This window comes from Polaromonas vacuolata (assembly GCF_012584515.1).
In the GTDB taxonomy this organism is placed as follows: domain Bacteria; phylum Pseudomonadota; class Gammaproteobacteria; order Burkholderiales; family Burkholderiaceae_C; genus Polaromonas; species Polaromonas vacuolata.
Genome location: NZ_CP051461.1, coordinates 3,045,418 through 3,276,103 on the forward strand (window position 1 = coordinate 3,045,418; position 230,686 = coordinate 3,276,103).

At 52.9% G+C, this 230,686-nt stretch carries 200 protein-coding genes, 1 tRNA gene, 1 other RNA gene and 1 pseudogene (2 of these 203 running past the window's edge); 70 read left to right on the forward strand and 133 right to left on the reverse strand.

All coding sequences use genetic code 11. The annotated features are described in order from the left end of the window. From HC248_RS13890 to HC248_RS13965, 16 genes are all read right to left on the reverse strand, one after another. On the reverse strand, positions 1-490 hold the 5' portion of the coding sequence (locus tag HC248_RS13890; RefSeq protein WP_168922990.1) for a D-alanine--D-alanine ligase. The gene continues 482 nt to the left of window position 1, outside the view; only the first 490 of its 972 coding nucleotides appear in the window; its start codon is at positions 488-490; the stop codon falls past the left edge of the window. After that, positions 487-1,920, reverse strand: coding sequence for a UDP-N-acetylmuramate--L-alanine ligase (gene murC / locus HC248_RS13895; RefSeq protein ID WP_168922991.1), 1,434 nt, complete (start codon positions 1,918-1,920; stop codon positions 487-489). The genes HC248_RS13890 and murC overlap by 4 nt, the downstream gene beginning before the upstream one ends. After that, positions 1,917-3,011 (reverse strand): undecaprenyldiphospho-muramoylpentapeptide beta-N-acetylglucosaminyltransferase, encoded by a 1,095-nt coding sequence (gene murG, locus HC248_RS13900; RefSeq protein ID WP_168922992.1) that lies wholly within the window; start codon positions 3,009-3,011, stop codon positions 1,917-1,919. The genes murC and murG overlap by 4 nt, the downstream gene beginning before the upstream one ends. Continuing rightward, positions 3,008-4,261 carry a putative lipid II flippase FtsW gene (ftsW, locus tag HC248_RS13905; protein WP_168922993.1) on the reverse strand — a complete coding sequence of 418 codons (1,254 nt, stop codon included), beginning with the start codon at positions 4,259-4,261 and terminating at the stop codon, positions 3,008-3,010. Before ftsW ends, murG begins: the two co-directional genes overlap by 4 nt. After that, positions 4,258-6,162, reverse strand: a complete 1,905-nt coding sequence (gene murD, locus HC248_RS13910; RefSeq protein WP_168922994.1) for a UDP-N-acetylmuramoyl-L-alanine--D-glutamate ligase — start codon at positions 6,160-6,162, stop codon at positions 4,258-4,260. The genes ftsW and murD overlap by 4 nt, the downstream gene beginning before the upstream one ends. Beyond that, positions 6,159-7,337 (reverse strand): phospho-N-acetylmuramoyl-pentapeptide-transferase, encoded by a 1,179-nt coding sequence (mraY, locus tag HC248_RS13915; protein ID WP_168922995.1) that lies wholly within the window; start codon positions 7,335-7,337, stop codon positions 6,159-6,161. Before mraY ends, murD begins: the two co-directional genes overlap by 4 nt. Continuing rightward, a complete protein-coding gene (locus HC248_RS13920; RefSeq protein ID WP_420372024.1) occupies positions 7,327-8,757 on the reverse strand; it encodes a UDP-N-acetylmuramoyl-tripeptide--D-alanyl-D-alanine ligase in 1,431 nt (476 codons plus the stop codon). Before HC248_RS13920 ends, mraY begins: the two co-directional genes overlap by 11 nt. Positions 8,758-8,759: 2 nt before the next feature. Further along, positions 8,760-10,250, reverse strand: coding sequence for a UDP-N-acetylmuramoyl-L-alanyl-D-glutamate--2,6-diaminopimelate ligase (locus HC248_RS13925; protein ID WP_168923862.1), 1,491 nt, complete (start codon positions 10,248-10,250; stop codon positions 8,760-8,762). Beyond that, the gene (locus HC248_RS13930) at positions 10,250-11,983 is read right to left on the reverse strand and encodes a peptidoglycan D,D-transpeptidase FtsI family protein (RefSeq protein ID WP_168922997.1); all 1,734 of its coding nucleotides are present in this window, start codon (positions 11,981-11,983) and stop codon (positions 10,250-10,252) included. The genes HC248_RS13925 and HC248_RS13930 overlap by 1 nt, the downstream gene beginning before the upstream one ends. After that, a complete protein-coding gene (gene ftsL, locus HC248_RS13935; RefSeq protein WP_168922998.1) occupies positions 11,980-12,267 on the reverse strand; it encodes a cell division protein FtsL in 288 nt (95 codons plus the stop codon). Before ftsL ends, HC248_RS13930 begins: the two co-directional genes overlap by 4 nt. Then, positions 12,264-13,181: a 16S rRNA (cytosine(1402)-N(4))-methyltransferase RsmH gene (gene rsmH, locus HC248_RS13940; protein ID WP_168922999.1), complete on the reverse strand. Its 918-nt coding sequence runs from the start codon at positions 13,179-13,181 to the stop codon at positions 12,264-12,266. Before rsmH ends, ftsL begins: the two co-directional genes overlap by 4 nt. Before the next feature lie 9 nt (positions 13,182-13,190). Beyond that, the gene (mraZ, locus tag HC248_RS13945; protein WP_168923000.1) at positions 13,191-13,619 is read right to left on the reverse strand and encodes a division/cell wall cluster transcriptional repressor MraZ; all 429 of its coding nucleotides are present in this window, start codon (positions 13,617-13,619) and stop codon (positions 13,191-13,193) included. A 389-nt stretch (positions 13,620-14,008) separates the two neighbouring features. Further along, the gene (locus HC248_RS13950; protein WP_168923001.1) at positions 14,009-15,802 is read right to left on the reverse strand and encodes a tetratricopeptide repeat protein; all 1,794 of its coding nucleotides are present in this window, start codon (positions 15,800-15,802) and stop codon (positions 14,009-14,011) included. 39 nt (positions 15,803-15,841) lie between these two features. Continuing rightward, positions 15,842-16,849: an RNA polymerase-binding protein DksA gene (gene dksA / locus HC248_RS13955; protein WP_238342639.1), complete on the reverse strand. Its 1,008-nt coding sequence runs from the start codon at positions 16,847-16,849 to the stop codon at positions 15,842-15,844. Positions 16,850-17,214: 365 nt separating this feature from the next. Next, positions 17,215-18,258: a CobW family GTP-binding protein gene (locus tag HC248_RS13960; RefSeq protein WP_168923002.1), complete on the reverse strand. Its 1,044-nt coding sequence runs from the start codon at positions 18,256-18,258 to the stop codon at positions 17,215-17,217. Positions 18,259-18,433: 175 nt separating this feature from the next. Beyond that, on the reverse strand, positions 18,434-19,615 hold the full coding sequence (locus HC248_RS13965; protein WP_168923003.1) for a class I SAM-dependent rRNA methyltransferase: 1,182 nt from the start codon (positions 19,613-19,615) through the stop codon (positions 18,434-18,436). A 175-nt stretch (positions 19,616-19,790) separates the two neighbouring features. On the opposite strand from HC248_RS13965, the gene HC248_RS13970 reads away from it, so the two are divergent. Continuing rightward, positions 19,791-21,698, forward strand: a complete 1,908-nt coding sequence (locus HC248_RS13970; RefSeq protein ID WP_168923004.1) for a sensor domain-containing diguanylate cyclase — start codon at positions 19,791-19,793, stop codon at positions 21,696-21,698. Between the two features lie 24 nt (positions 21,699-21,722). On the opposite strand, the gene HC248_RS13975 is transcribed toward HC248_RS13970, so the two are convergent. The 3 genes from HC248_RS13975 to dapF all read right to left on the reverse strand — a co-directional run bounded on the left by HC248_RS13975 (position 21,723) and on the right by dapF (position 24,445). Next, positions 21,723-22,808, reverse strand: a complete 1,086-nt coding sequence (locus HC248_RS13975; protein ID WP_168923005.1) for a tyrosine recombinase XerC — start codon at positions 22,806-22,808, stop codon at positions 21,723-21,725. An 8-nt stretch (positions 22,809-22,816) separates the two neighbouring features. Beyond that, positions 22,817-23,503, reverse strand: a complete 687-nt coding sequence (locus HC248_RS13980) for a DUF484 family protein (protein WP_168923006.1) — start codon at positions 23,501-23,503, stop codon at positions 22,817-22,819. 63 nt (positions 23,504-23,566) lie between these two features. After that, positions 23,567-24,445, reverse strand: a complete 879-nt coding sequence (gene dapF, locus HC248_RS13985) for a diaminopimelate epimerase (protein WP_168923007.1) — start codon at positions 24,443-24,445, stop codon at positions 23,567-23,569. Between the two features lie 73 nt (positions 24,446-24,518). Here dapF and HC248_RS13990 point away from each other — a divergent pair, with 73 nt between their 5' ends. Next, positions 24,519-25,061, forward strand: a complete 543-nt coding sequence (locus tag HC248_RS13990) for a carboxymuconolactone decarboxylase family protein (RefSeq protein ID WP_168923008.1) — start codon at positions 24,519-24,521, stop codon at positions 25,059-25,061. A gap of 41 nt (positions 25,062-25,102) precedes the next feature. Here HC248_RS13990 and HC248_RS13995 read toward each other — a convergent pair whose 3' ends face one another. Beyond that, a complete protein-coding gene (locus HC248_RS13995) occupies positions 25,103-26,077 on the reverse strand; it encodes a tripartite tricarboxylate transporter substrate binding protein (RefSeq protein ID WP_168923009.1) in 975 nt (324 codons plus the stop codon). Positions 26,078-26,103: 26 nt separating this feature from the next. On the opposite strand from HC248_RS13995, the gene HC248_RS14000 reads away from it, so the two are divergent. The 3 genes from HC248_RS14000 (at position 26,104) to HC248_RS14010 (ending at position 29,551) form a co-directional block, all read left to right on the forward strand. Beyond that, complete coding sequence (locus tag HC248_RS14000; RefSeq protein WP_168923010.1) at positions 26,104-27,783, forward strand: MBL fold metallo-hydrolase; 1,680 nt, start codon at positions 26,104-26,106, stop codon at positions 27,781-27,783. Between the two features lie 139 nt (positions 27,784-27,922). Then, positions 27,923-28,786 carry a basic amino acid ABC transporter substrate-binding protein gene (locus tag HC248_RS14005; protein WP_168923011.1) on the forward strand — a complete coding sequence of 288 codons (864 nt, stop codon included), beginning with the start codon at positions 27,923-27,925 and terminating at the stop codon, positions 28,784-28,786. 12 nt (positions 28,787-28,798) lie between these two features. Beyond that, the gene (locus HC248_RS14010) at positions 28,799-29,551 is read left to right on the forward strand and encodes an amino acid ABC transporter permease (RefSeq protein WP_168923012.1); all 753 of its coding nucleotides are present in this window, start codon (positions 28,799-28,801) and stop codon (positions 29,549-29,551) included. Positions 29,552-29,653: 102 nt separating this feature from the next. Here the strand turns inward: HC248_RS14010 and rnpB are convergent. Continuing rightward, positions 29,654-30,056, reverse strand: an RNA gene (gene rnpB / locus HC248_RS14015) — RNase P RNA component class A. Between the two features lie 153 nt (positions 30,057-30,209). On the opposite strand from rnpB, the gene HC248_RS14020 reads away from it, so the two are divergent. The 6 genes from HC248_RS14020 to HC248_RS14045 all read left to right on the forward strand — a co-directional run bounded on the left by HC248_RS14020 (position 30,210) and on the right by HC248_RS14045 (position 36,609). Next, positions 30,210-31,844, forward strand: coding sequence for an NAD(P)/FAD-dependent oxidoreductase (locus HC248_RS14020; RefSeq protein WP_168923013.1), 1,635 nt, complete (start codon positions 30,210-30,212; stop codon positions 31,842-31,844). Beyond that, positions 31,841-32,461, forward strand: coding sequence for a flavin reductase family protein (locus HC248_RS14025; protein WP_168923014.1), 621 nt, complete (start codon positions 31,841-31,843; stop codon positions 32,459-32,461). Before HC248_RS14020 ends, HC248_RS14025 begins: the two co-directional genes overlap by 4 nt. A gap of 48 nt (positions 32,462-32,509) precedes the next feature. Then, a complete protein-coding gene (locus HC248_RS14030; RefSeq protein WP_238342640.1) occupies positions 32,510-33,490 on the forward strand; it encodes a ProQ/FINO family protein in 981 nt (326 codons plus the stop codon). Positions 33,491-33,777: 287 nt separating this feature from the next. Continuing rightward, positions 33,778-34,749: a TRAP transporter substrate-binding protein gene (locus HC248_RS14035; protein WP_168923015.1), complete on the forward strand. Its 972-nt coding sequence runs from the start codon at positions 33,778-33,780 to the stop codon at positions 34,747-34,749. Between the two features lie 91 nt (positions 34,750-34,840). Beyond that, entirely contained in the window at positions 34,841-35,335 is a 495-nt protein-coding gene (locus HC248_RS14040; RefSeq protein WP_168923016.1) for a TRAP transporter small permease, read from the forward strand. Beyond that, positions 35,332-36,609 carry a TRAP transporter large permease gene (locus tag HC248_RS14045; RefSeq protein WP_168923017.1) on the forward strand — a complete coding sequence of 426 codons (1,278 nt, stop codon included), beginning with the start codon at positions 35,332-35,334 and terminating at the stop codon, positions 36,607-36,609. The genes HC248_RS14040 and HC248_RS14045 overlap by 4 nt, the downstream gene beginning before the upstream one ends. Before the next feature lie 103 nt (positions 36,610-36,712). Here HC248_RS14045 and htpX read toward each other — a convergent pair whose 3' ends face one another. From htpX to HC248_RS14090, 9 genes are all read right to left on the reverse strand, one after another. Beyond that, the gene (htpX, locus tag HC248_RS14050; RefSeq protein WP_168923018.1) at positions 36,713-37,597 is read right to left on the reverse strand and encodes a protease HtpX; all 885 of its coding nucleotides are present in this window, start codon (positions 37,595-37,597) and stop codon (positions 36,713-36,715) included. A gap of 227 nt (positions 37,598-37,824) precedes the next feature. Continuing rightward, on the reverse strand, positions 37,825-38,625 hold the full coding sequence (locus tag HC248_RS14055; RefSeq protein ID WP_420371988.1) for a DUF3025 domain-containing protein: 801 nt from the start codon (positions 38,623-38,625) through the stop codon (positions 37,825-37,827). Further along, positions 38,622-39,665, reverse strand: coding sequence for a dihydroorotase (gene pyrC / locus HC248_RS14060; protein ID WP_168923019.1), 1,044 nt, complete (start codon positions 39,663-39,665; stop codon positions 38,622-38,624). Before pyrC ends, HC248_RS14055 begins: the two co-directional genes overlap by 4 nt. Positions 39,666-39,831: 166 nt before the next feature. Beyond that, positions 39,832-40,569 (reverse strand): amino acid ABC transporter ATP-binding protein, encoded by a 738-nt coding sequence (locus tag HC248_RS14065; RefSeq protein WP_168923020.1) that lies wholly within the window; start codon positions 40,567-40,569, stop codon positions 39,832-39,834. A gap of 71 nt (positions 40,570-40,640) precedes the next feature. Continuing rightward, positions 40,641-41,327, reverse strand: coding sequence for an amino acid ABC transporter permease (locus tag HC248_RS14070; protein WP_168923021.1), 687 nt, complete (start codon positions 41,325-41,327; stop codon positions 40,641-40,643). A gap of 1 nt (position 41,328) precedes the next feature. Continuing rightward, a complete protein-coding gene (locus HC248_RS14075) occupies positions 41,329-42,051 on the reverse strand; it encodes an amino acid ABC transporter permease (RefSeq protein WP_168923022.1) in 723 nt (240 codons plus the stop codon). Between the two features lie 147 nt (positions 42,052-42,198). Next, positions 42,199-43,089, reverse strand: coding sequence for a transporter substrate-binding domain-containing protein (locus tag HC248_RS14080; protein WP_168923023.1), 891 nt, complete (start codon positions 43,087-43,089; stop codon positions 42,199-42,201). Positions 43,090-43,397: 308 nt separating this feature from the next. Further along, on the reverse strand, positions 43,398-44,369 hold the full coding sequence (locus tag HC248_RS14085) for a LysR substrate-binding domain-containing protein (protein ID WP_168923024.1): 972 nt from the start codon (positions 44,367-44,369) through the stop codon (positions 43,398-43,400). Positions 44,370-44,436: 67 nt separating this feature from the next. Beyond that, a complete protein-coding gene (locus HC248_RS14090) occupies positions 44,437-46,308 on the reverse strand; it encodes an ABCB family ABC transporter ATP-binding protein/permease (RefSeq protein ID WP_168923025.1) in 1,872 nt (623 codons plus the stop codon). A 37-nt stretch (positions 46,309-46,345) separates the two neighbouring features. On the opposite strand from HC248_RS14090, the gene HC248_RS14095 reads away from it, so the two are divergent. Beyond that, complete coding sequence (locus tag HC248_RS14095) at positions 46,346-46,789, forward strand: acyl-CoA thioesterase (protein WP_168923866.1); 444 nt, start codon at positions 46,346-46,348, stop codon at positions 46,787-46,789. On the opposite strand, the gene HC248_RS14100 is transcribed toward HC248_RS14095, so the two are convergent. From HC248_RS14100 to HC248_RS14125, 6 genes are all read right to left on the reverse strand, one after another. Continuing rightward, positions 46,770-47,690, reverse strand: coding sequence for a MerR family transcriptional regulator (locus tag HC248_RS14100; protein WP_168923026.1), 921 nt, complete (start codon positions 47,688-47,690; stop codon positions 46,770-46,772). The two genes, HC248_RS14095 and HC248_RS14100, sit on opposite strands and share 20 nt — an antisense overlap. 182 nt (positions 47,691-47,872) lie before the next feature. Next, positions 47,873-49,216: a dicarboxylate/amino acid:cation symporter gene (locus HC248_RS14105; protein ID WP_168923027.1), complete on the reverse strand. Its 1,344-nt coding sequence runs from the start codon at positions 49,214-49,216 to the stop codon at positions 47,873-47,875. Between the two features lie 149 nt (positions 49,217-49,365). Then, positions 49,366-51,213, reverse strand: coding sequence for a TRAP transporter large permease (locus tag HC248_RS14110; protein WP_168923867.1), 1,848 nt, complete (start codon positions 51,211-51,213; stop codon positions 49,366-49,368). A 17-nt stretch (positions 51,214-51,230) separates the two neighbouring features. Next, positions 51,231-52,247: a TRAP transporter substrate-binding protein gene (locus HC248_RS14115; RefSeq protein WP_168923028.1), complete on the reverse strand. Its 1,017-nt coding sequence runs from the start codon at positions 52,245-52,247 to the stop codon at positions 51,231-51,233. Positions 52,248-52,455: 208 nt separating this feature from the next. After that, positions 52,456-54,027 (reverse strand): AMP-binding protein, encoded by a 1,572-nt coding sequence (locus tag HC248_RS14120; RefSeq protein WP_238342641.1) that lies wholly within the window; start codon positions 54,025-54,027, stop codon positions 52,456-52,458. 11 nt (positions 54,028-54,038) lie between these two features. Continuing rightward, positions 54,039-55,226 carry an acetyl-CoA acetyltransferase gene (locus HC248_RS14125; RefSeq protein ID WP_168923029.1) on the reverse strand — a complete coding sequence of 396 codons (1,188 nt, stop codon included), beginning with the start codon at positions 55,224-55,226 and terminating at the stop codon, positions 54,039-54,041. A 156-nt stretch (positions 55,227-55,382) separates the two neighbouring features. Here HC248_RS14125 and HC248_RS14130 point away from each other — a divergent pair, with 156 nt between their 5' ends. From HC248_RS14130 to HC248_RS14155, 6 genes are all read left to right on the forward strand, one after another. Beyond that, positions 55,383-56,174, forward strand: a complete 792-nt coding sequence (locus HC248_RS14130; RefSeq protein ID WP_168923030.1) for an SDR family NAD(P)-dependent oxidoreductase — start codon at positions 55,383-55,385, stop codon at positions 56,172-56,174. 292 nt (positions 56,175-56,466) lie between these two features. Continuing rightward, positions 56,467-57,789: an adenosylmethionine--8-amino-7-oxononanoate transaminase gene (gene bioA, locus HC248_RS14135; RefSeq protein WP_168923031.1), complete on the forward strand. Its 1,323-nt coding sequence runs from the start codon at positions 56,467-56,469 to the stop codon at positions 57,787-57,789. Then, on the forward strand, positions 57,786-58,490 hold the full coding sequence (gene bioD / locus HC248_RS14140) for a dethiobiotin synthase (RefSeq protein ID WP_168923032.1): 705 nt from the start codon (positions 57,786-57,788) through the stop codon (positions 58,488-58,490). The genes bioA and bioD overlap by 4 nt, the downstream gene beginning before the upstream one ends. Positions 58,491-58,535: 45 nt before the next feature. Then, positions 58,536-59,726 carry an 8-amino-7-oxononanoate synthase gene (gene bioF / locus HC248_RS14145; protein ID WP_168923033.1) on the forward strand — a complete coding sequence of 397 codons (1,191 nt, stop codon included), beginning with the start codon at positions 58,536-58,538 and terminating at the stop codon, positions 59,724-59,726. 115 nt (positions 59,727-59,841) lie between these two features. Continuing rightward, a complete protein-coding gene (gene bioB, locus HC248_RS14150) occupies positions 59,842-60,879 on the forward strand; it encodes a biotin synthase BioB (RefSeq protein ID WP_168923034.1) in 1,038 nt (345 codons plus the stop codon). Between the two features lie 21 nt (positions 60,880-60,900). Next, positions 60,901-62,817: a chorismate-binding protein gene (locus tag HC248_RS14155; RefSeq protein WP_238342642.1), complete on the forward strand. Its 1,917-nt coding sequence runs from the start codon at positions 60,901-60,903 to the stop codon at positions 62,815-62,817. Positions 62,818-63,352: 535 nt separating this feature from the next. On the opposite strand, the gene HC248_RS14160 is transcribed toward HC248_RS14155, so the two are convergent. Then, the gene (locus tag HC248_RS14160; RefSeq protein WP_168923035.1) at positions 63,353-64,300 is read right to left on the reverse strand and encodes a hypothetical protein; all 948 of its coding nucleotides are present in this window, start codon (positions 64,298-64,300) and stop codon (positions 63,353-63,355) included. 91 nt (positions 64,301-64,391) lie between these two features. Between HC248_RS14160 and HC248_RS17860 the strand changes: the two genes are divergently transcribed. The 3 genes from HC248_RS17860 to HC248_RS14170 all read left to right on the forward strand — a co-directional run bounded on the left by HC248_RS17860 (position 64,392) and on the right by HC248_RS14170 (position 68,519). Further along, positions 64,392-64,517 carry a hypothetical protein gene (locus HC248_RS17860; protein WP_272953621.1) on the forward strand — a complete coding sequence of 42 codons (126 nt, stop codon included), beginning with the start codon at positions 64,392-64,394 and terminating at the stop codon, positions 64,515-64,517. An 872-nt stretch (positions 64,518-65,389) separates the two neighbouring features. Further along, complete coding sequence (locus HC248_RS14165; RefSeq protein ID WP_168921001.1) at positions 65,390-66,346, forward strand: IS30 family transposase; 957 nt, start codon at positions 65,390-65,392, stop codon at positions 66,344-66,346. 94 nt (positions 66,347-66,440) lie between these two features. Next, entirely contained in the window at positions 66,441-68,519 is a 2,079-nt protein-coding gene (locus HC248_RS14170) for a hypothetical protein (protein WP_168923036.1), read from the forward strand. Between the two features lie 92 nt (positions 68,520-68,611). Here the strand turns inward: HC248_RS14170 and HC248_RS14175 are convergent, their stop codons facing one another. From HC248_RS14175 to HC248_RS14215, 9 genes are all read right to left on the reverse strand, one after another. After that, the gene (locus HC248_RS14175) at positions 68,612-69,403 is read right to left on the reverse strand and encodes an enoyl-CoA hydratase (RefSeq protein ID WP_168923037.1); all 792 of its coding nucleotides are present in this window, start codon (positions 69,401-69,403) and stop codon (positions 68,612-68,614) included. An 83-nt stretch (positions 69,404-69,486) separates the two neighbouring features. Then, positions 69,487-70,686, reverse strand: a complete 1,200-nt coding sequence (locus HC248_RS14180; protein ID WP_168923038.1) for an acetyl-CoA C-acyltransferase — start codon at positions 70,684-70,686, stop codon at positions 69,487-69,489. 31 nt (positions 70,687-70,717) lie between these two features. After that, complete coding sequence (locus tag HC248_RS14185; protein WP_238342643.1) at positions 70,718-71,218, reverse strand: DUF4442 domain-containing protein; 501 nt, start codon at positions 71,216-71,218, stop codon at positions 70,718-70,720. Positions 71,219-71,238: 20 nt separating this feature from the next. Then, on the reverse strand, positions 71,239-73,674 hold the full coding sequence (locus tag HC248_RS14190; protein WP_168923040.1) for a 3-hydroxyacyl-CoA dehydrogenase/enoyl-CoA hydratase family protein: 2,436 nt from the start codon (positions 73,672-73,674) through the stop codon (positions 71,239-71,241). 137 nt (positions 73,675-73,811) lie between these two features. Beyond that, positions 73,812-75,608: an acyl-CoA dehydrogenase C-terminal domain-containing protein gene (locus HC248_RS14195; RefSeq protein ID WP_168923041.1), complete on the reverse strand. Its 1,797-nt coding sequence runs from the start codon at positions 75,606-75,608 to the stop codon at positions 73,812-73,814. 3 nt (positions 75,609-75,611) lie between these two features. Beyond that, a complete protein-coding gene (locus HC248_RS14200; protein ID WP_168923042.1) occupies positions 75,612-76,370 on the reverse strand; it encodes a TetR/AcrR family transcriptional regulator in 759 nt (252 codons plus the stop codon). A 305-nt stretch (positions 76,371-76,675) separates the two neighbouring features. Then, the gene (locus tag HC248_RS14205) at positions 76,676-79,066 is read right to left on the reverse strand and encodes a hybrid sensor histidine kinase/response regulator (RefSeq protein WP_168923043.1); all 2,391 of its coding nucleotides are present in this window, start codon (positions 79,064-79,066) and stop codon (positions 76,676-76,678) included. A 102-nt stretch (positions 79,067-79,168) separates the two neighbouring features. Continuing rightward, positions 79,169-80,017, reverse strand: a complete 849-nt coding sequence (locus HC248_RS14210) for a fumarylacetoacetate hydrolase family protein (protein ID WP_168923044.1) — start codon at positions 80,015-80,017, stop codon at positions 79,169-79,171. Between the two features lie 59 nt (positions 80,018-80,076). Then, entirely contained in the window at positions 80,077-80,811 is a 735-nt protein-coding gene (locus HC248_RS14215) for an SDR family oxidoreductase (protein ID WP_168923045.1), read from the reverse strand. A 221-nt stretch (positions 80,812-81,032) separates the two neighbouring features. Here HC248_RS14215 and HC248_RS14220 point away from each other — a divergent pair, with 221 nt between their 5' ends. From HC248_RS14220 to HC248_RS14250, 7 genes are all read left to right on the forward strand, one after another. Beyond that, positions 81,033-81,761 (forward strand): FadR/GntR family transcriptional regulator, encoded by a 729-nt coding sequence (locus HC248_RS14220; protein WP_168923046.1) that lies wholly within the window; start codon positions 81,033-81,035, stop codon positions 81,759-81,761. Between the two features lie 25 nt (positions 81,762-81,786). Further along, complete coding sequence (locus HC248_RS14225; protein ID WP_168923047.1) at positions 81,787-83,313, forward strand: UxaA family hydrolase; 1,527 nt, start codon at positions 81,787-81,789, stop codon at positions 83,311-83,313. A 20-nt stretch (positions 83,314-83,333) separates the two neighbouring features. Beyond that, positions 83,334-84,443, forward strand: coding sequence for a malate/lactate/ureidoglycolate dehydrogenase (locus tag HC248_RS14230; RefSeq protein WP_168923048.1), 1,110 nt, complete (start codon positions 83,334-83,336; stop codon positions 84,441-84,443). 319 nt (positions 84,444-84,762) lie between these two features. Further along, the gene (locus HC248_RS14235; protein WP_168923870.1) at positions 84,763-86,001 is read left to right on the forward strand and encodes a CaiB/BaiF CoA transferase family protein; all 1,239 of its coding nucleotides are present in this window, start codon (positions 84,763-84,765) and stop codon (positions 85,999-86,001) included. A 79-nt stretch (positions 86,002-86,080) separates the two neighbouring features. After that, a complete protein-coding gene (locus tag HC248_RS14240; RefSeq protein ID WP_168923049.1) occupies positions 86,081-86,473 on the forward strand; it encodes a VOC family protein in 393 nt (130 codons plus the stop codon). A gap of 110 nt (positions 86,474-86,583) precedes the next feature. Then, complete coding sequence (locus HC248_RS14245) at positions 86,584-88,158, forward strand: tetratricopeptide repeat protein (protein ID WP_168923050.1); 1,575 nt, start codon at positions 86,584-86,586, stop codon at positions 88,156-88,158. Next, positions 88,158-90,443 (forward strand): glycosyltransferase family 2 protein, encoded by a 2,286-nt coding sequence (locus HC248_RS14250; protein WP_168923051.1) that lies wholly within the window; start codon positions 88,158-88,160, stop codon positions 90,441-90,443. The genes HC248_RS14245 and HC248_RS14250 overlap by 1 nt, the downstream gene beginning before the upstream one ends. A 3-nt stretch (positions 90,444-90,446) precedes the next feature. Here the strand turns inward: HC248_RS14250 and HC248_RS14255 are convergent, their stop codons facing one another. From HC248_RS14255 to petA, 8 genes are all read right to left on the reverse strand, one after another. Next, complete coding sequence (locus tag HC248_RS14255) at positions 90,447-91,265, reverse strand: response regulator transcription factor (protein ID WP_168923052.1); 819 nt, start codon at positions 91,263-91,265, stop codon at positions 90,447-90,449. Continuing rightward, complete coding sequence (locus HC248_RS14260) at positions 91,262-92,851, reverse strand: GAF domain-containing sensor histidine kinase (RefSeq protein WP_168923053.1); 1,590 nt, start codon at positions 92,849-92,851, stop codon at positions 91,262-91,264. The genes HC248_RS14255 and HC248_RS14260 overlap by 4 nt, the downstream gene beginning before the upstream one ends. Before the next feature lie 384 nt (positions 92,852-93,235). After that, positions 93,236-93,311 (reverse strand) — tRNA-Thr (locus HC248_RS14265). Positions 93,312-93,353: 42 nt separating this feature from the next. Continuing rightward, positions 93,354-93,935, reverse strand: coding sequence for a ClpXP protease specificity-enhancing factor (locus HC248_RS14270; RefSeq protein ID WP_168923871.1), 582 nt, complete (start codon positions 93,933-93,935; stop codon positions 93,354-93,356). A 53-nt stretch (positions 93,936-93,988) separates the two neighbouring features. Then, positions 93,989-94,600: a glutathione S-transferase N-terminal domain-containing protein gene (locus HC248_RS14275; protein WP_168923054.1), complete on the reverse strand. Its 612-nt coding sequence runs from the start codon at positions 94,598-94,600 to the stop codon at positions 93,989-93,991. A gap of 125 nt (positions 94,601-94,725) precedes the next feature. Continuing rightward, complete coding sequence (locus tag HC248_RS14280) at positions 94,726-95,481, reverse strand: cytochrome c1 (RefSeq protein WP_168923055.1); 756 nt, start codon at positions 95,479-95,481, stop codon at positions 94,726-94,728. Positions 95,482-95,498: 17 nt separating this feature from the next. Then, positions 95,499-96,935 (reverse strand): cytochrome b, encoded by a 1,437-nt coding sequence (locus HC248_RS14285; RefSeq protein ID WP_168923056.1) that lies wholly within the window; start codon positions 96,933-96,935, stop codon positions 95,499-95,501. A 131-nt stretch (positions 96,936-97,066) separates the two neighbouring features. Next, a complete protein-coding gene (gene petA, locus HC248_RS14290) occupies positions 97,067-97,672 on the reverse strand; it encodes a ubiquinol-cytochrome c reductase iron-sulfur subunit (RefSeq protein WP_168923057.1) in 606 nt (201 codons plus the stop codon). Between the two features lie 258 nt (positions 97,673-97,930). Between petA and mscL the strand changes: the two genes are divergently transcribed. Next, positions 97,931-98,395 carry a large conductance mechanosensitive channel protein MscL gene (mscL, locus tag HC248_RS14295; RefSeq protein ID WP_168923058.1) on the forward strand — a complete coding sequence of 155 codons (465 nt, stop codon included), beginning with the start codon at positions 97,931-97,933 and terminating at the stop codon, positions 98,393-98,395. Here mscL and pdxA read toward each other — a convergent pair. Genes pdxA through cysK form a run of 3 tightly spaced genes read right to left on the reverse strand, consistent with a single transcriptional unit; the run spans position 98,392 to position 101,173 of the window. Then, entirely contained in the window at positions 98,392-99,432 is a 1,041-nt protein-coding gene (gene pdxA, locus HC248_RS14300; protein ID WP_168923059.1) for a 4-hydroxythreonine-4-phosphate dehydrogenase PdxA, read from the reverse strand. The genes mscL and pdxA overlap by 4 nt on opposite strands. Positions 99,433-99,467: 35 nt before the next feature. Further along, positions 99,468-100,253 (reverse strand): Nif3-like dinuclear metal center hexameric protein, encoded by a 786-nt coding sequence (locus tag HC248_RS14305; protein ID WP_272953622.1) that lies wholly within the window; start codon positions 100,251-100,253, stop codon positions 99,468-99,470. Beyond that, positions 100,250-101,173, reverse strand: a complete 924-nt coding sequence (cysK, locus tag HC248_RS14310) for a cysteine synthase A (RefSeq protein WP_168923060.1) — start codon at positions 101,171-101,173, stop codon at positions 100,250-100,252. The genes HC248_RS14305 and cysK overlap by 4 nt, the downstream gene beginning before the upstream one ends. A gap of 190 nt (positions 101,174-101,363) precedes the next feature. On the opposite strand from cysK, the gene HC248_RS14315 reads away from it, so the two are divergent. After that, complete coding sequence (locus HC248_RS14315) at positions 101,364-102,509, forward strand: S1C family serine protease (protein WP_168923061.1); 1,146 nt, start codon at positions 101,364-101,366, stop codon at positions 102,507-102,509. 79 nt (positions 102,510-102,588) lie between these two features. Here the strand turns inward: HC248_RS14315 and tatC are convergent, their stop codons facing one another. The 35 genes from tatC to HC248_RS14490 all read right to left on the reverse strand — a co-directional run bounded on the left by tatC (position 102,589) and on the right by HC248_RS14490 (position 135,325). Beyond that, positions 102,589-103,377, reverse strand: coding sequence for a twin-arginine translocase subunit TatC (tatC, locus tag HC248_RS14320; RefSeq protein WP_168923062.1), 789 nt, complete (start codon positions 103,375-103,377; stop codon positions 102,589-102,591). A 55-nt stretch (positions 103,378-103,432) separates the two neighbouring features. Further along, complete coding sequence (tatB, locus tag HC248_RS14325; RefSeq protein ID WP_168923063.1) at positions 103,433-103,903, reverse strand: Sec-independent protein translocase protein TatB; 471 nt, start codon at positions 103,901-103,903, stop codon at positions 103,433-103,435. 44 nt (positions 103,904-103,947) lie between these two features. Further along, positions 103,948-104,208, reverse strand: coding sequence for a Sec-independent protein translocase subunit TatA (tatA, locus tag HC248_RS14330; RefSeq protein WP_168923064.1), 261 nt, complete (start codon positions 104,206-104,208; stop codon positions 103,948-103,950). 151 nt (positions 104,209-104,359) lie between these two features. After that, a complete protein-coding gene (locus HC248_RS14335; protein WP_168923065.1) occupies positions 104,360-104,719 on the reverse strand; it encodes a histidine triad nucleotide-binding protein in 360 nt (119 codons plus the stop codon). A 24-nt stretch (positions 104,720-104,743) separates the two neighbouring features. Further along, positions 104,744-105,097, reverse strand: coding sequence for a DUF4870 family protein (locus HC248_RS14340; protein ID WP_168923066.1), 354 nt, complete (start codon positions 105,095-105,097; stop codon positions 104,744-104,746). A gap of 58 nt (positions 105,098-105,155) precedes the next feature. Further along, complete coding sequence (locus tag HC248_RS14345; protein ID WP_168923067.1) at positions 105,156-105,509, reverse strand: phosphoribosyl-ATP diphosphatase; 354 nt, start codon at positions 105,507-105,509, stop codon at positions 105,156-105,158. Next, complete coding sequence (hisI, locus tag HC248_RS14350; protein WP_168923068.1) at positions 105,506-105,910, reverse strand: phosphoribosyl-AMP cyclohydrolase; 405 nt, start codon at positions 105,908-105,910, stop codon at positions 105,506-105,508. Before hisI ends, HC248_RS14345 begins: the two co-directional genes overlap by 4 nt. Continuing rightward, entirely contained in the window at positions 105,907-106,695 is a 789-nt protein-coding gene (gene hisF, locus HC248_RS14355) for an imidazole glycerol phosphate synthase subunit HisF (RefSeq protein WP_168923069.1), read from the reverse strand. The genes hisI and hisF overlap by 4 nt, the downstream gene beginning before the upstream one ends. 207 nt (positions 106,696-106,902) lie before the next feature. Next, complete coding sequence (gene hisA / locus HC248_RS14360; RefSeq protein ID WP_168923070.1) at positions 106,903-107,643, reverse strand: 1-(5-phosphoribosyl)-5-[(5-phosphoribosylamino)methylideneamino]imidazole-4-carboxamide isomerase; 741 nt, start codon at positions 107,641-107,643, stop codon at positions 106,903-106,905. 122 nt (positions 107,644-107,765) lie between these two features. Continuing rightward, the gene (gene hisH / locus HC248_RS14365) at positions 107,766-108,455 is read right to left on the reverse strand and encodes an imidazole glycerol phosphate synthase subunit HisH (protein WP_168923071.1); all 690 of its coding nucleotides are present in this window, start codon (positions 108,453-108,455) and stop codon (positions 107,766-107,768) included. Then, complete coding sequence (gene hisB / locus HC248_RS14370; protein WP_168923072.1) at positions 108,455-109,069, reverse strand: imidazoleglycerol-phosphate dehydratase HisB; 615 nt, start codon at positions 109,067-109,069, stop codon at positions 108,455-108,457. Before hisB ends, hisH begins: the two co-directional genes overlap by 1 nt. Beyond that, positions 109,066-110,148 (reverse strand): histidinol-phosphate transaminase, encoded by a 1,083-nt coding sequence (hisC, locus tag HC248_RS14375; protein ID WP_168923073.1) that lies wholly within the window; start codon positions 110,146-110,148, stop codon positions 109,066-109,068. The genes hisB and hisC overlap by 4 nt, the downstream gene beginning before the upstream one ends. A gap of 19 nt (positions 110,149-110,167) precedes the next feature. Beyond that, positions 110,168-111,487: a histidinol dehydrogenase gene (gene hisD / locus HC248_RS14380; RefSeq protein WP_168923074.1), complete on the reverse strand. Its 1,320-nt coding sequence runs from the start codon at positions 111,485-111,487 to the stop codon at positions 110,168-110,170. A 15-nt stretch (positions 111,488-111,502) separates the two neighbouring features. Further along, a complete protein-coding gene (gene hisG, locus HC248_RS14385; protein WP_168923075.1) occupies positions 111,503-112,141 on the reverse strand; it encodes an ATP phosphoribosyltransferase in 639 nt (212 codons plus the stop codon). Continuing rightward, on the reverse strand, positions 112,138-113,421 hold the full coding sequence (gene murA, locus HC248_RS14390; protein WP_168923076.1) for a UDP-N-acetylglucosamine 1-carboxyvinyltransferase: 1,284 nt from the start codon (positions 113,419-113,421) through the stop codon (positions 112,138-112,140). The genes hisG and murA overlap by 4 nt, the downstream gene beginning before the upstream one ends. Before the next feature lie 38 nt (positions 113,422-113,459). Next, positions 113,460-113,699, reverse strand: coding sequence for a BolA family protein (locus tag HC248_RS14395; RefSeq protein ID WP_168923077.1), 240 nt, complete (start codon positions 113,697-113,699; stop codon positions 113,460-113,462). A gap of 106 nt (positions 113,700-113,805) precedes the next feature. Further along, positions 113,806-114,561, reverse strand: a complete 756-nt coding sequence (locus tag HC248_RS14400) for an ABC transporter permease (protein WP_168923078.1) — start codon at positions 114,559-114,561, stop codon at positions 113,806-113,808. Further along, a complete protein-coding gene (locus HC248_RS14405) occupies positions 114,558-115,496 on the reverse strand; it encodes an ABC transporter ATP-binding protein (protein WP_168923079.1) in 939 nt (312 codons plus the stop codon). Before HC248_RS14405 ends, HC248_RS14400 begins: the two co-directional genes overlap by 4 nt. A 117-nt stretch (positions 115,497-115,613) precedes the next feature. Further along, positions 115,614-115,883, reverse strand: a complete 270-nt coding sequence (locus tag HC248_RS14410; protein WP_168923080.1) for an STAS domain-containing protein — start codon at positions 115,881-115,883, stop codon at positions 115,614-115,616. A gap of 19 nt (positions 115,884-115,902) precedes the next feature. After that, positions 115,903-116,529, reverse strand: a complete 627-nt coding sequence (locus HC248_RS14415) for an MlaC/ttg2D family ABC transporter substrate-binding protein (RefSeq protein WP_168923081.1) — start codon at positions 116,527-116,529, stop codon at positions 115,903-115,905. A gap of 168 nt (positions 116,530-116,697) precedes the next feature. Further along, the gene (locus tag HC248_RS14420; protein ID WP_168923082.1) at positions 116,698-117,474 is read right to left on the reverse strand and encodes an MlaA family lipoprotein; all 777 of its coding nucleotides are present in this window, start codon (positions 117,472-117,474) and stop codon (positions 116,698-116,700) included. Then, complete coding sequence (mlaD, locus tag HC248_RS14425) at positions 117,471-117,977, reverse strand: outer membrane lipid asymmetry maintenance protein MlaD (protein WP_168923083.1); 507 nt, start codon at positions 117,975-117,977, stop codon at positions 117,471-117,473. Before mlaD ends, HC248_RS14420 begins: the two co-directional genes overlap by 4 nt. A 14-nt stretch (positions 117,978-117,991) precedes the next feature. Further along, entirely contained in the window at positions 117,992-118,798 is an 807-nt protein-coding gene (gene mlaE, locus HC248_RS14430; RefSeq protein WP_168923084.1) for a lipid asymmetry maintenance ABC transporter permease subunit MlaE, read from the reverse strand. Next, on the reverse strand, positions 118,795-119,634 hold the full coding sequence (locus tag HC248_RS14435; protein WP_168923085.1) for an ABC transporter ATP-binding protein: 840 nt from the start codon (positions 119,632-119,634) through the stop codon (positions 118,795-118,797). The genes mlaE and HC248_RS14435 overlap by 4 nt, the downstream gene beginning before the upstream one ends. Before the next feature lie 362 nt (positions 119,635-119,996). Further along, positions 119,997-121,463, reverse strand: coding sequence for a glutamate synthase subunit beta (locus HC248_RS14440; protein WP_168923086.1), 1,467 nt, complete (start codon positions 121,461-121,463; stop codon positions 119,997-119,999). Between the two features lie 73 nt (positions 121,464-121,536). Next, on the reverse strand, positions 121,537-126,294 hold the full coding sequence (locus tag HC248_RS14445) for a glutamate synthase-related protein (RefSeq protein WP_168923087.1): 4,758 nt from the start codon (positions 126,292-126,294) through the stop codon (positions 121,537-121,539). Between the two features lie 195 nt (positions 126,295-126,489). After that, positions 126,490-127,188 carry a transposase gene (locus tag HC248_RS14450; protein ID WP_168923088.1) on the reverse strand — a complete coding sequence of 233 codons (699 nt, stop codon included), beginning with the start codon at positions 127,186-127,188 and terminating at the stop codon, positions 126,490-126,492. 54 nt (positions 127,189-127,242) lie between these two features. Continuing rightward, the gene (locus HC248_RS14455; RefSeq protein WP_168923089.1) at positions 127,243-128,418 is read right to left on the reverse strand and encodes a deoxyguanosinetriphosphate triphosphohydrolase; all 1,176 of its coding nucleotides are present in this window, start codon (positions 128,416-128,418) and stop codon (positions 127,243-127,245) included. A 64-nt stretch (positions 128,419-128,482) separates the two neighbouring features. Next, the gene (aroB, locus tag HC248_RS14460; protein ID WP_168923090.1) at positions 128,483-129,598 is read right to left on the reverse strand and encodes a 3-dehydroquinate synthase; all 1,116 of its coding nucleotides are present in this window, start codon (positions 129,596-129,598) and stop codon (positions 128,483-128,485) included. A 34-nt stretch (positions 129,599-129,632) separates the two neighbouring features. Continuing rightward, positions 129,633-130,154, reverse strand: coding sequence for a shikimate kinase (locus tag HC248_RS14465; protein WP_238342644.1), 522 nt, complete (start codon positions 130,152-130,154; stop codon positions 129,633-129,635). A gap of 64 nt (positions 130,155-130,218) precedes the next feature. Continuing rightward, positions 130,219-132,387 (reverse strand): type IV pilus secretin PilQ, encoded by a 2,169-nt coding sequence (locus HC248_RS14470; RefSeq protein WP_168923091.1) that lies wholly within the window; start codon positions 132,385-132,387, stop codon positions 130,219-130,221. Further along, positions 132,384-132,935 carry a pilus assembly protein PilP gene (locus tag HC248_RS14475; RefSeq protein ID WP_168923092.1) on the reverse strand — a complete coding sequence of 184 codons (552 nt, stop codon included), beginning with the start codon at positions 132,933-132,935 and terminating at the stop codon, positions 132,384-132,386. The genes HC248_RS14470 and HC248_RS14475 overlap by 4 nt, the downstream gene beginning before the upstream one ends. Continuing rightward, complete coding sequence (locus tag HC248_RS14480) at positions 132,932-133,603, reverse strand: type IV pilus inner membrane component PilO (protein ID WP_168923874.1); 672 nt, start codon at positions 133,601-133,603, stop codon at positions 132,932-132,934. Before HC248_RS14480 ends, HC248_RS14475 begins: the two co-directional genes overlap by 4 nt. 13 nt (positions 133,604-133,616) lie before the next feature. Next, on the reverse strand, positions 133,617-134,249 hold the full coding sequence (locus HC248_RS14485) for a PilN domain-containing protein (protein ID WP_168923093.1): 633 nt from the start codon (positions 134,247-134,249) through the stop codon (positions 133,617-133,619). Next, a complete protein-coding gene (locus HC248_RS14490; protein ID WP_168923094.1) occupies positions 134,246-135,325 on the reverse strand; it encodes a pilus assembly protein PilM in 1,080 nt (359 codons plus the stop codon). The genes HC248_RS14485 and HC248_RS14490 overlap by 4 nt, the downstream gene beginning before the upstream one ends. A 336-nt stretch (positions 135,326-135,661) precedes the next feature. On the opposite strand from HC248_RS14490, the gene HC248_RS14495 reads away from it, so the two are divergent. Further along, positions 135,662-138,088: a penicillin-binding protein 1A gene (locus HC248_RS14495; RefSeq protein ID WP_168923095.1), complete on the forward strand. Its 2,427-nt coding sequence runs from the start codon at positions 135,662-135,664 to the stop codon at positions 138,086-138,088. A gap of 27 nt (positions 138,089-138,115) precedes the next feature. Here the strand turns inward: HC248_RS14495 and cyaY are convergent, their stop codons facing one another. Continuing rightward, entirely contained in the window at positions 138,116-138,445 is a 330-nt protein-coding gene (cyaY, locus tag HC248_RS14500) for an iron donor protein CyaY (RefSeq protein ID WP_168923096.1), read from the reverse strand. 254 nt (positions 138,446-138,699) lie between these two features. On the opposite strand from cyaY, the gene lysA reads away from it, so the two are divergent. Beyond that, entirely contained in the window at positions 138,700-140,010 is a 1,311-nt protein-coding gene (gene lysA / locus HC248_RS14505; RefSeq protein WP_168923097.1) for a diaminopimelate decarboxylase, read from the forward strand. Positions 140,011-140,096: 86 nt separating this feature from the next. On the opposite strand, the gene HC248_RS14510 is transcribed toward lysA, so the two are convergent. From HC248_RS14510 to HC248_RS14530, 5 genes are all read right to left on the reverse strand, one after another. Further along, a complete protein-coding gene (locus HC248_RS14510; RefSeq protein WP_168923098.1) occupies positions 140,097-140,744 on the reverse strand; it encodes a protein-methionine-sulfoxide reductase heme-binding subunit MsrQ in 648 nt (215 codons plus the stop codon). Further along, entirely contained in the window at positions 140,744-141,742 is a 999-nt protein-coding gene (gene msrP, locus HC248_RS14515) for a protein-methionine-sulfoxide reductase catalytic subunit MsrP (RefSeq protein WP_168923099.1), read from the reverse strand. The genes HC248_RS14510 and msrP overlap by 1 nt, the downstream gene beginning before the upstream one ends. Positions 141,743-141,827: 85 nt before the next feature. After that, on the reverse strand, positions 141,828-143,219 hold the full coding sequence (gene ccsB, locus HC248_RS14520) for a c-type cytochrome biogenesis protein CcsB (protein WP_168923100.1): 1,392 nt from the start codon (positions 143,217-143,219) through the stop codon (positions 141,828-141,830). Then, on the reverse strand, positions 143,216-145,414 hold the full coding sequence (locus HC248_RS14525; protein WP_168923101.1) for a cytochrome c biogenesis protein ResB: 2,199 nt from the start codon (positions 145,412-145,414) through the stop codon (positions 143,216-143,218). The genes ccsB and HC248_RS14525 overlap by 4 nt, the downstream gene beginning before the upstream one ends. Before the next feature lie 146 nt (positions 145,415-145,560). Continuing rightward, positions 145,561-146,223, reverse strand: a complete 663-nt coding sequence (locus HC248_RS14530) for a c-type cytochrome (RefSeq protein ID WP_168923102.1) — start codon at positions 146,221-146,223, stop codon at positions 145,561-145,563. Between the two features lie 216 nt (positions 146,224-146,439). On the opposite strand from HC248_RS14530, the gene yihA reads away from it, so the two are divergent. Together yihA and HC248_RS14540 are read left to right on the forward strand one after the other, a co-directional pair. Beyond that, positions 146,440-147,297: a ribosome biogenesis GTP-binding protein YihA/YsxC gene (gene yihA, locus HC248_RS14535; protein ID WP_238342645.1), complete on the forward strand. Its 858-nt coding sequence runs from the start codon at positions 146,440-146,442 to the stop codon at positions 147,295-147,297. A 46-nt stretch (positions 147,298-147,343) separates the two neighbouring features. Further along, on the forward strand, positions 147,344-148,267 hold the full coding sequence (locus tag HC248_RS14540; RefSeq protein ID WP_168923103.1) for an alpha/beta fold hydrolase: 924 nt from the start codon (positions 147,344-147,346) through the stop codon (positions 148,265-148,267). On the opposite strand, the gene HC248_RS14545 is transcribed toward HC248_RS14540, so the two are convergent. Next, a complete protein-coding gene (locus tag HC248_RS14545) occupies positions 148,261-149,157 on the reverse strand; it encodes a lysophospholipid acyltransferase family protein (RefSeq protein ID WP_272953623.1) in 897 nt (298 codons plus the stop codon). The two genes, HC248_RS14540 and HC248_RS14545, sit on opposite strands and share 7 nt — an antisense overlap. Then, on the reverse strand, positions 149,154-150,002 hold the full coding sequence (locus HC248_RS14550) for a lysophospholipid acyltransferase family protein (protein WP_168923104.1): 849 nt from the start codon (positions 150,000-150,002) through the stop codon (positions 149,154-149,156). Before HC248_RS14550 ends, HC248_RS14545 begins: the two co-directional genes overlap by 4 nt. Positions 150,003-150,173: 171 nt before the next feature. Here HC248_RS14550 and metK point away from each other — a divergent pair, with 171 nt between their 5' ends. Beyond that, positions 150,174-151,355, forward strand: a complete 1,182-nt coding sequence (gene metK, locus HC248_RS14555; RefSeq protein WP_168923105.1) for a methionine adenosyltransferase — start codon at positions 150,174-150,176, stop codon at positions 151,353-151,355. A gap of 268 nt (positions 151,356-151,623) precedes the next feature. Here the strand turns inward: metK and HC248_RS14560 are convergent, their stop codons facing one another. Together HC248_RS14560 and HC248_RS14565 are read right to left on the reverse strand one after the other, a co-directional pair. Then, positions 151,624-152,064: an RNA recognition motif domain-containing protein gene (locus tag HC248_RS14560; protein ID WP_168923106.1), complete on the reverse strand. Its 441-nt coding sequence runs from the start codon at positions 152,062-152,064 to the stop codon at positions 151,624-151,626. Positions 152,065-152,287: 223 nt separating this feature from the next. Continuing rightward, complete coding sequence (locus tag HC248_RS14565) at positions 152,288-152,695, reverse strand: DUF2177 family protein (protein ID WP_168923107.1); 408 nt, start codon at positions 152,693-152,695, stop codon at positions 152,288-152,290. Positions 152,696-152,980: 285 nt separating this feature from the next. Between HC248_RS14565 and HC248_RS14570 the strand changes: the two genes are divergently transcribed. Next, positions 152,981-153,271, forward strand: a complete 291-nt coding sequence (locus HC248_RS14570; RefSeq protein WP_168923108.1) for a co-chaperone GroES — start codon at positions 152,981-152,983, stop codon at positions 153,269-153,271. A gap of 59 nt (positions 153,272-153,330) precedes the next feature. Beyond that, positions 153,331-154,980: a chaperonin GroEL gene (gene groL, locus HC248_RS14575; RefSeq protein WP_168923109.1), complete on the forward strand. Its 1,650-nt coding sequence runs from the start codon at positions 153,331-153,333 to the stop codon at positions 154,978-154,980. 127 nt (positions 154,981-155,107) lie between these two features. Here groL and HC248_RS14580 read toward each other — a convergent pair whose 3' ends face one another. The 3 genes from HC248_RS14580 to tal all read right to left on the reverse strand — a co-directional run bounded on the left by HC248_RS14580 (position 155,108) and on the right by tal (position 158,064). After that, on the reverse strand, positions 155,108-155,416 hold the full coding sequence (locus HC248_RS14580; protein ID WP_168923110.1) for a DUF805 domain-containing protein: 309 nt from the start codon (positions 155,414-155,416) through the stop codon (positions 155,108-155,110). 138 nt (positions 155,417-155,554) lie between these two features. Next, positions 155,555-157,117 carry a glucose-6-phosphate isomerase gene (gene pgi, locus HC248_RS14585; RefSeq protein WP_168923111.1) on the reverse strand — a complete coding sequence of 521 codons (1,563 nt, stop codon included), beginning with the start codon at positions 157,115-157,117 and terminating at the stop codon, positions 155,555-155,557. Beyond that, positions 157,114-158,064, reverse strand: a complete 951-nt coding sequence (gene tal, locus HC248_RS14590; RefSeq protein ID WP_168923112.1) for a transaldolase — start codon at positions 158,062-158,064, stop codon at positions 157,114-157,116. The genes pgi and tal overlap by 4 nt, the downstream gene beginning before the upstream one ends. Positions 158,065-158,219: 155 nt before the next feature. Between tal and zwf the strand changes: the two genes are divergently transcribed. Then, positions 158,220-159,695: a glucose-6-phosphate dehydrogenase gene (zwf, locus tag HC248_RS14595; RefSeq protein ID WP_168923113.1), complete on the forward strand. Its 1,476-nt coding sequence runs from the start codon at positions 158,220-158,222 to the stop codon at positions 159,693-159,695. A 73-nt stretch (positions 159,696-159,768) separates the two neighbouring features. Continuing rightward, a complete protein-coding gene (locus HC248_RS14600) occupies positions 159,769-160,614 on the forward strand; it encodes a MurR/RpiR family transcriptional regulator (protein ID WP_168923114.1) in 846 nt (281 codons plus the stop codon). A 16-nt stretch (positions 160,615-160,630) separates the two neighbouring features. Here the strand turns inward: HC248_RS14600 and HC248_RS14605 are convergent, their stop codons facing one another. The 3 genes from HC248_RS14605 to HC248_RS14615 all read right to left on the reverse strand — a co-directional run bounded on the left by HC248_RS14605 (position 160,631) and on the right by HC248_RS14615 (position 163,928). Further along, positions 160,631-161,908, reverse strand: a complete 1,278-nt coding sequence (locus HC248_RS14605; RefSeq protein WP_168923115.1) for a M20 aminoacylase family protein — start codon at positions 161,906-161,908, stop codon at positions 160,631-160,633. Positions 161,909-161,997: 89 nt separating this feature from the next. Beyond that, positions 161,998-162,801, reverse strand: a complete 804-nt coding sequence (locus HC248_RS14610; protein WP_168923116.1) for a DUF3047 domain-containing protein — start codon at positions 162,799-162,801, stop codon at positions 161,998-162,000. 119 nt (positions 162,802-162,920) lie between these two features. After that, on the reverse strand, positions 162,921-163,928 hold the full coding sequence (locus HC248_RS14615) for a porin (RefSeq protein WP_168923117.1): 1,008 nt from the start codon (positions 163,926-163,928) through the stop codon (positions 162,921-162,923). A gap of 658 nt (positions 163,929-164,586) precedes the next feature. On the opposite strand from HC248_RS14615, the gene HC248_RS14620 reads away from it, so the two are divergent. Together HC248_RS14620 and coq7 are read left to right on the forward strand one after the other, a co-directional pair. Then, positions 164,587-165,804 carry a porin gene (locus HC248_RS14620; protein WP_168923118.1) on the forward strand — a complete coding sequence of 406 codons (1,218 nt, stop codon included), beginning with the start codon at positions 164,587-164,589 and terminating at the stop codon, positions 165,802-165,804. A 166-nt stretch (positions 165,805-165,970) separates the two neighbouring features. After that, positions 165,971-166,600, forward strand: a complete 630-nt coding sequence (gene coq7 / locus HC248_RS14625) for a 2-polyprenyl-3-methyl-6-methoxy-1,4-benzoquinone monooxygenase (RefSeq protein ID WP_168923119.1) — start codon at positions 165,971-165,973, stop codon at positions 166,598-166,600. A 13-nt stretch (positions 166,601-166,613) separates the two neighbouring features. Here coq7 and HC248_RS14630 read toward each other — a convergent pair whose 3' ends face one another. Then, positions 166,614-167,072, reverse strand: coding sequence for an OsmC family protein (locus HC248_RS14630; RefSeq protein ID WP_168923120.1), 459 nt, complete (start codon positions 167,070-167,072; stop codon positions 166,614-166,616). A gap of 278 nt (positions 167,073-167,350) precedes the next feature. Between HC248_RS14630 and ilvA the strand changes: the two genes are divergently transcribed. From ilvA to HC248_RS14660, 6 genes are all read left to right on the forward strand, one after another. Further along, entirely contained in the window at positions 167,351-169,006 is a 1,656-nt protein-coding gene (ilvA, locus tag HC248_RS14635) for a threonine ammonia-lyase, biosynthetic (protein ID WP_168923121.1), read from the forward strand. A 5-nt stretch (positions 169,007-169,011) separates the two neighbouring features. Further along, the gene (locus tag HC248_RS14640) at positions 169,012-169,245 is read left to right on the forward strand and encodes a cysteine-rich CWC family protein (RefSeq protein ID WP_168923122.1); all 234 of its coding nucleotides are present in this window, start codon (positions 169,012-169,014) and stop codon (positions 169,243-169,245) included. 24 nt (positions 169,246-169,269) lie between these two features. Next, positions 169,270-170,166, forward strand: coding sequence for a 5'-nucleotidase (locus HC248_RS14645; RefSeq protein ID WP_168923123.1), 897 nt, complete (start codon positions 169,270-169,272; stop codon positions 170,164-170,166). Between the two features lie 216 nt (positions 170,167-170,382). Continuing rightward, entirely contained in the window at positions 170,383-172,221 is a 1,839-nt protein-coding gene (locus HC248_RS14650) for an ABC transporter ATP-binding protein/permease (RefSeq protein ID WP_168923124.1), read from the forward strand. A 128-nt stretch (positions 172,222-172,349) separates the two neighbouring features. Then, complete coding sequence (locus tag HC248_RS14655) at positions 172,350-173,966, forward strand: MFS transporter (protein WP_168923125.1); 1,617 nt, start codon at positions 172,350-172,352, stop codon at positions 173,964-173,966. A gap of 222 nt (positions 173,967-174,188) precedes the next feature. After that, positions 174,189-175,151, forward strand: coding sequence for a virulence RhuM family protein/type II toxin-antitoxin system death-on-curing family toxin (locus HC248_RS14660; RefSeq protein WP_168923126.1), 963 nt, complete (start codon positions 174,189-174,191; stop codon positions 175,149-175,151). Positions 175,152-175,281: 130 nt separating this feature from the next. On the opposite strand, the gene HC248_RS14665 is transcribed toward HC248_RS14660, so the two are convergent. Then, on the reverse strand, positions 175,282-176,286 hold the full coding sequence (locus tag HC248_RS14665) for a tripartite tricarboxylate transporter substrate binding protein (protein WP_168923127.1): 1,005 nt from the start codon (positions 176,284-176,286) through the stop codon (positions 175,282-175,284). Positions 176,287-176,430: 144 nt separating this feature from the next. On the opposite strand from HC248_RS14665, the gene HC248_RS14670 reads away from it, so the two are divergent. Then, entirely contained in the window at positions 176,431-178,203 is a 1,773-nt protein-coding gene (locus tag HC248_RS14670) for an IlvD/Edd family dehydratase (protein ID WP_168923128.1), read from the forward strand. Between the two features lie 34 nt (positions 178,204-178,237). Beyond that, a complete protein-coding gene (locus HC248_RS14675; RefSeq protein ID WP_337778950.1) occupies positions 178,238-178,987 on the forward strand; it encodes a GntR family transcriptional regulator in 750 nt (249 codons plus the stop codon). A 36-nt stretch (positions 178,988-179,023) separates the two neighbouring features. Here the strand turns inward: HC248_RS14675 and queC are convergent, their stop codons facing one another. The 8 genes from queC to chrA all read right to left on the reverse strand — a co-directional run bounded on the left by queC (position 179,024) and on the right by chrA (position 188,385). After that, a complete protein-coding gene (queC, locus tag HC248_RS14680) occupies positions 179,024-179,722 on the reverse strand; it encodes a 7-cyano-7-deazaguanine synthase QueC (RefSeq protein WP_168923877.1) in 699 nt (232 codons plus the stop codon). Positions 179,723-179,761: 39 nt separating this feature from the next. Next, positions 179,762-180,946 (reverse strand): fumarylacetoacetate hydrolase family protein, encoded by a 1,185-nt coding sequence (locus tag HC248_RS14685; RefSeq protein ID WP_168923129.1) that lies wholly within the window; start codon positions 180,944-180,946, stop codon positions 179,762-179,764. 80 nt (positions 180,947-181,026) lie between these two features. Then, a complete protein-coding gene (locus tag HC248_RS14690; RefSeq protein ID WP_168923130.1) occupies positions 181,027-181,377 on the reverse strand; it encodes a nucleotide pyrophosphohydrolase in 351 nt (116 codons plus the stop codon). Beyond that, the gene (locus HC248_RS14695; protein WP_168923131.1) at positions 181,377-182,315 is read right to left on the reverse strand and encodes a ketopantoate reductase family protein; all 939 of its coding nucleotides are present in this window, start codon (positions 182,313-182,315) and stop codon (positions 181,377-181,379) included. The genes HC248_RS14690 and HC248_RS14695 overlap by 1 nt, the downstream gene beginning before the upstream one ends. Before the next feature lie 70 nt (positions 182,316-182,385). After that, positions 182,386-184,365, reverse strand: a complete 1,980-nt coding sequence (locus HC248_RS14700) for a methyl-accepting chemotaxis protein (RefSeq protein ID WP_238342646.1) — start codon at positions 184,363-184,365, stop codon at positions 182,386-182,388. Positions 184,366-185,054: 689 nt separating this feature from the next. Continuing rightward, complete coding sequence (locus HC248_RS14705; RefSeq protein WP_168923132.1) at positions 185,055-185,816, reverse strand: SDR family NAD(P)-dependent oxidoreductase; 762 nt, start codon at positions 185,814-185,816, stop codon at positions 185,055-185,057. A 26-nt stretch (positions 185,817-185,842) separates the two neighbouring features. Continuing rightward, on the reverse strand, positions 185,843-186,841 hold the full coding sequence (locus HC248_RS14710) for an acetamidase/formamidase family protein (RefSeq protein ID WP_168923133.1): 999 nt from the start codon (positions 186,839-186,841) through the stop codon (positions 185,843-185,845). A gap of 164 nt (positions 186,842-187,005) precedes the next feature. Beyond that, positions 187,006-188,385, reverse strand: coding sequence for a chromate efflux transporter (gene chrA / locus HC248_RS14715; RefSeq protein ID WP_168923134.1), 1,380 nt, complete (start codon positions 188,383-188,385; stop codon positions 187,006-187,008). Between the two features lie 40 nt (positions 188,386-188,425). Here chrA and HC248_RS14720 point away from each other — a divergent pair, with 40 nt between their 5' ends. Continuing rightward, on the forward strand, positions 188,426-188,707 hold the full coding sequence (locus tag HC248_RS14720; RefSeq protein WP_168923135.1) for a BrnT family toxin: 282 nt from the start codon (positions 188,426-188,428) through the stop codon (positions 188,705-188,707). Next, positions 188,670-188,987, forward strand: coding sequence for a BrnA antitoxin family protein (locus HC248_RS14725; RefSeq protein ID WP_168923136.1), 318 nt, complete (start codon positions 188,670-188,672; stop codon positions 188,985-188,987). Before HC248_RS14720 ends, HC248_RS14725 begins: the two co-directional genes overlap by 38 nt. Before the next feature lie 316 nt (positions 188,988-189,303). On the opposite strand, the gene HC248_RS14730 is transcribed toward HC248_RS14725, so the two are convergent. Together HC248_RS14730 and HC248_RS14735 are read right to left on the reverse strand one after the other, a co-directional pair. Further along, the gene (locus tag HC248_RS14730; protein ID WP_420372025.1) at positions 189,304-191,529 is read right to left on the reverse strand and encodes a xanthine dehydrogenase family protein molybdopterin-binding subunit; all 2,226 of its coding nucleotides are present in this window, start codon (positions 191,527-191,529) and stop codon (positions 189,304-189,306) included. Between the two features lie 74 nt (positions 191,530-191,603). After that, the gene (locus tag HC248_RS14735) at positions 191,604-192,062 is read right to left on the reverse strand and encodes a (2Fe-2S)-binding protein (RefSeq protein ID WP_168923138.1); all 459 of its coding nucleotides are present in this window, start codon (positions 192,060-192,062) and stop codon (positions 191,604-191,606) included. Positions 192,063-192,402: 340 nt separating this feature from the next. Between HC248_RS14735 and HC248_RS14740 the strand changes: the two genes are divergently transcribed. Continuing rightward, complete coding sequence (locus tag HC248_RS14740; protein WP_168923139.1) at positions 192,403-193,371, forward strand: alpha/beta hydrolase family protein; 969 nt, start codon at positions 192,403-192,405, stop codon at positions 193,369-193,371. Positions 193,372-193,410: 39 nt separating this feature from the next. Here the strand turns inward: HC248_RS14740 and HC248_RS14745 are convergent, their stop codons facing one another. After that, positions 193,411-193,869, reverse strand: coding sequence for a DUF411 domain-containing protein (locus HC248_RS14745; RefSeq protein WP_168923140.1), 459 nt, complete (start codon positions 193,867-193,869; stop codon positions 193,411-193,413). A gap of 314 nt (positions 193,870-194,183) precedes the next feature. On the opposite strand from HC248_RS14745, the gene HC248_RS14750 reads away from it, so the two are divergent. The 8 genes from HC248_RS14750 to HC248_RS14785 all read left to right on the forward strand — a co-directional run bounded on the left by HC248_RS14750 (position 194,184) and on the right by HC248_RS14785 (position 203,788). Beyond that, positions 194,184-195,185, forward strand: coding sequence for an AI-2E family transporter (locus HC248_RS14750; protein WP_420371990.1), 1,002 nt, complete (start codon positions 194,184-194,186; stop codon positions 195,183-195,185). A 282-nt stretch (positions 195,186-195,467) separates the two neighbouring features. Next, a complete protein-coding gene (locus tag HC248_RS14755; protein WP_168923142.1) occupies positions 195,468-195,812 on the forward strand; it encodes a hypothetical protein in 345 nt (114 codons plus the stop codon). A gap of 110 nt (positions 195,813-195,922) precedes the next feature. After that, entirely contained in the window at positions 195,923-197,296 is a 1,374-nt protein-coding gene (locus HC248_RS14760) for a TolC family protein (RefSeq protein ID WP_168923143.1), read from the forward strand. Beyond that, entirely contained in the window at positions 197,293-198,963 is a 1,671-nt protein-coding gene (locus HC248_RS14765) for an efflux RND transporter periplasmic adaptor subunit (protein WP_168923144.1), read from the forward strand. Before HC248_RS14760 ends, HC248_RS14765 begins: the two co-directional genes overlap by 4 nt. Continuing rightward, on the forward strand, positions 198,960-202,133 hold the full coding sequence (locus HC248_RS14770; RefSeq protein WP_168923145.1) for an efflux RND transporter permease subunit: 3,174 nt from the start codon (positions 198,960-198,962) through the stop codon (positions 202,131-202,133). The genes HC248_RS14765 and HC248_RS14770 overlap by 4 nt, the downstream gene beginning before the upstream one ends. Positions 202,134-202,338: 205 nt before the next feature. Further along, the gene (locus HC248_RS14775) at positions 202,339-202,536 is read left to right on the forward strand and encodes a hypothetical protein (RefSeq protein WP_168920682.1); all 198 of its coding nucleotides are present in this window, start codon (positions 202,339-202,341) and stop codon (positions 202,534-202,536) included. 381 nt (positions 202,537-202,917) lie between these two features. Beyond that, the gene (locus tag HC248_RS14780; protein WP_168923146.1) at positions 202,918-203,487 is read left to right on the forward strand and encodes an SOUL family heme-binding protein; all 570 of its coding nucleotides are present in this window, start codon (positions 202,918-202,920) and stop codon (positions 203,485-203,487) included. A 154-nt stretch (positions 203,488-203,641) separates the two neighbouring features. Beyond that, a complete protein-coding gene (locus HC248_RS14785; protein ID WP_168923147.1) occupies positions 203,642-203,788 on the forward strand; it encodes a hypothetical protein in 147 nt (48 codons plus the stop codon). A 41-nt stretch (positions 203,789-203,829) separates the two neighbouring features. On the opposite strand, the gene HC248_RS14790 is transcribed toward HC248_RS14785, so the two are convergent. The 5 genes from HC248_RS14790 to glmS all read right to left on the reverse strand — a co-directional run bounded on the left by HC248_RS14790 (position 203,830) and on the right by glmS (position 209,145). Continuing rightward, the gene (locus tag HC248_RS14790; protein WP_168923148.1) at positions 203,830-204,684 is read right to left on the reverse strand and encodes a hypothetical protein; all 855 of its coding nucleotides are present in this window, start codon (positions 204,682-204,684) and stop codon (positions 203,830-203,832) included. A 9-nt stretch (positions 204,685-204,693) separates the two neighbouring features. After that, entirely contained in the window at positions 204,694-205,320 is a 627-nt protein-coding gene (locus tag HC248_RS14795) for a hypothetical protein (protein WP_202882388.1), read from the reverse strand. Between the two features lie 16 nt (positions 205,321-205,336). Beyond that, entirely contained in the window at positions 205,337-206,125 is a 789-nt protein-coding gene (locus HC248_RS14800; protein WP_168923880.1) for a TIGR04255 family protein, read from the reverse strand. Between the two features lie 92 nt (positions 206,126-206,217). Then, the gene (locus HC248_RS17865; RefSeq protein WP_272953624.1) at positions 206,218-206,346 is read right to left on the reverse strand and encodes a hypothetical protein; all 129 of its coding nucleotides are present in this window, start codon (positions 206,344-206,346) and stop codon (positions 206,218-206,220) included. Positions 206,347-207,267: 921 nt separating this feature from the next. Next, a complete protein-coding gene (gene glmS, locus HC248_RS14805; RefSeq protein ID WP_168923149.1) occupies positions 207,268-209,145 on the reverse strand; it encodes a glutamine--fructose-6-phosphate transaminase (isomerizing) in 1,878 nt (625 codons plus the stop codon). Between the two features lie 141 nt (positions 209,146-209,286). On the opposite strand from glmS, the gene HC248_RS14810 reads away from it, so the two are divergent. Next, positions 209,287-209,802, forward strand: coding sequence for an Lrp/AsnC family transcriptional regulator (locus tag HC248_RS14810; RefSeq protein WP_168923150.1), 516 nt, complete (start codon positions 209,287-209,289; stop codon positions 209,800-209,802). 17 nt (positions 209,803-209,819) lie between these two features. On the opposite strand, the gene glmU is transcribed toward HC248_RS14810, so the two are convergent. Next, positions 209,820-211,256: a bifunctional UDP-N-acetylglucosamine diphosphorylase/glucosamine-1-phosphate N-acetyltransferase GlmU gene (gene glmU / locus HC248_RS14815; RefSeq protein ID WP_168923151.1), complete on the reverse strand. Its 1,437-nt coding sequence runs from the start codon at positions 211,254-211,256 to the stop codon at positions 209,820-209,822. Here glmU and HC248_RS14820 point away from each other — a divergent pair. After that, entirely contained in the window at positions 211,255-212,211 is a 957-nt protein-coding gene (locus tag HC248_RS14820) for a DUF6279 family lipoprotein (protein ID WP_168923152.1), read from the forward strand. The genes glmU and HC248_RS14820 overlap by 2 nt on opposite strands. Positions 212,212-212,325: 114 nt before the next feature. On the opposite strand, the gene HC248_RS14825 is transcribed toward HC248_RS14820, so the two are convergent. Together HC248_RS14825 and HC248_RS14830 are read right to left on the reverse strand one after the other, a co-directional pair. Beyond that, positions 212,326-212,901: a gluconokinase gene (locus HC248_RS14825; protein WP_168923153.1), complete on the reverse strand. Its 576-nt coding sequence runs from the start codon at positions 212,899-212,901 to the stop codon at positions 212,326-212,328. A 151-nt stretch (positions 212,902-213,052) separates the two neighbouring features. Further along, entirely contained in the window at positions 213,053-213,688 is a 636-nt protein-coding gene (locus tag HC248_RS14830) for a 5-formyltetrahydrofolate cyclo-ligase (RefSeq protein ID WP_168923154.1), read from the reverse strand. Between the two features lie 39 nt (positions 213,689-213,727). Between HC248_RS14830 and HC248_RS14835 the strand changes: the two genes are divergently transcribed. Next, complete coding sequence (locus HC248_RS14835; RefSeq protein ID WP_168923155.1) at positions 213,728-215,773, forward strand: lytic transglycosylase domain-containing protein; 2,046 nt, start codon at positions 213,728-213,730, stop codon at positions 215,771-215,773. A 77-nt stretch (positions 215,774-215,850) separates the two neighbouring features. After that, the gene (locus HC248_RS14840; RefSeq protein ID WP_168923156.1) at positions 215,851-216,816 is read left to right on the forward strand and encodes a complex I NDUFA9 subunit family protein; all 966 of its coding nucleotides are present in this window, start codon (positions 215,851-215,853) and stop codon (positions 216,814-216,816) included. Between the two features lie 87 nt (positions 216,817-216,903). Here the strand turns inward: HC248_RS14840 and cueR are convergent, their stop codons facing one another. Then, complete coding sequence (gene cueR, locus HC248_RS14845; RefSeq protein ID WP_168923157.1) at positions 216,904-217,341, reverse strand: Cu(I)-responsive transcriptional regulator; 438 nt, start codon at positions 217,339-217,341, stop codon at positions 216,904-216,906. Then, positions 217,338-219,761 (reverse strand): heavy metal translocating P-type ATPase, encoded by a 2,424-nt coding sequence (locus HC248_RS14850; RefSeq protein ID WP_168923158.1) that lies wholly within the window; start codon positions 219,759-219,761, stop codon positions 217,338-217,340. The genes cueR and HC248_RS14850 overlap by 4 nt, the downstream gene beginning before the upstream one ends. Before the next feature lie 184 nt (positions 219,762-219,945). Between HC248_RS14850 and HC248_RS14855 the strand changes: the two genes are divergently transcribed. The 6 genes from HC248_RS14855 (at position 219,946) to HC248_RS14885 (ending at position 228,551) form a co-directional block, all read left to right on the forward strand. Further along, positions 219,946-220,137 (forward strand): heavy-metal-associated domain-containing protein, encoded by a 192-nt coding sequence (locus HC248_RS14855; RefSeq protein ID WP_168923159.1) that lies wholly within the window; start codon positions 219,946-219,948, stop codon positions 220,135-220,137. A 52-nt stretch (positions 220,138-220,189) separates the two neighbouring features. Further along, positions 220,190-220,609, forward strand: coding sequence for a DUF305 domain-containing protein (locus tag HC248_RS14860; RefSeq protein WP_238342647.1), 420 nt, complete (start codon positions 220,190-220,192; stop codon positions 220,607-220,609). A gap of 29 nt (positions 220,610-220,638) precedes the next feature. Next, positions 220,639-221,325 (forward strand): glutathione S-transferase family protein, encoded by a 687-nt coding sequence (locus HC248_RS14865; RefSeq protein WP_168923160.1) that lies wholly within the window; start codon positions 220,639-220,641, stop codon positions 221,323-221,325. Further along, positions 221,325-222,587 carry a multifunctional CCA addition/repair protein gene (locus HC248_RS14870; RefSeq protein WP_168923161.1) on the forward strand — a complete coding sequence of 421 codons (1,263 nt, stop codon included), beginning with the start codon at positions 221,325-221,327 and terminating at the stop codon, positions 222,585-222,587. The genes HC248_RS14865 and HC248_RS14870 overlap by 1 nt, the downstream gene beginning before the upstream one ends. Positions 222,588-223,472: 885 nt before the next feature. Continuing rightward, positions 223,473-225,710 carry a hypothetical protein gene (locus HC248_RS14880; RefSeq protein ID WP_168920683.1) on the forward strand — a complete coding sequence of 746 codons (2,238 nt, stop codon included), beginning with the start codon at positions 223,473-223,475 and terminating at the stop codon, positions 225,708-225,710. A 480-nt stretch (positions 225,711-226,190) separates the two neighbouring features. Then, positions 226,191-228,551, forward strand: coding sequence for a hypothetical protein (locus HC248_RS14885; RefSeq protein ID WP_168923162.1), 2,361 nt, complete (start codon positions 226,191-226,193; stop codon positions 228,549-228,551). Positions 228,552-228,618: 67 nt separating this feature from the next. On the opposite strand, the pseudogene HC248_RS14890 reads toward HC248_RS14885, so the two are convergent. Next, positions 228,619-229,852 (reverse strand): annotated as a pseudogene (locus HC248_RS14890) (ISL3 family transposase). Between the two features lie 322 nt (positions 229,853-230,174). Continuing rightward, a protein-coding gene (locus HC248_RS14895) for a catalase family peroxidase (protein WP_168923163.1) crosses the window boundary here: on the reverse strand, positions 230,175-230,686 show its 3' portion. 493 nt of this gene lie beyond the right edge of the window; 512 of the gene's 1,005 nt are visible here — the last part of the coding sequence; the start codon falls outside the window, past its right edge; it ends in the stop codon at positions 230,175-230,177.

The following is a 230,686-nucleotide window of genomic DNA, read 5'->3' on the forward strand; positions in this document are numbered from 1 at the left end:
CGCTGAGTTGGCTGACTTTGGTCAAACCAATAGATGAGCCTTCGCGTGCCGGTTTAACGATCAGCGGCAGCTCTAAGGTGTTGGCTGCTTGCGCCACATCAGCAGCGCTGTACTGACCTTTGCGCAACAACACATAACGCGGTGTCGGCAGATTTTCTGCCAGCAGCACACGTTTAGTCATGACCTTGTCTATCGACAAACTAGACGACATCACGCCGGAGCCGGTGTAGGGCAGGCCGAGTAATTCCAGCGCACCTTGCACTGTGCCGTCTTCGCCAAAGCGGCCGTGCAGTGCGATAAAGCAGCGCGCAAAGCCGTCGCGTTTGAGTTCACTCAAATCGCGCTCAGCCGGGTCAAACGCATGTGCATCGACACCGCTGTCGCGCAAGGCTTTGAGTACGCCATTGCCGGACATCAAAGAGATTTCACGCTCGGCCGAATGTCCACCCATGAGGACTGCGACCTTACCGAAATTTTGTGCGTTGCTCATGCGGCAACTCCTGGCGCCAGCGCTGGCTGCGCGGCCAGCAAAGCAATGATGTTGGCCGGCACTTGGCCGATAGAGCCAGCGCCCATACACAGCACCACATCGCCATCGAGCGCGTTGTCCAGTACGGCCTGCGGCATGTCCTCTATCGCATCAACAAATATCGGTTCGACCTTGCCGCCCAAGCGCAGCGCACGCGCCAGCGCACGGCCATCTGCCGCCACTATCGGGGCTTCGCCAGCGGCATAAACCTCGGACAACAACACCATGTCGGCGTGCAAGCCTATGACCCGTACAAAGTCTTCAAAACAGTCGCGCGTGCGGGTGTAGCGGTGTGGCTGAAAAGCCAGCACTATGCGCTGGCCGGGGAAAGCCCCGCGCGCAGCAGACAAGGTGGCGGCGAGCTCGACCGGGTGATGACCGTAGTCTTCAATCACTGTGAATTGACCGCCGTCCCGCGCCGCGACTTCGCCGTAGCTTTGAAAACGTCGACCCACACCTTTGAACTCAGCCAAGGCTTTTTGCACGGCGGCATCGGGCACATTAAGCTCGGCCGCCACCGCAATCGCCGACAAAGCATTGAGCACGTTGTGCTCGCCAGCCAAATTGAGCACGACATCCATATCCGGCAGCGTCACGCCATTGCGCCGCAACGCTGTGAAATGCATTTGCGCGCCGTGTGGCCGCACATTGATGGCGCGTACTTGAGCGTCTTGATTAAAGCCGTAACTGGTGATGGGGCAAGTTACTTGCGGCACGATTTCACAAACCGCGGCGTCATCGGTGCACAAAATCGCCGTGCCGTAGAACGGCATGCGGTGCAAAAAGTCGACAAAAGCTTTCTTAAGATTGCCAAAGTCATGGCCATAAGTTTCCATATGGTCAGCATCAATATTCGTGACGACTGCCATGACGGGCAGCAAATTAAGAAAAGACGCATCCGACTCATCGGCCTCAACCACAATGTGCACGCCTGCGCCAAGCTTGGCATTGGCGCCTGCACTATTGAGCTTGCCGCCAATCACAAAGGTTGGGTCCAGCCCAGCCTCAGCAAGTATGCAGGCGACCAAACTGGTGGTGGTGGTTTTGCCGTGGGTGCCGGCAATAGCAATGCCTTGCTTAAGGCGCATTAGCTCGGCCAACATCATGGCGCGTGGCACCACAGGTATGCGCTTTTCACGCGCCACCAACACCTCGGGATTATCAGCCTGCACAGCGGTTGAGGTCACGACTGCATCGGCAGTGCACAAATTCTCGCGCGCATGGCCGACGTAAGTTTTGATGCCTAAGCTAGCAAGCCGGCGCAGCGTTGGACTGTCCGCTAAGTCAGAACCGGAAATCACATAACCTAAGTTGTGCAATATCTCAGCGATACCAGACATACCTGCGCCGCCTATGCCTATAAAGTGAATGTTTTTAACCGCGTGTTTCATGTTGTCAATTCCTCGCAGGCATTGACCACAGATTGGGTTGCCTCTGTCTTTTGAAGTGTCTTAGCCTGTACGGCATGGGCCAGCAGCACGCGACGGTCCATGCCTTGCAGCATGGCGGCGAGCTTTGCCGGACTGAAATCTTTTTGCGGCTCCAACCAGCCCGCGCCCTGTTCAACCAAAAAGCGTGCATTACTGCTTTGATGGTCGTCAACCGCGGCGGGAAAAGGCACGAAAACTGCCGCTACGCCAATCGCGGCGAGTTCTGTCACGGTGCTGGCACCGGAGCGGCAAATCACCAAATCGGCTTGGGCAAAAGCGCTGGCCGTGTCTTCGATAAAGGGCGTGAGTTCGGCCGTTACACCGGCGGCGAGGTAGTTGGCGCGCAACTCTTTAATCTGTGCTGCGCCGCTTTGATGTGTGACCACGGGGCGCTGATCTAGTGGCAGCAAGGCCAGCGCCTGCGGCACCAAGCTATTGAGCGCTCTGGCGCCAAGACTGCCACCAACCACGAGTAAGCGCAGCGGACCGCTGCGGCCCGCAAAACGCACTGCTGGCGCAGGTTGTGCGATAAAGGCCGGACGCAATGGGTTGCCGACCCACTCGGCTTTATCAAACACATTCGGAAAAGCGGTAAAGACTCGGTCAGCCAGTTTTGCCAACACCTTGTTAACCATGCCAGCGACTGAATTTTGCTCATGCAACACCAATGGTTTACCGAGCAGAACACCCATCATGCCGGCCGGAAAACTGATGTAGCCGCCCAAGCCCACGATGACGTCGGGTTTGACTCGGCGCAGCACTACTATGCTTTGCCAAAAGGCTTTGAGTAAACGCAGCGGCAGCAAGGCCAGCGTCATCACGCCTTTGCCGCGCACGCCCGAAAATTCAATGCTCTCGAAAGCAAAGCCGCGCGGAGGCACTAGCTGACTCTCCATGCTGGGGTGGCTGGGCTGACCCAAGCTGCCCAGCCAATGCACTTGCCAGCCGCGCTGACGCAGGGCTTCAGCGACAGCCAGTCCGGGGAAAATATGACCGCCTGTGCCGCCCGCCATGATGAGAGCGATTTTTGGTTTTTTCAGCAACTCGCTCATGACCGACCTCCACGCATCATCAAACGGTTTTCATAATCAATGCGCAACACCACAGCCAGCGAAACAATATTCATCAAAATAGCTGAGCCGCCATAACTCATGAGCGGCAAGGTCAGCCCCTTGGTCGGCAGCGCGCCAAGATTAACGCCAATATTGATAAAGGTCTGAAAACCTATCCAAACACCCACGCCTTGTGCCACCAGGCCGGCAAACAATCGGTCTAGCGCAATCGATTGACGGCCTATGTGCATGATGCGGCGTATCAGCCACATGAAAAGACCAATCACGGCCAGCACACCGACAAAGCCCAGCTCTTCGCCAATCACGGCCATCAAAAAGTCGGTATGGGCCTCAGGCAACCAGTGCAGTTTTTCAATACTGCCGCCCAAGCCAACGCCAAAAATCTCACCCCGACCAAACGCAATCAATGAGTGCGAGAGCTGGTAGCCCTTGCCGAGTGAGTATTTATCGCCCCAAGGATCGAGATAAGCAAAGATGCGCTCGCGCCGCCAATCACTGAGCATGACCATCAAACCAAAAGCGATCACGACGACGGCCGCAATCAAAAAGAACATGCGCGCATTCACGCCGCCAAGAAACAATATGCCCATGGCGATGACAGAAATCACCATGAAAGCACCCATATCAGGCTCGGCCAGTAACAGCAGTCCAACTACAGCAACTGCAATCGCCATCGGCATGACGGCGCGGAAAAAGCGCTCCTTGACATCCATCTTGCGCACCATGTAGTCGGCGGCGTAAATCAGCACTGCAAACTTAGCCAACTCTGAGGGCTGAAAATTCATAAAGCCCAGAGAGATCCAGCGCCGCGCACCATTCACGCCCTTGCCGATAAAAGGCAGTAATACCAAGCCCAGTAAGACCAGTGAAAACACGAACAGCCAAGGCGCGTATTTCTCCCACACAGCGATGGGAAGCTGGAACACCACCAGGCCGGCAATCAGGGCCACCGTGAGCGAGAGCACATGGCGCATCACAAAATGGGTGTGGGCGTAGTTAGCAAACTTAGGGTTGTCCGGCATGGCCACGGTTGCCGAATACACCATTACTAAACCGAGTAATAGCAAGGCCGTACAGACCCAGACCAGTGTTTGATCAAAAGCGGCAATCCGCACTGGCGCAGCCGGTGTGCGCGACAGCGTTTGCTGGCCAAGACGTACCGGCAATACCATTGATGCGGCTTTGCCCAGCCCAGTAAACCAGTTTGAGAGTTGTGTAGCCAAACTCATAGCAGCACGCCCAAGTCAGCAGCCATGGACTGCACTGCATCGCAAAACACATGGGCGCGGTGCTCGTAGTTGTCAAACATGTCAAAGCTGGCGCAAGCCGGAGACAGCAACACGGCGTCGCCGCTTTGGGCTTGCTCGGCGGCTATTTGCACCGCTGCTTGCATGTTTTCAGCGTCCAACAAGCGCACTTGTGTGCCGCCTAGTGCAGAGCGAATCAGGCCGGCATCACGGCCAATTAACACCACGGCGCGGGCATAACGTGTGATCGGCTCTAACAATGGCGAGAAGTCTTGACCCTTGCCTTCGCCGCCCAAGATCAAAACCAATTGACGGGTCGCGCCCAGCCCGGCCAAAGCCGCAACCGTAGCGCCTACGTTGGTGCCCTTGCTGTCGTCAAAATATTCGACATCAGCCAGCACAGCGACTGACTGCATGCGATGCGGCTCGCCGCGGTAATCGCGCAAACCGTGCAGCATAGCGGCCAAGCCGCAACCGGCAGCACCGGCCAGACCTAGTGCGGCTAGTGCATTGGTGGCGTTATGACGGCCTTGAATGCGCAGTGCGTCCAGCGGCATTAAGCGCTGCACGTAAAGCACTACTTCATCGGCAATCTTGCGCCGCTTAATCGTCTCGTCGGCTTCTGCTGCGCGCACCAGCCACGCCATACCGCCTACCGTTTCAATGCCGTAGTCACCGGGGCGCTGCGGCACGTCGCTGCCGAAGGTGAAATAACTGCGCAACTGCTTGCCTTTGACGAGTGCCGGTAAAGCGCGCATGACACGCTCGTCGTTGCGGTTAAGCAGCATCAGGCTGTTGGGTCCGTAGACATTGGCTTTGGCGGCGCAGTAAGCCTGCATGCTGCCATGCCAGTCGAGGTGATCTTGGCTGATATTGAGAACGGCAGCTGTTGTGGGCTCGAAATTACGCACGCCATCGAGCTGAAAACTAGAAAGTTCTAGCACCCAGACATCTGGCAAGAACTGACTGACCAGCGGCTCAGCCTCGGGGACTTGCAAAACCACCGGTGTTATTTCATCGTCGGTAGTTTCATCCAGTGCTTGGTCAGCACAATCGTCGGCTAACTCATCGACTACCGCGTCAATTTTTTCGTCATCAATTTCGTCGCTTGATTCTTCGCTGGCTGAATCTTTTTCAGGAGCAGCCTGTGTTTCTGTCGCTTGAGCCTCTTTCACAACAGAACTTGCTTGGCTGTCAGCAGCTGCTACGTCGGTAACTATTTCCACTTGGACACTTGCACTGGAGACAACACCGCTCTGCGCTGCGTGCGAGCCTAGTGATGCCGCTTGTGCTTGTGCATCTTGTTGCTGCTCGTCGATTAAAGCCCGCTCAATTTCTTGCTCGGCGGCCTGCTCAGCCAATCGCAACGCTTGTACGGCTAATTTTTGCGTCAATGTGTCGAGCAACGAAGGACCAATATTGCCGGCCACGGCTACGCTTTTTCCAGCTCGGGCGACTAACTGACCGGTCAGCGATGTGACAGTGGTTTTACCGTTGGTACCCGTAATCGCAATGACTTTTGGCGCATAGCCTTGGGTCTGTTTGAGGTCGGCCAGCGCTTGTGCAAACAGACTCAACTCATTGCCGCAAGCCGTGCCGCGCGCTTGTGCGGCGTCTATCACGCCAGCTATCGCAGTCGGGGATAGGCCGGGGCTTTTAAGCACCAAATCAAACACCGCTGAGCCGAATAAATTCGCATCAAACGCGCCCGCTACAAACTGAACGGCGGGCAACTCGGCCTTGAGTGCTGCCAGTTGCGGTGGCTGCGCCCGCGTATCGGCAACTGTGACCTGCGCGCCGCAGCGCACACACCAGCGTGCCAGCGCGAGGCCGGAAATACCCAGCCCCAGCACCAAGATGTTTTGACCAGCCAGATGTTTCATCGCAGCTTTAGGGTGGACAGACCGACTAAGCACAGCAGCATGGTGATGATCCAAAAACGCACCACGACTTGGGTCTCTTTCCAGCCACTTTTCTCAAAGTGGTGATGCAGCGGTGCCATCTTCAAAATGCGTCTACCTTGGCCATACCGCGCACGGGTGTACTTGAAGTAAAGCACTTGCAGCATGACCGAGAGCGCTTCTGCGACAAAGATGCCGCCCATGATGGCCAGCACAACTTCTTGGCGCACGATGACAGCAATCGTGCCCAGCGCAGCGCCTAGCGCCAGCGCACCCACATCGCCCATAAAGAGTTGCGCAGGATGGGTGTTAAACCACAGAAACGCCAAACCAGAACCGGCTAGCGCGGCGCAGAAAATTAGCAGCTCACCAGAGCCTTGTATGTGCGGGAAAAACAGGTATTTAGAGTAAACCGCACTGCCAGTCACATAGGCAAAAACGCCTAAAGCAGAACCCACCATCACCACCGGCATGATGGCTAAACCATCCAGACCGTCAGTCAAATTCACCGCGTTACTCGAACCCACTATGACTAAGTAAGTCATGACAACAAAGCCCAAAATGCCCAGCGGATAACTGACTTCTTTCATAAACGGCAGCATCAAGCCAGCCTTGGTCGGCAAACTCATGTCAAAGCCAGAACTGACCCAGCTGATGAACAAATCAAAAGCGCGTGAATTAGAACTCTCGGAAATACTAAAAACCAAGCACAGCGCAGCGACCAAACCGACCGCTGATTGCCATAGATACTTTTCCCGCGAAGGCATGCCTTCGGGATCTTTGTGAACCACTTTGCGCCAGTCATCAGCCCAGCCGATAGCGCCAAAGCCCAAGGTCACCAGCAACACAATCCAGACAAAGCGATTAGACAAGTCGGCCCAAAGCAGTGTGGAAATAGCAATTGACAGCAAAATCAACACCCCGCCCATAGTCGGCGTGCCGCTTTTACTCAGGTGAGTTTGCATGGCGTAGTCGCGGATAGGTTGGCCAATTTTGAGCGCGATCAGCCGGCGTATCACGAAGGGGCCAGCGCTCAAGCCAATTAGCAAGCCGGTTAAGGCCGCCATCACGGCTCTGAAAGTCAGGTATTGAAAGACGCGCAGAAAACTAAATTCTGGGGACGTGGTTTGAAGCCATTGGGCCAGGCTAAGCAGCATGGGGCGTTTCCTTTGCGAGTAATGCGTTGTCTTGTAATTTGTTGTCTTGGGCTGCCTGAACAGCCTGCACTACTTGCTCCATCTTCATGGAGCGCGAGCCCTTCACCAGCAAGCTGCGCACAGACGGCAGCTCAGCCAACACGGCGCTGATAAGCATGCCCATGTCAGTAAAATGCCGACCTTGGCCAAAGCGTTGGCTGGTCAATGCCGACTGCTGGCCTAAGCAAAATAATTGTTCAATGCCGCTAGCGTGCGCATGGGCACCGGCTTCGGCATGAAACTCTGGGCCTTGATCACCTACCTCGGCCATATCACCCACCACCAACAGGCGTGGACCGGGTAGTTCAGCCAGTACCTCTATGGCAGCGTGCATTGAATCAGGATTGGCGTTATAGCTGTCGTCGACCAAGCTTAGGACTTGATCGCCAATCTTTAATGCAATAGAGCGCGAACGACCCTTGACGGGCTCGAAATCCTGCAAGCCCTTGGCAATCAGCGCTAGCGGCACACCAGCGGCCAGCGCACACGCAGCAGCGGCCAGTGCATTTTTAACATTGTGGCGGCCAGCCACAAACAGCTCAAAATCAAGCGAGCCGATCGGCGTCTTGGCGGCGACTTGCCAGCTATTGCCCTGCCATTGGGCGCTTGCGCTGACATCCGCCGCAATATTCTCGTTCAGCGAAAAAGTGCTTATCTGCCGATTGCCCGCTAGCTCGCGCCACAGCGGCGTGTAGTCATCATCGGCGGGGAAAACCGCTACACCGCTTGGCGGCAAAGCACTTATGACAGCACCGTTTTCCTGCGCCACTGCGGCTACCGTCTGCATGAATTCCAGATGCTCGCGCTGAGCGTTATTGACCAGCGCAATAGTTGGTTTGGCGATAGCCGCCAATGCAGCGATTTCGCCGGGATGGTTCATGCCCAGTTCGACCACGCCGATCTGATGATTGGCGGCTAAGCGTAGCAGCGTCATGGGTACGCCAATGTCGTTGTTTAAATTGCCTTGCGTGGCAAATGCGCAATCGGCTTTCCAGGCACTCAAAATTGAAGCAATCATTTGCGTGACAGTGGTTTTACCGTTGCTACCGGTCACGGCAATTAGCGGCAAGTCAAACTGTGCGCGCCAGCCAGCGGCTAAGCAGCCCAAGGCCAGGCGGGTATCGGCCACTTGCAGACCACTCAGGCCAGCAGCCAGCAAACCAGAGTGAGCCAGCGCAGCGGATGCGCCTTGCGCTTTGGCTTGGCCGAGAAAACTATTCGCATCGAAATGCTCGCCCTTGAGTGCGACAAACAAGTCGCCAGCACGTAGCGTACGGCTGTCGGTGTGGACACGGCTAATGCTGAGCGCAGTGTCCCCAATCAACTGCACCGGCAAGTTGGGCGCTTCAATCCAAGACTTTGCTTGAGCTAGGGTCATCATGCTCATGCTGACCCCTTTGCGCTGCGGATATGAAAGGCGGCTTGAGTTTGGGCTAAATCGGTAAACGGTATTTTTTTACCCGCCACTTCTTGATATGTCTCATGGCCCTTGCCAGCGAGCAGCACTACGTCTTGGGGCTGCGCATGCAAAATGGTGTCAGTAATCGCCTGCGCGCGGTCAGACTGCACATCGACGGCATCGCAATGCGTCAAACCCAGCAAAATTTGGCTGATGATGGCACTAGGGCTTTCGCTGCGTGGGTTGTCGCTGGTGACGACAACATAATCGGCATTTTTTTGTGCCACTGCGGCCATTAATGGGCGCTTACTGGCATCACGCTCGCCGCCGCAGCCGAACACGCACCAAAGCCGACCAGCGCGGTTAGTGGCCAAAGGCCGCAAAGCCGTTAATACTTTTTCTAATGCATCGGGCGTGTGTGCGTAGTCGATCACAACCAATGGTGCATCTGGGTGAGACACGGTGTTGAGCCTGCCTGGTACCGGCGTTAAGCCGCAGCAGGCCTGAGCAGCATCCAGCAGACTCACGCCCATGGCCCGCATTGCGCCTATAACGCCAAGCAAATTAGAGACGTTGTAAAGGCCGACACTGCTGGTGCTAACGACAAAGCGCTGATCGCCCTCAACGACATCAAAAGCCATTGATTGCGAATTTTGCGTCATATTTTGCGCTTGCAATCGGGCACTGCGGCAGACAGAAACACTCCAAATATCCAGCGGCTCTGTGCTGCGCGCCGACAACTCGGACTCGAGGTTGGCGCCGTGTTCGTCGTCGATATTGATCACTGCGGCGGTCAAGCCTGGGCGGCTGAACAAAGCTTTTTTGGCCGCCCAATAAGCCGGCATTGAGGCGTGATAGTCGAGGTGATCTTGGCTGAAATTAGTGAACACCGCGACTGGAATGCGAACCGCGTCTAAGCGCTGCTCGGCCAGACCAATCGAGGACGCCTCGACGGCACAAGCGGCAAAACCTTGGTCGGCAAAGCGCCGAAGTTGTTGCTGTAGCAAGACCGGGTCTGGCGTAGTCAGGCCGTTATGGACCATGGCGTTGGGCTCACCAATTCCCAATGTGCCCACCAAGCCGCAACGTCGATTTAACTTGGACAAGGCTTGTGCCAGCCACCAAGCAGTCGAGGTCTTGCCATTGGTGCCGGTCACAGCAGTAATTTGCAGCTGCTCACTGGGATGGCCAAAAAAAGCGGCTGCGATGGCGGCGGTGCTAATTTTCAATCCGCTATAGCAAGCAATGCGCGCGTCAGAAAAGCCAAAAGACGCCAGCTGATCAGCGTCCACCAAACAAGCGGTGACACCAGCGTCCAGCGCTGCCTGAACGAATTGGCGTGCATCAACACTAGCGCCAGGCCAAGCCACAAAGCCATCACCGGCATTGAGCTGGCGGCTGTCCGTCGACAAGCTACCCGTCACGCGTGCGCGCAGCCAGGCTGCAGCTTCATCAGGACTGTTCAGACTGGTAATCAAAACGATTCCTTCACCGTCTGGGCAACTATGTTGGGCTCGACCGTGAGATCAGGCTGCACCCCCATCATGCGTAGCGTTTGCTGCACGACTTCACTAAACACTGGTGCGGCCACCAGGCCGCCGTAGTACTGGCCATCGCTGGGCTCATCAATCATGACCGCCACAATAATGCGCGGCGATTCAATCGGTGCAATACCGGTAAACCAGGCGCGGTATTTGTTGCTGGCGTAACCTTTGCCCACTTGCTTGTGGGCAGTACCGGACTTGCCGCCGACTGAATAGCCGACAGTCTGCGCTAACGGGCCAGTGCCGCCTGGGGCAGCTGCCATTTGCAACATTTGGCGCACGGCTTTGGCGTTTTTGGCAGAGAACACGGGTATGCCAATGGCGGGTTCGGCACTTTTAAGCATAGTCACTGGAATGATGCTGCCATCGTGCGCAAACGAGGTGTACGAGCGAGCCATTTGAAACAGCGAAGCCGACAAGCCATAACCGTAAGCCATGGTGGCTTGTTCGACCGGACGCCATGTCTTCCAAGGCCGTACCCGGCCAGCGACCGCGCCCGGAAACTGAATCTGCGGTTTTTGACCGTAACCCAGTGCGGCGTAGGTATCCCACATTTCACGCGGGCTCATTTTTTGAGCAATCTTGAGCGCGCCCACATTGCTGGACTTCTGTATCACGCCTTCTACCGTCAGCGTGCCGTAGTCGTGCGTGTCGTTGATGGTGAAGCCGCCTATATTGAAGCGACCAGGACCGGTTTCTATCAACGTTTGCGGAGTGACACGACCAGCTTCTAATGCCATCGCGATGGTGATGGGCTTCATCGTCGAGCCGGGCTCAAAAGTGTCGGTCAATGCCCGGTTACGCAACTGCTCACCACTAAGATTTTGCCTATCGTTAGGGTCAAAACTAGGGTAGTTAGCCAGCGCCAGTACTTCGCCAGTGATGCTATCGAGCACCACCACGCTACCGGCTTTAGCTTTGTGTTTAGTCACAGCATCACGTAGCTTTTGGTAGGCGAAAAACTGCACTTTACTGTCTATGCTTAACTGAATATCTTTGCCATCCATGGGCCGCATTTGGTCGCCTATGTCTTCGACCACACGACCCATACGGTCCTTAAGCACGCGGCGTGAGCCGGCTCGACCTGACAATTCTTTGTCAAAACTCAGCTCTATGCCTTCTTGGCCGTGGTCACCAATATTGGTAAAACCGACGACATGGGCAACCGTCTTGCCTTCCGGATATTTACGTGTGTATTCCTTGCGCTGATGTATGCCTTTGATGGCCAGTGCACGAATTTTCTGGGCCACTGGGTCATCGACTTGACGCTTTATCCAGACAAAGTTTTTATCCTCGTCGGCCAGCTTTTGATTGAGCTCGGCCAGCGGCATCTCTAGCAACACGGCGAGTTCGCGCAACTGCTCAGGTGTAGCGTCTACGTCTCCGGGCGAGGCCCAAATACTGGCGGCCGGTACGCTTGAGGCAAGAATCAGGCCGTTACGGTCCAGAATACGGCCGCGATTGGCTGGTAGATCTAGCGTTCTGGCAAACCGCACTTCACCTTGGCGCAGAAAAAAATCATTGCCTATCACCTGCACATAGGCGGCACGACCGGACAGCCCGACAAACGACAGAGCAATCGCGGCCACAATAAATTTACTCCGCCAGACCGGCGTTTTGCTAGCCAGCAAGGGGCTTGAGCTGTAGCGCACACTTTTACTCATGGCTGGCTGGTAGCAATCGCTACGCCATGGTTGACATATTGCGTTACGGCCGGTGTGGTGGTGCGCATCTGCAACTTATCTTGGGCCAATTGCTCGACGCGCAGCGGCGTGGCCTGGGCGCGCCGGTCAACCTGCAAGCGCTCTTTTTCTGTTTCAATCCTCAAGCCTAAGGCGTTGGCCTTTTCTAGCTCCATGTACAAGTGGCGCGAAGCGTACTGGGTGTTAACCACCAACAGCGCACTGCCCAGTGAAACCAGGAGCAAAACGAAAGAAAATCGCATCACAGCGAAACCTCGGTCCGCTCTGCTGTGCGCATCACGGCGCTGCGCGAACGTGGATTGCCGGTGACCTCTTCTTCGCTCGGCTTGATGCGACCCAGAGCCTTCAAGCGCATAGGCTTGGGTTCGGCAAATGGCGCACGCCGGTCGAACACCTCGCGCGAGTGCTCGGCGATAAATTGCTTGACGATACGGTCTTCTAGCGAATGAAAGCTGATCACCACTAGACGACCTTCTGGTTTTAGCACCGCCAGTGAGGCGACCAGCGCCTGCTGTAGCTCTTCCAGTTCGGCATTGATGAAAATGCGCAGGGCTTGGAAGGTACGGGTCGCCGGGTCTTTACCCGGCTCGCGGGTTTTGACAGCACTGGCCACAACAGCAGCTAACTCAGCAGTGGTTTTGAGTGGCCCGTGCGCCAGACGATAACGCTCTATCGCCTTAGCCACTAGGCCAGCAAAACGCTCCTCTCCATAGTCGCGAATCACCTCGGTCATGCTCTCGACCGACGCATCGGCCAACCACTGAGCGACGCTTTGACCGCGCGTGGTGTCCATACGCATGTCTAGCGGGCCATCGCCACGAAAGGAAAAGCCACGCGCAGGATTATCAACTTGAGGTGAGCTGATACCCAAATCCATCAAAATGCCGTCAGCACTGTTGCTGGCCATGGTGTGGAGTTGGTTAAAGCCTTCGTGGCGGATTGAAAAGCGCGTGTCAGCAATGGTTTGTGCTTCGCTGATAGCTTCAAGATCCTTGTCGAACGCGGTGAGCTGACCGACAGGGCCAAGCGCCGACAGAATTAAACGTGAGTGTCCGCCGCGGCCGAAGGTCGCGTCGATATAGTGTCCGTCCGGCTTGATGCGAAGCGCTGTTACAGCTTCGTCTAACAAGACGGTTCGGTGTGTCCAAATGGCCTGCACCGTTATCTTTCAAAAAGAAAAGTCTTTAAATACATCGGGCATCTCAGCTTTCATTTGCTCGGCTTCTTGAGCCGCATAAATATCTGCGTCCCAGAGCTCGAAATAGCTGCCCATGCCGAGCAAAACCGTCTCCTTGCTAATGCCAGAGGTCTTGCGCAATTCAGGAGAAACCAACACGCGGCCGGTAGCGTCCATATCGACGTCCATTGCGTTTCCTAAAAATATGCGCTTCCACCACTGGGCTTGCATGGGCAAGGAGGCGATACGATCGCGAAATTTCTCCCACTCATTGCGCGGAAAAATCATGATGCAGCCGTGGGGGTGTTTAGTCATGGTGAGCCGGCCTGATGCATTGGCGTTGAGCACGTCTCTATGCCGGGTCGGCACTGACAGCCGTCCCTTCACATCGAGAGCCACAAAAGATGCACCTTGAAACACCGTTAAAACCTTTAATAAAGCACTTTTCACCACCAAACTGCACTTATTACCACTTTATCAGGAAAGTCATAGAGCACAAGTAGTTTGAAACAATTTTTTTCAATGAAATCAACAACTTAGGCCGTATAGCAAAGTTGCAAGTACAAAAATTGTGTTGTAAATTAAGAACTTAGGTTAAAAAGTGTATGTGTTGTCTCAAGCCACCAACGTCAAATCAAGACATAAGTATTCGTTAAAAAACGTAATGGTTGATATCGCAATCGCCAAAAGCGCGACGTGGCGAGAAAGATTGTAGGAGTCTGATTGCGGCTAAACGCTTGTGAGCACTCAGCTAAAAGGCGCATTGCACGCCAAGAATATTTAAAAAGGGATTAAGTCAAGCAGCGTACTCAATCATTTCGAGTTTCAACCTCTGCATGCTCTGAAATTCCAATGACCTTGAAAAATACAGCCACCAGCCGATTGACCTCGGTGAACTTCACTCTGCGGTTTTCCAATACTTTAGTCGTCACCCAGTTGAGCAATGTGCCTGCAGCCGCAAAATCAACGCGAATCAATTTCGCACAAGAAATTTCCATCACCTCTATGCCCATCATTTGGCACTCCAACGCATCGAAAACAGCAATAGCATCGCCGAGTATCTGGCCAGACAACTCAACGGACACTAAACGGCTAAGTTGTGAGGCTAAGCCACTCATTTGGGTATCACCGTCATTCACACTGACTACAGTGTTGGGTAACGAATCACTATAAACATCTTGGATAAAGGCGGTATTGTCTAATTTAAACGCTTCGTCACTCAAGGGCTTGTATCGGCATACAGCAGTAATCCAAGAGGGCGGTGACACCTCATAGGTAACGCAGTAATCGATTGCAACTGATTCAAACTCTTCTGGCTGACAGGTCACGCGCAAAGCATCAAGGCGTAGCAACCACCAGCCAGCGTCAACCCCGTCATCACCCGACACAGTGGCGGCCTGCAAAACATTTTGCAACTGCTCGTTTCCAAAAAAATGCAGTTGTACGTTTTGTTGCGCCCAAGTGGCAAAGATTTTGCTCAAGGACACGAGTGCTGCAGCTTCTATCAACTTAAGATTTCGCCAATCTAGACGCCAAGGCATTGGAAATTTATCTAATGCAGCGCGCAAAGTGGCCACCGTTTGTATGCCAACAACCGAAGGGCAGACCCAGTCTGCAGATGGGCCATTACCGAGCGAGCGCGTATCGGTCTTAGTCAATTGCTTAACCATCGCAGGAATGGAAAACCACTGCGGCGCCGAGCGCTCAAAACGCTCAACAAACTCCAGTGCTGCGGATTCAAATTTTTCCTGCTGGTCACTCGCCCTGTAAAGGTCGAAAAGTGCCATCCAACTTTCAATATGCTGAGAACATAAGTCTGTCGGAGACAGCACTTCAAGCAATCCAGCCTCAGCACCGTCGACGTCACCATTAGCAAAAAGAATAGCGGCTTCCTCAAGACAAGCGCCAACTTGAGCTTCTTCAACTTCAATAGCCTGCAGCTTAGATTCGTTAAAACTACTCATTTCGCTACCCTGGTGCGCACTAGCACTGGGGGCGCGCGCCGTTACAGATATTTGCGCATTAAGCCAGTTACCCGCGGTTGGCAATGTATTCGGGAACGTTGGCGCAGGTTGGTCTTCTGGAGATTTGGCTTGCAACTCCTGCTGAGAACGTAGAAAAGCGTCTTCTTCAATCTCGGTAATTTCGTAATCGTTAAGCTGAGTGGGCGTGTCGATAGGTCTATCGGGCCGAGTATCACTGGGTGGTTGGGCTGAAGTGCTGGCCGAATCGCGCGAATTATGCGCGTTCGTTTTCCACCACTGCATAGACATTTGAGCTTCTATCTCATCAATTTTTTTAAGCGTTTTGGCTCTGTCGTCATGCTTGGACGGCATGCTACTTTGGAAAAAAGACGGCCTAGCATTGAGGTTTTGACCGACCTTGGCTTCGCGTTTTCGCAATTTACGAAGCATATCGAACTCGCGCCTGCGAACGAAATCATTACGACGCTTACGCTCAATTAATTCCTTGAGCAATTGTTTGCTGGCCGCTTCCTCACCTGTGCGACTGCCCGGATCTGAACCGGACCAGCTCGCGGCAGGGTTGCGCACGAACTTCGCCATCTTGGAGAGCAAGCTAGGGTGAGAGTCTTCTTTTGACATAGCCAACGCCAAACTTGAAGTTATAACCGTTAGGCAGCTTTAGTCACCAAACATTTTTTGCTTGAGTTCTCGCCGCTGCTGAGCTTCTAACGAGAGGTTGGCAGTAGGCCTAGCGATCAACCGACCGACGCCTATGGGCTCACCCGTCTCGTCACAGTAACCATAGTCACCGGTATCTATACGAGTGATGGATTGCTCGATTTTCTTAAGCAGCTTGCGCTCGCGGTCGCGTGTGCGAAGCTCCAGAGCGTGCTCTTCTTCAATGGTTGCACGATCGGCTGGATCAGGCACTACAACAGTGTCTTCACGCAGGTGCTCGGTGGTTTTCCCTGCGCTGTTGTGTATATCTTGCTTGAGCAGCGAGAGTTTATGGCGGAAAAAAGCGAGCTGTTTTTCGTTCATGTACTCGTCGTCCGGCATAGCTTTGACTTCATCATCCGTCAACTCTTGAGCCGTCTTGGTCTTCCAGTTATTGGCAAGTTTTGGATCTTTTTGAGCGGCAACATGCGGCGGCGGTGCAATCACTCGTTCAACTACGGTCGAATAAGTGGCTTTTGCAGCATCCGGTGCGTGGGTTGGCAGCATGGGCGCTGGCGGCGGCAGCTGTGAGGCTGCACGAACCGAGCTTCGGCGGCCCGGTTTGAGTGCTGGAGCAGCCACAACTGGCGCGACTTTTTCAGCCACGGCAACCACAGGTCGGGCAGATTTAAGACCCGCATCTGCGACCCCAGCTGGACTGGCTTTGACCCGAAACACCTTTGCCACAGGCTTTGGCGCAACCACTTCAGGCACGGCAAGTTCCGGCACCGGTGCTTTGACAGCTACTGATACTTTGACCGGTGCCGTCGCTTTGGGTGCGGACTTAATTGCTACTTTGGGGGGCAGCTTTAGCATTAACTTTTTATCCGACACTTTTTTCTCCGCAACTTTTATTTTGACAGCAGCATCAACAGACTTATTGGCTGCGGGTTTGGGCGCGGATTTGGTTTTCACGATGGATTCGGCTTTAGCGTTAGATGTACTGGACTTCTTGGCAATTGCTGTCACTGTCTGTCTCCTCAGGAATCTGCGCCCGGGTGAGGCGGCTTGTCTTCGCATTTAGCGCTGACAACCCGTCGTCCCGGCTTCTCACCGATGACTTTCTAGGCTTAATTCTTAGCTTTTTTCTCATTACATGCACAAGGTGCGCCAATAAAAGTCATGCAACTATTGGTATTCGCACCGTAACAATTAGTAACGACATTTTATTTGGTAGTTTTTAACACCACCAGACATTTTTGCACATCAATTTTGTTCGGCGGCCGATTGTATCGGCTCATTTGCTAGCAAGAGAAAAATCGGGGTAAACCGTTGTCGAATCGATACAAGCCTAAAACCACATCGCACTTTACACAAGTTGCAAGGAGCCTAACTCAAACTAGGCATTGTTCAAGCCCCTGACTAAAAATATCTTTGGGTAAATCTATGCCAATGAAGACCATTTTGCTGATTTTCTCTTCGCCTGCAGCCCAAGCTGGGCCTAAATCACTGCCCATCAACTGGTGCACACCTTGGAAAATCACCTTTCGGTCAGTGCCTTCCATATTCAAAACGCCCTTGTAGCGCAGCATGCGCGGACCGTAAATATTCACAATAGCGCCTAAAAAGTCTTCTAACTTAGCCGGGCTAAAGGGCTTGGCTGAACGAAACACAAAACTTTTGACGTCATCGTCATGCGCGTGGTGGTGACCCGACTCGGCCGCGTGTGAGGCATGGTCGCAATCAGCGGTGTGCACATGATCATGGCCAGCGTGATCATCTTCTTTAAGAAAATCCGGATCTATATCGAGTTTGGCGTTAAGGTTAAAGCCGCGCAAATCAAACACGTCTTTGATCGCGACTTCGCCAAAATGCACGACTTTTTGCGGCGCACGTGGGTTCATGTGCTTAATACGCTGCATTAAGGTCTGAACTTCATCCGCATCGACTAAATCCGTCTTACTGATAAAAATCTGATCTGCAAAGCCAATTTGACGACGCGCTTCTTGACGGCCATTGAGCTGGGTTTGCGCATGCTTGGCGTCAACCAAAGTCAAGATGGAGTCAAGCAGGTACTGCTCGGCAATTTCTTCATCCATGAAAAAAGTCTGTGCCACCGGACCTGGATCGGCAAGACCGGTGGTTTCTATGACCACACGGTCAAAGTCCAGTAGACCCTTGCGTTTTTTGGCTGCTAATAGTTGCAACGTATCGCGTAAATCCTCGCGAATCGTGCAGCAAATGCAGCCGTTATTCATTTGGATGATGTTTTCTTGTGTGTCGTTGACCAAAATCTCGTTGTCAATGTTTTCTTCACCAAACTCGTTTTCAATGACGGCAATTTTCTGACCATGGGTCTCGGTCAATATGCGCTTTAGCAAGGTGGTTTTGCCCGAGCCTAAAAAGCCGGTGAGTATCGTGACAGGAATCAAGCTCATGGTGTTTTCTACCTAACAAATCTAATTAAAAAAAGAACTAAGCCTGAAGAATACTTATATCCTTAAACTTCAAACTCTTTAAGTTGGGGGCTTAAGTGCCAACACAAGTGCAACACCAAACCGAAACGCTAATTACCAAGCAGCTCTTAGCGTTCATCACAACCACAATGGCTGGCTATTTACGCACCAGCACCAAGCCTTTGAGGTATTCACCTTCAGGAAAATTAACCGTCATAGGGTGATCCGGCGCGCCGCCCATGCGCTCGCTGATAAAGGCATCGATACCTGCATCGATGCCTGCCGAAGCGACTATCTTATGGAACAAGTCTGCACTGATACCGCCCGAACATGAGTAGGTAAACAACACGCCGCCGGGCGCTAGCAGACTTAAGGCCAAACGGTTAATGTCTTTATACGCACGTGCGGCGCGCTCCGCATGCGCAGCGGTAGGCGCGAACTTGGGCGGATCAAGCACTATGGCGTCAAAACTCAAGCCATCCTTAATGAACTGACGCAAGCTGGCGTTGACATCCGCATCCATCAATGTGCTGCGCTCAACAGCAAATCCGTTCAGCGCCACATTCGCAGCCGCCCGGTCTATGGCAGGGCCTGAGGAGTCAATCGACGTCACATGCGCAGCACCACCAGCCAGCGCAGCGACGGTAAAGCCACCGGTATAGCAGTAGCAGTTAAGCACGCGCTGAAAATTAAGCCGGCGTGCATATTGGGCAAACTTTTGTCGGCTATCGCGCTGATCTAAATAAAAACCGGTTTTATGGCCTTCGGCGATATCTAAGCTAAGCGTCCAGTCGTGTTCTTTTAGCAGCATGGCAGTGTCGCCCGAGCCGGCCAGCCAGCCAGTCGCTTCAGGCAAGCCTTCCAGACTACGTACGCTGGCGTCTGACCGCTCATAAAGGCGTTGCAAGCCGGTCTGAGCCAGTAGCTCTTGGGTGATAACCGCTTTCCAATATTCACTGCCGCAGCTTGAGAACTGCACCACCAAAGTGTCACCATAACGGTCAACCACCAGCCCCGGCAAGCCATCGGACTCACCATGCACCAACCGCATGCCGTCACTTTGGATATCAAAGCGGCTTCTCGCTGCAATTGCAGCTTGGATACGAGCGGCAAAAAAAGCCGCGTCAATCGTCTCGTTGACATCAAAACTCCAGACCCGAGCGCGGATTTTTGAGCGCGGGCTAAAAGCCGCCCATCCCAAAAACTGACCTTGGTGGCTCTCGACCCGCACGGTCTCGCCGGCGTCAGCCTCGCCAGTGGCGATGGCGCCGTCAAAGATCCAAGGGTGACGCCTCAGCAGTGAGCGTTCTTTACCGGGCAGAAGTTGTATTGATTTCATGCGCGTATTGTCGCGGCTCAAACGAATCCCAAACATTTTCACGTCACTGCCAATATGTTTCTTTTGCTTACAGCTTTTTATACAAATTGTTGATTGTCAGAATCTCAAAGAGACGAGACAATTCGCCTCTTTTAGTAACACTTTATGGACAGCGTTTCTTTGCTTGAATCAACTCATGAAACTAGCGCAACATTTTCATAGCCTTTATCGCCTCAGTAGATTGCGGCACGCCTCACGCGCTTGTCAACACTGGCTAAAAACGATTTTTAGTAGCCTGTTACTTACTATCGCACTACTCACAAGTCAGAACGTCTGGCCACGCAGCATTCTTGATCTAGACACGCAAGCCCAGCCGATTGCACTGAGTGATTGGGGCGATTACTGGGTCAGCACTGACGTTGGGAGAACGCCAGAAAATCTCAGCACCGACGCTGCCGTCTCTTGGCAGCCGAGCAGCAGCACTAAGCTTTACCCACTGAATGAAGACAAAATACTGTGGCTGCGTTTTACCGTACCGCCAGCGCCAGACGCAGAGCGCTGGTATCTGCAAATGCCGAGCACACAAGTCGAAAAAATTACTGTTTTCACACTCAACTCTGTCGGCCTTTGGGAGGCGCAAAGTGCTGGCGACTTGGTAGCCGTCGATAACTGGCCTCTACCCAGCCGTTATCCCATAATGCCGATTACAGTCTCGGCCGAGATACAACATCGCTTTTTGGTACGTATCGAAAACAGTCGGCCAATTATTGCGCCGCTGGAGTTCATCAGCGAAGCCTACCTAAGCCGCACCGAGCAGCGCAATTCGCTGCTACTTGGAATTTTCTTTGGACTGGCTGGACTAGCCGTTGCTATCTCGCTGCTCAGTGCAGTCTCGCTGCGCGACTCAGCTTATGGTGTTTATGCCCTGAGCGTTGCGGTGTCCGGCTTAGCACAGGCCAGACGCACAGGTACAGCAGGGCTTCACCTCTGGCCGAATCAGCCTTGGTGGAATGACGTCTCAACCACTTTACTGCCCACGCTGGAAATGTCAGCTGCACTGCTTTTTATCTCTGTAGTAGTAGCCCTTCCCGAGCGTTCTAGGCGGCTAAACCTATCGCTTGTGCTGATGACCGTCTTAGGCCTATTAATCGCCCTTGCGATGATGAAGATGCCGACCGAGCAGCGCATTGATATCTTTCATGCCTACATTTTTTTGCCACAGCTATTAGGCGCTTATGCGCTGTTCTGGGCCTGGCGACGTGGCGACCGTTTCGCCCCCTGGCTGATACTGGGCTTTACGCCCATGGTGCTGGCCGAAATGAGTCTGCTGGCAAAGAACGCTGGTCTGCTAGAGCCTAGCGGTCTTGTCGTTTACAGCTCGCAAATCGGCCTAGCATTGCAACTACCCATCATCATGGTGGTGCAGATGCTGCGCAGCGCACAGCGGCGCGAAAACATACGCCGCATCAGCGGACTAGACCGAGTTGATCCAGAAACTGGCTTGATTAATGGCTATGTGCTGGTCGAACGCTTAAAGCGCATGATTGGTCGGTCCACCCGCCTCAAGCACTCCAGTGCAGTGCTGTTGATAGACATCGTCAACACAGAGCAGATTTACCGGGAATTTGGTCGTCAAGCCGCAGACGAGTTACCGCTGCGAGTTGCCGAGCGCTTACTTTCGACCGCCCGTGAAATTGACAGTGCAGCACGTCTGTCAACACGGCGATTTGGCATGTTGGTCGAAGGGCCGATTAGCAGCGAAGAAGCGGCCTCACTAAGGCCGCGCATAGTCGCCCGCTGCCTGATGCCCTACAAGGGACTGCAAGAGAACTGCGTCGCCAGCGTTCACATCGCCTATGCATTGGTGCCGCAGCAAGGTTTGGACGCGCAAGTGCTGATGGCGCGATTAGAAGCTCGCCTAGCGGCAGCCCTGCCGAGTGACAAGCGTGCGGTATTTCCGCTTATTGAGGGTCTGCCAGAGCTAAAAAAACCGCGTTGGAAAAAAATAGACTTATCTAACTCAAGCCCGGCGCCAGAGTCCAAAAAATCAGTTGTCTTAGGTGAGGAGTTTGGCGTTAATAGTTTTGGTCAAGCGCGCACCTAAGGCCGTCAAAGCGTCTTAAAACAATCAGTTGTCTTCCGGCTTGGCGAGCGGGTCTTTTCGCTGGCCTAGATTGTTTTGCGTCTCGGGTGCAGTCCGAAGGACTGGCGCGGCAGCTTTAGTAGCCCGCGGATGGGCCGCATCGTAGATTTTCGCCAGATGCTGAAAATCGAGCCGGGTATAGCTTTGAGTCGTGGTGATGCTGGCGTGTCCTAGCAGCTCTTGCACCGCACGCAAGTCCCCGCTGGATTGCAACAAATGGCTGGCAAAAGAGTGACGCAACATATGCGGATGAACCGGTGTTGCCAGCCCCGCCAGTCGCGATCGCTGCTTGAGGCGTACGCGAATATGTTGAGGCGTTAGTCGACCGCCACTGGCGTTGATAAACAAAGCCGCATCAAGCCCAGCCCAACCCGGGCGCAGCGCCAACCAAGACTTGAGCGCCAGCAGCGCGGGTCCGCCCACGGGTACGCTGCGACGCTTCTCGCCCTTGCCCAACACAAAGGCTTGGGCATCATCCAGATCAATCCAGCCACGCGACTTGGCGCTGGCCTGAATATCTAAACCAACCAACTCGCCGATGCGAAAACCACAGCCGTACAACAGCTCGGTAATGCAGCGGTCGCGCGCTTCTAAGAATGGGCTTTGAGAATCTATTTCTAACGGGGCGGCAAAATTAGCCAATTGCACCGCCTCATCCACGCCCAGTGCTTTAGGCAGCGGTCTGGCCGCTCTGGGCGCCCGCACATCCTGCACCGGATTACTCGCAATCATGCCTTCACGGCCTAACCAGCGATAAAAGCCGCGCCAACCCGAGAGAATCAGCGCAATGCCGCGCGCGCTGCGTCCGCCTGAATGCATTTGCCCGACCCAGCGCCGCACATGACTGCCTTGCACCGCCGTCAACTCCAGGCCAGCGAGCAAAACGTAGTTTTCAAGTTTTTCTAAGTCTAGGCAATACAGCTCGACAGTCCGCTGGGCCAGACGTTTTTCTACCCTAACGTGTTCAAGATAGCGCTCGACCAACGCATGACCCTGACCCGGCGGCACCAACACAGCGGCAACAGGGAGAGGGTTAGGAGGCGCGTAACGATTGGGCCGAGGACCTTGCATAGTGAAAGTTAAACGCGCACCGACAACAGGCGGGTTAGCGCGGCGCCGGACAAGTCGCCAATCTGAGCCAAAAAGTCAGTCGCCATTTCGCTATGAAAGCGCGCCACATCTGGTGATGCCAGTACCAACATACCAAAGGCATCAAGGCCAGTGGCAGCGCGCAGCGGAATCAACGCCACCGATTGAGCTAATGCTGGCTCGGGCAGCCAAGCGGCGGCCTCGAAGTCAACATTTAAACCGCAATAAGGCGTACTTAAAGAAGAGGCAAAAGCTCGCGCATCAGCGCTAACCCCAGCATAAAAGTCTTGATCGAGCTGGTCGTCGTTAACACCCCAAACTTTAATGGCCGCCTGCGGAACGTCGAAAACAGATTTAATCTCCGCCACTATCGTGGCCGGCAAATCGTAAGCATGGGCGGTGAGAAGCAAGTGGCGCGTGCAGCTCTGCAGTTTGGCGGCAATCGTGACGTTCTCTTGACCGTTACGAATCATCTCCACCATTTTCGCTTCGAGTGCTTTGATCTTGTCGCGCAGCAACAAGGCTTGACGCTCCTGCAGGCTAATCGCCCGATTGCCGTGGCCACTGGAGAGCTGGACATTGGCAAGCAGCGCGGCATGGCGCTCAAAAAAATCCGGCGTGTTGACCAAAAAGCTGGCAATGTCGTCTTCGGTGATGGCGTTATTAATTGGATTCATGAAGTCATTGTCACTAATTTAAGTAGTTTTGAAAAACTGGCGAATAGTGGCGACTAGTGCCGACTAAAGATCATCCGGCACGTCGATCTCGGACTCGAACACGGTGGTCGCCGGGCCAGTGAGCAGAACTGGCGCATTGGCTTGGCCACTCCACGCCACCGTCAACTCACCGCCGCGCATTTGCACATCGACTTGTGGCTCGAGCAAACCCAAGCGTATACCCGCCACGACAGCGGCGCAGGCGCCTGTGCCACAGGCCAGCGTCTCACCGGCGCCGCGCTCATAAACTCGCAAACGGATCTGGCTAGGCGAGACAATTTGCATATAACCGGCATTCACACGGCGTGCAAAGCGCGGGTGGTTTTCGATCAAGGGTCCGCTGCCGGCCACGGCTGCGCTGTCCACGTCAGCAACCACTTGCACCGCATGCGGATTACCCATTGAAACCAGCGCGACCGCCATGGCAGCCTCAGATTCGCGGCCTTCGAGCGCCAGCGGCCACTGCTCCCACTGGCCCACCAGCATGGGCGACAAGCCACTGCCATCAAACGGCAGCTGCGCCAGCTCGAAGACTGGCGCGCCCATGTTCACCGTCACACGGCCGTCTGGTTGCATACAAGGCTCTATCACGCCGCTTAAAGTCTTTACACGCACTAGTAACTTATTAGTTAACCCTTGCTCGCGTACAAAGCGCACAAAGCAGCGCGCACCATTGCCGCACTGCTCGACCTCACCGCCATCGCAGTTATGAATCACATATTCAAAGTCTATGCCGGGGCTAGGCGAGGGCCGCACCGACAATATTTGGTCAGCACCGACACCAAAGTGTCTATCAGCTAGAAAGCGATATTGAGCGCTGGACAAGCCATATTGACCACGAGTTTCGTCGAGCATGACAAAGTCATTGCCGGCACCTTGCATTTTTGTAAACTTGATTCGCATAAACCTATTATCCCGCCCGGATAGCGCTACTCTAGCTAGCTTGGTACAACAACTAACCCGAGGCTTGAAAAATATGCGTATTCCTGACTGGACTCCCGCGCTCAAAGAACAACCCAAAGAACTGGTTAACGCCATCTTGGCTAGGCGCGGCGGCGAGCTAATTAACCTAGACCGCGCTTTGCTGTGGAGCGAACCCTTGGCACGCGGCTGGAACGTTTATCTCAAAGCCGTACGCAGCGAACTGCCCACTAGCCCCAAGCTGCGCGAACTCGGAATTTGCACAGTCGCCTTGCTGACCGGCGCGCATTACGAATACAAACACCACGCACCAGACTTTTTAACCGCTGGCGGCACGCAGCTAGAGCTTGACGAGCTAGGCGCTGTGCTGGGCCGCTCACCGCGCAATGTAACGGTCAGCAGTTTAGGTGAAGTTGAAAAACTAGTGGTTGAATATGCAGCGCAAATGACGCTAGACGTAAAGGTCAGTGACGCGGTTTTCGAGGCGCTTAGGCAGCACTTTGACACCACGCAAATCGTCGAGCTCACCAGTGCAATTGCCACTTACAACATGGTGGCGCGCTTTTTAGTGGCTTTGGGCGTGACACCCGAGCAGTAAAAAAAAAGCAGGCTGCAAAGCCTGCTTCTTTTACTAAGTTGTTAATCGGCTTTGATGTTGTTGTCCTTGACGACTTTGGCCCAAACATCAATTTGCTTATTGATAAACAGCTGCGCTGAATCTGAGGAACCACCCACAATGCCAATACCTTGGGCGGTAAGTTTTTTGGCAATCTCAGGATTTTTTAAAATTTTATTGATCTCTGTGTTCATGCGCTGCATGACAGCCGGCGGTGTTTTGGCGGGCGCTAACACGGCCCACCAAGCGGGCGCATCAAAGCCAGCAAAACCGCTCTCGGCGACAGTCGGCACATTCGGCAAATCCGGCGAGCGCTTGCTAGTGGTGACCGCCAGCGGCCGCAAGCGACCACTGTCAATATGCGGCTTAGTCAAGAACACCGAACCGATAGACAGCGGCACATGGCCGGCAATCGCATCCGTCATCAACGGGCCACCGCCTTTGTAAGGCACATGCTGCCAATCTAAGGCGGCGCTTTTCCCCAGCAATTCCATGGCCAGATGACCCAAGCTGCCCGAACCAATACTGCCGTAGCTGACATTCTTTTTAGCCTTGGCCGCGGCCAACACATCGGCAAAAGTCTTGTACTCAGAACCGACAGCAGTGGCCAACACCATGGCGCCCGTACCCACCAAAGTAATCGGCACCAAGTCTTTGCGCGTGTCGTAAGGCAAATTGGGCAACAAACTAGGATTTACACCGTGGGTATCAAACACCACGGCAAAGGTGTAGCCATCGGCTGGCGACGCCGCCACTGCGGCCGTACCGATTGAGCCAGCCGCACCACCGCGGTTCTCAACAATCACCGCTTGGCCCAACGCCAAGGCCAAGGGCTGGGACAAAATCCGCGCCACTTGATCGACCGAGCCACCTGGCGGGAACACAGCGATCAGCCGTATCGGCCCCTTGGTTGGCCAGGCTGGACCGCTTTGGGCGGTCGCAAAAGTAGTTAAAGACAATGCAAATAAAGCCAACAATCCGCGTCGTAAATTCAGCATCCCAGTCTCCATGATGTAATTGTTTAATGGTTAGAAATACTCAATTACTTTACCCCCAGCGTGAACCCGCCGCATTGCGCCCGGCAGCCACCGTTTTACTGTTGCGCGACAGCGAACAAGGCTTACAAGTATTGATGACCCGGCGCTCTGCCACGGCCAGCTTTGTGCCCAACGCCTTTGTCTTTCCCGGCGGTGGGATAGACCCCGCCGACGCGCTGGCGCACAGTCAATCCACGCGCCGCGCCAGCCAAAGCGATCTTCGCCTGACCCAAGCGATTGCAGCCATCCGGGAAAGCTTTGAAGAGTTAGGTGTACTGCTGGCGCACCGCCCAGACGGCAGTCACGCCAGTAGCGCAGACATCGCCGCCATGGACCGCAAAGCGCCGTTTGCTGAACAATGCAGTCAGCGCGGCCTGACACTGGCCGGGCAAGATGTGTTTGTGCTGGCCCACTGGGTCACCAACTTAGATAACCCCCGCCGCTTTGATGTGCCGTTTTTAGTCGCCCGCATGCCAGAAGGACAAGAGCCGGTTGCCGACGAATCCGAGCAGTTCGAGCCCGTCTGGGTCAGCGCTAGCCAAGCCCTGACTAGACATGCAGCCGGCAGCTTCATGATGATTTTTCCGACGCTGCGCACACTCGAATGGTTACAGACCTACAGCACAGTCGATCAGGTATTAGCCGCTTGCGCCAGCGAGCAGCCGCTCTGGAATTCATGCCCACGCGGCGGCTGGCTAAAAGGCCAGCAAGAGCGCTTTATGGAGCACGACAGTGCTTACGGCGAATTAATGCTGACCTGCCCCGATGGCCAAATGTTGCATACGCTGGACTGGCAGAGCCAGCAAGCCGTGCCGCTGCTCAAAAACCTAATGCGCCTGACAGCGCCCAACCCCGGCTTTATGACCGGGCCGGGCACCAACAGTTATTTGGTGGGAGACAGCAGCACCGGCTTTATCGCGATTGACCCGGGTCCTGCCGACATGGATCACTTGCAGCGCCTGTATGCGGCAGCCGGCGGCGATATTCGCATGATTATCTGCACCCACTCTCACCCCGACCACTCGCCCGGTGCGCGGCCGCTGCAAGCACTGGCTCAAGCAAAAAGCCAAACACCGGTGCCGATATTAGGATTGCCGTCAACCGACACGGCGCGCGCCGACAGCCAGTTCACGCCGGATCGAACACTAGCAGACGCCGAAATACTGACGCTGTGCGGTCCCAAAAACACAGACCCGTTTTGCCACAGCCTGCAAGTGATCTACACCCCCGGCCACGCGGCCAACCATTTATGCCTGCTGCTGCTAGAAGATGGCTTGCTGTTTAGCGGCGACCACATTCTTAACGGCAGCACCACGGTGATTAATCCGCCAGACGGTGAAATGAATGCCTATCTGGATTCGCTGGATCGCTTGGGTGCAGCCTGCGAGCAACACCGCATTGAATTCATACTGCCAGCACACGGCCACGTGCTGGCCGAAGCGACAAAAGTCATCGCAAAACTCAAAGCGCACCGCCTTCAACGCGAGGCCAAAATCCTCGCAGTAATGCAAGCTCAGCCCGAGGGATCACTGGACGACTGGGTAGCGCTGGCTTATGACGATGTGCCCGAGCGCATCTGGCCAGTGGCTAAGCGTTCTCTGCAAGCACATGTGGACCGGATAAACGGTTTATACTTTTTAGAGACAAAAAAGGCCTGTCAAACCTGATATGCCTGAAAAAAGTCTGCGATTAGCACTTCAGCGCTACATACCGCAGTCACTCGATAAGCGCCAAACGAACGCGGCCCCTGCGTTTTTTTTCTGCCAACCTGTCTATTGCCCTTCCCCCCTTTTTTTCAAGGCCTACATGTCAACACTTTCCACACGCCACTTTCTCAACACGTCTTCCCGTCTGGGTTTGGGTTTGGTTCTGGGCCTGATGCTTGGCGCCTGCGGCAAAACCGAAGCGCCGGTGGCAGCAAGTGTCACCGCGCCAGTAGAAAGCCGGGTCTATGTGGTTGGTACAGATGCAGCTTACGCACCGTTTGAGTCACAAAACGCCAGCGGCGAAATTGTTGGCTTTGACATAGATGTGGTCAAGGCTGTGGCCGCTAAGGCTGGGATTCAGGTACGTTTTGTCAACACACCTTGGGAAGGCATATTTAACGCATTAAACCAAGGCGACCGCGACTTACTGGTTTCTGCCGTCACCATCACCACAGAGCGACGCGAAAGCATGGACTTTTCAGCCCCCTACTTTGATGCACGCCAATTGATCGCCATACGCGGCGCAACTGAAATCAGCAAATTCACAGACCTTAAAACCCTCAAAGTTGGCGTTCAAAACGGCACTACCGGCGACGAAGCCATCAGCAAGCTGCAAGGAAAAACCAGTACCAACATCAAGCGTTTTGAATCCACACCACTGGCGCTAAAAGAGCTAGAAGCTGGCGGCGTAGACGCCGTCGTGGCCGACAACGGCGTAGTGGTTCACTACGTCAACAACAACGCAGGCGCGAAATTTCGCACCGTGGCCGACAACAGCTTTGCCGCTGAGCAATACGGTATTGCGGTCAAAAAAGGCAATACCGAATTGCTAGCAAAACTGAACCAAGGTCTGGCCGGCATTAAGGCCGACGGCAGCTACGCAAAAATCTACACCAGCTATTTCGGCGCAGAAACAGTTGCACCGGCAGCAGCCGCGTCGGCAGCGGCCTCAGCAGCCAAGTAAGCTAGAAAATTTATGGATTTGCGCTGGGATATTCTGGTCGATTACATGCCGCTGTTCGTCAGTGGCCTGTTCATGACACTCAAGTTGGCCTTGGTTTCCATCAGCGCGGGTCTGGTGTTGGGAATCTTTTTTGGACTGGTTAGCAGCTCACGCGAAGCGCCCAAGCCGCGCCATTTGGCTTGGCAAATTGGCCTGCGCTTGCTGCGCGCACTGACCACTCTATACGTTACATTTTTTCGCGGCACACCACTGTTTGTGCAGATACTGCTGGTGCACTTTGCGCTCATGCCACTGCTGGTTCATCCGGACACCGGGCTACTGCTCAGCGGCGAAGCGGCACGAGAGTTTCGCCAAAACAATGGTGCTTTCTTCTCAGGCGCATTGGCTTTGACACTCAACGCCGGCGCTTACATCTCAGAAATATTTCGCGCCGGTATTCAAAGCATTCACAACGGCCAGACCCAAGCCGCTTACAGCGTGGGACTGACGCATGTGCAAGCCATGCGGCATGTAGTTTTACCGCAAGCCTTCAGGCGCATGGTGCCGGCCTTGGTTAACGAAGGCGTGACTTTAATTAAGGATTCGTCTTTGGTGTCAGCCATCGGACTGGCCGAGCTGGCGCTGGCGGCACGCACAGTAGCCGGCGCTTATTCGCGTTACTGGGAGCCTTATCTGGCCATCTCGGTGGTGTATTTGGTGCTTACCCTGTCACTGACCGTGCTGGCAAGTCGGTTTGAAACGCCTAGCCATTTGCGTGGGCGCTAGTTCTGCAAGGCACGGAACAAGGCACGGATATAACCGTGCTTGCAAGTGCGTCCATGACGAATTGGAGTGCTAAGCCAAGCACTCCAAGCCGGTTTGAAATAAGTGTGAAGCTCGCCGATAAGCCGGATTCTGTGCGCCAAGCTGTTCGTGTAACAAGTTACAAAAACAGCCCGGTGTGACCGCCATTAATCTGGGCCGGGGGTCGCCCACCCGGCTCGGTGCTACCTACCCGCCAGCGATTCTTGCGGACCACAAAATGCATTGCTGCGCGCTGGCCTACTTGGTATTGCTGCGCATAGAGATTGCCCGTTTCACCCGACCCTGGGTTGCCCCGGGGCCGACTCGTCTCTGTTGCTCTAATCCTCACCTCACGGTGGAGAGGGGTTACCTCCTATGCTGTCCTATGCAGTCCGGACGTTCCTCCAGTGCGGTCTTTCGACCCGTTACCCCGGTTTCCCGAAGTCTCGGCCTTGCGGCTAGCACCAGCGGCGGTCTGGCGTGCTTCACAGGTCAGGATTATCCGCGCTTTTTGAGCCCTTTCTGAGCCGAATACCAAGACACTTACAAACCTCGCCAAGCGAGGCGCGCAAACCGGGTGATCAGACGGCTTAAAATACACGCTCGATCCGAAAAACAGATCCACGAAAGTTCCTCGCCAATGATTCGCATAAACGAGCTCAAGCTCTCTTTAGACCACGGGCCTGACGCCCTGCCCCAGCTAATTGCCCAGACCCTGGCTTTAGACCCAACAGACATTTTTAGCCACACCATCTACAAGCGCAGCTACGACGCGCGTAAGCAAAACTTGCTACTGGTCTACATCGCCGATGTATGCCTAGCCTCTAACGAGCGCCAAGCCCAACTACTGCAGCAGTTTGAAGGCCACCCCCACATCCGCATCACGCCCGACCAAGACTACTACCCGGTCGCCCAACTCAACGCCGCCCCAGCGCTGCGACCCGTCGTTGTTGGCTTTGGTCCTTGCGGTATTTTTGCAGCGCTGCTGCTGGCACAAATGGGCTTTTGTCCTATCGTGCTGGAGCGCGGCAAAAAAGTGCGCGAACGCACCAAGGACACTTGGGGGCTGTGGCGCAAAAATATTTTGCATCCCGAATCCAACGTGCAGTTTGGCGAAGGCGGCGCCGGCACTTTTTCTGACGGCAAGCTCTGGAGCCAGATCAAAGACCCGCGCCATCTAGGCCGCAAGGTGATGCACGAATTCGTCAAAGCTGGCGCGCCGGCCGAAATTTTATTGGTCAGCAAACCCCATATAGGCACTTTCAAACTGGTCAAAGTTGTGGAGCATATGCGCGAACAAATCATCGCGCTAGGCGGCGAGGTGCGTTTTGAACAACGCGTCAGCGATGTACAAATTGAAGCCGGCCAAATTCGCGGCCTGACAGTACAAAACCTAGCCGACAACAGCAGCTACGACTTGCGCGCCGACCATGTCGTGCTAGCCCTTGGCCACAGCTCACGCGACACCGTTGCCATGCTGCATGCGCGCGGCGTGTTCATGGAGGCCAAGCCCTTCTCGATAGGTTTTCGCATAGAGCACCCACAAGGCCTGATAGACAGCGCACGGCTCGGTCAGCATGCCGGCCATCCACTGCTAGGCGCTGCCGACTACAAGTTGGTTCACCATGCTGACAACGGCCGCTCGGTCTACAGCTTTTGCATGTGCCCAGGCGGCACAGTGGTGGCAGCAACATCTGAGCCCAACCGCGTGGTGACCAACGGCATGAGTCAGTATTCACGCAATGAGCGCAACGCCAATGCCGGCATAGTCGTGGGCATCACACCAGCGGACTATCCCGGCGGGCCACTGGCGGGTATTGAGTTTCAACGCCAACTCGAATCCCACGCCTTTGTGCTGGGCGGCAGCAATTACGCAGCGCCTGCGCAATTGGTGGGTGACTTTATCAACCGTCGGCCCTCGACCGAATTAGGCAGTGTCGAGCCGTCTTATAAACCCGGCGTCAAGCTGACCGATTTATCCAGCGCCCTACCAAGCTACGCGATACAAGCCATGCGCGAGGCGCTGCCGGTATTTGGCAAAAAAATTCGCGGCTTTGACATGCATGACGCGGTGTTAACCGGTGTCGAAACGCGCACCTCTTCACCGCTAAAAATTACCCGTGGCGAGAATTTTCAAAGCCTAAACGTCATCGGTCTATACCCGGCTGGCGAAGGCGCATCCTACGCGGGCGGCATACTCTCAGCCGGCGTAGACGGTATAGAAGTGGCCGAAGCCGTGGCCCGCAGCATCACTCACACAAAGGCAGTCGCATGAACGATTCAATGCATTTTTACCAGCCAGCACAAGGCCATGGTCTGCCGCACGATCCGTTTAACGCCATCGTCGGACCACGCCCGATTGGCTGGATCTCAACCCAAAATGCGCAAGGCCAACTCAACTTAGCGCCATATAGTTTTTTCAACGCCTTTAACTACACCCCGCCCATCATTGGTTTTTGCAGCGTTGGCGCAAAAGACAGTCTGCGCAATGTTCAAGAAACCGGAGAATTCGTCTGGAATTTGGTCACCGTGCCGCTAGCCGAGAAAATGAACCTATCTTGCGCAGCAGTGCCGCCAGAAATTAACGAATTTGAACTAGCCGGCCTTGAAACCGCCGCCTCAATCTGCGTCAAACCACCCAGAGTCGCTCTCAGCCAAGTCGCTTTCGAGTGCCGCGTGAGCCAAATCGTGCAACTCCAAAGTGCCAACGGCCTAGCCGTACCAAGCTGGCTGGTGCTGGGCGAAGTCGTTGGCGTGCACATACAGCGTGCGTTACTAAAAAATGGCGTCTACGATACGGCCTCGGCGCAACATGTGCTGCGCGGCGGCGGTCCAGGAGACTACTTTACCGTCACACCAGAAAATTTATTCACCATGCTCAGGCCGCGATAATAGCGGCAGGTTTTTTTCAGCCCGGACAACTTCACTTCGATAGAGACGATGACAGACACTACTCAAGACAACCGTACAACCCACGTAACGGGCGACAAAAGCAGCGCTGAAAACACCATGCACGCGGTCAATCCAGCGGCGCAACCGGCGTCAGAACAGCAAGAACAAAGCCAAGAGCCGCAGCACAGCGACCAAGTCAGCGAGCCTGGGCAGCAGCCATCGCGCGGCCGCGGTCGCCGCCGACCCAACAGTGGTGGCGGACGAAATGATGATCAAAGCCGTGCTCAAAACAATAATCAAGCGGCCGGTCAGCGCCAGCCGCCAGCCGCAGCGCGCCAGCCGCATGCGCTCAAGCGCCAGGCCAGCCCTGCACTTGAGCGCTTGTTTGAACTCTATCCAGGATTATTTGGCGCGCAATTCTTGCCGCTCAAACTGGGTGTTTACCAAGAATTGCTGGCACGCCATCCTGACGACTTCAAGCGCGATGAACTAAAACTCGCCATGGGCCAGCATGCGCGCTCAACGCGATATCTCGAATGCGTAGCCGATGGCCATCCACGTCACGACCTAGACGGCCAGCCAGTCGAAGCCGTCTCACCCGAGCATGTGCATCACGCCATCATCGAGTTATTCCGGCGCCGTCAAGCGCGCTCCCGCGAGGACTTAAAACCAAAGCTCACGCTGCGTTTAATCCACGCGATAGAAGCATCCGGTCTAAGTCGGGAAGACTATATGGACCGCGTCAGAGTTCAGAACGAGAGCCAAAACGCACTGCTCGACGATGCTTTTGCAGAACTTCGCATGCAAGCGGCTCGCCGCGAAGCGCTGGTACGCACCTTCGAAGCCAGTGGTCACAGCGTGGCTGAATTTGCCTCTATGTACGGCATGAACCCGGCCGAAGTCAGCCGCGTTCTGGCAATGATGCAGCCAGCGCCAATTGCTGCGGAATCAATAGCGGTAGCCAAGCCAACGACACAAGCAGCGGCCGAACCAACAGCACAATCAGCTGAGCCAGATCTGGACAAATAAAGTCAGCGTTAAAGCGCAGGCCAGCACAGCCTGATACTTTGACAAAAGCCCCGCCATGCGGGGCTTTTTTTTTGCTCGCTTGACGCGACTGATTCAACGCAAACAAAGCCTGAAACTCTGAAGGTGAGAGAGAACTGCGCTCGATTATCAGCACACGTCTTCAAATTTTGAACGGATGCGTTAGGGAATATCCCGATGCAAGCAAGCTTTCAATTGGCCCACAATAAGTTGTATGACAAATTATCGTTCTGATCGATTACAAGCATTACAAACTGAGGAAGCCTCTTATGAAATTGAATAAATTAGCTGTCGGCCTGTTTTTTGCCATGGGTTTAGCCGGCGCTGCGTCTGCTCAGACCATCATGAAGATCAATATTTCTATCGCTCAGAACTCGCACCAAGGTATTGCGATTGATACTTTTGCGAAAGAAGTTGCTGCAAAAACTAATGGCCGTTACAAAATTGAGACTTTCTATAACGCCTCACTAGGCAGCGAGCGCGAATCGATTGAGTCAGTACAACTAGGCACGCAGGCCCTGACCTTCACCTCATCTGGCCCAGTGCCGAACTTCGTGCCCGAAACCAAGATTTTAGATATTCCGTTTTTGTTTCGCGACAAAGCACATGCCCGCGCGGTGCTCGATGGCCCTATCGGTCAAGACCTGTTGGCCAAGTTCGACTCCAAGGGTTTCAAAGCCTTGGCTTGGGGCGAAAACGGCATGCGCAATATGACCAACAGCAAGCACACTGTGAATGGTCCGGATGATCTCAAAGGCCTGAAACTTCGCACCATGGAAAATCCAGTGCACGTGGCAGCCTACAAAGGCTTGGGCATTGTCACAACACCTATGGCCATGGCCGAAGTATTCACTGCCTTGCAGCAAGGCACGGTTGATGGTCAGGAAAATCCACTGTCAGTCATCATGGCGGCAAAACTTGACCAAGTACAAAAATTCGTCTCCCTCACTGGCCACGTTTATTCGCCCGCCATCTTTTTGATGAATAAGCAAATGTTCGACAAGATGCCCACCGCTGATCAAAAAGTGTTTGTGGAAGCGGCCAAAGTTTCCGTCGTCGCCAATCGGGCCCGGGTTGATGCAGATGACGCCATGGGCGTGACTTACCTGCGCGGCAAAGGCGTTGAAGTGACAGAGAACATAGACAAGTCTAAGTTCGTGGCCAAGTTGGCACCTGTGTATGCTGATTTTGAGAAGCAATTCGGCAAAGCCAACATGGACAAAATCCGCAACTACAAGTAATTCCTGTTGTTTTAGCAGCCCTTAACACCCGAAGCTTTAAAGCTTTCGGGTGTTTCTTTTTGTCAATCACTTTTTTCAGGCCATGACTGCGATGAAAGAAAATTTTCTCCGCTTAGAACGCTGGACCAGCCAGATTGCCTTGCTCATCGCTTGCGCAATGATGATGGTGGCGGCGTGTTTGGGCATGCTGCAAATCATCACCCGATTTGTTCTTGAAATGCCTATCGATTGGACTGAGGTCTTGACCCGTTTTAGCCTGATCTGGATGGTCTTTATGGCTGTCCCAATCGCCTTTCGCCAAGGCGCCATGGTCTCGGTAGATGTGCTTTACCGCTGGAGTCCGCCGCGCATGCGTCGTTTCCTAGAGTGGGTCGTGTGCTTGGCAGCTGCTGCTTTGATGTGCGTCATCGTCTGGTGGGGCTGGGACTATGCCTTGCGCGGCCGCGTGCAGACTATGGCGGGGCTGGAAAGTATTTCCATGTTTTGGGCCTACTTAGCCATGCCAGTCGGCGGCATATTTAGCTTGATCAGCATCTTTGCCAACCTGCTGGACCCCCAGCGCCTTGAATTGGAGACCGCGATATGAGCGCTGTGATGTTAAGCACCATGATGCTGTGCTTTGCCCTGACTGTTTCAGTCGCCGTCTCCATAGGACTGGCTTCGATTGTGGGCATTCAAATCGAAAATATAAATATGTTGATCTCGGTCAAGGAGATGTTTAATGCGATAAACAAATTCCCACTGGCCGCAATTCCGTTCTTCATACTGGCCGGCAACATCATGGAGTCGGGTGGCATTTCTCGCCGTTTGGTGGAGTTTGCCAAGTCTTTGGTCGGCGGTGTTCAGGGTGGTCTACCCATGACTTGCGTGTTGACTTGCATGATTTTTGCATCCGTCTCAGGCTCCTCAGTGGCGACCACATTTGCGATTGGCGCCATCTTGATTCCGGCGCTGATTAAACATGGCTACCCAGTGACTTGGGCGGCATCGCTGCAGGCAACCAGTGCTGAGCTAGGCGTGATCATTCCCCCATCGATTCCGCTGATTTTGTACGGCGTGAGCGCTGAAGTGTCTATCGGCGAGTTGTTTGTCGCCGGTATTGGACCGGGCATTTTGATCAGTTGCGCCCTGATGCTGTTTGTCTGGATTTATTGCCGCATCAAAGGCTGGGGTAAGACCGATGGTGATGGTCGTCTTTCCGTGGGCCAAGCCACTTGGAAAGCCGGTTGGGCGCTGCTCATGCCAGTGATTATTTTGGGTGGCATTTACGGCGGTGTATTCACCCCGACTGAAGCGGCAGCGGTAGCGGTGTTTTATTCTTTGGTCGTTGGTATTGTGATTTACCGCGAAATCAAGCTCCCTGATCTGTACCGCATTCTGCGTAAATCGGTCATCTCATCAGCCGTGATCATGTTCATCATTGCAAATGCAGGCTTATTTGCGTTTTTGATCACCCGCGCTGGCGTGCCAGAAGCCATTGGTCTGTGGCTGCAAGATGTTTTGCAATCGCCGTTTTACTTTTTGATCGGTGTTAATGCGACGCTATTTTTGATTGGTATGTTCATAGAAACCGGTGCGGCGATTATTGTGTTGGCACCCATTCTTGCACCGGTAGCCATGCACTTTGGGATTGATCCTGTGCACTTTGGCATGATCATGGTGGTCAACCTTGCACTGGGCATGATCACGCCGCCGTTTGGTGTGAATCTATTTGCGGCCTGTACGGTGGCAAAGATATCGTTAGACCGAATGATCAAGGACTTAATCCCATTTGTGCTGGTGATAATAGTTTGCCTAATGATCATCTCCTATGTGCCCATCATCTCTCTGGGACTGCGCGATCTGGTTTATGCCAAATAGCGATGGATCGCAGCGCTTTATGAGTCTTAGCACTCATTTTTAGCGCCCACAAAAAAGCCGCTGCAAAAACTGCAGCGGCTTTTTTTATGTTTTATTGACGGGATTAAACTTGGCCGGGCTGAGCGTTTTGCAAAGCAGCAATACGCTCTTCAATCGGTGGATGGGTAGAAAACAATTTACCAATACCGCCAGCAATGCCCATGGCTTGAATGGTTTTAGGCAACTCGCCGGGCACCATGCCGCCCAAACGGGCTAACGCATTAACCATCGGTTGTTTGCGACCTAGTAGGCGCACCGAGCCTGCATCGGCGCGGAATTCGCGCTGGCGTGAAAACCACGCCACCACTATCGCGGCAGCAAAACCCAAGGCAATGTCCAGCACTATGGTGCTGATGTAGTAAGCCATGCCGGGGCCGGAATTGTTGTCGCTACCTCTGCGGAAAAAGCTGTCAACCGCGTAAGCAATCACGCGGCTGAGAAACACCACAAAGGTGTTCATGACGCCTTGTATCAAAGCCATGGTGACCATATCGCCGTTAGCAATATGGGCGATTTCGTGACCAATGACGGCCTCGATTTCGTCGCGCGTCATGCCTTGCAGCAAACCGGTAGACACGGCAACCAAGGCTGAGTTCTTGAAAGCGCCGGTGGCAAAGGCATTTGGATCACCCTCAAAAATACCGACTTCAGGCATGCCAATATTCGCAGCGACAGAGAGCTTACGTACGGTCTCGACAATCCAAGCCTCGTCAGCGTTTTGGGCTTCTTTGATGATGTGCACACCGGCGCTCCATTTAGCAATCGGTTTGCTGATCAAAAGCGAGATGATCGCGCCGCCAAAACCTATGACTAAAGCAAAGCCCAGCAGCATGCCCAAATTAAGGCCGTTAGGCGTTAGAAAACGGTTGACGCCCAGCAAGCTAGCGACAACACCCAGCACCAGCACCACTGCAAGGTTGGTCATCACAAACAATAAAATGCGTTTCATATTTTTTCCAGTTGGGGGATCAGTTAGCAAAGTGTATGGAAGACAGCCGATGGCCGCTAACAAAAAAATTCTCGATGATTAGGTATGGCCTTAGTGCTCAGATTCAAGACAAAAAATTGAAAGCTTTTTGACAGTATTCAAATATTCGGACTTTATCGTTCAATCAGCAGGCAATTTGCAAGCAATGGCTGGGCGAACTATTAAGTCACAGCTTTAGGCCTGTCGATTTATCGTCGCGGCCGAAAAACCAGAGCATCTTCGTAAAAGGAAAAGTCAGCATTGTCCTGCCACCAAAGTGGCACGCCTAGCACCGGCAGCGGCAAAAAAGGTTTGCTTTTGAGCTGCTCAGCACTCAGCGACTCCGCCACGCATTTATCCCACTCAGACACATCGCCCAACGCCAGCGGCAACCGGTAGACATGGGCAGTCATCGCCTTGCGCGGAATGACTAGTTTTTCTAGCAAGGCGTGACCAAACAGCACCAATTTAGCCTGCGCCCAAAGCGGTCGCAGATCAACGAACAAGCGCTGCCAGTCACGCGCTTCAAGCGCGTCCCACAGCGGCGCTGGCGCGCTTAGAAAAGCCGCGTTTTCATCTAACACTGTCAATGCATCACGCACCGGACCGCGCAGATTTTGCACGCCAGAGGCAGCTATTTCTGCGGCTTGGAGTTGGTTGAGTTTTTTCTTCGTTTGAGGAAATGCTAGCCAGCAAAGCCCGTTGAAAAAATCATGCAAATTCTCACGCGTCGGCACAGTGCCAGTGGCAAAAATAAACTGCTCATAGGCCTGGCCTTGGGGCAACGCAGTCTGCGGAACAAAGTGCACTGGCGCAGAGCCGACCTGATTTAAAAAGTCGGCAACACTCGCACAATGTCCAGCTTGGCTAGGATTAAAACCAGCCAGATGGTCAAGCCAAGGCCGCTGCCAGTCTATGCAATCTGTGACGGTGTTGATGGAGCTGGCAAAAGAATCAGATGTTAAAGCCGGTGCCGAAGTCGAAATCGCCGACATGCCGCGCAGACTCACACCAACCGCCAGCCCAAACTCTCACCTGAGCGCAGTGGTTTAAGTTCTGCCTCGCCCAGCGCAAAGCTGGTAGGCGGCAACCAATTTTCTCGGCGCAATGTAATGCTGCCAAGATTGCGCGGCAAGCCGTAAAAGTCGGCACCGTTAAAGCTTGCGAAAGCCTCTAATTGGTCAAGCGCACCCGCTGCATCAAATGCTTCGGCATATAGCTCCATGGCCGCATGCGCGGTATAGCAACCGGCGCAGCCTGTCGCATGTTCTTTGAGGTGAGCCGGGTGCGGCGCGCTGTCGGTGCCGAGGAAAAAGCGGGCGTTATCACGCGTTGCTGCATCCACCAACGCTAGCCTGTGCTTTTCACGTTTGAGCACCGGCAGGCAGTAATAGTGAGGGCGTATGCCGCCAGTAAAAATCGCGTTGCGGTTGTAGAGCAAGTGGTGCGCGGTAATGCTGGCCGCTGTATAAATGCCGGCGTCGCGCACATATTGCGCGGCCTCTAACGTAGTGATGTGCTCAAAGACAATTTTGAGTTCGGGAAAATCGCGCCGCAGCGGAATTAACTGCTGGTCAATAAAAACCGCCTCGCGGTCAAATAAATCGATCTCGGGCGAGGTCACTTCGCCGTGCAGTAGCAGCAGCAAGCCGTGGCGCTGCATGGCCTCCAAGGTCTTATAAGTTTTACGTAAATCCGTCACACCGGCGTCGCTATTGGTGGTCGCGCCTGCTGGGTAAAGCTTTAGGGCGACAACGCCGGCATCCTTGGCGCGCGCGATTTCATCAGGCGGCAGATTGTCGGTCAGATATAGCGTCATCAGCGGCTCAAAAGACACACCTTCAGGCACTGCAGCCTGTATCCGTGCTTTGTAAGCCAAGGCCTGCGCAGCGGTGGTGACCGGTGGGCGCAAATTCGGCATGATGATGGCGCGACCGAATTGCGCCGCCGTATGCGGCACAACAGTCTTGAGTGCCTCCCCGTCGCGCACATGTAAGTGCCAGTCGTCGGGGCGGGTGATGGTGAGTTGCTGGGGGGTTGTGGTTGGCATGCGCGGATTGTCGCATTGGCTAGCCCTGAAATCTAAAACCACAAACTCAATATCAGGGAAATGATCAGCCGCCCAACTAGGTTTGTAGACTAAGCGGTTTGAACTTTATGGCAACTGAGAACGGCGCCAACGTGAGGCTTGGCCCAGCGCCAGTCAGCACAAAAAATCAATGCGAGAGTATTTTGTTCAAAAACTCTTTTGTCCGGGCTTGGCGATTTTCAGGATGACTGAAGAACTCCTCGGTTGAGCAGTCTTCCAAAATTTTGCCGCCTACGTCCATAAAGATCACTCGGCTGCCGACTTTTTTCGCAAAACCCATTTCGTGCGTCACCACCATCATGGTCATGCCGTCCTGTGCCAAACTGGTCATGCAGTCGAGTACTTCGCCGACCATTTCAGGATCGAGCGCAGAAGTTGGCTCGTCGAACAACATAGCAATCGGGTCCATGCTGAGCGCACGCGCAATCGCAACACGTTGCTGTTGACCGCCCGAGAGTTGACCAGGAAACTTGTCTTTGTGCGCCATCAAACCGACGCGGTCTAGGTACTTCAGGCCATGGGTACGGGCTTCATCTTTATTGCGACCCAAGACCCGGAGCTGAGCCAGCGTCAGGTTTTCAGTCACGCTCAAATGCGGAAACAGTTCGAAATTTTGAAACACCATGCCGACGCGGCTGCGCAGCTTGGGCAAATCGGTTTTGGGATCATGCACGGCTTGACCGTCGACAAATATCTCGCCTTTTTGAAACGGTTCGAGTGCATTAATGGTTTTAATCAGCGTTGACTTGCCCGAGCCAGAAGGGCCGCAAACCACCACCACTTCACCTTTTTTAATACTCGTGGTGCAGCCATTGAGAACCTGCACATCGCCGTACCATTTGGACACTTGCTTCATTTCAATCATCGTATTCTCCAGTGTACTTTTCGTCTGTATTGCTTGTTTATGGCTTGTCTATGAGAGAGCTTCAAACTAGCTCAGCGGATGATGGCAATTTTGTTTTGCAGGCGTTTAACCGCCCAAGACAAACTAAAACACATCACAAAATAAACCACAGCAGCGAGCAGGTAAGCCTCTTCGGGGCGGCCGTAAATCTTGCCTGCGGTGCTAAAACCCTTGAGCATGTCGTAAGCACCGATGGCATAAACCAAGGAGGTGTCTTGAAACAAAATGATGGTTTGCGTGAGCAAAATCGGCACCATGTTGCGAAACGCCTGCGGCAAAATCACCAGCCGCATGTTCTGCGCGTAAGTCATACCTAGCGCGCGACCAGCGTTGACTTGACCACCCGAAATGGACTGAATACCGGCGCGCATGATCTCACTGAAATACGCCGCCTCAAAAGCGATAAAGGTGACGATGGCCGAGATCTCTGCGCGGTGATTGCTGCCGCCAGGAATGATGTTGTAAAAGCCTGCTGGCACCAAAAGAAAAAACCACAAAATCACCATCACCAGCGGCACCGAACGCATACCGTTGACGTAGATAGTCGCCGGCACGGTCAAGAAGGCCTTGCCTGACAGACGCATCAAGGCCAGTAAAGTGCCCAGCACTATGCCGCCAATCGTGGCGATCACGGTCAGCTGTAGGCTGAAGTAAAAACCTTGGAGAACAAACTTCGAGATGATTTCCCAGCTTAAAAAACTCAGGTCTAGTCCGAACATATCAATGTCCTCCGCCGTTAGAGCCAGCCACTACGTAGCCGGGTATGCGCAGGCTTTTCTCGACCAATGCCATGATGCGATTGACGGCAAAAGCAGACACGGCATAGAGAGCTGTCACAGCGATATAAATTTCTATGCCGCGCGAGGTTTCTTCTTGCGCTTGCATGGCAAACATAGTGAGCTCGGCAATCGAGACCGCAAAAGCCACGGAAGAGTTTTTCAGTAAGTTCATGGATTCGCTAGTGAGCGGCGGCATGATGATGCGCAGCGCCATGGGCAGCAGCACATAGCGATAAGTCTGCGCCGTCGTCAAACCCAGCGCCATACCGGCCATGCGTTGACCACGCGGCAAAGACTGCACGCCAGCTCTGACCTGCTCGGCAATCCGCGCAGAGGTGAAAAAACCGAGCGCAAAAACCACCAAGACAAAACTAGACAGCTCTTTCATGGAGGGGAAAATTTTGGGTATAACGAAATACCAAATAAAAATCTGCACCAACAGCGGAATGTTTCGAAACAGCTCTACCCAAGCATTGGCCAGTTTCACCAGCACCGGGCTGTTGGGCAAGGTTCGCACCGTGCCAATCAAAGCACCCAAAACCATTGCCACCACCCAAGAGGCACCGGCAACAGCCAAGGTCCAGCCCCAAGCGTGAATCATCCACTCAAGGTAAGTGCGCCCGCTGCCATCGTCGGCTAAAAATACAGTCCAGTCCCAGCTCATGGTCACTCCCGCTTACGGTTATAGATGTTGTTATTGTTGCCCATAACGCACAGAGCGTGGGCTAGATTGGAAGATAAGCAAATAGACAGATAAAACAAACCCCGCCAAGATGAACCGGACGGGGTTTGTTAGAGATGACGCGCCGAATTACTTCTGCACGTAAGCTTCCATAGGCTTGTCGTTAGGCGCTTGCCAAGCAGCTTTGGTGCTTGCGCTCAGTGCCAGACCAACCATGGTGTTACGGGGTGGGATTGGCTGCAAGAACCACTTGGTCCAGAGCTTGTTCATTTCGCCAGACTTGATCAATGTATTGACCGTGTCGTCAGCGATACGCTTTAACAGTGGATCGTCCTTGCGGATCATGATGGCGATAGGCTCGGTGCTGAGCACGTCACCCACGATTTTGAAGTCAGCTGGCTTTTTAGCGTTGGCAATGTTGCCGGCCAAGATTGAGCCGTCCATGACGAAAGCATCAGCGCGATCGGTCTCTAACAGCAAGAAACTGTCCGAGTGGTCTTTGCCGAAAACTTCTTTGAAGTCCACGCCATTCGCACGCTTATTTTTACGCAGTGTTTGCACCGAGGTAGTACCGGTGGTGGTCGCTATGGTCTTGCCATTGAGCTGTTCAATATTGGTAATGCCAGAGTTGGCTTTGACTGCAATACGCACTTCCTCAACGAAAGTGGTGTTAACAAAAGCGACGTCTTTTTGACGTGCTGCGTTGTTGGTGGTGGAGCCGCACTCAATATCAACCGTGCCGTTTTGCACCAACGGAATACGGTTTTGCGAGGTGACGGGTTGGTATTTAATTTCGAGCTTGCGCTCAGCCGCTTTTTCAATGTTTGCAATGATGCGCTGGCAAATTTCAACGTGGTAGCCGGTGTACTTGCCGTCACCCAAGGTGTAGGACAGTGCGCCTGAAGAGTCGCGAACACCCATAGTAATGATGCCGGAGGCCTTAACTTTGGCCAGCGTATCGGCCTGTGCGCCTACGGCGGCAAACAAGGCTATCGACAAAGCGATGAGTTTGAAATTCATGGTGGCTCCTGTGTGGGGACTAAAAAAAAATGAATTCTATCGGAAGACTAAGCAATCGCTACTAAGGAAAGGGCAATCACAGCAGAATTTACTTGCGTTGTGCCGTTACACGTCAAATCATTCGCGGACGGCTATCAAAGACAGTAAAACTAGTGCCGAAATATCGACGCAGCATTCATGCCAGCTTGAAACACCGTGCATGACTGTGGCAATTAACAAGCCGAAACTGTAAAACCGATCACATCAAAAAGCCAATGCCGTTTTTAAAGCGGTCTATGCAACTGCATCATAACTAGCAAGGGTTTCTACTAGGGTGACACTGCTTTGTCCGCGATTTTTGGTCGTCTCGATCGTGTCACCGTTTGTGACCTGGCAAGAGATTCTAGATAAGTCCAAAGCGCCTGAGCTGAGCCTTTGACGGCGTCTCTAGACGCTGGCCGTTCACGATAAACGCGAATATCCATGGTCACTTCCATACCGCTGCCGGCGCTGACCAATTTTTTGGCACGCAAGTCTTTTTTCACCGCACTAAAAGGCAAAAAAGCTAGGCCATGGCCTTCAAGCGCCATGACCTTAAGGCCCTCTGCCATATCGGTTTCATAAACTCTGTCCAGATGCACGGGTGATGCGGTTTGCCTGAGTATTTGGTCAACCATGCGGCCCAGATAAGCACCGGGCGCATACCCCAAATAAGGCAGTGGCTGACCTGGCAGCCCAGGCAATTTGAATTCAGGTTCGCCATCGGCGTTAGGCCTGGCATAGGGGGCGAGCAGCTCTTGGCCCAAGCTAACCATTTCGTAGCGCGCGGGATCTAATTGAAAAGGCTGGGACTCATGATGGTAAGTAATCATCAAATCGCAACTGCCTTCGACCAAGCGCAACACTGCATCGTGCACATTGAGCGCGATCAACCGACTCTTAATGGGGCCGAACTTTTCACGCAACCCGCCGACCCACGCCGGGAAAAAGGTAAATGCCAGCGTATGCGGCAGCGCAAACTCAATCACGTCTTGGCCAACTGAGGCATAGGTTCTGAGCATGGCACGGGTTGACTGCACCACTTGCAGTATTTCCATCGCTTGGATTCGCAAAGTCTCGCCCGCAGCGGTCAAGCGCGCCGGGTAAGTCGTGCGGTCAACCAAATCAGCGCCGGCCCATACTTCAAGCGCCCGTATACGGCGAGAAAAAGCGGGCTGAGTGACATGGCGTAGTTGCGCTGCACGGCTGAAATTATGCGTTTCAGCCAAGCAGATAAAGTCTTCTAACCATTTGGAATCCATGGCCGAGATTATGCTTTGCGCAAGCGCAGTAAACGTGGCCGATTTAGGCCAAAATTTGTATACGACTTCACTCTGCGCCTTGTTCGAGTTCTTGTTCTGCGCTTTGCTGCAACAGCCACATCCTGGCGTATTTTTGGTTTAGCGCCAGCAACTGGTAATGCGTGCCGCGCTCAACAATGCAGCCAACTTCCATGACCAAAATTTCATGCGCATCGACCACCGTCGACAGTCGGTGGGCGATGACCAGAGTGGTCTTGTTTTGCGCCGTGGTGCGTAGTTCGGCCTGTATGGCGCGTTCATTGGCTGAGTCCAGCGCCGAGGTAGCCTCATCAAAAATCACCACTGGCGGATTTTTCAGCAAGGTGCGGGCAATTGCAACGCGCTGTTTTTCGCCGCCCGAGAGTTTTAATCCGCGCTCACCGACCATGGTCTCGTAGCCGCGCGGTGTAGAGGCGATAAAGTCATGAATGCGTGCCGCTCTGGCGGCAGATATAACCTGCTCACGACTGGCGCCGGTCTGACCGTAAGCGATGTTGTATTCCACCGTATCGTTAAACAAAACCGTATCTTGCGGCACTATGCCTATGGCTTGGCGCACGCTCGATTGAGTCACTTGCTTGATGTCCTGTCCGGCAATCGTGATGCGGCCTTGCTGTACGTCGTAGAAGCGATAAAGCAAGCGCGCCAAGGTCGATTTGCCAGCGCCCGATGAGCCCACCACCGCAACCGTCTTGCCGGGCGGTATCTCAAAACTCACACCTTTAAGAATTGGCCGCGAACTCTCATAGGCAAAACTCACATTCTCAAACCGAACCGTGGGCTCGCCGTCAATTTGCAGGGGTAGCGCACCGGGTTGATCGGCAATCTCACGCTCTTTTTCAAGCAGGTTAAACATCTTGTCCAGATCGGTCAGGCTTTGCTTGATCTCGCGGTAAATCACGCCTAAAAAACCCAACGGAATGTAGAGTTGAATCATGAAAGCGTTCACCATGACCAAGTCACCCAGCGTCATACGCCCATCGACTACGCCCTGCGTCGCACGCCAAAGCATGGCGACCAAGCCCACCGCGATGATGAGTTGTTGGCCGGTGTTGAGCAGACTCAGCGTGGTCTGACTTTTGACCGCAGCGCGGCGGTAGCGGTTGAGGTTTTCGTCGTAACGTTTGGCCTCAAAGTCTTCGTTATTAAAGTATTTGACGGTCTCGTAATTGAGCAGCGAGTCAATCGCGCGGCTGTGAGCCGAGGAATCTAGCTCGTTCATCTCCTTGCGAAACTTAGTGCGCCACTCGGTCACCGTCACAGTAAAGGTGACGTAGAAAGCCAGTGCAGTGAGCGTAATCCAGGCATACATGGCGTCGAACTTGACCGCCAGCAGCGTCAGCACCAGTGCGACTTCAAAGATAGTCGGAAAGATGCTGTAGAGCGAATATGAAATCAGCGAATGCACGCCGCGCGTGCCGCGCTCAATGTCGCGCGTCATGCCGCCGGTTTGGCGCTCAAGGTGAAACCGCAAACTCAGCGCATGCAGGTGGCGAAACACCTCTAGCGATATCTTGCGTGAAGCGCCCTCGGTGGCTTTGGCAAACACCAATTCGCGTAGTTCGCTAAACAGCGAAGTTGACAATCGCAGCAAACCATAACCCAGCAGCAAGGCCGCCGGAACGACTAGCACCGCTTGCACATTGCCAGGTTTGATGCTCATTGAGTCGACCAAATCTTTAAGCAGCAGCGGCACGCCCACATTGCCAAGTTTGGCGGCGAGCACAAAACTCAGCGCTGCAATGACCCGCCACTTATAGTCCCAGAGATAGGGGAAAAGGCGTTTGAGCGTCTCCCAGTCGCCGCGCCCAGCAGCTGGCACTGGTGCTGCGGCAGAGCCAGTAACAATTTGGGAAGAAGTAATTTCCTGAGAAGAAGGGGTGCTTTGATAGCCGCGCATGATAATTGCTCTTTTTAATTTCTTCGCAGATTGTCCTATGTCCAACCCATTGAGTGCCGACCCCATAGCTAAACCCGCACCAGGCGCAGCCGTACCGCTTCCCACCGACAAGGAGCTAGTGCTTAAAGTCATTCCCATGCCAGCGGACTGCAACGCCAATGGCGATATTTTTGGTGGCTGGGTGATGGCTCAAGTAGATCTAGCTGGCTCTGTGATCCCGGCGCGCTACGTCGAAGGCCGCATGGCTACCGTGGCGGTGAACCAGTTCATTTTTAAGCAGCCAGTGCGGGTGGGCGACATCTTGTCGTTTTTCTCCAGCGTCACCAAAGTGGGTAATACCTCTATCACGGTGCAGGTTGAAGTCTTTGCCGAGCACTTCAGCAAGCAGCGCCAATACGTCAAAGTCACCGAAGCGAGCTTGACGTATGTGGCCATAGACGATTTTGGCCGACCACGAAAAATCACAAAAACCGAGGACTGAAATCCACGCAAGCAGCTTGCACAGCATCCATGCTGGAAAAAGTCTGAACCCCGACTGGCAAGTTCTTGAGCCGCTGCGCACCGGCGCCACCAGCCCAGATACGAGTCGGGCATTCCAAACGCTGCGCCAAGTCATGCAAGAAAGGCCGGACTTGGCGGGCAGGAAAGGAAATACTAAAAGACAGCGCCACGACATCGGCGCCATAGTGCTTGGCCGCAGCAGCGATTTCTGCGGCCGGTGTTTGCGTGCCCAACGCAACGCAGCGGCAACCGGTTTGAGCCATTAACACCTGCAACGACAACAAGCCAAGGTAATGCGCTTCGCCAGGCGGTGTGGTCAGCACTATGCAGGGACGATTAGGTTGCGGCTTTAAGGTCAGCAAGACCTCCCGCAAAAAGCTCGCCATGGTCTCGGTATAAAAATGTTCTTGGAAAACGGACACCAGACCAGCGCTCCAAGCTGCGCCCACCGCATTGTTCAAGGTACGCAGCGTAGTGACTACAAACACTTTCAAGCCCTGTGCCTGAAGCGCGTTTGTCAAAGTACGTTTAAGACGGCTGGTATCCGGGCTGCGGATATTGAGTAGCGCTTCAATCACCCAAGCGTGCGCGGCTTCTTCGTTCGCATCAACCACAGGCGCGGGATGCGCTATCTCCAACGCCATCAATTCTTCAAGACTGAGCCCAACCACAGCGCTAGGGCGTAAGTTGCGTTCTAGCAAACGTTTAATGAGTTGTAAACGCGGCAAGTCTTGCGGTGCATACATGCGATCCCCATTGGCCGCACGTACGGGGCAGGGATAACCGTAGATTGCTTCCCAGCGGCGCAAGGTAGAGCGATTTAAACCGGTTTCGCGCTCAACCAATCCGATCGAAACTAGCGGCAAATGGAATGGGGTCATGGTCGTCGAGTCAGAGATAAGTGGGCATGTAAAACATCACGAATGTTAATCATACTTACTAAATACTGAATCGAAGCTCTACTCAAGTAGAGCTATGTAACAAACCCATTATGAAAGTTCACTAAAAGTCGATGTTGCGCTAGCGGTTACGCCCGCTATTGAGCGCACGACTGGGTCAGTTATTACTCAGATTTTTTCACATGCATATGCTCGACTTTTTTGTCCAGCAACACTTCCGGCTCTTGAGCCTCTATCCAAGTCTCATTATTCAAACCCGCATGCATGCGTTTGGTGTCCAAGTCGCCCGTCCATTTAGCCACTACCAGTGTTGCCACGCCGTTGCCGACCAAATTGGTCAAGGCGCGGGCTTCAGACATAAAGCGGTCAATACCCAAAATCAAGGCTAGGCCGGCAACCGGCACCGTACCAACAGCTGACAAGGTTGCGGCCAACACGATAAAGCCGCTGCCCGTAATACCTGCTGCGCCTTTAGAGGTGAGCAACAACACGGCAAGCAACGTGATTTCCTGAATCAGTGTCATGGGCGTGTTGGTGGCTTGGGCAATAAACACCGCAGCCATGGTCAGGTAGATGGACGTGCCGTCGAGGTTAAATGAGTAACCAGTAGGAATCACCAAGCCAACCACGGTCTTGCGTGCGCCCAAGTTTTCCATCTTCTGCATCATGCGCGGCAGTACCGACTCAGACGACGAAGTGCCCAACACAATGAGCAATTCTTCTTTGATGTATTTGACAAATTTCCAAATACTAAAGCCGTGCACCCTGGCAATCACACCCAACACACCGAAGACAAAGATCAAGCAAGTACCGTAGAAGGTAGCCATCAACATGCCCAAGGAAATCAGTGAGCCGACGCCGTATTTACCAATCGTGAAAGCCATGGCACCGAAAGCGCCGATAGGAGCGACCTTCATGATGATGCCGACAATGTCAAACAACACATGAGAAGTTTTCTCAATAAAGTCAAACACCATAGTGCCGCGACCACCAAATTTGTGCAGCGCAAAACCAAACAAGATGGAGAACAGCAAAACCTGCAAAATCTCGCCCTTGGCAAACGCATCTACTACCGAAGTAGGAATAATGGCCAACAAGAAGTCGACTGTGCCTTGCATTTTTCCTGGCGCGGTGTAAGCGGCAATGCTTTTGACGTCTAGTGTGGTCGGGTCAATATTCATGCCAACGCCGGGCTTGATCACATTGACCATGACCAAACCAATGATCAAAGCCAAAGTGCTGACGATCTCAAAGTAAAGCAGCGCCAAGCCGCCGGTCTTGCCGACCTTCTTCATATCCTCCATGCCCGCAATGCCGACCACCACAGTGCAGAAAATAATCGGCGCGATGATCATCTTTATCAGCTTGATGAAACCATCGCCTAGCGGCTTCATGTCCGCACCAATCTGCGGATAGAAATGACCTAAGAGTATGCCCACTACAACGGCGAACAGCACCTGCAGGTACAGAGATTTATAAAATGCGGGTTTTTTTGTGGCTGTCGCCATGAGGAGCTACCTAGTTATATCTCTTCCGCCAAACAGATTCGGCGCTTGTTGGAGAGTGAATAAGAAATTGCGCATTATGCGTCAAAGCCTAGGTAGTGCTTCAAATAATTTTAAGCATTACATCAAGCAAAGACTTGTCGCGCAAAAACTCAAAGAAAGCCAATTGAAAGCCAAGGTACAAAGGCCACCACAATCGTGCCAATCAGTAAGGCCACCAAATAACCAACGATAGGCCCAATGCCCTCATCCGGACTGACGCGCCCAATCGCACACGCCGCGTAATAACCCACACCCAGCGGCGGCGCGAACAAACCCAGACCCATTGACAAGACCACCACCATGGCGTAATGCACATCATGAATGCCTAAAGCGCGCGCTATAGGAAACAGCAAGGGGCCGAACAACACAATGGCGGGAATGCCTTCCAGCACCGAGCCCAAAATCACAAACGCCAAAATAGACACGGCCATAAACATAGCACTGCCGCCCGGCAAACCGGCCATGGTTTGGGCCAGCAAATGCGAAAAGCCCGACTGCGTCAAACCCCAGGCCATGGCAGTAGCGGTCCCAATAATCAGCAAAATTGCACCCGAGAGCGAAGCCGTATCTAACAACATGGGATAAATACGGCGCCAATCAAACTGCCGATAAATCAACAACCCAGCGATCACAGAGTAAGCAATACCAATCGTCGACACCTCAGTAGCCGTCGCCACGCCTTCTATCACCGCAGCGCGAATCACAAACGGCAAAGCCAGTGATGGCAGTGCAATCAGAAAAAGCTTGCCCACCAGCGGCCAAGGCGAGCGCTGCACTTGACTTAAATCCTCATGGCGATAACGAAACCAAACCACCGCGCAAAGCATCAAGCCCAGCACAACAGCGGGCAATAAGCCGCCGGTGAATAAGGCTGCAATTGAAATGCCGGTCACTGAACCTATGGTGATCAACACCAAACTAGGCGGCACGGTTTCGGTCTGCGCGCCAGTCGCCGCCAGCAACGCAACCAACTCACCCGGTTTTGCGCCGCGCTTTTTCATCTCCGGAAAAAGCGCCGGCGCAATCGCCGCCATGTCAGCCGCTTTAGAGCCCGAAATACCCGAGACTAAATACATCGCACCTATCAGCACATAAGATAGGCCGCCGCGTACATGGCCCAGCAAACTCGCCAGAAACGCAATCATGGCCCGCGCCATGCCAGTCATCTCAATTAACAGGCCAAGAAAAACAAACAGCGGCACGGCCAGCAAAATCAAATGCGACATGCCCTCGTCCATGCGGCCGACTATCGCCGGCAAAGGTGTGCCGGTGCTCAGCGCTAAATAAGCAAAAGTCGCCAGTCCAAACGCAAACGCAATCGGTATGCCAACAAAGACGCAAGCGCCCCCTAAACCGACAAAAAAAATCAATAAATTAAGCCGACCCAAATCGGCAAACAAAGGACTGGCCAACCAAAAGACCAAAGCAATAACTGTGACCAACACCACCGCTTGCAGCGACTGCGAAAAGTTACTCACACGCAATAGCCGCAGCGCGGCAAACACCGCCATCAGTGCAATACCCACCGGCAAAGCCGCTGCGCGCCAAAGATTGGAAATCCCCAATGAAGGCGTCGTGATGGCGCGCTCATCGGCCGCGTATTCCCAAGCCGGCCAAGCCACCATCAAAAGAAAAGACAGGCACGCGGCGACAGCGACCAGTTCCAGCAGCGCGCGTCGCTGCGGACCCGCCTTAGCGACTAAGGCCGTCATGCGCATGTGCTCGCCGCGCCGCAAGGCGACAACAGAGCCCAGCATGGCCAGCCACAAAAACATAATCGAGGCCAACTCGTCCGACCACAGCAGCGGACTATGCAACCAATAACGCGAAACGACGCCAGCGAACAGCACGCCTATGTCGGCCAGCACCAATAACGCAACAGGTATTTCAACCAATCGGCCTAGCACCGCATCGAAGCCCCTTACCCAAGCCGGACCGACCGACCCAGTCAAGCCCATCCCATGCGGTGCGCCGCTCACGCGAGTTTGCCGGTGTATTTCTCCAGCAGCGCCCAAGGCGCTTCACCGAATTTTTTATTCCAGTCAGCATAAAACCCAGCGCTGCGCAGCTTGCTGCGAAACAGCGCTGCGTCAGTGTTGTTAAACAGCATGCCCTTGGCTTTAAGACTCGCTTGCAGTCCGTCATTTAAGGCCAGCACATCGGCACGCTCTAACAAGCCCGCTGCATTGACGTTGCGGGTGACGATTTCTTGTAAGTCAGGCGGTAGTTTTTCAAACGATTTTTTATTGCCTAAAAACCAAAACCCATCCCACATGTGGTTGGTCACAGAGCAGTATTTTTGTACTTCATTAAGTTTGGCGGTTGAAATAATAGCCAGTGGATTTTCTTGCGCATCGACGACTTTGGTTTGCAGCGATGAGTAAACCTCAGCAAAATTAATCGTCGCTGGTGAGGACTCAAAAGCCTTAAACATGGAGACCCAAAACGGACTAGGCGGAATACGAATTTTCATTCCCTTGAGGTCTTCCGGCGTATTGATTGGCTTGGTGCTGGTAGTGATTTGGCGGTAACCGTTATCCCAAATTTTTTCAAACGCAAACACCGAAGACGTAGCGGAAATTTCCTTGCGCACATGGGCGCCTAAGTCACCATCCATTGCCGCCCACACTTGGCTGTAATCTTTAAAAGCAAAACCCACGCCGCTAATTTGCGCAGCCGGCACCAAGGTGCCCAAAATCAGCGGTGAGAGGGTGAAAAAATCCATGGCGCCAGAGCGCACTTGGGACAGCATATCGGTGTCATTACCAAGCTGATTATTCGGGTAGACCTGAAAATCAATTCGGCCCTTGGACTCGGCGTTGATCTTGGCGGCCATCTCAGCGGCGCGCGTATTCATGGGATGGGTGACTGGCAAGTTGTTGCCATACTTTAAGGTGAACTGTGCTTTTTGCGCAAAGGCAGAATGCATGGCCAAAGTCGGCAAGCTAAGAGCAGAAGCGCTAGCGAGTAATTGACGGCGAGAAATTGTCATATGAAGTCTCCTGATTTTGTCTACGGTTGAATTACAAAACACCTCACTCAACTAAAAGCGTTTTTTAAAGCCGCCCTTAAGTCAATGTATTTATTTTTATTACGCTGCTAAGAAATTGTTTTTTTAAAAGTGAAGTGTGCTCTAAAAATCAGTTTTTTCATTCCGAAAAATCAATAAAGAAACTTTTTTTATCTTTTTAAAGACACTGCTAAATGGCTGATACATCGCGCAAATACAAAGCGCGAATATCTTTTTTAACTAATTTTCCGTAAGCACTTTTGGGTAACTCATCCCAAAATACAATGTGACGCGGCAACTTGTAGCGCGCTAAACAGGTTTGCAAATGTGCCAGCACGGCGGCGCTGTTTGGTGCTGTGCCGCGCGCCACCAATACCGCCACACCGACCTCACCCCACTGTGCATCAGCAAGGCCAAAAACCGCAGCTTCTGCGATGCTGGGCAACTGCAACAAAGCGTCTTCAATCTCCAGCGGATAGACGTTGGAGCCGCCTGAGATATACATGTCTGAGCTGCGCCCAGTAATACTTATAAAACCGCGCGCATCCATCACACCCAAGTCACTGGTGTGAAACCAGCCACCACGAAACGCCGCTGCGGTGGCTTCAGGATTGTCCCAGTAGCCCGCAAAAACGGCCGGCCCACGGGTGCAGATTTCACCTTCTACGCCGACGGCTTGCGGCTGGCATTGCGCATCGAGAATCGCCACTTCCATGCCAGTTCGCGCGGTACCGCAACTGCCTACTGGCGCCTCGCCCGCATGCTCATCAGCGCGCAACACGGTGATGTTTCCGGTGACTTCACCGAGGCCAAAATACTGCACCAACACCGGCCCAAAAGTCGCTAACGCGCGCTGTCTATCGGCTTGATACATGGGCGCTCCGGCATAGATCACATGTTTCAAACTGCTGTGATCAAAGTCATGCGCAGCCGGGTCTTGCGCCAAGCGTTTGAGTATGGTGGGCACGGTAAACATATTGCCCACGCGGTGTTTTTCAATCGCCGCAAATGCGGCTGCGCAATTGAGGCTCTCCGTTTCTAGCAGCACACTGGCCGCGCCGCGCGCCACATTAAGCAGCGCATGAATACCCGCCCCGTGGGACAGCGGCGCCAACACCAGCGAGCAATCATTTTGAGTCAAACCCGGCAGTAAATCGGCCAAATGATTAGTCACCACAAAAGCCAATTGCCCGTGCGTGAGGACGGCAGCTTTGGGCCTGCCAGTAGTGCCAGAAGTAAAAAAGAACCACAGCGGATGCTGCGACGTCACCTCAGCGGCAACAAAGCTTTCCCCGGCTTTTGACGCAATGACGGCATAGTCGTTTTGATCCGCCCACAACACTTCACGCAGTTGTGGCGCCTCAAGCTGTGCCAGCTCAACATGAGCGGCAAATATCGATTGCGAAAGCATCAATACTGCGCCGCTTGAGCGCGCAATAAAAGCCACTTCCGGCGGCGTCAAGCGGTAGTTCACCGGCACCCAAACTGCACCCAATTTAAACGCGACCCAAGCCGATTCAAACAGCGCCAAACCGTTAACCAACTGCACCAAAATACGGTCGCCGGGCTGCACGCCAAGGGTTTGAAAATGCCTTGCTAAGGCATCGACACGCGCATTAATTTGCGCCCATGTGTGACTGATTTCTCCCCGAATCAAGCCCGGCCGTGACGGATATTTGCGCGCTGTTTGGGTGAGTAAATTCCCCAGATTCATGACCCGATCCAAGCCTTGCGGCATACCGGCGAGCGTGAGTCCGGACATAAGCGTTGACATTAACGCGAGCGTTCCAAAATACTGGTGTAGTTGGCCACCGCTACGCCGCCCATATTAAAAACGCCAGCCAGTTGTGCATTCGCCAGCTGCATGTCGCCAGCCTCACCAACCAGTTGCATCGCCGCCATCACATGCTGGGACACACCCGTCGCGCCAATCGGGTGACCTTTGGCTTTTAACCCGCCAGACAAATTAATCGGCAAGCGGCCACCGCGCTCGGTTTGGCCTTCGCGAATTAAGGCCGGCGCTTGACCGGGACCGGCCAGCCCCATGGCCTCGACTTCAAGTAACTCAGCAATGGTGAAACAGTCATGGGTCTCGACCAGCGATAAATCATCTAAGCTGCAACCGGCTTGAGCCAGCGCTTTTTTCCAAGCTAGTTGCGCGCCTTCCAACTTTAAAATATCGCGCCGCGAAACGGGTAAAAAATCATTGACTTGTTGGGCTGCGCGAAAGCGCACAGCGCGTTTGAAACTGCCGGCCAAAAGCGCGCTGTCGCTGCACAAAATCATGGCGCTAGCACCATCGGTAATCATGGAGCAATCCGTGCGGCGCAAGGGGCCGGCAACTAACGGATTTTTCTCGCTCACGGTATTGCAAAAATCAAAGCCCAAGTCACGCCGCACATGGGCGTAAGGGTTGGCCATGGCATTGTGATGATTCTTGGCCGAGAGCCGGGCGAGCGCGTCACTGGCGTCGCCATAGACATCAAAATACTGCTGTGCAATATTGCCAAAAACGCCAGCAAAACCGGCGCTTGAAGTTTCTTCTTTAACGTATGAACACTTGAGCAGCACGTCTCCCACTTCGGCAGTGGGCAAACCATTCATGCGCTCAAAGCCAATTACCAACACCAGCTTAGACGCCCCAGAACGTATCGATTGCATGCCGGTATAAATCGCCGCTGAGCCGGTAGCGCAAGCGTTTTCTACGCGCAGCGAAGGCTTAAAGCGTAGACCGGGTTGGGCGTTAATCGCCAGCGATGAGGGAAAGTCTTGATTTACAAAGCCGCCGTTAAAAGTACCTACTACGACCGAGTCGATCTGCTCTGCGTCTAAGCCAGCATCGGCCAGTGCGGCGGCGACTGCCTCTGCCACCAAAGTCTCGCTATCAATCGCGTCGTATTTACCAAACTTTGAATGTGACCAGCCGACGATGTGAACCGGTGGTAGTTGAAAAGCGGACATCTGGATTCCTGAACATCAAAAAAAATGTAATGAAAAATACAATGTATACATACTAATTCACGTTCAATCGTCAAACCATAGTGCAAAACCCCTGCTCCCGCGCAGTGCGCTATCAGTTATAAATAACGCACATTTTTTATTTTCAGGAGTCATGGTTTGACAACACACTCTTCAAAGCCAGTCGCCGTCATTACCGGTGGCGCGCGCGGCATAGGTTTGGCAATCGGCAAATGGTTTCTGGCCAACGGTTACTGTATTGCGCTGCTAGACATAGACCAGCAGACACTGAGTAAAACCGAGGCAGCACTCGCACTTAAAGAAGAAGTTTTGTGTCTTCACTGCGACGTCTCTAAGCCCGAACAAGTCGATGCCGCCGTCGCACAGATTGACGCAAAATACGGCCGCATTGATGCGCTGATTAACAACGCTGGCGTGGCCGTGTTCAAACCGATTGGTCAGACCACTTTTGCCGAATGGCGTCACGTGCTCTCAACCAATCTCGATGGTACTTTTTTATGCAGCCAAGCCTGCGTGCCGCTGATGCTAAAAGGCAAAGGCGGCAGCATTGTCAATATTGCCTCGATCTCCGGTTTGCGCGCCAGCACGCTGCGCGTGGCCTATGGCACAAGCAAGGCAGCTTTGATTCAACTGACCAAGCAGCAGGCAGTGGAATTAGGCTCAGTAGGCATTCGGGTAAACGTGATTGCGCCCGGCCCAGTCGACACCGACATGGCAAAACTAGTGCATAGCGTGGCGATACGCTCGGACTACTACGACACGATTCCTCTGAACCGCTACGGCACGACCGAAGAGATCGCTCAGGTCGCGGGCTTTTTGTGCAGCGCAGCAGCCAGCTATGTGAATGGCCAAGTGCTGGCGGTTGATGGCGGATTTGAAGCGACAGGCGTGGGCCTGCCGACGTTGCGCCGGGATGCTAATGCGGCTTGAGTTGTGCTTTTGCCAAGCTTGCACACCGCTAGCCAGACGACCAAGTCCAGCATAAGAGCGCGAACACACCCGTAGCCGCCAACGCCAATGCGGCTAAAAACTACGCTTTTCTTGTTAACGCTTGTTAGCGCTAATAGCCTCGGCTTTTCTGGATTTGGATTTTTGCGCTACAAAAGCAAGTGTGGGCGCTAAGCTGTGCGCCATAATCGCCTGCTTGACGACTTAACGTCTCAAAAATATCCACTTCCCTGTCAGCGCTCTTGTTTTGCGAGGCTGACCATCAAAAGCTAGCATGAAGTCCTCCCTCTCAGCACGCAGCGTGCAAAGCGTCTGGCACCCCTGCACCCAGATGAAACGCCACGAAGACGCCGCGCCAATAGCGATTGCCCGCGCCAACGGCCCTTGGCTTTACGCAGATGACGGCCAACGCTATCTCGATGGTGTGAGTTCTTGGTGGGTCAATTTGTTTGGCCATTGCCACCCCCACATCACGGCCGCATTGACGGATCAACTCTCGCGCCTAGACCATGTGATGCTGGCCGGCTTCACCCATGCACCGGTGGTTGAATTGTCTGAGCGCTTGGCCAAACTCACCGGTTTAGGTCATGCGTTTTATGCCAGCGACGGTGCTTCAGCGACCGAAATTGCACTGAAAATGAGTGCGCATTTTTGGCGCAATAGCGGACGGCCAGAAAAATCGCATTTCGTCGGCTTGGCTGGCGGCTATCACGGCGAGACGGTGGGTGCGTTAGCGGTCACCGATGTGCCGCTGTTTCGCCAAGCCTATGCACCGCTGGTGCGACTAGCCGCTACCGTGCCCAACCCAGACGCTAGGCAAGCACTGGGCGGCGAGACGGGCAAAGATGTCGCCATTCGCAGCGCGGCGCAACTTGAAGTCTGGCTGGCCGAGCACCACGCGCAAACTGCTGCATTAATTCTTGAGCCCTTGGTGCAGTGCGCCGCCGGCATGGCGATGCACGACCCCGAATATTTGCGCCTAGCACGCGCACTCTGCACGCGCTATGAAGTGCATTTAATCGTCGATGAAATCGCTACCGGCTTTGGCCGCACGGGCAGCATGTTTGCGCACCAGCAAGCCGGCATATTGCCAGACTTTATCTGTCTGTCCAAAGGTTTGACCGGCGGCACCTTGCCGCTGTCGGCGGTACTGACAACCGACACCGTCTACCAAGCTTTTTATGACGACGAGATGGCGCGTGGATTTTTGCATTCGCATTCCTACACCGGTAACCCACTGGCCTGCCGTGCGGCGCTGGCCACGCTGGAGTTGTTTGATCTGCAAGACACGCTGACACAAAACCTGACACTGGCTAAAAATATTAGCCAAGCTTTTGCGCCACTGACGGCTCACTCCAGTGTGCGCAATGCAAGGCAGAGCGGCATGATTTGGGCTTGGGACATAGACAGCGAAAGGCAGGATTTCTCGCGCCGCTTTCACGCCCACGCATTGGCCAACGGCGTACTGCTAAGGCCCATCGGCAAAACGCTTTACGCCATGCCGCCGTACTTACTCGATGAAGAAGCCATCGATTGCTTAGCCAACGGCGCATTAGCAGCGCTAAACACCACCTTAACGGAAGAGGCAAAAACATGATCGCCTGCTTTGTCACCGGCACCGATACCGGTGTCGGCAAAACCTTGGTCAGCACCGCCTTGCTGCACGCGTTAGCCCAACATCACAGCCGCGTAGTGGGCATGAAACCAATTGCCGCTGGTGGCGAGGAAATCGACGGTTGCTGGACTAACCAAGACTCGGTTTTGCTACGCAGCGCAGCAACCATAAAAGTGCCGCCCGAGTTAGACAACCCCTATCTTTTGCCCGAACCGCTGTCGCCGCATATCGCCGCCGCGCGCGCCGGCGTGGTCATTAGCATCACGCATTTGCTGGACTGTTTCTTAGCGCTAACTGAGCGCGCTGACGCCGTGGTGGTAGAAGGCGCTGGCGGCTTTCATGTGCCGCTGTCAACAGAACTGACCGGTGCCGATTTAGCGCAAGCCTTGGGTCTGCCGGTGGTGTTAGTCGTTGGCTTGCGGCTAGGCTGCTTGAACCACGCAGCTTTGACCGCAGAGGCGATTCATGCGGCCGGTTTAAAACTCGCAGGCTGGGTCGTTAACCGAATAGATCCACACATGCCCGCTCAAGAAGAAAACATCGCCTGGCTGCAAGGCCGACTGAAAGCGCCCATGCTGGCAGACATTGCCTATCAAACAACGCTGGACGCCAAGCAAGTGCGGTTTAACTTACCGCCGGCTTGGACGCTAGGCGGCGCAAATCCGGCCGCCACGGCGATTTAGTCTGGTGCAACAAATTAGCGCAGAAAAACCTCTCAAAGGCAAAAAATGAAGGCTTCATGGCTAGATGAATTTCCCGCGCGTATAAAAGATCTAGACGCCCAGCACTTGCGCAGAAAGCGCCGCATAGTCAGCCCCTTGGTAGCGGCGCGCATGCAGGTCGATGGCCGCGAAATGCTGGCTTTTTGCAGCAATGATTACTTGGGACTTGCCAGTCATGAAGCGATTATTCAGGCCGCTTGCGAAGGCGCCAAAAAATTCGGTGCCGGCTCTGGTGCATCACCGCTGGTGAGTGGCCACAGCCTAGCGAATGAGACGCTGGAACACGAACTCGCGGCCTTTGTCGGTCTGCCCAAAGCGCTTTATTTTTATGCCGGTTACGCCGCCAACATTGGCATTATTCCGGCCTTGGTGGGGCGCGGCGATGCGGTGTTTTCAGACGCGTTAAATCACGCTTGCTTGATCGATGGCGCACGCTTGTCGCGTGCCGACATAGTGCCTTACGAACACGCCAACTTAAGTGCATTGAGCGCCGCTTTATGCGCCAGCACAGCGCAACGCAAATTAGTCATTAGCGATGCGGTCTTTAGTATGGATGGCGACATCGCCAATATCCCCGCCTTGCTGGCGCTATGCGAGCAGCACGATGCGCTGCTGCTGTTGGACGATGCGCACGGCTTTGGCGTGCTCGGCCCGCAAGGTCGCGGTGCGCTGGCGCAGTTTGGGCTTAGCGGCGCTAACGCCTCAGCGCGGGTTCTTTACATGGCCACACTGGGTAAGGCAGCCGGCGTGGCCGGTGCTTTTGTAGCGGGTAGCGAGGCACTGATTGAATGGCTGCTGCAAAAAACCCGGAGCTATATTTTTGCTACCGCCGCACCGCCCATGCTGGCCAGCGCGCTAAGCGCCAGCCTCAAACTGATAGCGCAGGACGACTGGCGCCGCAGCGATTTAGCGCTGCGGATTGCGCAATTGCGTCTGGGTTTGCAAGCCGGGCTAAAAAATTCCAACTGGCGCTTGGGCGAGTCCAGCACCGCCATACAAGCCTTGGTGATTGGCAGTAATGAGGACGCATTAAGAGTCATGCAAGGCCTGGCCGAGCGCGGCATTTGGGTGCCTGCGATACGCCCGCCCACAGTGCCGCAGGGCACGGCACGGCTGCGTATTGCCCTGTCGGCGGCGCACACTCAGGAAGACGTTGCGCTGCTGGTTCAGGCGTTGACAGAGCTGTCCATCGCCTAGTGCGCCAGCTCAAACAAAAAAACACGATAACCCTTAGTTACGTACAGGCATGAATACAGACAATGCCATGACTTACACTGCCCTCCTCTTATCCAGACATCAGGAAACCGCCCGAATGACCGTCATCGCCGAGCAATCGCTGAAATTTCATCCCCGCGCCGCAAGCGCTGACAGTGCAGCACCAACTGCGGAGCGCTGGAGCGTAGCCGCCATTGAGGCTTTGCTGGACTTGCCGCTCTCGGAGCTGATGTTCCAAGCCCAAAGCCTGCACCGCAAACATTTTGACCCGACCTTGGTCGAATTCGCCACGCTGCTGTCCATCAAAACCGGCGGCTGTCCAGAAGACTGCGGCTACTGCCCGCAAGCGGCGCGTTACGACACCGGTGTGACCGCCTCCAAAATGCTGGAGCCCGAAGAAGTCCTAAAAGCTGCGAAATTAGCCCAAGCCGCAGGTGCGACACGCTTTTGCATGGGCGCTGCCTGGCGCTCGCCGAAAGACCGTGACATCGCTAACGTAGCCGAATTGGTACGCACTGTTAAAGCCCTAGGTCTAGAGACCTGCGCCACCCTAGGCATGCTAGAAGAAGGCCATGCCGAAGTGCTGCGCGATGCAGGCCTGGACTACTACAACCACAACCTAGACAGTGCGCCCGACTTTTACGGCGACATCATCACCACCCGCGACTACCAAGACCGGCTAGACACCTTAGGCCGCGTGCGCGGCGCTGGCGTCAAGCTGTGCTGCGGCGGCATCGTTGGTTTGGGCGAATCACGCAAGCAGCGCGCCGGACTAATTGCCCAACTCGCCAACATGACGCCTTACCCGGAGTCAGTGCCAATTAACAACTTAGTCAAAGTCGAAGGCACGCCGCTGGCCGACCAAGAACCGCTTGACCCGTTTGAGTTTGTGCGCACTATCGCCGCAGCCCGCATCACCATGCCATTGGCGCGCGTTCGGCTATCGGCTGGTCGCCAGCAAATGGGCGACGCAGTACAGGCCTTGTGCTTTATGGCCGGTGCTAACTCCATCTTCTACGGCGACAAATTGCTCACTACCGGTAACCCAGATACCGATGCCGATATCGAGCTACTCAAACGCCTAGGCCTGCGCGCCGGTCAACCGCAGCCACTCAACGCCGACTTGCAAGACTGATCCCCAGCCGAGGCACTTTATTTGACCCACGCCAGCGCCGCGCAGCAGGTGCGCGCCTTTATAGACTTTCCGCCAGACAATGCCAAAGGCCAACGCCTTAGGGCAAGGTTTGAGTCACCGCTGGCGCTACTGACCGCTTGGCTACCCGAGCAAGTTTTGCCGCTGTTAGCCGAGTTGGAAAATCACGCGGCGCAAGGCCACTGGTGCCTTGGCGCGCTGGCCTATGAAGCGGCCAGCGCCTTTGACGCAAAACTGATTAGTCACCCAGCCCGGCCGGGCTGGCCACTGGCACAGTTTGCCGTCTTTGACACGGCACTGCCTTGGCCAGCAGGCGACGCCAGCAGTCAAAGCATGGACGCAGAAGCAAATCCGGCGTGGCAGTTTTCCATGACAGAGCGAGATTACGCCAGCAAAGTGGAAAGCGCGCGTCAAGCCATGGCGGCTGGAGACTGTTATCAAATCAATCTCACAGGCCGGCTAGAAGCCGATTTTTCTGGCGATGTAGCCGACTGGATGGCACGTTTGCAAGCGGCTCAGCCAGACGGCTACGCACTCTGGCTAGACTGGGGCGATAGACAATTTCTAAGCGCCTCACCCGAGCTATTTTTTGATTGGCGACCAGACACGTCAAGCAACGCAGCTAAAACCGCTGCCGCTGGTTATCTCAGTTGCAAGCCCATGAAGGGCACAGCGCCGCGCAATGCCGACCCGGTGCAAGATGCGGCGGCCAAACAAACGCTGGCGGACAGCGACAAAGAGCGCGCAGAAAACGTCATGATCGTCGACTTACTGCGCAGCGACATGGGCCGCATTGCAGTGGCCGGCAGCGTGCAGGTTGAGCAATTGTTTGAAATCCAAGCCCTGCCCACCGTCTGGCAAATGACCTCGACCATCACCGCCCGCACGCGGCCTGCCACCACGCTGGTGGATATTTTTAGCGCCCTGTTTCCTTGCGGCTCCATCACAGGCGCGCCAAAAGCCAGTGCAATGCAGTGGATAACGCGTTTAGAAGACGGCGCACGCGGCGTTTACTGCGGTGCGGCAGGCGTGATTAAACCCGGCGGCGCGGCGACTTTTAATGTGCCGATTCGCAGTGTCATGCTGGAGAAAAACCCGCATCAATTGCAGAGCGAACAACAAAATTCGCTAAAAAATTCACCTCAAAAATCAGCTCAAGACACAGCAAAAAGCAGCGAATTAAACACTGCCTGGCAAGCCGTCTATGGGGTTGGTAGCGGCATTACCTTTTACGCCAATGCCAAGGATGAATGGATAGAGCTGGCCCACAAATCAAGATTATTAGAGCGCTCAACGCAAGCCTTTGATGTGTTGGAAACCTTGCGACTTGAGGAGGGTAATTACTGGCTGCTAGAACTTCACCAAGCACGCATGGCGCAAAGCGCCAGCTATTTTGGCTATCGCTGGGACAAGCTAGAAGTAACCGCCGCCCTGCAAGCGCTGGCACAAAAACACAACGCAGGCTGCTGGCGCGTGCGGCTTTGTACATCCCGCAGCGGTGCGATAAGCCTTGCGGCTTTTGCGCTTGAAGTCACACCAGAGCCGGTGTTTTTTAAAATCAATTTAGATGCGCTAGACACCCGCAGCAGCAACGCAGAATTTGTGCAGCATAAAACTACGCGCAGACAGCACTATGACCAGCGTTTGCTACCTGACTGTTTTGACACGCTACTACTCAATGAGCGCGGTGAATTCACCGAATTTACCCGCGGCTGTTTAGCACTGCGCATAGACGGTGAGTGGCTCACGCCCGCACTGCAAAGCGGCCTACTGCCAAGCACTTACCGTACTTATTTAATCGCCGAAAAGCGTATCAGCCAAGCCGTGCTAACGCCTGCTGATTTGCAGCGCGCCGATGGCGTGGCTTTTTTTAATAGTGTGCGCGGATGGTTGGCAGCAAAAATTGCACCGGGCACTTAAAGTAAATAGTCAAACCCTGTGATAAAAAACACAACAGAATTCACAGCAAGCAAAAAATCAAGACTCGTCAAACCAAATTTCTATGGTGTGAAAGTTAAATTTCAAAAAAATATCACAATGCACACTTAGCGTTTTTGCACGCAACTCGGGGCAGATAAATACCGCTTGCTCAGAGCCCGAATCCGGACAAATACTGCTAGCACCGTCATGAGTCAGGAGATTGTAAAAAAAAGCGCAGCAGCCCTGACTGAATTCGTATTCATCTCCAAATAGTGATGAAATACAAAAACAATCGCGCAATGGTTTTGTTTCACTGCGGCCTGACACAACATTAAGCTGGGCGAGAAGTGCAGATGCATATTGCCAAACATCAAGCCGTTAATCTGCACAACCAACAATCTAAAATCTGGCGAGAAACTCAATTCTGGCGCTGTGAAAAACCAATTAGCACTGTCGTTTTGTATAGCGATTAAGCACACCTCTGGATCAAGCTGCCAAGCAGCAGGAATATCAAAATAAGCTGAAAAATTAAGCCCTAAACCTCATCGTCTTGAAGTCTTGCATCAGTTAGCCAACTCTCAGTAGAAACATCTAATACTGAAAAAATATCCGCTTGCATGCTGAGAATTTGTGCGCGTTGCTGTTTTGAAATTAGTGGGTCTCTCACCTGACTTGTGTTTAGATTACGGTTGTTTGGAGCAGAAGAATCGCCGATTTGAATGTGATACTGATGCGCAGCTATTCTGAGTAAACCTTCGTGACGGTGAAGATAAATAGGCGGTACAAAATCAATCGCTAAATTGTTTTGCGATACGGCGGCGCAGCACAAGTCCAGACTGGGGAAAAAGCTCTCCACCATTCTTCTCAGCACCAGACCGTTTGCCATAACAGCAGAAAAAACGAACGTCGAATTGTCTTTTATAGACTGCGGTGTTCGGCACCATTCTTCAGGATTATTTTTTATTGCCATCAGGCAAAGTGCGCTGTCCTTGTGAATGTGTGACGGAACATACGCTAAACCGAAACCGGCTAGAACTGCTTTTTGGCATATCTCTAAACTGCGCTCAGCCAGTGGGATTATTTGAAAATAGCGTTTATCAAAGGGCAGTATTTGCCGAGCAAGTAGAGCATTTGAGATCTGCGAAGCGTCATATCCCGCAGCACTCAAAAAATCTCTAACTTCAGACAAACTAGGAATATTGCTGTGATAAGACGTCAGCGTAAATACTGGATTCTTTGACGGAAGATAAGCACAAATAAGAGATAGCACAGACAAAGGTAGCGCGTTCAAACCATGAGTTTTAGCTGAACTATTGCAGAGGGGAAAAGACAGATCTGCCGGCGTGCTAGGCCGCATATCTGAGTTTTTTTTCCCGTCCTGAAGCAGATAATTTCTAGCCACAATTTCAAATGACTGTCTGCCCATCCTAGGTAATTCAGACCGTACTGAGATAACGTTACGCGACTGAGAGCTGGTTTTCAACCCACAAACGCCTTGCTCGGATACACGCGGACTCAACGCCGTTAGTTGGCGGACATGACTAACGCTAAAAGCCACCGACGTTGACAAACCAATGTGTGCAAAAGAAGTAGAGGCATCGGTCACAGCCGACGAAGTCGATGAGGCCGACAAGGACAATGAAATAGGTAAAACCGCCGATCCGGCTTTAGGGATTGAATTCATACTTGGCCCGATTTAAAAAATCTACCTACAAGGATTGTTGTCAAAAACAAGTTTTAAAACTTAAGTCACTATTTTTATGGATCGAAAAATCTTGAACAACTGGATCAAGTGTTCAGCCTCAAAAGAGACGCTAGAAACAATACTTAGACAGTAAAAGACTACAAAAAAATACTGAGTAAAAAATTTAATCTAGATCAAGATGCGACACAGCTTAATCAAAAATCCAAAAAACCAGGTCAGCAAAAACCCGGTTAATCGTTCTTGTTAATATTTTCATACTAAGTAATACATCTTGTTTTCGGCCTACAGCATCGAGTAAACGCGACAGAATAAAACTTAGTGAAATTAGATAAAAAATAAGAAAATTATTGTTTAGTAAATAGTCAAATTCACAGGTAATTAGAAAGATTTTTTAGAAACGAAAATCTTAAAACCTATAACTTCATACTTTAAAAATGAAGTTTTTAAGGGTTGTTACCAATAATCACCACAGTCTATTGCGAAATACTTAACACGTTTTATATCGACTCATTTCGAGTATTTTTTTGCATCCGAAATTATTAATTAGTCATTTGCTTTTGCTTTTGCTTTTATCACGACAACTGATGTACAGCTCCTATGCCAACTGCAATCGCACAGCCTGATTAACATAAATTAAAGTCGCATTAAAAGTCCAGCATCAATATCAAATGAAAAGATGAAAAGATGAAAAGATGGAAAGATGGAAAAATGGAAAACCGTTGTGGCAGAAAAATAAAAAAATAGTAACTACGAATCTTTTATAGCGCGCGGATTCAAGTCTGAAGTGCAACTTTGAAACTAACCGGACGGGTGGGTGAGATGTGAGAGCATCCAAGCTTCCCGACCACCAAGTCAAAGTTGCCCAGAATGATTTACACACACCTCACCCGTGACGAACGTTACCAGATTGCAATCCTCGCCAAAGCAAACTTCAATCAAAGTGAAATTGCAAAAATGATGGACCGTGATAAATCGAGCATCAGCCGTGAGTTGCGTCGTAACCGCGGTCTACGAGGCTATCGCCCTAAGCAGGCAAATGACAAAGCCCAAGAACGTAGACTTGCCTGCGCCAACAGTCCTAGAGTTGCTGACTCGACATGGGCTGTAGTGGAGGAAAAGTTGGCTGAGGCTTGGAGCCCCGAACAAATCAGCGGCCACCTCGAAGCTCGATGCCAACCCGGTGTTAGCTATGAGAGCATTTACCAGTACATCTACGCTGACAAACGCGCGGGCGGCAGCTTGCATAAAACACTGCGTTGCCAGAAGACGCGAAAAAAACGCAGCAGTGGCCGTGAACGGCGCGGCACCATCTCTCGCCAGGTCTCAATAGAACTGCGACCCGCCATCGTGCTTGAGCGTGCGCGCTTTGGCGACTGGGAGGCTGATCTGGTGATTGGTGCCGGGCAGAAGCAAGCCCTAGTGACGATTAACGAGCGTGTCTCTCGGTATTCAATAATTTTCCACGTGCCATTCAAAACAGCGCAAGCCGTAGGGGACGCGTTAATCACTTTACTTAAACCATTCGCTCATTGCGTGCACACACTCACGACAGATAACGGCAAGGAATTTTCTCAGCATGAACGAATAGCTTCTGCGCTGAGTGCAGATTTCTTTTTCGCCCATCCATACGCCTCGTGGGAGCGTGGGGCAAACGAGAATATGAACGGTTTGATTCGCCAGTTTTTCCCAAAGGGGATGCGCTTTAATTGCATCACCGACGATGACATTGCTTTAGCGATGCACAGGCTCAATCATCGTCCTAGAAAATGTTTGGGGTATCGAACACCGCATCAGGTTTTTATGGAAGAGTTAAAGTCCAACTAACACGCTGTTGCACTTCAAGCTTGAATCCGCCGCGGAAGAAGTTTTCAATACTTGTTTATATTTTTCTCTTTACCAAACCAGAAAGAGCAATCAAATGAATCCTGTTCACATCTCCAAAAAAATTCGCTTAACGACCAATCAAGAGTCTTGCGTCAACAGTATTCATACTGCGCTGCCAAGCGAGTCTGCGAGAACTCAAGATCAAGCGACAACCAGCTTACACAGCACGCCAAAATTAGAAGAACTCACGGTAACGCTACTGAGCGCTCAAACACCAAGAAGCTATGCGCCATCCTCAGTTCCCATAGACACTAAACACCTAGGATTTAAAGATCTCCCAGAAGAGTTGTTACCCCTGATTGCAAGCTTCAGCAGCAAGCCATTTCAAACGCTAAATGCAGCATGGCTTGCGCGAATCGACAAGCAAGAAAAACTTTTATCACTCAGGATGCCAGAGGATCTGGTCTTTGATTTAGTTCGGCGAAACGGACTGCTACTGGCGGAACTGCCGATGGCCAAGCGCACACCCACCATATGCAAAGCCGCATTGCAGCAAAACGGAGAAGCGTGGACGCATGTACCAAGACAGCAACGCGAAAACCCCCATTTAAATTTGGCAATCACGGCTGTAAAAAGCAATGGTCTAGCACTGGGCCTAATACCTTTGCATATCCGTACCCCTGTCATGAAAGAGCTGGCCGTTAAAAATAATGCAACGGTTATAAGCCTGCTACAGCCCAGCGATATCACACCCAATATTTACAAGGAAGTGTTGAGTCAAGCCGCACACAACGGCCGCTTACTGCACTATTTAAACGAGGATGACAAGACGCAAGAAATGTATGCAATAGCGATAAAGCAAAAAGTTATGGCACTTAAAGATGTGCCGGAAACTATGCGAAACCAAGAAATGTATAGAGATGCAGTTTTGAATGACGTAAGAAATATTACCTTGGTACCACAAGCGTTAAGGGATAAAAATTTATACCTATTGGCATTTAAGAACGGCGCATTTGAAAGCTGTGAACCTATACCAGAAGACATGAGAAATAGTGTTGAATTTTGGATGGAAGCGATTGATCAAAGTGCAGCTTTACTACATATGATTCCATCTGAAATTCGCGCTAAAAGTGATATTGATAAATATTCGCTGAACAGAAATGGTCTGAACTTAGGTTTTATTTATATGGAAAATCGCACTGAAGAATACTGCGCGCTGGCAATTTCACAGTGCGGATCAGCCTTACAGTTTGTGCCAGATTCACTGCAACTAAAATTTTTAGAAGCTGCGATCACACAAGATAATTCTATGATTCGATGGGTGATTGATAGTGAATTTTCACCGCAGCAAATATCAGAGGAGCGCTATCAAAATCTCTTTGACTTAGCTGCGAGCGGCAAAACAAATGGGCTGTCAGCGTTGCCCATTAAAGAGCGAACCGTGAACCGCTGCATCAAGGCAGTCACCGCTAGTTTAGACGCGATACAAGAGGTGCCTGCTGCGCATCTACTCGCTAATAGTTACCTACAACAAGCAGCGTACGCAGCCTACCAAAAAGACTGCGAATACCTTTTGCAGTCTGTCGACACGCCTATCAGCCAGACATCGCAAGACCTCTTTCATACGCCAGCTGAGAGCAAAGCAGGCGTTCACACCAACTATGCGCCGCCCATCATGATTGAGCATATGTTGAGGTTGTCGTACAAAATTCGCGGTCATACGATAAGCAATACCCACCCACTATTCCAAGGCATACCTGAGGAATGGCTTACCCAAACGCAAGTTTGTAGCGATTTGTTAGCAGGTTTTAATTTCCAAAGCTATACAAAAAGCGATATAAAAAATAGCACTTTGAGTTTTGCGCAATATCGCAAAAGATTCTCGGAACAAAATCTCCCATACCTTCATAGAGAAAATTTCATTTATGGAAATACTCTTCCCGATGCAATATTCATGGCGGCTATAAATCGAAGACCGTACGTACTAAAGCGCGTTCCACTAAGCGCTAGAACGCCAGCGCTATGCCTGCTCGCCGTCAAAAAATCTGGAATAGCGATTGCACATGTACCGCCGCAGCTGCGGGACGAGGCCATGTGCTTAGCGGCATTTGCCAGCGCTGGACGCCAAGTTTTTCCATACATCAGCCCAAGCTTGGTCGATCAACTTTCCTGAGTCTTAAGCAAAACGCGCTAGGGCAAAAATTTGTGACTAGCCACGGCAAGCAAGGTGTAGTTGCTCGCCATAGCGAAGTGATTTAAATCGAATTAAAGCGCAGAGAAATCCGGTTTACGTTTTTCCATAAACGCCGCAAAAGCCTCGCGTGCAGCGGGTTGCTCTAGCATGCGGCCAAAGCTTTCAAACTCAAGCGTCATGCGTTCAGCGACCAGTGTGTCGTTGCCATGCTTGAGCAAACGCTTGCTTTCAAGCAGCGCAGTCAGTGGTTTTGCGGCTAGTTTTTGCGCTTGGCGTTGAGCCAGTGCATTGACTTCTGAAGGCGGCACTATGCGGTTAATCAAACCCATCTCTAGTGCTGATTCAGCCATAAATGGCTCACCCAACAGCAAGGCCTCGGCCGCGCGTACATGGCCTACGCGCTGCGGCAGCAGCAAGCTAGCACCGGCTTCTGGGCACAAACCTAAGTTAACGAAAGGCATAGAAAATGCCGCGTTATCGCCCGCATAAACCAAGTCGCAATGCAGCAGCATAGTCGTGCCAATGCCAACGGCTGGGCCGCATACGGCGGCAATAATCGGTTTGCTAAAACGGCTGATAGCGCCCAAAAAGCGAAACACGGGTGCTTCTGTTGTGGCTGGTGGACGGTTGATAAAGTCGCCAATATCGTTACCCGCCGAAAAAATAGTTTCGTGGCCTTGAATCACCAACACGCGCACAGCGCTGTCTTGTTCGGCCGCTTGCAAGGCATCAGCCATTGCCGCATACATAGCCGAGGTAATCGAATTTTTACGCGCTACGCGGTTAATCGTTAACGTCATCACGCCGGCATCGACGTGGCTCAGGATGTCGGACGCGACAGGGGTAGTTGAGGGAGTAGTCATGCTGCATTATTCCTTGAAAAAAGTTGAACTAGCCTTGACGCTTAAAAGTGTAAAGACGCACTGACTGGTTCAGTGATAAAAAATTAAACCCGTTCAAAAATTCCCGCTGCGCCCTGCCCCATGCCTACGCACATAGTCAGCATGCCGTACTTGAGCTGGTTGCGCTGCAGTGCATGAATCAGCGTTGCAGCGCGCGCCGCACCGGTAGCGCCTAGCGGGTGGCCAAGTGCGATAGCGCCGCCCATGGGGTTGACCTTGCTCGGATTCAAACCCAAGGTATTCATGACCGCTAAGGATTGAGCTGCGAAGGCTTCGTTGAGCTCAAACCAATCGATATCGTCTTGGGCAATGCCGGCGTATCCAAGTGCCGCAGGAATCGCCTCAATCGGGCCAATGCCCATTAAATGCGGCGGCACACCGCGGGCGGCATAACTGACAAAACGCGCGAGTGGTTTTAAGCCAAACTTTTTAACCGCATTTTCGCTGGCTAAGATTAATGCGCCGGCACCGTCAGAGGTTTGCGAGCTATTGCCCGCCGTCACCGAGCCGCGTGCGGCAAACACGGTTTTGAGTTTTGCCAGCCCCTCGATTGAAGTGTCTGGGCGTGGACCTTCGTCTAGGCTCACAATGCGGCTTTTAGTAATCACCTCACCAGTGTCTAAATTGGCTGAGCGGTCGGTGACTTCAACTGGCGTGATCTCAGCTGCAAACGCACCGGCTTGCTGCGCGGCGATGGCTTTTTGATGCGAAGCCAGCGCAAACTGGTCTTGCGCATCACGCGAGACTTTCCATTGCTGGGCCACTTTTTCTGCCGTCAATCCCATGCCGTAAGCGATGCCAATATTTTCATCATTCACAAACATAGACGGCGACAGTGAAGGCGAGTTGCCAGACATAGGCACCATGCTCATGCTTTCAACGCCAGCGGCAATCATCACCTCGGCTTCGCCAACCCGAATGCGGTCAGCCGCCATTTGAATCGCTGACAAACCAGAGGCACAAAAACGGTTTACTGTGATGCCGCCCACGCTGGTTGGCAAACCGGCTAACACCGCACCGATGCGGGCAATGTTCAAGCCTTGCGGGCCTTCGGGAATGGCGCAGCCGCAGATGATGTCTTCGATTGCTTTGGGGTCTAAGCTTGGTACTTGCGCGAGTGCAGCTTGCAGCGCTTTGACCAGCAAGTCGTCAGGCCGCATATTGCGAAAAAAACCTCGGTGCGATCTACCTATCGGTGTGCGCGTGGCGGCGACGATATAGGCTTCTTGAATTTGTTTGGCCATGATTTATCCTTTTATTTCTTCGCTATTAGTTTTAAGCAGATTGATTTTTGCCAGGGCTATGCGCTGTCCAAGCCCAAATAAATTCGCAGTTAACTGGCGTGACGCCGGCTTGATCTGTGACGCTAACGGCGAGGCGCACTTCGCCCGAATTGCTGGCCTGCATGAAAGCGCGTTGCTCAGGCGTGAGACTGGCGGTGGCGCGCAAGTTGCCGCTGGCGGGTTGCAGAAAATTCAAACTCAGTGCTTTTAAGCGCAGCTGGCAATCGTCGCGCACGTTCATGCCAAGCAATGTGCTGGACGCCGTTTCAACCAGCAAATTAAGCGCTGCAGCAGGCAAGTGCTGGGCTAAATCAGATTGACCAGATTGCCCTGATTGCCGTTTCATACCGATCTCAACCGCGCTGCTACTGACCTGCAAAAAATTCAGACTGTCAGCGCCGTAATGCGTCAAAGCCCGACGCATCACCACGTTGCGAAACCAGCCACGCGCAAACGCCGGCACTTCGCAAAGCCTATCTAACTGGCGTGCCATGCGATTCGGTAAGGCCTGCATTAATTGCGCACCGGCTTGCCCGTGCTCATCATGCCCATGATGCGTGCTTGCGTTTTGGGGTTCTCTAGCAGCGCGCAAAAAGCCCAGCGCTCAAGTGTCATTACATATTCTTCGCTGACTAAGCTACCCGCATCGACATCGCCGCCGCAGACCACGCCGGCGATTAAGCTGGCAATGTGAAAGTCATGCGCGCTGATAAAACCACCATCACGCATATTCACCAGTTGGCCTTTGATAGTCGCCAAACCACTGCGACCAGCGACTGGAAATAAGCGTTTATGCGGCGCGCGGTAACCGGCGTCGAACATAGAGCGGGCTTGGTTAAGGGCGACAAACAAAAGCTCGTCTTTATTCGCCACGACAACATCGCTGTCCAACAAATAACCCAGCTTGCGGCTATCGAGTGCGCCGGTACCCACCTTGGCCATGGCCGCTGCGCTAAAGCCTTCGGTGAGAAACGGCAGCAAATCTTTAGCCGTAGAAGCCGCTGCATTTTCTGCTGCGCGGCGCGCAATATAAGTCAGGCCGCCAGCGCCTGGCACCAAGCCAACGCCGACTTCAACTAGGCCGATATAGCTTTCCATAGCAGCTACTCGCTTGGCCGAATAGACCGCAATTTCACAACCACCACCGAGTGCGAGACCGCGAATCGCACTGACGACTGGCACAGCCGCATAACGCAGTTTGAGCATGGTTTGCTGCAACTCTGCCTCGGCGCCATCAATCACTGCCACGCCGCCCATCACAAAGCCGGGCAACATGGCTTGCAGGTCGGCACCGACAGAGAACAAGTCGTGATTAGACCAAATCATCAAGCCTTTAAAACTTTTCTCAGCCAGTTCTACGCCGCGTGCCAAGCCTTCGGCGACGTCGGGGCTAATCGCATGCATTTTGGTTTTAATGCTGGCGATTAAGACATCTGAATTGTCACCGTCCAAGGTCCACAAACGAATCGCATCGTCTTCAAACTGCGTATTACCGGCTGTCTCAAAAGAAGCAGCTTGGCTGCCCAAAACATTTTCAGGAAAAAACTGGCGTGCATAAACTGGTAAATCACGTTTTGCGATAAAGGATTTTGAGGCCGCGCTCCAAGAGCCTTGCGGTGTATGCACGCCGCCGGCGTCGGCCACAGGGCCGTTGAAAACCCAGTCTGGCAATGGCGCGTTGCAGAGTGCTTTACCGGCGTCTATGTCTTCTTTTATCCAGTTAGCCACTTGCAACCAACCGGCTTCTTGCCACAACTCAAACGGGCCTTGCTTGGCACCAAAACCCCAGCGCATGGCAAAGTCTATGTCGCGTGCGGTCTCGGCAATGGCTTCTAAATGAATCGCGGCGTAATGAAACTGATCGCGAAAAATAGCCCACAGAAAACGCGGCTCTGCCCCTTCAGCATTGCGCAAAAGCTTTAAGCGTTCAGCCGCCGGTTTTTTAAGCATGCGGCCGACCACGTCGTTGGACTTGGCGCCGCCGACAACATATTCCATGCTCTCGGGATCAAGCCGCAAAATATCCCGGCCTTGTTTTTTATAAAAACCCGCACCCGTTTTTTGGCCCAGTTGTTTGGCCTCTAGTAAGCGTGCGAGCACTGGCGGTGTGCCGTAGGTGGGCGCAAAAGGGTCGACAAACGGGTCGGTATCTTTGCCTTCACCCAAGTTGTCTTGCAGTGTTTTAATCACATGCGCCATGGTGTCTAAACCGACCACATCAGCGGTGCGAAAAGTCCCTGAGCTGGCGCGGCCTAGTTTTTTACCGGTCAAGTCATCGACCACGTCATAAGTCAAACCAAACGCCTCGGCCTCATGCATAGTCGCCAATATGCCGGCAATGCCGATGCGGTTGGCGATGAAGTTAGGCGTGTCGTTAGCGCGTATCACGCCCTTGCCCAGAGTGCTGGTGACAAAAGTTTCAAGGTCGTCTAAAACCTTGGGCTCAGTCGTCGGTGTGTTGATCAATTCAACCAGCGCCATATAGCGCGGTGGGTTGAAAAAATGAATACCACAAAAACGTGGTTTGACCGATTGAGGCAATGCGCTGCTGAGCGCAGTAATGCTCAAGCCCGAGGTGTTGCTCGCGACGATTGCGCCTTCTCTTATAAAGGGGGCAATTTTTTCATACAGCGCGGTTTTCCAATCCATGCGTTCGGCAATGGCTTCGATCACCAGATCACAGTCGCGCAGCCAATCGAGATTTTCTTCGTAGTTTGCCGGCACTATTAATGCAGCGTCTTCGACCACGCCTAGCGGCGCGGGCTTGAGCTTTTTCAAGCCTTCTATAGCCTTGAGAACGATGGCGTTTTTTGGGCCTTCTTTGGCCGGCAGGTCGAACAATAAAACCGGGACCTTGAGGTTGACCAGATGGGCTGCGATTTGTGCGCCCATCACACCAGCGCCTAGGACGGCGACTTTTTTAACCTGAAAACGGTCTTGGCTTGACATGGGTAAAAGCTTTCTTGCGAAAAAAGTTTAAGAAGTTTTGGCACCGGCCTGTCGGTTCTGCAAAGAACAAAACAGGCCAGGCTAAATTAGCCGTTGCCGGCCGTCATAGCGCCTAGCTTGGCGCGTGTTGACGCCTTTCAGGCGAGTGCAGCTTCGGTATCCATCAGCGCGCTGCTGCCGCTGCGTGCGGTGCGCATCAGCATGGCGGTTTCTGGAAACAATTTGGCAAAGTAAAAGCGACCGGTTTGCAGTTTGGCGGTGTAGAAGGGATCGGTGTTGCCGTTGGCGATTTCGCGCAGTGCGACTTGCGCCATACGGGCCCAGAAATAAGCAAACATCAGGTGACCGGCGACGCGCAAATAGTCCACCGCAGCAGAGCCAACTTCGTCTGGGTTTTGCATTCCTTTAAAACCAATTTCGGTGGTGAATTTACTCATCTGCTCGGCCAGAATGGCGAGCGGATTAATAAACTCCGCCATCTTTTCATTCACGCCTTCTTCGGCAATCAAGGCGGCAATTAATTTGCCGAATTTTTTCAGCGTTGCGCCGTTGTTGCCGAGTATTTTGCGTCCGAGTAAATCCAGTGATTGAATCGTGTTCGTGCCTTCGTAAATCATGTTGATGCGGTTGTCGCGTGCAAACTGCTCCATGCCCCATTCCTTGATGTAGCCGTGGCCACCGAACACCTGCAAGCAGGCGTTGGTAGAAATATGGCCGTTGTCGGTCAAAAAGGCTTTCACGATAGGGGTTAACAAAGCGACGATTTCGCCCGCGTCTTTGCGGGTTTTTTCGTCCGGGTGGTAGAGCTCGCGATCTAACAACAAAGTGCAGTAAATCGACATGGCGCGGCCGCCTTCGGCATAGGCTTTGGCGGTCAGCAGCATCTTGCGCACATCGGCGTGAACAATAATCGGATCGGCCGGTTTGTCCTTGGCCTTGGTGCCGGTCAAAGAGCGCATTTGCGTGCGGTCTTTGGCGTAAGCCAGCGCATTTTGAAACGCCACTTCAGTCAAACCCAACGACTGATTACCGACACCCAAACGCGCGGCATTCATCATCACAAACATAGCTGCCAAGCCCTTGTTGGGCGCGCCCACCATGGAGCCGACAGCCTCGTCCAACACCATCTGGCAAGTGGCGTTGCCGTGTATGCCCATTTTGTGTTCTAGGCCGCCACAGTAAATACCGTTGCGCGAACCCATTGCGCCGTCTTCGCTGACATTGAACTTTGGCACCACAAACAAGCTAATACCTTTGCTGCCCTTGGGCGCATCCGGCAGGCGGGCTAGCACTAGGTGAACGATATTGGCGGCTAAGTCATGCTCGCCAGCGCTAATGAAAATCTTGTTACCGGTGAGCTTGTAGCTGCCGTCAGCTTGGGGTTCTGCACGCGTGCGCAGCATGCCTAAGTCGGTGCCGCAATGCGATTCGGTCAAGCACATGGTGCCGGTCCACTCGCCGCTGGTGAGTTTGGGCAGATAGAGTTTTTTCTGTGCATCGGTGCCGTGCGCATAAAGTGACTCATACGCGCCGTGCGATAAGCCGGGATACATAGTCCAAGCTTGATTCGCCGAATTAAGCATTTCATACAAGCACTGATTGACCACAAAAGGCAGGCCTTGGCCGCCATAAGCCGGATCGCAACTTAGCGCTGCCCAGCCGCCTTCAACAAACTGTGCATAAGCTTGCTTAAAGCCTTTTGGCGGTGTGACTTCGTGGGTTTTTATATCCAAGGTGCAGCCTTCGGTGTCGCCGCTGACGTTCAGCGGCAAGGCCACTTCGACCGCGAACTTGCCCGCCTCTTCTAGGACTGCATTAATGGTTTCTGCATCGACGTCTTCGTACTTGGGTATGGCTTTGAATTCATCGGTAACAGAGAAAACTTCATGCATCAAAAATTGCATGTCACGCAGAGGTGGGTTGTAGACGGGCATGGTTTATTCCTTAGAGACTTTGCGGGGCTTGGTGGAGGGAGTCGAACTTGAAAATAGAGTGACGTTGGGTCGGGTGGTGTCGGTGTCGGCTATGCCAAAGCGTTCAAGAATGTGCTTAAAGCCAGTGTGGGCGCGTTGGGTAGATTCTGGGGATTGCAGAAAACGTGCTTCGTAATGCAGGGCCAAAATCAAGCCGTGAATTTCAAATGCCATTTGTTGCTCATCGGCCTCGGGCTGCAAGTGACCGGCTTGTTTGGCCTGCACCACAGCGCGGTGCATGGCCGCTAACCAGATCTTGACTGAGTCAGCCAAGGCGTCGCGTACCGGGCCGGGAATGTCGTCGAACTCGACGGCGCCGCTGATGTAAAGGCAACCCGAATCAATCTCGACCGAGGTACGGCTCATCCAGTTTTCAAACAAGGCGCGTAAGCGCGGCAGACCGCGCTCTTGGGTCATGGCGGCGGCAAAAACCTCTTGCTCAAAGCGAGCATGGTATTCACGAATGACGGAAATTTGCAGCTCCTCGCGGGAGCCAAAATGCGAAAAAACGCCAGATTTACTCATGCGCATGACCTCGGCCAACACACCTATGCTCAGGCCTTGCAAACCAAGTTGCGTGGCCAGCCCAAGCGCTGCGTCAATAATGGCGGCCTTGGTTTGCTGGCCTTTGTGGCCTGGCAATGCAACCTGCTCAGCCGCACGGCTGTTACTGCGCTGCGCGCTGCGCGCGGGTTTACTGGGTAATGGGGGGAAGGCGGACATACGGAAAAACCAAACGAATCAAGTTAATCAATTAAAAAAGAACGATCGTTCTATTTTGCATTAAATCGACGCAGAACAAAAGCCCCAACAAAATAAAACATTACACGATGTCTGTCTGCGTGTGTCATTTAGTCACAAATGCGTGCCTACCCAGTCTGGGTTAACCCTCGGAAGTATTTAGTTTTAAAGCCGTTATGTTGCGTCGCTGTGACGCAGTTAGCGGCCTACGCAGCAGTGGCGTAGTCAGAATTTTTTTGTGCGCTGCCAGCACTTTCGTCAAGCGCTAAGACCTCACCGACAAGCCCTCAGACTGGCTTGTGCGCGGCTATCAAGTCAGCTAATTCCAAAGGATCAAAGGGCTTAGTTAAGTGCAGATCAAAACCAGCAGCCAACGCTTTTTGCCGGTCTCCTTCTTGGCCCCAGCCTGTCGCCGCAACCAATAGCGGGCGCAAACCCCAGGGCTGAGCACGAATGTGTTGCGCTAATTCATAGCCGTTTAGGCCTGGCATACCAATGTCTAGCACCAGCACATCGGGCTTGACTTGGGCAGCCAACTCGGCAGCGCTCAGACCGTCGTTAGCGGTGTGGACAACATGACCATCCATGCGCAGCAACTCTGCCAACACGTCAACCGCATCGTGGTTGTCGTCGGCCAAGAGTATTGTCTTAATAGCTGACACGGCAGAAATTAGCGGCGCGGCGGCGGCGGCGGATTTATCGCCCAACGTCAAATTGGTTTCCAAGTTAGACACCAAATCATTGGCCAACTTTGGAATACGCACCACAAAACGGCTGCCATGACCTGGCCCAACACTGGCCGCAGAGACGGCGCCACCGTGCAACTCGACCAAGCCCTTAGCCAGCGCCAAGCCAATGCCTAAGCCGCCCTCAGAGCGATCAAGCGCTGACTGCTCTTGCGAAAACATATTAAAAATAGTCTTGATCGCATCGGTACTCAAGCCAATGCCGCTGTCTGTGACGCTAAAAACAAAAGAGTCGGCATCGGTTTGAACATCGAGCACAATCTGGCCGCCAACGTCGGTGTATTTGGTGGCGTTGTTCAAAAGGTTGGCCAAAACTTGCGTCAGACGCACCGGGTCGGCCATCAGTTCAGCCTCTGGCTCGGCAATGTTGGCACTAAGAACATGCTGCTTGCTCAGAGCCAGTGGCCTAGCGGTCTCCATGGCGGTCTCGACGATGGCGGCAAGTCGCACACGTTCGAGTTTGAGAGTCATGCGGCCGCGGGTGATGCGCGAGACGTCAATCAGGTCATCGACCAGCCGCGCCATATGCCCGACCTGCCGACTGACCACTTCTAGCGCCAGCTTGCGTGAGGCCACGCTGCTAGCTTGAGTTGCCAGCAGCAATACCGCACTGCGAATAGGCGCGAGTGGGTTGCGCAACTCATGCGCCAAAGTAGCCAGAAATTCGTCTTTTTGTTTATCCGCATCGCGTAGCGCTTGGGCGATTTGGCGTGATCCCTCAATGTCACTAGAAGTGCCAAACCAGTTCAGCACACAACCATTTGCATCGAGCTGCGGCACAGCGCGGGCCAAAAACCAGCGGTAGCTGCCGTCATGGCGGCGCAGGCGGTATTCGGACTGCCAAGCTTTGGCATCGAGCTTTCCGGCCTCCCAAGCAGCACGCATTGACGCTCTGTCTTCGGGGTGTGCGAACTCAAGCCAGCCATTTCCCAGTGCCGCCTCAACCTGCTGGCCGGTATGAGCCGACCACTGATAATTGCAGCGCAGCAGCAAACCGTCAGCACCCGCGACCCAAGCAATCGCTGGAATACTGTCAGAAAAAGCCAGTAAAGCTTGTTGCGCGCGGTGTTGTTCGGTGACCTCGTGGCCTTGCACGAAGATGCCATTGACCAGTCCGTCGGCACCTAGCAGCGGCTGAAAAACAAAGTCTAAGTAGACCTCGACCTGCGGGCTATCGGGCTTGCGACTAATCATGGTGCGCATAGATCGGCCCACAAAGGGTTGACCATCCGCCAGAACATCATCGAGCAATTTAAAAAAGCCTTGCCCCACCATCTCAGGTAAGGCTTGAGCGCTTGGCTTACCGATTAAATCGCGAAAACCCATGAGCTGTATGAAGGCTTGATTAGCAGTTTCAAACACATGCTCAGGACCGCGCAAAACGGCGACAAAACCGGGTGACTGGCTAAACAGCGTTTGCAGGCGCTGGCGTTCAGCTTCTGAGTGACGCTCTGCCAACACCATTGCTGTGGTCTCGGTGCAGACACAATAAACGCCGGCAACAGCGCCGCTCTCGGTGCGTGCAGGCGAGTATGAAAAAGTAAACCAAGTGTCTTCTTCATGGCTGCTACGCTGCATGCGCAGCTGCATATTTTTAACAAAGAAAGACTCACCAGCAAGTGCGCGCTGCAACAAGGGATAAAGACCGTCTATTAACTCATGCCAGACGTCCGCAAAAGGCTGGCCTAGGCCTGCCGGATGCTTGGAGCCCATGATTTCAGAGTAGGCATCGTTGTACAGCATGGACTGCGCAGGACCCCAAGTTAAAAACATGGGGAAGGCAGAACCAAGCATGAGGTTAATCACAGAGCGCAAGGACTGCGGCCAGTCAGCGGGCTGGCCTAAAGGCGACATCGACCAATCCTTCTCTTTGATCTGGCGAGCCATGCGAGAGTCGCCAGTAAGAAAGGAAAGATTGGGGGTGGCGCTCATCAATCGAGTGTAGCGCCACCTTAATAGATGGCGCGAGGAAAGCCGACTAAAAATTAAACGAAAGAATTAATAAGTAAACTTATTAACTAGAGTCAAAAAAATTTATAGTTTGAACGGCACCACCAGCTGACGCTGCTCGCCCAAGCCTTCAATACCCAGCGTGACAACGTCGCCTTTTTTAAGATAACTAGGCGGTTTCATACCCATGCCTACGCCGGGAGGCGTGCCAGTGGTGATCACATCACCTGGCATCAAAGTCATGAACTGGCTCACGTAACTGATGATTTTGGCGACGCTAAAAATCATAGTTTTGGTGTTACCCGTTTGCATACGCTGGCCATTGACGTCCAGCCACATATCTAACTTTTGCGGGTTCTCGATTTCATCACGGGTCACCAGCCAAGGACCGATGGGGCCAAAGGTATCGCAACCCTTGCCCTTGTCCCATGTGCCGCCGCGCTCGATCTGAAACTCGCGTTCACTCAAGTCGTTGATGGTGCAGTAACCGGCCACATAGTTGAGCGCATCTTTTTGCGAGACGTGACGCGCGACCGCGCCAATAACGACGCCGAGCTCGACTTCCCAATCGGTTTTAACCGAACCCTTAGGGATCATCACATCATCATTCGGGCCTTGCATTGAGCTATTGGCTTTCATGAAAACAATCGGCTCTTTGGGAATTGGCATGCCAGCCTCAGCGGCGTGGTCCGCATAATTCAAACCAATGGCGATGAACTTGGGCGTACCGGGAATTGGGCAACCTAAACGCGGCTTGCCTTTAACCAAGGGCAACTTATCGGTTTTGATTTTGCGCAGCTTAGTCAGTGCGGCATCGCAGAGTTGATAAGGGATGAAGTCTTCGATGACATCGCTGAGATCACGCAGCTTGCCATCCGCATCAATAAGGCCGGGTTTTTCTTTGCCGGGTTTGCCATAGCGAACCAATTTCATGAGATTTCCTTTTTTACTATCAGGTAAGAGATGACTGAGATTGACCAATCATCATACGTTTAAATGCTAATGCCGCCGTCTATGTTATAGGCTTGACCGGTTACGAAAGCCGACTCGTCGCTAGCGAGAAACACCACCAAGGGCGCGATCTCGTGGGCTTGCGCCAAGCGTCCTAGCGGCTGGCGCGCGATAAAAATTTTACGTGCTTCTACCGGGTCAGCAAAAGCGTCAATGCGCTGCTGCAGTGAAGGCGTATCCACCGTGCCTGGGCACACCGCGTTGCAGCGCACGCCTTGGCTGGCGTAATCGGCAGCAACGCTTTTACTCAGACCAATCACGGCTGCCTTGGTTGTGCCGTAGACAAAGCGATTCGGCAGTCCCTTGATGCTGCTGCACACGCTGGCCATGTTGATAATACTGCCGCTTTTTTGTGCCAGCATGCCTGGCAACACCGCTTGCAACATCCAAAACTGGGCCCGCACATTAAGCGCAAAAGCAAAATCCAATTCGTCGTCAACGGCTTCAAGCGCGGTGCCGCCGTGTACGACACCGGCGCAGTTAAACAAGACGTCAATCACTGGCAAGCCGGCGACTAAGCTTTGTATAGCAGCCTTGTCCAGCACGTCTAATTTAAGCGCCGTGATGTTGGCCACACCGGCATAAGTCTTGAGCAACTCTGCATTGATATCAGTAGCCCAAACCTGCGCGCCTTCTGCCGCCATGGCCAGCGCGCTGGCGCGGCCTATACCTTGACCGGCGGCGGTCACGAGTACGCATTTGCCTTGGAGTCTCATAGCAGTCCCATCTTGATAAAAAAATTAGCAAAACAAATTAGCGAGCGTGTTGGGCGTAAAAAAATCTCGCCAAGCGAAGTCGGAAAGTATTTACAGGGTTTAGCCCGATGCCTTGTGCTTAGCTTTCATGGGATTATTAATTGGCCTGACCAATTGTCACATTCTGGCTTACCCTTAATCGTCATCAAAGCCACTCGCGCTAACCGATAACTTCAGCTTACATGCCTATCAACACCGTTACGCCGCAGCGCCTTTACCGCCAAATTGCAGACCAACTTCGCCGCTTAATCAGCGCCGGCGAGTGGGCGTTAGGCGAGCGTTTGCCGGCCGAGCGCGACTTGGCGCGCCAGCTTGGTGTGAGTCGGCCATCGGTGCGCGAAGCGCTGATTGCTTTAGAGGTTGAAGCTTGGGTTGAAGTGCGTGTCGGCTCTGGCGTTTATGTATTAGCGCGTTCCGCCAAAACCATTGAGTTGAAAATCGCCGCTGAGGAATGGGGCCCGTTAGAGCTCATACGCGCACGCCGCATGCTTGAAGGCGAGACCGCCGCGATGGCCGCAACTTGCGCCAGCCCCAAACAACTCGCCGCCATGCGCAAGGCCATCAAAAGCATGCAGGCCGATAGCCAGCGCGGCTTAGCGCCATTAGACGGTGACAGGGCTTTTCACAGCGCCATCACTTCTGCCTGCGGCAATGCAGTGCTGCAAGACACGATTGAACGCTTTTGGGATTCACGCCATAGCCCACTGTTTGAACGACTCGGTCAGCATTTTGAAACCCAAGACGCCTGGCAATCAGCGATTGAGGAACACCAAGCAATTTTGGACGCGATTGCGCGCCAAGACGCCAGCGCTGCAAGGCTGGCCATGCAAGCTCACATGGACAAATCACACGCCCGCTTTAGTGCCAGTTGGCGCGGTTCAAAAGCGCGCAGCAAACGCGGCAATATTTAAGTTAATTTCAACTCAAGGAAATTCAATGACTAGTTTCATACGTTTGCATGCCGACGACGATGTGGTGATTGCAAGAGCTCAATTACTCAGCGGCGCAAAAGTTGAAAACACAACCGTCAAGGGTTTGATTCCAGCGGGCCACAAAGTCGCTACGCGAGCGCTCAAAGCTGGCGACGCAGTGCGGCGCTACAACCAAATCATAGGTTTTGCCAGCCGCGCCATTACGCCGGGTGAGCATGTGCACACGCAAAATTTAGACATGGGCCCGGACAAAGGTGACTTCGCCAGAGACTATGCAATTGGCGCAGATGTCAAACCCGCAGCCAAGCGCCAACACGCCAGTTTTATGGGCATTAAACGCGAGGACGGCCGGGTTGCCACGCGCAACTACATTGGTATTTTGTCCAGTGTGAATTGCTCAGCCACTGCTGTGCACGCGATTGCAGAGCACTTTTCAAAACGCAGCAATCCGGCTGCGCTGAAAGACTTCCCCAACGTCGACGGCGTGATTGCGCTAACCCACGGCACGGGCTGCGGCATGGACTCGGAAGGCTTGGGTTTGCAACTATTGCAACGCACACTGACTGGCTACGCCACGCATGTGAATTTTGCCGCGGTGTTGGTAGTTGGCTTAGGTTGCGAGTCCAATCAGATCAGCGCTTGGCTGGCGCGCGGCAGTTTGCGTGAAGGAGAAACGCTGCGCGTTTTCAATATTCAAGACAGCGGCGGCACTGCCAAGGCTGTGGCCAAGGGCATAGCGATGGTCGAGCAAATGTTGGTGCCAGCCAACGCCGTTAAGCGCCAAGCTTGCGACGCTTCCCACATCACCGTGGGCTTGCAATGCGGCGGCTCGGACGGCTACTCAGGCATTAGCGCCAACCCGGCATTAGGTGCGGCGGTGGACTTGTTAGTAGCCCATGGCGGCACGGCGATTTTAAGCGAGACGCCAGAAATTTATGGTGCTGAACACTTGCTCACGCGGCGCGCAGTGAAACCTGAAATTGCAGAAAAATTAATTGCCCGCATCAAATGGTGGGAACACTACACCGCGATTAACGGCGGCGAAATGAACAACAACCCATCCCCCGGAAACAAGGCCGGCGGGCTGACCACAATTTTAGAAAAGTCATTAGGTGCAGTCGCTAAAGGCGGCACCAGCAACTTAGAAGCGGTGTATGAATATGCAGAAAATGTCGCCGCCCACGGTTTTGTTTATATGGACACACCGGGCTACGACCCAGTCAGCGCAACCGGCCAAGTCGCCGGCGGTGCGAACTTAATTTGCTTTACGACAGGACGCGGCTCTGCCTACGGCTGCGCACCGTCGCCTAGCATTAAGTTGGCGACTAACTCAGCGCTATGGCAGCGCCAAGAAGATGACATGGACATCAACTGCGGCGAAATCATTGACGGCGGCGTAACCGTGCAGCAAATGGGTCAACGCATTTTTGAACAAATACTGGCCACCGCATCGGGCTCAGCCAGCAAGAGCGAACAACACGGCTACGGCCAAAACGAATTCGTGCCTTGGCAAGTCGGCGCAGTGATGTAAATTTAAGAAAGAAAAAATCGATGCAAAAACTCATTCAAGCCGATTACCTTCGCCAGCAACTTAGCGCCGTTCTTATCGCGGCCTCTAGCAGTTCTCAAGAAGCTGAAACCGTAGCTAACAATTTAGTCATGGCCAATTTGAGCGGCCACGACTCGCACGGTGTGGGCATGTTGCCGCGCTATATAGACGCAGTGCTTGAAGGCGGTTTGACGCCTAACGCGACGCTTAAGACGCTACTAGACACCGGCTCATTACTCACGCTAAACGCACAGCACGGCTATGGCCAAGTCATGGGCGAGCAAGCTATGCAGCTGGGCATTGAACGAGCCAAAGTACACGGCAGTTGCATCATGACGCTAGCGGACTCACACCACCTGGGGCGGATTGGGCATTTCGCTGAAATGGCAGTAGCCCAAGGATTGGTGTCGATTCATTTTGTCAACGTCATCTCACGTCCAGTGGTAGCGCCGTGGGGCGGCACGGATGGCCGCTTTGGCACCAACCCTTGCTGTATTGGCATTCCACTTAATCGCCAAGGACAGTCGAATGCAGCGCATCAAAATCATTTCATTTTGGACTTTGCTACCAGTAAAGTAGCGCAAGGAAAAATGCGCGTTGCCCACAACCAAGGCAAAACGGTTGCGCCCGGGTTGCTGATAGACGAGCGCGGACTGCCCACAACCAATCCCGGCGTAGTGGTCGTGCCGCAAAGCACAGGCGAAGAAGGCGCGCCCGGTATTTTTGGCGCGCTAATGCCTTTTGGTGAGCACAAGGGTTACGGCTTGGCAGTTGCCTGCGAGTTGCTAGGCGGCGCGCTCACCGGCGGCGGAACCTGGCATAAAACTATGGATGCAGCCGGCGCAAAAGTGCGCGCTGTGACAAACAGCATGCTGACGATTTTGATAGACCCGGCAAAATTAGGCACCCAAGCAGCGCTAGAGAACGACTCCGTAGCTTTCATAGATTGGCTGCGTAAGAGCCCAGCGGCTCAGGGTTTTGATGCCGTACAAATCGCTGGTGAGCCGGAACGCAAAGCCAGGCTTAAGCGCGCACAAGACGGGATTGAAATCGATGCCCAAACTTGGGACGAAATTGTCCACGCAGCGAAAAAGTTTGGTGTCACTTTATAAGTTCACACAAGCGAAAGGCTTACAACTCTTAGACTTAATAAGGTTTTTACGCACCGCTTACCAGCATTGATTTTGATGCCAAGCGATGAGTCGTCATGCACGCGTAGACCGGCAGCTTGACGGCTGCCGCACTGGCCTGCGCCTTAATACCAGCAGCGGCAAAATTATTCAAAAAATAGCGCTTGGCCCAAATATCGCTAGCGAACGAAAAACCCTTCGCCACTTTCTCTGCCAGCCTTCGCGAAACGCTAAGGCTTACAAAGGCTTAATTAGTTCGCCAAGAATAAACAATGCTGGCCTCCTACCGGATACTCATGACATGGAAAAAATTCTTCACAATACCGAGACAAAAAATAACCCCCGCTCAGGCCCGCTGTCGGGCTTAAAAGTACTCGAACTCGGGCAACTTATCGCCGGGCCATTTGCCGGTAAAACTCTGGCCGATTTCGGTGCTGATGTGGTGAAAATTGAGCAACCCGGCACCGGCGATCCATTGCGTCAATGGCGCTTGCTAAAAGACGGAACTTCAGTCTGGTGGCAAGTTCAGTCACGCAACAAAAGGTCGCTGGCCTTAGACCTGCGCAGTGGAGAAGGACAAGACATAGTGCGTAAATTAGTCGCCGAAACCGACGTGATGATAGAAAACTTTCGTCCTGGCGCAATGGAAGGCTGGGGGCTTGGACCTGAGCAACTGCAGACCATTAATCCCAAATTAATCATGCTGCGCATCAGCGGTTACGGACAAACTGGGCCTTATAAAGACCGACCTGGTTTTGGCGTAGTTGCTGAAGCCATGGGCGGCATGCGGCATTTGTCTGGCGAGCCTGGACGTACGCCGGTACGGGTGGGAATTAGTCTGGGCGATACCTTGGCGGCCTTGCACGGCGTGATTGGCATTCTTCTGGCTTTGCAGCATCGCAACGCGACTGGCTTAGGCCAAGTCATTGATGTGGCCCTTTATGAAGCCGTGTTCAATTGCATGGAAAGCTTGTTGCCCGAGTACAGCGCGTTTGCTGCCGTGCGCGGGCCAGCCGGGTCCGCACTGCCGGGCATAGCGCCATCGAATGCCTACCTCTGCAAAGATGGAAGTTACGCCTTAATCGCCGGCAATGGCGACAGTATTTTTAAGCGCCTTATGCAACTCATAGGCAGAGACGATTTAGCCCAAGATGCAGCACTGGCCAATAACACCGGCCGGGTCGCTAGAGTAGAAGAGCTTGACCGCGTGATTGGTGAGTGGACGGCGCAACTTAGCGTAGAAGATGTGTTGACGGCCCTGGATGCGGCATCGGTTCCAGCCGGACGTATTTACACCGTCGCAGACATTGCCAACGACCCCCACTACGCGGCCCGCGGCATGTTGGATACGGTTGAGATGCACGACGGCACGCAATTGAGTGTTCCCGGCATAGTGCCAAAGCTCTCGCTCACGCCTGGCTCTCGCGTCAGAAACGCACCCGATCTGGGACAAGACAGCCAAGCGGTGCTCAAAGAAATCGGTTTAACAGATACGCAAATTAGCCAACTAATTGCGCGCGGGATTGTGGCGGGAGTTTGATACGCAGACCACAGCAGCGCACATTTTTTGCACTCTAGCCTGAGTCCATATTTACCCACCCGATTAGGCGTAAATTTGAATGATTGATCACCTCGACCACTTAGTACTGACCACCGCCCGAGAAGCCGCCTGCATAGATTTCTACACCCGCGTTTTAGGTATGCAACTTGAGTCATTCATCGGCGGTACTCCACCGGTCGAACGCAAAGCGTTTAAATTTGGCGCGCAAAAAATCAACCTGCATATTCAAGGCGCAGAGTTTGAACCCAAGGCCTATTTGCCGGTGCCGGGCTCACTCGACTTGTGCTTTATCACCCGTATTTCGTTGGCGGCCGTTATCGCAAATTTGCAGGCGGCGAACTGGCCGATTATTGAAGGGCCAGTATTGAGAACCGGCGCGACGGGAAAAATTCACTCTGTCTATCTGCGCGACCCTGACCTGAACTTGATTGAGCTGTCGGTTCAGGCTTGAGAAAAATAAGCTGTGTTGCACTAAAGCAAAAAAGACTTCGCGCAAAAAATTATTCAACCAAGCATAGTAAAGTATTACAAATATTGGATAACTGCACTGAGGTTTAAAGAATGATTTTTCTAAACTACTGGGTACTGGCTTGCTGCGTTACGGCAACTGTTTACCCACTCGCAGCGCAGTCAAACCAATCAGCGCCAACATCATCAGAAGTGCCAAGCACCGCTGCATCCAACACACAGTTAACTCAGTCAGTAGATGACTTAGTAGAGGCCGCTAGAGCCGCTTCCCGCGCAGATCAGAACTACGCATCAACGGCACTGTTTGCCCAAGCCATCAATCAAGCCCCGGAGCGTAGGCGTGAGTGGCTGCCAGAATATGCCGACCAGTTGCTTTATTCGAACCAATCAACCCAAGCCATACCGCTGTATCAAGAAGTGCTGGACGCGCCCCGCTCGCAAGACGAGAAGCGGCGCAGCCTCAATGGTCTAGGCAACGCTTACCTGTGGACAGACCGGCCAAGTCAGGCCAGAGAATTTTTCGAAGCCTTGTTGCGAGAAGATCCTAACAACCAAGAGGTACAGCGCAGCTTGGGGCGCGCCCTGAGCTGGAGTGGTCGCCAGCGCGAAGCCATTACCCATCTGCAGCAGTATTTGCGCGACCACCCCGAGGACCAAGAAGCCCGCGTACAGCTAGCCCAGTCGCAGGCATGGATGGGACGCCAAGACTTTGCGGTCAAGACACTGGAAGACATTAGCGCAGACCGCGCAGGCGCTCGCAAACTGCACGCCGAACTGGAACGAGCCATTGCGCCGCGCACAGTAGTCGATGCGCGGCAGTCTAGCCAATCAGATCAAGTCAATATTCGCAGCCTGCGGCTAGGTCATTGGCTGAATTTCTCTAATGCACGAGGTGCAGTCGGCTTGCAGCTAGAGCAAACCGAATACGAGCGCGAAGACCACAGCGATTCGATACAAGTAAGCCGACCTATGCTGAGTGGACGCTACCGCTTGAGCGACGGATTCGAGATCAATACAGAAATCGGCCGCGAGCGCATTAGCCCGCGCGGCAGTGCGGTGCAGGAAGCCAACGTATATTCAAGCTGGCTGACTTGGTGGCCCAACGATATAGTGCGTTTTGATTTGAGCAGCAGCCGCAGTAGCTTTGACAACTTACAGTCGCTACGCCTAGGAGTCACCGCCAACCAAAATGCGCTGTCAATCGACTTCACGCCCAGTGAACGGCAGCGCTACAACGCCAAGATAGAAAGTGCAAACTACAGCGACGGCAACGCCAGACTGGGTAATCAGTTGCAAGCCGAGTACCGATTTTTCTCTCGCCCTGAGGTCTGGGTTGGCGTTAAACACACACGCTTTGCGTTCGACCAACAAACCAATAACGGTTACTTTAACCCGCTGAGCTTTCATGCAACGCAGCTCACACTGCGTAGTAATTGGCACCCCGACGGACCGGACGGTCGCTGGGACTTGGCCAGTAATTTGGCTATTGGGAGCGAACATGTACAGCCCGATGGCAACAAACCGACCTCGGACTTAAGCCTGCGCGCAGCTTACAAACTGGACGCAGAAACACGGTTAGAACTGCGCTTGCAACGCTTTAGCTCGCGCACACAAACCCTAGGTTTCTCACGTAGAGCCTTAGAACTGACGCTTGCGCGGACCTGGTGATGACGGCGTTAGTTGACCAAGAGCCACTACTCATCATAGGTTTAGCGAGCAACGTCGTAGCCGACGTGATTGCTCCTTTAATCGCAGCAGGTTACCAAATCAAGCTGGGAAACGTGTCAGACCTGCAACGGTGTCGCTGGCAGTTGGTGTTGAGCGCGCCTCACGTACCGGGACTGGGCAGCTTGGAATTACTGGCTGCCCTGCGTGAAGGACATAACCCGCCGCCCGAGTTGCTGCTAATTGGTCCAGCGCAGTCACTACCTAAAAACAAAGCCAATCAATCTGGCACGCAATGTCTGGCGTGGCCGTTCGAGCCGCAGCAACTCGTGGCTCGTGTGCGGCGCATGCTGCGTGATGAGTTGACAACAGCGCGGTCAACAACGCTGCCTGATCAACGCACGCTGGCCAGTATTCCCATTGCCGACGAAGAGCGCTTTCTGAAAACCCTTGGCAAAGAACGCGATTGTTTACGCGCTGCTCGCTCGCCTAGCGAGAGTTTTGTGGTGGCGTTACGCCTAGACGAGCTGGATCAGTATCGCCACCGGCTGGGCGCACAAGCCGAAGAGAGCTTGTGGCGCCAGGTCGCAGAGCTAGCCGGCTTAGACGCGCTTGCCAACGAAAAACTGGGACGGGGTGTAGCGGGGGACTTGCTCTTATTGCTGCCCGCAACGTCGCGCCAAAAAGCGGAGAAAAGGCTGCAAGCGCTGAGCCGCCGTATGGCCAATCATCACTTTGAATTGGGCGCACAAACATCACGCTTCTCCTCGGCGATAGGCTTTAGCGGGCTGCGCCGCAGCCGTAGCGCCAGCGATACGCTGAACGAGGCACGTGAAGCGGCCAAACAGTCGGCGAGGCACCTTGACCTACAGCCAATATTCTGGAGGCGGCCTAAAGCCAAACAAATGCGTCTAGCCGGGCCGCTACAACTTTGGTGGTCGCGCGTTTGCAGCGCGAATGCGCTGATCTTTCAATACCTCATCACCATGCTGGTCGGTCTGGTGCTGCCTTTCTTGATCTACTGGAGTTTGGGCAGCCATGGCTACGACATCAGTGGCGGTGTGTATATTTTTGTCGTCATCACGCTGGCACTGACCGCCGCGTCCATCTGGGTCGAAGGCTGGCTAGCGCTCAAACGCATAGACCCTCCTGCAGAGCCGGCTTCGCCCTACCCGCCAGCCTCGGCCATCATCGCCGCCTATCTGCCCAATGAAGCCTCCATCATCGAGGACACAGTGATGGCTTTTTTACGGGTGCAATACCCTTCGCCACTGCAAATTATCCTTGCCTACAACACACCCCATGACATGCGGGACGTCGAGGAAAGATTACGGGAAATTGCACGTCTGAATCCACGCTTTGTGCCAATACGCGTGCATACAAGTACATCTAAAGCGCAAAACGTCAATGCCGCACTGTCTTACGTCAGCGGCACATTCACCGCCATTTTCGATGCAGACCACCAGCCCGATCCAGATAGTTTTCGCCGCGCCTGGCGCTGGATTTCTCACGGTGCCGACGTAGTGCAAGGGCACTGCGTCATCCGCAACGGCGCGGCTTCTTGGGTGGCCAAAATGGTGGCGATTGAGTTTGAACAAATCTATGCGGTGAGCCATCCAGGGCGGTCGCGCATGCACGGATTTGGCATCTTCGGCGGCAGCAACGGTTACTGGCGTACCGCCTTGTTGCGCGAGATGCGCATGCACGGCTTCATGCTGACGGAGGATATTGATTCGTCCATGCGCGCCTTGGTGGCCGGTCAACGCATAGTCTCGGACCCCTACTTGTTATCGCGTGAGCTAGCGCCCGAGCGTTTGTCAGCACTCACTAAGCAGCGGCTAAGGTGGGCGCAAGGATGGTTGCAGATATCCATGAAATGGCTGCTGCCGGCGCTTCGCTCGCGCCATCTCACCGTGCGCCAAAAGCTAGGTGTGTTTCAGTTGTTGGGCTGGCGCGAAATCTATCCTTGGGTCTCTTTGCAAATCCTGCCACTTATCGCTTGGTGGGCAGTAGAGGCCGGCTCGCTGTTAGATATTGAATGGCAGGTGCCGCTCTTTGTTGTGACATCGCTGTTCACACTGGGAACCGGACCAGGACAGATTATCTTTATCTACATACTCGCCGATCGACAGTTAAAAAGAAATGCAACTTGGTTCTGGTTTTATCTAGTCACATCAACTTTTTTTTACGCCGGTCTGAAAAACGCTTGGAATCGGATTGCCCACTTTAAGCAGTGGCGCGGTGAAACTACTTGGGTAGTGACATCAAGAGTCAAGGTAAAAAAGTAAAGTCTAGTGCGCACTGGACGATAGGCCGTGCATACGACTAAGACGCGCGATCAGGTCATCTGGATCGAAAGGCTTAGCTAAGTAGTCGTTAGCACCTGACACGAGTGCACGTTTGACCGACGGCTCATCTCCACTTGCACTAAGCATCATCACCGGCACGTCTTTCCAGCGGCGCTGGCTGCGCAAGATGTCGAGTAATTGCAAACCGTCGATCTCTGGCAGCATGATGTCTAGTAGCACCGCATCAACGACTGGGCCACCCAGAATTGCGGCTTTGCCCTGTAATCCATCGTGAGCTTCAAGCATGGCCCAGCCTTGCTGAGCTAGGATGAAGCCGAGCAGATAGCGAATACTGGGATCGTCTTCGACCACCAGCGCCACTCTGGCTTGATCGGTTCTGGCCTGATCGGTATTAGCGGGTGCAGATACTGACGTTGTCGCCGTCGCGGTTTTCGCCAGTATTGCGCGGATACGTTCACACAGCTGATGCGGATCGAAGGGCTTGGCAATCACATCTACCGCATTGAGCGCACGGTATTGCGACACCTGTTTGGCCGCCGTGTGTGCGGTCAAGAAGGCCACAGGCACCAAAGCCAATGCGCTTTGCTGACGTAGTGCGGCCAACGTTTCGAGGCCATCCATGTCGGGCATAGAGACGTCGAGCAACAGCAGATCAGGACGGAAGTTGGCCGCCTCTGCGAGCGCTTGTGCGCCGCAAGCGCAGGCCAGCACTTGGTAGCCACCCAAATGCTCAAGCGCTAGCTGGACAATCGAGCGTATGTCTTTGTCGTCCTCCACCAGCAAGATACGTTGAGCGCTCATGCTTGGGCACTAGGCAAGATGACTTCGAAGGTTGTGCAGCCAGGCTGCGAGCGGTAGCTAATCGAGCCGTACATGTGTTCAATCATTTGTTTAGCCATAAAAAGTCCTAGCCCCGAGCCGCCTTTTTGGCGGTTAGTTTGCATATTTGCTTGCGCAAAACGCTGGAAAATATTTTGACGAAAATGCTCTGGGATGCCAGGTCCGCAATCGGTAACCTGTAAGCATACGGTCGCGGCGAGCGGGTCAGACACATCGCCGCCAAGAGATGGGATGAACAAAGCCGATTTGCAAGCAGCAAAAGCGGACAGACACACATTGCTGCCTCGAGGAGCGAATGCAATGGCGTTGGAGACTAAATTAGCCAGCACCTGATTGAGCCGCTGTACATCAGCCGACAGACACAAGTTAGGTGTTGCCTGCACTTGAAGCTGAACGCCAGCGACGCCGGCCACAGCTGCATAGGCTTGGACTACTCGCTCAAGTACGGCGCTTACCAGCAGCGGCTGCAAGACAAACTGCATTTTCCCCGAGGCTAATTTTTCCAAGTCCAAAATGTCGTCTACCATTTTGCACAGGCGGTCGGTGTTTAGCGCGGCTAGAGAAATCAGCTTAGTAGCCGCATCGGGCAAGATTCCAGCAACGCCTTTATCCAGCAGTTTGACCGCACCGTGAATAGCGGTGAGCGGGGTTCGCAACTCATGGCTGACGAGCGAGATAAATTCGCTTTTCATGTTGCTCACTCGCTTGCGTTCAGTGATGTCGTGGACGATAGACAAGATGACCGGCTTACCAAAATTAGTCAGCAATTGCCACCTCATCTCGACCGGAACAAGCACACCATCTTGACGCAGTCTGACGCTTTCAAACTGCAACTGCTGCGCGCCGTTTTGCAACTGTTGCAGATAAGCCATGAGAGAGTCGCGCTCGGTATCCGGCGTGACGTCTAGCGGCGTCATGCGGCACATCTCCTCCAGTGAATAACCCAGACTTTTCAACGCCACGGCGTTGGCATACAGGAAGTGCAAAGACAGGCTGTCAAAAACCATAACCTCATCTGTCACAGCATCAATCAAGGTACCCAGCCAATTGAGCATGCGGCTTTGGCGTGCCGCCTCTAGCGAGGCCATCAGCACACCCGCTAACTGCGTCAGCGACTGCTTTTGGCTGGTATTGAGGCTACGCGGCTCTGAATCCATGACGCACAGCATGCCGATTGAGTTGCCGCGAGAACTATTGAGCTGGCTGCCGCTGTAAAAACGCACCTTAGCATCATTGAGTTTTGTATTCCCCGAAAAGCAAGGGTTGTCCCAAGTGTCGGCCACTTCAAACAATTCCTGCGCCAAGATGGCGTGGCCGCAAATGCTGTCATTACGTGAACTTTCTCCAAACACAGAGCCATATTCAGTTTTAAACCAGTGTCGGTCGCCATCAATAAATGTGACTGCGGCATAGCGCGTACCGCAAATGGTGGCGGCGAGCTCAGCAATTTCATCAAAGATTTTCTCGGGCGCTGTGTCCAAAACGCCATACGCATACAGGTCTTCTAGTCGATCGGCTTCATTGAGTGGAATAGCAGGTGTAATCATGGACTGAAGAATTTGTAACAGATCTTATCTGTGAGACTTCTTTCTAGCGCTGCAAAAACGATGATTTAACGCTTAAGTCATAAACCAAATCAGGCTAGCGTCAAGCATATCAAGCCTATAGGTTTTTAGCGTTGGCCAAGCGCGCGATATACAGCGGTTTATCACTGAAGAGCCGACATGGCCGGATGAGAAAATACATGCGGCAAAAAAGACTCCTTTGTTCTGTGAATCCAATCATGGCCGCAACTTCAATCGAAGTTGTCCGCAAAATCTCAAAAATAAAATCCAGCAACCAGCATTTACTTTTTTAAGACAAGAAAAAACCCGCTAAGCGCAAGGCTTAACGGGTTTGAAACTTTATTGATTTGTCTTAAAACAATCAAATGGTGCCGATTATCGGAGTCGAACTGATGACCTACCGCTTACAAGGCGGTTGCTCTACCAACTGAGCTAAATCGGCTTGAAAACAAGTTCCTGATTCTACTTGATCTTTAGGCCTGTTTTACTTGATTCGCGTAAGAGATGGGCGAGAACCTGATTTAGGTTTGGGTGGAACCGGCGGTTCGCCGTCGCTATCTGGCGGGGCGGACGCACTTCCCTCACCTGTCACCAGATGCATGCCCTTGTGATCCGCCGCCGTCAAAGTTTGGGCAGGGCTATCCAGCACATCATCAAACGTCTCCGCAGCTGGGCGCGGACTCAATGCCAAGCTCGGTGATTTGGCCGTCGATTTAACCGGCGACTTTGGCTGTGAAGAGGCAGGGTTGGGCATAGGAAACGCCATGCCTTGACCATTTTCACGTGCATAAATCGCGGTTACTCGTTCGATAGGAACCATGATTTCACGCGAACTGCCCGCGAACCTGGCTTTAAATTCAATGAACTCATTACCAAGCTGAAGCGAAGACGTTGCGTCAAAACTAATATTCAGAACAATCTCATTGTTCTTAACGTACTCACGCGGTACATGGACGCTGTCGTCCACGGCCACGGCAACATAGGGCGTAAATCCATTGTCAGTACACCACTCATAAAGCGCCCGAATCAGATAAGGGCGGGTGGAGCTTGACTCCTGCAGGTTCATTAAATCAGACAAAGTAAAACTATTCCCAATGTTGACGTTAGCTATTTATTTACTTACTTACGCATCACTTTTTCAGACGGAGTCAGCGCTTCAATATAGGCTGGGCGCGAAAAAATTCGTTCAGCATACTTGAGCAATGGCGCTGCATTTTTCGACAGTTCAATGTCGTAATAATCCAGGCGCCAAAGCAATGGCGCGATCGCCACGTCGAGCATAGAAAAACTGTCACCCAGCATGTATTTATTTTTCAAGAAAATAGGTGCGAGTTGAGTCAGACGATCGCGTATATGGGCGCGAGCTTTCTCCAGCACCTTGTCGTTACCTTTGGCGGCGCGCGACTCAAGCATGTTGACATGCACAAACAACTCTTTTTCAAAGTTAAGCAAGAACAAGCGCACGCGGGCGCGGTCAACCGGATCGCCGGGCATGAGTTGTGGATGCGGGAAACGCTCGTCAATGTATTCGTTGATGATGTTTGACTCGTACAAAATTAAATCGCGTTCGACCAAGATAGGAACTTGGCCGTAGGGATTCATGACATTGATGTCTTCAGGCTTGTTGTACAAATCAACATCGCGGATTTCAAAGTCCATGCCTTTTTCAAACAATACAAAGCGGCAGCGGTGAGAAAAAGGGCAGGTCGTGCCTGAATAAAGGACCATCATGATTCGGAACTCCTGAAAGCAAAAGAGCAGCGGAGGACTTTTCAGCCCATACCGCTACTTCGATGATGCCGACACGCCTGAAAAGCGTGAACGGCGAAAAAGCAAAAAAGCTTACGAATTTAAAATTACTTGACGTCTTTCCAGAACGCTGCATTGAGGCGCCAGGCGGCAAAAGTCAATAGCATCAAGAACATCAACACCCAAACACCGGTACGAACGCGGGTGTTTCGAGCCGGTTCTGCCATCCATTGTAGATAACCCACTAAATCACCCATGGATTGATCGTATTTCAAAGGCGTCATCGTACCTGGGGTGACTTGTTCCCAACCTTTGAACAGCGCCACTTTATGGCCATGCTCTTCACGCTCTTCGTAGACCGGCTTGCGCTCGCCTTGCAATTGCCACAAAACATGCGGCATGGCGGCATTCGGGTAAGCCAGGTTATTCCAACCCGTGGCCTTGGAAGAATCGCGATAGTAAGTGCGCAAATAGGTGTAGATATAGTCGGAACCACTACCGCCAGCGCCCGAACGTGAACGCGCAATCACGCTCAAATCGGGCGGATTGACACCATACAGTATCTTGCCTTGGTCGGCGGTAATCGCAACATTCATGGTGTCGCCCACTTTATCAGTGGCGAACATCAAGTTGTCTTTGATCTGCTGCGCCGTTAAACCTATGTCGGTTAAACGGTTGTAGCGCATGTAGGCCGCTGCGTGGCAGTTAAGGCAATAGTTAACGAAAAGTTTGGCGCCGTGCTGTAAGGCCACTAAATCATTGGATTTGTTCGGCGCTTTATCCCAAGAAATGCCTGCTTCGTTAGCCTGAGCACCGGCCACAAAGCCAAGCGCTGCGATCAAAGTGAGTAGAAATTTTTTCATGCTTTTTATTCTCCAGCTCAATGGGCGGTAAAGGTCACGCGGTCAGGCACTGGCTTGAACGTGCCGAGCTTGCTCCACCATGGCATCAAGAGGAAAAATCCGAAGTAAAACAATGTGCCAATCTGTGAAATCGTTTGCGCAAGATCCAACTGGACAAAACCTAGATTGAGCGCACCCCACACGCCTGGTGGCTGTATACCGAGGTAGCCCAAAACCAAGAAGAAAAACACAAAAGCAGCATAAACATACTTGTGCCAGTCTGGACGGTAGCGAATCGACTTGACCTTGCTGTAATCGAGCCAAGGCAGGAAGAACAAGATGATGACCGAGCCACCCATCACAACGACGCCCCAGAATTTTGCATCAAAAGTCTTGAGCAAAACCATCGCCACCAGTGCGGCAACTGCAATACCAATTTTGACCATCAGGCTCAAACGAGTCTTGATGAAGGTAAACACTGGAATCGCAGCGAGAATCACGATCGTCACATTAATCAAATCATCGGTTGTGGCGCGCAACATCGAGTAGAACGGCGTGAAATACCAGACCGGTGCAATGTGCAAGGGGGTCTTGAGTGGATCAGCCGGTATGAAGTTGTTGTACTCCAAGAAGTAACCACCACCTTCAGGTGCGAAAAAGATGACGGCAGTAAAAGCCATCAAGAACACGCTCACCGCAAAGATATCGTGCACCGTGTAGTAAGGGTGAAAAGGAATGCCGTCAAGCGGATGACCATCTGCGCCTTTAGTGGCTTTGATCTCAACGCCATCGGGGTTGTTTGAGCCAACTTCATGCAACGCAATAATGTGCGCGACCACTAAGCCCAGCAGCACCAACGGCACAGCAATCACGTGGAAGGCGAAAAAGCGGTTCAAAGTAGCGTCACCGACCACGTAGTCACCGCGAATGAGCAGCGCCAAATCAGGGCCAATAAAGGGAATGGCGGCAAACAAATTAACAATAACCTGAGCACCCCAGTAACTCATCTGGCCCCATGGCAGCAGGTAACCCATAAAGGCTTCTGCCATCAAGCAGAGAAAAATCGCGCAGCCGAACACCCAAATCAGCTCACGAGGCTTGCGATAGCTACCGTAAAGCAGGCCGCGGAACATGTGCAGATAAATCACGATGAAAAATGCCGACGCGCCGGTCGAGTGCATGTAACGAATCAACCAGCCCCAGGGCACGTCACGCATGATGTACTCAACCGAGGCGAAAGCCTTGGCAGCATCAGGCTTGTAATTCATGGTCAGGAATATGCCAGTGACGATCTGAATGACCAACACCAACATCGCCAGAGCACCAAAAACGTAGAAGAAATTAAAGTTTTTCGGTGCGTAATACTCGCTCAAATGCTCTTTGTAGAGCTTGCTCGCCGGAAAACGGTTGTCGACCCAGTTGATCGCTTTTGCAGCGAGGGGCGCATCGGAGGAAACTTCTTTGAATTCAGCCATAACTGATCCTGGTTCGGTTGGGTATGGTGCAAGAGCCTGGAAATTGTGTCGGTGACAAAATTTCCAGGCGCTCTGCGCAAGGTCTTGGAGTAGACGTCTCGTTTATTGTGATTATTGTTCGCGCCAAGGCATCAAGCCTTTTTGTCTTCACCGATCAAAATTTTGTTGTCCGTCATGTACATGTGTGGTGGCACTTCGAGATTGTCCGGAGCCGGCTTGTTTTTGTAGACGCGACCAGCCAAATCAAATGTGGAGCCGTGGCATGCGCACAAAAAGCCGCCGTGCCAAGTATCGGGCAATGACGCTTGAGGGCCGGGCTGGAAGCGGTCTGATGGCGAGCAACCCAAATGGGTGCAAATACCGACGGCGACAAACACTTCTGGCTTGATCGAACGGACCTCATTACGCGCGTAGACGGGCGTGAGCTCTGAAGGCTTGCGCTTAGACATCGGATCAGCCAACTCTGGGTCGTTGAGCTTGAGGCTAGCGAGTTGCTCGGGCGTGCGCCTAACAATCCAGACCGGCTTGCCGCGCCATTCAACGGTGAGTTTTTCACCTGGTTTAATATTTGATATATCAACTTCAACAGCAGCGCCAGCGGCCTTGGCTCGCTCGGAAGGTTGAAACGTACTGATGAAAGGAACTGCCACTGTGGCAACGCCGGCAGCGCCAACCACGGACGTAGCGACTATCCAGTTTCTTTTATCTTTATCGACTGACGGACTTGCTTGGGTCATGTGAATCCTGTGAATCCTGTGAATCCTGTGTTTTCCGCATGCATTGGCTTGGAAAATGGCTTAAAAAAGTCCTATACGGACAAAGGGGATTGTAGCGGAGCGAAGACTGGGGTTTTTATGTATGAACCGGATTTGCGGGCCCACTCTGGTTTAAAAAGTCCTAAAAGTGACAGAAAAAAATGGTCGGATAAAAAGTATCAACGTGTATATTGAGTATTTTTTGACCACGCACTTAGCAGCGTAATAGGAAACAATTCAATGGGATTAATCACGGAATTCAAGGCTTTTGCAATCAAAGGCAATGTAATAGACCTCGCAGTCGGCGTAATCATAGGAGCGGCCTTTAGCAAGATTGTGGCGTCGCTGGTGTCAGACCTCATCATGCCGGCGTTCGGCGTGTTGTTTGGCAAACTTGATTTCTCCAACCTATTTATTGCGCTGGGCAAGATACCAGAAGGTACGGTAATGACCTTAGATGCCGTCAAACAAGCTGGCGTGCCGGTTCTGGCTTATGGCAACTTCATCACGGTAGCGTTGAACTTTGCCATCTTGGCTTTCATCATCTTCATCTTGGTCAAGCAAATAAACCGCCTACGCAATCAAACACCAGCACCTGCACCGGAGGCTGTAGCCACGCCTGAAGACGTGCTGCTGCTGCGCGAAATTCGCGACAGCCTCAAGGCCAAGCTGTCGGGTAATCTAACGGAAGAAAAAACCAGTTAAATTCCGGCCAAGCTGCGCGCCATGCGAATGGCCGCTATCAGGCTAGCGGGGTCAGCTTTACCGGTGCCGGCAATGTCAAAAGCCGTACCGTGGTCTGGACTGGTACGCACTAAAGGCAATCCCAGAGTGACATTCACACCCTGCTCCACGCCCAAATATTTGACGGGAATCAAACCCTGATCGTGATACATGGCTATCACCACATCGAACTCACCGGGATGAGCGGTTGTACTTCTTGCACGCATAAAAACAGTGTCTGGTGCAATCGGTCCGCTCAAGTGCAAACCAAGCGCCCTACCCGCCGCAATCGCTGGCAGGATGATGGATTGCTCCTCAGTGCCAAACAAACCACCTTCACCGGCATGCGGATTAAGCCCAGCAACGGCGATATGCGGCTGACGTCCCAAACTAGCACTGAGCGTTTTGTGGGTGATCTTGAGCGTCTCCAACAAGCTGTCAAAGGTCAACGCCTCTATGGCGTTGCGCAAAGACAAATGAATACTCACCAACACGGTTTTTAGCTCTTGATTAGCCAGCATCATGCGCACTGGCAGTTGCGCGACTGGCAGGCCTAAAAAGCGCGCTGCCTCGGCTTGTAGCATCTCGGTATGACCGGGATAGCTAGCCGCCCAACCGCCAGCGGCAGACAGCGCTTCTTTGTGAATCGGTGCCGTCACCATAGCCGCAGCCTGACCACTAAGCACAGCGCGTGCGGCTCGCACTATGCAGTCGGCGGCAGCTTGGCCGGCCAATGCACTTACTTTGCCATAAACAACAGGTGTATCTAAGGTGCCGGTTTGCAGCACCGGGATGGCATTTGGCGGCAACTCGTCAGTCGAGCCAACTAGCGAATCTAGCGCGATAACAGGCAAGGCCAGTTGCCCGGGGCACAACGCAGCAGCACGGCGCATGCTGGCCACATCACCCACCACCATGCAACCAGCGAGCAACTCGGGCTGATCCCTAAAAGCCATGGCGATGATTTCTGGACCTATGCCGGCGCCATCGCCCATAGTTATTAGCAGGCGTGAACTCATAGCGAATTTATTTCAGGTTGAATCAAACGAAAAGTTTAGGCGGGGTTATCAATATCAACAAACACATGCTCAAGACCGAACTGCGCCGCCACATAGCCGGCGACTGCCGGTGCACCATAGCGCTCAGACGCATGGTGGCCGCAAGCAATGAAAGGCACCTTAAGTTCACGCGCGATGTGGGCTTGGGGCTCGGAGATCTCACCAGTGATGAAGGCTTGAGCACCTGCCGCAATCGCGGCTTCAAAATAGCTTTGCGCACCACCGGTACACCAAGCCACATTACGAATCTCACCGTTGGCATTGCCCACTAAAGTCACGGAGCGCTTAAGCCCCGCAGCGACTGTGTCAGCCAAAGCCTGTGCATTTAAGAAGCTTGCGCCATCGATTCGACTGCCGAGAAAACCCAGTTGCTGCTCGCCAAAGCGGCCAGCGTCGGCCGCATGTGCGGCTAAACCGAGCAGCTGACCCAGTTGGGCGTTGTTGCCCAGTTCCGAATGCGCGTCGAGTGGCAAATGATAGGCAAACAAATTGATGTCATGCGCCAGCAGCAAAGCCAGGCGTTGCTTCATCCAGCTGGTGATACGTCCGTCTTGGCCACGCCAAAACAGGCCGTGGTGCACAAAAATCGCGTCAGCACCCGCCTCTACTGCGGCTTCTATCAACGCTAGGCTGGCCGTCACACCCGAGACAATTTTGCGCACCTGAGGCTTACCCTCAACCTGCAAACCGTTGGGCCCGTAATCTTTAAAGCGTTCGGGCTGGAGCAATTTGTCAAAGCTAGCTAGCAGCTGGTCGCGCGCTACGCCCGAGTCCAAGCTCACGGCAAAAAACCATCCACTGAAAGATAGCGCTCGCCGGTGTCGTAATTAAAGCCCAGTACCGTACTGCCAGCTGGAATTTCTGCCAGTTTTTGCGCAATAGCGGCCAAAGTTGCACCCGATGAAATACCGACCAACTGACCTTCTTCCGTTGCGCTGCGACGCGCATATTCCTTGGCCGCTTCACCGTCAACCAAAATCACGCCGTCTAGTAGCGCAGGGTGCAAATTAGCCGGAATGAAACCCGCGCCAATACCCTGAATCGGATGTGGCGATGGCTTACCGCCGCTAATGACTGGCGAAGCAGCAGGTTCAACAGCGTAGACCCGGGTATTGGGAAATTTCGACTTGAGCACTTGAGCCACACCGGTTAGATGGCCGCCTGTGCCGACGCCGGTGATTAGATAGTCCACACCGTTGGGGAAATCAGCCAAAATTTCAGCGGCTGTAGTACGTACGTGCACGTCGATATTGGCGGGATTTTCAAACTGTTGCGGCATCCAAGCACCTGGATTTTCAGCGACCAATTCTTTCGCCCGTGCAATCGCGCCGTTCATGCCTTTTTCACGCGGCGTGAGATCAAAGTTTGCACCATAGGCGAGCATTAAGCGGCGCCGCTCTATGCTCATGCTGTCGGGCATAACCAAGGTGATTTTGTAGCCTTTGACTGCAGCGACCATGGCCAGACCAACGCCGGTGTTCCCAGAAGTCGGCTCAATAATCATACCGCCCGGCTTAAGAACACCCGATTTCTCGGCCGCCTCAACCATTGCCAGCGCAATCCTGTCCTTGATCGAGCCACCCGGATTAGCGCGTTCAGACTTAATGTAGATATGGTGCGTCTGTGAGGCCGCGCCAAACAAGCGGTTGATACGTATGTGCGGTGTATTGCCAATGGTGGCCAGTACGTTGGGTGCTTTCATGGGTTGCTCCTTAAATGGTTTTAAATTTCAATCATTATGGCGTTAGCCCGCGGCCATGATTTTTGACCCTGACTCGCACATGGCCGCACACTAAGCGAGAATCAAGCAGCAGTAACCCGATTAGGCGACTATCTGCTTCAAACCCACATCATTACTTCGCTTAGAAACTCCCGACACACTCAATCCGATCATGCGCAAACTTTGGCTTTTGTTCTCCCAAACCATCACGGTCTTTCTGGCCGCCTATTTTGTAATCGCCACGCTAAAACCAATATGGCTACAGCGACAGCCCAGCATTGTCAGCATAGGCCTTCTACAAGCACCGGCCAGCAGCACAACACAACGCAACACCACAACAGTCGGCAGCTTTAGTTCTGCCGCAAAAATAGCCTCGGCGGCGGTGGTGAGCATCAGCACTAGCAAGGCCGCAGTAAAAAATCCTCACAGCGAAGACCCTTGGTTTAAATTTTTCTATGGTGACCAGCAGGGCAATGAGCCAGCGCAAGGCGGTTTGGGCAGCGGCGTAATTTTTAGCAGCACAGGCTACATACTGACCAACAACCATGTGGTCGAGGGTGCAGACGAGATTGACGTAGCGCTAAACGACGGCCGCAAGGCCAAGGGCAAAGTCATAGGCACTGACCCAGACACTGACTTGGCGATTTTAAAAATTGAACTAGACAATCTACCAGTCATCGTTTTAGGCAACTCCGAAGCCCTGCAAATTGGTGACCCTGTGCTTGCAATTGGCAACCCCTTTGGCGTGGGACAGACAGTGACTGGCGGCATTGTCAGCGCGCTAGGCCGCAACAAACTGGGCATTAATACTTTTGAGAACTTCATCCAAACCGACGCTGCCATCAATCCGGGTAATTCGGGTGGCGCGCTGGTTGACGTCAACGGCAATTTAATGGGTATAAACACCGCGATTTACTCGCGCTCTGGCGGCTCTATGGGCATTGGTTTTGCCATTCCGGTGTCTACCGCCAAGCTGGTGCTGGAAAGCATAGTCAGAGACGGCAAGGTCACACGCGGCTGGATTGGTGTTGAGCCACAAGACCTCAATGCAGAGCTGGTTCAAACCTTTGGCATCAAGTCTAAAAGCGGAGTAATTATCACCGGCGTGCTGCAAAACGGCCCGGCAGCGAAGGCTGGTATTGTGCCTGGCGATGTGATCACGGCAGTCGCGGGAAAGCCCGTCACCAACACTATGGAATTACTCGGCGCAGTTGCCAGCCTCAAGCCGGCAGTGGCGGCGCCCATGACGGTTGAACGCAAAGAAGGCAAGTCCGAAATACAAATCACACCTGGCACACGGCCAAGACCGCAGCGCTAAACCCCAGTTAATCGGTTGAAACAAAAAAAGCCAAGTCACTCAGCGACTTGGCTTTTTTTTATGTCTAAGAAAAACCAGCTTACTCTGTCAAGTCAGAACTTTCAGGCTTTTTAGTGTGTTTGACGAACATTTGAGCCGCCAAAATACCCACTTCATACAAGCCGCCAACGACAGCTAGCAGCATCAACATAGAGCCGGCATCCGGCGGCGTTACCAATGCCGTGCCAACCGCGGCAATGACCCAAAAGTAACCACGGTATTGACGCAGCTGAGCGACAGTCAAAACGCCCATGCGAACCAGCAATATCACCGCAATCGGCACCTCAAAGGCCAGCCCAAACGCTAAAAACATGCCGAGTACAAAGTTCAAATACTCCTCAATGTCTGGCGCTGCAGTGATTGATTTGGGCGCAAAGCTCTGAATAAAGCGAAACACTTGCCCAAATACAAAGTAGTAGCAAAAAGCCACGCCAGCGAAAAACAACAAGGTGCTAGAAACAACCAGCGGCATCACCAACTTTTTTTCATGCGAGTAAAGACCTGGCGCAATAAACGCCCAAACCTGGTAGAGCACGATTGGCAGCGAAATCATGAAGGCAGCCATAAAGAGAATCTTGATGGGCACCACGAATGGCGAAACCACATTCGTAGCAATCAGCGTTGCGCCTTTGGGCAAGGTCGCAATCAGCGGCGCAGCCAGCATGTCGTAGAGCACGCCAGGCCCTGGAAAAAAGGCCAGAATTGCTGCGGCAATGCCCACGGCGATAAGAGCTTTGACCATACGGTCGCGCAATTCCATCAGGTGCTGAACGAAGGGCTGCTCCGTGCCGAAGAGTTCGTCAGTCTTGTCGGGTTTTGAATCGCTCATGGGTATTAGACGGCGCCGTCAGGCGCGCGGAAAAGAAATAAAGAAAGCGCTAGGTTCAAGCTCTAGAGGAAGGCCGTGGACGGTAGCGTGCCACTCTGGCCGCGCCAGACTGGGCTTTTGTGCGCACGCCGGACTTGGCTTTGAACCAAGCTGGTGTTGAGCCAGCTTTTAAACGCCAGTTCTTTTTCGGGTGCTTGTACTCTGGAACAGCGGTACTTGGAGGTGAAACGCTTGTGCTGCCTGACTCAGAAGTTGCCTCAGCCCAAGATTTTTCAAAATCACTGGCATTGGTCTGTATCGAATTCTCAACATCGCGAGCAGCGCCTTCGACGCTGTCCTTCATCTTTCTGAACTCATCCAGCTCCATGGAGCGGTTGACCTCTTGCTTGACGTCATTCACATAACGCTGGGCCTTGCCTAATAAGGTGCCTATAGTGCGCGCCAAACGGGGCAACTTTTCAGGGCCGATCACAATCAGCGCGACTGCGCCTATGAGCGCAATTTTTGAGATGCCCAAATCAATCATGCGTGATCAATCTTATAGGCAGCAAATATGAAAGCGGTCATGGTTTATGACTTATGCCGTGCTTCGACATCTATGGTGGACTTGTCAGCGTTTGGTTTATCCGCGGCATTGGCATTGGTGACTTGGCTTGGCGTGTCTGCAGGTTTGTCGGCATCGGGTGCTTGTCCGCCCTCTTTCATGCCATCTTTAAAACCCTTAACAGCCCCGCCCAGATCGCCACCCATATTTCTGAGTTTTTTTGTACCAAAAACCATCACCACGATAAGCAGCACGATAAGCCAGTGCCAAATTGAAAATGAACCCATGATTTGCTCCTAAAGCATGAAAGATAAAGCGTGTGCAGTAATTGCAGCTATTTAAGTAGATTCTAAAGGCCAGAATAAGTCCCCCATGATTACACCTGTGCAAGACAAGGTAGTAAGCAATGGTAAGCCGCCCTAGCTCCGGACAGCAGCATCAGCCGCGCAACCAAGGACGCGCGCCACCCATCACATGAAGATGTAAATGTTGGACTTCTTGACCGCCCTCAACACCAGTATTACTCACAATCCGAAAGCCTCCTTCTGGATAGGGATTGCAGCCCTGCTCAAGCGCCAAGCGAGGCGCGAGTGTGAGCATGCGCCCTAACATGGCCTCATGCTCTGGCCCAACCTGTGCAAGAGACGCAATATGCGCCTTAGGAATAAGTAAAAAATGCACGGGTGCCCAGGGATTGATGTCGTGAAAAGCAAAAATATGCTCATCTTCATAAACCTTGCGGCTTGGAATTGAGCCCGCGGCAATTTTGCAAAAAATACAGTTTTCAGGATGACTCATGCGGCCTCTGGAAAAATTAAAAAATTAAACTGACTGGTAACTGTTAAAACGCAGCCAGCCTCGGATGCAGCGATAAAGATACCAGAGCCAGACAATGACATAGGCGATGTAGCCGGGCAGCACCAGCAGCAGCCAGAGCGGCGACAAAAGCACCAACCAAGCCAGCGTCCACCAAAAGGTGCGAATCATGTAGTCGTGGTGACTGACATAGACCGGGTCCAACTCGTCAGAGCGGCGTATGTAGTTGAGGATTAGCGCAATCACAGCGAACACGCCGAGGCTGAACCAAGCCAAAGTATGCAGGCCGTAGAGCAAGTGCATGACGTTGCGGTCTTGCGGTGTTTTGATTTCAAATTCAGAAAAATTGGTCTGCCGCATAAAAGTTTGTCCTCCAGTTTTGCGTTTTGAGTAGCTGGTCTGAAAAATTATTTCGTATCTATATTTGGGTCTTGCGCAGCGCTTTTTCTTCCAAGCCACTGGTGCCTTCGCGGCGCTCAAGTTCGGCGATTACATCGGCAGGGCTGAGATCAAAATAGGCCAGCGCAATCATGCTGTGAAACCACAAATCAGCCACTTCGCCAACCAACTTGCCACGCAGCAGTGGATTGGCGGGGTCGCGCTGTACGTCCTTCGCGGCCATCACGGTCTCAGTTGCCTCTTCACCTATTTTTTTCAAAAATGAATCCGGACCATTGTGCAACAGACGCGCCACATAACTTTTTTCGTGGCTGCCAGTCTTACGGCTTTCAATGGTTTGCGCTAGGCGCTGCAAGGAGTCTTGTGTACTCATGATGGCTTGGTCTGCTGGTAAATAGTTTTTGGATCTTTTAAAACGGGCTCAGTGGCTATCCATTGACCGTCTTTATAAAGACTGAAGAAACAGCTGTGCCTACCCGTATGACAAGCGATGCCGGGCTCATGGCCGAGTTGCGTAATTTTTAAAAGCACCACATCACTGTCACAGTCAATCCGGATTTCGTGCACGCTTTGTATGTGGCCGGACTCTTCGCCCTTGTGCCATAAGCGGCCACGCGAGCGGCTAAAGTAGACCGCTTGACCGAGTTCGGCGGTCTTTTGCAAGGCCTCCCGGTTCATCCAAGCAAACATCAACACATCGCCGCTCAGGGCTTCTTGGGCAATCACGGGTACCAAGCCCTTATCGTCCCATTTAATTTCATCTAACCAGCTCATAAGCCACCCAAACGCACAGGAATACCGCGTGCCGCCATAAATTGTTTGACTTGCTGCACAGTGAATTCTCCGTAATGAAAAATACTGGCAGCAAGCACCGCATCAGCACCGCCTATTTGTATGCCCTCACTGAGGTGCTCAAGACTGCCTACACCGCCAGAGGCAATCACCGGCACGTTGATGGCGTCGCTAACAGCGCGGGTCAACTCCAGATCAAAGCCGGACTTGGTGCCGTCTCTGTCCATGCTGGTTAAAAGTATCTCGCCAGCGCCGCGCTCGGCCATCTCGCTAGCCCAAGCGACTGCATCTAAACCGGTATTTTTACGCCCACCATGGCTGTAGACGTCCCAGCCTGGGCCACGCAGCAGCGCATCTGACTCACTACGGCGTTTGGCATCTATCGCCACGACTATGCACTGCGCACCGTATCTGGCGGACACCTCATTGATAACGCTAGGGTTGGCCAATGCGGCTGAGTTAAAACTGGTTTTGTCAGCGCCAGCGTTGAGCAGACGTCGCACGTCTTCAACTGATCGCACACCGCCGCCTACCGTCAAAGGAATAAACACTTTGGAGGCAACCGCTTCGATGATGTGAAGAATCAGGTCGCGCTCGTCGCTGGTGGCGGTGATGTCGAGAAACGTTATCTCGTCAGCGCCTTGGTCGTTATAACGCGCAGCGATTTCAACCGGATCGCCGGCATCACGAAGTTCAAGAAAGTTAACGCCCTTGACGACACGGCCACCGGTGACGTCCAGGCAGGGGATGATTCTTTTGGCGAGCATGAAATGTCTGGGGAATTCGAGAGGTTGACAAAAAGGCTTGCGCTAGCGCCCTTAAGCAACCAGCTTAAATGAATTATCCACAAGCCCGAAAATAGAAAAAAAAGCATGCGCCGCAAACGCAAGCAAACTAGAAAAGTCAGAAGAAATTAACTTTTCCAAAGTCTGATCATTTGCCCTTGCGCAGCTGCCGAAATCAATCGTTGGGTCTTAGCCGTTTAATTCGTCGGCTCTGGCCTGAGCGGCTTGAAAATCAAGGTCTCCGCTATAAATCGAGCGACCGCAAATCACGCCTTCAACGCCGTCATCTTCGACGGCACACAACGCTTCGATATCAGCCATATTTGACAGGCCACCCGACGCAATGACGGGGATGGTCAAAGCTTTCGCAAGCTTAAGCGTCGCTTCCATATTGATGCCGCTGAGCATGCCATCACGGCCTATGTCGGTGTAGATCACTGACTCAACACCGTAGTCTTGGAACTTCTTGGCCAAGTCTATGACTTCATGGCCGGTGAGCTTGCTCCAACCATCGGTCGCGACCTTGCCGTCTTTGGCGTCTAGCCCGACGATGATGTGGCCGCCAAAAGCTGCGCACGCGTCTTGCAGAAAACCAGGATTTTTAACCGCCGCCGTGCCTATGATCACGTAGCGTAAACCGGCGTCTAGGTAACGCTCTATGGTGTCAAGGTCGCGTATGCCGCCGCCTAATTGCACATCGATTTCACCGCCGACTTCGGCGAGGATTTTTTTAATCGCTGCCTCGTTCTTAGGTTTACCGGCAAATGCGCCGTTCAAATCCACCAGGTGCAAGCGCCTAGCGCCTTTGTTGACCCAGCTGCGCGCCATGGCCGCAGGGTCCTCGCTGAAAACGGTGGATTGATCCATGTCGCCTTGTTTGAGGCGAACGCAGTGACCGTCTTTGAGGTCAATCGCGGGGATAAGTAGCATGTGGCAGTTAAAACGATTAGTCAGTTGAAAAACAAATGGTAGGGCGCAAACGGTGCAGAAGGCAAGAAATGAAACTGCGCTATCTGGCGTTTAAAGCCTTAGCCGGCGAAAGAAAAAAAACTTCAAGGATTCCAATGTAAAAAATTACGGTACAAGGCCAAGCCGTTATCCGCACTTTTTTCAGGGTGAAATTGTGTTGCAAAAATATTATCGCGTGCAATTGCAGCGGCAAAGTGCGAGCCATAGTCAGCTTGGCCTGCAGTGTGGCGCGCATCCGACGGGCGAGCGAAAAAACTATGTACAAAGTAGAAATAGGCAGCGTCTGGCACACCATCCCACAGAGCATGCGCGGCCTGACCATCAGTGCGCGACTGCATGACTTGGTTCCAGCCCATTTGCGGCACCTTAAAGCGACTACCGTCTGGCTGCGTCTGGTTTGCTAAATCGAACTTAAGCACCTCACCAGGAATTAAATCTAGCCCTGGCGTGCCCGCGCCGCCATCGCCGACTTTTCCTTCGGCGCTATGTGTGAGCAACATTTGCATACCCACACAAACCCCAAACAGCGGCTTATTCGCCGCCGCGTGCAACACCGCGTCCAAGGTGCCGGACTCGGCCAACTCACGCATGCAGTCGGCAATCGCGCCTTGGCCGGGCAGCACCACGCGCTCGGCGTTCATGATGTCTTCAGCTCTAGCCGTCACCACCACTTCAAGGCCACTGCCTAAGGCCACATGTTGGATGGCTTGCGCGACAGAGCGCAAATTACCCATGCCGTAATCGACCACCGCAATGGTTTTTGCGCCGGACACTACAGTGAGCCCTTAGTCGAAGGAATAACGCCTAATGAGCGCGGATCAAGTTCCAAAGCCATGCGCAGCGCGCGGGCAAAGGCTTTGAAAACGGTCTCGGCCTGATGGTGTGAATTTTCACCCCGCAGGTTGTCGATATGCAGGGTCACAAAAGCGTGATTTGCAAAGCCTTGGAAAAATTCAAACGCCAGTTGGCTGTCGAAAGTTCCGATCATGGCCGACTTGAAAGGCACATGCAGTTGCAGTCCCGGACGGCCAGAGAAATCAATCACTACACGCGACAAGGCTTCGTCTAGCGGCACATAGGCGTGGCCATAACGGCGTAGACCTTTTTTGTCGCCCACGGCTTTAGCCACGGCTTGGCCCAGCGTGATACCCACATCTTCAACCGTGTGGTGACCGTCGATATGCAAATCGCCTTCGGCCTGAATATCCAGATCAATCAAACCATGGCGCGCGATTTGATCGAGCATGTGGTCGAAAAAACCAATGCCGGTGGATAGGTTGGAGACACCTGTGCCGTCGAGATTAATCTTGACGGTGATCTTGGTCTCGGCAGTGTTGCGAGAGACTTCAGCGGTACGTGGAGAAAAAGTTGTAGTGGAAGTAGTCATAGGGAGTCTTTCAAAGCGGCCAAAAGCTGCGCGTTTTCTTGCGCCGAGCCGACGGTCACGCGCAAGCAGTTAGCCAGCAGTTCATGCATTTTAGAAACGTTTTTCACCAGCACGCCGCGTGCCTTCATGGCGTCAAAGGTTTTAGCGGCATCATCCACGCGTAGCAAAATCATATTCGCGTCGCTGTGCCAAGCTTTAACGCCAGCCATGTTGGCTAACGCGGATTGCAACCACTCGCGCTGCGCAATCAATTCTTTGGCTTGGGCTGCAAAAACTTGCCTGTGCTCAAGCGCGAACAACGCACATTCGCAGTTAAGCACGCTGATGTTGTAGGGCGGGCGGACTTTGTCAATCTCGGCAATTAAAGCCTTAGGCCCCATCATGTAGCCTAGGCGCACACCGGCCAAACCAAACTTGCTCAGCGTGCGCATGAGCAAGACATTGCTGTGCTTAACGATGCGGTCTATGTAGCTTTTGCTGGCAAAGGGTTGATAGGCTTCATCTAACACCACCAAGCCGGGCGCGGCGAGTATGATTTTTTCAATCACTTCGTCATCCCACAGATTGGCGGTGGGATTGTTTGGGTAAGCCAGATAAATGATGGCTGGCTGCTGCTCGGCAATCGCCGCTAGCATGGCGGTCTCGTCGAGTTCAAAGTCGGCCGTCAGCGGCACGCCGATAAAAGACAAGCCTTGCAACTGCGCACTCATGGCATACATCACAAAACCGGGCACCGGCGCGAGCACCGAAGCGCCAGGTATGGCGCAAGCCAGGGCCAACAACGAGATCAACTCATCCGAGCCATTGCCCAACATGATGTCAAAGCCTTCAGGCATTTGCGCGTAGTCGGCTAGCGCATGGCGTAAGTCGTTGACGCGGCCATCGGGATAGCGGTTTAACGCCAGCGCGCCTAAACGCTGACCCAGCACCTCTTGCAAGTGCGCTGGCAATGGATAGGGATTTTCCATTGCGTCGAGCTTGACCATACCGGCTGCGCTTTGGATGGCGTAGGCGTGCATGGACTGCACGTCCGAACGCAGCAATTTTTGTAGCTGGGTAGTCAAAGGTTTGGAGATCATGAATTCAGTTCAGTCGAGATTAGTCAATCAAGCGCATTTCGGCTGCCATAGCATGGGCTTGCAAGCCTTCGCCATAGGCTAGCTCAGCGGCGATCTTGCCGAGTATCTGGGCGCCGGCCTGACTGACTTCAATCAGGCTAGAGCGCTTTTGAAAATCGTAAACACCGAGCGGGCTGGAAAAGCGCGCTGTGCCGCTGGTGGGCAGCACATGGTTAGGGCCGGCGCAATAGTCACCCAGAGATTCGCTGGTGTAAGCACCCAGAAAAATCGCACCGGCGTGGCGTATCAAGGGCTCCCAGCGGTGCGGCTCGTTGCTAGAGATTTCTAAGTGTTCAGGCGCAATCCGATTGCTGATCTCGCAGGCCTCTTGCATGCTGCGGGTGTGGATTAAAGCACCGCGACCGTTCAGCGATTTGGCAATGATTTCAGCGCGCGGCATGCTCGGCAGCAAACGCGTAATCGCCTCTTGCACCGCGTCAATATAGGCGGCGTCCGGGCATAACAAAATGCTTTGCGCTAACTCGTCGTGCTCGGCTTGACTGAACAAGTCCATCGCTACCCAGTCGGCCGGTGTGCTGCCGTCTGCCAACACCAAAATCTCTGACGGGCCGGCAATCATATCTATGCCAACCGTGCCAAACACCCGACGTTTGGCCGCTGCGACATAGGCGTTCCCCGGGCCGGTGATTTTGTCGACCGCTGGAATCGTCGCAGTTCCATAAGCCAGTGCGGCAACCGCCTGTGCGCCACCAATGGTGAAAGCGCGGCTAACACCGGCTACATAGGCGGCGGCCAACACCAAGGCATTTTTCTCGCCGCGCGGCGTGGGCACGACCATGATGATTTCAGCAACCCCGGCGACATGCGCGGGTATCGCGTTCATCAAAACCGAGGACGGATAAGCGGCCTTGCCACCGGGCACATAAATTCCTACGCGGTCTAGCGGCGTGACCTTTTGGCCTAGCAAGGTGCCGTCTTCGTCCTTATAACTCCAGCTCTCACCACTGGCCTTTTTCTGCGCTTGGTGATAGCTGCGCACGCGGCTGGCTGCGGCTTGAAGTGCGTCGCGCTGGGCGGTGGGAAGGGACTCGAACGCAGCTTTGAGCTCGGCCTGGGTGAGCTCCAAGCTGTTCATATCAAACACTTCGAGCGCATCAAAGCGCGCGGTGTAATCTAAAACAGCGGCGTCACCACGCACTTTGACGTCAGCCAAAATATCAGCTACCCGCTGCTCTATCGCCGCGTCGGTATCCGCCGACCAATGCAGGCGGGCTTTGAAGTCAGCTTCAAAATTTGCAGCAGATGTTGAAAGGCGAACAGGTGTGGCGACTAGAGTCATAACGTTTTTTAAAATTTACTTTTGAATGGCCTGAGCGAAAGCATCAATGAGCTTGCGTATCGGCACTTGCTTGAGTTTGAGCGCAGTTTGATTGACCACCAAGTGCGAGCTAATGTCCATGATGCGCTCGACTTCAATTAAGTGATTGGCCTTGAGCGTATTACCCGTAGAGACCAAGTCGACAATCGCGTCGGCCATACCCGTCAGGGGGGCTAATTCCATGCTGCCGTAGAGCTTGATCAAGTCAACGTGCACACCCTTGGTGGCGAAAAAATCACGTGCAATCGCCACGTATTTGGTCGCCACTTTAAGTCTTGAACCTTGGCGCACGGCAGCGGCGTAGTCAAAGCCATCACGGACAGCAACGCTGATGCGGCACTTAGCAATTTGCAAGTCTAGCGGTTGGTATAGACCTTGACTGCCCGATTCAAGCAGCGTGTCTTTGCCCACCACACCGATATCGGCCCCGCCATATTGGACGTAAGTCGGCACGTCGGTGGCGCGCACCAAGAGCACACGCACATCAGGCTGATTGGTATCAAGAATAAGTTTGCGGGACTTGTCAGGATCGTCCAGCACTTCTATGCCAGCGGCCCGCAGCAGCGGTTGAATGTCGTCAAAGATACGACCTTTGGAGAGTGCCAGTGTGATCATGCTTTGAGTCTTTCTATATCGGCGCCTATGGCGCGCAGCTTGGTTTCCATCTGATCGTAGCCACGGTCGAGGTGGTAGATGCGGTCAACCAAGGTCTCGCCTTCGGCAACTAAACCGGCAATCACCAAACTAGCGGAAGCGCGTAAATCAGTCGCCATGACGACCGCGCCTGAGAGCTTTTCTACGCCTTCAATCACAGCAATTTTGCCGTCGACTTGAATTTTTGCACCCAGCCGCACCATCTCGTTGACGTGCATGAATCGGTTTTCAAAAATTGTTTCCGTCACCGTACTAGCACCCAGAGAAATAGCATTGAGTGCCATGAACTGGGCCTGCATGTCGGTGGGAAACCCGGGGTACTCAGTCGTGCGAAAGGATTGGGCTTTGAGTCTGCCACTGGCCTCTACGCGGATAAAACCTTGGCCTGCGGTGATGACAGCGCCAGCTTCACGCAGCTTTTCAATCACCGCATCGAGATGCTCGGCGCGTCCGTGCTGAAGAACCACATCGCCGCCAGCAGCGGCTACCGCGCATAAAAATGTGCCCGCCTCTATGCGGTCAGCCACCACTTGGTGGGTGCAGCCATGCAGACGTTCAACGCCTTCTATGCGTATGCGCCGGCTACCATGACCTTCGATTTTTGAGCCCATCTTAATCAGCATTTCAGCCAAATCAAATATCTCGGGCTCCTCAGCGGCGTTCTCTAGAATCGTCTCGCCTTCGGCCAAAGTGGCGGCCATGAGAAAGTTTTCAGTGCCAGTCACGGTAACCATATCGGTGGTGATGTGACAGCCCTTGAGTCTGCCGCGTCCTGCGCCTGTACTCGGCACTGTGGCAATCATGTAGCCGTGCTCGACAACGATTTGCGCGCCCATGGCCTGCATGCCTTTGATGTGTTGGTCCACCGGCCGCGAGCCAATCGCACAACCACCGGGCAGCGACACCCGAGCTTGGCCAAAGCGCGCAAGCAAAGGACCCAATGCCAGCACCGAGGCGCGCATGGTTTTAACCAACTCGTAAGGCGCTTCGGGCGAACTAAGCGGGCCGGCGTTAAGGATCACGCTGCTGGGCACATCGCTGCAGCGCTCTGCCGTCGCACCCATGTTTTGTATCAACTTGAGCATGGTGCTGACGTCTTGCAGACGCGGCACGTTTTGCAGCGTGACTGGCTCGTCGGTGAGCAAGGCGGCGCAAAGTTCTGGCAGGGCCGCATTTTTAGCGCCTGAGATGGTGACGGTTCCAGCGAGTTGCCGGCCGCCCCGAATAAGTAGCTTGTCCATTATTTTTATTCCAATATCTTTCGGCAGCCAAGCCTAAATCAAGACTGCTTAGCCCACTCAGCAGGGGTAAAAGTTTTCATGGACAGGGCATGCACTTCGTTGGTGTGCATGCGTGCACCCAGCGTGGCGTAGACTTTTTGATGGCGCTGGATTGGGCGCTGGCCCTCAAAAGCGCTAGACACTATGGTGGCATACCAGTGTTGGCCGTCACCGGACAGTTCGATGTGCTCACAGGCCAAGCCGGTGGAGATGATGGTTTGCAGTTCTTCAGGAGTCATGTGTATTTTCAGGCTTGAATTTCAATATTTTTCGGCCAGGCCGCCGCCCAGAAAGAGCGCTTTAGGGACAAATGCCGCGCACACAATGTGAGCAGCAAGTGCCAAATCAGTTGCGAATTTTGTAGCCAGTACGCAGCATATTTACTGCGATAGCGCTGACCACTGCCAAGGCGGCTGAAACAATGCTCAAGCTAAGCCAAGGAGAGACATCGCTAATGCCAAAAAAGCCGTAACGAAAGCCGTCGATCATGTAGAAAAAAGGATTCAGATGACTAAGGGCTAGCCAAAACGGTGGCAAAGACTTGATTGAGTAGAACACGCCACTCAAAAAGGTCATTGGCATGATCACAAAATTCTGAAACACCGCCATCTGATCGAACTTTTCAGACCACAGACCAGCCACCACGCCTAGCGCGCCCAACATGGCTGCACCTAGAACGGCGAAGACAATAATCCATACCGGCCAAACAAAGCTAGGCTGGCCGAAATAATAAGTCACAGCAAAGACACCAGCACCCACCATCAGTCCACGTGCTACTGCCGAGCCTACATAGGCAAAAAACCAATGCCAATGCGACAGCGGCGAAAGCAGCACAAACACCAAGCTGCCCATAATTTTGCTCTGCACTAGAGACGAAGAACTGTTAGCAAAGGCATTTTGCAACACACTCATCATCACCAAACCAGGCACTAAAAAGGCGGTGTATTCGATCTGGTCGTAAACCATTACGCGACCCTTGAGTACGTGGCCGAAGATCAGCATATACATTACAGCAGTCAGTACTGGTGCGCCCACGGTTTGAAAAAGTATCTTCCAAAACCGCAAAATCTCTTTGTTCAAGAGCGTCTGAAAACCAATCATGCCAACACCTCTGAGTGGGTCACGTTTTTGGCCATGACTTCAAGAAAGACATCTTCTAAATCCGCCTTGCGTATTTCTATATCTTCGGCAACCAAGCCAGCTTGGCGCACCGCCGCTAAATACTGCTCGATGTCGTTAGCGTTTTGCGCTGGAAACTGCACGATACGGCCAGTGATACGGGCTTTAGCAGCCAATTCTGCTGGCAAGTCCTTGTCAATTTTAAAACGCAGCACATTGGAATTGGACGACGCAAGCAGATCTGAAGTCAGCGCTAAAGCCACCACCCTACCCTGCTTGAGCATGGCGATGCGGCTGCACAAGGCCTCAGCTTCTTCGAGGTAGTGCGTGGTCAGCAGCACGGTGCTGCCTTCTTTATTGAGTCTGGCAATAAACTGCCAAAGAGTCTGGCGCAATTCCACGTCTACGCCAGCAGTGGGTTCGTCCAGCACAATGACGCGTGGTTTGTGAACCAAGGCTTGGGCCACCAAAACGCGGCGCTTCATGCCGCCCGATAGTTGACGCATATTGGCATTGGCTTTATCAGCCAACCCGAGGTTCTCCAATAATTCATCAATCCATGCATCATTTTTTTTGATACCGAAATAACCAGATTGAATTCGCAAGGCCTCGCGCACGGAGAAAAAGGGATCGAACACCAGCTCCTGCGGTACCACACCTAGTTTGCGTCTGGCATCGGCGAAATCAGTCAGTACATCGCTGCCGTGCACATGAACACTGCCGCTAGTGGCGCGCGACAAACCAGCAAGAATGCTGATTAAAGAAGTCTTGCCTGCGCCGTTAGGACCGAGCAGACCGAAGAATTCTCCGGGTTGGATGTCAAAGCTCACTTCGTCTAGCGCGCGGACTAAAGGCCCGGTTTGCTTTTTAGAAGTTGAGTAGGTTTTGGAGACGGATTTAAATGAGATAGCTGGCATGGAGCAAGTATTTTACGGGCTTGAGCCCAGCGGCCTTGGCGAATTGACGCAAGGCCTTACAAGAAACACCAACGTGCCGACAACTAGAGGGTATTAAACCTGAGTCAAACGGCCAACTCAAGCCGCTTCAGGCAGTAGTTTTTCAACACCATAGAGGCTAGACAGCTGACGTAACTGAGGCGGCAAACCGCGCACAGCAAATGTTTTACCCGCGTTCAGTGCCTCGCGCCGGCAGGCCAGTAACACAGCCAGCGCCGAGGAATCAAAAGTCTTTAGCGCGCCCGCGTCAGCCAGCACTTGAGCTGGCTGCTGCGCAACCAAGACAGTTAGGCCAGCAGCAAAGTCAGCCGCAGCGTTATGGGTGAGCAAGTCGGGCAGGATAAGCATGGCGGCGATAAGCGATTGTTTATTTGGCCGTATTGGTCTTATTGCGGGCAACCAAGGCAGCGATCAAGCCGTCTATGCCGTTGTTGCTGATCTCACGTGCAAACTGGGTGCGGTAGGTTGACACCAGCCAGACACCAAGCACATTGAGGTCATAAATTTTCCAGCCGGTTGGAGTTTTCTCCATGCGGTAGTCAAGTTGTACCGGGTCACCCCGGCCTAGCACTTCGGTACGCACGATCAGCTCAGAGTCGCCCGCGACAACACGCAAAGGTTTGACGTCAATACTCTGGTCTTTGACTTGCGACAGCGCGCCGGAATAAGTACGCACCAGCAGCGTCTTGAACTCTTGTTGCAAGCTCTTTTGTTGGGCGGGCGTAGCCTCACGCCAGCTGCGGCCTACGGCTGAAGCCGTCATACGTGTGAAGTCTACGCTGGGCATAACCTTGCTATCGACCAGCGCAATGATGCGGCTCATGTCACCGGCCTGAGCAGACTTGTCAGCCTTAACAGTTTCCAGCACGTCTGTGGAGAGACGTTTGATCAGGGCATCAGGCGCTTCGTCAGCGGCTCGTGCAAACGGAGCGCTAGCAAGTAATGCAATGCCTAACGAGAGGCTGACCAAGCGGCCTAGGGTTCTACGGTTCATACAAATCCTTTAAGTTAACGTGATGCTTGGTAGCGTTTAAAACTAGCGACCAAGCGTCTAATGTGCTGTGTCAGATCGCTGTTGGCAGCGCTTAGTTCGACTGATATGCGAGAGTTTCGCACTACCCAAGCAACTCAAGCTCTAGGCCTACAGCACTGCCAGTGGTATTTACTGCGCCGCAGGCGAAGTAGTGGCTGGTGCGGGTAAGTCAAAGCGCTCCTCGACGACTGGCTGCTCTCGGCCAATTAGGCTTTTGCGGCGTTGCAGGTAAATGTCGCGGGTGAAACTATATTTATCCAAGGCAGCTTGTTCCAGCGCATCGCCCGCATCGAGAAAACGGGAACGCAAATTCACCACACGAACCCCAGTCAGCGAATTGCGCAGCGCCACATCATTGAGGTTGCCGGCAACATCGCCTTGACTGTCGACGGCACGGCCAAAGGCATCACGAATCGTCGAGGGGCCTAAAAGAGGCAGCACCAGATAGGGACCCGAAGCCATGCCGTAATAGCCTAGCGTCATACCGAAGTCTGCGGAATGCTTGGGTATTTGCATCTCACTGGCCACGTCAAACAGCCCGCCAATACCCCAAAAGGTATTGACTGAGACCCGAAACAAGGTGTCCGTCGCTGCAACGCCTTTGGCTTGCAGCAAATTATTGACCAATGACCATATGTCATTGATATTGCCAAAAAAGTTTGTCACACCCTTACGCACCATGGTCGGTGTGACTTCGGTGTAAGCCACCGCCACTGGCTTAATAACGGCCTGATCAAGTCCATCATTGAACTTGAACACTGCGCGGTTAAAGGGCTCTAGCGGATCGATCTGGCGCACCGCCTCCGTGGATGTGGCGGGTGCTGTTGCACAGCCCTGCACTAAGACCAAAGCGAGGGCGAAGCTAGCGCCCGTGATGATTTTTTTAAAGGTGAGTCGTGTCGTCATTTTTTCTCTGCACTGGCTGATGGCGTGGTGGCCTCTGTCTTGTTGCCACTGTCTGCCGCTTTACTAAAAAGGAACTGGCTAATCAAAGTCTCAAGCACTAAGGCTGACTGGGTCTGAGTAATCACGTCGCCGGCGACGAGGGTCTTAGGATCAAAGCCGGCCTCAATGCCTACATACTGCTCACCGAGCAGGCCACTGGTGAGGATTTTGAGCGAACTGTCTTTGGGAAATGCGTAATGGCTATCCATGGACAGATTGACACTGGCCTGATAGCGCTTATCGTCAAAAGAAATACTTTCAACCCTGCCAACCACCACACCACCACTTTTAACAGCAGCACGCGGCTTAAGTGCACCTATATTGTCAAATCTGGCGCTGACCTGGTAGGCGCTGTTGAAATTGAGTGTGAGTAAGTTGGCCGACTTGAGCGCTAGAAACAAGATGGCCAAGCCACCGATGACGACGAACAGACCAACCCAAAGATCATTTTTGGAGCGTTGCATTTATTTTTTTTCTTTCAAATACTGAACATCAAGGCGGTGAGTAAAAAGTCCAGCGCCAGCACGGACAGCGAGGACACCACCACGGTACGGGTGGTGGCGCGCGACACGCCTTCTGGCGTGGGCTGAGCTTCAAAGCCCTGATACAGCGCCACAAAGGTCACGGTCAAGCCAAACACCATACTTTTGAGAACGCCGTTACCAACATCGCGCCAGACATCCACACCGGACTGCATCTGACTCCAAAACGAGCCCGGGTCAATACCAATCATCACCACACCGACTAGCCAGCCACCCAATATACCGACGGCGCTAAACACTGCAGCGAGCAGTGGCATGGCAATCAAGCCACCCCAAAACCGCGGTCCAAGCACACGCTGCACCGGGTCTACCGCCATCATCTCCATCGCCGAGAGTTGCTCACCAGCCTTCATCAAACCTATCTCTGCCGTCAGCGCAGTGCCAGCCCGGCCAGCAAACAACAGCGCGGTGATTACCGGGCCAAGTTCTCTGACTAAGCTAAGCGCTACCAGCAAGCCAAGTGCCGAAGATGAACCGTAACGCTGCAGCGTGTAATAGCCCTGCAGCCCGAGTACAAAACCAACAAACAATCCTGACACCGAGATGATGGCGAGCGAGTAGTTGCCCAAAAAGAAAATTTGATCGCGCACCAAGCTAAAGCGCTTGAGCGTTACAGCGCTAATGACCAGTAAGCGCATCAACAGGCGCATAGCATGGCCAAGACCGGCGAGCTGGCCACGCACAGAAAAGCCTAGGTTTGAAATCAAGCCGGCAACACCCGTGCTTGCGCGAGGCTCTTTCATGACTGGCCTTTACGAGTCAAATTCCCGAAATCATCTTCAACATCTGGCCCCGGGTAATGAAACTGCACCGGACCTTCCGCCAATGCGTTGACAAACTGGTGCACCATTGGATCTTTCGACTGACGAACTTCGTCGGGCGTGCCCTCTGCAGCAATGCCACCGTTGGCCAAAATAATGACCTTATCGGCAATTCGAAAAGTTTCCTCAAGATCATGCGACACCACAATACTGGTGATGCCTAGCGTGTCATTGAGCTCACGAATGAGTTTGGCGGCAGTGCCCAGTGAGATCGGATCTAAGCCGGCAAAGGGCTCGTCATACATGATGAGTTCGGGATCGAGTGAGATGGCTCGCGCGAGGGCGACCCGCCTAGCCATGCCGCCCGAAATCTCGCTAGGCATGAGGTCACGCGCACCACGTAAGCCAACCGCGTTGAGCTTCATAAGCACAATATCGCGTATCAAATCCTGGCTCAAGTGAGTGTGTTCACGCAGCGGGAAAGCCACATTATCAAAAACACTCAAATCAGTGAATAAAGCGCCAAACTGGAACAGCATGCCCATGCGGCGCCGGGCTGAATGTAGGCCGGCGGCATCCATCTTGCCGACATCTTTACCGTCAAAAAAAACCTGGCCACTGTTGGCCTTTTGTTGCCCGCCGATTAGGCGCAACACTGTCGTTTTACCGCCGCCCGAAGCACCCATTAATGCTGTGACCTTACCCTTTGGAATGCTCAAACTGACGCGGCTGAGAATCATACGGTCGCCCTTTGATGCAGGATACGAAAAACTCACATCCTTAAATTCAATCAGCGAAGAGGCAACGGGGTCATGCATGAGTGCAAAATTTTAGATAAGTAGGGAATTAGAAGTCTTTTAGCGGCTAGAAAAGTAGCGAGCTGGCAACTAGCCCAGACCAACAACAAGTAATCGAGGCTATAAAAAAAGGAGGTTATGAAAAGTGAAGGGCGTGTGGCCGGTGCAGCCGCAGAATATGCAGATGATAAAGGGCTTTATCTGCAACGCGAAAGCCAAGGCCTTTAGCGACAACGACAAAAGGCGCTGTCCTGCACGAAAGGCACTAAAAACTTGTTTATAGACCTGTATTTGTGACTTTGCCACCACACATGGCAAAACATTAACTAGTTGCATCCATCAACATTTGGCCGAACCCTGATGGATCCGGCCGTTACCGATTTTTAGCGTGGCAAGTCGCTAAAGCCCATCAGGAACTCATCGACTGCACGGGCGGATTGGCGGCCTTCACGAATCGCCCAAACCACCAGACTTTGGCCACGACGGATATCACCAGCGACAAAAACTTTAGCCACGTTAGTGGTGTAGCCGCCTATAAAGTCGGTGCTAGCTTTAGCGTTGCCGCGGCCATCTTTTTCAATTCCAAAAGACTCCAACACGGAAGCAACGGGTGAGACAAAACCCATGGCCAGCAACACCAAATCGGCCTTGAGAGTCTGCTCAGAACCCGCGACTTCAACCATCTTGCCGTCCACCCATTCCACTCGCACCGTGGTCAGGCCTGTGACTTTGCCTTTTTCACCCAGCAAAGCCTTGGTTGAGATCGCGAACTCGCGCTCGCAACCCTCTTGGTGTGACGAAGATGTGCGCAACTTGATCGGCCAGTAAGGCCAGGTCATAGGGCGATTTTCTTCGGCTGGTGGCTCTGGCATTAATTCAAACTGAGTCACGCTAGCCGCACCGTGGCGGTTGCTGGTGCCGACGCAATCCGAACCGGTGTCACCACCACCAATAACAATCACGTGCTTGCCTTCGGCACGTATCTGGCCTTTGACCTTGTCGCCCGCGTTGACCTTGTTTTGGGATGGCAAAAATTCCATCGCAAAATGCACGCCATCGAGGTCACGACCCGGCACCGGCAAGTCGCGCGATTGCTCCGCGCCACCGGTCAAAATCACAGCATCGAAATCTTTTTGCAATTGCTCTGGAGTAATAGTTTCCTTAGCCCAGTTGGTGACCTTGGAATCTTTCCCCAGCTTGCCAACCATCACGCCAGTGCGAAACACCACGCCTTCAGCTTGCATCTGCGTGACACGCCTATCGATATGGATTTTCTCCATCTTGAAGTCGGGTATGCCGTAACGCAGCAAGCCGCCCACACGGTCGTTTTTCTCGAACAATGTGACATCGTGGCCAACGCGTGCCAGCTGCTGTGCCGCGGCCATACCGGCTGGGCCGGAGCCGACTACCGCCACTTTTTTACCGGTCTTATGCTTGGGCAGCTCTGGTTGCACCCAGCCCTCGGCCCAGGCGCGGTCAATGATGGCGTGTTCAATCGATTTGATGCCCACCGGCAAATCGCTCACATTGAGTGTGCAAGCCGCTTCACATGGCGCAGGACAAATGCGGCCAGTGAACTCCGGGAAATTATTCGTGCTGTGCAGGGTTTGGATGGCACTTTTCCAATCAGCACGAAACACCATGTCGTTAAAGTCCGGAATCACATTGTTGACCGGGCAGCCGCTGTTACAAAACGGCGTGCCGCAATCCATGCAGCGCGCGGACTGCTGTTTAGCCTGTGTGTCGTCTAAGCCTATGACGAATTCTTTGTAGTTTTTTAAGCGCTCGGTGACGGGCTTATAGCCCTCCTCTACGCGCTCAAAATCCATGAAGCCGGTGATTTTTCCCATGATGCAATCCTATGCAATATCTTTAAATTAGCTGACTTAAGTCAGCCACTTATCTGGTCTTCGGTCTGTTCTTTTACTTCGCTGCTACCAGCGGCAGATTGACTGCCACTTGAGCAGACGTGGTCTCAGTTGCCGCATCTAGGCGGCGCTGCTTGCGCTCATTCAAGGCACGCTTGTATTCATTCGGGAATACCTTGACGAACTTAAGCCGGGACTCCGTCCAGTTATCGAGCAACTCGCGCGCGCGCTTGCTACCAGTCCAGCGATTGTGGTCTTGCAGCAGACGGCGAATAGTTGCCTCGTCGCTATCCTCAGCATGCCAGTCGGATTTGTCGTGGGTATGTTGCTCAGCCGTGGTCACCACTTTATCGAGTGACACCATGGTGGTGTTGCAGCGCTCAGCAAACTTACCGTCTTCGTCGTAGACATAAGCCACGCCGCCGCTCATGCCGGCGGCGAAGTTACGACCGGTTTTACCCAGCACCAGCACAGTGCCGCCCGTCATGTATTCACAGCCATGGTCACCCGTGCCTTCAACCACCGCCGAAGCACCCGAGAGACGCACCGCAAAACGCTCGCCAGCTACGCCGCTAAAAAAGGCTTCGCCAGTGGTGGCGCCATAAAGCACGGTATTACCAACGATTGTGTTGCGCACCGCGTCGCCGCGGAAATCAATACTTGGCCGAACAATAATGCGCCCGCCGGACAAACCTTTGCCGGTGTAGTCGTTGGCGTCGCCAATCAAATACAGCGTAATGCCTTTGGCAAGAAACGCACCGAAAGATTGGCCGCCCGTGCCTTCAAGCTGAATGCGCAGCGTGTCGTCCGGCAATCCTTGCGGATGACGGCGAGTCAGCTCGCCCGATAGCATGGCGCCTACGGTGCGGTTGACGTTGCGAGCGACTTCTATGAACTGAACTTTCTCGCCTTTTTCTAGCGCCGCTTTAGATTTTTCAATCAAGCGCACATCCAGCGCATTGCCCAGCGCGTGATCTTGCAGCATCACATGGCGGCGCGGCACGTCGGCCGGCACGATTGGCTGGTAAAACAAGCGTGTGAAGTCCAAGCCACTGGCCTTCCAGTGTGAGACTGCTTTTTGCGTCTCGAGCAAGTCAGCGCGGCCAATGAGTTCATCAAAGCTACGAACGCCTAACTGCGCCATGAGTTGGCGCGCTTCTTCGGCAACGAAGAAGAAATAGTTCACCACGTGCTCAGGCTTACCGCTGAACTTCTTACGCAGCACTGGGTCTTGCGTGGCGACGCCGACCGGGCAGGTGTTGAGATGGCATTTGCGCATCATGATGCAGCCTTCAACCACTAATGGTGCGGTGGCAAAGCCAAATTCATCAGCCCCTAGCAATGCGCCAATCACAACGTCACGACCGGTCTTCATCTGGCCATCGGCCTGAACACGGATGCGGCCACGCAAGCGGTTCAGCACCAAGGTTTGCTGAGTTTCGGCCAGACCGATTTCCCATGGCGAGCCCGCATGTTTGATGGACGACCAAGGTGACGCGCCTGTGCCGCCGTCATGACCGGCAATCACCACATGATCGGACTTGGCTTTGGCCACGCCCGCAGCGATAGTGCCAACGCCGGTCTCGCTCACTAGCTTGACGCTGATGCTGGCCGTTGGGTTCACATTCTTCAGATCGTGAATCAGCTGAGCCAAGTCTTCGATGGAGTAGATGTCGTGGTGCGGTGGCGGGGAGATCAAACCCACGCCCGGCACCGAGTAACGCAGCGCGCCGATGTAGTCGCTGACCTTGCCGCCGGGCAGTTGTCCGCCCTCGCCGGGTTTCGCGCCTTGGGCCATCTTGATCTGGATTTGATCTGCAGAAACCAAGTACTCAGCAGTCACACCAAAGCGGCCAGAAGCGACTTGTTTGATGCGCGAACGCAGTGAATCGCCGTCCATAAGCGGCATATCAACTTCAACCCGGCTTTCGCCGATGATGCTTTTGAGTGAGTCGCCCTGCTTAATCGGTATGCCCTTGAGCTCTTGGCGATAGCGTGCTGGATCTTCGCCGCCCTCACCGGTATTGCTCTTGCCGCCAATTCGGTTCATTGCCACAGCTAACGTAGCGTGCGCCTCGGTACTGATGGAGCCTAGCGACATAGCGCCAGTAGCAAAGCGTTTGACGATTTCTTTGGCCGACTCGACCTCGTCAATCGGGATTGCTTTAGACGGGTCTATCTTGAACTCAAACAAACCGCGCAGCGTCATATGACGACGATTTTGGTCGTTAATTAGCTGGGCATATTCTTTGTAGGTATTCCAGTTGTTAGCGCGTGTAGCGTGTTGCAGCTTGGCAATCGCGTCGGGCGACCACATGTGCTCTTCGCCCCGAACACGCCAAGCGTATTCACCGCCAGCGTCCAGCATATTGGCCAGTACTGGGTCTTCGCTAAAGGCTAGCTTATGCATACGCAAAGCCTCTTCAGCGATCTCAAATACGCCCATACCTTCGACTGCGCTGTTGGTACCGGTGAAAAATTTGGCCACCGTCTCGCGGTTCAAACCAATCGCTTCAAAGAGCTGCGCACCGCAGTAACTCATATAGGTCGACACGCCCATTTTGGACATGATTTTCGACAGCCCTTTGCCAACTGCTTTGATGTAGTTGTAAGTCGCTTTTTCGGTGCTCAGGTCGCCCGGCAAGCCGGCTGACAGCTCGGCTAATGTTTCCATTGCCAGGTAAGGGTGAACTGCTTCGGCGCCGTAGCCGGCGAGCACGGCGAAGTGGTGTACCTCTCGCGCAGAGCCGGTCTCGACCACTAAACCAGCGGTAGTGCGCAGACCTTCTTTAACCAAGTGCTGATGGATGGCGGACAGTGCCAGCAAAGCCGGAATCGCCACATGCTCTGCGCTCACACCGCGGTCACTGATGATGAGTATGTTTTTGCCATCTTTGATCGCATCGACGGACTCTGCACAGAGCGAAGCGAGTTTAGCTTCTACGCCCTCGCGACCCCATGACAGCGGATAGGTGATGTCCAAGGTGTAGCTTTTAAATTTACCTTGAGTATGAACATCGATATCGCGCAGCTTTTGCATGTCGGCCACGTCGAGCACGGGCTGGCTGACTTCCAGACGCATCGGTGGGTTGACTTGATTGATGTCTAGCAAATTCGGTTTAGGGCCTATAAAAGACACCAGAGACATCACGATGGATTCGCGAATCGGGTCAATCGGCGGGTTGGTAACCTGCGCAAACATCTGTTTAAAGTAGTTAAACAGCGATTTATTTTTATCAGACAACACGGCCAACGGGCTGTCGTTACCCATGGAGCCAGTGGCTTCTTCGCCGTTCACAGCCATAGGTGACATCAAGAATTTAATATCTTCTTGGGTATAGCCAAAGGCTTGCTGACGGTCTAGCAAAGACACGGCGGCGCTACGTGCTGCGCCCTGCACCGGGGCTGGAGGCGCAATCGCATCAACAGTCGTGGTCAGGTCAACCAAGCGAATACGCAGGTTTTCAATCCACTGTTTGTAAGGCTTGCTGTGCGCTAGCGTGGCTTTGATTTCGTCATCTTCGACGATACGGCCTTGTTCGAGGTCAAGCAAAAACATCTTGCCGGGCTGCAAACGCCATTTGCGCACAATCCGGTTTTCCGGAATGGGCAGCACACCCGACTCGGATGCCATGATGACCAAGTCGTCATCTGTGACGCAGTAACGCGAGGGGCGCAGGCCATTACGATCTAACGTAGCGCCAATCTGGCGGCCGTCGGTGAAGACGATGGAAGCGGGGCCATCCCATGGCTCCATCATGGCGGCGTGGTATTCGTAAAAAGCGCGGCGGCGCTCGTCCATGTTGGCGTGCTGCTCCCAAGGTTCTGGGATCATCATCATCACAGCTTGGCTGATCGGGTAACCGGCCATGGTGAGTAACTCAAGGCAGTTGTCAAAAGTGGCGGTATCCGACTGGTCAGCAAAGCTAATCGGGTAAAGCTTTTGCAGGTCAGCGCCCAGCACGGGTGAACTCATCACGCCTTCGCGGGCTTTCATCCAGTTGTAATTGCCCTTGACGGTGTTGATTTCGCCGTTGTGCGCTACATAGCGGTAAGGGTGGGCCAGCGGCCACTCGGGGAAGGTATTGGTTGAAAAGCGCTGGTGCACCAAGGCTAAGGCGGACACACAGCGGCTGTCGCTCAAGTCCAAAAAGTAAGTACCGACCTGATTCGCCAGCAGCAAACCCTTGTAGACCACGGTGCGGCTAGACATGCTGGGGACGTAATATTCTTTGCTGTGCGTGAGCAGCAGGCTTTGCACCGCAGCGCTGGCGGTTTTGCGGATGATGTAGAGCTTGCGCTCAAGTGCATCTTGCACGATCACATCGTTGCCGCGGCCAATGAAAATTTGGCGAAGAATAGGTTCTTTTTCGCGCACTGTGGGTGACATAGGCATGTCGCGGTCGACAGGCACATCGCGCCAACCCAGCAGCACTTGACCTTCGGCTCTCACGGCTCGCTCTAAAGCCTGCTCGCAGGCTAAACGCGAAGCGTACTCTTTTGGCAAAAACACCATGCCAACGCCGTACTCGCCGGGATGGGGCAAAGTCACACCTTGCTTGGCCATGTCTTCCCGGTACAACGCGTCGGGCAACTGAATCAAAATACCAGCGCCATCGCCCATGAGTTTGTCGGCGCCGACCGCGCCACGGTGATCGAGATTTTCAAGAATCTTCAAACCCTGCTCGACTATCGCGTGGGACTTGGTGCCCTTGATATGCGCTACAAAACCGACGCCACAAGCATCATGCTCGTTAGACGCCGAATACATGCCGTGTTCTTGACTATGCTTGATTTCCGCAGCCGTGGTCATGGCGCACTCCTGATCGTTAAGGGGTTTCACAAAATATCGCTAATCCATCAAGCATAGTGCACAGTTACAACAATACCTAAAGAATTAATTGGGGTCAGACTCCAATTGGTTAATTAAAGCGTTTTTACGCTAATTAATTGGGGACATATTTAAATATGGTATTTAAAATTAATTGAATCATGGTCTCACGCTTTTTCACTCTGGCTTAACCTTACTAAAAGGACGCCCTGCAGCGGATTTTTGTACACGGCGAGGGGTATTTTTTTGCAGCTCAGCCACAAAATTTTCACCCCCTAAGGCCCAACCATTGAGTGCGGACTCGGTCAGCGCAAGTTGCTGATGAGAATTCACACCGATGCGCACCCGTTCGGCGTAAGCCGCTTCACGTGCAAAAGGGGTGTTACCCAGAGTCCAGATCAAGGAATGGGGCGTGACCAACTTGTCGCTGTGCAAACCCGCATAGTGGCCGTAACTAGACCAAGCGTAATCTTGAGCTTGAGCGACCTTGCCGGCGCGTACCGGGTTAAGGTCTAAATACGCCATGCACAGCAGCAGATATTGATCTGCCTCTATCAAGGTGGAGCGATAACGGCCTTCCCACAAAGAGCCGCTGCGGCTATGCAAATCGTTGAAGTAGCGCACATAGCTGCGGCCCACGGCCTGCATTAGTCGAGAAATACCGTTCTCACTGTCTGGCGTAGCGAGCAAATGGAAATGGTTTTCCATCAACACATAAGCGTGCACCGCCACATCAAACTTTTTAGCGTTCTCGAACAGCAAACTAAGCAAATATTGATAATCTGCAGCGGATGCAAAAATAGCCTGGCGGTTGTTGCCACGCTGAATCAGGTGATGAGGGTAACCGGGCAGTGTCAGTCGAGGTAGGCGGGCCATTGTGGATACTTTTAAAAATCAAATATCGATACGCGCAATGAGCAACAAACCCGATTAGCTTTTCAAACGCGCATGCTCTCGGGTCGCGAAACGGTCTGTCATGCCGGCGATGTAATCAGCCACTACACGCTCGGGCTTGGCGTCTGGCTTAAAGCTATTGTCCATGCCATCGAATCTGTCGATGTGGGCTTGCGGCATCTGCGCTGGGTCCGACATATAGACTGCGAACAGCTCGCGCACCATCACTTGAGCTGCCTCGGTGGTTTGCACGACCTGCGGATGGCGATAGAGATTACGAAACAAAAATCGCTTAAGTTCGGCGGACTGCAAAGCCATGTCTGACGTAAAACTAATCAGCGGTCCGTGCTGGCGCACCGCTTCGACGCTACTAGGTGCGGCCAGCGCCAAAGCTTGGCCACTGGCTTGCATCACGTCATAAACCTGAGCGCTAAGCATGAGCCGAATAGTCTCAAACAGCAGTCGCCTGCCCTTGAGCGTTGGATGACTACTCAGTGCCTGCTGACAAAAATGATGAAACAAGGGCACTTCTTGGAGCTGATCGAGTGTGAGCAGTCCAGAGCGCACACCGTCGTCAATATCATGTGCGTTGTAGGCGATTTCATCGGCCAGATTGGCGAGTTGGGCTTCGAGACACGGTTGCTGCCAGCGGCCTGGACCGCTGTCGATAAAACGCCTAGCAACGCCGCCGGGCTCACGCGCCTCAATATGTCTGGCATTGCGCGCCGAGCAGTGTTTGAGTATGCCCTCGCGAGTCTCGTAGCTCAGGTTAAGGCCATCAAACAAGGGATAGCGCTCCTCCAGCGAGTCGACTACGCGCAAGCTTTGCAGATTATGTTCAAAACCTGAGCTGTCTGGACTGTGCGCCTTTAAACAAGCGTTCAGCGCATCTTGGCCGGCGTGTCCGAAGGGCGTATGCCCCAGATCGTGTGCCAGCGCAACAGCTTCAACCAAATCTTCATTTAAGCCCAAAGTACGCGCAATTGATCGACCTAACTGAGCGACTTCAAGCGAATGTGTCAGTCGGGTGCGAAATAAATCGCCCTCATGGTTTAAAAAAACCTGCGTCTTATAAACCAGCCGACGAAAAGCTGTGGAGTGAACGATGCGGTCTTTGTCCCGCTGAAAATCAGAACGCGTGGGTGCCGCCACTTCAGCAATCCGCCGTCCGCGTGAATTAGCCGCATCGCAGGCGTAGGCTTGCAGGCTCATAAAACTTCTTTTAAACGGCCCTGGGCAGCCAAAGCGCAACCAGCAACACAAGCAATCTCAGCCATCAAGCGCAGCAAGCGTCGATAACTGAACGCACCATAGCCTCTGGCACGGCACGCATCACGGCGCTGCCGGGCTTATCAATCAGTACAAAGCGGATCTCACCCGCCTCGGCTTTTTTATCCACCTGCATCAGCTCTAGATAACGGCCAGCGTTATCTACTGGGTCAAGTACTGGGCCACGCACCGGCAAACCGGCCCGCTCGCTCAAGCGAGTAATACGCTCGACCAAGGCCATGTCAATCAGACCCAGACGCTCGGAGAGATGGGCTGCCATGACCATGCCGCAGCCAACGCCCTCTCCATGCAACCATTCACCGTAGCCGAGGCCGGACTCTATGGCGTGGCCAAAGGTATGGCCAAAATTTAAAATGGCGCGTAGGCCAGATTCGCGTTCGTCTTGACCCACAACCCAGGCTTTGATCTCACAACTACGACGTATCGCGTGAGCCAGTGCCGCGGCATCGCCGGCCAGCAGAGCATCAAGATTGGTCTCTATCCAAGCGAAAAACTCCATGTCAGCTATGGGGCCGTACTTAATAATTTCCGCCAGCCCAGCACTCAATTCGCGGGGCGGCAAAGTCTTGAGAACATCAAGATCACACAGCACCCGCAGCGGCTGATAAAAAGCGCCAATCATGTTTTTGCCAAGAGGGTGATTAATCGCAGTCTTGCCGCCTACGGATGAGTCGACCTGAGCTAGCAAGGTGGTTGGAACTTGCACAAAAGGCACGCCACGCATATAGCTGGCAGCAGCAAAACCAGTCATATCGCCCACCACGCCACCGCCTAGGGCGAACAACACCGTCTTACGGTCGCAGGCGTTTTCCAAGAGCACATCAAAAATCAACTGCAAAGTCTGCCAGTTTTTATACACTTCACCGTCAGGCAGTGTGACCAACAAGATCTTTGGAAAATGGGGTTTTAGTGCTGCTTGCAGCTGGGCTGCATACAGCGGCGCGACTGTGGTGTTAGAGACGATAAGCGCGCAACTAGCTTGCGGCAGACCTTGGTAGCTGGCCGGGTCACCCAAAATACCGCGGGATATGTGAATGGCATAGCTGCGCTCGGCCAAATTAATGTGTACCTGCGATTGCGCAGTCAGAGTGTTTGCTTGCATGGTTAGCAAGTGTAGAGGCTTTGCAATGGCCAGTTTAGGCCACCGGGTAGATGCCTGAGAGCTCTAACTGCATGCTAATCATGTTGACCAGCGTGGCAACCGAGGGCCGGCCGGTTTGTATGACGAAATGTGCCGTCTCAATATAGAGCGGATCACGGATTTCAAAAAGCTCGCGCAAGCGCTTTAGCGGATCCGCGACTTGCAGCAGGGGGCGACTCAAATCATTTTTGAGACGACGAAACAGCTCATCTGGCGAGGAACTCAGATAAACCACTCGGCTACGCTCTCGCAGATGCAATCGATTCTGCAATCTGAGCACTGAGCCGCCGCCAGTCGCCAGAACAACAGGCGGGCCTAAAGTCAGTTGATCCAACACGGATTGTTCGACATCCCGAAAACTTAGCTCACCTTCGCGTTCGAAATAGTCGCGTATGGTGCAGCCTAGTTGCTGCTCTATCACTTGGTCAGAGTCCACAAAAGAAAGACCTAAACGCCTAGCGAGTTGACGCCCGACAGTTGACTTTCCAGAGCCGGGAAGACCTATAAGACTGATCAAAAAAACCTGCCTGGCTCAATAAATGTCTGCATTCGGATAGTTGAATATATTTAAGTTGCATGGATCAGCGACTTGTCGATTTTTCGGCAATTACTTTGGGTGTGATGAACACTAAAAGCTCTGTTTTACGGGTGTTACGGGATTTACTTTTAAATAAAAGTCCGACACCCGGTAAATCACCCAGAAATGGTACCTTGGTTTCGTTGTCGCTTTCTTCTAAAGTAAAAATACCGCCAATCACAACCGTACCGCCGTTTTCTACCAAGACATTGGTCTTGATATGTTTGGTGTCAATGGCCACACCTGCTGCGGTAGTCTCACCACGACTGTCTTTGTTGATATCCAAATCCAAAATAATGCCGCCTTCAGGGGTTATTTGCGGCGTGACCTCTAGCTTCAAATTAGCTTTACGAAAAGCAACCGATGTAGCACCACTTGAAGTTGCCTGCTGGTAGGGGAACTCAGTACCCTGCTCAATTAAAGCCTTGGTCTGGTCGGCAGTAACTATGCGTGGGCTAGAGACCAACTTGCCTTTACCGTCGGCCTCTAACGCCGACAGCTCAAGATTAAGGAAACGCGCAGCGGATGAGCTGAACAGTGAAATCGCAAAAGTTGCAGGGTTGTAGCCGCCCACGCCCAAAGCAGGCAAATTAACGAAGTTGGTGTTGATGTTATCCAGCGCAGTGCTAGTTCTCTCACCAGTGGTATTGGTCAAAGCACTGTAGCTGCCGCCGACGGCAACACGGTTACCGCTGCCAAGCAAACCCCCAGCACCTGTACCCGGGCCACTAGCGCCCAGACGCACACCAAGTGAGCGACCAAAGGTGTCAGAGGCCTCAACAATGCGCGCCTCTATTAAAACTTGGCGTACCGCCACATCGACTTTGGCAATGAGTTGCTGAACCTGCTCCAGCTTGGTGGCTATGTCGCTAACAAACAGCTGATTGGTACGTGGCTCAGAAATTACACTGCCGCGCGTACTCAAAATACGACTTGCACCAGCGGCCCCACTAGCAGTGATCTGGCTGGCAACATCGGCTGCTTTTGCATAGTTAAGCTGGAAAGATTGCGTGCGCAAAGGCTCCAACCCTTGCAGCGCAACTCGAGACTCCAGTTCGAGCTTTTCCTTATTGGCAAGCTCATCCTTAGGTGCAATTAGCAAGACGTTGCCTGTTTGGCGTCGCCCCAGCCCCTTGGCCTGCAAAATAATATCAAGAGCCTGATCCCAGGGTACGTCTTGCAAACGCAAAGTGACCGAACCGGTGACCGTATCAGAGGTCACGATATTAAACTTTGTAAAGTCAGCGATAACAGCCAACAAGGAACGAATTTCGATATTTTGAAAATTCAGCGAGAGCTTCTCGCCGTTGTAACCAATACCTTGCGTCAGCTTATTCGGATCGATTTTTTGCGTTCGTACTTCGACCACAAACTGGTTATCACTTTGGTAAGCACTGTGTTCCCAATTACCGCTGGGCTCTATGACTATACGAACTTTGTCACCCGACTGCGAGGCCGTAACTAGCTGTATTGGTGTGCCGAAGTCGGACACATCCAGCCGCCTGCGCAAGCCTTCAGGCAGCGAAGTTTTCAAAAATTCCACTACCAAGATTTTACCCTGCTGCCTTATATCAACACCAACCTGATTGTTGGCTAGATCAACCACTACGCGACCCGCGCCATCGATACCGCGTCTGAAATCGAGGTCCTTTAGCGGCAGCGTTTCACGATTACTATTTTCCGCAAAGACGGGCGTAGCAACAGCTGTAGGCGCTACCGCAATCAGAGTATCAATAGTGATAATTAAAGACTTGCCTTGTATCTCAGTGCGGTACGCTGCAGGTGACTTCAAATTAAGCACCAACCGACTTCTATTACCCACCTGAATCACATTAGCCGTTCGCAAGTTACCCAAACTTAACTCCAATACCGAACGACCTATAGCATTGGCCACACCCGGGAAGTCCAGCGCAATACGCGCCGGAGATTGAATACTAAAACCAGTCGGCAAGGCAGTGAGCGGTTGATCCAGATTAACGCGCAGAACTTCTACACCAGCCTGTATTGAAGCGTCAATAGATAGTATGGTGTTGCTCGTTTGTGCTTGCGCGCTCGAGACGAACAAAGTGAAAAAAATTGCAGATAAAACGGCGGCCCATGAGGGTAGGTCCGCCAAAATTCGCTTGCAGCGCCACTGCGCAACCAACACCAACTGACTGACCTTTTTAATCATTTTGATCCCTCTTGAAGCTGTAATGACGCGGCACGCTCAATCCACTCGCCTGCGGCGTCTTGCACTATCTCTCGCAAGGCCAAGCTGGTCTCAGACACCTTGGTCACGCGGCCAAAATTCTGACCTAAATAATTACCCTGCTTTACTTGGTAAAGTAAGTTATCAACCCGCACCAACGCAACCGGCTGGCCGACCTTAATCAGGCTGCCCACCATAACCACTGCGTCCAAGGGAAAGGATTCAAGTGGCTCCTTGCGCCTAGACAGCTCAGGCGCGATCAGCGCAGCATTGGCAATGGTTTGATTCGCATCACGCTTAAGGGCTTGGGCTAACTTTTGTTTGCTAAAAGGCTCGAGCAAACTGTCCGAGGTGTATGCCTGTGGTAAAAACTTTGTCGGCTCTGGCAAGACTTCTACCTTGGCCTTGTTTTGACTGCGCTGCTCAGCCATCCAGACCTGCAAGGCCTCATCACGAGATGCGCCACAGGCCGTCATAGCCAGCAAAATCAGGCCCGCAGCGACGGTAAATAGAGGTCTAGACAGGCTCATTTTTTATCTCCTGGACCTGCATTTTTACGCTGCTGAATAATTTCTTCTTGGTCGAGATAGCGATAGGTTTTAGCCGTGGCGTCCATGGTCAAACTTCCATCTTGACCTGGCAATAGATTCAAACTATTGAGTGTGACAATGCGCGATAAGTTGGCGATATCAGAAGCAAACGCGCCCAAATCATGGTAGCGGCCAGTAACGCGTAATGCGATAGGCAGCTCTGCGTAATATTCTTTTACGCTGACCTGACCGGGCCTAAACAGCTCGAACTGCAAACTTCTGCCTAATCCGGCCTGATTGATATCGGACAGCAAGGCATCCATTTCCGCCTTACTAGGCAACTGCTTTTCCAACTGAATCACATACTGCTTTACCTGTTCGCGTTGTTTTTTCAGCGCCTCAAGATTGGCCGCTTTACCCAGTTTCTTTTTAAAGTCCTCGCGCAAGACTGATTCCCTGGTACTTTCTTGAGTTAACTCATCCGCAGCATCGCTGAGCCAAAAAAACCATAATCCAGTGACGACTAAAACCATCAGAGCCAGACACAGCAAATAGCGCGGAAAAGCCGGCCAAGCAGCGGGATTAGTTGAATCTAGCCCGCGAAACTGGCCTAAGAGCGCGCCTTGCAGGCTCGCAAAATCTATAGTTAGTTTGTTATTTTTTACCATGCTCAGTTCTGATTTAAGGCTTTGTAGTCGCAGCGCCAGTCTGTGCAGCGGGAGCACCCGCATTAACCGGTGCAGTGGTTTGGTCACTGGATTTTTTCAAAGCGACCCGCATGGAGAAATTCGAAACTCGACGTTGCTCACGCGCATTCAAACTTATCGAAGAAGAAGTAATTTCTATCAACTCTGGTCGCGTCAACCAAAGGCTGTTGTTAGCCAAATTGCGGAGTAACTCTGAGACCCGCTCGTTGGACTGCGCTACGCCAGTCAAGGTAACAGTCTGATTTTCTTGGCGCATGCTATTGATATAGACACCATCTGGTAATTGCTTGACCAGTTCAGTGAGCAGGTAAACCGGCAAATTACGATTGCCCTGCAAGTCTTCAACGGCTGTCTGCCGTGCACGTAAAGCGGCGATTTCCTGCTGCAATCCAGCAATGTCTTTGATCTCACTTTCAAGCTTGGCAATCGCATTTTTCAAGTACGTATTTCTTGTCTGCTGGGCATAGATTTGGGACTGATATCCCGAATAAACAACGCCACAAACCAGACCACCAAGAAGCACAGAAATACCCAGTGATAAATAAAAAAACTCACGCCTACGTTTTCGTGCAAGCTCGCGATGGGGCAACAAGTTAACGAGAATCACTGTAAAAACCTCCGCATCGCAAGGCCGCAAGAGGTCAGATAAGAAGCCGCCTCGCGGCGCATTTTCTTGTCTTTGACATTGTTACCAATAGTCATGCCGTCAAAAGGATCAGCCGTGAGGCAGGCAAAGGCGGTTTGCAGGGTCACTGCGGCGGTTAATCCGGGCAGCGCTGAAGAGCCGCCAGCGAGCATCACATAGTCAATATTATTGTGCGGCGTGCTGGTAAAAAAGAATTGCAGCGCACGACTAATTTCCTGCGCCAGCGTATCGACGAAAGGCTTTAATACGCTGGTACTGTAGTCCTCAGGCAGCTCTCCACTGCGTTTTTTGATTTCCGCCTCTTCGGGCGAAAACCCATATTGCCGCACTATGAGTTGCGTCAGCTGGGCGCCGCCAAAGGCTTGATCACGCTCATAAAGAACATCGCCGTTTTTAATCACCTGCATGCTAGTGGTTAGCGCGCCGATTTCAAACAACGCGACTAAAGTATCTCGACCACCGTCAGAAAAACCCTCTATTAAACGCGCCGTTGCTAAGCGAGAGGCATAAGATTCAACGTCAATCACGACTGGTTTGAGGCCAGCAGCTTCTGCCAATCCTTGCCGATCCTGCACTTTTTCCTTACGCGAGGCTGCAATCAACACCTCAACATCCCCGACCGACATGGCGCTTGGGCCAAGCACGCAGAAATCTAGACTGACCTCGTCAAGTGAAAACGGTATGTACTGATTGGCTTCGGACTCCACCTGAATTTCAAGCTCAGCCTCGCTAAGACCGCCAGGCAGTATGATTTTTTTGGTAATGACCGCTGAGGCCGGCAAGGCCATAGCGACATGCTTGGTGTGGGTACCGCTTTTTTTGACTACCCGGCGTACGGCTTCGGCAACCTCATCAAAATTTTCGACGTTACCATCTGTTATCCAGCCACGCTCTAAAGGCTCAATGGCGCAATGCTCGAGTGTGAGTTTGCCGGATTTATCCCGACTCAGCTCAACCAGCTTGACACTTGATGAGCTGATATCAAGACCGAGTAAAGCCGGCTCTTGGCGTTTAAATAAGGACCCTAATGCGATCAAGACCGTCCCCAAATCATGGCTAATAAGTAGCCTTGCTTGCTTAAGAAATCACTTTAATACTATCAGCAAGACCATTACAGAGTTAGTCTTTTTTCTGTCCAAATTGTTAAGTTTGTCGTCAAAACAAGACATTTTCCGTCTCCTATTTATACATAAATAGTTATTTTGTTTGCTTTATTTATTTTAAATTTGTTTACTAAAGTCCGAAAAATGATGGAAAAAGACACGGACTGCGCGCAACTGTGTCCGCGCTGAAATGCCTGCTTACCAAGCCGTCGAGACAACTCGGCACAGTTTTTTATAATTGACCTAGCGTTCTCCAGTTAAATTACATCTATGTCTTCTAAATCACCTCCTACTGCACCGCCCGAAAAGCCAAAAAAAATCACACCCGCGAATAAATCCCCCGCACTGCGCATGCTTGCCAAGCTATTTTTGTGGGGCGCAGGCTTGAGCGCAGCCGCCATGCTGAGCGGACTCATGGTGCTAGCAATGGCATTGGCGGTGGCCTACCCTAACTTACCGGACATTTCTGAGTTGTCGGACTATCGGCCCAAGCTGCCGATGCGGGTTTTTTCGGCAGACGGTGTGGTGATAGGTGAATTTGGCGAGGAAAGGCGGCGGTTCACTCCCATCAAAGAAATACCGCAAGTCATGAAAGATGCGGTGTTAGCGATCGAAGACGCGCGATTTTTCCAACACGGGGGGGTTGACTACCTGGGCGTGATACGCGCAGGACTTGCCAACTTTGGGCATGCCAAAAGCCAAGGTGCATCAACCATCACCATGCAAGTTGCGCGCAACGTTTACCTATCAAGCGAGAAAAGCTACACCCGCAAAATTTACGAAATATTGCTGACCTTCAAACTCGAACACCTTTTGAGTAAGAATCAAATTCTCGAGATCTACCTGAATCAGATTTATCTGGGCAATCGGGCCTACGGTTTTGCGGCCGCTAGCGAGACCTATTTCGGCAAGCCCTTGCAGAGCTTGTCTATTGCAGAAGCGGCCATGTTGGCAGGTCTGCCCAAAGCACCCTCAACCTACAACCCTATCGCCAATTACAAGCGCGCACGGATACGCCAGCTCTACATCATCGAGCGCATGCAGGAAAATGGTTTCATCACAGCCGAGCAAGCCGTGGCAGCAAAAGCTCAAGAAATTATTGTCAAAAGCGGGCCTGATGAAGGCCGCGTGCATGCAGAATACGTCGCTGAGATGGTGCGGCAAATGGTCTACAACCAGTACGGCGACCAAACCTACACGCGCGGCTTGAACGTCTACACAACGCTAAATGCAGGTGATCAAACCATGGCTTATAAAGCCTTGCGTAAGGGAATCATGGGTTACGAGCGGCGTCAGATTTATCGTGGCCCCGAAAAATTCATAGATATTTCTGCCGATCCACAGGAAGCCGAGGACGATATCGACGAGGCATTGAACGAGAACCGTGACAACGGTGATGTGGTGTCAGCCGTCGTACTAGAAGCCTCCCCCAAGCGCATATTGGCGATGCGGCGTAACAGCGAGAGCATTGAAATTACTGGCGAAGGACTCAAACCGGCGCAGTCCGGTTTGGCAGAAACGGCCGCGCCAAACATTAAAATTCGTCGTGGTGCACTGATACGCGCAGCAAAAACACCCGAAGGCAAATGGGAAATAACCCAGTTACCCGAAGTTGAAGGTGCTTTCGTAGCGATGGACCCGCGCAGCGGTGCGATACGCGCGCTAGTTGGTGGCTTTGATTTCGAGAAAAATAAGTTTAACCACGTCACCCAAGCCTGGCGCCAGCCCGGTTCGAGCTTCAAACCTTTTATATACTCCGCAGCACTGGAAAAAGGTTTCACGCCAGCGACAGTGATTAACGATGCACCGCTGTTTTTCGACGCTAGCGTAACCGGTGGTCAGCCTTGGGAGCCGAAGAATTACGACGGCAAGTTTGATGGCCCAATGAGCATGCGTAATGCGTTGAAAAAATCCAAGAATATGGTCTCCATACGCATACTGCAGGCCATAGGCGCGCCCTACGGTCAGCAGTGGGCCACGCACTTCGGCTTTGAGGCTGCAAAACATCCGGCATATCTGACCATGGCCTTAGGCGCAGGCTCAGTTAACCCAATGCAAATGGTCTCGGCCTATTCGGTGTTTGCCAATGGTGGCTACCGAGTCAACCCCTATCTTGTTACCCGCATTACGGACCAAAAAGGCAAGGTCTTGCTAGAGACCTCAGCCCCAGCGCTAGACGAGACCGTTCGCGGTATTCCCGCGCGCAACGCCTATGTGATGTCCAGCATGCTGCAAGACGTGGCGCGCGCGGGCACAGCAGCCAAAGCGCAAGCCATCCTTAAGCGAACCGACATCTATGGCAAGACCGGTACGACAAACGACGCGATTGACACTTGGTTTGTCGGCTTCCAGCCAAACTTGGCCGCAGCTGTTTGGATGGGTTACGACACGCCGAAAAATTTGGGCGACCACGAAACCGGTGGCGGCCTAAGCTTGCCAATCTGGATTGACTTCATGGCTTATGCGCTAAAAGGCGTACCTGTCACCGAGTTACCAGTTCCCGAAGGTCTTCTCAACGTGAGCAACGAATGGTATTACGACGAATACGCCAAAGGTTCTAGTGTGAGCAGCTTAGGAATGACGGGTAATGGCGGCGCAACACCAGCAGCATCGGGTACAGCCTCAGGGGCGGTGCCGATCACGATACTGCCGCCGGCGGATGAGAAAAAGCGGATTCTGGACTTATTTAAGAATTAAGCGTTTAACCAGCAGCAAGGCGCCAAGTCAAGCACTAAAAACCAGTGGTTGGCCGGCTTGCACACTGGCGTAGCGGGACAGATCAGCGAAAAATTCTAAATGGGTTTTGGTATCGAGCCACTGAGTGCCAGAAAATTTATAGTGAAAACCGCCAGCCCTAGCTGCCATCCAAATTTCCTGCAGTGGCTTTTGCAGGTTAATGATGATTTGGCTGCCGTTAGCAAAGCTCAGTGTGATCATGCCGCCAGTGCGCTGATTGTCGAGGTCGACATCAGACTCATCGTTGATGCGGTCGCAGGCTAATTCAACGGCTTTAAGGGCCGCTTCCGCATGGTCAATATATTCAAGCTCGTTCATTACAATCCCGTTATGGTTTTTTCAATACAAATTTTAGGCTGTCAGCCGTCAGCCCCTCTCCGCCAAGGGCTTGTTGCTCTGGCGAGTCTGATCGGATTGTGCAGCCTTGTCGGTTGCGGTCAAACCGGTCCTCTGTTTCTACCCGTTTTACCCCCCGCAACAGCCACCGCAATTACAACTTTGCCGACGAGCAAAGCCAGTAGCGCCACACCAATCGCCATAACGCAACCATCCATCGCCGCATCAGCACCCCAATGACACAGACTACCGATCACACGACGCCTAGCAGCCTGCCCGGCCAACCCTTTATCGCCTATCAAGGCCATGCCCTATTTGTCGAGGAGGTCTCGCTACAAGCGCTGGCAACTCAATACGGCACGCCGCTGTTCGTCTATTCCAAGGCCGCTATGCTGTCTGCGTTGGCAGCATACCAGCGTGGCTTTGAAGGTCGGCAAGCGCAAATTTGCTATGCCATGAAGGCCAATTCCACGTTAGGTGTGCTGCAAGTATTTGCCAACGCCGGCTGCGGCTTTGACATCGTCTCTGGCGGCGAGCTTGAACGCGTGCTGGCCGCAGGTGGCGATGCGCGCAAGGTAATTTTTTCTGGCGTCGGAAAAACACCCGCCGAGATGCGTCAAGCGCTTAAAGCAGGCATAGGCTGCTTTAACGTCGAGAGCGAAGCTGAACTCGACGTGCTGTCTGAGCAAGCGCTGGGCTTGCATATGGTTGCACCTATCAGCATTCGCGTGAACCCAAACGTAGACCCTAAAACCCATCCCTACATTTCCACTGGCCTAAAAGACAATAAGTTTGGCGTAGCCCACGAGGACGCACTGCGCATTTACCGCCACGCGGCGTCGCTCAAAGGACTAAAGGTAGTCGGCATTGATTGCCATATCGGCTCACAAATTACTGACTCCAGGCCTTATCTAGACGCGATGGATCGCATGCTTGACTTGGTCGCTGCGATTGAGGCGGCCGGCATAGCGATTGAACACATTGATTTTGGTGGTGGTCTAGGCATTAACTACAACAATGATGAGCCGCCAGCAGCGGATGCATTGTGGGCGTTGCTGCTTGCCAAGCTAGACGAGCGCGGCTATGGCGAGAGAAAAATCATGATTGAGCCAGGCCGCTCACTCATCGGCAATGCTGGCGTTTGCGTGACCGAAGTGCTCTACACCAAGCCCGGCGAGGAGAAAAATTTCTGCATCATAGACGCAGCTATGAACGACTTGCCACGGCCTTCTCTATACCAAGCCTTTCACGCCATAGTGCCCCTGAACACCGCTGATAGGGGCCGCACCACCCAGACTTACGATGTGGTTGGCCCGATTTGCGAGAGTGGTGACTGGATTGGTCGCGAGCGTGCTTTAGCCGTGGCTCCCGGTGACTGCCTAGCAGTGTTATCGGCCGGGGCCTATTGCATGAGCATGGCCAGCAACTACAACACACGTGGCCGCGCCGCTGAAGTTTTGGTTGATGGCGGCAAGGTTAATTTAATTCGTCAGCGCGAATCGGTGAAGGACCAGATGCGCAACGAGTTGCAAGCATTAGGCGGCTAAGGCCGTCATTAGATTTTCTTGAAGCTGTAGCCGTACATTACGTAAACCGCATGGCGTTGCAATTGACGGCTACTGCAGTGAAGTTTTTAGATCAAACTGGCTGCACCCGCGGAAACACTCGACAGCCGTTTCTTCTTCACAAACTGCCATAAACGCCAGCCCAAAAGCAAAGCCACAATACCGGCATACACAAACACTTCGGCAAAATTGTTCTTGCCCGCACGCATCCAGAAAAAATGCAGCAAACCCAATCCAGAAATAACATAGACAAGCTTGTGCAAAAGCTGCCAACGCTTAGCGCCCATGGTTTTGATGGCCTTATTAAATGAAGTCAAGGCCAATGGCGTGAGCAACAAAAAAGATAAAAAACCAACCAAAATGAATGGCCGCTTGATGATGTCTTTGACGATCTCCGGCACGTCAAAACCCCTGTCCAACCAGGAATAACTAAGCAAGTGAATCACCACATAAAAGTAAGTGAACAAGCCCAACATTCGACGAAAGCGTGCCAGAGTTGGTGTCTTGCTGATCACACGCAAAGGCGTAACCAGCAGCACAATGCAGATAAAGCGCAGCGTCCAGTCACCCGTCGCGCGTATCAAGGTCTCCGCTGGATTGACGCCTAGCTGGTCGGTGAGCGCACCGAAGAACAACCAGAAAAAAGGCAGCAAGCAGAGCAAAAAAACCACCGGTTTTGATGCCCCATGCAGCAACAATTTATGCCGGGAAAGCATCAGAAATTTTTCTTTAAGTCCATGCCGGCATAAAGCTGCCCAACCTGGGCTTCATAGCCATTAAACATCAAAGTTTTGCGCTTTTTCGTGAACAAACCATCTTCGCCTATGCGACGTTCGGTGGCCTGACTCCAACGCGGATGGTCTACCAACGGATTCACGTTAGAAAAGAAACCGTACTCTTGCTTAGCCGCTTTATTCCAGGCCGTACCTGGTTGCTTGTCGGTAAAACGAATTTTGACAATTGATTTACCGCTTTTAAAGCCGTACTTCCAAGGCAGAACCATGCGCACAGGCGCGCCGTTTTGATTCGGTAAGACTTCGCCGTACATACCAAAAGTCAATAGCGCCAATGGGTGCAACGCTTCATCCATGCGCAAACCCTCGACATAAGGCCAGTCCAGCACACGCGAGCCGACAAAAGGCATGGTTTTAGGATCAGCCAGTGTGACGAACTCTACGTATTTGGCGCTGCTCAGCGGTTCTACTTTTTTTATCAACTCAGACAGTGAGTACCCCACCCATGGCAACACCATAGACCAACCCTCTACACAGCGCAGGCGGTAAATACGCTCTTCCTGTGGGCTGAGTTTGAGTAGCTCTTCAAGCGTGTAGCTGCGCGGTTGTTTAACCAAACCCTCGATCGCGACAGACCAAGGTTTAGTCACCAAGGTGTGTGCATTTTGAGCGGGGTCAGACTTATCGGTACCGAACTCGTAATAATTGTTGTAGCTAGTAGCGTCTTTGTAAGAGGAGATATTTTCCATCGTCACAGCGCCTGCGACCAGTGATTTAGCACCAGCTAGGGTTGCGAGCTTACCCGGTTTAGGGACGCTTTGCGCCATTGCCTCGCGGCCAGCCCAGCCAGCCATGGCGGCACCAGCAGCGCCAGTAGCCATTAACTTAATGATATCGCGCCGACCTTGATAGGCGGCTTGGGTCGTGATCTCGCTAGGTACGCTGTGATCAAATCCACTGGACTGGGTCTTAATTAGCATGCTGAATCCTTGTACTTGTTTTGCATTGTATGGCGCTAGATATTTATATATACGTCTCTAACACCTATAAAGATTCAAACCGGACTCATAGAGTTCCGTAACTATGCAAGCCAGAGAGAAACATATTTACACCTAAGAAGGCAAAAGAAGTAACCGCCAGACCCACCATGGCCCACCAAGCCGCCACAGTACCGCGCAGGCCTTTCATGAGACGCATGTGCAGCCAAGCGGCGTAGTTTAGCCAAACAATCAAGGCCCAAGTCTCTTTAGGATCCCAGCTCCAGTACCCACCCCAAGCCTCGGCTGCCCACAAAGCACCGAGAACGGTGGCGATTGTGAAAAAGGCAAAGCCAACAGCGATGGACTTGTACATCACATCATCCAACACTTCAAAACTCGGCAAGCGCGCAGCTATGTGTTTTCGCCCTAACAGCAGTGCGGCAGCAACCAAGCCGGAGACCAGCAAATAACCCAGCCAGTAATTACTGCCGCCAGCATCCACCGGGGTCTTAATGCGAAAAACGATAGGCACAAAGCACAAAACTACAGCCAGCAGCCACAAAGGCGTGAGTTTGTACCAGCGTGTCTCGCTAGCTTGCTGCTTGATCAAGTAAGCCATTGAAACCATAGCCGCCAAAGCAAACATGCCATAGCCAATAAAATTGGCCGGCACATGCAGCTTCATCCACCAGCTTTTCAGGGCTGGTACAAGTGGCTGAATCTCGTGCGCATCGCGTATCACGGTGTACCAAAGCAGAAAACCCACCGCAGCACTAACGACAAGCATCACAAAAGCACCCAGCGCGCGGGTTTTATATTGGTCTTCAAAATACAAATAGAAAGCTGCTGTCATCCAGCAAAACAAGACGAATACTTCATAAAGATTGCTGACTGGTATATGCCCAATATCCGGGCCAAGCAGATAACTTTCATACCACCGCACCAAGGTACCGATCAGCGCCATGGCCACGGCAACCCAAGTGATTTTGCTGCCTAGCGACTCAAAAGTGGCGCTGTGGTTCGCCCCTTCGCGGCTAGAAAACATACCCATCCAGTAAAAAATCGTCCCCATAAAGAACAGCACACTCATCCACAGAATGGCCGATTGACTGGAGAGGAAATACTTAAGCCAAAACACCTTCTCCGCATTGGCCAAATTACCCTCATAAGAGACTATGCCAAGCAGCGCAAATCCACCGGCGGCCAGCATCAACACGCGAAGCGGTCGCCAAAACCAGCCCATTGCAATCGCAGCCGGCACTGCGGCAACCAAAATACCTTGTTCATAAACGTCCATGAAGCCGTGGTAGCGCATAAAGGCAAACAGTCCGGCGCCCACAACCAGCGCAGCAAACACCCAATCGAGCAAACTGCGATTGGCAAAATAACCCGGATTGAGGTTTAGCCCAGCGTTACTACTGCTGGCCGACAGCGTACTGGTCTTAACCGCTGAAATATTGGTGGTCGTGGTTGTCATACGGGTGCCTGTAGCAATTTAGTTTTCAACATCTCGAACTCTTTATCTCCGTCCATGGTCTTGCGATTGGTCGACAAAGCCATTGTGGCCTGACTTTGCGCACCTGACTCTGACAGCCCATCCGAGCTGCCTGAGCCCGGCGCTAACCATACCCACACCCGGCGCTCGCGCACATAAAGCATGGCAAATATTCCGACAATCAGGAATGCACAGCCCAAATAAACAATCTTCTTGCCGGGTGCGCGTGCAACTTGAAACACGCTAGCCTGCACCTGCTTGAAGTCAGTCATCACAAAAGCCATTGGCGCGGGGTAGTGGTAAGCATCCGACAGGCTGAGCACCAGCTGTGACATAAAGGCCTGGGTCTTGTCATCGGGCGGCATGGGTGGTACGCCTGCCTGAGCACGGCCAGTTTGAACCATGTCAAATAGCACGCCGTTGAGGATTCGAATCAAGACTTCGCCAGCGCGGTTGCGCTCAGCCTCGGGCACATTGGATTGCATAAAGTCAGACACAGCTTGCAAACCTGCGACATTTTTGCCACCGTTGACCGCACCTGCTTGCAATGCTGGGCCAGCAAACAGAGCCATCGCTTTAGACGCTGAAGCTGTGAGCTGGGCGACGAGTTCCGGCCTGTCGTTACCCAAGGCTTGCAGCGCATAGCGCTTAACGGCGGCTTCGCGCTGTACCGGATCGGCCAGAGCGGCGCGAACATGTAAAAAGCTGTCCATGCTGCCTTCAGCGTCCACCGGTATACGCAGGTACTGGTAAGGCTGAGCCGGGGTTTCGCGCATCCCTAAGAGATACATAGACGGGTTGTCGGGTGTGTCATCAAGCTTGACCGGCAACATGTAGTTGTTGTATTCACGTGCCTGACCAGAGGCGTCGCGCAGCTTATAACTCACGCTAGGGCCGACGTTGCGCAGCTCTTTTTGAGTCTTAGTCTTGTTAGCCGCACCTAAACGCGACTCTATCGCCTGATGCAGATCGACCTTGCGCACATCGACCGCACCACCGGCACTGTTGCCCACATTGGATGAGGCAAAGTTCTCCACATTAATCACACGCAGGCCGGTGTATTCGAGGGTGAGTTTTTCTGGCCCATTGCTCAGGTTGCTACTGCTGCCTATAGTGCCAGTGATCTCGAACGACTTGCTGGCCGCTGTAATCGGTACAGCCTTTAAGGTGACGCTAGAGCCCCCATCGTCAAAGCTGGATTGGTAAATCTCCACGCCCTTGTAATTGGCTGGGTGATTGACCTCAATGCGGGCTGGCGTGGTCTTACCGGTTTCCTTGTCATGAATCACGACTTCGCTGGCAAACAGCTTGGGCATGCCTGTGGAGTAGTACTCGACTATGAATTTCTTTAATTCTATGGAAAACGGCAGCTCTTGAAGCATGACGCCGCCGGGCTGATTGATGATGGCAGTGCCTGATTGGGAGCCTTCGGACACCAGCAAATTAGCCCTAAAGGTAGGATTGTTCTCGCTTAAACGGTGCTGCGCCGGCACATCAGCAATCAAACCACCACCAGTGAACATGGTTTTGCCGCCCAACAGCATCTGCGCCTTAACCATCATGTCGCCGTCCAGCAGTCCGCCTATGCAAATAAGCACAATCGCGCTATGCGCAGCGATGTAACCTAGCTTGTTAGCCGAGCCTTTTTTGGCCGCCACCATCCAACCGTCGCTACCACCGGCAGTTTCAGTCTGCCCAGTTTGTCGTTGCTGAAGCTTGACCTTCCAACCACTTTGCACCAAGGTCTGTCCGATACGGCGCGCGGCGACTTCTGGTGTTTCTGCAAGCGTAGCTTCGGCGCGATGACCAAAGGCTTTAAGGCTTTGCTCGCGCAGGTTTTCTTTGAGATGGTTTAAATCTTGCAGTATTTTGGGCGCGTTACGTGAAATGCATAGGCTGGTACTGATGACCAGAAAAGTCAGTATCAGCAAAAACCACCACGCGCTATAGATGGTGTTGAGGCTAACCAAACCAAAAGCTTCAGCCCAAAACGGGCCGAACTGATTAACGTAATTACCCAGTGGTTCTTGTTGCTTAAGCACTGTGCCTATGACAGAGGCGATACAGATCACGGTCAGCAGCGAGATCGAAAAACGCATGGACGAGAGCAACTCGACCGCCGCTCGCAAAGTGCGTGAACCCCAGTTAAGCCGTATGCCTTTGGTAGAAACAGTCATGCGTTAGAAAACCTGTGTCAGAGTAAATGGTGCTGCTAAATAAACAAAAGCGGGCTTTCCGTCAGAAAGACCCGCTTCGGTTGTGACTGCGTTTCGCGGCTGGGGTTCAACGCCAGCGCTAGGCTGACGCTTTTTATTACAAAAAATTAACGCAAACCAGCAACGTAATCAGCCAGCGCACTGATTTCACGGTCATTTAGCTTGGCAGCAACCATATTCATTTGTACATTTTTACGCGAACCGTTGCGGTAAGCATTGAGCTGCGTAGACACGTACTCAGCATGCTGTCCGGCAAGACGCGGGTATTGCGAAGGTATACCAGCACCGTTTGGACTGTGGCAGCCCGCGCAAGCGGCGATTTGGCGATCAGACACACCGCCACGGTAAATCCGCTCACCGAGGCTAACGAGTTCCTTTTCTTTAGCAAAACCGGGTTTACTCTTTTGGCTGGCGACCCAATAAGCGATGTCTTTCATGTCGTCTTCGGAAAGACCAGCGGCGAATCCGGCCATGATGGCGTTTTTGCGCTCACCGGACTTGTAGGCTTTTAATTGATTGACCAAGTACTCGGGGTGTTGCTGGGCTAGCTTTGGGTAGGCCGGCGTAGCTGAATTACCGGCAGTGCCGTGGCAAGCCACGCAGACGGCGTTAAAGCTAGCTTCTCCCTTGACCAAGTCCGGCAAGCGTGGCTTGGCGGGCGCGGCGGCTTCTGTCGCAGCGGGCGCAGTATGTGCCTCGCCAGCAGCAAACAAGGACGTAGCGGGCAACAGCAAGGTCGCGGCAAGAAGGGGGATTAGGAACAGCTTCATATCAGAGAATGTTTTAATGGGGGTTGTCGCACAAAACTTATAAGTATCTGATTTTACAATGGCTTGTGGCTAGTTTTCCGCCGCGCTAACAGTCCATCGCCAATCAACACCGCTTTGCTTGCTTCAACAAAACCTTTCTTACCTTAGCCGAAGCGCAGCAACCGGCTTTTTTAGGCCTGCAAAGCAGGCCGCAACAGTCCTCAGGGACCGACCATCATGACCTCACCATCGACCAGCAACAACCCGGCTAAGCCGACTACATCCAAGCGCAATCCAAAAGTCGCGCTAGGCTGGCTGCATACCGCCAAGTTCCTGACCACCGCACCAGAACTTAAATTTCTACCCCGCTTGGACGTGCCCGAGATTGCCTTTGTCGGCCGCTCTAACGCCGGAAAATCGACCTGTATCAACACGCTGACACAACAGCACCGACTGGCCTACGCCTCTAAAACACCAGGCCGCACCCAAAGTATTAATTTATTCACGCTGGGCAAACAAGGCGTGACCGACGCGGTGCTGACCGACTTACCCGGCTACGGCTACGCAGCAGTGCCCAAGGAAGCCAAATACCGCTGGCAAAAGGTGATGGGCAACTATCTGCAAACGCGTGACAACCTCAAAGCCATCGTGTTGATGTGCGACCCGCGCTTAGGTCTAACCGAACTTGACGAAATCTTGCTAGACGTAATTCGCCCTCGCGTTGTCGAAGGTCTGAAATTTTTGGTGCTGCTCACCAAGTCTGACAAACTCAATAAAACTGAGGCCGCTAAAGCCTTGTCCATCGTGCGTTTGCAGGCCGGTGGTGGTGACGTCAAATTATTTTCCTCGCTCAAACGTCAAGGCGTAGATGAAGTCGCTATACACCTTTGGGACTGGGCTCATCCGCAAGATAAAGCGGTCAAGAAACCTAAAACCGGCTTGATTGAGCTGGGCCAGAATGCGCATGAGGAAGACGAGCCAGAAAATCTGGATGAACAGGAAATTCAAGACGAGTTGCCCGCATTGGACGAGCAAAATGACGACCAAATGGACGATAGGGATCCGCTAGATCCGAACAGCCAGCTGCGCGGCTAAAACCGGGCATTCATGGGCAGTCAATAAAAAAGAAATGGGCAGCGTTATGGAAACCATGTTTTTAAACCTGCCTCACGGCATCACCCTCTCCTGCCGCAGCGCAGGTCAAGAGGGCAGACCAGTACTTTTGTTTTTGCACGGCTTTCCCGAGGCGGCTTTTGTCTGGGACGATCTGCTCGAATTTTTTGCAAAGTCCGAAAACGGTGGCTACCGCTGCATTGCACCGAATTTACGCGGCTTTGAAGACTCTAGCGCACCATCAGAGGTGGACCAATACCGGCCTAAGCACTTGGTGCAAGACGTCGCCGCCTTGATCGCCCAGCTGACTACTAGCCTTGGCGATCAACTCGAATGCCTGATTGCCCACGACTGGGGCGGCGCGGTGGCCTGGAACTTAGCGGCAACCAAGCCAGAGCTACTGAAAAAACTAGTCATCATCAACTCGCCTCATCCGGGCACTTTTTTGCGTGAACTACAGCACTCGCCGGCGCAGCAAGCGGCCAGTGCCTACATGAATTTCTTAATCCGACCCGACGCCGAAAGCTTGTTGGCAGAAGACGATTACCGCCGGTTATGGGCATTGTTTCGCCAGGCAGACCACCTGCCGGCTTGGCTAAACGAGGGGGTAAAAGACCAATACCGATCCGTCTGGGGCAAAGGTCTTCGCGGCCCGTGCAACTACTATCGGGCATCGCCACTGAGGCCACCGCGTCCGGGTCCACCGCACCACGACTTAGCGGCAGCGGCAGTCACGATTCCCCGGCACATGCTCGACGTTCATCTACCCACGCTGGTGCTTTGGGGCACTGACGATATTGCTCTGCCGCCCAGCTTGCTTGATGGTCTAGAGGAGTATGTCCCGCAAATGACGCTTAAACGCATAGATGGCGCCAGTCACTGGATAGTGCATGAGCAGCCAGCACTGGTCGCCTCTTGCATCAAGCGTTTTTTAAGCCATCTAGCTCAGTAAACTGAGGCCTCACCCTCGGGCCGAGTTTTAAACCGTTTGTGCACCCAAAAATATTGGGCTGGCATACTTTTGATATAGGCGCCAAGTCGTGCATTCATGAGCGCGGTGTCAGCCACCGGGTCTGAACTCGGAAAATCGTCCCAAGCCGGCATTACTTCAACCTCATAACCATCCGGTGTAATACGCGGCAGCAATGGCACAACCTTAGCGCGACCCAACTGCGCAAACCGGCTAAGTGATGGCACAGTCGCCGCGTTGATGCCAAAAAAAGGCACGAACACCGATTCATCTGGGCCGAAATCCATATCTGGCAGCAAATACAGCGGCTGACCTTCTCGCAGGGCAGCGACGATTGGTCGCACGCCGTCAATCCGGCCAAATAGGCGTAAATTGCCAAAACGCTGGCGACCACGCAAGATCCAACTATCGACCAACTTGTTCGACTGATCCGTATAAATCGTGGTGGATAAGCGCGGCACACGCAAAGTCACACCGGCCCACGCGGCATCTAGACCCACAAAATGAGGTAGAAAAATCACCGTCGGATCAGTTCCCGACAACTCGTCAACTGCGCCCGTCAAGCGTACTCGCCTCGCCACGGTGCTAGCCGGCGCATGCCACAACCAAGAACGATCTAACCAAGCCTGAGAAAAGCAAATGAAAATTTGCCGCGTGAGACGGGTGCGCTCAGTCAGGCTGAGCTCAGGAAAGCAAAGAGCCAAATTGACCTGAACCACTCGCCGCCGTGCGCTAACCAGCGCATAAAGCAACCAGCCAAGAGCGGTGCCTAAAGCGCGCACCCAGGAAAGCGGCAGTAGGGCCAGCAGCCGCATCAAAACTATGCTGGCGTGGGTAGGTAGATCGCTAAACAGCTGAAAAATTGACTTCAAACCGTTTCCTTGCGAGGTGTTTTATAGCGCGCGTAGCCCCACAAATATTGGTCAGGCTGACTCAGCACAATGGCTTCTATAGCCTGGTTAATGCGTGTGACCGCATCAAGCATATCGGATTTGTCAGCGCTTTCCGGCAACCCCACAGCAGGCCAAACTTTGAGCACAAATCCCTGCCCCTTTGGTCTGCGCTCGCAGCTCACAGGCAGCAGTACAGCACCGCTTTGCAAGGCCAGCCTGGCGGCCAGTGTCATGGTGTAGGCTGCTTGACCAAAGAATGGCGCCCAGACACCCATACCCAGAGGCGGAACCTGATCAGTCAACAAAGCCACTGCGCGGTTAGCTTTAAGCGTCTTGTGCATTAGCCGTATGCCGCTCAGACTGGCCGGCACCACGGTAAGCTGGGCTCGGTCACGAGCGATAGCTTCTAGCTTAGCCAGCCACGGCTTGCGCGCTGGCCGATAAATCGCGGTGATAGGCCCGTAAAGTTCAGCCAACGCCTGAGGTCCGAGTTCAAAACTACCGCAATGGGGACCAAAAAAAATCACGCCCTTACCACCTGCAAATGCCTGCTCAACGTGCTGCTGGCCTTGCACACAGACATCCGTTAAAGAGGACTGCGAGGCAGGCCTAAACCACAGCTTGGGCAACTCTGCAACAAAACGCCCCGCTTCGGCAATCGCAGGCCGAGCAAGCGCAAAGGGCAAACCGGCTTGCGCTACGTTGGCACGAAAACGAGTGCGGTAATTTAAGCTCACGCTCCAAACCAGCCAGCCCAGCAGACCACCTAGCGCATGCAAAAGCCTTAATGGCCAAAAAGATAAAAAACGAAAAAGGTAGTACATGCAGCAGGGTAATAAAAACAACTAATCGACAAAAAATACCAGAGTTATATACTTTGCAAGTCGCCGAGTTATTTGAACAACTTGCAGGGCGACATTAAACCAAACTGCTAAAGCGTTCGCCAAAGCACTTCTTGCTGGCAACGCGCCAACAAACTTTATGGAGTGTACAAAATGGCAAACGACTTTCTCTTCACATCCGAATCCGTCTCTGAAGGCCATCCCGACAAGGTAGCCGACCAAATATCCGACGCCATTCTTGACGCCATATTTAAACAAGACCCACTCTCCCGCGTTGCCGCAGAGACCCTGACAAACACCGGCCTGGTCGTGCTGGCTGGTGAGATTACCACCAACGCGCATGTGGACTACATCCAAGTCGCTCGTGACACCATTAAACGCATTGGCTACGACAACACCGACTACGGCATTGATTACAAGGGCTGCGCGGTCATGGTCTGCTATGACAAGCAAAGCAATGACATCGCCCAAGGCGTGGACAGAGCCAGCGACGACCACCTCAACATTGGCGCTGGCGACCAAGGTTTGATGTTTGGCTACGCTTGCGACGAGACGCCGGAACTCATGCCAGCACCGATTTTCTACGCCCACCGTTTGGTCGAACGCCAAGCGCAATTGCGTAAAGACGGCCGACTGCCATTTCTGCGTCCAGATGCCAAGAGCCAAGTCACCATGCGCTATGTGGATGGCAAGCCGCACAGCATAGACACCGTGGTGTTATCGACACAACACCATCCAGACCAGAGCGAGACAGCAACCAAGATGAAGGACTCCTTCATCGAAGCCATCATCGAAGAAATCATCAAGCCAGTACTGCCGAAAGAATGGTTGCAAAACACGCGCTACCTGATCAACCCAACCGGCCGCTTTGTGGTCGGCGGCCCGCAAGGAGACTGCGGCCTGACGGGTCGCAAGATTATTGTCGACACCTACGGCGGCGCCTGCCCGCACGGCGGCGGTGCGTTCAGCGGCAAAGACCCGAGCAAGGTCGACCGTTCGGCAGCTTATGCGGCGCGTTATGTGGCGAAAAATATTGTTGCAGCGGGTCTAGCGCGCCAGTGCCAAATTCAAGTGGCTTATGCCATCGGCGTAGCCAAGCCAATGAATGTGACGGTATACACCGAAGGCACTGGCCTAATTTCGGACGAAAAACTTTCTGCACTGGTGCAAGAGCACTTTGACCTGCGGCCTAAAGGCATCATCCAGATGCTGGATTTACTGCGTCCGATTTATGAAAAAACTGCTGCCTACGGCCACTTTGGCCGCGACGAGCCAGAGTTCACATGGGAACGCACGGACAAAGCCGCTACCCTTCGTGCTGCTGCCGGTTTCTAATCAGCGACATTAACTAGTTCATTTCGCCTGATGTGTCAGGCGAGTAGTGACTCAAAAAGTCACCCGATGCACTGTCGGGTGACTTTTTTTATTTACTATCGACTGAGTGAGCCGCTGCTAAATTAAAACTCATACAAGTAGTAAAACCCTAGACGTAAAACAAAAAAGGCTTCAAAACCGAAGTCTTGAAACCTTTTTTACTTTACCCGGCGTAAGCCAGGAGAGTTTTAGATAACCATATTTAAACGATTACCTGATTTGGTAGGGCTTAGTAGCCGCCACGTCCACCGCCGCCGCCGCCGCCGTAGCCGCCACCGCCGGAACGATCGCCACCACCGTAGCCGCCGCCGCCGGAGCGATCGCCACCACCGTAGCCGCCGCCGCCGCCGCCGCCGGAACGATCGCCGCCGCCGCCGTAGCCGCCGCCGCCACCGAAGCCGCCGGTACGTGGAGGACGTGCCTCCATCGGACGGGCTTCGTTCACAGTGATGCTACGACCACCAAGGGATTGACCGTTCATGCCAGCAATTGCGGCTTGAGCTTCAGCATCATTGCCCATTTCGACAAAGCCGAAACCTTTTGAACGACCGGTGTCACGTTCCATCATGACTTTAGCGCTGGTGATAGAACCAAATTCGCCAAAAGACTGTTGCAGATCTTCGTCACGAACGGTGTACGGCAGGTTGCCGACGTAAAGTTTATTGCCCATAGAGGACTCCTCAAAAATACATGAAATAAAAGCGATGGGGTCCCGAAAGCACAACTAACCCGAAAAGTACCGCCGTAGCGCGCGAAACTGACCGATCACCTAACAATTGCGAATGTTTAACCATCCGCATCTCAGGATTATGCGTCATTTAACACTCTAGCGTGCAATTGGCCCTACACAATTACGTAATGGCTATGAAAAAAGACGTTTTATCCATCAAAAATCAGACTTTAAGGTAGTCAAACGTCAGTTTTCCGGCACCAACTGACACGCCACTAACAAAAGTACCCCAAGCAATATCTAAGAAAGTCAGCCCAAGCGGCCAATTTTTAATAACTGCGAGATTGGTCAAATCATAGGTGGCGTATGCAAAAAAGCCGAACGCCGCACCAATACCAACGGCTTTGAGGACATTCGCATCGGCCTGCAGCAGCACACCAAAAATCATCAAACCTAAGGGAAAAAGAAAGTAAAAAGCTGCGGCCGCATATAAGTTAGGCTTATCCGATAGCAGCGGCCCCATTGCCTCTTGGTACCAAGTAACGGCTATCACTCGCAGCCAAACCATATCTATTAGCAGCATGACCAGAAAAATCGTGAAGTAAACACCTATGTATTTTGGTGATGTCATGTAACAAAGTCCTGTGAGTAAGTTGGCGGGTAACTGTAGTTACGCCTGATGCTGAGTCTATGCTCTCCCGCGGCGAAAGACCGTGATGGTGCTGTCAAAAACCGATTGGGTTTGCAGCAGTTATTTACACCTGCCCTTGAAACTTGGAATGAATGCATCCATAATTAGCACTCACTGGGTTAGAGTGCTAACAAGCATCTCACACATCCTAGATGACTGGCGCTAGCTTTTTTTAACTAGCGCCTTCTATTTTTTAAACCCATTGTTTAAACACAAGGAGCTCTCATGAAACTTCGTCCCTTGCACGACCGCGTAATCGTTAAACGTGTAGAAAATGAAACTAAAACTGCTTCCGGCATCGTCATTCCTGACAGCGCCGCTGAAAAGCCAGACCAGGGCGAAATCCTGGCTGTTGGCCCAGGCAAGAAAAATGACAAGGGCGAAATTTCTCCCGTAGGCGTTAAGGTCGGCGACCGCGTTCTGTTCGGCAAATACAGCGGCCAGACCGTCAAGATTGACGGCGACGAGCTGCTGGTCATGAAAGAAGAAGACCTGTTCGCAGTGGTCGAGAAGTAATTCTCCCCCGTTCAGCGTTTTATTTTTTTCTCATTCACAAACATTTTTAGGAGCCACACATGGCAGCAAAAGACGTAGTATTTGGCGGCGAAGCCCGCGCACGCATGGTCGAGGGTGTCAACATCCTGGCCAACGCAGTTAAAGTAACTTTGGGCCCTAAAGGCCGCAACGTAGTTCTGGAGCGCTCTTTCGGCGCCCCAACGGTGACCAAAGACGGCGTGTCCGTTGCCAAGGAAATCGAACTTAAAGACAAGCTGCAAAACATGGGCGCGCAGATGGTCAAGGAAGTCGCTTCCAAGACCTCTGACATCGCTGGTGACGGCACCACAACGGCTACCGTTTTGGCCCAAGCCATTGTCCACGAAGGCATGAAATATGTCGCCGCTGGCATGAACCCAATGGATTTGAAGCGCGGCATCGACAAAGCCGTCACCGCCTTGGTTGAAGAGCTGAAAAAAGCATCTAAAGCCACCACCACTTCGAAAGAAATCGCTCAGGTCGGTTCGATCTCGGCTAACTCTGACGAAACCATCGGCAAGATCATTGCTGACGCAATGGACAAAGTCGGCAAAGAAGGCGTCATTACCGTTGAAGACGGCAAGTCCTTAGAGTCCGAGCTTGACGTCGTTGAAGGCATGCAGTTTGACCGCGGCTACCTCTCACCATACTTCATCAACAACCCAGAAAAGCAGTCCGCGATTCTGGAAGATCCGTTTGTCTTGCTTTACGACAAAAAAATCAGCAACATCCGTGACCTGCTTCCTACACTGGAACAAGTTGCCAAGGCTGGCCGTCCATTGCTGATCATCGCTGAAGAAGTTGATGGCGAAGCTCTGGCGACTTTGGTGGTCAACACCTTGCGCGGTATTTTGAAAGTAGTCGCTGTTAAGGCGCCTGGTTTCGGCGATCGCCGCAAAGCCATGCTCGAAGACATCGCCTGCCTGACCGGCGGCAAAGTGATTGCTGAAGAAGTTGGCATGTCGCTTGAGAAAGTCACACTGGCTGACCTCGGTCAAGCCAAGCGTATCGAAGTCGGCAAAGAAAACACCATCATCATCGACGGTGCCGGTGCAGCTGCTGATATCGAAGCGCGTGTCAAGCAAGTGCGCGTTCAAATCGAAGAAGCGTCTAGCGACTACGACCGTGAAAAACTGCAAGAGCGCGTGGCCAAGTTGGCCGGCGGTGTTGCCGTGATCAAGGTTGGCGCAGCTACCGAAGTCGAAATGAAAGAAAAGAAAGCCCGCGTTGAAGACGCACTGCACGCTACCCGCGCTGCTGTGGAAGAAGGCATTGTGGCTGGCGGCGGCGTAGCATTGCTGCGTGCCAAGCAAACTGCTGGCGTGATCAAAGGCGACAACGCCGATCAAGACGCTGGTATCAAGTTGGTGCTGCGCGCCATTGAAGCGCCTTTGCGCGAAATCGTCTACAACGCAGGCGGCGAAGCTTCTGTTGTGGTCAATGCAGTGTTGGCCGGTACCGGCAACTACGGCTTTAATGCAGCCAACGACACCTACGGCGACATGATCGAAATGGGTATCTTGGATCCAACGAAAGTAACGCGTACTGCACTGCAGAACGCCGCTTCCGTCGCATCCCTGATGCTGACGACCGAAGCCATGATTGCTGAAGCGCCAAAAGACGACTCAGCCGGCGGCGGTATGCCAGGCGGCATGGGTGGAATGGGCGGCATGGGCGGCATGGACATGTAATCCAGCGCGGATAAGCCCGGCTAAACCGGGCTTGCCCAGCAAAAAGGGTCGTAGCGTGCGAACGCTGCGACCCTTTTTTTATGTTTTAACTTAAATATCGCTGCACAGCTTAAACATGGCGGTCGAGTTAATTTTGGCCAAGCTCAGACTCTTGTACCCACCAGTAAATCAGCACCAATAAGCCAATACCGCTCAAGCCAATAAGCTGCCACCAGCCGGTGCGGCCAATATCATGCAAACGGCGCGCACCTACCGCCAGATAAGGCAGCAGCAGGCCTAGTTGCACCAGAGCTAAGAGCTTTTCGTTCAGCATAGCAACAGCGGCAAAGACCAAGAATTGAAACAGCACAAACCACCAAAATTCAGAGCGCGCAGCTCGACCTTTAAATGTGCCGTATTTGCTCATGCACGAAGAAATGGCTTGGCTAAACGTCATGGCGTAGTTTCCTGAAAATTCAAATCAGTTAGTTTACTGGCCCACAGCAGATGCCGGACAGCGACTTTTAACGCTGTAACACGCTAGAGCAGCAAGGCGGTAACGGCTAATCGCGCCAGCTAATGCCTAGCCAGCTAATTAAGTGGCGCGCAGTCGCCGCAGCAAACCTGCGGTAGAGCCGTCCAAACCCTGGACATCGCCGCTTTGCAAGCGCGGCGCAATATCTTGTGCCAGCGACTTACCCAGCTCTACGCCCCACTGATCAAAGCTATTAATACCCCACACCGAGCCGCTAACAAACACCCGGTGTTCTTGCAGCGCCAGCAAAGCGCCCAAGCTACGCGGATTGAGCGCGTCGAGCAGCAAAAAACTACTCGGCCGATTACCCGGAAAATCTCTATGTCCGCCCACGTCGGTCTTTCCAACCATTAGTGACTGCGCTTGGGCCAGCACATTGGCGATGAGTTTTTCATGGTGTCCGGGCATGCCTTGAAGCGCATTTTTGACCGCTACAAATTCAACCGGCACCACGCTACTGCCTTGATGCAACATCTGAAAATAAGCGTGCTGACCGTTGGTGCCAGGTTCACCCCACAGCACAGGTGCTGTCGCAAAGGGTAGGGTCTGACCGTCCATGTCCACGCGCTTGCCATTACTCTCCATCTCAAGCTGCTGCAAATAAGCCGGTAGGCGGCGCAATGCGCTACTGTAAGGCGCGATGCTGCGGCTGCTAAAGCCGTGAAAATTACGGTACCAAATATCTAACAAACCCAGCCTAACCGGCAGATTTTGCGCCAGTGGTGCGCTCTGAAAGTGTTGATCCATAGCGTGTGCACCGGCCAACAATTCCCGAAAACCCGCCGCACCAATAGCCAGTGCAATTGGCAAACCTATGGCCGACCAAAGTGAATAGCGGCCGCCCACCCAATCCCAAAAACCAAAGCAGGTCTGGATCCCAAAGGTCTTGGCGGCGGCCAAATTGGTGGTCAGTCCAACGAAATGGCGCGCGACGTCTTGCCCACCACTAGCCTTAAACCAACGCAGAGCCGAATGCGCATTGAGCATGGTCTCCGGCGTAGTAAAGGTCTTAGATGCCACCAAAAATAAAGTGCTCTGCGGCTTTAACTCGGCCAATACGCTTAACAGTTCATGCTCGTCAACGTTAGAGACAAATTGAAAGCGCTTGCCCGCAATCGCAAAATCCTGCATCGCCAGCACCGCCATCTGCGGCCCTAAATCCGAGCCACCGATGCCGACATTGACGATGTCGGTGATGTCTTTGTAGGCCGCGTCATGCCGAATTTTCTCTGCAAAATCCAACATGCTGTCTAACGTGGCGTGCACTTTAAGTAACTCGGGCGCCATCGCCGGACTGACTACTTGATCGGCAGGACTGCGCAGTAAAAAATGCATCACCGCGCGCTGCTCGGTGCGGTTAATCGCTTCGCCCGCAAACATCGCATCGCGGTGCTGCTCTAGGCCAGTTTCACGGGCCAACTCTATGAGCAACGACTCAGTTTGCGCGTCAATACGGTTTTTTGATAAGTCTGCAAAAACATAGGGTGCGCTTTGGCTAAAGGTTTCGAAGCGTGTTGCATCCGCCGTAAAGGCTTGGCGCAGATCGAAGTCACGACCTTGTGTCTGGTACAAGTCATTTAATTTAGCCCAGGCAGCAGTTTTATCGCAGCGCACTCTACTCATGCAGCAGCCAGCATAATTTGTTCAAGCTTGAGTGTGTCAGCAACAAAGGCGCGTATGCCTTCAGCCAGTTTTTCGCTAGCCATCGCATCTTGATTGAGCGCCAAGCGTAAACCGGACGTATCAAAACTGACTGCCGCCAAGTCCAACGCAACGGCAGCTTTAGCATCCAAGGCCAGCGCCAGCGGAGCCGAGTTAGCCGCCAACTGGGCCAGTAATTCCGGGCTGATGGTCAACAAATCACAGCCAGCAAGCGCAGTGATCTGGCCGCAATTACGAAAGCTCGCACCCATGACTTCAGTCTTAATGCCAAAGTGTTTGTAATAGTTATAAATTTCACGCACCGACTTCACGCCCGGATCATTGACACCTGCGTTCGCCGCCTCATCCCAACTCGTACCGGCAGACTTTTTATACCAGTCATAAATACGGCCAACAAAGGGCGAGATCAGTTGTACCTTGGCATCGGCACAAGCCACGGCTTGGCAGAACGAAAACAGCAGCGTGAGATTGGTATGAATACCGCGCTGCTCAAGCAAGGCTGCAGCGGCAATACCTTCAGGGGTAGCTGCAACCTTGATCAAAACCCGCTCTGCACCAATGCCCTCGGCCTTGTAGAGCGCAATCAGGCGTTCGCCACGCGCTACGCTGGCTGCGGTATCAAAGCTCAAACGCGCATCGACCTCAGTGGACACGCGGCCGGGAATAGTTTGCAGGATTTCGCAGCCAAAGCGCACCAGCAAGTGGTCCATCAGCACGTCAAGTGATTGACCTTTGTGCTTGCCAAGTGTGTCAGCCAGCAGAGGTTGATATTCAGGCTTTTGGACGGCCTTGAGAATTAAGGACGGATTAGTCGTCGCGTCCTGCGGCTTGAACTGAGCCAGCTGTTTGAAGTCGCCGGTATCAGCAACCACAGTGGTGAATTTTTTGAGTGCGTCGAGTTGATTCATCGTTTTAAGGTGTAGGTTAACGCAAAGCGATAGTGGTGACAGAAACTATGGCTCACAAAAAGCCCTCATGAGTTACCATTATGCCGATAAACTATGAAACTTTATTACATGATGCAAACCTTCAGTCTGTGCATGCTTTTAACAGGAACACAGCAATGAGATTTGACCTGATACTTTTTGGCGGCACCGGCGACCTAGTCTGGCGCAAACTCATGCCAGCCCTTTTCCAAGCCTTTCGCCACGGCAGCTTGCCAACCGATGGTCGCATCGTCGGCGTGGCGCGCGACGACCTCGACGATGAGCAGTACCGGGCGCTGATCAAGTCTCGCTTTGATGAAGTTGACTTGGCCAAACGGCCTAGCGAAGAAGAGTTTTCTCGCTTTGCCGCGCGCTTGACGTATCTGCGCATGGATTTATCCAACGCCACCGATTACACCCATCTCGCCGCAAAACTGGCTGAGCACCAAGCCGACACGGTAGTGATGTACTTAGCCACTGCCCCCAGTTTATTCACGATTTTTTGCGAACATATAGGCGCGGCTGGTCTGAATGGTCCTCAAGTTCGCGTGGTACTAGAAAAACCGCTAGGCCACAACTTGGCATCGAACCGGGCGATTAACGAGAGTGTGCGCAAAGTATTTGACGAAAAGCAAATCTTCAGGATTGACCACTACTTGGGCAAACCTTCAGTACAAAACCTGTTTGCAATGCGCTTTGGCAATGCCTTATTTGAGCCTCTTTGGCGGCGTGAAAATATCGCAAATATACAAATCACAATCGCCGAAGAGTTGGGCATAGAAAAGCGTGGCGCTTTTTACGACAGCACCGGTGCGTTGCGCGACATGGTGCAAAACCATGCACTGCAACTGCTGTGCGCCATCGGCATGGAGCCGCCGATTAATGCCCATGCAGACGCGATACGCGACGAAAAACTCAAGGTCTTGCGCTCACTCAAGCCCTGGACGACTGAAAGCCTACGCCAGCATGTGGTGCGCGGCCAGTACTCTGCCGGCACCATCAACGGCGCCCAAGTTGCGGGATATGCCAGCGAGCCCGGCGTAGGCCAAGGCAGTCAAACTGAAACTTTTGTTGCGCTGCGCACCGAGATCGCCAACTGGCGTTGGGCCGGCGTGCCGTTCTACATTCGAACCGGCAAACGCATGGCACGTAGCAGTGCTTTTATTGAAGTGAACTTTAGGCCCACGCCGCACGCCATTTTCAAAACTCCGCTGGGTTCGGCGAATCGACTGGTGATTCATCTGCAACCCAAAGATGGGCTGGAACTGCATCTGCTTGCACAAGGACAGCAAAATCGTGGCCAGACCAACGCGGAAACCAGTGCCACGGTGCAAAGCCTCTCGCCGGTCCAGCTTGATCTGGATTTTGATAAACGCTTTGGCTCTCAACGGGTAGGCGCGTATGAACGCTTGCTGCTTGACGTGATTGACGGACGTCTGAATCTATTTGTACGCAGTGACGAGCAAGAAGCCGCTTGGCGCTGGGTTGAACCGATTATGGAGAGCTGGAAGCATGATGAAGGACCTAGGCTATATGCCGCCGGAACCTGGGGGCCAGGTGCCGCCAGTGCCATGATTGCCAGAGACGGTTTTTGTTGGCCTGAAGAATGTTAATTGTCATGCGTAATGCGTTGCTCACTTCTCCAATTGCAGTCGCTGACATTGGCCGCTACGCAACGAAATACCCATGCTAGAGCGAGTTAAAGCCTCACTGACTTCACTAGCTCCTGCCGAGCAACGGGTGGGCAAGCTGGTGCTGGCTGATCCACGCGCTTTTGCGACCTTGCCGATTACCGAACTAGCCTTACGCTCACATGTGAGCAAGCCGACTGTGGTGCGTTTTTGCCGCAGCATGGGCTATGACGGGCTGAGTGATTTCAAACTCAAACTTGCCGGTAGCGTCAGTGAGGGCGTGCCCTTTGTACACCGCAGCGTGGATGTGGACGATAAAACCAATGACGTGATGGTCAAAGTCATAGACAACACCGTGGCCGCATTTCTCAAGTATCGCAATGACGCCTCATCAGCAGCAATTGAAAAAGCCACCGACGCTTTGGCGGCTACTTATAACGCCGGCAAACGGATTGAATTTTTTGGCGTTGGAAATTCCGGCATAGTCGCGCAAGATGCGCAGCACAAATTTTTTCGCTTAGGCGTGACCAGCATTGCTTATAGTGACGGCCACATGCAGGTGATGAGTGCTTCGCTACTAGGCCCTGGGGACTGTGTGGTGGTGATTTCAAACTCAGGCCGCACACGTGACTTAATGGATTCTTGCGAGATCGCCAAAAAAAACGGTGCAACCACTATAGTCATCACCGCCACCGGCTCGCCGTTAGCGGCGGCTGGACAAATTCACCTTGCCGCCGACCATCCAGAAGGCTACGACCGCTATAGCCCAATGGTCTCGCGGCTGATGCACTTGATGATTATCGACATCGTGGCGACCTGTCTTGCGCTGAGAATTGGCGCTAAACTGCAGCCGCTGTTGCAAGAGATGAAGAATAATCTACGTAACAAGCGCTACACATAAACATCTAAATCGTGGCTTAGCCCAAGGGCATGGAGCGCTCCACAATCCCCGCAAACAGCGCTGCGCCTAGTGGCAGCACAGCGTCATTAAAGTCGTAGCGGCTGTTGTGCAAAAACTGCGTCCCTAAGCCGTGCGTAAAACCACCCTTCCCGTCCGCAATCTGCTCGCCCTGACCCAAGCGAAGATAGGCGCCGGGTTTGGCTTGGAGCATGAAAGAAAAGTCTTCCGAGCCCATGCTAGGTTCCAGATCACGCACCACGTTTTGCGAGCCCACCAAAGCTTGAGCCACTGCCAGCGCCATGCTATAGCCAGCCGGTGAATTGATAGTAGCGGGGTAGATTTTTTCGTAGGTCAGTACAGCTGTAGCGCCAAACGCATCGGCTATGCCGCTACACAAACTATGCAAACGACGCTCAACCAGGTCTTGCACCTCGGGTTTAAAAGTGCGCACCGTGCCTATCAAGGTGGCACTACCGGGCACAACACTCATAGCGCCCGGATCGCCCGCATGCATCGAACACAGACTTACCACGGCACTATCCATAGCCTTGACGTTACGGGAAACAATGCTTTGCACGGCCGTGATGATGTGGGCCGCCACCAGTACCGGGTCTACCGTTAAATAAGCATGCGCACCGTGACCACCTTTGCCGGTGATCTCAATCGTGATTCGATCAGCTGCCGCCATCATGGGGCCGGGGTTGATGCCTACCGTGCCCGGTTGCATGGCCGGCCAGTTGTGCATGGCGTAAATTGAATCCACTGGGAAACGCTCAAACAAACCATCTTTAATCATGGCGTGGGCGCCGCCCCGACCTTCTTCGGCGGGTTGAAAGACCAACACAGCGTCGCCGGCGAAATGACGCGTCTGGGCCAGATAGCGCGCGGCACCCACCAGCATGGTAGTGTGGCCGTCGTGGCCACAGCCGTGTAAGCCGGCTTTGGCTGATTTCCAGCCAAAGGCGTTGTGCTCTGTCATGGGTAAGGCGTCCATATCGGCGCGCAGGCCAATCATGGGTCTGGGTTTATTCGCATGGCTAGGCTGACCTTTGATAACCGCAACCATGCCAGTTTTACCAATACCGGTATGGACTTCATCCACGCCGCAAAGCTTTAGCGCTTGCGCGACCCGACCAGCCGTATAAACCTCTTCAAAGCCTAATTCTGGATTGGCATGCAGATCGCGCCTAAAGGCGGTGAGTTCTGGATGAAATTGAGAAATTTGTGCGAAAGCCCTGCCGCTAGCGCTCAAAACAGCAGGTTTGTAGTCGGCATCTAGCGCAAGGTTATTCATAAGTGTCCTGGAGATTTCTTGAAAACCGAGAAAATTAAAATACTTATTGACGACCACGCCAAGCTGAATAAATTCGGCGATTTAACGCATTAGCGAGTCATTGAAATAGGACCATACCAAGCCTGTGCTTTTTGATGTGTGTTGTCAGTATCCGTCATGATGGCAATTCCTAGCAGCGCGCCGGGGGCTTCACCAAAAGCACGCTGAAAGTCTACTTGTATATTGCGCTGGTAATCCCGCCATTGCCCCAGATTTTGGGAACCAGACTCCAGCACAATTTCACGGAATCGGTCTATGCGTGGATTGATGATGACGCTGTTGGGCGCGCAGCTGTTACACCAAACATAAGACAACGTGGCATAAGGCAGCGGCTCGCCAGTGATGGCCAAAGCCAGTTCTGACAGCATGGCATTTTTCATAGAAAAACTAGCTCGGTCACCTTCAAAAATCATCACCACTCTGACTGGCGAGTCATGCGCATCACGCCGGGTCAAGTCGGCGCCAGTAATTAAGCTGGGCAACTTCCAGGAAAAACCCAATTGACCAAGATCAGCAGACGCCACATGCAGCGATTGGCGCAGCATGCTGGCGGAAGAATTCGATTGAGCCATCACGGTATTGCGACCGTCCAGGCGCTGCGCGAAGTATTGAGTTGCCTCTTTACCGGGAAGTAAATGGTGGCTCCAGCTTTGCGGCGCTTGAGTGTTAGAACTGGCGAGCAAGTCTTGCTTGAGCAGTGGGAAGTCTGGGTATTGATTTTGGTTTTGGCTATCTATCGGACTGGGCGTTTCAGCCAGATCATTAACCACAGGGCTTGATTGCATCAAGGCGCAAGAAGCTAATTGCAGCAGGCCGGCGAGAACTAGAAAGATTCGTATCCGTTTTTTTAACATTGGCTTTTTTTCAGCGGCGGTATTGTGGTGTTTCAATGAATCATAAAAAAAGCCGCTTCGGTTTAATCCGAAGCGGCTTTTTGATTCATCAATAAAACTGGCGCTAGGCCAGCTTTAAATTAGAACGTGTGGCGAATGCCAGTAGCAACGTTTGTTGCTTTGGTTTCGATCGAACCATTGACAGTTTGCGTTTTAGCTTGCATGTAACCAACGTACAGGGTAGTGCGCTTGGACAAGTCGTACGTACCAACTAAGCTGTAGCCGGTGCCCTTGTTGTTGGCGTTGAAGCCTTCGCTCTTGGAGCTGGAGTAACCAGCAGCAACGGTAGCTGCGCCAAACGGTGCGCTAACGCCTACAGAGTACTCTTTGTCTTTCAACGTGTTGTTTTTAGCAGTGTTGTAGCTACCAACAATCTTAGCAACGCCGAGGTCGTACGTAGCACCGATCAAGTTGTACTTGTTCTTGTCCTGAACGTTAGCAACAGCGAGTTGCTTTTCTTCTTGGTATGCGTAACCGACTAACAAAGGACCGTTAGCGTACTTGATGTGCAAGCTGGCGGTATCGGTAGCGCTACCGTTAACGTTGGTAGCAACATTTTTGTTTTCGCCGAAAGCGTAACCAACAGCACCGCTGAAGCCGCTGAAGTTAGGCGATGTGTAGGTTACTGAGTTAGATGTACGCAGTGAGTAGTCAGCAATACCATTACCCCAAACAGCGGAGTTAGTGGCAAAGTTTGAGTCAAACACGTTGTTTGTTGCGCTACGCAGTGTGTCGTAGGCTGTGTAGTTGCGGCCCAGATCGACGGAACCGAAAGCACCAGACAAACCGACGATAGCTAGACGGCTGAACATGTCGCCAGAAACTGCACCCGTGTCAAGAGCAAAACGGCTCTGCAGGTTGAAGTTAGCGCGCAAACCGCCACCCAGATCTTCAGAACCTTTCAGGCCCCAATATGTGGTGTTCAAGTTGCTGCTGTTGATACCGACTTGTTTCTCGCCAACACCGTTAATGGTGGTTTTTGTTTGGCCCAGACCGGCGTCAAGACGGCCGTACAGAGTCACAGAAGATTGAGCCATTGCTGCGCTGGAAGCGGCCAAAACAGCCAAAGCGATGAGGGTTTTTTTCATTGAGAATTCTCCAAGGTTAAACATAGGGCTCCGGCATGGGGAACGAATTTGGCTTTCACCGATACGAAACCCCCAGAGACCCGGGCCAACCCCCTTTCGGGAAGTTGTTGCTATTGCACCAGACACAGCAGGCTTGTGCAAAGAAATCAGCCCAAAAATTTGAAATCCGTTGCAAGTTCACCACAATCTAGGCGTAAATTCGTAGCTCCCACGCAACAACTTCAGTAAATGGGCTGAAGCAAAAGCCGTGACTCTAAAAGCAGAAAAAAGTTTCTTTGCAGCACGGATAAAGAAGAAAACTCAAAGAACTCGTCAATGCAGCGATTGCAACGGCAAGTGAACAACTGTCGTAACAAAGCCACGCTTTATTGAAATAAGGCTTACAGGCCTAAAAAATTGACGCATTTTTTTTAGCCTTTATTGAGAGACCTCAAATAAAGTCATGACAGAAGAGAAACATCATCTTCATACGCATCAGCAACAGATTCACACTCGTTACTCAAGAGGACTAAATCAAGGGTTTCTACCTGTCTCAGAGGCGATACCACTGGTACATCCACTCTTTACGCGCTCAAGCCTCAGCTTTACGCTCTGTACATGTTTGATCAGGAATCGAAACTTGGTTGAACTAACGAATTTACTTACCAATGGAACTCTCATGAAAAAACTGACCCTCGTAGCCGGCGCTGCACTGGCCCTTGTTTCAAATTTAGCTTTGGCCCAGAGCACCGTGACCATCTACGGCATTCTGGATGGTGGTATCAGCAATGTATCGGGACTTAAAAACGGCAATTCAACCGCTATCGTCAGCGGCATCATGGACGGCTCGCGTTTTGGTTTTAAGGGTTCTGAAGATTTGGGTGGCGGTTACAAAACTATCTTCACGTTGGAAAACCGGTTTGAACTTGATACTGGCTCGGTCTCCAATCGTCCGCCGTCAGGCGCTCAATTACCGGATCGCCTGTCGAGCGCAGAGGCCCTTGGTCTGAGTCCTACACCGACCAATGTTGCAACCGTTGCTGCCGTCAGTGCAGGAATAGGCAACACAGTCGGCGTGAATTTGGCGGGTAATCTGTTTGACCGTCAAGCATTTGTTGGACTTGTAACACCCTTTGGCGCCTTCACACTCGGTCGTCAGTACACGCCAGCTTATCTGGTTGGCGCTACATTCGATGCCTCCCAGACCCAATCTAGCTTGGCTGCCGGTCAAGTGGGAAGCTTTCCACCATCTTTCGACATTCGCCTCCCTAACTCACTCCAATACGGCATTAAAGTCGACGGTGTAACCGCCGCTTTGATGTATGCCCCTGGTGAAGTTACCGGCAATAGCTCGGCAAGACGTTTTTACGGTGCAATGGCAATTTATAAGGGCAACGGTTATTCAGCGGGTATTGGCCACAACACCAGAAACAACGAATTTGGACAAAAATCTTTGACCAATACTGTGCTGGGCGCCACCGTTGACGTCGGTCCAGGCACCTTGTACGGTCAGTTCGCAACGATAAAGGATGACAATCCTACCAACTTAAGCTTCATCACGAACACCGACGTGCTGGCTGCGTTTAACAACGCCTTCAAACAAAACGCCAACCTTCTGCACATTGGCTACAAATTCACCAGCGGTGTAAACACCTGGGTTGTGGCTTACAGCAAATACGACGACAAAAAAGCGGCTAACTCCGACACCAGCTCTTACGGCGCGACTTACACCTACGCCTTGTCTAAACGCACCAGCCTCAATGCTGTGCTGGTTCGCTTTGATAACAAAGGCCAGGCTCAGTCAGCACCAGGTCAAGCCGGCTTTCTCGGCGGTGTGACTGCTGCTGCCGGTGTCGGTTCTACTAACGTGGCACTGGGTATTAACCACAAGTTCTAAGTAACTTTGCGGTCTAGCGGCTTTAAAAACTGCTAGATGCGAACAGTCAGCCAAAAGCTCCCATTTATGGGGGCTTTTTTTTGCCCGCTTGCAGATCAAACAAGGGCGATTAAGCTCAACTGATTAGGCAATGCCAACCGCCAAGCCAATAGCAAAGAGAAAACCCATGACAACAGCCCTAGACCAGACTCTGGCAACCCTAGACGGCGCGCTGCGCACCTTGTTTGCTAAACCGCATGCACGCAATGCCTGCCCCACACTGCCGGAGCACAAGACCGAACTCAACGCCGAAGAAAAGGCTTTGGCTGGGGCTCTTATGCGGGTCAACCATGTCGGTGAAGTTTGCGCTCAAGCGCTGTATGCGGCTCAAGCTTTGGGCACAAAAAATCCGGCTTTACGCCAGCACTTCTTAGAAGCCAGCTTGGAAGAAGGCGACCATTTAGCGTGGACCCATCAGCGCCTTCAAGAACTGGGCGCTAGGCCTTCGTTACTCAATCCGCTGTGGTACGCCGGCGCTTTCGGTCTAGGCTTGATTGCTGGCCGGTTGGGCGACAAACGCAGTCTGGGCTTTGTGGTTGAGACAGAAAAACAAGTTGAATCGCACCTAGCCAGCCATTTAGAAAAACTCCCGCGCCATGACCATGCCTCGCGCGCCATCGTTGCTCAAATGAAGGATGACGAGGCTAGGCATGCATTAGAAGCACGCGGTGCGGGCGCGGTGGAATTGCCACTGCCGGTTAAACAGTTAATGGGCCTAGCGTCAAAAGTCATGACGCGCACCGCCCATTACATCTAACCCCGGCTTAAATTCAAGCCTCGACCAACTCGAAACTGGTCGTGATCTCAGCGGTTTTGCCCAGCATGATGGTGGCTGAGCAGTATTTATCGTGACTCATGGCAATCGCGCGTTCAACCGCGCTAGCGACCAAAGCCTTGCCGCTGACGACGAAATGCATATGGATTTTGGTGAACACTTTGGGGTCAACCGTTGCTCGCTCTGAGCTGAGCTTGACCGAACAGCCGCGCACATCATGGCGGCCGCGCTTGAGGATTAACACCACGTCATAAGCAGTGCAACCGCCAGCCCCAGCAAGTACGGTTTCCATGGGGCGGGGTGCAAGATTCGCGCCGCCCATATCGGGTTTATCAGTATCCGGTGCGCCGTCCATGACCAAGGTGTGGCCGCTAGCGGTTTCCGCCACAAAAGTCATTCCCGAGCGTGATCCTGTGGTGGCGCTATTGCCGGTCCAGTTAACGATGCATTCCATAAAACAGATTTCTTCCAAAAAATTTTGATTAATTAGTGCTATTTCAAATAGATTTAAAAATTAGCAGAATAAAACATTGTGCAGTGCAACATAGCGCCGTTATACTCAATCCATCGCAGCAATGTTTTATTAGGCATTCTTGCACCAGTTGTCTCCTCCACCTCCTCAAAGGGTGGATTTACAGACCCAGATCGCAAGATCTGGGTCTTTTTTCTTGGGCGCTGGCTAAACCAAGCTGCATTTTTTCTCCGCGCCTATGATGTGGGCTGAGAAAAATAATGCCATCCAAAACAAAACTCCCCGCTCCCTCGCTGGCAAAGCCAGTCACCCGCCGCAAGACGACTGCGCCCAGCATTAAATCTAGCACTGCGGCAACCGGTTTAACGCCAGCCGATTACCTGAAAAAAATTCTCACCGCACGGGTCTACGACGTGGCGATTGAGTCGGCGCTGGAACCCGCTAAAAACCTTAGCTTACGTTTGAAAAATACCGTGCTTCTCAAGCGCGAAGACCAGCAACCGGTGTTTAGTTTTAAGCTGCGAGGCGCCTACAACAAGATGGCGCACCTCAGCCCAGCCCAGCTCAAAAAAGGCGTGATCTGCGCCTCAGCCGGTAATCACGCGCAAGGCGTAGCCATGAGCGCGCAAAAGCTAGGCACGCATGCCGTGGTGGTCATGCCAACGACTACACCGCAAGTCAAAGTTGATGCCGTCAAAGGCTGGGGCGGCAAGGCCGTCGAGGTAGTTCTGCACGGCGAGAGCTATAGCGACGCCTACCAACACGCCATGCTGTTGGAGAAAAAAGGTGGTCTGAGTTTTGTCCACCCGTTTGATGACCCCGACGTGATTGCCGGCCAAGGCACGATTGCGATGGAGATTTTGCGCCAGCTGCAAAGCTTGGGTTCAACCCGTCTCGACGCAGTGTTTGTCGCCATAGGCGGCGGCGGCTTGATTTCCGGCGTGGCTAACTACATCAAAGCGGTGCGCCCAGAAATTAAAGTCATTGGCGTGCAAATGAATGACTCCAACGCCATGATGCAGTCAATCGACGCGGGTAAGCGTGTGGCGCTGGCAGATGTGGGTCTGTTTTCTGACGGCACTGCCGTCAAGCTAGTGGGTGAGGAAACTTACCGCATCAACCAAGACTTGGTGGATGGCTATATCAGCGTTGATACCGATGCGGTTTGCGCCGCCATCAAAGACGTGTTTGTCGACACCCGCAGCATAGTCGAGCCGTCCGGTGCGCTCGCTGTTGCCGCGATTAAGAAATACGTGGCCGAGCACAAAACCAAGGGCGAAACCTATGCCGCTATTTTGTGCGGCGCCAACATGAACTTCGACCGTCTGCGCTTTGTCGCCGAGCGCGCCGGCGTGGGCGAAGAGCGCGAAGCCTTGTTCGCTGTAACTATCCCTGAAGAGCGCGGCAGCTTTAGGCGCTTTTGCGAACTCATAGGCCAGTTGCCAGGCGGTCCACGCTCGGTGACAGAATTTAACTACCGCATCAGCGACTCGGCTAAAGCCCATGTGTTTGTCGGCTTATCCACTTTTACCAAAGGCGAGAGCGCAAAAATAGCCACCAACTTCAGCCGCCACGGCTTTGACACGCTTGACCTGACCCACGACGAGTTAGCCAAAGAGCATGTCCGCCACATGGTGGGCGGCCACAGCCAGTTGTCTAAAGACGAGCGCTTACTCCGGTTTGTGTTTCCAGAGCGTCCCGGCGCCCTGTTGAAATTTTTATCTGCCATGCAGCCGGGCTGGAACATATCGCTGTTTCACTACCGCAACCAAGGCGCGGACTATGGACGCACCCTCGTCGGCCTACAAGTACCCAAGAACGACAAAGCGGCGTTCAAGTCCTTTTTAGACAACGTCGGTTACCCGCATGTGGAAGAGACCGATAACCCGGTCTACCGCCTGTTTTTGAAAAGCTGAGCAGCATGCCTTTAGACGCCGCAGCGCCGCAAGACATCAATAATGCCGAGTGCCCGCGCTGCGCCGCCGCTCTGCACTGCGGCATACTGGCCGACGCGGCGCGCTGCTGGTGTTTTGATATGCCACATGCGCTTGCCGTGCCCACGTCAGATGCGGTGCTATCCCAAGATCAAAATCCCGCCTGTCTGTGCCCGGCTTGCCTTACGCTAGCCATCGCTACAGCTAAGCAAAAAGACTAATCACCCACAGCAAGGCAAACACCCATGGCAGTTAATCTAGACGGACAACTGGTGGTGGCGATTTCATCGCGTGCGCTGTTTGACTTGGAAGAAGAAAACCAGGTTTTCGAACAAAGCGATGACCGCGCCTATATGCAGTTGCAGCTCGACCGACTGGATCAAACCGCCAAGCCTGGCGTGGCTTTTTCGTTGATTAAAAAACTACTCGCCTTTAACGAAACGGGTAGCCAACGGGTAGAAGTCGTCATCGTTTCGCGCAACGATCCAGTCTCAGGCCTGCGCGTTTTTCGCTCGGTACAAAGTCACGCTTTAAGCGTGGCGCGCGGCGTTTTTACACGCGGGCGTGAACCCTGGCGTTACCTCACACCGCTGCGGGCGAATTTATTTTTATCCGCCAACCCAGACGACGTTAAAGCCGCATTACTTAAAGGCTTTCCAGCCGCCACCGTGGCCACGCATTCAGCCCGCGCACGCGATAACTATCCGCAAGAAGTGCGCATCGCGTTTGACGGCGATGCAGTTCTTTTCTCTGACGAAGCCGAGCAGATTTTTCAACGCCAAGGTCTGCCCGCGTTTCAACAACACGAAACAGACAAAGCCGTGCTACCGCTGCCAGACGGCCCCTTCAAGCCCCTGCTAAAAGCCTTGCACCAATTGCAACAAGCCGGCACAACGCGCATGCGGATTCGCACAGCGCTGGTGACGGCCCGCAGCGCACCGGCTCACGAAAGAGCCATACGTACACTTATGAATTGGAACATCGCGGTTGACGAAGCCATGTTCTTAGGCGGCTTAGCCAAGGGCGCATTTCTACGTGAATTTGAACCGGATTTTTTCTTTGATGACCAAACCGGTCACGTCAACTCAGCGGCCGAGCACGTACCGTCTGGCCATGTGCACAGCGGTGTTTCTAACGACTAATTAAAAACGGCTGCGCAAGGGCAGATAATTCACGCCGGTGGCTGAGTCACGCATGCAGAAAAAGCCCAACAACTCTACTGCTCTAATGCTCTACTGCTCTACTGCTCTACTGCTCGTTTTATTAGTTCACCTTTCCAGCCTCATCTCAGCGCATTTCAAAACCAGTCGCGCTCGCTTGCATCTTGCAGCTAGCGCACCTCCAAAGGATGACGGCCCATGTCTTTGCTCAGCAAGCTTTCTAGTTTTCGAATTTTTTGTACGCGTGTCTGGGCATTAGCTGCGCCCTACTTTCGCTCTGAGGACAAATGGAAAGCACGCGGCTTGCTGCTCAGCATAGTGCTGCTCAACTTGGGCACGGTCTTCATGGCGGTGCAGTTCAACGACTGGTATCGCTTGTTTTACGATGCACTAGAGAAAAAAGACCAAGCCGTCTTTTGGCAGCAACTGACTCGCTTTAGCTACTTGGCCGTGATCGCCATCATCATCGTGGTGTATAAGTTTTATCTGACGCAGCTGCTCGAACTGCGCTGGCGCTCTTGGATGACGCGTCACTACCTGACGCGCTGGCTTGCCGGTCAGGTCTTCTACAAACTAGAGCTGGCCCGCTTTGATGAGCCGGCAGCGGCGCTGACAGAAGACACAAAACCTATCAGCCAAGCGAACCAAGCCAGCCCCGACAACCCAGATCAGCGCATACAAGAAGACCTCAACAGCTTCACCACCGAGACGATTAACCTGAGCATGGGTCTACTCAATGCTGTGGTCACATTGGTCAGTTTTGTTGGCATTTTATGGGGCTTGTCTGGCGCGTTTAGTTTTAGTCTGGGCGGCGCTAGCTACACCATACCCGGCTTTATGGTGTGGGCCGCAGTGGCTTATTGCGCCGTCGGCAGTTTGCTGACCCACTACATTGGCCGACGTCAGATTAATCTGCAATTCATGCAGCAACGCTATGAGGCTAACTTTCGCCACCACATGGTCAGAGTGCGTGAGTACAGCGAATCGATTGCCTTAGACCGCGGTGAGACGGTCGAAAAAAATCATTTAGACGGTCGCTTTAGCAGCGTGTTGACTAACTATTTAAAACTCATACGCGCGCAAAAAAGCCTGATTTGGTTCACCAGTTTTTTTGGTCAGGCAGCGGTGATTTTCCCCTTCATAGTGGCGGCGCCACGCTTTTTCAGCGGCGCGATACAGCTCGGTCAACTGATACAAATCTCATCGGCTTTTGGCAAAGTCCAAGAATCATTGAGTTGGTTTGTTGACAGCTACAGCGGCTTGGCATCATGGCGCGCCACCACCGATCGCTTGACCAGTTTCGAGGACAACATACTGCGGGTAGACCGACAAACCCAGGCGCAAAAAGCACTCAGCGCCGCGTCAGATAGCAGCACTGCTAGCCAAGCTGACGCACTCATCACCGAGAATTTAAATGTGCAACTGCCTAACGGCAACAGCCTTCTTAACGCGCTCTCGTTAAAAGCGGTGTCGGGCGATCAGATATTAATCAGTGGCCCATCGGGCAGCGGCAAGTCCAGCTTGTTTCGCACACTCGCCGGCATCTGGCCCTATGCCAGTGGCCCTACTCAGTTGCCAGCGCAGACTATGTTTATTCCACAGCGGCCCTACTTTCCCGATCGCTTGTTGCGCGAAGCCTTGGCCTACCCGGAGCCGGCTGCACAGTACAGTGATGCGGAGCTGAAAAAAGCCCTGACAGACAGCTTGTTGCCGCAGTTGCAGGACAGCCTTGACCGACAAGATGCGTGGAGCCGCACATTGTCGGGCGGCGAGCAGCAACGCTTAGCGATTGCCCGCGTTTTACTGAAAAAGCCGCGCTGGATTTTTGCCGATGAAGCCACCTCAGCGCTAGACGAAGACGCCGAAAAAACGCTATACGCATTGCTGCAAGCGCAGGTCTTAAAAGCCGGTGGCGGCATGTTGTCGATTGCGCACCGGCCTAGCGTGGCAGCGTTTCACAACCGGCGTTGGACGTTAAAGGCCGGGCCTGCCGGCGCGCTCGCCGCTTGGACGCTAGAGCAAGGGCCTAGAACCTAAGCGACGACAAGTTCAGTGGCCAAAACACCAATCGCTTGGCGTATGTTTGCGCCGTCTGATTCCAAAGGTAATACCAATAAGAATTCAGCAGGCGGCCAAAATGACAAAAATTGCCTGACAATGAATTCATGCCAGAGCAAATAAAACCCGGCTCACCCGCAGTGCCGCCAGACCTGTCCGCCTGGGCACCTATCAAAGTGCCTATTTTTCGCATGCTCTGGAGCACCTGGCTGGTGGCCAACATTTGCATGTGGATGAACGATGTAGCGGCAGCTTGGATGATGACATCCATGACCACCTCACCGCTGTGGGTGGCGCTGGTACAAACCGCCTCCACGCTGCCGGTATTTTTGCTCGGTCTGCCGAGTGGCGCGCTGGCGGATATTTTGGACCGTAGGCGCTACTTCATCGTCACGCAATTTTGGATTGCCATTGTCGCTACGCTGATGTGCATTACCGTTGTCTCTGGCATCATGACGCCGCCGCTGCTACTGGCTCTAACCTTTGCCAATGGGATCGGTCTGGCTATGCGCTGGCCAGTGTTCTCCGCCATAGTGCCCGAGCTGGTGCAACGCGCGCAGCTGCCAGCGGCGCTGGCGCTCAACGGCATCGCGATGAATGCCTCCCGCATCGTCGGTCCGCTAGTGGCCGGCGCGCTGATTGCCAGTGCCGGTACCGAGTACGTGTTTGTGCTCAACGCCGTGCTGTCTGTGATCTCAGGTTTTGTGATCATGCGCTGGCGCCGCGAACAGGCTATCAGTCCGCTGGGCCGGGAACGTCTGCTCAGCGCCATACGGGTTGGCGTGCAATATGTGCGGCAGTCGAGCCGACTTCGCTCTGTGCTGCTGCGGGTAAGCATATTTTTTCTGCATTCAACCGCGTTGCTGGCATTGCTGCCGTTGGTGGCGCGCCAACTCAAGGGCGGCGGCGCTGCAACCTTCACATTACTACTCGCGTCTATGGGCGCAGGCGCCATAGTCGCTGCGCTGAATCTGCCCAAACTCCGCCGCATCATGACGAGTGAGGCGCTGGTCATGCGTTCGGTGCTGCTTCAATCGGCCTCCGGTGCGGTGATGGCAATTGCACCTAACGCGTGGGTTGCAGTACCGGCCATGGCGATTAATGGCGCAGCCTGGATTTGCTGCGCCAACTCTTTATCAGTCTCGGCCCAAATGTCGCTGCCGGACTGGGTCAGGGCGCGCGGCATCTCTACTTTTCAGATGGCCATCATGGGCGCGAGTGCGCTGGGCGCAGCGCTATGGGGGCAGATTGCAACGCTGAGCAGCGTCTCTACCGGCCTCTTAATAGCTGCAGTCAGTGGCGTGATCTGTATGCGCTTAGCGCAGCACTTTGTGCGCGATAAAAGCGTGGAAGAAGACCTCACACCATCGCGCGAATTCAAAGTCCCCGTAGCCGATGTGCCGCCAGGCAGCGGCCATATGGTGGTGAGTATTGAGTATTTAATTGACCCCTTACGCAGCGACGAATTTCGCGCCTTGATGCAAGAAAGCCGGCGCTCGCGTCTGAGCCAAGGCGCGCTGGACTGGGCGCTGCTGCGTGATGTTTCGCGCAGCGGCCACTATGTGGAGCAAATCATCGAGGAATCCTGGACCGAACATTTGCGCCGCTTCGACCGCGTTACTGCCAGCGATGTGGCACTCAGAGAGCGCAAGCTAGCGTTTCACCTAGGGGCAGACATGCCGCTGGTGACGCGCTGTGTGGTTGAGGGGGCTTGGCGGATTTAATCCGTATTGGGTTTTCCCTTCTAAGCTTTAAAAGGAAATTAAAAAACTTATTTCAGTTTAAGAAGTTTGCTTAAGAATTACCGGCCATCAATCCCCACACCTGACCGCAACAGCCGCGGCCAGCGCATGAAATATTTCCTTGCGTACTAAATGGAAGCGATTGACTTGACAACGTTCCAAAAAAGTAGAAAAGTTGCCCCGACTTTTTTGGGGATTTAAGCCATGAGCGAAATAGTCATTTACGAAGCCGCCGATGGTGGGCAAGTTACCGTTCGACTAGATAGCGATAGTCTTTGGTTAAGCCAAGAACATATCGCTGACTTATTTAAACGAGAGCGCTCTGTTATTACCAAACATTTGCGCAATATCTTCAAAGAGGGTGAACTACTTGAAGAAAGCAATGTGCAAAATTTGCACATTCCAGGCTCGGACAAACCAGTCAAGTTCTATAACCTTGACGCGATTATTTCGGTCGGATACCGAGTCAACTCCAAACGCGGCACTCAATTTCGCCAATGGGCAAACAGTGTTTTACGGACGCATTTACTAAAGGGTTGGACGCTCGATCGGCTTAGGTTCGAGCACAACGCCGCTGAACTAGATGCGGCATTAACGCTGGTCAGGAGAGCTGCGCAATCACCGAGTCTTGTGGCGGATACCGGCCGAGGATTAGTCGAGATAGTCAGCCGCTACACCCAAACCTTCTTATTGCTACAACGCTACGATCAAGGCTTATTGACGGATATTTGCGGGACGGCAGGCGGCGTTACTGCTTCGCTTGAGGCAGTCAGGCACGCTATCGCTGGCTTAAAAACCGAACTCATTTGCCGCGGCGAAGCGAGTGAATTATTCGGTCTTGAGCGCGGCAATGCCGTCGCCGCAATCATCGGCGCTCTGAATCAAACCGTAGGCGGTCAGCCTGCCTATCCGACGGTTGAGTGCAAGGCGGCGCATCTGCTGTATTTCATCATCAAAGATCATCCGTTTGTTGATGGCAACAAACGCAGCGGCGCCTATCTATTCGTTGAATTTCTCAATCGCAACAATGCACTGATGCGAAACGATCAGCTTGTGATTAGTGATATCGCACTTGCAGCATTAGCGCTACTGGTCGCCGAATCAGCACCAGCACAAAAAGAAACGCTGATCCGCTTGATTGAAAACATGCTCTGCGGTGTGCGTTAAAAACAAGGCGGAGCCTGCCCGGCATTGACAAATAAAAGGCGTTTGACTCAAGCTTGCGCAAGAAAACTTTAGCTATAAATGCGGCTCAGATGCTCGGCGAGCACTTGGGCTGCGCGCTTTAAATCTACAGTTATTCCACCTTGATATTGCCCTCACGAATCACCTGCGACCACTTGCCATACTCCGCCGCAATCGCACGACTCGCTACCTGCGGCGTGGTGTAGGTAGCGACTGCGCCTTGGGCTAACAAGGACGCAACGACTTCAGGCTCCTGCAAAATTTTCTTCAGTGCGCTACTGAGACGATTGACGATCTCATCGCTGGTTCCTGCTGGCGCCAATATGCCAAACATGGAGCTGACCTCAAAGCCGCTCAGGCCAGCTTGAGCCGCAGTTGGCACTCCCGGTAAGGACGCGACTGGCGAGGCGGTGGTTGTGGCCAATGCGCGCACCGTACCGGCTTTGACAAAAGCTTGGGCAGCCGGCGCAGTTTCAATCATGGCTTGCACTTGACCGGCCATTAAATCTGTCATCGCCGGGCCACTGCCTCGGTAAGGTACATGCAAAACTTCAACCCCAGCCATGCGCTTAAACATCTCGCTGGCCAGATGCTGGGGCGAGCCATTACCGGCAGAAGCAAACGCCAACTTGCCGGGGTTGGCTTTGGCTAAGGCAATTAATTCAGACAGCGTATTGGCCTTGACGGCTGGATTGACCACAAACACCAACGGAACCGTGCCGACGATAGAAATCGGGGCAAAACTTTTCTTGATGTCGAATGTGACCTGCTGCGGCATCAGCGCAGCGTTAATCGAGTGACTGGTTAACGCGCCCATGAGCAACGTATAGCCGTCCGGCACTGCGGCCGCTACAACGCCAGCGCCCAAGCTGCCACCAGCGCCGGCGCGGTTCTCCACAATCACTTGCTGTCCTAGCGAGAGGGAAAGCTTTTGCGCCAGCACCCGGCCAATCACATCCGTCGCACCACCCGGCGGATAGGGCACGACTAGCTTGACGACTCGGCTCGGATAGGTCTGCGCCAAGGCAGTAGTAAGCAGACAAGACAGTGACAGCGCAGCCAGTGTTGAAAGCAATACACGGCGCTGGCCGCTGATTTTTTTAAACGCAATTTTCATGAATGTCTCCCCAATAGTTTTAAAAACGGCGGCACATCGCTGGCGCCTACCGGCTGAGTTTTAGGTCTTGAGACTTGAGATTCAAGCCCTAGGACTTCTGGCCGATGGTATCCTCTTTATCAATACGATTATCAATAACATCTAATGACAAAAGAAATATCATCCTCACCAGACCACGCCGCTAGCCCCGCAGTCAAGCCGATACAAGGCATGTCCAAAGGCCTGACCAATTACGGCGACAAAGGCTTTTCACTGTTTTTGCGCAAAGCTTTTATCAAGGGCGCAGGTTATACCGATGGCGCACTGGCCAGACCCGTCATTGGTATTGCCAACACCGGCAGCGCTTACAACCCTTGCCACGGCAACATGCCGCAGCTGATTGAAGCGGTCAAACGCGGCATTATGTTGGCCGGTGGTTTACCCATGGATTTCCCGACCATCTCGCTGCACGAGAGTTTTTCTCAGCCCACCAGCATGTATTTGCGCAACCTGATGTCTATGGACACCGAGGAGATGATTCGCGCCCAACCGATGGACGCGGTGGTGCTGATTGGCGGTTGCGACAAAACCGTGCCGGCGCAACTCATGGGCGCGGCGTCTAGCGGCATACCAGCGATTCAACTAATCACCGGCTCGATGTTGACCGGATCACACCGCGGCGAGCGGGTTGGCGCTTGCACCGACTGCCGACGCTATTGGGGTAAATTTCGGGCGCAAGAAGTCGATGCAGCCGAAATTGAAGAAGTCAACGCGCAACTCGTCGCCAGCGTCGGCACTTGCTCGGTCATGGGCACGGCCAGCACCATGGCCTGTCTGGCTGAAGCCTTGGGCATGACGGTCGCAGGCGGCGCCTCACCGCCGGCTGTAACGGCTGACCGCATGCGGGTTGCCGAAGAAACCGGCGCCCAAGCCGTGCGCATGGCGCGGCAAGGTCTGGGCATAGACCAAATCCTCACCGCCAAAGCGTTTGAAAACGCCATGCGTGTGCTGCTGGCCATAGGCGGCTCGACCAACGGCATCATTCACCTGACGGCGATTGCTGGGCGCATGGGTTTTGCCGTCGACTTGCCAGCGCTAGACCGCATGGGCCGCGAAACGCCGGTGCTGCTCAACCTAAAACCTTCGGGCGAGCATTACATGGAAGACTTTCACCACGCCGGCGGCATGGCGACGCTGCTGCGCGAGCTCAAACCGCTGCTGCATCTAGACGCCATGACGGTAAGCGGGCGTACGCTGGGCGAGGAAATCGAAGCCGCAGGCCCCGGCTTTGCACAAGACGTAGTGCGCCCCATGAGCCGGCCGATTTATCCGCAAGGCGGCATCGCCGTTTTGAGCGGCAACCTCGCGCCAGAAGGCGCCATCATCAAACAATCCGCCGCTGACCCCCAACTGATGGAGCATGTGGGCCGAGCCGTGGTGTTTGAAAATTCAGCCGACCTAGCCAATCGAATTGATGACCCGGATTTAGACGTCACCGCCGACGATATTTTGGTGCTCAAGAACATTGGCCCCAAGGGCGCGGCGATGCCAGAAGCGGGCTACTTACCGATACCGCTCAAGCTAGCGCGGGCCGGTGTCAAAGACATGGTGCGCATCTCGGATGGGCGCATGAGCGGCACGGCGTTTGGCACCATAGTGCTGCATGTCACGCCGGAAGCGGCGATTGGCGGGCCGCTGGCCTGGGTGCAAAACGGTGACCAAATTCGGCTCTCGGTGAAAAACCGCGAACTGACTTTGCTGGTGAGTGACGCAGAACTGCAGCAGCGCCGCGCTGCTCAAAACGTAACGCCGCCTAGCGCCGAGCGTGGCTACCGCAAGCTCTATCTACAATCAGTGCTCCAAGCCGACAAGGGCGTGGACTTTGATTTTCTGATGCCCGCCAGCCCCAGCGGCGTGGTGCCCAAAAACAAAGACTAAAGAAAACCCAACCAACAAGACCCGATAAGCACCCATGGCAATACGTAAAACAGACCCGGTAGCAAAAGCCAAAGCCAAGGCACAAGCCGAAGCACTCATAGAGTCACCGGACGATCAAATGGCGCGCCTAGCGGGCGAGCTGGAATCCGACATAGTCTGCGGCCGTCTGCACCCACGCGAGCGACTCACTGAAGACGACTTGATGAAGCGCTTTTCAGTCAAGCGCCACAGCGTACGCGAATTACTCGCCAAGCTAGAGCAAATGGGCTTGGTCGAGCGGCGTAAAAACGTTGGTGCGGTGGTGCGCGACTACAGTATTCGCCAAGTCCAAGAGCTGTATGCTATGCGCTCATTGCTAGAAATGCAGGCCGCAAAACTCATCCCTTTGCCACTGCCCGAGCTGCAATTACAGACCTTGATAGCGATTCAAGACAAGCATGATCTAGCGGTTCAGGCACACGATACGCAAGGCGTATTCAGTGCCAACATGGCCTTTCACACCGCCTTGTTTGCGCTCGCTGACAATGAGGTTTTGCAGCAAGCGATTGCCGAGTACGCGCGCCAATCACACCCGATTCGCTTTTCTTCGCTGACCTCAGCCGATTGCCGCGAGCAGTCGCGCACCGAGCACTGGCGCATCATAGAAGCGTTAAAAAGTGGCGACCGCGAGAGCTTGGTGCAGACCTGTGGCGCGCATTTGCTGCCGTCTAGAGATGTCTATCTCAAAGCGCAGCAGCTAAGAGTGGCTGGACTAAACCCAAATTCAACCTCAAGCGCTCACTGAATTTGAATTGAAAAATATGGTCTTTAAACAGCCATTTCAAGCCTGCTGCGAATAGCGCTCAAAGCCACGCGCACGCAACTCGCAGGCCGGGCAAACACCGCAGCCATAACCCCAAGCGTGACGCTGCGTTCTGTCGCCCATATAGCAGGTGTGGGTGTGCTCGACGATTAACTCGACCAGCGCTTGGCCGCCCAAGGTATGCGCCATACGCCAGGTGTCGGCCTTGTCTATCCACATCAAGGGCGTGTCTATCAAAAAACGTTTGTCCATGCCCAAGGACAGCGCCAACTGCATGGCTTTAATGGTGTCGTCCCGGCAGTCTGGGTAACCGGAAAAATCAGTCTCGCAAACACCGGTAATTAACACCTGCAAATCACGCCGATAAGCCAGCGCTGCAGCCAGTGTGAGAAACAGCAAATTGCGGCCCGGCACAAAGGTGTTGGGCAGACCCGAGCTTTCCATTTTGAAAGCCATGTCGCGGGTCAGCGAACTCTCGCTGACTTGGCCTAGCACCGCCAAGTCCAGCTCATGGTCTTGGCCTAATTTATGCGCCCATTGCGGAAAGCAAAGTTTGATTTCGCGGAGCACGTTTAGGCGCGCCTCTAGCTCGACGATGTGGCGCTGCCCGTAGTCAAACGCCACCGTCTCAACCCTGTCGTATTTGGACAAGGCTTGCGCCAGACAAGTGGTGGAGTCTTGGCCACCCGAAAATAAAACCAGCGCTGAGTTGTGAATGGCCATAGAAAAAAAAGAAAAGAGAAAAGAAGAAAAAAGTTAAAGCAGACCGCGCTGCGCCAAGTTGCGCATTAGCGCGCTGATGCCAAAAGTCCAAGGCTGCGCGCTGTCGCAAGTCGTGACCCGGTTGACCAGCAAGCCTAGCTGCGGCGTGGAGACAGTAACGATGTCGCCGACCACGTGGGTAAAGCCTTGGCCCGGGCCGTGACGGTCTTGGGTAGGCGCAAACATAGTGCCTAAAAACAGCATAAAGCCATCAGGATACTGATGATTCTCGCCGATTGCTTGGTTGACCAAATCCAAAGGGTCACGGCTGATGTGGGCTAGCGAGCTGCCGCCCTGCAGCACAAAGGGCTTGGCTTCGGGGCCGGTGACCGTCATGCTTAGCTCACATTGGCGCACATGGTCTAGGCTGAAATCAGCATCGAACAAACGGATAAAAGGGCCTATCGAGCAAGACGCATTGTTGTCTTTGGCCTTACCCAGCAGCAGCGCGCTACGGCCTTCAAAATCGCGCAAGTTCACGTCATTGCCCAGCGCTGCGCCGACGACCTGTCCGCGTGAATTAACCGCTAGTACGACTTCGGGCTCAGGGTTATTCCAGTGACTGTGCGGATGTATGCCGACTTCAGCGCCCGTGCCCATAGAACTGAGCGGCTGGCTTTTAGTGAAGATTTCTGCGTCTGGGCCAATGCCGACTTCTAGGTATTGCGACCACACACCTTGTGCGATCAACACGGCTTTGAGTCGCTCAGCCTCGGCGGAGCCGGGCTTAATGCTGGCGAGGTTCTCGCCAATTACTGCAACGACTGCGGCACGAACAGACTCGGCTTTGCTGGCGTCGCCGCGTGCCTGCTCTTCAATCACACGCTCAAGCATGGAGGCGACAAAAGTCACGCCTGCCGCTTTGATGGCCTGCAAATCACACGGCGCGAGCAACCACGGCAAGTCCGGCTTGCGTGCGTCAAAAGCAGAATTGCTCAGCACCTCTGCGGTTGCAGCTAAGCGCGGCAGTTGTGCCATGGCGGCGCGCACGCTTTGCGCTGGATTGGCTAATTCAAGTAGTTCGCTGCAAGTGGCTGCAAGCGCGGATAAATCCAGCACGTCGTCAGGCGTGACCAACACCAGCACCGGGCCAGTACCTTGCAGCCAAACTCGTCCGACTAGCAAGGCGGCTTTAGCATCAAGAGGAAGCGCAGCGGACGGAGTCAAAGATTTTTGCATGGGCATGGAGGGATGTGGTGTGTGGATGCGATGTGTGAAAAAGTTGCAAACTCATACTAACGCGGCAACGCCAACTCAATTCAAGGCGCTGGATACTTAACAGCGTTGACCACCATCTTCAAACGCGCTGCCTGAATCAAGTCAATATCCAACTGATCGCAAAGTTGCAGCAGATACAAAAAAACATCCGCCGCTTCAGCCGCTACTTCAGCTTTTTTAACCGGCGCTAAACTTCGGCTTTGCGCTTCGGTCAGCCACTGAAAATGCTCCAATAATTCAGCCGCTTCAACACTCAATGCAGCGGCTAAATTTTTCGGGGAATGGTATGGCGCCCAGTCGCGTTCAGCGGCAAAAACGCGCAGCGCTTGCACCAATTGCGTGATATCTTGTGCCGGCTCTTTAAAGCACTCTCGTACGGTTTCTTGCGCCATTATTTGAGTCCCGATTCGAGCAGTTTGACCAACGCATACAAAGCCTGATTCGCCGGTGTTGCGATGCCAAGTGCAGCGCCGCGGCGCGCAATAAAACCGTTCAAGTGGTCTATCTCCGTGCGCTTGCCGCGGGCCAAGTCTTGCGCGGTCGATGAGAACTGTGCCGGCATGGTTTGAAAAATTTTCGCGACACCCAACAACGACTCGGCTAACTCCAAACGCTGACCATCGGCCTTGGCAACCGCCAACACTTCGTGCACCAAAGCTAGTTGCAAGTCATGGGTAGACGCTAACTGGAAAACTTTGCCGTAGGGCAATTGTGTGATCGCAGAAATGGCATTGAAGGTGCAGTTCAGCAGCAGCTTGCGCCACAGCTCGCCCATCACATCGGGTGAAATCTGAACTGGTATTTGCGCGCTGGCAAACAGCGCCACTATGCGTTGGAGTTGCGGCTGCAGCGTGGGCGCGCAACTAGCGTCTAACGCGCCTATCACCAACTCGCCCCGGCCCAAATGCTCGACCTGGCCAGGCGCTGACATGGCAGTGGCCACATAAACCACAGCGGGAATAACGCTTTGACTAATCTGGCGGGAAATCTCACCAGCATTTTCAACCCCGTTTTGCAAGCTCAGCACCAGCGCATGGGACTCAAGCCAAGGTGCGATCTGCTGCGCGACGGATGCGGTATCGGTGGATTTCACGCAAAACAAAACCAAATCCGCACCGCGTACCGCTTCAAGCGAAGCGCTGGCAGCAATCTCTACCCGCTCGACACGCCCGGCCATATGCAGTTGCAGACCTTTTTCTTGAATCGCCTGCACATGGGCAGGCCTTGCGATTAAGGTGACGCTGTGGCCGGCGCGGGCCAGCATGGCACCAAAAAAACTGCCGACTGCACCGCTGCCAACGACAACGGTATTGAGTGACAAAGAGGTCATATGGGCAGCTCCTAAATGACCTTCATCATAGGCCTGCCCAAACACCTGTTAATCGTTAGTCGATATCGGTTTAATTACGCGGCAGCCGAAACACACTGACCATTTGCGACAGCTGGCCAGCTTGCTCTTGCAGCGACTGGGCCGCAGCAGCAGCTTCTTCAACCAATGCCGCATTTTGCTGAGTGACCTGATCCATCTGCGTAATCGCCTGATTGATCTGACCAATACCCTGCTCTTGCTCTTGGCTGGCGGCGGCGATCTCAGCCATGATGTCAGTCACGCGTTTGACGCTGGTGACGATCTCATTCATGGTGTTACCCGCGTCTTGCACTTGCTTGCTGCCTTCCCCCACTTTATCGACAGAGTCGCCAATCAGGGTTTTAATTTCCTTGGCCGCTGCGGCCGAGCGTTGCGCTAGAGAACGCACCTCGGCAGCGACAACGGCAAAACCACGACCTTGCTCGCCCGCACGCGCAGCTTCCACGGCGGCATTCAGCGCAAGGATATTGGTCTGAAAAGCAATGCCGTCGATCACACCAATAATGTCAACAATTTTGCGCGAAGACGCATTGATAGCGCCCATGGTGCCGACCACCAAAGACACGACATCGCCGCCGCGCACGGCCACGCCGGAAGCAGAAATCGCCAACTGATTGGCCTGCTTAGCATTATCAGAATTTTGCTTAACCGTAATGGTGAGCTGCTCCATCGCCGCCGCGGTTTCTTCTAGCGAGCTGGCCTGTTGCTCAGTGCGTGAGGACAGGTCTTGATTACCAGCCGCAATCTCACCCGAAGCAGTGGCCATGGTGTCGGTTCCCAGGCGCACACCGCCCACCAATGAGACCAGGCCTTCGCGCATGGACTCCACCGCACGCGTAATGACGCCGAGTTCGTCACGCCGCGAAGTCTGCATGGGCTGCGACAAATCGCCCTCGCCGATTGCTTGCACCTGTTGGCTGAGCAAACTCAGCGGGCGCACAGTACGGCGAATAAAGAAGAACAAAGCGACGCCCAAAAGCACGGCAGCCACGGCCATAAAGCCGGCCAACAAAGCTATCTGGCGGTACATGTCGGCCAATACCTCTGAAGCAGAAACCTCGGCCACGACTAACCAGCCAGTCTCACGACTTTTGGCAACCGATGCATAGTGCGTCCCCGTTTGCGCTAGATCGAACACCAAAGGTGCGTTATCAAGCCACTTCATTTCTGGACCCGTCATACGCGCTAGCCATTCGTCTGACTGACTGGGCAAGACCTCTGATAACTTTTTACCCGATGCTGTGGGGTGAAAAACTAATTTTGCGTCAGCCGGCGTTGCGCCCGGGTTGACTATGTAAATACCGCCAGTTTTAAAAATTTGAGTTTGTTTTGCAATCTCACCAAAGGCTGCCTGCTGCTTTGAAATATCCAACCCCACATAAAGCACGCCGACCATTTGACCGGCTGCGTTCAAAATCGGATCGTAAATCGTGATAAAGGTCCGACCAAACAAGAAAGAACGCCCGATATATCGTTTACCCGCGCGCAGCGGCAGATAAGCGGCACTTTTTCGGTCTAACAAAGTGCCTACGGCGCGATCACCGTTTTCTTTTTTCACTGAAGTTGTGATGCGCCTAAAGTCTTCGCCCTGCGCGATAAAGACGGTGGCGTTACCACCCGGAAAGTCGCGCGTAAAACTGTCAACTTCTGTGAGGCTGGTGCTCACAGGTTGGGAGAAATTGATCAAATCCGTCTGCCCCTCGTTAGCATAAGACAAGGTCGCTTCAAATTTTCGCCTGAATATCTCAAACGCATTAATAGCAGAGACCTGCATAGTGCTGTCAAACACATCTAAGGACTGGGCGATACCTTCAGACTTGGCGTTGGCGTACTCTTGCGCACTGCGCTGCTGCTGAACCGAGGCCAGCGCATAAAACAAACCTAATAGCATCAAAGTCACCGCCACAATCACCGCTATACCAACGGCCGTCATACTGCGCGCCAGCGAGACAAAAGGCGGCGCTGCCGCTTGGCCATTGTGAGTGGGCGTGGAATGCATCAAAGTCTTCATGGAATTGAACCTACTGGAGTGGGACCTGACTCGGGCAGCAGAACTCAAAAAGGCAGGGAACGCGGCAGGCGCTATGCCAATACGGTGTGAGTAAGACCTACCGAATAATTGTCATTAGTTGTAAAGATAGTTAACAACATTAATAACGGCAGTTGTTTGAAAAACTTTAATAAAAAAATAATTTTTTTACGTTCACATAAGGCTTTATGCAAACTTGCGCCAAAGTTGATTTGGCCTTGGCAGAATTATTTGCGCTTACCCAGTGCGTCGCGGTGTTTCGCTAGCCCGGCCTCGTGATCACAGGCAGCGCCAGTATCTCGGCCCTGCAGCGCTTCAATCTAATTCCATGCCCGCAGCAAGTGCAATGGAATTTTTTAATGCCCTTGAGGTGCGCGGCTTTGACAGAGTTTTCGAACGCCAGATGTTTATCTTTGATCTGGAAAACATTCAGCTTTCCTTGTCCTGCACGGCGCTGCAAAACAAAGTTTGTAGCGCCGCTATCTGGTCCAGCAAATCGGAAGTAAGCTCAATCCTAGGGACATTGCCCAGATCAAATTTGCCACTAATTAATGTTTCAAGAAAACCTTCCAAAGGGATACGGCCTGAGCCGCACTCCCGCACGACATCTTGACTTCTTGACTCTCATTCCGCCGAAAAAAAAAGCAGATGGGGAAATAGCTAAATAATGTTTAGAGCTGAACGCCGCGCGTCAGCGCACCATCAACCAGCAAGTTGGTGCCGGTAATAAAGCTCGCCGCTGGGCTGGCCAAAAACACCACGGCATTGGCCACTTCCTGCGGCGAAGCCATGCGCCCCGTCGGGTTCAGTGCTAGCGCTTCTTTGAACAAAGCGGGGTTGCCCTGCTCAATTTGGTCCCAAATTCCACCGGCAAAATAAGTGTTGCCCGGCGAGACTGTGTTGGCGCGTATTTTTTTACCAGCTAAATGAAACGCCAGACCTTGGGTGTAGTGAATCACCGCCGCTTTGAACGCGCCGTAAGGGCCAGCGGCAAAATCAATCTCCCGCGCCGAGACGCTAGAGATGGTGATGATGGACGCATGCTGGCTTTTCTCAAGACTTGGCATGGCAGCATTCACCAAGCGGACCGTGCCCATCATGTCAACATCAAAGCCACTCTTCCAACCCGCTTCGTCGTTGCCTACCGCCAACGCACTGACGTTGGCGACCACTATGTCTATGCCGCCCATGGCAGTACTAGCTTGGGCCACAAAAGCGGCCAGTGCAGCCTCGTCGCCGACGTCTACTGCGCAGCCCAACACCGTGGCGCCAGTGCTTGAAAACTCGGCAGCGACAGCCGCCACCTCGCTGGCATTGCGGGCGCAAAAAGCCAGTTGCGCGCCCTCGTCGATTAGCGTCTGCGCAATCGCTCGGCCTATGCCCTTGGTGCCACCGGTAACGATTGCCCGCAGGCCTTTGAGTTTTAAATCCATTGCTGTTGTCCTGTTTGGGTAAAAATTTATTCGGCTTCGGGTGCGAGGTATTTTTTCTCCACCCCTGCTGCCACGGAATATTTGGGATCGACAAAATTACCGAGCCTGACTTTGCCGCACTGGCTGAGCATCATGTATGCATCCCACTTGTCGTAGCCATACTCTTTGGCCATCCACAAAACCAATTCGCTGTAAGCAATGCGGGTGGCGTCTTCGAGCGGCCGCGCGCTGCCTATCACCATGATTTGATCTTCGGTTTCTAAGCGTGGCCAATCAATCGCCCAGCTTTTGATTAAGTCAACATGGATAGTCGTGCGACTGGCGTATTCGACGGCTGTGCCGCAGACCTCGCCATCGCCCTGACAAGCATGGGCATCGCCAATAAATAGCCGCGCACCGGGCGAGCGCACGGGCAAATAAGTGATGCTGCCCGGCCCCATGTCGGGCACATCCATATTGCCGCCGTGGCTGTCTGGCGTGAGGGAATTAATCGAGTCAATTTCGGGCGATAAGCTCAGTGTGCCAATGTGCGGGCGGTAAGGCAGGGTTACGCGCCGGCTCCAGTAAACGCCTTGCTCGTCGAGGTCAATCTTGCGCGTGATCTCGGGCAAGGGGTCGTTCAACATGGCGGTAAAGTCTGTGCCGGTGAGCGCGCCGAAGCGAGGAATCAAACAGCAAGTGCCGCGTGGATTAGCGCCGCGCGGCAGCATGGATTCGATATACACCGCCACCACATCGCCTTTTTCAGCGCCTTCAATCATGATGGGGCCGTTTTGCGGATTGAGAAACGGCACGCGCAGTTTGGCGCTGGGTAAATCTTGTTCGGTCTGGATTTTTCCGTCAAACGCATCCCGGGTATCGACGATCACGCGGTCACCCGGTTTGATATGCAGCACCGGCTGCGAGTAAGGGCCTATGGTGTAGTGAAAAACGCCTTGGCGTTCTTCCGTCAACTCGTGAGTAGTGCCGACTGCACCGCGAGCAACGCCGCGGGTGTGCATGAGAGATTTCGAAAGCCATGTCATTGAGAGGTCTCCACTAAAAAAAGTATTTTTATGACTATAAGACCGCCAGTTGCAAACCAAGCTTTAGTTGGGCAATTTATTGCACGCTATTACATTTTTTATTACGCACAGAGCGGCTAAAAAAAACCGCGCCTTAAACGCCATTGCATGGATTAAAAAATGCCTCAAACTACCCACATTTTTAAAACCAGTCCAAGCAAAGCACTGACTGCAATCACATGAATCACATTGCGTTTGTAGCGAAACAGCGCCACCGCAGCGGCCAGCGCAATCAGCGCAGAGGCCACGTCAAAGCGTCCACTAAAGCCAGTTGGCCAAAGTACGTGATACGCAAAAAATAGCGCCAAATTTAAAATCACACCGACGACTGCGGCGGTAATTGCGGTCAGCGGCGCAGTGAATTTAATCTCGCCATGCGTGGATTCAATCAGCGGACCACCGGCCAAAATAAACAGAAACGACGGTAAAAAAGTGAACCATGTCACCAAACACGCGGCCAACGCACCAGCCAAAAAGCGTGACTCAGGTCCCAACAAGGCTTGCAAATAAGCGCCAATAAATCCAACGAAAGCCACCACCATAATCAGCGGGCCGGGCGTGGTCTCGCCGAGGGCTAAACCATCAATCATCTGGGTCGGGTTAAGCCAACCAAAGCTCTCGACTGCGCCTTGATAAACATAAGGCAGAACGGCGTAAGCACCACCAAAAGTAAGCAGCGCAGCTTTGGTGAAAAACCAACTCATTTGCGTGAAGGTGTGACTCCAGCCAAAGCTGGCGATCAGCACCAGCATAGGCAGCAACCAGAGCAGCGCGCCCACGGCTAAGATTTTTACTAATCGACTCCAGCGAAATTTTGCATGCTCTGGCGTAGGCGTGTCGTCATCAATCACAGCCTTGCCGAGTGCTTGCTTAGATTGTTTATGGTCAGTACCAGTCGCAAATTTTTCTGGTGCGAATCGGCCACCGACAAAACCAATTAAGGCCGCTGCTGCCACGATGGCCGGAAAGGGTAGCTTGAACGCAAAAATCGCTACGAAAGATGCGCCAGCGATGGCCCACAACCAATTGTTCTTCAACGCCCTAGTGCCTATGCGGTGCGCCGCATGCACCACGATGGCGGTGACGGCTGGCTTGATACCGTAGAAAAGTCCGGCCACCAGCGGCATCTCACCATAGGCAATGTAGAGCCAAGACAACGCAATCAAAATGAAAAGTGACGGCAGGACAAACAACACACCAGCGACGATAGCGCCCTTGGTGCGATGCATTAACCAGCCAATGTAGATGGCGAGTTGCTGCGCCTCAGGGCCGGGCAGCAGCATGCAGTAATTGAGCGCATGCAAAAACCGCCGCTCAGAAATCCAACGCCGGTTCTCCACCAGCTCTTGATGCATCACCGATATCTGACCGGCCGGGCCACCAAAACTGATGAAACCAAGCTTGAGCCAAAACGCAAAAGCCAGCCAAAAATTAACGCCTTGAGTTGCGTTTTGCGCATCCGTGTTGGCGGGTTCAGCAGCGGATTGCTTTGGAAGGTTTTGCATGGTTTTTTTAAGTGAGTGAATTCACCGATTAAAAAGGCGTGTGCTCAAGGCGCATCGTTATGGCTTTGATTGTGAGGCTAAAGCGCGAGGGTGTTTAAGGCACGGACTCGACTTTGCGGGCGCTGCTCTTATTTTTGCTGGTAACACCTTGAGAGTTCAAGATATTAGAAAAGACTTGGGCCAGACACGCATCATTTGCTATGGCCTATTGGCCAAACGCATGGTCGTGATCGGCTACACCCCGCGTGGCACGGACCGCCATATTTTCAGCATGAGGAAAGCCAATGAACGCGAAAAAGCACGCATCAGCGCACACATTTAAGTCTGATCTAGAGCGGGTTGATACTCACCAATTGCATGCGTCTGAGTACGACGATCTGCCTGATTTAACGGATGAAATGCTGGCCAGAGCGACTGTCAACAAGGGCGGTCGACCAAAACTAAACGCCCCCAAGGTATTGTTGTCGGTACCCTATAGCCAAGAAGTAGTGGCCTACTTCCGCGCCACCGGTGACGGCTGGCAAAACCGCATGGATAAGGTATTGAGTCAATACGTGTCTGAGCATCCGCTTACCTCAAGCCCTTTGCCAACCGATACCTGAGAGCATTCGACTCTGCTTTGCATCGCAGAATTTACGCAGAATTTAATACCACCCTAGAAAGGGCATCAACATAGTATTTTTAAATGAGCAGTCGCAGTATTAACGCCGCCATAAAGGCCTGATTTCTCATGCGCTTGCACCACCTATTGCCGTCGTATTGGCTTTAAAAAAAGCCCAATAAACTTCAATCAGTGGTGCAAGAAAAACTGGTGCGAAAACCACTTGTACGAAAACCTGATGCCAACAAAATTAAATGCGACTGCCGTAGCAAGCAGTCGTTAGTCATTGGTCATTGGTCTTAGGACTGGTTTTCGAATCAAGCCAACTTAAACGGCAACTCACGCAAACGTTTACCGGTCAAGCTGGCAATCGCATTGGCAAACGCAGGCGCCAGTGGCGGCAAGCCGGGCTCACCTAAACCGGTAGGTGCGTCTGCGCTGGGCACTATGTGCACCGCAACGCTTGGCATGTCAGTGATGCGCGCTACCGTGTAGTTGGTAAAGTTGCTTTGCTCGACCACACCGTCTTTTAACGTGATCGCCGCACCCGGCAAACACATGCCTAAGCCCATCAAGGCCGCGCCTTGAATCTGCGCTTCTATGCTGGTGGGGTTAATCGCCAAATTGCAATGCACGCCAGCAGTAATCGCGTGTAGTTTTGGCTTGCCGTCGGTGACCGACGCTTCCACTACATAGGCCACCACAGTGTTAAAAGATTCATGCACGGCTACGCCCCAAGCACGGCCTTCGGCGAGTTTGCGTTTGCCGTAACCAGAACGATCAACTGCGGTTTGCAAAGCCGTTTGATGGCGCGGATGTTTGCCCGCGAACTGCTGCATACGAAAGGCCACAGGGTCTTGGTTGGACTGGCGCGCGATCTCGTCGATTAGGGTTTCCATCACATAAGCCGTGTGGGTGGAGCCGACACTGCGCCACCACAGCACCGGCACATTTTCTACCGGATGGTGGGCGGATAGGCGCATGGGAATGTCGTAGGGCAACTTCATGCCTTCGACCATGGTCTCGTCAACGCCGTCTTTAACCATGAATTTTTCAAACGCTGTGCCGGTCATGATGGACTGGCCGACGATGACATGGTCCCAAGCGAGTATCTTGCCGTCGGCGTCAAAACCAATCTCGGCGCGATGCACATGCATGGGCCGGTAATAGCCGCCGCGCACATCGTCTTCACGGCTCCACAAAGTGCGCACAGCACCCGTCAAACCTGCTGCGCGCGCGGCCTTGGCGACACCGGCTGCTTCGACAACGTAGTCGCTGCCGGGCACGCCGCGTCGGCCAAAACCGCCACCAGCCATTTGCACATGGATGCGCACGTTGGCGGGTTTAACACCCAGCACCTTAGCCGCTGCCATGCTGTCTAGACCCGGCATCTGGCTGCCCACCCACAGCTGCACTTTGGTGTCTGCACCTTGACCGGTTAATTCCACTGTGCAACTGAGTGGCTCCATTGGGGTATGGGCAAGGTAGGGAAAAACAAACTCGGCGCTGATTTTTTTCGGCGCTGTGGCTAGTGCACTGACATCGGCTGCGTATTTAATTGCGCCGGTTTTTTTCGCCAATGCTTGATAGCTAGCGAGTTGGGTAACGCTATCAACTTTTTCACGCGCCGAATCATCCCATTGAATTTTGAGCGCGTCGCGGCCTAACTTTGCCGCCCAGTAAGCATTCGCCACCACCGCAACACCTTCACCGCCGCGGTCTAAGGCAATGCGCAGCACTGCTTTGACGCCGTCTACGGCTTTGGCCGCGCTGTCGTCGACCGACTTAATCTTGCTGCCAAACACCGGTGGGTGCGCCACCACGGCGGTCAGCATGCCGGGCAAATTCATGTCAATGCCGTAACTTTGCTGGCCACTGGATTTGGCGCGTGCATCTAGGCGCAGCGTGGGTTGGCCTATTAAGCGAAATTGCTTAGGGTCTTTGAGCGTGACTTTTTCCGGCACTGGCATGGCCATCGCAGCTTCGGCCAAGGCGCCATAAGTCAGACGCTTACCGCCCGGGCCAATCACCACACCTTGCTCGGTGCGCAGGCTAGATGCGTCTACGCCCCACTGCGCCGCAGCAGCAGCGACCAGCATGGCGCGGGCGCGCGCGCCGAGTTCACGGTACTGGGTGTAAGAGTTTTTAATCGAGCTTGAGCCGCCAGTAATTTGCATGCCAAAGTTGGGATCGATATAAGCCGGGTCGGCATTGCCGTGTTGGGTTTTGACTTTGCCCCAATCCGCGTCCAGCTCTTCCGCCAGAATCATCGGCAGACCGGTTTGCACGCCTTGGCCGAACTCAAGCCGGTTCAAAGTCACCGTCACCATGCCATCCGCGGCGATGCTGACAAAGGCCGAGGGCTGCTCTATCGGCTTGAGCTTGGACGCACTAGCACTGGCCGCTGCGGCACCTGTTGCGGCTTGCGCCAGCATAGGAAACGCACCCAATGCGAAACCGCCAGCAGTCGCCATTTTGAGAAAGCTGCGACGCGCCAGTGCCGGGTTGATAACGCTACTTTCACCCTCAGAAGATGCCAGCATTTGTATGCCTTTTGGCAGTTGGCTAAACAGCTCGGCAGGGCTTAGGTTTTGTGTTTTATACATGGGGGTTTCCTTTAAGCGATGGCGCTGGCAGCGTCTTTAATAGCAGCGCGAATGCGCACATAAGTGCCGCAGCGGCAGATGTTGCCGGCCATGGCGCTGTCGATGTCGGCATCGGTTGGGGTTTTATTTGATTTCAGCAGCGCAGTCGCGCCCATGATCTGGCCGCTTTGGCAGTAACCGCATTGGGCCACGTCGTGCTTAACCCAAGCGTCTTCGACTGCTTTGCCGACGCTGTCTAGAGACATGGCTTCAATGGTGGTGATTTTCTGGCCGACGGCGGCAGAAATCGGTGTCACGCAAGAGCGAATTGCCGCGCCATTCAAATGCACGGTGCAAGCGCCACACATCGCCACGCCGCAGCCGAACTTGGTGCCCGTCATGCCCAGCGTATCGCGCAAAGCCCAGAGTATGGGAGTGGAGTCGGGCGCGTTAACGGCAATGTCTTTGCCGTTGATATTGAGCGTTTGCATGGGGTCTCCAAAAAGGAATAAAAAAAGATATGGTGGAAAAAGCTTGCCGCAATAAAGACTAACTAGCGGCGAAGCTGGCATTGGCGAGCACAGCTCAAAGCCAATACCAATGCGAATAACAAACTAAATAACCAGTCCAGTAAAAGCGTCAATAAGCCTGCCTAAGCAAAGACATTACATATACCATAAGCCGAAAGCGACGCTTACGCTTTATGACACATTCAATGCCCTTTTCAAGTCGCTCAAGCGCGGCTGCGTTAGTCGCTTATGCTTAAGATAAATCAGCGGTTTTTCAATCCTGGCAAATACCCCAAACCTTTACCGGGAGCGTTTTCATTCAATGGATTTGTGCCAAGAAAAACCTCTGCCATTGGCCATCACGGCGCAAGACGGCTACCCCCTCAAAGGCTTGTGCTGGCGCCACCTTACAGACACACCTCAGACCGCACGCCCGGTCATCGTCATCAACCCCGCCACCTCAGTGCTTTGCACTTATTACAGCCGTTTCGCAGCCTATTTGCACCGCAATGGTTTTGATGTCATTTGCTATGACTACCGCGGCATAGGCCTGTCCAAGCCAGCGTCGCTGCGGGGTTTTCAGGCCGGCTGGCTGGACTGGGGCCAGCTCGATTTTCAAGCCGTGTTGCAGTACGCAGCCAGCGACTTTCCCGGCCAACCGGTGCAAGTAGTCGGTCACAGTGTGGGCGGGATGTTGATTGGTTTGGCTGCGTCCAACGCCAACATCACTCGGGTCTTCAGCATGGGTGCGCAACATGCTTACTGGCGTGATTACCCGGCCAAACAGCGACTGCGCTTGCTGCTCAAATGGCATGTTTTTATGCCGCTGGTGACGGCTTTGCTAGGCTACTTTCCGGCCAAACGTTTGGGTTGGATGGAAGACACGCCGCGCGGCGTGGTGCAAGACTGGACGGCACGAGCAGCGCGGTTTGAAGATACCTATAAGTCAGGTGCCAGGGTTCTTTCTAGCGCCGACAGACGCGGGATCATCGCGCAGTTCACCGCCCTTCGCTGCCCGACACTGGCGCTAAGCGTGACGGACGATGAATTTGGCACCGTCGCCGCAGTGCAAAGATTGCTACGCTGCTTTGATAGCAGCGCATCCACGCATTTGCGCGTCGCGCCTGAATCCTTGGGGCTTAAAGAGATAGGCCATTTCGCTTTTTTTCACAGCCGCTTTGAACCTACGCTATGGCCTATTGCCTTAGCTTGGCTAAGAGAAGGCAGCTTGCCTGATAGCGTGGGTGATAGCGTGGGTGAGATAGTCAAGCCCTTGAAAACCGTCAGATAAATCAAGCGCTGACGTCGAGGTCTTGATTTTTAGCGTGTTTTAAGTGTCTTTGCGCGGCTGGTTATAAGCCGAGAAAACACTGCTCTGGCCTGAGCGCTGCACCAGTAAAACCGAATACGGCTCTTGACGCGAACCCATCTCCATGCCGGGCGAGCCAATCACCATGCCGGGAACCGACAAGCCTAGGGCGGCAGATTTTGTGGCCAATAACTTTCGGATGTCTGCCGCCGGCACATGGCCTTCGATCACATAGCGACCGACGGTTGCCGTGTGGCAGCCAGCAAACTGCTCTGGCATGCCTAACTTTTGGCGAATCGGGCCGGTGTCGTCAACGTCGTTGACATGCACCGTAAACCCAGCCGCAGACAGATGCTTGACCCAATTGACGCAGCAGCCGCAAGAAGGTGTTTTATAAACCTCTACAGCCGTTGCAGCGAGTGCCGGCATGGCTTGCAGCAAAGGCAGCAAAGACAGACCTAAAAGTGAGCGGCGCTTCATGACAACTCTGCCGTGTTAGCGAGTTGCAGCGCATTGTTTAGCACCAAAAAATCGTTTGTAAGAAAGCCTGTAACGACGCTTTGCGTAGACTGCGATGAGCTAAGAATTTTCATTTTTTCATGCTATCACAGGGCTTTATCGCCCTTTGTTTTGAGGGCCTCACGCAGCGCAAATCAAAATAAAAGCTGGCGCCAAAACAGATTGGGAAACAAATTAAATCAAAAAATTTGGATTAATTTTGCCGTTCCAAGTCAGTAGTCAACCGGCAGCAGGGAAAATGCAGCGATGAACATTATCTTTGCCGACCGATGCCATTGCCAATAAATACTAAAACCAGCACACAGTTTGCAAGCTACGCGCTAGTGGTTTTGCTCTGCCTAGGCTCTCTCGTCTATGGGCTACTGCCCGGCCTGCTGGCCGCTTGCGCGGGCTTTTTAATGGCCAACGCGCTGACCGGGGAAAATCGACTCAGAGGCCCAAAGCTCGGGCCAAAATTAGCCGCCGCCATCGTCATATTTTTGCCGCTGATAGGGCTGGGGTTGCTGCTGGCCAATGCCAGAGGCATGGTGTTTGGCTTGCTAGGACAGTATCAAGCCTTGTTGCACCAGCTCGCCGCCACAGTGCTGGAGATTCGCGACAAGCTGCCAGCTGACTTGGCAGTTCATCTGCCGGAGGAATTAATCGATGCACAGTTGTGGTTAGCCGACTATCTGCGCTCCAAGGCCAAAGCACTGTCCGGCGCTGGCGCGGCTGGCTTACATGGATTTTTTCTCGCCTATGTGGGCATTATTGTCGGCGCGTTAATCAAGGGCACCTTAAAAAAGCCCACCATTGCGCCGCTGCGAGCAGCGATACGCCAACGGGCGGCTTGTTTTATCGATGCGTTTAGGCGCATCGTTCTGGCCCAGTTTTGGATAGCGGCGATTAACGCCGCGCTGACTTCTGTCTTTTTGCTAGTGCTATTGCCACTCTTTGATGTCCAGATGCCTTACATAGGGCCACTAGTGGCGCTGACCTTTTTTGCGGGTCTCATTCCCATCGTTGGTAACCTCATCTGCAACGTCGTGATCTCGCTGGCCGGGGTCTCTATCTCGGGTGCTGTGGGTCTGGCCTGTTTGCTGTTTTTAATCATCATCCATAAAACCGAATACCTGATTAACGCCAAGATACTGGGCAAACAAACCAATACCGCCGCCTGGGAGTTGCTAGCGGTGATGTTCATCGGCGAGGCCGTGTTTGGCTTACCGGGCCTAGTGTCTGCGCCCCTTTACTACGCCTATGCAAAGATGGAGCTTCAGGTCACAAAACTGGTGTGAAGCTGATCCGCACCCATACTGCCTGTTTTTTAAGCGCCGTCTGGAAAGCCAGCACTGACAACGTTTTAAGCACTTGTCCCTGCGCTTATCCACAGGGTCATGCCCGTGACTGAGGAATAACTCTGTGCTGTTTGTTCGGCGAAACACTGGTTTTCACTGCCTTCAATTACCGCATCACATAACGACTTTTGTAGTGAATCTGCAAGCGGCAAAAGCCCGCCCAAGTCTGCGCAAACACCCACTAGCGCCAACAGACTAAAAACTCGTTGCTAGAATCCATTCATGCGTGCGTTTATTTCCCTCTTATTGTGTCTTGCTGTGGCCTTCCAAGGTCTGGCGTATGCACATACATTCGAGCAGCTTTGCGCGATGGAGCAGGGAATGCAGGTGATAGTCATGGATCACTCAGCCGCTATAAGTGACTGTTGCAATGATGCAGACACGGCAGCAAAAACCGGTCAGACATGTAAGACCGCTCAATCGTGCGCTCCTCTGGGCACTTTTGCAGACGCATTGCTCGACGCAAAAAATATCCGCCCTTTGGCCGTTGTTCCTCAGTTGGCGGGCGTTTTGTTCATGCCGTCGGCTGACCAATCGAGCATCTGGCGACCGCCGCTGCTTAGCTAACTCCATTTTTCTCAGCGCTGTTGCAGCTACGCTTTTGCGTGGCTGTCACCGCAATTCGTGCGCGTTATGGCCTAGCCACAACGCATCACCACTGATTTGGACTTTAGCTAATGCCCTTTTTTATTCGCCCTTGGACACCCTTAGGTGTGCCCCAAAAATTCGTGCGCAGCGCTACTGCGGCAATCTTTGCCGCGACCTTGTTTGCTGCTGATTTTTCAGCGTTGGCACAGACCGGTCAGACCCAAGGACAGCCGTCACTGACACTAGAGGCGGCCTTGCAAGCCGCACAAAAGCGCTCGCAAGCCTTGCCAGCACAAGACGCTGCGGCCACAGCGGCGCGCGAGCAAGCGGTTGCCGCAGGACGTTTGCCCGACCCCATGCTGCGTTTATCGGTTGATAACTTACCGGTTGATGGCGCTAAGCGCTTTAGCTTGACCGAAGACTTCATGACCATGCGCTCAGTCGGACTGACGCAGACTTTCACACGAGAAGATAAGCGCCGCGCCCGCTCAGCGAGTTTCGAGCGCCAAGCCGATACGGCGCTCGCCGCGCGGGAAATGGAGTTGGCCAACCTCAGGCGCGACACCGCACTGGCTTGGTTCGAGCGTTATTTTCAACAACAGTTAGTCGACATACTGTCAGCGCAACGCGCCGAAGCCAAGCTACAAATAGCCTCGGCTGACGCCGCCTATCGCGCGGGACGTGGCAGCCAAGCCGACGTCTTTTTAGCGCGCTCAGCAGTTGCACGACTAGACGATCGTATTCGCCAAGCGCAAGCGCAACTAACCAACGCCCGCACCCTGCTGACGCGCTGGATTGGCGACGTGGCCGCCGAATCCTTGGGCGCGCCACCCAGTATTTCGCAGACCCGCTTGACGCTTCCAAAGCCAGATGCGCGGTTTGATCAACACCCCGATATCGCCGTGTTGATCTCAAAAGAGGCGCAAGCCAAGGCCGCTGCCGAAGTGGCTCGGCAAGACAAACAGGCGGATTGGAGCGTGTCGCTGATGTACGGCCAGCGCGGTCCGTCTTTTTCCAACATGGCCTCGGTAGTCCTCAGCGTGCCGCTGCAATGGGATCAAGCCAATCGGCAAGACCGTGAACTCGCAGCCAAGCTGGCCAAGGTCGAACAAGCCCGGGCCGAACGCGAGGAAATGACGCGCGCGCGCAGGGCCCAAGTACAACGCTGGCTGGATAGCTGGCGCAGCGGTGTTGAGCGCATGAATGAGTACGACGCCAACTTAATACCGCTGAGCATTGACCGCAGCACTGCCGCGCTAGCTGCCTACAGTGGCGGCAAGGCCAGCCTATCCAGCGTGATTGACGCGCGCTTAAGTGAAGTCGACACGCGCCTAGAAAAACTGCGCATTGAAATGCAAACCGCCGACCTTTGGGTAGAGCTTGAATACTTGATGCCAGAAGACTCTACGGCATCAAACACAGCAGCAATGAAATCAAATAGCAGCCCAGGAGCACAGCCATGAAACTCAAAATAATTGTAATTAGCTTGATCGCTGCGGGCGCTTTGGGTGCTGCCGGCTTTGGCGTTTACCGCGTGGGTATGCAGCGGGGTATGACTATGTCGAGTGCCGACGCGGGCGCTAATCCCTCCGTCAATGTCGCCGCCAACGCAGCAGCACCTACAGCCATGCTTGACCCGTCGAATTGGGGCATTCCTGAAGGCGAAGCCGCGACGCGAAGGCATATTGAAAACAAGCTCAAAGCCGGTGAGATTGACCCGATGACGGGTCGAAAAATTCTTTTCTACCACGACCCCATGGTGCCGGGAAAAAACTTTGAAGATCCTGGCAAATCGCCCTTCATGAACATGATGCTAGTGCCCTCTTATGCCGGCAGCGACGGCGCAGACGGCAGCAGCGTGACCGTCAGCTCACGGATTCAACAAAACATTGGCCTGCGCACGGAAGCGGCCACTGAAGGCGTGTTGACGCCCGAGATATCGGCCGTCGGTGTGATTGCCTGGAATGAGCGCGACCAAGCCACAGTGCAAGCCAGAGCCATAGGTTTTGTCGAAAAACTGCATGTGCGTGCGACCTTTGACAACGTGCGTAAAGGCCAAGCACTGTTAGATCTTTACGTGCCCGATTGGGTCGCCGCACAAGAAGATTTTTTAGCCGTAGGCCGTATGCAGGGCAGCAACTTAGCGCCGTTAAAAGATGCCGCACGCTCGCGCATGCGCCAGGCCGGAATGGATGATGGCCAGATTCGCTTGGTGGAATCGACCGGCAAGGTGCAAGCCCGGGTAACTATTCGCGCCCCTATAGACGGCGTCGTCACCGAGCTGATGGCGCGCGAAGGAATGACGGTGATGCCAGGCATGACGCTGGCGCGTATTTACGGCACAGCCACAGTTTGGGCGAATGCAGAAGTACCAGAAAGCCAAGTCGCACAACTCAAAACGGGCACGCGGGTTGAGGCCAAAAGTCCAGCACTACCTAACGCGCGCTTTGAAGGGCGTGTGCAAGCTTTGCTGCCCGACGTGAACCCACAAACACGCACACTAAAAGCGCGTATGGAAATCGCCAACACCGATAAGCGATTAGTGCCTGGCATGTTTGTTCAGATGACTTTTGCGCCTTTAAAAGCCGATAAGACGGTGCTAGTGCCAACCGAGGCCATCATACAAACTGGCAAACGCAGCTTAATTATGTTGGCGGAAGAAGGTGGGAAATTCAGACCAGTTGAGGTCGTTATTGGTCTTGAAGCGAACGGGAAAACTGAGATTAAAAGCGGTGTCAAAGTGGGCCAACAAGTGGTCATGTCAGGCCAGTTTTTAATTGATTCAGAAGCCAGCCTCAAAGGCGTAGAAGCGCGTTTAAACCGAGACGCTGACACCGCTACAGCACCCGCCGCACCTGCCGCACCCGTTGCAATGACACAGATGCATAAAACCAAAGCGCATATCGAAGCCGTCACAGGCGACATGCTCACGCTCAGTCATCCCGCGATTGCCTCGCTCAAGTGGCCGGCCATGACTATGGATTTCAAGCTCATGCCGGGTAGCGGTGACGCCAAGGTTGCAGCCGGTCAAGACGTCGACATTGAGTTTCGTATGCCAGAAGATGATGGTCCGCAGATCATGAAGATTCAGCGCAATAAAACAGACAGTACCAAGGGAGTCGCGAAATGATTGCTCGGCTCATTCGTTGGTCGATTGTTAATCGCTTCTTGGTTTTATTGGCGAGTTTAATCATCACCATCTGGGGCGTGATATCGCTCATGCGCACGCCGCTCGATGCGCTGCCGGACTTGTCTGATGTGCAAGTCATCATACGCACCAGCTGGCCAGGCCAAGCGCCGCAACTGGTGGAAAACCAGGTGACGTATCCACTCACCACCACCATGCTGTCAGTGCCCGGTGCTAAGGTGGTGCGGGGTTACTCCTTCTTTGGCGACAGCTATGTTTACGTGCTGTTTGAAGATGGAACGGACTTGTACTGGGCGCGCTCCCGGGTGTTGGAATATTTAAACCAAGTGCAGTCGCGCTTACCGCCCACCGCCGTTTCTTCCTTGGGGCCGGACGCTACTGGCGTTGGCTGGATTTTCCAATACGCGCTGGTCGATAAATCAGGCACGCAAGACATTTCACAACTGCGTGCGTTGCAAGATTGGTTTTTAAAGTTTGAATTAAAAACCGTGCCCAACGTCGCCGAGGTCGCCACCATAGGCGGCATGGTGCGGCAGTATCAAGTCGTGCTCGACCCCGACAAATTGGCCGCTTATCGCATCCCGCAAAGCAAAGTCATAGAAGCGATTCGCAGCGCTAACCAAGAAGCCGGTGGCTCGGTGTTGGAGATGGGCGAGGCCGAATACATGGTGCGCGCCTCGGGTTATTTAAAAACACTGGATGACTTTCGCGCCATTCCTTTGATGACAACCGATGCCGGTGTTTCGGTGCGGCTAGCCGATGTGGCGCGAATTCAACTCGGCCCAGAAATGCGCCGCGGCATAGGCGAGCTCGATGGTGAGGGTGAAGCCGTTGGCGGCGTGATCGTCATGCGCTCTGGCAAGAACGCGCTGGAAACGATTCAAGCAGTGAAAGCAAAATTGGCCAGCGTGCAGCAAAGCCTGCCCAAGGGCGTAGAGATTGTGCCGGTCTACGACCGGTCTAGACTGATAGAGCGAGCCATCGACAATCTAAGCTATAAGCTGATTGAAGAGTTCATAGTCGTGGCCTTGGTGTGCGCTATTTTTCTGTTCCATTTGCGCTCGGCGTTGGTCGCCATCGTCTCTTTGCCGCTAGGTATTTTGATGGCGTTTATCGTCATGCAACACCAAGGCGTTAACGCCAACATCATGTCTTTAGGCGGTATTGCTATCGCGATTGGCGCCATGGTCGATGCGGCGGTGGTGATGATAGAAAACGCGCATAAACACTTGGAAGCTTGGGAGCACAAACACCCGGGTGAAAAACTCAGCGGTGAGACGCGCTGGCATGTCATAGGCGATGCGGCGGCTGAAGTTGGGCCTGCGCTGTTTTTCTCACTGCTCATCATCACCTTGTCTTTTGTGCCGGTGTTCACGCTAGAAGCGCAAGAAGGGCGAATGTTTTCGCCGTTAGCTTTTACCAAAACCTACTCCATGGCAGCTGCCGCTGGTTTGGCGGTGACGCTGGTCCCGGTCTTAATGGGCTACTTGATTCGTGGGCGTATTCCGAAAGAAACCGCCAACCCGCTGAACCGTTGGTTGATCGCTATTTACCGGCCCATGCTTAACGCCGTGCTGCGGTTTCCAAAAGCCACCATCAGTGTGTCGGTGTTGTTGTTGGGGCTAAGTCTGTGGCCGCTGCAACATATCGGTAGCGAATTCATGCCGCCTTTGGACGAGGGCGATTTGCTCTACATGCCTACCGCCCTACCGGGATTATCGGCCGGCAAAGTAGCGCAATTACTGCAACAAACTGACCGCTTGATTAAAAGCCTGCCCGAAGTCAAAAGCGTTTACGGTAAAGCCGGACGCGCTGTGACCGCGACTGACCCAGCACCGCTGGTGATGTTAGAGACCATCATCCAATTCAACCCCAAGGAGACTTGGCGGCCCGGTATGACTACCGACAAATTGGTTGATGAGCTCGACAAAATTGTCCGCGTACCCGGTCTTACCAACATCTGGGTGCCGCCGATTCGCAACCGCTTGGACATGTTGGCCACGGGGATTAAAAGTCCGGTCGGCGTGAAAGTCTTGGGGCCCGACCTCGCCACCATAGACCGACTAACGGGTGAGATTGAGCGTTCACTTAAAACCGTGCCGGGCGTGAGCAGTGCGTTTGCCGAAAGGCTAACCGGTGGGCGTTATGTCGATGTGGATATCAACCGCGACGCAGCAGCGCGCTATGGTCTGAACATTAACGACGTTCAAGCCATCATCGCCTCAGCAGTAGGCGGCATCAATATTGGCGAGACGGTGGAAGGCTTACAACGCTTTCCAATTAACGTGCGTTATCCGCGTGAGATTCGGGACTCATTAACGAATCTGCGCACGCTGCCCATAGTCACAGCACGCGGCCAGCAACTGGTGTTATCCGATGTTGCCAAACTAAGCATCACGGATGGCCCGCCCATGCTGCGCAGCGAAAACGCCAGACTTGCCGGTTATGTCTACGTGGACATTCGTGGTCGCGATCTGGGCTCGGCGGTGCGTGAGATGCAAAGCACTGTGGCCGCAAAAGTAAAACTTCCGCCCGGCTACGCGGTGTCGTGGTCAGGGCAGTTTGAGTTTCTTGAGCGGGCAACGGCCAAGCTCAAATTAGTGGTGCCTTTTACGCTACTGATTATTTTCGTCTTGCTTTTCATTACCTTCAAAAGCTTTGGCGATGCGCTGCTCATCATGGCTACCCTGCCTTTCGCTTTGATAGGTGGTATTTGGTTGCTTTATCTGCTGAACTACAACTTGTCGATTGCCGGTGTGGTGGGCTTTATTGCGCTAGCCGGTGTGGCCGCAGAGTTCGGTGTGATTATGTTGCTCTACCTCAAGCAAGCATGGACCGAAAGGCTAAATCAAAACAAGACCAGCGAGGCGGATTTATTGGACGCTATTCGTGAAGGCGCTGTGCTGCGGGTCAGACCCAAAGCCATGACGGTAGCGGTGATTCTGGCGGGCTTATTACCCATCATGTGGGGAACGGGCACGGGAAGCGAAGTCATGCAGCGCATCGCCGCACCCATGGTGGGTGGCATGATTACCGCCCCGTTACTGTCTATGTTTGTGGTTCCAGCGGTCTTTTTATTGATGCGCAGACCGGGACGCAGACGGGCGCCTTGGACGCGTCGTAGCGCGGCGAGTGAGATCTCTGCGCGCTAAATTTTTGTTCGCCGACGGAGATAGTTTTTATCTGTCTTCGTCGGTATTCATAGACTTTTTATCAACTAATTTTTTCAACAATAAGAAAAAAAATAATCGAGTCAAGCACTTAGTCCTTGCGACGTATTGCTTGAAAACTATCACGGTAGTGCCCAAGTGAAATGGGTTATGGCAATGAAGTTAGTCTTTAAATAAATGCTTCACAATGCTGTCCATTTGTGAGGCGCAACACAAGAAAGCAGAGGATAAAAAAATGATGAATGGAATGAACGGAATGGGAGAGATGATGAGCGGAGGCATGATGTGGGGCATGGGTCTCATCGGATTGCTGGTCTTGCTGTTGCTAGTGCTTGGCTTGGGCGCACTGATTAAGTATTTGTTTTTTGACAATCAAAAAAAATAATTTCCACTTAGCGCCCCACGCACTGCGCATCGAATTAACACCGCGTTATGCGGCGTGGTTTTTTGGTGGCGCCGGCAGGTTTGCAAAATATTTTCTGCGTGACATAGACGTGTTTACGGAGTCGATTTTTGCCCCTTTAAAACCGGCCCTAATATTCATTTATCAAACTAAAAATACCCACGTCTAAATCATTGCTCAGCTGTGGATTTCCTAAAAATATCTGCTTACATCGCCATCAATATATTGCCCTTGCAGTTAGAAACTTTTGTACTGACTACTAAGATGTTGCAAACTTAAATGACGGAAATTTGCACGATGACAAAAAAGCATATTTTTTATATAAGCACCATTTTTTTAGTCCTATTTTCAGGAGAACTCGCCATGGCAACTGAAGAGCCCTCATTCACCGCCAGCTTGAAAGAAAGTGACTTTGAAGTGCGCAGCTACCCCGCGCTGTTAGCCGCGCAAGTGAGCGTGACCGGTACGCGTGATGAAGCCTCAAGTGCCGGATTTAAATTGCTCGCCGGTTATATTTTTGGCGCCAACACAAGCCGTCAAAAGCTAGACATGACAGCGCCAGTCGTGCAATCAAAATCAACTAGCCAAACCATTGCCATGACCGCGCCGGTCACACAAATAGCTGTCCCAAATAGCGCCAACGTTTGGACGGTTAGGTTCACCATGCCAGCGGGTTTCACCTTGGCTACATTACCAATCCCAAATGACGACAAAGTGCAACTGCTGGAGCTGCCGCCAGCACGTTATGCAGTCGTCACATTTTCCGGTTTGGCGCATGAGGACGATGTCGCTGAAAAAACCTCCGAACTGACCACCTACATGACTAAACACGCTTTGCAAGCAGCCGGCCCGCCGGCACTGGCACGCTACAACCCGCCGTGGACGCCTTGGTTTATGCGGCGTAATGAAGTCCAGATTGCGCTGGCGCCTTGAAGGGGTGGGGCGACGTTGGTCGATCAGCTAAGCAAGCGCGTTCGCTGGCCCCGCTTAAAAGCTGCAGCCAAGTACTGCAGAATAAGCAGCCATTTAGACAGAAATTAAAAAGGTAGCTGATTAACCCCAATAGGGAACGTACTCTGCAAACTTCTTGCCACTGCCGACGTCCTTGCGCTTAATTCGCCCAGCCTTTGCAGCACCCAATGCCGAGCGCAACTTGTACAAGGTGCAAATGCTGCTGGGCCAACACGATCCGAAGGTGACGATGTACTACGCGCACTTGTTGCCGGGGCATTAATCGAGGCGGCGAATGTTGTAGGAAATTTGGTGGGGTTATCGTTACGCAGGCAATTCGCCGAAAGCTAAAAATGGCTCAGGAGGATCTTGGCGCAAACTGATGTATTGGGCACGCCATTGATCGACCTTTCGCAGGTCAGACAACGGAAAGAAAGTATCTGCCACTGCTTCACAAGTTTCTAAAGCAATTTCCGTCGCTAACGCGGGATCGCCGTAGGCTGCCTTGAAAACTCCCCGAATCTCGCAGACTCCTTCTTCAGCGGCCAATCTCGCCGGCTGGCCACCTTCACTGGCATCATAGACAACGGTGACCTTCAGGTCGTAAGGTGTTCCGTTTGTGAGTTCAGCAGCACGGTTTTCGCCCAAGTCAAAAAACACCCCGATCAAATGAGCGCTGATCTTTTCAAGCGCTTTGCCAAGTTGATCTTCAACGGTTTGCTTTTTACTGACTGTTTTCCGTAGATGCGCTTCGAAAGCGTTCGGAAATGCGGGGCGAGCATACCGCGCAGCCAGCCATTGTTTGAGAGCTCGCTTCTCGTCGTCAGGAAGCACCCAAGCACTGTCTGGCTTGGCGCGTCCTGCAAGAAACTGTTTGGAGATAGTTTGCTTGGGCGTTATTTGCAGTTCAAGAAACTGCTGGGCGCCACCTGACGTGTTGAACGCCAAGTGCAGACGCCGAATATTGCGAGCGCGAGCATACTGCTTGTCTTTTTTGTCGACCACATCCCCAACCATTACCTCGAGTTTCGCCTCTTTGTCATTCGATAAATCACAGTCGTGCGTGATGACGATGGCCCGTTTAAGACTCGAAGATGCCTCATCGAATAAGCTGGCCGCGATGGCCTCAGCTTGGGCTATTACGCTGCCCTGCCTCCAAAGCGTTGCACGTCCGAGCATAGTTTTCCCTTATACATCTTCGCGCGAAGCGGGGATCGATTGAGAGGCCAGCCAGTCCGAGGTCGACTTTGCCTTCGATTTGGCAAGACCTGATCTCTCGTAGGCAAGGTCCATGCGACGAGACTCAGAAATCAACACATCCACGGCCGCGCACCAATCATCTCTGGCCTTCACGATGTCCAAGAGAGAACGACCACCAAAGGTCTTCATTTTCAGAAGGCTGCCAGCACGGGCAACGCCAGCCTCTTTGAAAGAATCTGCGATGTAACTTAAGGCCTGAATACGATAAAGTTTTTCAGGCTCTGGTTTTGAATCGTTCGACAGCCACTTGTAAATAGCTTGTCTCGAAACATCAAAGACCGATGCCAAATCTGAAACAGCAGGATTCAGTACCGTACGAATATTCTCCAGATGCTCAAGAGGAGTGCGAACGTCAACACGCTCAGCATAATTATCAGAAGGTGCGCATGTCTCCTGGATGAACGGAACCCGGTGTTTAAGGTAAGGCAGCCAAGTGTCCGAGCGATCCATTCCGTAAGCGCTGCCGGTCCCCACCAACATCACCACAAAAGCGGTCTGTACGGCGCTGCGCAAAGGTTGTAGCGGATTTACACCTACGGGGTAATTTGCATACATTTCTAATCTCCCTTAATCAGCGCCAAACTTCTTCGGCATGAGGCGTAATTGTCGCTTCGAAAGACTGCTTAATTCCCGCGTGTAGCGACGCCATCTGTTGTTTGATCTGTTCAAAATCAATAGGCATTGTGCCTTCGACGAAATGATCGGCATCCATCACGGCGTGGGAGGCTACATCGTTTATCTGAAAGCGAGACATAGGCTGCAGTCCATGAGGAATCAGATCTGGCGGATAGCCCAAGAGAGCTGTTGCACAATATATACGCGCAACCAAAGTCCCGGATTTCACCAGTGGTCCCGTTTCCGTTTCAAATACTGATTCGCTCATCGAGTAGCGCTGCTTCGCACCGAACGATACCCCTTGTAGGCCACCTGCCAAATACTGCGACACGGTCTCACCTTCGCCGGGGATCACTGCATCAAGGTAGCGCAGTCCCAAACGCGCAATGTGCTCTAAAGAAACAACCTTATGAACAGCTTGTAGTCCTTGCACTAGTTCCGGCAAGAACTCATTTCGAGTTTCGTAATGCGTTGTGTGGAAAGCAAGAGAGGATGAACTCAAAATAAAACCAGCAGTCCTATCGGACTTTGAAATTATCCAATTGGTCACCTGCATTAATTCGGGCTTAGTCGGCACTTGTCCTGCAAACCCCGCGAATTGCAACTGCGTAATTTCTTGCGATTCGAAAAGGGTATATCCCTCGCGACGCAGAATGTCTTGAATTTCATCGACGTACTTTGCCATGGCGGCAACAGGATTGAACTGCGCTTGAGCTAGGGCGTAGTAAACAGGCGCTTTGGTCATTTTCACGCGTTCTCTCCTTTGGTTAATCGCTTAGCAAGTCATCGCCCCGGTTGTCACAGGGGTTGTCAGTTTACATTATGGTTGACACCGCATCAAGGGAAATCGTTTGTTGACTCAGCGACTTCGCTGGCGTTGGTCGCGCATCCCGGCTTGGGCCAGCCGCCCAGTGTCTGCCGTGATGCCGTCGTTAGTCGGCCACCCCCGTCAGCAGGGTGATTCACATAGCGGCCTTCGCCGGAATGGCCAGACTACAAGCATGACCAGAGCATGTGTGCGATTTAACTCTCTTAACAAACACGCTTCTGAAATTTGTATAGAACGCGCGCACTTTGAACTGCGACATGTGCATAGTCGGAGATAGCTCGGTGTAAGTGAGACGAGAGCTGTTTTAAGACAGTCGGGCTTTCCAGTCCAACTCATTAACCTCGTGCGCCACAGGCACCAAGCTCTCGAGCAAGCTTCGCGACGCATCAGGAATCCAGTATTTTGTAGCCATGTGAAAGCAAGTACTTGATTTGTATAGGTTTTTATTAATTTTCCGGATTCACGTGTGATAAGACTTTAATCACTACGCAAGCTCGGCCAGGTGATGGTAAGTGTCTGATCGAGCAAGCAAGATACCTATTTTTTATTATCAAAAGCGATAAATCAGAATTAATCGTCACGACTTCTGTGGTTTAGAAAAGCTTTCGCCGTAAAACGCAACAAGCAGATCAAATAGGGCAAGCACCTTGAACGCCATCAACATCGCTGTGTTTAGCAAACATGGGTTTTAAGAAGCTTCAGAAACCGCTGCGCTTGGCTGCAGTTTTGCGGCTGGACCAAGGATTTCGTTGGCGCTGAAAACTACCAAGGAAAGAGCTGCTGTGCTTTTCCCAGACAGTCCACAGTAGCAAGTTAAAAAGGTAGAAAAGTAGAAAAGTAGAAAGCAAAGCTCAAGACTTACCGCAACATAGCGCAATCCATAAAGCGCAGAAAACCCTGCCACTCGTCGGCGAAGATTTTCACCGTTTTAAACTTTAATGGCGCTTTGATTCGGGCCTCGGCACAAAATTTTCAGCGCGGTAGTAGCGTCTTTGTGCAGAACCCTTATTTACAAATTTAATCGCACAAAAAACCAGCTTGCGCAACTAAAAAATCCCTCACTCCACCGTCACACTCTTAGCCAAATTACGCGGCTTATCGACGTCGGTTCCGCGTGCTAAGGCGGTGTGGTAGGCCAGCAATTGCAGCGGCACTACGTGTAGCAGCGGGCTCAAATCACCGTAATTTTCTGGCATGCGAATCACATGTATACCTTCGCCGCTGGCGATGCGGGTATCGGCGTCGGCCAGCACATAGAGCACTCCGCCGCGGGCGCGCACTTCTTGCATATTGCTTTTTAATTTTTCTAGCAAGCTGTCGTTGGGTGCGACTGTGACGACTGGCATGGCGCTGGTGACCAGCGCTAGCGGTCCGTGTTTTAGCTCGCCGGCGGCGTAGGCTTCGGCGTGGATGTAGGTGATTTCTTTGAGCTTTAATGCGCCTTCTTGCGCAATTGGGAAATGCAAACCGCGGCCTAAGAAAAGCGCGTTTTCCATTTTTGCAAAATCTTCCGCCCAGCTGATGATTTGCGGCTCTAGTGCCAACACCGCTTGCAATGCAGCAGGCAGGTGGCGCATGGCTTTGAGATGAGCGGCTTCATCGGCGTCGGTGAGTTTTCCGCGCGATTGGGCCAGTGCTAGCGTGAGCAAAAATAAGCCGGCCAATTGGGTCGTGAAAGCCTTGGTTGAGGCCACACCAATTTCAACACCGGCTCTGGTGACGTAGGCCAATTTGCATTCGCGCACCATGGCGGAGGTGGCGACGTTGCAAATCGTCAGTGTCTGCTGCATGCCTTGGCTTTGGGCGTGACGCAGCGCAGCCAAGGTGTCGGCGGTCTCGCCGCTTTGGGTAATGGTCACGACCAAGGTGCGGGGATTGGGCACTGAGGTGCGGTAGCGGTATTCGCTGGCGACTTCGACTTGCGTGGGTATGCCGGCAATCGACTCCAACCAGTACTTGGCGGTGCAGCCGCTGTAGTAGCTGGTGCCGCAAGCCAGAATCAATACCGAGTCAATCTCTTTAAACACCCGGTGGGCGCCATCGCCAAACAGCTCTGGCACTATGCCGACCACGCCTTCTAGCGTGTCGGCAATCGCGCGCGGTTGCTCAAAAATTTCTTTTTGCATGTAGTGACGATACGGGCCAAGTTCGGCGGCACCGCTGTGTGCGTTAACGGTTTTAACCTCGCGCTCTACGCTCTTGTGATCACGGTCTATGACCCAGTATTTGCCCAATTGCAAATCCACCAAATCGCCTTCTTCAAGATAAACAATTTGATCGGTTACACCGGCCAATGCCATGGCATCGCTGGCGATAAAGTTTTCTGCATGGCTTTTACCAACGCCCAAGATTAAAGGTGAGCCGGCACGCGCGCCGACGACGCGCTGCGGCTCGTCTTTGCAAAACGCAGCAATCGCGTAAGCGCCGTGAAGCTGTGCGGTAGTGGCCTTGAGGGCTTCAAAAATATCGCCGTCGTACAGACTGTCCATCAAGTGGACTATGACTTCGGTATCGGTTTGGCTGGTGAACTCGTAACCCTTGGCTTCTAGGCTTGCGCGCAGCTCTTCGTGGTTTTCTATGATGCCGTTATGCACCAGCGCTATCTTGCCGGGACGGGCAACACCGGCAGTCTCAGGGCCCCGGCCCCAACTGAAATGCGGATGCGCGTTGTGCACCGCTGGCGCGCCGTGGGTGGCCCAGCGGGTGTGGGCGATGCCGGTGCCGCCTTGGATGTTGTCGCTGCTGACTTGGTTCTGCAACTCAGCCACTCGTGAGGTGCTGCGGGCGCGCTGCAAGCCGCTGTGCGCTGCATCTTTACCTTGGGCATAGACGGCTACGCCGCAGGAGTCATAACCACGGTATTCGAGTCGTTGCAGACCTTGAACCAAAATAGGAACGATGTTTTGGGAAGAAACCGCCGCAACAATACCGCACATAAAAATTACTCCTGAACTAAAAAATCAAGAATCCAATACTAGGCGCTTTGTATTTTTTTATCTGATTAATTTTTTCTACTTATTGAAATTTAATTTCAAAAAAATAGCTATATGGTTTTTTATTCCATAAAATAATTTTTTATGGAACAAAATAACAATACAAACACGGTAAATCTAGACAGCATTGATCTGCATTTGCTCCAGGCGCTGCAAACTGATGCGTCGCTCAGCAATCAAGCGCTGGCCGAACGCGTGCATGTCTCGCCGCCCACCTGCTTGCGCCGCGTCAAGCGCCTGCACGAGGCGGGATTGATAGAGCGGCAAATCGCGCTACTCAGCCCCGACAAGCTAGCCGCCGTGCTCGGCCATGGGCTGACTGCAATTGTTGAGATCACGCTGGATAAACAGACCGAGGAGCAGCAGCAATACTTTGAACTCCGCGTCGTCGCCGACAGCGCCGTGCAGCAGTGCTACCGCACCTCGCCCGGGCCAGACTTTGTGCTGCTGGTGCAGGTGGCCGACATGCCGGCCTACTTAGCATTGGCACAGCGGCTTTTTACCGCAAACGCCAATGTGCGCAATGTGAAAGCTTTTTTTAGCCTCAAGAGAGCCAAGTTCATGCCCAGTGTTTTACTCGGCATGGATAAGAACTATTAAAGACTAGTCCAGACTATTTAAGCGCCAGACTTAAGATTTTTCTGCGGCCGCTGCCAGCCCGCCAGACTGATTTGCTTGGCGCGCACCACGCTGAGCGAATCTTCGGGTGTGCTTTTAGTAATCGTCGAGCCAGCACCCACCGTGCCGCCCTGGCCAATCGTCACCGGCGCAACCAACACGCTGTTGCTGCCGATATGCACATCGTCGCCAATCACGGTGCGGTGTTTGTTCGCACCATCGTAGTTGGCCGTGATGCTGCCGGCGCCTATATTGACCCGCTCGCCGACAGTTGCATCGCCCAAATAGGCCAGATGATTGGCTTTTGCGCCCTTGGCCAAAATAGAGTTTTTAACCTCCACAAAATTGCCGATATGCACCTCAGCGCCCAATTGCGCACCGGGTCTGAGCCGCGCAAAGGGGCCAATTAGCGAACCTTCGCCGACGCTCACACCCAGCGTTTCGCCGTCAATATGGGTAAAGGGATGTATCACCACGCCCTCACCAATACTGCAATTAGCCATCACGCAGTTAGCGCCCACTCGCACGCCATCAGCCAATTTGACTGCGCCTTCAAATACGCAATTGACATCTATCTCAACATCTTGGCCACAGCTCAAGCTGCCGCGCAGGTCAAACCTGGCCGGATCGGCCAAGCGCACGCCCTGCTCCATCAGGCGCAAGGCTTGGCGCTGCTGAAAAGCGCGTTCCAGTTCGGCCAGTTGCACCGGGCTGTTCACGCCAGCGACTTGCACCGCGTCATCAATCTGGTGCGCCACCACCGCTACGCCGTCTTCGGCGGCGAACTTGACGATCTCGGTGAGGTAATACTCTTTTTGGGCATTGTTGTTGCCCAAGCGTGCCAACCATTGGCGCAGAAAACGCGTCGGCACGGCCATGATGCCGCTGTAGATTTCTTGAATCTTGCGCTGCTCGGCGTTGGCATCTTTTTGCTCGACGATGGCACTGACTTGGCTGGAGGGCTGATCGCCAGCGCGCACAATCCGGCCGTAACCGGCGGGGTTGTCCATTTTCAAGGTCAGTAAAGCCAAGCGCTGACCATCGCACTCGGCCAGCAAGGCCATCAAAGTATCGGTCTGTGTCAAGGGCACATCGCCACTCAGCACCAAGGTCACACCGTCATCGGATAATTGCGGCAAAGCCTGCAGCACCGCGTGTCCCGTGCCTAGTTGCGGCTCTTGGCGGGCGAACTTAATGTCCATTGCCACGTCAGATACGATTGGGCTGGCCACTAACGCTGCGCAAGCGGTTTCCACGATTTCTGCCTGATGGCCGGTAATCACCACCACCCGACGCGCAGCAAGACTGGCGGCGCAGTCCAGTACATGCCCGAGCAAAGCGCGACCGCCTAAACGGTGCAACACTTTGGGCAATTTACTTTTCATCCGTGTGCCTTTGCCTGCGGCCATGATGACGACTTCGATTGGGCTTGCCATGCGTTTTCCTTTGAATTTTTTGACTAATTTTTTAACTGCCTCACGGCGCGCATCCAGCGCGCCTTGGCGCAAGGCCTGTCTTAGGATTATGGGCCTGCTGGCTGTGGCCTTGTTGCTACCCGCTTGCAGCGCCGTCAAACTGGCCTACAACCAATCGCCCAATCTGGCTTATTGGTATATGGACGGCTATGTTGATTTCACCGGCGTGCAAAGCCTGCAAATCAAGTCAGACTTGGCACAGCTGCAAACTTGGCACAGGCAAACCCAGTTACCGCTCTATATCGCTTTGCTGCAAAAAATACAGACCCAATTACCAGGAGAAATAAGCCAAGCCCAAGCTTGCGTCCTGCTAGATGATGTTCGCGCGCAACTGACCACACTATCGTTGCAGGCCCTGCCAATTGCCCGCACTCTGGCTGTCACACTAAAACCCGCTCAGTTAGCAAAAATGCAGAGTAAATTTACCCAAAGCAATGCCGACTACCGCGAAGAATTTATCCAAATCACGCCAATGCAACTGCGCGAAAAACGTGTGGACTTAGCCATCAGCCGTAGCGAGATGCTTTACGGTCGGCTTGATGCCAAGCAAATCAGCCTTGTGGGCCGGTTGGTGGACAGCACAGAGTTTGAGAGCACCCTGTTTTTAGCCGAACGACAAAGACGCCAGCAAGACGCCATCAACACCATGGCAAGACTGGCCGTAGAAAAAAGCACAGGGCAAGCCTTAGTCAGCTTAGCGGGAGAGAAAACCGCCATGCGCGATTTATTGGACCGCAGCCTGAAGTCCCCCAACTCGGTGTACCGCAGTTATCAAGAAAACTTCATGCGCGACGGCTGCCGTTTTTTCTCTGAAATCCACGCCAGCACCAGTCCCGCGCAGCGTAGCAATGCGCAGCAAGTGCTAGCGGGTTATGAGTCGGACATGCGTACTTTGAACGCGCAAGGTAGCAACTAAATTTTGACGCGACTCACGCCAGCGTGATCAACCCAGCCATCAGCGTCCGCATCGGCAAACGTGTAAAGCCAAAGGAAAAACGTTTTTATTCGCCGCAAAAAGGCAAGCTTAAATTTATTCAGCACAAGTCGCGTTGGTCCGGCCCAGCCACACATGAGCCTGCTGCACCAGTGTGGCCAGCGCCGCATCACCGGCCAAACACAGCACACCCGGCTCGCCAGCAGGATCTTGCAAAGCTTCGAACTGGCTAGCCACCAAGCTAGGTGGATAAAAATGACCCGGCCGTTGCGCTACGCGCTTGAGTGACTCGGCCGGTGAAATCGCTAAATGAACAAAGCGCAAATCGGTGACCGCGCTGCGCAAAGTGTTGCGATAAGACCGCTTGAGCGCAGAGCAAGTCAATACCGCACCATCGCAACAGCGTGCCAGCTCAGCGCCCAAAATAAGCAACCAATCAGCACGATCCGCATCAGCTAGCGCAATACCGCGCTGCATCTTGTCTATGTTGCTAGGCGGATGAAAATCATCGCCTTCAATCAGCGGCAAGCCCAAAGTTTGGGCCAGCAGCTGCGCTACTGCTGATTTTCCGCAACCCGATACGCCCATCACAACAACCCAAAAGGCTGATGAAGGGCCAGCGACGGGTTCAGAGGGAGCCGGACAAAATACGCCCTGATGGTCATGATTCATCGCTGAATTATCACTGATACATCAATCGCACAAGGGCATTAAAAGCAAGTCCAAAACCAAGTACAAAGGCCGAAAGACACGCTCATTCAGGTCACAAAAAAAAGTCGCCGAATAAGAGCTGTTGACTTTGAAAATGAAACTAAAACTTACCTCACACTGGCCAGACTACCCCGTTGTCGTTGAGCAAAGCATCGAGTGCAATATCGTGTGGCTCCGCTTCCATATCCGGCAGCCAACCATGGGTAAAACCCAGACCAACGGTGATCGGGCGCGGCTGCAAAGTCGCTAAGGTACGGTCATAAAAACCGCCGCCATAACCTAGCCTAAAGCCGCCCGGTCCATAACCCACGCAGGGCACAAAAAGTAAAGTCGGCACTATCAGTTCGGTGTCTTTGGGTTTGGGAATCCCGTAAGCATCTTCTTCCATAGGGCAGCCTGGATACCAGGCATGAAAGCTCAAGGTCTTGTGCACCTTGTCGACCACCGGCAAACCGATCTTGCGCGGCGATCGAGAGGCCAAGCTCTCCGTAATAATCTGTAAAGGTTTGTCAAGACCAGCACCATTCGACGCCGAATCTTGACTCAGCATTGCGTCTTCCTGCCACCGATAAAGCGCTGGAAGTGGATCAAACTCTCCTTTAATAGGCCAATAAGCGCCAATTACCTCGTCAGTACGGCCGACTAACCAGATGCGCATGACACGCTGGAGCATGTCGGCGCGCATTTGTCGGTCCGGAAGATTGAGACGTTCTTCGATGAGTGTTTTACGTTTGCTTTGTTTGTCCATAATGAGACGATGCTATCTAAATTTAATTTCAAGCTTTTAATGGGCGTATGCGCAGCCTCAATCCTCGCGTTGGGCTCAGGAATGACCGCCAACGCGCAGCCCAATACTGCCACAAGCAGGGCCGACACTTTGATGCTGGACATGAATCAGGCTTACCGCAGCGGCGATAAGAAAAAACTCAGCCAATTGTTGCCTCAACTCAAAGGCCATGCGCTCGAGCCCTGGGCCGCTTACTGGGAACTCAAAGCCAGGCTTGACGAGGCGACTCCAGCCGAAGTTGACAGTTTTATCCAGCGCTATGCCGGCAGCTACCAAGAAGACCGGCTACGCAACGACTGGTTGCTGCTGCTGGGCCAACGCCGCGACTGGGCCGGCTTTGCAGCGGAGCATCCGCAGTTTCGTATGGGCGACGACCGCGAGGTGCGCTGTTACGCGCTTCAGATAGAGCAGCAACAAGCGCCCAAAAACAGCGCCAATAACCAACGCATCGCCCAAGAAGTTAAAACTAACTGGCTGGCTCAGCGCGATGCCGATGATGGCTGCAGCAACGCCGCAGCCCGCTTGTTTGAGGCCAAGGCATTGACCGCCGACGACATCTGGCTCAAAGCTAGACTAGCCACCGAATCGAACCGCTCCCGCGCCGTCAGCGACGCGGTAGCGATTGTTGCGCCCGACTCGCTGAGTCTGGTCTCAGAACTGTTTGCCAGTCCGATTAAATTTTTAGCCACTAAGCAAATTGCAATTCGCAAGACGCGCAAGGAAATCATTGTCCTAGCGCTGATACGGCTGGCCGCCAGCGACAGCGACGGCGCAGCTCAAATGATGGACAGCAAATGGGGCGTGCAGCTCACTAGCGAAGAACGCAACTGGGTCTGGGGTCTGATCGGCAAGCAAACCGCCACCCGCATAGGCCGCGTGCCCGGCAGCGATGCACTGGCGTTTTATGCAAAAGTCAGCAAAGACAGTGACTTAAACGACGACATGCTGGGCTGGAAAGTTCGCGCCGCCTTGCGCGCCGGCAGCCAGCCAAACTGGCGCTTGGTGCTGTCCAGCATCAACACCATGACGCCCGCTGAGCGCAACGATCCCACCTGGGTTTACTGGAAAGCCCGCGCCCTAATGGCCTTACCAACCGACAAAAACGCCACGCCAGCAGGCATGTCTGCACAGCGCGCCGAAGCCTTGGCTTTGCTGCAATCGATCGCCTCGGGCCAAGGCTTTTACGAGCAACTGGCGTTAGAAGAATTAGGCCAGCGCATCAGCGTGCCAGCGCGTCCTGCGCCACTGACCAGTGCAGAAAAAGAAGCCGCACGCGTGCATCCAGGCCTGAACCGCGCCGCCTATGCGATTGCGATTGGCTTGCGCTCAGAAGGCGTGCGCGAATGGAACTACAGCACCAACCTAGCCCAGCCCGGTGGCATGCCAGAGCGCGAAGTACTGGCCGCCGCCCAATTTGCCTGCGACCGACAGATTTGGGATCGCTGCATCAACACCAGCGAGCGCAGCAAAGTTGAAATCGACTACGAGCAGCGCTTTCCCATGCCGTTTCATGACGCCGTCCTCAAGCGCGCCAAAGCCATAGACCTAGACCCGGCTTTTGTCTACGGTTTAATTCGCCAAGAAAGCCGCTTTGTGATGGACGCCCGCTCTGGTGTGGGCGCGTCCGGCCTGATGCAAGTGATGCCAGCCACCGCCAAAGAGACCGCACGCCGCCTCGGCATGACCGGCTTTACCGCCAGCCAGATCACCGATCGCGACACCAATATCGCGATTGGCACGGGCTACCTCAAGATGGTGTTAGATGACATGTCGGGCTCAATAGCGATGGCCGCTGCCGGCTATAACGCCGGCCCGGGACGGCCGCGCGTGTGGCGCGGCAAAACCGGCGATCCGGCACTCGAAGCTGCGATCTGGGCGGAAAACGTGCCCTTCTCCGAGACCCGTGACTATGTAAAAAAAGTCTTATCCAACACCACTAACTACGCCGCAATCATCACCGGCAAACCGCAGTCACTCAAAGCCAGATTAGGCAGCATTGGTCCGCGTGATTTGACTTTGCCCGAGCCAGACAAGACCTTGCCCTAGAGCCCAGAGTCAGCATAATCCGGGGGCAATAAAAATCAACTGTAGCAAGGCCGATCAAACCGGCTAAATTAGGACTTATGAAAAAAATCTTGATACTAGGCGGTACCGGTTTTGTAGGTGCCCACCTGTGCGAAAAACTCGCTCAATTGCCTTGCCGCATCACAGTGGTGACGCGGCGCCGCGAAAATGCCCGACACCTGCAAATGCTGCCCATGCTGGACGTGGCAGTAGCCAATGAACTCAACAGTGCGTCGCTGGCCTCGCTAATAGACGGCCATGATGCAGTGATTAATTTAATCGCCATCTTGCACGGCAATGAAGCCTCGTTTGACAAAGCCCATGTTCAGTTGCCGCTGGAGCTGACCCGCGCCTGCCAAGCCGTTGGTCAACGCCGCCTGATCCATGTCAGCTCGTTAGGCGCCAGCTTAGACGCACCGTCTATGTATCAACGCAGCAAAGCGCGCGGCGAAGCCGTGTTGCAAAGCGCTGGCTTGGACTTGAGCATGATTCGGCCAAGCGTGGTGTTTGGTGCGGGCGACAAATTTCTCAATGTGTTTGCAAAACTGCAAAAAGTGTTTCCCGTGATTCCGCTAGCGGGAAGTCAGGCGCGCTTTCAGCCAGTCTGGGTAGAAGACGTTGCCACCGCCATCGTGCGCTGCCTTGAAGGCGAGTATGCGCAGGCAAGCATAGGCAAGATTTACGAAGCCTGTGGCCCGGACATCTTCACCCTCAAAGAGTTGGTGCAAAAAGCCGGTCTTTACAGCGGCATTAATGAGGGCAAAGGCAGGCCTGTATTTGGTTTGCCCGACGCGCTAGGCCAATTGCAAGCGGCGATGATGGAGCTCGCACCCGGCGAGCCCTTGATGAGCCGAGACAACTTAGCGGCCATGAAGGTAGACAATATTTCCAGCGGCCAAATGCCCGGCCTACGAGCGCTGGGCATAGAGCCCGCTGCGCTAGATGCAATTGCACCGAGTTACTTAGGCCAACAAGGTTTGCGCAGCGGTTTAATGGCCAAACGTAAAACTGCGGGCCGGTTTTAAGGCTTAATAAAATCTTCTGCGTGACTGACTGCCTCGCCTTTTTAATCCGTTTTTAGACCCGTATTAAAAGCCGAGTTAAAGCCCAAGTTAAAGCCCGAGCTCATCGAGTATCGGGCAGTCGGGCCGCTTGTCCCCATGGCAGCAATCGACCAGTGTTTTGAGCGTTCTTTGCATCGCTTGAAGCTCACCGATTCGCAGCGTTAAATTATCAATATGCGCAGCTGCAATACGTTTTACGCCTTCGCTGCTGCGGCGTTTGTTTTGCCAGAGTTTGAGAAGTTCGGCAATCTCAGCCATACCAAACCCTAAATCTCTTGACCGCTTGATAAAGCGCAGCGTATGCACATCACTGTCGCTGTACTGACGGTAGCCAGCAGCGCTGCGCGCTACAACGGGCAACAGGCCTAGGCTCTCGTAGTGACGCGCCATTTTGGCGGAGACACCAGCCTCAGAGGCGGCTTGGCCGATATTAAAAATACGGCTGCTATCAGGGTCAGTTTGTGTCTGGGTTTTAGTCTTGATCATTGTTTTGCTTTCCAGCGCCGCAGCAGCAGCGCATTACCCACCACGCTCACACTGCTGAGGGCCATCGCCGCACCGGCAACCACCGGATTGAGGAAACCCAGCGCCGCCAGCGGTATGCCGACAACGTTGTAGAAAAAAGCCCAGAACAGGTTTTGCCGTATCTTGGCGTAGGTCAGGCGCGAAATTTCAATCGCATCGGCCACCAGCGCCGGATCGCCGCGCATCAAGGTCACGCCCGCCGCATGCATGGCCACATCAGTGCCAGTTGACATGGCAATGCCCACATCAGCAGCCGCCAACGCCGGCGCATCATTAATGCCGTCGCCCACCATGGCAACGGTTACGCCACCACGTTTAAGCTCGGCCACAATGCCGGCCTTGTCTGCGGGCAAAACCTGTGCACGCACATCTTTTTCGACATCCATGCCCAGTGCATTCGCGACCCTTGCTGCGCTGCCAAGATTGTCGCCAGTGAGCAAAATCGAGCGTATACCCAAGCTTTTAAGCTGATCAATTGCCTGCCGCGCAGCAGGTTTTATTTCATCCCCAAAAGCCAGTAAACCCAGCAATACGGGCTCGCTGCCAGCCTTAGCCAACCAAGACACGGTGCGGCCTTGGGCTTCGAGTTCTGCCGCGCGATCAGCCAAGGCCGACAGGTCAACGCCTAACTCATGCATCAACCGGCTGCTGCCCAAGCGCAGCTCACGCCCGCTCACCACAGCGGCCATACCGCGACCGGCCAGCGCTCTGACTTCTGAGGCCGGTTGCAGCGTGATATCGGCCTTTTTAGCGGCATCCATCACAGCGCGGGCTAGCGAATGTTCACTGCCGTTTTGTATCGCTGCGCAATCGGCTAATAAATCGTTAGTCTTTCCGTTGACGGCTTCTAGCGCCACCAACTCAGGCCGGCCCTCGGTCAAGGTACCGGTCTTGTCAAACGCCACAACTTTGATTTTGTGAGCCAGCTCTAGGGCTTCTGCATCCTTGATCAAAATACCGCGCCGCGCCGCCGCGCCCGTGCCCACCATGATGGCGGTTGGCGTGGCCAGTCCCAAAGCGCAGGGGCAAGCAATCACCAGCACCGCTACCGCATTGAGAATGGCGGTTTCCCAGTTGCCGCCTATCAAACTCCAAGCCAACAAAGTCAGCAAGGCAATGCCTAAAACTACCGGTACAAAAACCTCGCTCACCTTATCGACCAAACGCTGTATCGGCGCTTTTTTAGCTTGTGCAGATTCAACCATTTCGACAATTTGCGAGAGCGTAGTTTGCGCGCCGACTGCGGTGGTTTTCACCAACAACAAGCCTTCAGAATTCACCGCGCCACCGGTAACGTTGTCGCCCACCTGCTTAGTCACGGGCAGACTCTCACCGGTGATTAAAGATTCGTCGACTTGACTCACGCCTTCTTGAACCAAACCGTCTACCGGCACACGCTCGCCAGGTCTAACCACCACTAAGTCGCCGACGACTACCTGCGCCAGCGGCAGCTCAAGCTCAGCGCCGTCACGCCTAACCCGCGCGACGTCTGGTCTTAGCGCATTGAGCGCACGAATCGCCTCAGTGGTTTGGCGCTTGGCGCGAGTCTCCATCCATTTACCGAGTAACACCAAGGTGATGACGACTGCGGAAGCTTCAAAATAAAGATGCGCCATGCTGTCAAAGCCATTGACGATAAGCTGGTAAACACTGAGTCCATAAGCCGCAGAAGTACCCAACGCCACTAGCAAATCCATATTGCCTGCGCCGGCCATCACGGCCTTAAAACCAGCGCGGTAAAACCGCGCACCCAACCAAAACTGAACCGGTGTGGCGAGTGCCAATTGCAGCCATCCGGGCAACATCAAATTAGCACCGAAGACGGCTGCAAACATAGGAATCACTAAGGGCAAAGACAGCGCCGCAGCCAATGCCACCGGCCACCAAGGCGCAGCAGATTGAGTGGGTAGCGCAGCCTGCTCGGCATCCAGCGCAAGGCTGGCACTGTAGCCGGCGCTATCTACGGCGTTAATTAATAAAGCTATATCGGGTGTACGACTGAGCATGACGACTTGCGCAATTTCGGTGGCTAAATTAACTTGTGCGGACAAAACGCCAGGCACTTTTAAAAGCGCTTTTTCAACCCGACCGGAACAAGACGCACAAGTCATGCCGCCCACGGCAAGACGTAGCGACTGCTGGGTCACGGCATAACCGGCTTTTTCAATCACTTGGCGTAAGCTCTGAGCAGACAAACTAGGGTCAGCGTCAAAACTAGCGACTTCAGTGGCCAGATTGACACTGGCATTGGCCACGCCGGGAAAATTAGCAAGGGCTTTTTCAATCCGCCCAGAGCAGGACGCGCAAGTCATGCCTTCGACCGGGAAATCCCAGTGCGCCAATTGCGAGTTTGACAAATGATTAGGTTGAAAAGTTTTCATAGCTGATGATTCGCTTGTTCCAGTTGCTTCAAAATTTTCATAGACTAATTTTGAAGCTTGCCATGATGTCAAGGTCAAGCTTTTAACCAATAACCATAATTAGTGACTGTTTAAAAGAAGAGCGCTTGACCTTACCACGATGGCAAGGATTAGAGTAAAGGCTAACTAAAGACGGAGCGACCCCATGATTGAATTCAAGATAGACGCCATGAGCTGCGGCCACTGTGTAAAAAGCATTACCCAAACAGTACAAACATTAGATCCACAAGCAACGGTAGCGACTGATTTAGAAAGCAAAAAAGTCAGCATAGACAGCCAGCTTGACACTGCATCTCTGAAAGCTGCACTGACAGAAGCTGGCTACCCACCGGTTTAATGTGCTCCAAATTTCTTCTGCCTGTTTTAATTCACTAAAAGGACAACGTTTCATGACTTCAAACCTCAACATAAAAAAACTAGCCGCCGCAGCCTTAATCGGTCTGGCAATAACTGCCGCTCAAGCACAAACGTCCCCAGCGACAACAAGCACACCAGCAAGCGCACCTCAAACCATGCAAGGCATGAAGCACGGTGATATGGCGGGCATGGACAAAAGCGGCATGAAGAACATGATGAAAGATATGAACGACAAAATGGCCGCCATGCCAATGTCTGGAAACTTAGATATTGACTTTGCTCGCATGATGAAAATCCACCACCAAGGCGCTATAGACATGTCGATACCAGAGGCTAAGGACGGTAAAAGTCCAGCGATGCGTAAACTCGCTCGAGACATCATCGACGCTCAGAAAAACGAAATTGCTATTTTGGATAAATTTCTAGCCAAGTCTGCACCGCAGAACAAGTAAACTTAAATCCAAACTCTAGGACTACAGCGATGACTTTGCGCTTATTTATTGGCAACAAAAACTACTCCTCTTGGTCTATGCGGCCTTGGGTATTGCTTAAACAAAGCGACATTGCGTTTACTGAAGTAATGCTCCGATTTGATGGCTTTAGCCAAGACTCCGCATTCAAAAAAGGTTTAGAAAAAGTCAGTCCAATCGGCAAAGTTCCGGTATTGATGGATGAAGAATTTTCGGTTTGGGATTCATTAGCCATAGCGGAATATTTAGCAGAAAAATTTCCTGAGAAAAACCTCTGGCCAAAGTCGATAAAAGACCGCGCCAGGGCGCGCAGTATTTGCGCAGAAATGCATAACGGCTTTGCCGCCTTACGCTCGGCCTGCCCGATGAATATAGAAGCCGATTTGAGCCACATCGGCCAGATTGTTTGGCGCGATCAAGCGGCAGTACGCGCCGATATAGCGCGCATTACACAGATGTGGAGCGAGCTATTAAACGCACACCAAGGCCCTATGCTGTTTGGCGACTTCAGCATTGCCGATGCGTTTTATGCGCCAGTCGCCATGCGAATTCAAAGCTATGCCTTACCGGTTGCACCGCAAATTGAGGCCTATATCAAACGGCTATCAGCCCTACCCGGCGTCAAAGCTTGGATTGATCAAGCCCATTTAGAAAGTGACTTTATCGCCTTCCAAGAACCCTACCGCGCAACGCCTTAATGCAAACTTATTTAGTCGGCGGCGCAGTTAGAGACGCCCTACTAGGTTTACCGGTGGTGGACCGCGACTGGGTCGTCGTAGGCAGCACACCCGAGGCACTGGGCGCGCTAGGATTTGTACCAGTCGGTAAAGATTTTCCAGTATTTCTTCATCCCAAAACCCACGAAGAATACGCACTGGCCAGAACCGAGCGCAAGACGGCGCGTGGCTATAAAGGTTTTGAAGTGAGCAGCGCGCCCGAAGTCACCTTAGAGCAAGATTTAGCTCGACGCGATTTAACGATTAACGCGATTGCAGCGCATACAAAAGTCGATTCAGTTAGCGCGGCATTGATTCCTGATCTTGACGCCTTAATTGATCCTTATGGCGGCGTGCGCGATATAGAACTTAAAATTTTTCGGCATGTCACCGAGGCCTTTCGCGAAGACCCGGTACGAATTTTACGATTAGCGCGTTTTGCCGCCCGCTTTACGGATTTCACCGTCGCGCCAGACACCTTAGTCTTAATGCGTGCCATGGTGGACGAAGGCGAGATAGACGCACTGGTGGCCGAGCGTGTCTGGCAAGAACTAGCCCGCGCGTTAATGGAAAGCCAACCGTCACGCATGTTGCAAGTGCTCAGAGACTGCGGCGCGCTGGCGCGTTTAATGCCAGAAGTTAACAAACTCTGGGATGAGCCGCAACGCCCTGACGGTCAAACCGAGATTGACTCCGGCACGCATTTAATGAGTGTGTTGGACCAAGCCGCAAAAATCAAAGCGCCGCTAAGTGTGCGCTTTGCCTGCCTAGTGCACGACCTAGGTAAGGGCACAACCGCAGCAGAGGAACTACCCTTTCACATCGGCGACGAAGAGCGCAGCGCGCGCTTATCAAAAATCCTTTGCGAACGCCTGCGTGTACCCATAGATTGCCGCGAACTGGCCCAGGTTGTGGCCAAAGAGCATAACAATATTCACAGCAGCGCAACGTTAAATGCAGCAGCATTGGTGCGATTACTAGAGCGCTGCGACGCCTTTCGCAAACCCCAGCGATTTGCTGAAGTACTACTGGCCTGCGAATGCGCTGCACATGGCACGCTCGCACTACAGAACACAGCATACCCGCCGCGTGAGCAACTGCTTTTAGTACTCGCTACAGCGCAGTCAGTAGCCACCGCATCAATCGCTGAGGCCGCGCAAGCCCAAGGTATTGATGGCAAAAAAATTGGTGAACTTATTTATATCGCGCGCGTAGATGCAGTTCATAGCGCAATGCAGAAATAAGCCTGTATTAAATTAATTTGATACTTCGTTAACTGGCTATTGCGAAGACACCCAGACAAGCCAAAAACTCATCACACGTCAACGCAATTTTTTAACTAAAAAATAAGTCGTTATGATTTTGATCTGCGAATTTAACTGCCACCCACATTCAGCATTAAATTCAGTTAAAAACGAACTCATATGAGGTGTTGAAATAGCACTTTTTTATGACGAACTTACGCATCTTTTTTTCTGTACGACATCAAAAACTATAGTACGCAGCAATTGTGTAATTAGGTTAATTTTTCTTTTTTAGGCATCGACCAAAAAAGATAATCTTTCTTCAAAAAAATACAGCTTAAAAAAGCTCGCACCTTAGCTTAACGACATTGCTGTTGAATTAAGACTTGTCAGAACGCGCAGCCAAAGTTATAAAAGCGGGGGTTTATTGGGGTGAACCTGTTCCATCGATAGGTAAACTTTTTCATCATTTTATTTATCCTGCTGAAAAAACTTCATATCAAACGGTACTAGAACATGAATCCATCACAAAGAACTCCAACTCACAAATCCAGCCAAAGTACTTTAAGCACAGCGCAAGAAAATAAGAATCTAGTGCAGCCGATATCAGACTCCAAACACACGGCAGCAAGCGAGCTACCTGCATTAACTGCACGCAGAATTTCTCAACCAAGCGCATCAGGAAGTTCGAACCCAATAACGGCTTCTCGCGTTGAGCAAACAACCGCAAGCCCAGAACGAACATCAGCAAAACATGAAGCTAGTCGTATGACCCGCGCAATAGCTGGCGCCAGTGCTCACCCCTCCTCCTCATCCTCATCCTCATCCTCATCCTCATCCTCATCCTCATCCTCATCCTCATCCTCATCCTCATCCTCACTGACTGTGCAACTGCAAAGCCCACAGATTGCTATCAACGAATTAAATCAATTGCTAGATCGCACGAACACCAATCTAGATGAGCGTGCGGTAGTGGTGCGCGAATTAGCAGATCGAATACCTGAAATAGCGGCCGTAATAACAAACTCAGAAATTCCCGAAACTGCAGCGCAAGCACTGCGTTTATTGATCAACCTTACCGATGGCTCTGAAATCATGTCCGCTAAGTTGTGGAGCAACTTAGCGGACACGGGATGCGCCGCAGTAATTTCTGCCGCAAAAAATCGAGAACAAGCAGACGTTGCAAGACAAGCGTTGCATTTATTAAGCCAACTCGCCGGGGGATCACAAGATACAACCGCAGCGCTGTGGCTCAGCCTAGGGGAGTCCGGCCGCGCCAGCGTTATAACCGCGGCAACAACTGCGGAGCAACCAGCAGTAGCCGAGATGGCCCTAGCTTTGCTAGCCAATTTTGCAGCGGATAATGACACCAACAAAGCTGAACTATGGGCCAGCTTAAGCGCAACGCAACGCATAGCCTTAGTTACTATGGCGATAAAACCAGGCCAGACTGAAGTAGCCGAGCAAGCCTTAAGTTTATTAGCCAATTTAGCCTCAGGCGCAGGTGCCATTAGAGTCGAGTTATGGGGCTCTTTAGGTGACAGCGGACGCGCAGTCATAGTCGCTGCAGCGACCACTCCAGAAGCATCAGAAGTCGTCAAGTTAGCACTACGTTTACTGACTAATCTCACCTATGGCTCAGAGACAAGAACAAGTCAACTCTGGGCCAGCTTAGGGCCGACTGAACGCGCATCCGTGATCGCTTTGGCAACCAATCAAGAGTTAGCAGCAACTGCTATCCAAGCGCAGTATTTATTGGTTAATCTTGCCGGCAGCTCAGTCGCCAGAACGAATGAATTGTGGACTAGCTTGGGCGCTACAGAGCGTGCAGCCTTAATTACTGCGGCAACGACTGCGGATCAACCTAACATGGCTATGAGTGCCTTGCATTTGTTAATCAATCTATGCTTTAACTCAGTCGCGCGAAAAGCCGAGCTATGGACAAGTTTGCTTGGCACTGCGCTAACAGCTCTTGTTACAGCGGCAACAACACCAGCGCAGCCAGAAGTCGCTGAGCTAGCCTTAAGATTGCTGCGTCTTTTGCAGCCAGCTGCAAACGAAGCTGTGTGGATATTGCTACAGCCACGCCTTGCAAACTTGTGGACTATGACGCAAGTACCTACTACAGCTCAAATTTCAAATCAATTTTTATTCGAACAAATACGTGGAAACGTAGATAAAACCAGACAAACTTTCAATGCGTTAAACGCAGTTAGTCCGTCTATAGCAGCACGAAAAATAGCATTAAAAATTAATGAGTGGCGTCAAGTAAATGCTGGCCAGGCTGGAATGCAAGAAGCGTTACTAAACGCTATTTTACAAACCGATAGTTCTTCGCAAAGAATGGGCGTGTTATTGGCTATCACAACAAATTGGTTCCACGTTAAAGTGACGCCTCAAAATCAACGTGAAACAATATTTAATTATTTTTTAACCTTGTCTGACGCAGCAGGAATTGATCGTAATCGATATAAAAATCGCTTAGCTTTAATGTTCGATACAGTTTTAACAAATGTATCGGCAGCACTAAACACACCCGGCTTAAAAGATTTAGAAAAATTAGAACTCATAGAGCATATTTATATATTTCCAGGGTTTCTTACAGCCAACGAAACTCAAGCGCAATTAACAAATGTTTTATTTGCACCGGCTATTTCACGCGATTTAAAAATAAGCGTCTTAGGATTAATTTTGAAACATGGGCAAGCCAATACTGCCCAATTTCACACCTTGCTTAACTGGTTAAGGGGTGAGTTCAAAAAAGAAAAATATACGGTGTTTACTGATTTTGGAGGTACTGAATCAACAAATGTAGAAGAAGTTGAATCGGTACTAAGTCAACGCCATCAATATCTAATGCTCTATCGGGATTTTAAAAAACATATGACGGTTGATTTTATTAAGGCCGAAATTGCAGATATAAACCAGCAAATTTTAATAAAAAAAATACCTAGTGATTTTGGCGATATTCTTAAATATCAATTACAGAATTTTCTCGAAACACTAGTGTCTACGTCTACGTCTACGTCTACGACATCGTCGTCATCGTCATCGCCAACGCCATCGCCATCGTCGGTTCGAAATACGCCGATCAGATATGACGAAAAAAGACAATCTTTTTAGAACAATCGTCAGCATAAATAAACTTTTTGTAATGTCTGTCTATTTTTTATTTGAAAAATAAATATATGTGAAAGAAGTCATCATAAAAATGAAAATATGAAATAGAAAAGCACAAGAGCTGTTTCAAAGACTTTTCCATCACTGATCTTATTTTTGTAAAAATTTCATCTCTACCGGTACTAGAACATGAATCCAATCAGACAAAAAAGTCTCAACGAGATAGCACCGACACAACAGACAGCGCAAAAAAACACACCGACTTTAGAACTTGACGCTAAGCACGGCCTGTCAATACAAATACCAACACAATCGTTACTGCCTTTACCGAAAAAGTCTCTCAAACGTTACCGCGTCCAACAGACAACGACAACGACAACGACTACGACTACGACTACGACAACGAAAAGTCCGAACTTAACACCGGCAAAAAAAAATTCGTCTGTGGCAAGCAGTACTAGTAGCGCTACTAGCGCAAGCAACTTGAACTCAAATACCATCGCTTTCGGCTTGCCAACAAGTACGGTACTTGAACAACACTTATCCTATTCAATACTATTAGAAAAGATACATAAAAGTGAAAAAAGTAATCCTGAAGAGCAAGCCGATTTGTATCAAGACCTTATGGCAGTACTGCCTAATTTACTCATCACTGCATCAACTCCAGGACAGCAAAACGGAGTCATTAAAGCCTTGCATTTTTTAAATCACCACACAGCTACATCACAAACTAACAAAGCGAAATTATGGGAAAACCTGGGTGTATCCGGACGCGCAGCCTTATTTGCAGCTGCAACGTCAGCTGGGCCACAAGCACTCGTAGCGATATCCCATGATTTGCTGTTTCAATTAATAATTAATACGAGAGATAAGGCCGATGAAATATGGGTCAGCCTAGGACATACCCGATGCGCAGCATTAATGACAACAGCACTAACCATAGAGGAGGCCGAACTTGCCATACCCACTCTGCTTTTGCTGAACCATCTCATTGGCTTGTCTTCAGCCAGAGGAAACGAGTTGTGGGCCGCCTTAGGCGAGACTGGTCAACAAAAATTAGTCACCGCTGCAACCGCTTTAAGTTCGCCCAAAATAGCACTTTTAACTTTAAGTTTGCTAGCAAAATTTACGACTACACCTCACGTTCGAAATGAGATTTGGCTCACCTTTGGAGAGACGGGGCGCGCCAACTTAGTCAATACTGCGGTAACCTCGGAATTGCCAAAAATAGCTAAGTATTCCCTAACTCTATTGAACCTTCTCAACGACAAATCTACCGCCACCCGTGATGCGCTGTGGACCACTTTAATGTTGGATGAAGGCGCTGCCATCCTCATTGCAGCAACCAATCTCGATCAGCCTGAAGAAGCTAACGAAGCCTTAAAACTTTTAGCGACCCTCACATTTGACTCACCGGCCAAGACTGAAACGCTGTGGGCACAGTTGAGAGAGGCAGACATTCTCGCCTTAATCAATGCAGCAGCAACACAGACGCGCCCAGATATCACCCTAAACACATTGTTTTTATTAGGTAATCTTGCACAAACGTCCGAAGTAGAAAAAAATATATTGTGGGTCTCGATGGGGTCGACTGAACGTGCCGCAATCGCATCAATAGCAACAGCGAACGGTCAGTCGAGCATAAAAATAAGTGCTATAAATTTATTGACCAGTCTATGCATTGGCTCTGACGACAGAACCACAGCAATATGGGCGATCTTAGGTGAGGAAGGGTGCACATCTTTAGTCGCATCGGCAACGACGCCTGAGGCTAAAAATGTAACTAAAGCAGCTCTTGTTTTAATATCAAAATTACAAAATCAGCCACTGATAAGTATGGCAATTTGGCCTTTACTTCAACCACGATTAACCCAATTATGGGTCGCCGCCCAAGACCCCAGTCTTGCAGAAAATGCGAACGCTTTATTGTTTACGCAAACAAATGGCAATATAGCGAAAATCAAACAAGTTTTGAACGCATTAAATGCGGCAGTTCCTGTGATTTCTGTGCGTAACACAATAGCAACATTTTGGGCTTGGGCACTGTCGGCGAATAGACGCGAGCAAGACATAAACGCCCTACTAAGCGGCATAGTTCAAGCCAATAGCTCACCACAAAGAATGGGACAAATAATCACGGCAGTAGTAAGTGGAACAACCATAGGAGGGGTGCAGCCAGAGCAGCGCCAAGCAATACGCGAGCGATTACTTAACTTATCCGCAACACGTCCTACACTCGCAATTCAATACCAACAACATGTAGCGCTAGGGTTTGATCTAGGCTGCTGTAATAGCGCAGCAGTTCTTGAAAACCAAGAAATCACAACACTAGAAAAACTAAACCTTTTAGAAATTTTTTATATCTATCCCGGCTTTCTGACGCAAAAAGAAACTGAGACGCAACTCGCTAGCGTTTTATTTACGCCAAATATTTCCCCCGATTTAATGCTGGGCGCAATCGGACTCATTTTCAACCACGGCCAATTAGGTGAACCACAATTTCGCGCCGTGTGTAGCTGCTTAGTAGGTAAATTTGAAAAAGAAAAATACAGTATTTTTTCAGACTTAGAAACAGATCTTACGTTTGCATCACCGGCTGGGCAAGCACTTGCCAAGCAACGTCAACAGTACCTAGCACTCTATCAAAATTTTCAGCCTCATATGACACCAGAATTTATTAAAAATGAGATCACCCAAATTAATCAACAAGTCAAAGAAAGCAGCATGCCTAGACAATTAGGCCAAGTGATCACAGGTCAATTACAGCAATTTTATGAAGCTGTGGTAACACACGAGGAGGTATACGCAAAAGGTATTGACTCCAAATTAGAACGCAAAATTTAACTTAATTAGAATATCGGTTCGAGCTTAGTTTTTAAGGCTCTTCGTTAATCTCATTGCGATTTTTATCTCAAACCAAGCCTAAATTAAACTTGCCGCAACGAAACAAAATCCGTGCTCGGTAGTTAGTGAAATGACGAAACCCTAGCGCATTAGCTTTGATGAGTTGGATGGCACTATTGAAACCTTCAGCCCAGGCGTTAGTAATTTTTTGTTGGCTTAAATTAAGCAGTTTAGTCTTGTGTCTTCTAAGGATTTCTACAACTTTTTTGATGGGCTAGCGTTGACTGCGTATGGCGCTAATAGCCCAAACATCAAAGAAACGATTCGCCGCACCTTTGTAGCTGTACTGCCAGAAAGCGCCGAAGTTTTCTTTAATCGCCCACGCGCGACTCGTTTTGAGGTTGAGCTGATTCAAGCGGCGAGATGCTATCGCCTCAGCGCTGCGTCCCTTTGAATAGCTTTTGAGCCACGCCCATTGACTGCCTGTGAGCGGCTAAGCTCCCTGCTCAGACAGTCTGCAATGCTCTTGTTTTCGCACCGTGTTCACCGCATCACCCAGATATTTTGAGACATTTAGAGACATGAAATTTGTCATGCACGATATCAGCTTGCGAGATGCATTGACGTGCTGCATTCATAAAAGCTGGTCATATATCCACGGCCACTGCCTTGACCGTTTGACGCTGGTTCTGGCTCAACATCTCCATCAAATTTTTAGCTACGGCGAGCTTTCTTTCTTTGACCAAGTCCAACACTCGAGAGCTAGCTATGTCGGTCAAAACAGTCACGTAGCTGTGGCCTTTTTGAGAACTTTTTTCATCGACTCCCAAATAGTCAATGCTATCCTCGCATCGTCTGAGCTTGCCTCGTTCTACCGCGCTGACCGTGATGACATTGATCGTGCGCCAAGACAGGCGCGTGAGCTTACAAACGCCTTGGGTGCTAGGGCAAACCTCGAGCAGCTTAATGACAAAACCGGCCATCAATGTGCTCACGCGGCTGTAGCGCTCAGCCCAGGGCACGACCAACTCTTGGCCTGTACCGTCGCTGTACTTGAGTTGAGGCACACGGGCCTTGATAAGCGTCTCAAATTGACAAGTATCCAAGTGCCGCCATTCGCTATTAGTCCAGCCGTGGATATGCGCGCATTTAACTGGATCAGTTGGGTCAGCCCAGACTTGCCCCTTCTTAAAAACGACCTCTACGACTACGCGCTGGTCTTCGAGCGACAAGTCAACTTTATTGACCGACCACGGGGTCTTCAGACCAAGAAGATGTTCGTAAAGGGTAGTGTCTTTCATTGCATTGAGAATTTATTTGTAAAACTGAATTTTGCGGGAGCTGATGAAAATTCACAGTGAACAAAGTCGACATTAAAGACATTCATCAACACGATAGGAAGAAAGAATCCAAATAGGCAAAGCACTAATACATATCGACTTTTTAGGTCTGATTTTTTGCGTAGTCAATAACAAGCGTAAACCTTGAAAGCTATAAATAGCTGGCGAACAGATTGTTTCTGTCCAAAGCTATTTTTTTAAATATTTAAATAAAACAAGCAGTTAGCTAACGAAAAAAAACCGCCAAGTTACCTAGGCGGTTTTTTAATGTTGGACAAAAAGATTACTTGGCCACAGCTTCTGACAGACGACGACCAAGCGAGATGCCGTACGGCGCCGGACGGGCCAGTAATACAGGGTCAGCCGATGCCATGATGCCGTTTGGTAGCGCCAACGGATTGAAGGTCAAATTCTTACATGCGCCGTCCAGGCCTGGCTCGACTTTGTCAATCACTAGCGTGCCAGCGGTCAGCACAGGACGGCTGTCAGGCCACTGCAGTGTTGGGTCAACCAGTTGATCGTTAGCCTCGGCAAGTTGCAACTTAAAGGCAAAAGACACCGGCGCAAGCGCCACGCGTTTGCGCAATTCATCGGCTAAAAAATCATCTGGCATAGTCTTGAGTTGCTCTTCAGTCAAGCCTAGAGTGCCCGCATCAGGCACGAACTGCCAACGTACAAATTGACTTTCTTTTTTAGCATTGACCAGCTCAAACGCATTAACGCCCCAGTACCCAACCTGGCCGTAGCTGGCAGGAATCGGTGCTTTGGCCAAGTACGCGCCCTGACGCAATGTGT

Bases quoted from the DNA above. Each gene is read 5' to 3' on its own strand.
- HC248_RS14105 (WP_168923027.1), bottom strand. From the start codon at position 49,216: ATGGCGACAGCCACAAAAAAACCCGCATTTTATAAATCTCTGTACCTG.
- HC248_RS14665 (WP_168923127.1), bottom strand. From the start codon at position 176,286: ATGAAAATTGCGTTTAAAAAAATCAGCGGCCAGCGCCGTGTATTGCTT.
- HC248_RS14620 (WP_168923118.1), top strand. From the start codon at position 164,587: ATGAAAAAACTGACCCTCGTAGCCGGCGCTGCACTGGCCCTTGTTTCA.
- HC248_RS14735 (WP_168923138.1), bottom strand. From the start codon at position 192,062: ATGCAAACGCTCAATATCAACGGCAAAGACATTGCCGTTAACGCGCCC.
- dapF (WP_168923007.1), bottom strand. From the start codon at position 24,445: ATGCGAATCAAGTTTACAAAAATGCAAGGTGCCGGCAATGACTTTGTC.
- HC248_RS14860 (WP_238342647.1), top strand. From the start codon at position 220,190: ATGACTTCAAACCTCAACATAAAAAAACTAGCCGCCGCAGCCTTAATC.
- HC248_RS14240 (WP_168923049.1), top strand. From the start codon at position 86,081: ATGATTGATCACCTCGACCACTTAGTACTGACCACCGCCCGAGAAGCC.
- tatA (WP_168923064.1), bottom strand. From the start codon at position 104,208: ATGGGTTCATTTTCAATTTGGCACTGGCTTATCGTGCTGCTTATCGTG.
- HC248_RS14080 (WP_168923023.1), bottom strand. From the start codon at position 43,089: ATGAATTTCAAACTCATCGCTTTGTCGATAGCCTTGTTTGCCGCCGTA.
- HC248_RS14540 (WP_168923103.1), top strand. From the start codon at position 147,344: ATGGAAACCATGTTTTTAAACCTGCCTCACGGCATCACCCTCTCCTGC.
- HC248_RS13970 (WP_168923004.1), top strand. From the start codon at position 19,791: ATGAAACTAGCGCAACATTTTCATAGCCTTTATCGCCTCAGTAGATTG.
- HC248_RS14450 (WP_168923088.1), bottom strand. From the start codon at position 127,188: ATGGCCCGCCTACCTCGACTGACACTGCCCGGTTACCCTCATCACCTG.
- HC248_RS14495 (WP_168923095.1), top strand. From the start codon at position 135,662: ATGTCTTCTAAATCACCTCCTACTGCACCGCCCGAAAAGCCAAAAAAA.
- hisB (WP_168923072.1), bottom strand. From the start codon at position 109,069: ATGACTACTTCCACTACAACTTTTTCTCCACGTACCGCTGAAGTCTCT.
- HC248_RS17860 (WP_272953621.1), top strand. From the start codon at position 64,392: ATGTGTGCAAAAGAAGTAGAGGCATCGGTCACAGCCGACGAAGTCGAT.
- HC248_RS14570 (WP_168923108.1), top strand. From the start codon at position 152,981: ATGAAACTTCGTCCCTTGCACGACCGCGTAATCGTTAAACGTGTAGAA.
- HC248_RS14405 (WP_168923079.1), bottom strand. From the start codon at position 115,496: ATGCCAGCTATCTCATTTAAATCCGTCTCCAAAACCTACTCAACTTCT.
- HC248_RS14550 (WP_168923104.1), bottom strand. From the start codon at position 150,002: ATGTACTACCTTTTTCGTTTTTTATCTTTTTGGCCATTAAGGCTTTTG.
- pyrC (WP_168923019.1), bottom strand. From the start codon at position 39,665: ATGCCAACCACAACCCCCCAGCAACTCACCATCACCCGCCCCGACGAC.
- chrA (WP_168923134.1), bottom strand. From the start codon at position 188,385: ATGCAAAACCTTCCAAAGCAATCCGCTGCTGAACCCGCCAACACGGAT.
- HC248_RS14205 (WP_168923043.1), bottom strand. From the start codon at position 79,066: ATGAGCGCCACCCCCAATCTTTCCTTTCTTACTGGCGACTCTCGCATG.
- lysA (WP_168923097.1), top strand. From the start codon at position 138,700: ATGACACAGACTACCGATCACACGACGCCTAGCAGCCTGCCCGGCCAA.
- HC248_RS13990 (WP_168923008.1), top strand. From the start codon at position 24,519: ATGCGTATTCCTGACTGGACTCCCGCGCTCAAAGAACAACCCAAAGAA.
- murG (WP_168922992.1), bottom strand. From the start codon at position 3,011: ATGAGCGAGTTGCTGAAAAAACCAAAAATCGCTCTCATCATGGCGGGC.
- HC248_RS14400 (WP_168923078.1), bottom strand. From the start codon at position 114,561: ATGATTGGTTTTCAGACGCTCTTGAACAAAGAGATTTTGCGGTTTTGG.
- HC248_RS14085 (WP_168923024.1), bottom strand. From the start codon at position 44,369: ATGGATTCCAAATGGTTAGAAGACTTTATCTGCTTGGCTGAAACGCAT.
- glmS (WP_168923149.1), bottom strand. From the start codon at position 209,145: ATGTGCGGTATTGTTGCGGCGGTTTCTTCCCAAAACATCGTTCCTATT.
- HC248_RS14255 (WP_168923052.1), bottom strand. From the start codon at position 91,265: ATGAGCGCTCAACGTATCTTGCTGGTGGAGGACGACAAAGACATACGC.
- HC248_RS14565 (WP_168923107.1), bottom strand. From the start codon at position 152,695: ATGACATCACCAAAATACATAGGTGTTTACTTCACGATTTTTCTGGTC.
- HC248_RS14110 (WP_168923867.1), bottom strand. From the start codon at position 51,213: ATGGGCTTGACTGGGTCGGTCGGTCCGGCTTGGGTAAGGGGCTTCGAT.
- HC248_RS14695 (WP_168923131.1), bottom strand. From the start codon at position 182,315: ATGACCTCTTTGTCACTCAATACCGTTGTCGTTGGCAGCGGTGCAGTC.
- HC248_RS14250 (WP_168923051.1), top strand. From the start codon at position 88,158: ATGACGGCGTTAGTTGACCAAGAGCCACTACTCATCATAGGTTTAGCG.
- HC248_RS14730 (WP_420372025.1), bottom strand. From the start codon at position 191,529: ATGCTGGCATCTTCTGAGGGTGAAAGTAGCGTTATCAACCCGGCACTG.
- HC248_RS14830 (WP_168923154.1), bottom strand. From the start codon at position 213,688: ATGGACAAACAAAGCAAACGTAAAACACTCATCGAAGAACGTCTCAAT.
- HC248_RS14215 (WP_168923045.1), bottom strand. From the start codon at position 80,811: ATGAGACTCCAAGGCAAATGCGTACTCGTGACCGCCGCCGGTCAAGGT.
- coq7 (WP_168923119.1), top strand. From the start codon at position 165,971: ATGACAACAGCCCTAGACCAGACTCTGGCAACCCTAGACGGCGCGCTG.
- cyaY (WP_168923096.1), bottom strand. From the start codon at position 138,445: ATGAACGAGCTTGAATATATTGACCATGCGGAAGCGGCCCTTAAAGCC.
- HC248_RS14045 (WP_168923017.1), top strand. From the start codon at position 35,332: ATGAGCGCTGTGATGTTAAGCACCATGATGCTGTGCTTTGCCCTGACT.
- HC248_RS14285 (WP_168923056.1), bottom strand. From the start codon at position 96,935: ATGGCTGAATTCAAAGAAGTTTCCTCCGATGCGCCCCTCGCTGCAAAA.
- glmU (WP_168923151.1), bottom strand. From the start codon at position 211,256: ATGGCAAGCCCAATCGAAGTCGTCATCATGGCCGCAGGCAAAGGCACA.
- HC248_RS14345 (WP_168923067.1), bottom strand. From the start codon at position 105,509: ATGAGTACACAAGACTCCTTGCAGCGCCTAGCGCAAACCATTGAAAGC.
- HC248_RS14190 (WP_168923040.1), bottom strand. From the start codon at position 73,674: ATGTCAAGCCAAGACCGTTTTCAGGTTAAAAAAGTCGCCGTCCTAGGC.
- HC248_RS14455 (WP_168923089.1), bottom strand. From the start codon at position 128,418: ATGAGCCTGCAAGCCTACGCCTGCGATGCGGCTAATTCACGCGGACGG.
- HC248_RS14200 (WP_168923042.1), bottom strand. From the start codon at position 76,370: ATGTCCGCCTTCCCCCCATTACCCAGTAAACCCGCGCGCAGCGCGCAG.
- hisI (WP_168923068.1), bottom strand. From the start codon at position 105,910: ATGAGCTGGTTAGATGAAATTAAATGGGACGATAAGGGCTTGGTACCC.
- HC248_RS14245 (WP_168923050.1), top strand. From the start codon at position 86,584: ATGATTTTTCTAAACTACTGGGTACTGGCTTGCTGCGTTACGGCAACT.
- hisG (WP_168923075.1), bottom strand. From the start codon at position 112,141: ATGATCACACTGGCACTCTCCAAAGGTCGTATCTTTGACGACATTCAA.
- HC248_RS14670 (WP_168923128.1), top strand. From the start codon at position 176,431: ATGACAAAAGAAATATCATCCTCACCAGACCACGCCGCTAGCCCCGCA.
- bioF (WP_168923033.1), top strand. From the start codon at position 58,536: ATGAAGGCTTCATGGCTAGATGAATTTCCCGCGCGTATAAAAGATCTA.
- HC248_RS14790 (WP_168923148.1), bottom strand. From the start codon at position 204,684: ATGCTCGGACGTGCAACGCTTTGGAGGCAGGGCAGCGTAATAGCCCAA.
- HC248_RS14235 (WP_168923870.1), top strand. From the start codon at position 84,763: ATGGAAAAAATTCTTCACAATACCGAGACAAAAAATAACCCCCGCTCA.
- HC248_RS14510 (WP_168923098.1), bottom strand. From the start codon at position 140,744: ATGCTTTCCCGGCATAAATTGTTGCTGCATGGGGCATCAAAACCGGTG.
- HC248_RS13930 (WP_168922997.1), bottom strand. From the start codon at position 11,983: ATGAGTAAAAGTGTGCGCTACAGCTCAAGCCCCTTGCTGGCTAGCAAA.
- HC248_RS14445 (WP_168923087.1), bottom strand. From the start codon at position 126,294: ATGACCACGGCTGCGGAAATCAAGCATAGTCAAGAACACGGCATGTAT.
- HC248_RS14075 (WP_168923022.1), bottom strand. From the start codon at position 42,051: ATGAGCTGGGACTGGACTGTATTTTTAGCCGACGATGGCAGCGGGCGC.
- HC248_RS14780 (WP_168923146.1), top strand. From the start codon at position 202,918: ATGGCAACTGAAGAGCCCTCATTCACCGCCAGCTTGAAAGAAAGTGAC.
- HC248_RS14070 (WP_168923021.1), bottom strand. From the start codon at position 41,327: ATGTTCGGACTAGACCTGAGTTTTTTAAGCTGGGAAATCATCTCGAAG.
- HC248_RS14220 (WP_168923046.1), top strand. From the start codon at position 81,033: ATGCCTATCAACACCGTTACGCCGCAGCGCCTTTACCGCCAAATTGCA.
- HC248_RS14760 (WP_168923143.1), top strand. From the start codon at position 195,923: ATGCCCTTTTTTATTCGCCCTTGGACACCCTTAGGTGTGCCCCAAAAA.
- mraY (WP_168922995.1), bottom strand. From the start codon at position 7,337: ATGCTGCTTAGCCTGGCCCAATGGCTTCAAACCACGTCCCCAGAATTT.
- HC248_RS14865 (WP_168923160.1), top strand. From the start codon at position 220,639: ATGACTTTGCGCTTATTTATTGGCAACAAAAACTACTCCTCTTGGTCT.
- HC248_RS14470 (WP_168923091.1), bottom strand. From the start codon at position 132,387: ATGATTAAAAAGGTCAGTCAGTTGGTGTTGGTTGCGCAGTGGCGCTGC.
- HC248_RS14770 (WP_168923145.1), top strand. From the start codon at position 198,960: ATGATTGCTCGGCTCATTCGTTGGTCGATTGTTAATCGCTTCTTGGTT.
- HC248_RS14270 (WP_168923871.1), bottom strand. From the start codon at position 93,935: ATGAACCTGCAGGAGTCAAGCTCCACCCGCCCTTATCTGATTCGGGCG.
- HC248_RS14660 (WP_168923126.1), top strand. From the start codon at position 174,189: ATGAGCGAAATAGTCATTTACGAAGCCGCCGATGGTGGGCAAGTTACC.
- HC248_RS14560 (WP_168923106.1), bottom strand. From the start codon at position 152,064: ATGGGCAATAAACTTTACGTCGGCAACCTGCCGTACACCGTTCGTGAC.
- HC248_RS14440 (WP_168923086.1), bottom strand. From the start codon at position 121,463: ATGGGAAAAATCACCGGCTTCATGGATTTTGAGCGCGTAGAGGAGGGC.
- HC248_RS14755 (WP_168923142.1), top strand. From the start codon at position 195,468: ATGCGTGCGTTTATTTCCCTCTTATTGTGTCTTGCTGTGGCCTTCCAA.
- HC248_RS14025 (WP_168923014.1), top strand. From the start codon at position 31,841: ATGAACGATTCAATGCATTTTTACCAGCCAGCACAAGGCCATGGTCTG.
- HC248_RS14415 (WP_168923081.1), bottom strand. From the start codon at position 116,529: ATGAACCGTAGAACCCTAGGCCGCTTGGTCAGCCTCTCGTTAGGCATT.
- bioA (WP_168923031.1), top strand. From the start codon at position 56,467: ATGAAGTCCTCCCTCTCAGCACGCAGCGTGCAAAGCGTCTGGCACCCC.
- HC248_RS14825 (WP_168923153.1), bottom strand. From the start codon at position 212,901: ATGAATCATGACCATCAGGGCGTATTTTGTCCGGCTCCCTCTGAACCC.
- HC248_RS14170 (WP_168923036.1), top strand. From the start codon at position 66,441: ATGAATCCTGTTCACATCTCCAAAAAAATTCGCTTAACGACCAATCAA.
- HC248_RS14600 (WP_168923114.1), top strand. From the start codon at position 159,769: ATGCTAGAGCGAGTTAAAGCCTCACTGACTTCACTAGCTCCTGCCGAG.
- murC (WP_168922991.1), bottom strand. From the start codon at position 1,920: ATGAAACACGCGGTTAAAAACATTCACTTTATAGGCATAGGCGGCGCA.
- ilvA (WP_168923121.1), top strand. From the start codon at position 167,351: ATGCCATCCAAAACAAAACTCCCCGCTCCCTCGCTGGCAAAGCCAGTC.
- HC248_RS14090 (WP_168923025.1), bottom strand. From the start codon at position 46,308: ATGCGCGGCTATCAAAGCACCCCTTCTTCTCAGGAAATTACTTCTTCC.
- mlaD (WP_168923083.1), bottom strand. From the start codon at position 117,977: ATGCAACGCTCCAAAAATGATCTTTGGGTTGGTCTGTTCGTCGTCATC.
- mscL (WP_168923058.1), top strand. From the start codon at position 97,931: ATGGGATTAATCACGGAATTCAAGGCTTTTGCAATCAAAGGCAATGTA.
- mlaE (WP_168923084.1), bottom strand. From the start codon at position 118,798: ATGAAAGAGCCTCGCGCAAGCACGGGTGTTGCCGGCTTGATTTCAAAC.
- HC248_RS14725 (WP_168923136.1), top strand. From the start codon at position 188,670: ATGAACGCGAAAAAGCACGCATCAGCGCACACATTTAAGTCTGATCTA.
- metK (WP_168923105.1), top strand. From the start codon at position 150,174: ATGGCAAACGACTTTCTCTTCACATCCGAATCCGTCTCTGAAGGCCAT.
- HC248_RS14410 (WP_168923080.1), bottom strand. From the start codon at position 115,883: ATGCTTATCCTGCCCGACTTGCTCACCCATAACGCTGCGGCTGACTTT.
- tatC (WP_168923062.1), bottom strand. From the start codon at position 103,377: ATGAGCGATTCAAAACCCGACAAGACTGACGAACTCTTCGGCACGGAG.
- HC248_RS14765 (WP_168923144.1), top strand. From the start codon at position 197,293: ATGAAACTCAAAATAATTGTAATTAGCTTGATCGCTGCGGGCGCTTTG.
- HC248_RS14120 (WP_238342641.1), bottom strand. From the start codon at position 54,027: ATGTCCGGACTCACGCTCGCCGGTATGCCGCAAGGCTTGGATCGGGTC.
- HC248_RS14420 (WP_168923082.1), bottom strand. From the start codon at position 117,474: ATGACGACACGACTCACCTTTAAAAAAATCATCACGGGCGCTAGCTTC.
- HC248_RS14185 (WP_238342643.1), bottom strand. From the start codon at position 71,218: ATGGCACGCCAGTTAGATAGGCTTTGCGAAGTGCCGGCGTTTGCGCGT.
- HC248_RS14040 (WP_168923016.1), top strand. From the start codon at position 34,841: ATGAAAGAAAATTTTCTCCGCTTAGAACGCTGGACCAGCCAGATTGCC.
- aroB (WP_168923090.1), bottom strand. From the start codon at position 129,598: ATGCAAGCAAACACTCTGACTGCGCAATCGCAGGTACACATTAATTTG.
- HC248_RS14340 (WP_168923066.1), bottom strand. From the start codon at position 105,097: ATGCGGCAGACCAATTTTTCTGAATTTGAAATCAAAACACCGCAAGAC.
- HC248_RS14000 (WP_168923010.1), top strand. From the start codon at position 26,104: ATGGTTAGAAATACTCAATTACTTTACCCCCAGCGTGAACCCGCCGCA.
- HC248_RS14610 (WP_168923116.1), bottom strand. From the start codon at position 162,801: ATGTTAAAAAAACGGATACGAATCTTTCTAGTTCTCGCCGGCCTGCTG.
- HC248_RS14655 (WP_168923125.1), top strand. From the start codon at position 172,350: ATGCCAGAGCAAATAAAACCCGGCTCACCCGCAGTGCCGCCAGACCTG.
- bioB (WP_168923034.1), top strand. From the start codon at position 59,842: ATGACCGTCATCGCCGAGCAATCGCTGAAATTTCATCCCCGCGCCGCA.
- HC248_RS13965 (WP_168923003.1), bottom strand. From the start codon at position 19,615: ATGAAATCAATACAACTTCTGCCCGGTAAAGAACGCTCACTGCTGAGG.
- HC248_RS14210 (WP_168923044.1), bottom strand. From the start codon at position 80,017: ATGAAATTGGTTCGCTATGGCAAACCCGGCAAAGAAAAACCCGGCCTT.
- HC248_RS14165 (WP_168921001.1), top strand. From the start codon at position 65,390: ATGATTTACACACACCTCACCCGTGACGAACGTTACCAGATTGCAATC.
- HC248_RS14275 (WP_168923054.1), bottom strand. From the start codon at position 94,600: ATGATGGTCCTTTATTCAGGCACGACCTGCCCTTTTTCTCACCGCTGC.
- hisA (WP_168923070.1), bottom strand. From the start codon at position 107,643: ATGCTACTTATCCCCGCGATTGACCTCAAAGACGGTCACTGCGTTCGC.
- HC248_RS14800 (WP_168923880.1), bottom strand. From the start codon at position 206,125: ATGACCAAAGCGCCTGTTTACTACGCCCTAGCTCAAGCGCAGTTCAAT.
- HC248_RS14065 (WP_168923020.1), bottom strand. From the start codon at position 40,569: ATGATTGAAATGAAGCAAGTGTCCAAATGGTACGGCGATGTGCAGGTT.
- hisF (WP_168923069.1), bottom strand. From the start codon at position 106,695: ATGCTCGCCAAAAGAATCATCCCCTGCCTGGACGTCACCGGTGGCCGT.
- HC248_RS14475 (WP_168923092.1), bottom strand. From the start codon at position 132,935: ATGAGCCTGTCTAGACCTCTATTTACCGTCGCTGCGGGCCTGATTTTG.
- htpX (WP_168923018.1), bottom strand. From the start codon at position 37,597: ATGAAACGCATTTTATTGTTTGTGATGACCAACCTTGCAGTGGTGCTG.
- msrP (WP_168923099.1), bottom strand. From the start codon at position 141,742: ATGCTAATTAAGACCCAGTCCAGTGGATTTGATCACAGCGTACCTAGC.
- HC248_RS14835 (WP_168923155.1), top strand. From the start codon at position 213,728: ATGGGCGTATGCGCAGCCTCAATCCTCGCGTTGGGCTCAGGAATGACC.
- HC248_RS14740 (WP_168923139.1), top strand. From the start codon at position 192,403: ATGGATTTGTGCCAAGAAAAACCTCTGCCATTGGCCATCACGGCGCAA.
- HC248_RS14870 (WP_168923161.1), top strand. From the start codon at position 221,325: ATGCAAACTTATTTAGTCGGCGGCGCAGTTAGAGACGCCCTACTAGGT.
- HC248_RS14175 (WP_168923037.1), bottom strand. From the start codon at position 69,403: ATGACTACTCCCTCAACTACCCCTGTCGCGTCCGACATCCTGAGCCAC.
- ccsB (WP_168923100.1), bottom strand. From the start codon at position 143,219: ATGACAACCACGACCACCAATATTTCAGCGGTTAAGACCAGTACGCTG.
- HC248_RS14530 (WP_168923102.1), bottom strand. From the start codon at position 146,223: ATGAAGCTGTTCCTAATCCCCCTTCTTGCCGCGACCTTGCTGTTGCCC.
- HC248_RS14315 (WP_168923061.1), top strand. From the start codon at position 101,364: ATGCGCAAACTTTGGCTTTTGTTCTCCCAAACCATCACGGTCTTTCTG.
- HC248_RS14840 (WP_168923156.1), top strand. From the start codon at position 215,851: ATGAAAAAAATCTTGATACTAGGCGGTACCGGTTTTGTAGGTGCCCAC.
- HC248_RS14335 (WP_168923065.1), bottom strand. From the start codon at position 104,719: ATGAGTCATCCTGAAAACTGTATTTTTTGCAAAATTGCCGCGGGCTCA.
- tatB (WP_168923063.1), bottom strand. From the start codon at position 103,903: ATGATTGATTTGGGCATCTCAAAAATTGCGCTCATAGGCGCAGTCGCG.
- HC248_RS14745 (WP_168923140.1), bottom strand. From the start codon at position 193,869: ATGAAGCGCCGCTCACTTTTAGGTCTGTCTTTGCTGCCTTTGCTGCAA.
- HC248_RS13995 (WP_168923009.1), bottom strand. From the start codon at position 26,077: ATGCTGAATTTACGACGCGGATTGTTGGCTTTATTTGCATTGTCTTTA.
- bioD (WP_168923032.1), top strand. From the start codon at position 57,786: ATGATCGCCTGCTTTGTCACCGGCACCGATACCGGTGTCGGCAAAACC.
- HC248_RS14855 (WP_168923159.1), top strand. From the start codon at position 219,946: ATGATTGAATTCAAGATAGACGCCATGAGCTGCGGCCACTGTGTAAAA.
- ftsW (WP_168922993.1), bottom strand. From the start codon at position 4,261: ATGAGTTTGGCTACACAACTCTCAAACTGGTTTACTGGGCTGGGCAAA.
- HC248_RS14650 (WP_168923124.1), top strand. From the start codon at position 170,383: ATGTCTTTGCTCAGCAAGCTTTCTAGTTTTCGAATTTTTTGTACGCGT.
- cueR (WP_168923157.1), bottom strand. From the start codon at position 217,341: ATGATCAAGACTAAAACCCAGACACAAACTGACCCTGATAGCAGCCGT.
- HC248_RS14030 (WP_238342640.1), top strand. From the start codon at position 32,510: ATGACAGACACTACTCAAGACAACCGTACAACCCACGTAACGGGCGAC.
- HC248_RS14005 (WP_168923011.1), top strand. From the start codon at position 27,923: ATGTCAACACTTTCCACACGCCACTTTCTCAACACGTCTTCCCGTCTG.
- HC248_RS14230 (WP_168923048.1), top strand. From the start codon at position 83,334: ATGCAAAAACTCATTCAAGCCGATTACCTTCGCCAGCAACTTAGCGCC.
- HC248_RS14115 (WP_168923028.1), bottom strand. From the start codon at position 52,247: ATGACAATTTCTCGCCGTCAATTACTCGCTAGCGCTTCTGCTCTTAGC.
- HC248_RS14820 (WP_168923152.1), top strand. From the start codon at position 211,255: ATGCGTTTTCCTTTGAATTTTTTGACTAATTTTTTAACTGCCTCACGG.
- HC248_RS13920 (WP_420372024.1), bottom strand. From the start codon at position 8,757: ATGATGACCCTAGCTCAAGCAAAGTCTTGGATTGAAGCGCCCAACTTG.
- groL (WP_168923109.1), top strand. From the start codon at position 153,331: ATGGCAGCAAAAGACGTAGTATTTGGCGGCGAAGCCCGCGCACGCATG.
- HC248_RS13960 (WP_168923002.1), bottom strand. From the start codon at position 18,258: ATGAGCTTGATTCCTGTCACGATACTCACCGGCTTTTTAGGCTCGGGC.
- HC248_RS14125 (WP_168923029.1), bottom strand. From the start codon at position 55,226: ATGTCCGCTTTTCAACTACCACCGGTTCACATCGTCGGCTGGTCACAT.
- HC248_RS14020 (WP_168923013.1), top strand. From the start codon at position 30,210: ATGATTCGCATAAACGAGCTCAAGCTCTCTTTAGACCACGGGCCTGAC.
- HC248_RS14100 (WP_168923026.1), bottom strand. From the start codon at position 47,690: ATGACCCCATTCCATTTGCCGCTAGTTTCGATCGGATTGGTTGAGCGC.
- petA (WP_168923057.1), bottom strand. From the start codon at position 97,672: ATGACCCAAGCAAGTCCGTCAGTCGATAAAGATAAAAGAAACTGGATA.
- HC248_RS14640 (WP_168923122.1), top strand. From the start codon at position 169,012: ATGCCTTTAGACGCCGCAGCGCCGCAAGACATCAATAATGCCGAGTGC.
- hisD (WP_168923074.1), bottom strand. From the start codon at position 111,487: ATGACTCTAGTCGCCACACCTGTTCGCCTTTCAACATCTGCTGCAAAT.
- HC248_RS14615 (WP_168923117.1), bottom strand. From the start codon at position 163,928: ATGAAAAAAACCCTCATCGCTTTGGCTGTTTTGGCCGCTTCCAGCGCA.
- HC248_RS14260 (WP_168923053.1), bottom strand. From the start codon at position 92,851: ATGATTACACCTGCTATTCCACTCAATGAAGCCGATCGACTAGAAGAC.
- HC248_RS14280 (WP_168923055.1), bottom strand. From the start codon at position 95,481: ATGAAAAAATTTCTACTCACTTTGATCGCAGCGCTTGGCTTTGTGGCC.
- yihA (WP_238342645.1), top strand. From the start codon at position 146,440: ATGACCTCACCATCGACCAGCAACAACCCGGCTAAGCCGACTACATCC.
- murA (WP_168923076.1), bottom strand. From the start codon at position 113,421: ATGGACAAGCTACTTATTCGGGGCGGCCGGCAACTCGCTGGAACCGTC.
- HC248_RS13975 (WP_168923005.1), bottom strand. From the start codon at position 22,808: ATGCAAGGTCCTCGGCCCAATCGTTACGCGCCTCCTAACCCTCTCCCT.
- HC248_RS14700 (WP_238342646.1), bottom strand. From the start codon at position 184,365: ATGAAGACTTTGATGCATTCCACGCCCACTCACAATGGCCAAGCGGCA.
- HC248_RS14810 (WP_168923150.1), top strand. From the start codon at position 209,287: ATGGAACAAAATAACAATACAAACACGGTAAATCTAGACAGCATTGAT.
- HC248_RS14035 (WP_168923015.1), top strand. From the start codon at position 33,778: ATGAAATTGAATAAATTAGCTGTCGGCCTGTTTTTTGCCATGGGTTTA.
- HC248_RS14630 (WP_168923120.1), bottom strand. From the start codon at position 167,072: ATGGAATGCATCGTTAACTGGACCGGCAATAGCGCCACCACAGGATCA.
- HC248_RS14685 (WP_168923129.1), bottom strand. From the start codon at position 180,946: ATGCAAAAATCTTTGACTCCGTCCGCTGCGCTTCCTCTTGATGCTAAA.
- tal (WP_168923112.1), bottom strand. From the start codon at position 158,064: ATGAATCAACTCGACGCACTCAAAAAATTCACCACTGTGGTTGCTGAT.
- HC248_RS14605 (WP_168923115.1), bottom strand. From the start codon at position 161,908: ATGAATAACCTTGCGCTAGATGCCGACTACAAACCTGCTGTTTTGAGC.
- HC248_RS14480 (WP_168923874.1), bottom strand. From the start codon at position 133,603: ATGGTAAAAAATAACAAACTAACTATAGATTTTGCGAGCCTGCAAGGC.
- HC248_RS14225 (WP_168923047.1), top strand. From the start codon at position 81,787: ATGACTAGTTTCATACGTTTGCATGCCGACGACGATGTGGTGATTGCA.
- cysK (WP_168923060.1), bottom strand. From the start codon at position 101,173: ATGAAAGCACCCAACGTACTGGCCACCATTGGCAATACACCGCACATA.
- HC248_RS14795 (WP_202882388.1), bottom strand. From the start codon at position 205,320: ATGTATGCAAATTACCCCGTAGGTGTAAATCCGCTACAACCTTTGCGC.
- HC248_RS14705 (WP_168923132.1), bottom strand. From the start codon at position 185,816: ATGGATTTAAAACTCAAAGGCCTGCGGGCAATCGTTACCGGTGGCACC.
- HC248_RS14395 (WP_168923077.1), bottom strand. From the start codon at position 113,699: ATGACTCCTGAAGAACTGCAAACCATCATCTCCACCGGCTTGGCCTGT.
- HC248_RS14645 (WP_168923123.1), top strand. From the start codon at position 169,270: ATGGCAGTTAATCTAGACGGACAACTGGTGGTGGCGATTTCATCGCGT.
- HC248_RS14095 (WP_168923866.1), top strand. From the start codon at position 46,346: ATGTCCAACCCATTGAGTGCCGACCCCATAGCTAAACCCGCACCAGGC.
- HC248_RS14180 (WP_168923038.1), bottom strand. From the start codon at position 70,686: ATGGCCAAACAAATTCAAGAAGCCTATATCGTCGCCGCCACGCGCACA.
- HC248_RS13950 (WP_168923001.1), bottom strand. From the start codon at position 15,802: ATGTCAAAAGAAGACTCTCACCCTAGCTTGCTCTCCAAGATGGCGAAG.
- HC248_RS14710 (WP_168923133.1), bottom strand. From the start codon at position 186,841: ATGACATGGCTTTCGAAATCTCTCATGCACACCCGCGGCGTTGCTCGC.
- HC248_RS14775 (WP_168920682.1), top strand. From the start codon at position 202,339: ATGCTGTCCATTTGTGAGGCGCAACACAAGAAAGCAGAGGATAAAAAA.
- hisC (WP_168923073.1), bottom strand. From the start codon at position 110,148: ATGATCTCCAAACCTTTGACTACCCAGCTACAAAAATTGCTGCGTTCG.
- HC248_RS13980 (WP_168923006.1), bottom strand. From the start codon at position 23,503: ATGAATCCAATTAATAACGCCATCACCGAAGACGACATTGCCAGCTTT.
- HC248_RS14195 (WP_168923041.1), bottom strand. From the start codon at position 75,608: ATGCCCGTCTACAACCCACCTCTGCGTGACATGCAATTTTTGATGCAT.
- HC248_RS14525 (WP_168923101.1), bottom strand. From the start codon at position 145,414: ATGACTGTTTCTACCAAAGGCATACGGCTTAACTGGGGTTCACGCACT.
- HC248_RS14690 (WP_168923130.1), bottom strand. From the start codon at position 181,377: ATGGCGCAAGAAACCGTACGAGAGTGCTTTAAAGAGCCGGCACAAGAT.
- pdxA (WP_168923059.1), bottom strand. From the start codon at position 99,432: ATGAGTTCACGCCTGCTAATAACTATGGGCGATGGCGCCGGCATAGGT.
- HC248_RS14010 (WP_168923012.1), top strand. From the start codon at position 28,799: ATGGATTTGCGCTGGGATATTCTGGTCGATTACATGCCGCTGTTCGTC.
- HC248_RS14850 (WP_168923158.1), bottom strand. From the start codon at position 219,761: ATGAAAACTTTTCAACCTAATCATTTGTCAAACTCGCAATTGGCGCAC.
- HC248_RS14435 (WP_168923085.1), bottom strand. From the start codon at position 119,634: ATGCATGACCCCGTTGCCTCTTCGCTGATTGAATTTAAGGATGTGAGT.
- zwf (WP_168923113.1), top strand. From the start codon at position 158,220: ATGAGATTTGACCTGATACTTTTTGGCGGCACCGGCGACCTAGTCTGG.
- pgi (WP_168923111.1), bottom strand. From the start codon at position 157,117: ATGAGTAGAGTGCGCTGCGATAAAACTGCTGCCTGGGCTAAATTAAAT.
- murD (WP_168922994.1), bottom strand. From the start codon at position 6,162: ATGAAACATCTGGCTGGTCAAAACATCTTGGTGCTGGGGCTGGGTATT.
- HC248_RS14580 (WP_168923110.1), bottom strand. From the start codon at position 155,416: ATGACGTTTAGCCAAGCCATTTCTTCGTGCATGAGCAAATACGGCACA.
- HC248_RS14675 (WP_337778950.1), top strand. From the start codon at position 178,238: ATGGCAATACGTAAAACAGACCCGGTAGCAAAAGCCAAAGCCAAGGCA.